We start from the raw sequence: 223,425 nt of genomic DNA on the forward strand, positions 1-223,425 counted from the left end.
TCATTGCATAGGAATGAGGACGTGACGCCGGTCACCCGGGCGGAAAGCCGACGGCCCGCGTCGCGGGGAGCGACACGGGCCGTGCGGGCACGAAACGGCGGACGTCAGAGGCGGCCCTCCTCGACCGCCCGGGTCACCCACGGGATGACCTCGTCGAGCATCGCGTCCAGCGAGGTGGTGGCGGTGAAGCCGAGCACCTCGCGGGCCTTCGTTACGTCCGGCACCCGCTTCTGCACGTCGTACTGGAAGGGTTCGTCGGAGACGTGCCGGAATGGCACGTCCGGGCCCTTGATCTTGCGCCAGATCAGCTCGGCAAGCTCCAGCACACTTGTCGACTCGGCCGTGGAGAGGTTGAAGTCGTCGTTGTGCGCCGCCGGATGCTCGATGGCGGTGGCGATACCCCGGGCCAGATCCCCGCCGTAGGTGTAGTGCCGCACCTGGCCGCCCTCGCCGAGGATGTGCAGCGGGTCCTGCCCCTTGACGATCTTCTGCACCAGGTCGGGCACGACGTGCGACATGGCCAGCTTGACGTTGCCGGACAGCACCTCGACCTGGCCGAGCGCGCGCCCCTCCCCGACGCCGACGCAGTTGAACGGCCGCACGATCGTGTACGGCAGCCGGTACTGCTCCCAGGCGGCCCGGGCGTAGTACTCCACGGCCAGCTTCTGGAACCCGTACGACGACAGTGGCGGTGGGATGCGCCGCTCGTCGCCCTCCCTGCTGGGCCAGTGCTCCGTCGACTCGAAGACCATCGAGGAGGACAGGTAGGTGACCTTCGCCAGCCGGCCGTCCCGGTGGGCGCGGATGGCCGCGTCGCAGGTGGCCGCCATGATCCGCTCGTTGGTGGCGAGCAGGTCGTAGGCGTACGCGTGGAAGTAGGAGATGCCGCCGATCATCGCCGCGCCGGCGACCAGGTGGTCACAGCCGTCCAGCAGCGTGGTCAGCAGGTCCACATCCCGCGCGTCGCCCTCGACGAACCGGAACCGCGGGTGGTCGTCGTAGCTGTGCGTGACCGGGCCGTACTTGGAGAAGTTGTCGATCCCGACGACCTCGTGGCCCCGGCCCAGCAACTCCTGCACCAGGTAGCCGCCGATGAAGCCGGCCGAGCCAGTTACCAGGACTTTCGCCACGTGCGCTCCTAAGCGGTCTTCTCGTACTCGGTGCTGTCGTGCGGTGCGCGCGGCGGCGGAACCGACCGCGAGCCGGCCGCCCGGGCCGCCAGCGCCGCACGGCTCAGCCGTCGACCGTAGGCGAAGAAGTACCAGCGCAGGTAACCGGGGAGGAACCGCCCCAGGTCGAAGTGGGACTCCCCGAGCGGCCGGTCCAACCAGATCGTGGGTATCTCGGCAACCGGCAGGCGCAGCCGGTTGGCCTTGGCGGTCAACTCGAGCCCGATCTCGAAGCCGGTCCGCGACTCGATGCCCACCTCGCGGACGAACGCGGTGTCGTACGCCTTGAAGCTGTTGGTGGCGTCCCGGGTGCCGACCCGGGCGAACGTGTACAGGCTGCGCCCCGCCCAGCGGGACATCATCCGCTTCAGCCGCGGCCCGCCCACCTGCTGGCCGCCCGGCATGTAGCGGGACGCGGCCGCGACCACCACGCCGCGGTCCACCAGCCGGGCCAGCTCGTCGATCTGGCGCGGGTCGTCACAGCCGTCGGCCATCGTCACCACCACGACCGGTGCGAGCGCCGCGTCGATGCCGAACCGGATCGCGTTCGCCGGGCCCCGGCCGTAGGTGTTGAGTACCGCCCGCACCCTCGGGTCGGTGCGCGCGACCTGTTCCACGTACGGGACGGTGGTGTCCTCCGGCATGTCATGGACGATCAGCACCTCGGCCGGCAGCAGCATCTCGCGCAGCATCCGCTCCAGGCAGCGCAGGATCGCCTCGCCCTCGTTGTAGACCGGCACGATCACCGACACCCGCGGCGTCACACCCGCACCCCGGTCCCGGTCAGGCCCCACATGTCGATGACCGGCAGGTCGGTCTCCAGCCGGGCGTACTGCTCGTGCGGGGCGGCGATCACCAGCAGGTCCGCGCGACGTAGCACCTCGTCCAGGTCGACGAGACGGTCGTCGGCGACGTACGGATCGGTGCAGAGCGTCTCGCGGGTCTTCAACGCCAGGATCTTGCGCAGCTTGTACGCCAGGCTCTCCCGCGGGTCGTCGCTGCCGCCCTTGAACGCCATCCCGAGGATGCCCACCGTCAGGTCGGCGAGATCGAACCGGTCCTCGAGGCGGGACACCAGGTAGAGGGGCAGCCCCTCGTTGATCAGCATCGCGGAGTGGCCGAGCACGAAGTTGTTCCGGTTGAACGCGGCCAGCTGCATGGTGTCCTTGAACAGGCAGGGACCGGCGGCGAAGCCGGGCATCGGCAGATCCGCGGCCCGCGGGTAGTCGTGCGCGACCGCGTGCCGGATGCGGGCGAAGTCGAGTCCGAAGTCGTTGGCCATCATCCAGAACTGGTTCGCGGTGGCGAACTTGATGTACCGCCAGGTGTTGGTGAACAACTTCGCCAGCTCGGCCTCCTCCGGCTCGAGCGGCACGATCTCCTCGGTCAGGTGCCGGAAGAGCTTCTCCGCCCGGGCGAGGGCGTGCGGCGTACGGGCGGCGACGATCTGGGGCAGCGTGAACAGCTCCGTCATCGCCCGGCCCTCGGCGATCCGCTCCGGGCAGAACGCCACGTCGGCCCGGATGCCCTTGCCGACCAGGAGCTTCTCGGTCAGCGCCGTCACTCCCGGATAGACGGTGCTGCGCAGCACCACCAGCTGCCCGTCGCGCAGGTGCTCGGCGCAGCGCTCGATCGCGCGGGGCACCGCACCCAGGTCCGGGTTCAGGTGCTCGTCGACAGGGGTGCCGACGACCACGACCAGGTGCTCGGAGGCGCCGACGCCGGCCGGGTCGGTGCTGGCCCGCAGCCGGCCGGCGGCCACCGCCTCGGCGAGCGCCTCGGCGGCGCCCGGCTCGGCGAAGGGAAGGACGCCGGCGTTCACCGTGGCCACCGCCTCGGCGTTGATGTCGTACAGCACGACGGACAGGCCGCGGGAGGCGAACGCGATGCCCAGCGGCAGGCCCACCCGACCGCAGCCGCCGACGACGCACACGTCGACGGAGATGGGCGGCGGAGCCGGATCCTCGGACATGGCTGACTCCCGTGGGGTGGCGGGGGTGTGGTTCCCGACGGTGGCCGGAATCCAAGCAGGTTAACCGCTCACAAGTGACCCGTGGGTAGCCAAAGATTCCGTCGCCGCTGGCCTTTCGGACGATCCCCCGCTCTCTGCGACAGGAGAGCCACGCAGAGTGAGAGACGCCGATGGCCCGGCCGGCCCCGACCCGGAGGTGTCGGGTCGGGGCCGTGAGGACGAGCCGTCAGGCGCCGCGCAGGACGGCCCCGAAGCGGCGGGCCGCCTCGGCGACCGCCGCGTCTCGGGCGGCCACCGCCTCCTCGCCCGCGAGGGTCCGGTCCGGTGCCCGGAACGTCAGCTTGTACGCCAGCGACCGGCGGCCCGCGCCGAGCTGCTCGGACGCGTACACGTCGAAGAGCCGGACGTCCTCCAGCAGCGGGCCGGCCCCCTCGACGAGGGCCCGCTCCACGTCGGCGGCCGGGACCGACTCGTCCACCACCAGCGCCACGTCGATGAGGGCGGGCGGGAAGGTGGAGACGGCCGGGCCGGCCACCACCGGCGCGGCGGGCAGCGCGTCCAGGTTCAGCTCCATGGCGCTGGTCCGCCGGGGCAGCTCCAGCGTCGCCACGACGGTCGGGTGCAGCTCGCCGGCGTACCCGACGACCGTGTCGTCCACCAGCAGCTCGGCGCAGCGGCCGGGGTGCCAGGGGGCGCGCTCGGCGGCCCGGACGGTGACCCGGTCGGCCGGGATGCCGGCGGCGGCGAGCACCGTCCGGCCGGCCTCGACGGCGTCCGCCCAGCCGGCGGCGCGTCCCGCGCCCCACCAGCCGGTCGGGTCCATCTCGCCGGTGAGCGCCACGGCGACGTGCCGCGGCTGGTCGGGCACCACCGCGTCGGCGCGGGCGAACTCCTCGTCGGTCGGGCGCCGGTCCACGCCCATGGCCGGCGGCGCGCCGGCGCCCGGACGCGGGTGGAACACCGTGCCGATCTCGTAGATCGCCACGTCCCGCTGGCCCCGGCCGACGTTGCGCTTGAGGATGCCGAGCAGCGGGCCGAGCAGCGTGGTGCGCAGCAGCGGCTCCTCCTCGGACAGCGGGTTGGCCACCCGCACCGCGGGGCGGCGGGGGTCGTCGGCCGGCAGGCCGAGCTGGTCGGCCAGTTCCGCGGCGACGAACGGGTGCGCCAGGACCTCGACGTACCCGCGCTCGGCGAGCGACCGGGCGACCGCCCGGCGGCGCTGCTGCGACGCGGTGAGGCCGCGGCCGGGGGGCGCGGTGGGCAGCACCGACGGCACCCGGTCGTAGCCGTCGAGGCGGACCACCTCCTCGACCAGGTCGGCCGGGTCGGTGAGGTCGGGCCGCCAGCTCGGCGGGGTCACGCTCAGCACGTCACCGCCCGCCGCGGCGGCGGCCCCGGTCTCGCCCGGGTCCTCGGCGAGCCGGTCGGCGCCCCGGGTGACCGTGCAGCCGACCTGCTCCAGCAGCTCGACCACCCGCTCCGTCGGGTACGCCACGCCGACCCGCCGCGACGGCAGGTCCGCCGGCAGGGTCACCGGCGTGCGCGGCCGGACGTGGTCGATGTCGAGGACCTCGGCGCCGGCCGTGCCACCGGCGTGCTCGGTGAGCAGCCGGACCGCCTTCTCCAGCGCGACAAGCGGCAGCGCCGGGTCGACCCCGCGCTCCCAGCGCTTGGCCGCCTCGCTGAACAGCTTGTGCCGCCGGGCGGTGCGGCCGACCATGGCCGGGTCCCAGTGCGCCGCCTCGAAGAGCACGTCGGTGGTGGAGGCGACGACCTCGCTGGTCTCGCCGCCCATCACCGCGGCGAGCGAGATCGGCCCGGTGTCGTCGCAGATCACCATGTCCTCGGCGACCAGCGTGCGCGTGACACCGTCCAGCGTGGTCAGCTTCTCCCCCGCCTCGGCCCGGCGGACCACCAGCGGGCCGCTGATCCGGTCGGCGTCGAAGGCGTGCATCGGCTGGCCGAGTTCGAGCATCAGGTAGTTGGTGATGTCGACCGGCAGCGAGATGCTGCGGACGCCGGCCACGGTGAGCCGACGGGACATCCAGCCGGGGGTCTGCGCGGTCGGGTCGACACCACGGACCATGCGGGCGGCGAACCGGTCGCAGCCCACGGTGTCGCGCACCTCGACGGGGTACGCCGGCTCGGCGGTCGCGCCCGGTGCCGGCAGGTCGGCCGGGTCGCGGAACGGCACACCGAGGGCGTGCGACAGCTCGCGGGCGAGGCCCCGCACGCTGAGCGCGTACCCGCGGTCCGGGGTGATCTCCAGCTCCACCACGACGTCGTCGAGGCCTACCACCGGGCGGGCGTCGTCGCCCGGCTTGGCCGGGCTGTCCTCGGGCAGCACGATGATGCCCGAGTGGTCGTCGCCCAGGCCCAGCTCCTTGGCGGAGCAGATCATGCCGTTCGAGTTGCGTCCGTACGTCTTGCGCGCGCCGATGTGGAAGTCGCCGGGCAGCACGCCGCCGGGGAGGATCACCACGACCCGGTCGCCCTGGGCGAAGTTGCGCGCCCCGCAGACGATCTCCTGCGGCTCGCCGGTGCCGTTGGCGGCGCCGACGTCCACCCGGCAGAACCGGATCGGCTTCTTGAAGCCGGTCAGCTCCTCGATCTCCAGCACCTCACCGACCACCAGCGGGCCGGTGACGGTCTCCCGCAGGTCCACCACGGAGTCGACCTCGATGCCGAGGTCGACAAGCGCCTGCTCCAGGTCGCCGGTGGGCAGGTCGGCCGGGAGGTCGACGTGCTCCCGCAGCCAACTGACAGAAACTCGCATGACTGTTAAACCACCGTCTCCGTAACTCGTGCCCGCACCGTCAGACCCCGAACGCGCGGGTGAACCGCACGTCGCCCTCGGCCATGTCCCGCATGTCGCTGACCCCGTGCCGGAACATCACGGTCCGGTCGATGCCCATGCCGAAGGCGAATCCGGAGTAGACCTCCGGGTCGATGCCGCAGGCGCGGAGCACCCGCGGGTTCACCATGCCGCAGCCGCCCCACTCGACCCACTGCGGACCGTCCCGGTGCTCCGGGAACCACACGTCGAACTCGGCGGACGGCTCGGTGAACGGGAAGTAGTGCGGCCGGAACCGGGTCTTCGCGCCCTCGCCGAACATGGCCCGGGCGAAGTGGTCGAGGGTGCCGCGCAGGTGGGCCATGGTGATGCCCTTGTCGACCACGAGGCCCTCGACCTGGTGGAAGACCGGGGCGTGGGTGGCGTCCAGCTCGTCGGTGCGGTAGACCCGGCCGGGCACCACCACGTAGATGGGCGGCTTGCGGGTCAGCATGGTGCGCGCCTGCACCGGCGAGGTGTGGGTGCGCAGCACCAGGCCCGAGCTGTCCGCGCCGGCCTGCGGTGCGATGTGGAAGGTGTCCATGAGGCCCCGCGCCGGGTGGTCGGCGGGGATGTTCAGCGCGTCGAAGTTGGTCCACTCCAGCTCGACCTCGGGGCCCTCGGCCACCTCGTAGCCCATCCCGATGAACAGGTCGCTGATCTGCTCCATCAGGGTGCTCAGCGGGTGGCGGGCGCCGCGGGGCCGCCGGTCGTAGGGCAGGGTCACGTCGACCCGCTCCTCGACCAGCACCCGCTCGGCCTGCTCGCGCTCCAGGATCTCCTGCCGGGCCGCGTACGCGGTCTCGATGGCGCGGCGGGCCTCGTTGACCCGCTTGCCGGCGTCGGACTTGGCGGCGGGCGGCAGCGCGCCGATCTCCCGGCGCGCGAGCGACACCGGGGACCGGTCCCCGAGGTGCGCGGGGCGCAGCGCGGTCAGCGCGTCCGGGTCGGCGGCGGCGGTGAACGCCTTCTCGGCGTCGGCCACGGCCGCGGCCAGGGCGTCCGGGTCGAGCAGGGCGACCTGCTTCGGGTCGTACGGATCGTTGCGGTAGCTCATGGCGTACGGGCACTCCCTCACGGCGGCGCCGGCCCTCACGGGCGGCTAGGCGAGTCTACGGACGCGCGGCTTCGCCGCAGCCCGCCGGTGGGAGTTTCGCGCAGGAGGAAGGGTCAGGCCCGCCGCCCGCCGGCACCGGCGGGCTGGCTAAACGAACGCCGTGGCGCGTTCATCATCCGGCTGACTCCCCTGCTGTGTGGCCGCGCTGACCCGCGGGTCGGCGCAGAGCTCTGGCTGAAGCGTACAGGCAGACGGCCGCCGCCGCAGCCAGGTTCAGGCTCTCGGCGCGCCCGTGCAGCGGCACCCGGACCCGGGCGTCGGCCGCGGCGGTCAGCTCCTCGGGCAGCCCGTGCGCCTCCGAGCCGAAGAGCCAGGCGGTCGGTGCGGCGAGCCGGCCGGCGTCGGCGAGGTCGTCGAGGTCGCTGTCGCCGTACCCCGTCGTGGCCAGGACGGTGAGGCCGGCGGCCCGCAGCGCGGCGACCACGGCGACCGGCTCGGCGGCGCGGACCACGTCGACGTGGAACAGGCTGCCGGCGGAGGCCCGCACGCACTTGCCGTTGTAGGGGTCGACGGCGTCACCGGCGAAGATCACCGCGCCGGCGCCGGCCGCGTCGGCGGTGCGCAGCACGGTGCCGGCGTTGCCCGGGTCGCGGATCTCGGCGAGCACCGCGACCAGGCGCGGTCCGCGCGCCAGGGCGGTGTCCAGGGGTACGTCGAGGTGCCGGCAGACGGCGACCAGGCCCTGCGGGGCGACGGTCTCGGCGAGCGCGGCGAGGCCCTCGTCGGTGACCTCGGAGACCGGCACGTCGGCGCGGGCGGCCCGCGCGGCGAGGTCGGCGTGCCGGTCCAGGGCGGCCGGGGTGCCGAACAGCTCGACCACGGTGCCGGCGCGGGCGAGTGCCTCGCGGACGGCCTGTGGCCCCTCGGCCAGGAACCGGCCGGTGGCCTCCCGGTCCCGCCGGCGCTGGAGCCGGCGGGCGGCGACGACCCGCGGGGTACGCGGGGTGAACGGGCCGGGAACAGCGTCGAGGCGCCTCCCGTGCGGTGCTGACGGCATGGGAGACGCCTCGATCTGCTGGTGCGGGTGGATCAGGCGGCCTGGGCCGCGGCGCCACCGGTGCCCTCGGCCGCCACGGCGGCGCGGGCCAGCTCGACGATCGCGGCGAACGCCGCGGCGTCGTTGACGGCCAGGTCGGCCAGGATCTTGCGGTCGACCTCGATGCCGGCCAGGCGCAGGCCCTGGATCAGCCGGTTGTAGGTCAGGCCGTTGGCCCGGGCGCCGGCGTTGATCCGCTGGATCCAGAGCTGCCGGAAGTCGCCCTTGCGGTCGCGACGGTCCCGGTAGGAGTACTGCATCGAGTGCAGCACCTGCTCCTTGGCCTTGCGGTAGAGCCGGGAGCGCTGACCGCGGTAGCCGCTCGCGGTCTCCAGCAGGGTACGACGCTTCTTCTGGGCGTTAACAGCCCGCTTGACGCGTGCCATCTCAACTCCTTCTTCGGTTCAGGTGGCGCGCGTCAGCGGCCGAGCAGCTTCTTGATGCGCTTGGTGTCGGCCTTGGCCAGCTCGACGGTGCCGGTCAGCCGGCGGGTCTGGGTGGAGGCCTTCTTCTCCAGGTTGTGGCGGAGGCCGGCCTGCTGGGCAACGATCTTGCCCTTGCCGGTCACCTTGACCCGCTTGCCCATACCCGTGTGGCTCTTCATCTTCGGCATGTGGAACGTCTCTCCCCTGTTACTGGCCGCTGGTGTCAGCGGTCGTGCCGGTCTCGCCGGCTGCTGCGGTCTCGCCGGCCGCCGGGGTCTCGCCACCTGCCGGGGCGGCCGACTCCTCCGCGGCCCGGTCGCGGGGACCGCCGCGGGACGCCGTGGCGGCGACCGCGGAGGCCTTCACGGCCCGGTGCGGAGCGAGAACCATGATCATGTTTCGGCCGTCCTGCTTCGGAGCGGCCTCGACGTATCCCAGGTCCGTGATCTCGGACTCGAGCCGGCGCAGGAGCCGGTAACCCAGCTCCGGGCGGCTCTGCTCGCGACCGCGGAACATGATCGTCACCTTGACCTTGTCGCCGGCCTTGAGGAACCGCACCACGTGACCCTTCTTGGTCTCGTAGTCGTGCGGGTCGATCTTCGGCCGGAGCTTCATCTCCTTGATGACGGTCTGCTGCTGGTTACGCCGCGCTTCGCGCGCCTTGAGTGCGCTCTCGTACTTGAACTTGCCGAAGTCCATGAGCTTGCACACCGGCGGGCGCGCCATCGGCGCAACCTCGACCAGGTCCAGGTCGACGTCCGCGGCCAGCTGCAGGGCGCGCTCCAGCGGGACGATGCCCACCTGCTCACCCTCAGGGCCGACCAGTCGGACCTCACGTGCCCGGATCTGCTCGTTCACGCGTGGTTCGACGCTGATGGGGCCTCCTCGAGTCGAGTCTTCCGTGGTGCCGACTCCGCGGGCTCCCGGACGGGAGCCGACCCGGAAAGCAGAAGGCCCCGGCGCATGCCAGGGCCCACTCGACCGGTCGGCACGATCACAGGATCGCGCATCCGGGACCGGGACGTGCCCGGAACCGGGAGACCGGGACCCGGCCACCTACGGTGGGCGACTCGGGTGGGAGCAGGCGCTCCGCTTCAGGACCGCCCGGAGGGCAGTCTGGTCGACTCCGCAACACTACACCCTCGCCCCAGCCCTCCCCAAACCGGGCCGGCCGGGACGCGGCGGGGCGGTCAGCGCGGCGTGGCCGGGTCGGCCAGGGCGGCCAGGTGGGCCTGGTGCAGGCGGCGCAGGGCGCGGACCGCCTCGACGGCGCGCTCCTTGTCGGCGGCCTGGAGGGCGACCATCGGCAGCAGGTCGTCGTCGTGCAGCTCCAGGCTGGCCCACGGGGCGCCCCGGTCGAACCGGACCCCGCGGATCACCTCCCAGGGCAGCTCGTACGAGCCGATCACGTTGCGGACCCGGACACCCCGGACGTCGGCCACCACCCGGGGACGCGTGAAGAGCAGGAAGCCGAGGGCCCCGAAGACGCCCAGCCCCACCATGGCGAGCTGGTCGCCCCGCTGGAACGAGCCGTAGCCGTCGCCCGTCGCGCCGGTCAGGGAGGTGGCCACCAGGCTGAACACCACAAGCAGCGTGACGGCCGACGCCCAGCAGACCACCCGGACCCGCCGCGGCCGCACGGTCACCACAGAATCACTCACGGAACCAGTCTGCCATCCGGCTCGCGCTCCGGTTCCGCCGCCACACGGCGCGGGGCGCGCCGCCCCCGGCCAGCCACCAGCACCGCCACCCCGGTGAGCACCGCCCCGGCCAGCACGGGCAGTCGCACCCCGGGACCGCCGGGCACCGCCACGTCCAGCAGCAGGGCCCCGCCGAGCTGCCCGGCCACCAGCGCCAGGCCGGTGCGCAGCACCCCGGCGGCGCGGACGCCGACCAGCAGGGCGAGCACGATGCCGACGCCGAACAGGCCGCCGACGTAGAGCCACCACTGGGTGGGCCAGCTCGGGTGGCGGGCCAGCGCGCCGGCCAGCGCCGCCACCGCGGCGATCACCGAGGTGCTGACCGCGAAGTTGACCGCCAGGCCGGCGGCCGGGCCGACGGCCGCGGCGACCCGCCCGTTGAGCGCGGACTGCAACGCCACCGCCAGGCCGCCGGCGACCGAGAGCAGCACCAGCCCGACCGCCAGGTCGCCCACCGGACGGCCGAGCTGGGCCAGGGTCACCGCGCCGATCCCCAGCAGCGCCCCGACGACCCGCGGCCCGGTGAGCGGCAGCCGGCCCGTCGCGGCCAGCCCGGCCCGGTCGACGGCCAGGCCGCCGAGGCTGCCCCCGGCCACCTGGGCGATCGTGAAGACCGCCACGCCGAGCGCCGGCACGACGTACGGGCCGATCACCACGATCGCCGCGCCGCCCAGGCCGCCCAGGAACGCCCACCAGGGCAGGCCGGAGCGGCGCAGCCCGGCCAGCCCGGCGCGCATCGACGGGACGGCGACCAGCCCGAGCAGCACGATCAGGGAACCGCCGAGGTTGTTGACCACCGCGCCGATGAGCGGGTCGCCGGCCCGCTCCCCCAGCTCGGCGTTGACCACGCCCTGCGCGGCCGAGGCCACCCCGCCGAGGACCACCACGGCCAGGGCGGCCGGGACCGGCAGCGGCCTCACAACCGGCAGGCGTGGATGTTGGTGACGAGGATGGCCCGGGCGCCCAGCTCGTACAGCTCGTCCATGATCCGGTGCACGTCGTCGCGCAGCACCATGGCCTGCACGGCCACCCAGCCCTCCCGGTGCAGCGGGGAGACCGTCGGCGACTCGATGCCCGGGGTGAGCGAGCTGGCCCGGTCCAGCAGGCCGGCCGGCACGTCGTAGGCGAGCATCACGTACCGGCGGGCGACAAGCACGCCGTGCAGCCGGCGCAGCAACTGCTCCTGCTGGGCGCTGCCGGGGGCGCCGGCCCGGCGGACCAGCACCGCCGAGGAGCGCAGCAGCGGCTCGCCGAAGACCACGAGGCCGGCCTGGCGCAGGGTGGCGCCGGTCTCCACCACGTCGGCGACCACGTCGGCCACCCCGAGCCGGATGGCGTTCTCCACCGCGCCGTCCAGCCGGATCACCTCGGCCTTGACGCCCAGGTCGGCCAGGTGCCGCTCGACAAGCCCCGGGTACGCGGTGGCGATCCGGCGCCCGCCGAGCTGCTGGACCGAGTCCACGTCGTCGGGGCGGGCGGCGAACCGGAAGGTGGCCCGGCCGAAGGTGAGGTCGACGACCTCCTCGGCCGGCGCGCCGGAGTCGACGAGCAGGTCGCGCCCGGTGATGCCGACGTCCAGGTCGCCGGAGCCGACGTAGGTGGCGATGTCCTTGGGGCGCAGGTAGAAGAACTCGATGTCGTTGGGCTCGTCCCGGCAGACCAGGTCCTTCGGGTCGGTGCGCTGGCGGTAGCCCGCCTCACGCAGCATCCCGGCGGCCGACTCGGCCAGGGCGCCCTTGTTGGGTACGGCGACACGCAGCATGGGAGTGCTCCTTCGATCGGGGAGGTGATCAGCGGACGGGGCACTCACAGATGTCGGTAGACGTCCTTCAGCTCGAGGCCGGTGGCCAGCATCAGCACCTGGGCCTGGTAGAGCAGCTGGGAGATCTCCTCCGCGGCCCGCTCCGGGCCCTCGTGCTCGGCGGCCATCCACGACTCGGCCGCCTCCTCGACGACCTTCTTGCCGATGAAGTGCACGCCCTTCTCCAGAGCGGCGACCGTGCCCGAGCCCGGGGTGCCGGCGGCGGCCTTGGCCTGCAGCTCGGCGAACAACTCCTCGAACGTCTTCACGGAAGGCGATTCTTCCAGCCGCCCCCGGTGACCACTCGCCCCGGGGGGCCCTGCTTCCCGCTGGTCAGGCGAAGCCGACCCGGCGGCCGTTGGTGGCGTCCAGGCCGCGGATGGCCAGCGCCGCGTCCAGCGCCGCCACGGTGGCCGCCCAGCCCTTGTCCTCCGCCGAGCCGGGCAGTCCGGCCCGGTCGCGGGCCTGCTCGATGGTCTCCACGGTGAGCACCCCGTGGGCCACCGGTTTGCCCTCGTCCAGCGCCACCCGGGTCAGCCCCTCGGTGACCGACTGGCAGACGTAGTCGAAGTGCGCGGTCGCGCCCCGCACCACCACGCCGATGGCGACGACCACGTCGTACCGGCGGGCCATGGCCTGGGCCACCACGGGCAGCTCGACCGAGCCGGCCACGCGGGCCACCACGGAACCCGCTCCGCACGCCTCGGCCGCCGCCACCGCCCGGTCGACCATGTGGTCGGTGAGGTCGCCGTGCCAGCGCGCGGCCACGATGCCGACGGTCAGCCCGGCGGCGTCCACCACTGTCACGCCCGGTTCGCCGAAACCCGCCATGTCTATGCTCCGATCTCGTCGCCGGCGACCGGGCGGCCCATGGGCGCCTCGGTCACCTCGTCCAGCCCCTCCAGGAGGTGGCCCATCCGGTCCCGCTTGGTGCGCAGGTAGCGCACGTTCTCCGGGTTGGACCGCACGGGCAGCCCCTCCCGGCCGCTCACCGTGAGGCCGTACCCCTCCAGCCCGGCCCGCTTGGCCGGGTTGTTGGTCAGCAGCCGCATCGAGCGGACGCCGAGGTCGTAGAGGATCTGCGCGCCGGTGCCGTAGTCCCGCGCGTCGGCCGGCAGACCCAGGTCGAGGTTCGCGTCCACGGTGTCCCGCCCCTGGTCCTGGAGCTGGTACGCCTGGAGCTTGTGCAGCAGGCCGATGCCCCGCCCCTCGTGCCCGCGCACGTAGAGCACGACGCCCCGGCCCTCCTGGGCCACCCGGGCCAGCGCGGCCTGCAACTGCGGGCCGCAGTCGCAGCGCAGCGAGCCGAAGACGTCACCGGTGAGGCACTCGGAGTGCACCCGCACCAGCACGTCCTTCCCGTCGCCCAGGTCGCCCATGACCAGCGCCACGTGCTCCGCCGGGTCGTGCTCGGCGCGGTAGCCGAGCGCCCGGAACACCCCGTACGGGGTGGGCATCCGCGCCTCGGCGACCTGCTCGACCTGCTTCTCGGTGCGCCGCCGGTAGGCGATCAGGTCGGCGATGGTGACCAGGGTCAGCCCGTGCTCGGCGCAGAACTTCTCCAGGTCGGGCAGGCGCATCATGGTGCCGTCGTCGTTGACCAGCTCGCAGAGCACGCCGGCCGGGCGCAGCCCGGCGAGCCGGGTCAGGTCCACGGCCGCCTCGGTGTGCCCGGGGCGGCGCAGCACCCCGCCCTGGCGGGCGCGCAGCGGCACCACGTGCCCGGGGCGGGCCAGGTCGGTGGGGTCGGTCGACGCGGCGGCGAGCAGCCGGATGGTGTGCGAGCGGTCGGCGGCGGAGATGCCGGTGCTGATCCCCTCCCGGGCGTCCACGGTCACCGTGTACGCGGTGCCCCGCCGGTCCTGGTTGGTGTGGTGCATGGGCGGCAGGTCCAGCCGGTCGCACTCGCTCTCGGTGAGCGGCACGCAGATGTAGCCGGACGTGTAGCGGACCATGAACGCGACCAGCTCCGGGGTGGCCAGCTCGGCCGCGAAGATCAGGTCGCCCTCGTTCTCCCGGTCCTCGTCGTCGACCACGACGACGGGCCGGCCGGCGGCGATGTCCGCCACCGCCTGCTCGATGCTCCCGAAAGTGCTCATGCCACGGCCTCCGAGTACGTCGGCGGGATCGGGGTGCGGGCGGGCGGGGTGGCCCGGGACGTGCGCCACCAGGCGTACAGGCCGGCGAGGCAGAACCCGCCGTAGACCAGGTACATGGCGGCCGAAGGGTAGAAGCCGCCCTGGAGCAGCAGCGGCACGCCGACCGCGTCCACGGCGATCCAGACCAGCCAGAACTCCACCCAGCCGCGGGCCATGCCGTAGGTGGCGAGCAGGCTGCCGACCAGGATCCAGGCGTCGGGCAGCGGCCCCCACGAGCCCAGCGCGGCCAGCACCGGGTACGCGGCGGCGGTGCCGACCACCGCGGCGGCGAGCAGGCCCAGCCGCTCCGGCCAGGTGGCCCAGCGCGGGGTGACCGCCGGCTGCTCCCCGCCGCCGGCACGGCGGTTGCGCGACCAGCGCCACCAGCCGTAGACGCTGACGGCGAAGAAGAAGACCTGCCGGCCGGCCTGGCCGTAGAGGTCGTGCGCCTGCGGGGTGGCGAACACGCCGCCGAGGAAGACGGTGAACAGCAGGGCGTTGCCGATCATGCCGACCGGCCAGGCCCAGACCAGCCGGCGCAGCCCGAGCAGCGCCGAGGCGAGGCCGAAGACGTTGCCGACGATCTCCCGGACCAGGACCGGCGAGCCGGCCACGTGCACCTGGGCGTCGAGCAGCCAGCCGAGCGGGCCCATCAGCGGTCGCCTCCCGCCGCGCGGTCGCCGAGCAGCCGCTCGACGTACTTGGCCAGCACGTCCACCTCGAGGTTGACCGGGTCGCCGACGCCCCGGGCGCCGAGGGTGGTGAGCTTCAGCGTGGTGGGGATCAGCCCGACCGAGAACCAGTCGTCGCCGACAGCGGCGACGGTCAGCGAGATGCCGTCGACGGTGATCGAGCCCTTCTCCACCACGTAGCGGGACAGGTCGGTGGGTAGCCGGAACCGGACCGTCTCCCACTGCGCGGCGGGCTCCCGGCTCAGCACCTCGCCGACACCGTCGACGTGTCCCTGCACGAGGTGGCCGCCGAGGCGGCTGTTCAGCGCGGCGGCCCGCTCCAGGTTGACCGGGTCGCCGGGGCGCAGCCCGCCGAGCGCGGTACGCCGCAGCGTCTCGCCCATCACGTCGGCGGTGAAGACTCCGTCCTCGACGTCGACAACGGTGAGACAGACCCCGTTGACCGCGATGGAGTCGCCGTGCCGGGCGTCCGAGGTGACCAGCGGGCCGCGGACCGCGACCAGCGCCGAGTCACCCCCGGTGTCGGTGGTCCGGACGATCTCGCCCAGTTCCTCGACGATGCCGGTGAACATGTCAGGCCTCCCTCTTCCGGGGCAGCGCGGTGATCCGCAGGTCGGGGCCGACCTGCGTAACGTCGGTGAGTTCCAGGTCGATGGCGTCGGCGATGGTGGTCACGCCGGCGTCCAGCAGCGCGGTCGGGCCGGCACCGAGCAGCTTCGGCGCGACGTACCCGACGATCCTGTCGACCAGGCCGGCGGCGAGGAACGCGCCGGCCAGGGTGGGGCCGCCCTCCAGCAGCGCGGCCCGCACGCCGCGGTGGTGCAGCTCGGCGAGGAGCGCCGCGAGGTCGACCCGGCCGTCCGGGCCGGCACCGACCTCCGCGGCGGTGGCCACCCAGGTCCGGGCCGCGCCGTCGCGGACCCGGGCCTCGGCGGGGGTACGCCCCGAGCTGTCCACCACCACCCGCAGCGGCTGCCGGATGGCGAGGGTGCCGTCGCGCAGGTTGCGGGCGGTGAGCCGGGGGTCGTCGGCGAGCACGGTGCCCACCCCGGCGATCACCGCGTCGACGGTGCCGCGCAGGGCGTGCACGTCGATCCGGGCCGCCTCGGAGGTGATCCACATGCTGGTGCCGTCGGCCGCCGCGGAGCGCCCGTCGAGGGTGGCCGCGTACTTCCAGATGAGGTACGGCCAGCCGCGGCGCATCGAGGTGAGCCAGGCGATGTTGCCGGCCTCGGCCTCGTCGGCGCGTACCCCGACCTCGACCTGGACGCCGGCGGCCCGCAGGGTGGCCGCGCCACCGGAGGCGACCGGGTTGGGGTCCGGGACGGCGACGACGACGCGGGCGACGCCGGCCGCGATGAGCGCGTGGCTGCAGGGGCCGGTGCGGCCGGTGTGGTCGCAGGGTTCCAGGGTGACCACGGCGGTGCCGCCGCGGGCACGCGTGCCGGCCTGGGCCAGCGCGACGATCTCGGCGTGCGGACCGCCGGCGTACGCGTGGAAGCCCTCGCCGACGACCTCGCCGTCGGCGTCCAGCAGGACGCAGCCGACCACCGGGTTGGGGCTGGTGGCGCCGAGGCCGCGGGCGGCCAGCGCGATCGCGCGACGCATCGCCTCGTCCACGGAGACGCTCGCCATCGCCAGCCCTGTCCTCTCGCTCGCCGGTCACGCGCGGGCGGTTCGGGGAGAAGGCGGCACGGGTGCCGCGGACACGCGGCGGCGGAGATCCGGGGACGGCACAGCCGGCCCCGGGGAGCCCACGCGGCGGCTGAGGGTGCTCAGCGCCCGGCAGGGCTCTCCCCGTCCCGCGCGCTGTCTCCCATCCGGACTTTCTGGGGGCGGACGAGCCGCACCCCAACCGTCGGCCCCGGATTCTCACCAGGTCCACCGTCCGGCCGAAGCCGTCCGGGTCGCGGGCTTACCACGGTCGGACCGTGGATCACCGCCGGTTCGGAATTTCACCGAGCCCCGCCAGCGCGTGGTGGGTACACGGGAAGTCTTACACGCCGGGCCGCGGGTCGCGCCACAGAGGCGAGCTACCTCACAGCGCGGACCGGTTCGTCACGTCACGCCCCGGCGCCGGTCGACCGCGACGTATGAGCCGGGTTGGCTCTTGGCGACCGTCTTCATCTCGGAGGCGACGGCGATCGCCTCGAGGGGGTCGGTGAAGCGCTTGCCGGAGTCGGAGAGGGAGACGCCGATGGAGAGGGTGACGAGGGCGGCCCGGCGGATGTTGCCCCGCCGGTCCTTCAGCTCGACGAAGCCGCGTTCCCGGTCGGTCGGGTCGTAGAGGGCGTCGGCGGCCGTCTCGAAGTCGACCACGGCCCGGCTGGTGAGCGGCCGGACCTGGGACGGCGTGCAGACGATGACGAAGTCGTCGCCGCCGACGTGGCCGAGGAAGGCCGGGGGCAGCCCGATCGAGACCACCGCCCGGTGCAGGCTGCGGGCCAGCGCGGAGATGAACTCGTCGCCGCGGACGAAGCCGTACCGGTCGTTGACGCTCTTGAACCTGTCGATGTCGATGTAGCCGACGGCGTAGTCGACGCCGCTACGTACCCGGTCGCTGATCTCCCGCCGGATCCGGCTGTTGCCGGGCAGGCCGGTCAGCGGGGAGACCTCCCGGAACTCCTTGTTGCGGCGCAGCGTGGAGCTGACCCGGGCGACAAGTTCGGCGGTGTCGAAGGGCTTGACCAGGTAGTCGTCGGCGCCGGCGCTGAGGCCGTTGACCTTGTCGGAGGTCATCCCCTTGGCGGTCAGCATGATCACCGGCAGGGCCGAGGTCATCGGATCGGCGCGCAGCCGCCGGGTCAGCTCCAGGCCGTCGATCCGCGGCATCATGAGGTCGACCACGGCGAGATCCGGCCGGTGCCGCTCGATGACCTCCAGGGCCTCCTGGCCGTCGCCGGCGTGCAGCACCTCGAACCCGTGCAGCCGGAGGTTGAACTCGACGAAGCGGGCGATGTCCTCGTCGTCGTCGACGACCAGGATGACGTCGGGTCGGTCGCTGGCCGGGTCCACGTCAGGCCCCGGTCGTCGCGCGTTCCGCCAGGCCGCGCAGCCGGCGGACCGCCTCGGCCGGGTCGTCGGCCCCGTAGACCGCGGTGCCGGCCACGAACGCGTCGGCGCCCGCCGCGGCGGCCTGCTCGATGGTGTCCGCGGCGATGCCGCCGTCCACCTCGATGCGCAGTTCCAGGTGGCCGCTCGCGACGTGCCGCCGGGCGGCGCGCACCTTGTCGAGCAGGTGCGGAATGAACCGCTGGCCGCCGAAGCCCGCCTTGATCGTCATGATCAGCAGCGTGTCGAAGCTGGGCAGCAGGTCCAGGTACGGCTCGATCGGGGTGTCCCGGTCGATCGCCAGCCCGGCCTTCGCCCCGGCGGAGCGCAGGTCCTTGGCCAGCGCCACCGGGTCGTCGCACGCCTCGGCGTGGAACGTGACGTTGTACGCGCCGGCGTCGGCGTACCCGGGCGCCCAGCGGCGCGGGTCCTCGATCATGAGGTGCACGTCGAAGGGCAGTTCGGTCGCCGCGCGCAGGCTCTGCACCACCGGCAGGCCGATGGTCAGGTTGGGCACGAAGTGGTTGTCCATGACGTCCACGTGCAACCAGTCGGCGGCGTGCTCGACGGCGCGGACCTCGTCGGCGAGGCGGGCGAAGTCGGCGGCCAGGATGCTGGGCGCGACGATCAGCGGCGGTACGGTCACCGGGCCAGTGTACGAACGGGGTCACCCGCCACTCACACGGCGGCACCGCCGGGGACCCGCTGTGACCCGGCCGTGACCCCGGGTGCAGAATCGGCCCGTCCGGTGTCCGGAATCGGCACGAAAAGCCATCCGCGTCTGGCCGATCGACCGAAACGGCGCGAAACTCCTACAGGGACGGTCACGTATGCTGCTCGCCCGGTCGCGGGGAACGCCGCACGGGCCGTGACGACCGGCTGTCATCTCCCGGGAAGGGCGGACGATGCGACGGTGGCTCCTGACGCTGGCGCTGGCCGGCACGGCGACGGTGGTCCTGACCGGCTGCGTCCCGCCGCACCGGGCCGACGGGGACCTCACCGACGACTGGGCCGCGCTGCCGGCGCCGCGCCTGTTCGTCCCCGCCACGGACGCCTGCCTGCCCCGCATCACCGCGGTGGTGCAGGCCGCCACCTACGAGACGGTGGACTGCGCGGGCAGCCACCTGGCCGAGGCCGTGCACGTCGGCACCTTCACCGGGCCGACGGCGCGGGGCGCCCGGCCGGAGCCGGGGTCGCCCGCGCTGCGCTCCGCCCGTGCCGAGTGCGACCAGCGGGCCCGGGAGGTGATCGGCGGGGACTGGCACTCCGCCCGGCTCACCCTCAACATCGCGCTGCCCCCGGTGACCGCCTGGGTGGCCGGGGCGCGGTGGTTCCGCTGCGACCTGGCCGAGACCGACAGCATCGACAACACCCGGCCGGTCAACCGGCTGGGCAGCCTGCGCGGCGCCATGGTGGGCGACAACACGCTTGTGCACCGCTGCTTCGACCCGAAGCTGATCGGCGAGAACCTGAACTACATGGCCCCGGTGCTCTGCACCGAGCCGCACCGGGCCGAGTTCGTCGGCGTCTACGAGGAGCGGGACCGGACCTGGCCGGACTTCACCCGCGCGGCACCGGAGGTGCACCGCCGCTGCATGGCGCTCATCGCCGCGTTCGCCGCGGTGCCGAACAACGCCGACCTGCCGTACCGGGCCGGATCGATCTTCTACCCACCGTCGCAACGGGAGTGGGAGGAGGGCGACCGGGGGGTGCGCTGTTTCCTGTGGAGCGACGACCGCAAGCTGACCCGGTCGATGCGCGGGGCCGGCCCACAGGGACTACCCGTCATCTGAGCCCCGGTGCCGTATGCTGCACCGCCGAGGCGTACCCGGCGCGTGGCGCCGGTGGCCCGACCACGGACGACGGGGAGGTCGGTCGCGATGCGGCGATGGTGGGCGGCGGTCGCCGTGGGCGTGACGGCGGCGGTGGCGCTGGGCGGCTGCGGCGCCCCGGCGGGGGTCGACCGCGACCTGGCCGACGACTGGCCCGCCTTCGGCGCCCCGACTGCCTTCGTGCCCGAGTCCGGGGCCTGCCACCGCACCATCCAGGACGTGGGCTACCTCAGCGGCTACAACCCGGTCGACTGCGCGACCACGCACCGCGCCGAGACGCTGCACGTGGGCACCCTGACCGGCCCGGACGCGGAACGCGGCGCTCCCCCGCGGGCCGGCTCCAACGGCGCCCGGACCGCGCACGCCGAGTGCACCAGGCAGGTCAACAAGGCGGTCGGCGCGGACTGGCGGGCGGGGCGGCTGCGCCTGTCGGTGGTCTTCCCGTCGGCCCTGGCCTGGACCGGCGGGGCCCGCTGGTTCCGCTGCGACCTCTCCGAGGTGGCCGGCCTGGACGACGGCAGCGTCACGGCGCGCAGCGGCAGCCTGCGCAACGCCCTGAAGGCCGGCTCGCCGCTGGCGCTGGGCTGCTTCAACCCGAAGCTCAAGAAGGACGACGTGGAGGAGATGAAGCCCGTCGCCTGCACCGCCAAGCACCACGCCGAGTTCGTCGGGGTCTACCGGTTCCCCGACATCAGCTACGCCGAGTTCCAGCGCACCTCGCTGCGGGCGCACAAGGGCTGCCGCGGTCTGATCGCCAAGTACGTCAAGGTGCCGAACAACGGCGACATGGTCTACCGGGCCGGCACGATCATCTACCACCCCTTCGAGGAGGAGTGGAACGACGGCGACCGGGGCGTGCAGTGCTTCCTCTGGGTCTCCGACCGGAACCTGACCCGCTCGCTCAAGGGCGGCGGCAGCAAGGCCCTGCCGGTCACCTGAGCGGGAACGGGGTGGGCCCGCGAGCCCACCCCGCCGGGTCGCTCAGCCGACCTGGAGTGTGACGTCGTCGATCACGAAGCTGGTCTGGAGCGAGGCGTCCTCCACCCCGGTCCACTTCAGCGTCACCGTCTGCCCCGCGTACGCCGCCAGGTTGAAACTGCGCTGCGCGTAGCCGCTCGCCTTGTTGAGGTTCGAGTACGTCGCCAGGGTGGTCGAGCCGACCTGCACGGTCAGCTTGTCGTACGCGACGCTCGTGGTCGTCTCCGCCGAGTCGATGTGCAGCCAGAACGACAGGGTGTAGCTGGCGCACCCGGCCGGGATGGTCACCGACTGCGACAGCGTGTCGGTGTGGGTGCTGCCGTACCCGTCCAGCCACGCCTTGTACGAGCCCGTCCGCGCCGCCTGGCTCGACGAGTTCGTGATGACACCCGACGACGCCGTCCACGGCGCGCTGCCCGACTCGAAGCTGCTGTTGCCGATGAGCTGGCCGCCCGTGCAGCCGCCGGTGCCGGTCACCGTGAGGGTGTAGGCGGCGCTGCGGGTGACCGAGCCGGCGCCGGTGACCGTGATGGTGAAGGTCCCGGTGGTGGCCGTCGCGGAGGCGCTGACCGTCATGGTGGCCGAGCCGCCCGAGGTGACCGAGGACGGGCTGAAGCTCACCGTCACCCCGCTCGGGGCGCCGGTGGCCGACAGGCTCACGGTCTGGGCGCTGCCGCTCGTGGTGGCGGTGTTGACGGTGGCGGTGGTCGAGCCCCCCGGGGCGACGCTGCCCGAGGTCGGGCTCACCGCCACGGAGAAGTCGTTGGTCGGGGTGCCGCCGCCGACCGCGAGCTGCCAGATCGCGTACGCCACGCCGTCGGCGCTGCGGTTGAGCACCGTCGCGCTGACGTTGCTCGTCGTGTCGCAGGAGCGGTGGTAGCAGGAGTCGTACGCCACGTTCGCGGTGCCGCCCCACTTGGCGGCCTGGGCGGTGGTCTTGCGGGCGCTGGCGCCCGCCGCGTAGCCGGAGGTGGGGATGCCGGCCTGCTGGAAGGAGTAGTCGTCGGAGCGGCCCTGGCCCTCGACGTTCTCCTCCGGTTGGAGGTTGAGCGAGTCCCAGTACGCCTTCAGCGGCGCCGCCGTGGTGGAGGTGAGCCGGTTGATGAAGTAGCCGCCGTTTGTCGAGCCGACCATGTCGAAGTTGTAGTAGCCCTTGATGTAGCCGCGCTGGGTGGCGCTGAGGGAGTTGACGTAGAACTCCGAGCCGTTGAGGCCCTGCTCCTCGTCGGTCCACCAGGCGAACCGGACCCGCTTGGTCATGCTGGGGTTCTGCTGGGCGAGGACCAGCGCGTTCTCCAGCAGGGTGGCCGAGCCGGAGCCGTTGTCGTTGATGCCCGGGCCGGCGGAGACGCTGTCCAGGTGCGCGCCGAACATGACCACCTGGTCGGCCGGGCCCTGCGGCCACTCGGCGATCAGGTTGTTCGACGGGTAGGTGCACGCGGAGCAGTACTGCTCGGTGACCGTGTAGCCGGCCGCCTGGAGCTTGGCCTTCACGTAGCTGACCGAGGCGGTGTAGCCGGCCGAGCCGGCCCGCCGGGTGCCGCCGTTGTTGGTGGCGATGGTGTTGAGCTGGGTGAGGTGGGCCTGGACGTTTGTCACCGAGATGTCCGGCGCGGCGGCGGCGAGTGCGGGGGCGGCGCTCACCGGCGCGGGGGCGGCGGAGGCAGCCGTGGTGGTGAGGGTCGCCGTCACGGCGGCGAAGAGGGCGAGCGCGAGGCCCGCGGTCGGCGTTCTGCGTCTCATGGAGACTCCTCGTGGGGGTCGGCGGGGACGTGCTGGCGGGGTGGCGCGACCCGTGGACCCCGGTGGGAGCCCCGGTGTCGGCGGACCGGTGATCGGAACAGTTACATGTATCGATGGAGGAGTCAACGGGGATGTCACATGACACAAAGCGGGACCGGCGTCGCCGGTCCCGCTTATGCGTTCACCTGTGGACATTCGACCCGCCGACCGGGTCCGCGCTCAACCCCTGCGCAGCACCGCCAGGAACATCGCGTCCGTGCCGTGCCGCTGCGGCCACAGCTGGACCGTCGGGCCGTCCCCCAGCCCCGGCATGCCGGCGGGCAGCAGCGGCCGGGCGTCGACGAAGTCGACCGGGAAGCCGCACCGGCGGGACGCCTCGGTCACCGTCACGTGCGTCTCCACCGTGTGCGGCGAGCAGGTCACGTACGCGACCAGGCCACCCGGCCGGACCGCGCGCAGCGCCGCGGTGAGCAGCTCCCGCTGCAACCGGGTCAGCGGCGGCAGGTCCGAGGGCTGGCGGCGCCAGCGCGACTCCGGCCGGCGGCGCAGCGAGCCCAGCCCGGTGCACGGGGCGTCGACAAGCACCCGGTCGAAGTGCCCCTCCGGCAGCTTCGGATCGGCCCCGACCGTGCGCCCGTCGGTGTTCAGCACGGTGACCGGCAGGCCCCGCGTGGCCTGCGCGACCAGCCGGGCCCGGTGCTCGGCCACCTCGACAGCGGTGAGCCGGGCGCCGCGCTCCGCGGCCAGGGCGCCGAGCAGGCCGGCCTTGCCGCCGGGGCCGGCGCACAGGTCGAGCCAGCGGCCGTCCGGCCCGTCCAGCGGCGCCACGGCGAGGGCGTTCGCCACCAGCTGGGAGCCCTCGTCCTGGACGTGCGCGCGCCCCTCGGTCACCGCCGCCAGCTCGCCGGGCGCGCCGCCGGAGAGGTAGACCGCGTACGGCGAGAAGGCGCCCGGCGCCCCGCGGACCTCGTCGGCCAGCGCCACCGGATCGGCCAGGCCGGGCCGGGCGCACAGGTGCACCGGCGGGCGCTCGTTGTCCTCGATGAGCAGGCGGGCGGTCTCGCGCAGGTCCCCGCCGAGCGCCTCGGCGAACGCCCGCACGATCCACTGCGGATGGCTGTACGCCAGCGCCAGGTGGCCGATCGGGTCGGTCTCCTCGGACGGGGCGAGCTTCGCCACCCAGCCGTCCGCGTCGCGGCCGGCCACCTCGCGGAGCACCGCGTTGGCGAAGCCGGTGGCCCCGGGACCGACCGTGCGGACCAGGTCCACGGTGGACGACACGGCGGCGTGGGCCGGCACCCGGGTGTGCAGGAGCTGGTAGGTCCCGAGCCGCAGCGCGTCCCGCACCGGCGGGTCGATCCGCTGCACGTCCCGGCCGGCCGCGTCGGTGATGATCGCGTCCAGCGTGCCGGTGTGGCGCAGCGTGCCGTAGGTCAGCTCGGTGGCGAAGGCGGCGTCCCGGCCGGTCAGCCCCTCGTCGCGGAGCATCGCCGGCAGCACCAGGTTGGCGTACGCGTCGTCCCGGTGCACCGCCGCGATCGCCTGGTACGCGACGTGCCGGGGCAGGTCCACGGCCGGACGGGCCGGACGCCGGACGCCGCCGCGCCGGTCGGCGCCGAAACGCCCCTCGCGCGGCGGCCCGTCACCCCGGCGACCGGGGCGCTCACCGCGCTCCGGGCGGCCCCGGTCCCGGTCGCCGCCGCGCCCGGCGTCGCCGGAGCGGCCGCCACGCGGAGCGTCGGAGAAACGCCCGGGCTCGGCCGGCCCGGTCATGCGAGCACCTCACCGGCGGCGACGCGGGCGCCACGCGCCCAGTCGCCGGCCGACATGGCCCTCTTGCCGGCCGCGCGCACCTCGCCGAGCTGCACCGGCACGGTGCCCGTGCCAACCAGCACGCGGGCCTTCTCCACCAGCAGCTCGCCGGGCTTCAGCTCGGGGCCGTTGGCCACCGGGGTGACCGGGCCGAGTTTGACCCGCTCGCCGCGGAACGTGGTCCACGGGCCGGGGGCCGGGGTGCAGGCGCGGATCCGGCGGTCCACGGCGAAGGCCGGGTCGGCCCAGCGGACCCGGGCGTCCTCGACGGTGAGCTTCGGCGCGAGGGACACACCGTCGGCCGGCTGCGGCTCGGCCCGGGCGGTGCCGGCCTCCAGCGCGTCGAGCACGGCCACGAGCAGCCCGGCGCCGGAGTGGGCGAGGCGCTCCAGCAGGTCGCCGGAGGTGTCGGCGGGCCGGACCTCGTCGGTGACCGTGCCGTAGACCGGGCCGGTGTCCAGGCCCTCCTCCAGCTGGAAGACGCTGGCACCGGTCAGCTCGTCGCCGTGCAGCACGGCGTGCTGGACGGGCGCCGCGCCGCGCCAGGCGGGCAGCAGCGAGAAGTGCAGGTTGATCCAGCCGAGCCGGGGGATCTCCAGCGCCGCCGGCGGCACGAGCGCGCCGTAGGCGACCACCGGCACGCAGTCCGGGGCCAGCTCGCGGAGCCGGTCGAGGAACTCGGGCTCGCGCGGCCGCGCCGGGGTGAGCACCTCGACGCCGTGCGCGTCGGCCCAGGCGCCGACCGGGGAGCGGACCAGGCCCCGCCCCCGGCCGGCGGGGGCGTCGGGGCGGGTGACCACGGCCAGCAGCTCGTGGCCGGAGGCGGCGATGGCGTCCAGCGCGGGCACGGCGACGGCCGGCGTGCCGGCGAAGACCAGGCGCATCCGGGTCACCGCCCCAGGCCGAACGGGTTGCCGGCGGCGTGCGGGCTGAGCTTGACGGTCGGCGGGGCGGCGTCGTCGTACCACTCGGCCTGGCGGATCGCCTTCATGGCCTCCTTGCGGCCGGCCGGGTCGAGCCGGTCGACGAACAGCACCCCGTCGAGGTGGTCGGTCTCGTGCTGCACGCAGCGGGCCATCAGGCCGGTGCCGACGATCTGCAGCGGGTCGCCGTAGCCGTTGAAGCCCTTGGCGATGACGTTCTGCCGGCGCTTGGTGTCGAAGTAGAGCCCCGGGATGGACAGGCAGCCCTCGGGGCCGTCCTGCTCCTCCTCGTCGGGGAACTCCAGCACCGGGTTCACCAGGTGGCCGAGCACGTCGTCCACGTCGAAGGTGAACACCCGCAGGCCCACCCCGAGCTGCGGCGCGGCCAGGCCGGCGCCGCTCTGCTCGCGCATCGTGTCGGTCAGGTCGGCGATGAGCTTGCGCAGCTCGGCGTCGAAGTCGACGACCGGGTCGGCCGGCGTGCGCAGCACCGGATCGCCGAACAGACGGATGGGCTGAACGGTCACGCGGAGTGGCTCCTTGTCTGGGACGGGTGGTGCCGTACCAGTCTACGGAGTCGATCCGGTCGCCCCGGCCGGCGTACCGCGATCGGTGACCGGCGACGCTTCGTCACCGACGGTGACCGGCAGGGTGGCGTACCCGCGCAGGGTGAGCCGGACCCGGCGCTCGCCGGGCCCGGCCAGGGCGGGGCCGGGCAGCCGGCGCAGCAGCAGCGGGAACGCCACCTGCGCCTCCAGCCGGGCCAGGCCGGCGCCCAGGCAGTAGTGCGGGCCGGCGCCGAAGGAGAGCGGGTGCACCGCGGGGCGCCACGGGTCGAACCGGCCGGGCTCCGGGTAGCGGCCGGGGTCCCGGTTGGCCGCCCCGAGCAGCACGATGAGCCAGCTCCCGGCGGGCAGGTCCACCCCGCCGTAGCGGGTCGGCGCGGTGCTCATCCGCGAGGTGAGCTGCACCGGCGAGTCGTAGCGCAGCAGCTCCTCGACGTAGCCCGGGGCGAACTCCGGGCGCTCGCGCAGGGTCGCCGCCTCGGCCGGGTGGTCGAGCAGCACCACGAGGCCGTTGCCGAGCAGGTTGGTGGTGGTCTCGAAGCCGGCCACCAGCAGGACGACCAGGTTCGCCAGCAGCTCGTCGCCGGAGAGCCGGTCCCCATCGCCGTCGTGCGCCTGGACGAGAGCCGTGGTCAGGTCGTCGGCGGGGGCGCGCCGGCGGGCCGCGACGAGGTCGGTGAAGTAGTCACGCAGCTCCATGGCGCCCCGGTCGGCCAGCGCCAGCTCGTCGGGGCTGATCTCCGGCTCCAGCACGCCGGTGAGGTCGGTGGCCCAGCGCCGGAACAGCGGTCGGTCCGCCGCCGGCACGCCGAGCAGCGCGCAGATCACCGCCACGGGCAGGGGGTACGCGAACTCGGCCATGAAGTCGACCGGCTCCCCCGCCCGCGTACGGGCCACCATCCCGTCGACCAGCTCGTCGGCCTGCGCCTCGACCACGTCCCGCATGGCGGCGATCCGGCGCGGCGTGAAGGCCCCGGCCGCCAGCCGGCGCATCCGGCTGTGGTCGGGCGGGTTGGTGCGCAGCATCGAGCGGGAGATCGAGGCGACGGCGGGGCTCTCCCGCCAGCCGGGGAGGAACTGGTCGCGCAGGTCGTCGTCCATCACCCCGAACCGGGCGTCACGCAGGATCGCGTCGGCCTCGGCGTAGCCGGTGACCAGATGGAACGCCGGCCCGGCCTGGACCACCGGGCCGTAGCCGCGCAGCCGCTCGTAGGTCGGGTAGGGGTTCACCCGCCCCTGAGGGGAGAGCAGCAGGGCGAGGGCGTCGGCAGGGTCCACGGTCGGCCTCCCGGGCGTCGGAAGCCTCCATCATGCTCCCGCCGGCCCGATCCGGCGATCCCCAGGAAACCCGGCCGGTGCGCCTCAGGCGCCGGCGCCCGGCTCCCCCGCCAGCACCGCACCCCCGCCGAGCAGGGCGTGCTCGGGCAGCGGAAGCTGGAGGCCGTGCGCGGCCTCCCAGTCGTGGATCAGGCCGGGCCGGGCCTGGGCGGCGAAGAAGTCGACGGCGCTCATCCCGCCGACCACCGGCTCCTCCACCTCGGCGACCAGCCGGGCGGGAACCAGCGGGAAGCCGCTCTGGAGGGCGGCGCTGAGCCGGCGGTGGCCGTCGACCACGAAGAAGTACTCGCCGGTGTAGCCGATGTTCACCGGCTCCAGGGCCTCGTCGCCGGACCCGGCCACCTCGTCCACGAACTCCGAGTCCCACAGCCCGCGCAGGGTGGTGATGTCCTCGGTCGGGTAGACCCGGGCCGGGTCGAGCAGCAGCAACGGCTGGCCGTCGCGCAGCACGTCCGCGCCGAGCCGGCCCTCGTAGACGTCGATGACGTGCTGGATCACCTGCTCCGGGGTGGCCCGGGTGGTGTCGCAGACCAGGTCGTAGTTGCGCAGCCGGGCCTTGTCGACGCCGTAGCGCACGATGAACCGGCCGCGCTCGCTCTCGCTGCGCTCGCGGAGCTTGGCCTTCGCCTCCTCCAGCGAGGTGTAGCTCTCGGCCGGGCCGGAGGGGCGGGCCAGGACCCGCCGGGCCGCCTCGGTCGGCTCGGTGATCATGTGCACCTTGAGCGCGTCGGTGAAGAAGTGCCAGGCCAGCCGGGAGTCCATCACGAGGCTCTCGCCGGAGGCGGCGATGTCCCGCTGGAGCTGGTCGACGTAGCCGTCGACGGCCTGGTCCAGCTCGGCGTGCAGGTTGAGCTGGAGGGCGGTCATCTGCCGCTCCTGGGCCATCTGGCGGTAGAGGTCGCCGACGCTGACCCGGCGCAGCCCCAGCCGCTTGGCGATCTCGACGGAAACGGTGCTCTTGCCGCTGCCGAGGTCACCGTTGAAGACGATCGACTGACGAACGGTCACGACTGGTCCACCCCTGATCACCGGCTGATTGACATCATCGAATCCGCGTCGGTTCGACGCACCCCCTGCGCCGCGCCGCGCCCGGGAGCCGTCGTGCGCCTGGGCATGACGGGCGATGCTATCACGCGTCTTCCACCCATTTGCCGGACGAGGTGTCCGACAAACCCGAGGTCACGACCGTACGCGACGGCCCGGGTGCGCCACGTCACGGGTGGCGGGCCGGCTCAGAACAGGCTGAGCGGGTCGATCTGCAGCCGCACCGGGTCGGCCGCCTTGCGGGCGCTGCGCTGCCCGGCGGCCGCGTGCAGCGCCCCGGCCAGGGCGGCGGCCCGGGCCCGGGGCACCCGGACCAGCATCCGCTCCCGCCCCTCGTCGGCCGGCACCGGGCCGAGCACCTCGGCGCCGTCGGGCAGGGCGGCGCCGGCCAGCAGGTCCGCCACCGCGTCGGCCACCCCGGTGACGCTCGCCATCCGCACCGCCGGCGGGAAGCCCAGCTCACGGCGCTCGGCCAGCTCCCGGGTCGCGAACCAGGCGGAGTCCCAGCGCAGCAGCGCCTGCACCGGCGCCAGGGCGCCGTCGGCGACCACCACCACCCGCCCGCCGGCCGGGCCGGGCCGGGCCAGCGCCGCGGCGGCCAGCCAGCGGCGCAGCGCCTCCTCGCCGGCCCGCAGGTCAGCCCGGGTGAGCAGGGCCCACGAGTCGAGCAGCAGCACCGCCCCGTAGCCGCCCTCCGCGACCGGTTCCGCGCCGGGCGTGGCGATCACCAGGCCGGCGCCCGCCGGCACGGCGGCGAGCACCTCCTCCCGCCCCGAGGTGCGCACCGGCACCCCCGGGAACGCCCGACCCAGCTCCTCGGCGGTCCGCCGGGCCCCGGTGACCGAGGCGCGCAGCCGCCGCCCGCCGCACTCCGGGCAGGCGTACGCGGCGGCGACCCGGCCGCACCAGCGGCAGGCGGGCGCCCCCTCGGCCGACGGCAGGCCCAGCGGCCCGGCGCAGTGCGGGCAGCGGGCCGGGGCCCGGCAGTCGGCGCAGGCCACCGAGGGCAGGTAGCCGCGGCGGGGCACCTGCACGAGCACCGGCAGGTCGGCGCGGAGCGCGTCCCGGGCGGTGGTCCAGGCCAGGCTGGGCAGCCGGGCGGAGGCGGCCCCGGGGTCCCGGGCCAGCTGCGGGTCGTCTCCGGTGGGCGCGATCGCGGGCATCCGGGCCCGTACGGTCGCCCGGTCCGCGACCACCTCGCGGGCCCAGCCGGTCTCCACCAGCAGTTGGGCCTCGGCGGTGCGGGCGTACCCGCCGACCAGGGCCGCGACCCCGGCGAGCTGGGCCCGGGTGAGCAGCACGTCGCGGGCGTGCGGGTAGGGCGCCCGGGGCTCGGCGTGCAGGTCGTCCCCGTCGTCCCAGACGGCGACCAGGCCGAGCCGCTCGACCGGGGCGAACATGGCCGCCCGGGTGCCGATCACCACGGGCACGTCGCCGCGGCGGGCGGCCAGGAAGGCGCGGTAGCGGCGGGCCGGTCCGGCGGCCGCGGAGAGGCAGGCGTGCCGCCCGGTCCCGAGGACGGCGGTGAGGGCGGCGTCCAGCCGGTCCAGGTCCCGGGCGTCGGCCACCACGACCACCGCGCCCCGGCCGCCGGCCACGGTGGCGGCCACGGCGTCGGCGTACCGGTCGGCCCAGTCCTCGCCGGGCAGCGCCGACCAGACGGCCCGGGGCGCCCGGCCGGCGGTGAGGGCCCGCAGGAACGCCGGCCCGGCCGGGTAGTCCCGCCACCCGCGCGGGTCGACCGGAGTGGGATCGGTGGCGGTCGGCGGGGTGGCGCCGGCGCCGGCGGGGTCCGTCGCGGTGACGTCCTTCTCGACGCGGGCGTGGCGGGGCGGGACGGCGAGCCGGAGCACGTCGGCCAGGCTGCCGGCGTAGCGGTCGGCGACCGCGCGGGCCAGCTCGGCCACCTCCGGCGCCAGCACCGGCACCGGGGAGACCACCTTCTCCAGGTATGCCAGCTTCGGGTGCGCGGACTCCGCGACGCGCTCCAGCAGCCAGCCGTCGACGAGCTGCCCGGCGAAGCGCACCTTCACCCGCACCCCGGGCCGGGCGTCGGCGTCCAGGGTGTCCGGAACGAGGTAGTCGAAGGGGCGGTCGAGGTGCGGCAGGGGCACGTCCACGCAGACGCGAGCGACCGGCGACCCCTCGGCGGGTCGCCGGTCGCCGCGCCTGGTGCCGGTCAGGCTCCCGCGGCCGACTTGAGGTCGGCGGCCCGGTCGGTGCTCTCCCAGGTCAGGTCCGGCAGCTCCCGGCCGAAGTGGCCGTAGGCGGCGGTCTGCTGGTAGATCGGGCGGAGCAGGTTGAGGTCCCGGATGATCGCGGCCGGGCGCAGGTCGAAGACCTCGGCGACGGCCTTCTCGATCGAGGCGACCGGCACGGTCTCGGTGCCGAAGGTCTCGATGAAGAGGCTCACCGGGTGGGCCTTGCCGATCGCGTACGCGACCTGCGCCTCGCAGCGCTCGGCCAGGCCGGCGGCGACCACGTTCTTGGCCACCCAGCGCATGGCGTACGCGGCGGAGCGGTCCACCTTGGACGGGTCCTTGCCGGAGAACGCGCCGCCACCGTGGCGGGCGTAGCCGCCGTACGTGTCGACGATGATCTTCCGGCCGGTGAGGCCGGCGTCGCCCATCGGGCCGCCGATCTCGAAGCGCCCCGTCGGGTTGACCAGCAGCCGGTAGCCCTCGGTGTCCAGGCCGAGGCCCTCCAGCTCGGGGGTGATGACGTGGTCGCGGACGTCCGGGGTGAGCAGCGACTCGAGCGAGATGTCGGCCGCGTGCTGGCTGGAGACCACGACGGTGTCGAGCCGGACGGGGCGCAGCCCGTCGTACTCGATGGTCACCTGGGTCTTGCCGTCGGGCCGCAGGTAGGGGATCGTGCCGTCCTTGCGCACCTGGGCGAGCCGGCGGGCCAGCCGGTGGGCGAGCGCGATCGGCAGCGGCATCAGCTCGGGCGTCTCGGAGCAGGCGAAACCGAACATCATGCCCTGGTCGCCGGCGCCCTGCGCGTCCAGCGCGCTCTCCGACGAGCCGGTACGCAGCTCGAACGCGTTGTCCACGCCCTGCGCGATGTCCGGCGACTGGGCGCCGATGGAGACGCTCACGCCGCAGGAGGCGCCGTCGAAGCCCTTCTTCGACGAGTCGTAGCCGATCGACAGGATGGTGTCCCGCACGATGGTCGGGATGTCGGCGTACGCCTTCGTGGTCACCTCGCCGGCGACGTGCACCTGGCCCGTGGTGATCAGGGTCTCGACAGCGACGCGGCTGCGCGGGTCCTTGGAGAGCAGTGCGTCGAGAATGCCGTCACTGATCTGGTCGGCGATCTTGTCCGGGTGGCCTTCCGTGACCGATTCGGACGTGAAGAGACGTGTCACGGCACTCCTAAGCATGTGAAGACTTTTAAAGGTCGCTCGGCGGCAGTTTAGTCACCGTGCTCCCAGGGTGACCCGGGGAACCGGAGAGTGACCAACCGTCAGGACCGCTCCCGCAACCGGGCGGCCACGAGGTCCCAGACGGCGTCGGCCAGGTCCTCCTTGGGCTGCTCGGGCATCCGGTGCACCGACCCGTCCGCCCCGATCACCGTGGCGGCGTTGGTCTCGGCTCCGAAGACCTTGTCCACACCGACCTCGTTGATCACGATGAGGTCGGCGCGCTTGCGGGCCAGCTTGGCGCGGCCGTTGGCCTCGGCGTCGCCGGTCTCCGCGGCGAAGACCACGAGCACCTGCTCCGGCCGCCGGCGTCGGCCCAGCTCGGCCGCGATGTCCGGGTTGGTCACCAGCTCGATGGTGGGCGCGCTGCCGTCGTCCGGCTTCTTGATCTTACCGGGCGCGTAGGTCGCCGGGCGGAAGTCGGCGGGCGCCGCGGCCATCACCACGGCGTCCGCGTCGGCGGCCGCCTCCAGGGTCGCCTTGCGCAACTCCTCCGTGCTGCCCACCCGGACCAGGTCGGCGCCGGCCGGGTCGGCGAGCGCGACGTTGGCCGAGACCAGGGTGACCCGGGCACCGCGGGCCACGGCTGCGCGGGCGAAGGCGTAGCCCTGCTTGCCGGAGGAGCGGTTGCCCAGGAAGCGGACCGGGTCGAGCGGCTCCCGGGTGCCGCCGGCGGTGACCACCACGTGCCGGCCGGCCAGGTCGGCGGGGGCGGCGCCGCCGCGGGCGAGGGCCCGGCGCGCGACCGCGAAGATCTCGGCGGGGTCCGGGAGCCGGCCCTTGCCGGTGTCCTTGCCGGTGAGCCGGCCCACGGCGGGCTCGACCACCACGACGCCGCGGGACCGCAGGGTGGCCACGTTGGCGACGGTGGCCGGGTGCTCCCACATCTCGGTGTGCATGGCCGGCGCCAGCACCACCGGGCAGCGCGCGGTCAGCAGGGTGTTGGTGAGCAGGTCGTCGGCGAGGCCGTGGGCGGCCTTCGCGAGCAGGTCGGCGGTGGTGGGCGCCACCACGACGAGGTCGGCGTGCTGCCCGAGGCGGACGTGCGGCACCTCGTGCACGTCGGACCAGACGTCGTCGGCGACCGGCTGGCCGGAGAGCGCGGCCCAGGTCGGCGCCCCGACGAACCGGAGCGCCGACGCGGTGGGCACGACCCGGACCCGGTGGCCCGACTCGGTGAAGAGCCGGAGCAGCTCACACGCCTTGTAGGCGGCGATGCCGCCGCCGACCCCGAGGACGATCTCGGCGGCCATCGGCGCGGGCGGGGCTTACGGCTGGTCGGTCGGCTCGGCGGTGAGCAGACCCGCGTTGATCTCGCGCATGGCGATGGAGAGCGGCTTCTCCTGGGGGGTGGTCTCCACCAGCGGGCCGACGTACTCCAGCAGGCCCTCACCGAGCTGGCTGTAGTAGGCGTTGACCTGGCGCGCGCGCTTGGCGGCGAAGATGACCAGCGCGTACTTCGAGGTGGTCTTCTCGAGGAGCTCGTCGATCGGCGGGTTGGTGATGCCCTCGGGGTTGGCGATGGATCCCACGAAATAACCTCTGCGTCTTTGTGCACCGCCCGGAGGCGGTGGCCTCTCAACCGCTCGGGCGCGGTCGGGCCGGAGCCAGGAAGGAAGAACCGAGCAAGCCTACCAGCTCCTCGGCCGCGCGCTCGGTCCGGTCGTGCACCACGGCGTGTGCGAAGGCGGCCGCGACGGCCGGGTCCGGCCGGTACGCCGGCGGGGTGAGCAGCACCAGCCGGGCGTCCGGGGCCACGGCCCGGACGGCGAGCGCGCCCGGCAGGTCCAGCGGGAGCAGCACCGGCTGCCCCTGCGCGAGCCGGGACCGCACGTCCGCGCGCGGCACCCCGCGCCGGTACGGCCCGATCCGGCTCCACTCCAGCAGCTCGTCGGCCGCGACCATGCGGTCGAAGCCGGTGGCGTCGAGGAAGAGCCTGTCGACGCCGTCCACCTCGCCGGGGCAGGCCGGCCGGGTGGTGGCGGCCACCGGCACCCACACGGACGGGAGGCGCGCCCGGACCAGCTCGACGACACTCCCCCCGCCGGACCCCGAGGGTCCGGCCAGGACAGTGAGCCGAGCCGCCGGGCGCGCCTCGTCATCCATGCTCACCGCTTGTTTCTACACGGTGGGCCGTTCAGTTGGCGGCGAACTCTCCAAGCAGCGCCTTGCGCTGCTGCTCGCCCAGGCCACGCAGCCGGCGGCTGTCGGCGATCTTGAGCTTCTCCATGATCTGGGTGGCTCGGATCTTGCCGATGCCCGGCATCGCCTGGAGCACTGCCGAAACCTTCAGCTTGCCCACGACGTCGTCGGACTCGGCCCGCTCGAGGACGGTGGCGAGGGTGGTCTTGCCCTGCTTGAGCTGCTCCTTCAGCTCAGCACGGGCCTTGCGGATCTCCGCGGCCTTCTCCAGCGCGGCAGCGCGCTGTTCGGGGGTCAGTGACGGGAGCGGCACCAGTTCTCCTCAGGTCCCTAGTACGACGGGCGGGGCGCACCGCCGCATCTGTGAAACGTGGTGTCGCTGGCAACCAAAGGGGTCCGTGGTTCCCAGCGCGGGGAAAACTAGCGGTCAACGGAGTTTTCGGCAACGTGGGCGCGCGAAGATCAACGGAAAGTGACCGAGCCGTCAGTCAGTCACGAGGTGGCCAGGGCGGCCCGGCACTCGGCCAGCACGCGGTCGGTGGCGGCCCGCAGAGCGTCCTGGTCGGGCCCCGCGCCCAGCACCTCGCGGGAGTAGGACGGCAGCACCGAGGGCAGGCTGGAGCCGAACACGGTACGCAGGTCGGCGGCCGTCGCGCCCTGCGCGCCGAGCCCGGGGGCGAGCAGCGGACCGTTCACCCCGGCGAGGTCGTGACCGGTGTCGCCGATCGTCGCGCCGACCACCAGGCCGAAGCTGCCGAGCGGCTCGGCACCCCGGTTGAGCTGGGAAATCTCGTCGATGACGGTCTGCGCGACGGTGCGGCCGTCGGCCCCGACGGCCCGCTGCACGGCGGCGCCCTCGGGGTTCGAGGTGAGGGCCAGGACGAACACCCCGCCGCCGTGCGCGGCGGCCAGCTCGAACATCGGGGCGAGCGAACCTACTCCCAGGTAGGGACTCGCGGTGACCGCGTCGACATACAACGGGCTGGATGGATCGAGGTACGCCGAGGCGTACGCGCTCACCGTCGAGCCGATGTCGCCGCGCTTGACGTCGAGCAGAACGAGCGAGCCCGAATTTCGCAACTGTCGGATAGTTGACTCAAGAATTCCGACACCCCGGGACCCGAAGCGCTCGAAGAACGCCGACTGGGGCTTGACCACGGCGACCCGGTCGCCGATGGCCTCCACCACGATCCGGCAGAACCGATCAAGTCCCTCGATGTCGTCGGACAGTCCCCAGCGGGCGAGCAGCCCCGGATGCGGGTCGATCCCCACGCAGAGCGGTCCCCGCTCGGCCACGGCCCGGTGCAGGCGGGCGCCGAAGGTCTCCATGCGACTCTCCCTCTCCCTCGCGGCCTCGCGCCGCGCTGTCCGGCGACGGGTTCGCCGCCGCTCGTGCTCCTGTCCCGGCCGCCGCGCGGTGGCCGGACCGCCCTGCCGCCACCGGCGCCGGTCGCCGGTGGCCCGGGCCGGCTCAGCCCGCCTTGACCGCCGCCTCGATCCCGGCCGCGATCCGGGCCACGTCCGCGTCGTCGGTGACGTACGGGGGCATGGTGTAGACCAGGTCCCGGAACGGCCGCAACCAGACGCCCTGGCCGACGGCGGCGGCGGTCGCCCGCGGGATGTCCACCTCGTGGTCGAGCTGCACCACGCCGATGGCGCCCAGCACCCGCACGTCGGCCACTCCGGGGGTGCCGCGCAGCGGCTCCAGGCCGGCCCGCAGCCCGTCGGAGATCCTCGCCACCCGCCCCGCCCAGTCGGAGTCGCGCAGGAGGCCCAGGGAGGCGTTGGCGACCGCGCAGGCGAGCGGGTTGCCCATGAAGGTCGGGCCGTGCGCCAGCACCCCGTCGGCGGAGATGGCGCGGGCCACCTCGGGGGTGCAGAGCGCCGCGGCAAGGGTGAGGTAGCCGCCGGTGAGCGCCTTGCCGACGCAGAGCACGTCGGGGGCGACACCGGCGTGCTCGGCGGCGAACATGGTGCCGGTCCGGCCGAAGCCGGTCGCGATCTCGTCGAAGACCAGCAGGATGCCGTGCGCCCAGGTCACCTCGCGCAGCACCCGCAGGTAGTGCGGGTGGTGGAACCGCATCCCGCCGGCGCCCTGCACCACCGGCTCCACGATCACCGCGGCCAACTCGTCCGCGTGCCGCTCCACCGCGTCCACGAGCGCCGCCTCGTACGCGGGGTCGGGTGGGGTGTCGAAGCCGGCCGGCGGCACCGGCGCGAACACCTGCCGGGGCAGCACGTCGCCCCAGAGGTGGTGCATGCCGCCCTCCGGGTCGCAGACGCTCATGGGGTGGAACGTGTCGCCGTGGTAGCCGCCCCGCCAGGTGCCCAGTCGGCGGCGTTCCGGCCGCCCCAGGGCCCGCTGGTACTGGAGGCACATCTTCACGGCCACCTCGACGCTGACCGAGCCGGAGTCGGCCAGGAAGACGTGCTCCAGGCCGTCCGGGGCCAGCTCCACCAGGGTCCGGGCCAGGCGTACGGCGGGCTCGTGGGTGAGGCCGCCGAACATCACGTGGCTCATCCGGCCGAGCTGGTCGGTGACGGCGGCGTCCAGGACCGGGTGCCGGTAGCCGTGGATCGCCGCCCACCAGGACGACATCCCGTCGACAAGCTCCCGCCCGTCAGCCAACCGCAGCCGCACCCCCTCGGCGCTCTCCACGAGATACGGCGGGCTGGCCGCCGGCAGCGCCGCGTAAGGATGCCAGACATGCCGCCGGTCAAGGGCAAGAATCTCGTCAGGCGTCACGATCTCTCCTTCCTCCCCTCTCCCCGCGATCTTGCAGTTCCGGCCCCTGGCCCGACCGGATTGACCGGTGTGCCGGGGCGGTAACTGCAAGATCGCGTGTAGGTGGGGGGTCAGCGCCGGGCGGCCGCCCGCGCGGCTGCCCGGACCAGGGTTGGGCCGCGGTAGATGAAGCCGGTGTAGAGCTGGATCAGGCTCGCGCCGGCGTCGAACATGCGGGCCGCGTCGTTCGGGTCGAGGATGCCGCCGACGCCGATCACCGGCAGCCGGCCGCCGGTCTCCCGGTGCACGAAGGCGACCACCTCGCGGGCGCGGGCGGCCAGCGGGCGGCCGGACAGGCCGCCGGTCTCCGCGCCCCGCGCCCGGTCGGCCGGGGCGAGCCCGTCGCGGGCCAGCGTGGTGTTGGTGGCGATCACCCCGGCCGCGCCGCGGTCGAGGCAGACCTCCAGCAGCTCGGCGATCGCCGGCTCGGTGAGGTCGGGGGCGATCTTCACGAGCACCGGCTTCTCCCCCACCAGGGCCGACAGCAGCGCGTCCAGGTGGGACCGGTCCTGAAGGGACCGCAGCCCCGGGGTGTTCGGTGAGGACACGTTGACCGCGAAGTAGTCCCCGTGCCCCTTCAGCGCGCGGTAGGAGGCCAGGTAGTCCTCGACGGCCCCGTCCAGCGGGGTCACCTTGGACTTGCCGAGCGAGATGCCCAGCGGCACGCCGATCGGGCGTGGCAGCGCCGCCAGCCGGGCCGCGAGGGCCTCCGCGCCGGCGTTGTTGAAGCCCATCCGGTTGACCACGGCCTCGCTGTCGCGCAGCCGGAACAGCCGGGGCCGGGGGTTGCCCGGCTGGGCGTGCGCGGTGACGGTGCCGACCTCGACGAAGCCGAAGCCCAGCGCCGGCCACGCCGGCAGCGCCACCCCGTTCTTGTCCATCCCGGCGGCCAGCCCCACCGGGTTCGGGAAGTCCACCCCGAACACGGTCCGCGGCGCCGCCCGGAAGTAGCGCGCCCGCAGCGCCCGGAGCACGGAAGCCCGGCGGGACACCGAGGCCAGCCGCTCCAACGTCCACTCGTGCGCCGCCTCGGCGTCCCCGCCGCCGATCCCGAACAAGCGAGGCCGCACGACCTTCTCGAAGATCACGCCGCACCCACCCCGGCCGCGGTGACCATGAGGTTGGCGGCGAGGTCGATCTCCTCGACCGCCGCCAACCTCATGGTCGACGGGGTGAACCGGGGGGTCACTCGCCGGCCCGGAGAGCGGCGTGGAGCTCCTGGAGGGGGCGGACGCGCATGTCGCCCCGGATCCTCGCCTCGACGCCCATCACCGCGGCGGCGACGCCGGGCACCGTGGTGATGCAGGGGATGTCGGCCGTCACGGCGGCGCTGCGGATCTCGTAGCCGTCCGAGCGGGCGCTGGCGCCGGAGCCCTGCGGGGTGTTCACCACCAGCGCCACGTCGCCGCCGAGGATCAGCGACACCGCGTCCTCGCCCTCGCCCGACTCGTAGTGCTTGCGGATCTGCTCGCAGGCGATGCCGTGCCGGCGCAGCACCTCGGCCGTGCCGGTGGTGGCCACGATCTCGAAGCCCAGGTCGGCCAGGCGCTTGATCGGGAAGATCATGCCGCGCTTGTCCCGGTTGGCCACCGAGACGAAGATCTTCCCGGCGGTCGGCAGCGACCCGTACGCGGCGGACTGCGACTTGGCGAAGGCGTGCCCGAAGTTGGTGTCGATGCCCATCACCTCGCCGGTGGACTTCATCTCCGGGCCGAGCAGCACGTCGATGCCCTTGCCGGACGGGGTGCGGAACCGCTTGAACGGCAGCACCGCCTCCTTGACCGCGATCGGGGCGTCGGCGGGCATCGTCCCGCCGTCCCCGGTGGGCGGGAGCATCCCCTCGGCGCGCAGCTCGGCGATGGTGGCGCCGAGCGCGATCCGGGCCGCCGCCTTGGCCAGCGGCACGGCGGTGGCCTTCGAGACGAACGGCACCGTCCGGGAGGCGCGAGGGTTGGCCTCCAGCACGTACAGCGTGTCGCCCTGGAGCGCGTACTGGACGTTGAGCAGGCCCTTCACCCCGACCCCGCGGGCGATCTCCTCGGTGTAGCGGCGCACCTGGGCAAGGTGCGAACCGGCCAGGGTGATCGGCGGCAGCGCACAGGACGAGTCGCCGGAGTGGATGCCGGCCTCCTCGATGTGCTCCATGACGCCGCCCAGGTAGACCGCGCCGTCGGCGTCGACCAGGGCGTCCACGTCGATCTCGATGGCGTCGTCGAGGAAGCGGTCCACGAGCACCGGGTGGTTCGGCGAGATGTCGGTGGCCCGGCCGATGTAGTCGCGCAGGGTGGCGTCGTCGTAGACGATCTCCATGCCCCGGCCGCCGAGCACGTACGACGGCCTTACCAGCACCGGGTAGCCGATCTCGTCGGCGATCGCCTTGGCCTCGTCGTAGGAGGTCGCCATGCCGTGCGCCGGGGCACGCAGCCCGGCCCGGGACAGCACCGCGCCGAACGCGCCGCGCTCCTCGGCCAGGTGGATCGACTCCGGGGAGGTGCCGACGATCGGCACGCCGGCGTTCTTGAGCCGCTGGGCCAGGCCGAGCGGGGTCTGCCCGCCGAGCTGCACGATCACCCCGACCACGCCGGGGCCGCCGGCCGCCCTGCCGGAGGAGTCCTCGGCGTGCCAGACCTCCAGCACGTCCTCGAAGGTGAGCGGCTCGAAGTAGAGCCGGTCGGCCGTGTCGTAGTCGGTGGAGACGGTCTCCGGGTTGCAGTTGACCATGACCGTCTCGTAGCCGACCTCGCGCAGCGCCATGACGGCGTGCACGCAGGAGTAGTCGAACTCGATGCCCTGCCCGATCCGGTTCGGCCCGGAACCCAGGATGAGCACCTTGGGCCGGTCCGAGGGGCTCACCTCGGTCTCCTGGTCGTACGTCGAGTAGTGGTACGGCGTGGTCGCCTCGAACTCGGCCGCGCAGGTGTCCACAGTCTTGTAGACGGGTCGGATCCCCAGCCGGTGCCGCAGGGTGCGGACGCCGTCCTCGGCGGCCAGCTCGGGCCGGAGCGCGGCGAGCTGCCGGTCGGACAGGCCGGCCCGCTTGGCCAGGCGCAGCAGGTCGGCGTCGAGTACCGGGGCGTCGACGATCTCGGCCCGCAGCTCCACCAGCGCGGCGATCTGGTCCAGGAACCAGGGGTCCATCCCGCCGGACGCCTCGGCCACCTCGGCGATCGAGGCGCCCAGCCGCAGCGCCCGCTCGACCGTGTAGAGCCGGCCGTCGTGCGGCATCCGCAGCGCGGCGAGGGTGTTCTCCTTCGTGGCGCCGGCCGGGTCGGGCCGGGTCCAGAACCCACCGCGCGTGGTCTCCATCGAGCGCATCGCCTTGTTCAGCGCCTCGGTGAAGTTACGCCCGAGGCTCATGGCCTCGCCCACCGACTTCATGGTGGTGGTCAGCTCCGGGTCCGCGCCGGGGAACTTCTCGAACGCGAACCGGGGGATCTTCACCACCACGTAGTCCAGGGTCGGCTCGAACGCCGCCGGGGTCTTCAGGGTGATGTCGTTGGGGATCTCGTCGAGGGTGTAGCCGATGGCCAGCTTCGCGGCGATCTTGGCGATCGGGAAGCCGGTCGCCTTCGACGCGAGGGCCGAGGAGCGGGACACCCGCGGGTTCATCTCGATCACGACGATGCGGCCGTCGGCCGGGTTGACCGCGAACTGGATGTTGCAGCCGCCGGTGTCGACCCCGACCTCGCGGAGGACCGCGATGCCCAGGTCACGCAGGCGCTGGTACTCCCAGTCGGTGAGCGTCATGGCCGGCGCCACCGTGACGCTGTCGCCGGTGTGCACGCCCATCGGGTCGACGTTCTCGATCGAGCACACCACCACCACGTTGTCGTGGTGGTCGCGCATGAGTTCGAGCTCGTACTCCTTCCAGCCGAGCACGCTCTCCTCGATGAGCACCTCGTGCACCGGGCTGGCGGCCAGGCCGGCACCGGCGATCCGCTCCAGGTCCTCGTCGGTGTGCGCCATGCCGGAGCCGAGGCCGCCCATGGTGAACGACGGCCGGATCACCACGGGCAGGCCCAGTTCGCCGACGGTGTCGCGGACCTCGTCCATCGAGTGGCAGACCCGGGAGCGGGGCACCAGCGACGACGGGTCGTCCAGGCCGAGGCGTACGCCGGCCTTGGCCACGATGTCCTTGAACAGCTGCCGGTCCTCGCCCCGGTTGATGGCGTCGATGTTGGCGCCGATCAGCTCGACGCCGTACTTCTCCAGGACGCCGGCCTCGTGCAGGGCGACCGCGGTGTTCAGCGCGGTCTGCCCGCCCAGGGTGGGCAGCAGTGCGTCGGGGCGCTCCTTGGCGATGACCAGCTCGACGAACTCGGGGGTGATCGGCTCGACGTACGTGGCGTCGGCGAACTCCGGGTCCGTCATGATCGTGGCCGGGTTGGAGTTGACCAGGCTGACCCGGATCCCCTCGCTGCGCAGCACCCGGCAGGCCTGCGTGCCGGAGTAGTCGAACTCGCAGGCCTGGCCGATGACGATCGGCCCGGAGCCGATGACGAGGACGTGCTTGAGGTCGGTGCGCTTAGGCATTCTTTCCGCCTTCGATGAGCTCGGCGAAGCGGTCGAAGAGGTAGTCCGCGTCGTGCGGGCCGGCCGCCGCCTCCGGGTGGTACTGGACGGTGAAGGCGGGCACGTCCTTGGCCCGCAGCCCCTCGACCACGTTGTCATTGAGGCAGACATGGGACACCTGGACGCCGCCGAACTCGGTCTCGATCACCTGGTCGGGGACGACGACCTCGGGCCTACGGCCCGAGACCTGGACCGCACTGAGCTCCTGTTCGCGGCCCGGCCAGGCGACCGCGAAGCCGTGGTTGTGGCTGGTCACCTCGACCTTGCCGGTGGCCCGGTCGAGCACCGGCTGGTTGATGCCGCGGTGGCCGTACCCCAGCTTGTAGGTGCCGAAGCCCAGCGCCCGGCCGAGGATCTGGCTGCCGAAGCAGATGCCGAACAGCGGGATCCGCCGGCCCAGCACCTCCCGCGCCAGCGCGACCGGCCCCTCGGCGGTGGCCGGGTCGCCCGGCCCCGGCGAGAAGAAGACCGCGTCCGCGCCGGTGGCCAGCAGGTCCTCGATCGAGGAGCCGGCGGGCAGCACGTGGGTGGTGACGCCGCGGGCGGCGAGCCGGCGAGGCACGTTGCGCTTGATGCCCAGGTCCAGGGCCGCGACGGTGAAGCGGTGCTCACCGACCGCCTCGACGACGTACGGCTTGTCGGTGGTCACCTCGGCGGAGAGGTCCGCGCCGACCATCTGCGGCGCGTGGCGGACCCGGTCGAGCAGCGCCGCCGGGTCGTCGTCGACGCTGGAGATGCCGACCCGCATGGCGCCGCGCTCGCGCAGGTGCCGGGTGAGCGCCCGGGTGTCGACACCGCTGATGCCGACCACACCCTCGGCGGCGAGCCGGTCCTCCAGGCCGCCGGTGGCCCGCCAGTTGGAGCCGATGCGGGCCGGGTCGCGCACCACGTAACCGGCCACCCAGATCCGGCCGGACTCGTCGTCCTCGCCGTTGACCCCGGTGTTGCCGATGTGCGGCGCGGTCTGCACCACCACCTGCCGGTGGTAGGAGGGGTCGGTGAGGGTCTCCTGGTAGCCGGTCATGCCGGTGTTGAAGACCGCCTCACCGAAGGTCTCCCCGACGCTGCCGTACGCCTCGCCGTGGAACGTGCGCCCGTCCTCCAGGACGAGAATCGCCGATCGCCTCTTCACTTGACAGCCTTTCCGTCCAGGACCGTCGGCTCGCCGCGCAGGAAGGTCGCCACGATGCGACCCGGCAGCGTCATGCGGGCGTACGGGGTGTTGCGACTGCGACTGGCCAGTTCCGCCGGCTCGATCACGCGGCGGGCGGCGGGGTCCACCAGGGTCAGGTTGGCCGGCACGCCGGGGGCCGGGTCGAGGCCGTGGGTGTCCAGCCCGGCGATCCGGGCCGGGGCGCGGGACATCCGCTCGGCGATCAGGTCCCACTGGGGCCCGAGCACGTCCAGCGCGATGGAGAGCGCCGTCTCCAGACCGAGCATGCCCGGCCGGGCGTACGCCCACTCGCACTCCTTGTCCTCCACGGCGTGCGGCGCGTGGTCGGTGGCGACGATGTCGATCACGCCGTCGGCCAGGGCCGCCCGCAGCGCGGCGACGTCGGCCGCGGTGCGCAGCGGCGGGTTGACCTTGTAGACCGGGTCGTAGGTGGTCGCCTTCTCGTCGGTCAGCAGCAGGTGGTGCGGGGTCACCTCGGCGGTGACCTTCACCCCGCGCGCCTTGGCGTGCCGCAGCACCTCGACGCTGCCGGCCGTGGAGACGTGGCAGATGTGCAGGCGGCTGCCCACGTGCTCGGCCAGCAGCACGTCGCGGGCGATGATCGCCTCCTCGGCGACCGCCGGCCAGCCGGTCAGCCCGAGGCGGGTGGAGACCTCGCCCTCGTGCATCTGCGCGCCCTCGGTGAGCCGGGGCTCCTCGGCGTGCTGGGCGATCACCCCGTCGAACGCCTTGACGTATTCCAACGCCCGGCGCATGAGCTTCGGGTCGGCGACGCAGTGCCCGTCGTCGGAGAAGATCCGCACGCGGGCCGCCGAGTCGGCCATGGCGCCCAGCTCGGCCAGGCGCTCGCCGGCCAGGCCGACGGTGACCGCGCCGATGGGCTGCACGTCGACCAGCCCGGCCTCCCGGCCGAGCCGCCAGACCTGCTCGACCACGCCGGCCGTGTCCGCCACCGGCGAGGTGTTCGCCATGGCGCACACCGCGGTGTAGCCGCCGAGCGCCGCCGCCCGGGAGCCGGACTCGACGGTCTCGGCGTCCTCCCGGCCCGGCTCGCGCAGATGGGTGTGCAGGTCGACGAGGCCGGGCAGGGCCACCAGGCCGGTGGCGTCGAGCACCGTGGCCCCCGGCGCGGTCAGCCCGGCGCCGGTCTCGGCCACGACGCCGTCGCGGATCAGCAGGTCGGTCGGCGCGCCGCCGACCACACTCACGTTCCTGATCAGGTACGCGGTCACCGGTTGTTCCCTCCGAGCAGCAGGTAGAGGACGGCCATCCGCACGGAGACCCCGTTGGCGACCTGTTCGACGATGGTGGAGCGGGGCGAGTCGGCCACCTCGGGCGTGATCTCCATCCCCCGGTTCATCGGGCCGGGGTGCATGACGATCGCGTGCTCGGGCAGCCGGCGCATCCGCGGGCCGTCCAGCCCGTAGCGGCGGGCGTACTCGCGGGCCGAGGGGAAGTAGGAGTCGTTCATCCGCTCCCGCTGCACCCGCAGCATCATCACCACGTCCACACCCGGAAGAACGGTGTCGAGGTCGTAGGAGACGTCGGTGCCGGGGGCGAGCGCGGGTGAGATGTCGACCGGGATGAGGGTCGGCGGGCCGACCAGGGTGACCTTCGCGCCGAGCGTGGAGAGCAGCAGCACGTTGGAGCGGGCCACCCGGGAGTGCAGCACGTCGCCGACGATCGCCACGTGCAGGCCGTCCAGGCGGCCCAGCCGGGAGCGCATCGTGTAGGCGTCGAGCAGCGCCTGGGTGGGGTGCTCGTGGGTGCCGTCGCCGGCGTTGACCACCGAGCCGTCGACCCAGTTGGCCAGCCGGTGCGGGGCGCCGGAGGCGGGGTGCCGGACGACCACCGCGTCGGCGCCCATGGCCTGGAGGGTGAGCGCGGTGTCCTTCAGGCTCTCCCCCTTGGCCACGCTGGAGCCCTTGGCGGAGAAGTTGATCACGTCGGCGCTGAGCCGCTTCGCGGCCGCCTCGAAGGAGATCCGGGTGCGGGTGGAGTCCTCGTAGAAGAGGTTGACCACGGTCCGGCCGCGCAGCGCGGGCAGCTTCTTGACCTCGCGCCCGGCCACGGTGGCCATCTCGGCCGCGGTGTCCAGGATCTCGGTGGCGGTGGCCGCGTCGAGGTCGGCCCCGGAGAGCAGGTGACGGATCATGAGGTGCCTCCGTGCAGCCGGACCTCGTCGGCCCCGTCGGTCTCGGCCAGGGTGACCTTGACGTTCTCGGCGAGCGCGGTGGGGATGTTCTTGCCGACGTAGTCGGCGCGGATCGGCAGTTGGCGGTGCCCCCGGTCGACCAGGACGGCGAGCTGGACCGAGGCCGGGCGGCCGACGTCGGACAGCGCGTCGAGGGCGGCCCGCACGGTGCGGCCGGAGAAGAGCACGTCGTCGACGAGGATCACCCGGCGGCCGTCGATCCCTCCCGGGGGCAGGTCGGTGGGTCCGACCGCGCGGGTGGCGTTCCGGCGCAGGTCGTCGCGGTAGAGCGTGATGTCGAGCACGCCGACCGGGACGGTCACGTCCTCGAAGGTGCTGATCCGGGCGGCGAGGCGCCGCGCGAGCGGGACGCCGCGGGTGGGGATGCCGAGCAGCACGGTGTCGGCGGCGCCCTGGGTCTTCTCCAGGATCTGGTGGGCGATGCGGTCGACCACCCGCGACACGTCGGCGGCGGTGAGGATCACCTTCACCGAGGGTTGTCGCGGCGGCGACGGGTGGGCAGCCGGTGGGTAGGCCACGGCGGACCTCCTTCCCCGCCTCACGGGACGGGTCGTTAAAGGACGTCTGGTAGACCGGGCGGGCCGCGGAGGGCCCGGACCGGGGCTTCACGCCACGTTACCAGCGGTCACCGGGTGGACCGCCGCCGGTCCTGACCAGCGGGTCAGCGTGGAGAAATGCGGACAAGCCGTACGCCCTCCCCAACTGGGGTCGTCACCAACACTTGACCCCGTGTCGCAATCCCCGTACCGTCACGCTCCGTAGCGATAGCTGGGAGAACCCCGAGCAGCACTGGGAGTGTCCGAATGCCCTCTGAATACGCCAAGTCGCTGGGCGCCCGCCTGCGCTCCATCCGCCAGCAGCAGGGCCTGTCCCTGCAGGGGGTGGAGGAGAAGTCGAACGGGCGGTGGAAGGCCGTGGTGGTCGGCTCGTACGAGCGCGGCGACCGGGCCGTCACCGTGTCCCGCCTGGCGGAGCTGGCCGACTTCTACCGCGTTCCCGTCTCGGAGCTGCTGCCCGACGGCAGCGGGGTGCGCCACGAGCCCACCAGCAAGATCGTTCTCGACCTGGAGCGGCTCTACGACGAGGCCTCCGAGGACCTCGCCTACGTCGCCCGGTACGCCCGCGCCATCCAGCAGCAGCGCGGCGACTACAACGGCCGGGTGCTCTCCATCCGCGCCGACGACCTGCGCGCCCTCGCGATCGTCTACGACGCCTCGCCGTCGGGCCTGATCGAGCGGCTCACCGAGCACGGTGTGCTGGTCGCCGACCCGCGGGCGTTCTTCGCGTCCTGACCCGCTCGACACGAAGGGCCCGCGCCGTTCGGCGCGGGCCCTTCGTCGTGTGCCGGGTGGTTCAGCGGGTGGCGTACTCGGCGATGCGGCCGAGGATGCCGTTGAGGAAGCGCGGCGAGTCGTCGGTCGACATCTGGCGGGCCAGCTCGACGGCCTCGCTGATCGCCACCGCGTCGTCGATCTCGTCGACGTAGAGCAGCTCGTAGACCGCGATGCGGGCCAGGTTGCGGTCGACGACCGGCATCCGGTCCAGCGTCCACCCCTCGGCGTAGCTGGCGATCACCTCGTCGATCCGGTCCAGGTGCGCCGCGACGCCCTCGACCAGGCTCACCGCGTAGCCCACGTGCTCCGGGCGGGGCTTCTCGATCCGCTCCAGATAGCCGGCGAGCACCTCCACGGGCGGCCGGTCCCGCAGGTCGGCCTCGAAGAGCACGTCCAGCGCCCGCTTGCGCGCCTTGCGGCGCGCCGGCATCTGCTGCTTGGGACCCTCGGCCATCAGGCTCGGCCGAGGTAACGGCCGTCGCGGGTGTCGACCTTGATCTTCTCGCCGGTGGTGATGAAGAGCGGCACCTGGACGGTCGCGCCGGTCTCGACGGTGGCCGGCTTGTTGCCGCCGGTCGACCGGTCGCCCTGCAGGCCCGGCTCGGTGTAGGTGATCTCCAGCACGACCGAGGTCGGCAGCTCGATGTAGAGCGGCACGCCCTCGTGGGTGGCGACGGTGGCCTCGGCCTCCGGGAGGAGGTAGTTGGCCGCCTCGCCGACGGTGCCGCCGGGGACGGTGATCTGGTCGAACGTCTCCAGGTCCATGAAGACGTAGTCCTCGCCGTCGGCGTAGAGGTACTGCATGGTGCGCTTGTCGACGGTCGCGGTCTCGACCTTGGTGCCCGCGTTGAAGGTCTTGTCGACCACCTTGCCGGACAGCACATTCTTCAGCGTGGTACGCACGAACGCACCGCCCTTACCGGGCTTGACGTGCTGGAACTCGACGACGGCCCACAGCTCGCCGTCGAGGTTGAGTACCAGGCCGTTCTTGAGGTCGTTGGTGGTGGCCATTTCCTGCCTTGATCATCAATTGGCGGACAGACCTGTGAAGTCTACTAGCTGTGTCGAACCGGGGCCGCCGCGCTGAGCGCCGGCCACCGCCTACCGGCCCGGATCACCCGCCCCGGACGTGCCGAACGTCACCGAACGCGGCTGGCCAGGTGGTGCAGGGCCAGCCGGTAGCCGTCGACGCCCAGCCCGCAGATGACCCCGGTGGCCACCGCCGAGACCACCGAGTGGTGCCGGAACTCCTCGCGGGCGTGGATGTTGGAGATGTGCACCTCGACCAGCGGGCCGCGGAGCATGGCGCAGGCGTCCCGGACCGCGATCGAGTAGTGCGACCAGGCCGCCGGGTTGAGCACCACGGCCGCGCCCTCGTCGGCCGCCGCGTGCAGCCAGCCCAGCAGCTCGTGCTCGGCGTCGGTCTGCCGGACCACCACGTCCAGCCCCAGCTCGTGACCGGTCTTCTCGCACATCGTGACCAGGTCCGCGTAGCTGGTCACCCCGTAGACGTCGACCTGGCGGGTGCCGAGCCGGCCCAGGTTCGGCCCGTTGAGCACGTACACCCTCATGAGCTGATCTCCCGGTAGGCCTCGGCCAGCAGCTCGTCCGGCGGCGCCTCCAGGATCGCCGGGCGGGCCAGGCCGTCCAGGACCACGAAGCGCAGCCGGCTGCCCCGGGCCTTCTTGTCCACCCGCATGGCGGCCAGCAGCTCGGGCCAGGCGTCGGCCCGGTAGCCGGTGGGCAGGCCGAGCGCCGCCACCACGGCCCGGTGCCGCTGGGCGGTGGCCGCGTCCAGCCGGCCGGCCAGCCGGGCCAGGGTGGCCGCGTAGACCAGGCCCACCGCGACGGCGTGACCGTGCCGCCAGCGGTAGCCCTCCACCTTCTCGATGGCGTGTGCCAGTGTGTGCCCGTAGTTGAGCACCTCGCGCACCCCGGACTCGCGCAGGTCGCCCGAGACCACGTCGGCCTTGACCCGCACCGCGCGCTCGATCAGCTCGCGGGTCACCGGCCCGGTCGGGTCCAGCGCGGCGCCCGGGTCCCGCTCCACCAGGTCGAGGATCACCGGGTCGGCGATGAACCCGCACTTGACCACCTCGGCCATCCCGGCGGCCAGGTCGGCCCGCGGCAGGCTGTCCAGGGTCGCCAGGTCGCAGATCACCCCGGCCGGCGGGTGGAAGGCGCCCACCAGGTTCTTGCCGGCCGCGGTGTTGATCCCGGTCTTGCCGCCGACGGCGGCGTCGACCATGCCCAGCAGGGAGGTCGCCACCGGCACCCAGCGCACCCCGCGCAGCCAGCTGGCCGCCACGAAGCCGGCCAGGTCGGTGACGGCGCCGCCGCCCACCCCGACCACCGCGTCGGTGCGGGTGAAGCCGGCCTCGCCGAGCCGGTCCCAGCAGGCCGCCGCCACGTCGATGTGCTTGCCCGCCTCGGCGTCCGGCACCTCGATGAGCAGCGGCGCGACCCCGGCCGCGCGCACCCGCCCGGCCAGCTCCTCGGCCAGCGCCTTGAGCGGGGGCGCGTGCAGGAAGGCCACCCGGTCGGCGCCGGGCAGCAGCCGGGGCGGCGGGTCGAGCAGGTCGCGTCCCACCAGCACGTCGTACGGCCGGTCGCCGCCGACCGGGATCCGGGTCACCTCGTCCATCGCCGGCAGCCTAGCCGAGCGGACGCCGCCGGGGCGGCGAGTGTCCACTCCGTGGCCGGCACGGCGTCACCGATGTTTGACGGGACGGGTGCGGGCAGTAACGGTGGGACGAAACCCCCAACGGCGGAGGTGCGGGCATGAACCGACCAGCCATCGACGGCGCGGACATCCGGGTGCCGGCCACGATCCTCGGAGTGGGGCTGGGCGGCTTCGCCGACGGCATCCTGCTCCACCAGTTGCTCCAGTGGCACCACATGCTGAGCAGCACCGACAGCGACCGGCTCGGGATCAAGCCGTACCCGGTCGACACCGTGCCCGGGTTGCAGATGAACACCGTCTGGGACGGGCTGTTCCACACCGTCACCTGGGTGGCGGTGCTCACCGGCCTGGCGCTGCTCTACGCCCGGGTCACCCGGTCCCGCGGCCGGCTGTGGCGCTCCCCCGCGCTGTGGGGCTGGGCGCTTGTCGGCTGGGGCCTGTTCAACCTGGTCGAGGGGATCGTCGACCACCAGATCCTCGGCATCCACCACGTGCACGGCGGCCCGCACCAGCTCTGGTGGGACCTCGGCTTCCTGGCCCTCGGCGCGGTCCTCGTCGTGGTCGGCTGGGCGGTGCAGCGGCGGGCCGCCGTCGTCGACCTCTGCGCCCCGGAGCGGCGGTGAGCCTCGCCCACGCCGGGCACGCGGCCGGCGGCTTCCCGGCCGCCGCGCTCGTACCCCTGGCGCTGTTCTGGGCCTACCTGGCGGCGGCGCTGCGGCAGCGGGACCCGGGCCGGCCCGGGTGGGACCACCGGCGGACGGCGAGCTTCGGCCTCGGCGCGGCGCTGCTCGCCGCCGGGCTGCTGCTGCCCGTGACCGAAGTGCCCGGGCACATGGCGCAGCACCTGCTGCTGGGCATGCTGGCCCCGCTCGCCCTGGTGCTCGGCGCCCCCGGCACGCTGGCGCTGCGCACGGTGGACCGGCGGGTCGGGCGGGCCGCGCTGCGGCTGCTGCGGCACCCGGTCCCGCGGGTGCTCGCCCATCCGGTGACCGGGCTGGCGCTCACGGCGGGCGGGCTGTGGTTGCTGTACCTGACCCCGCTGTACCGGGCCACCCTGGCGAGTCCGGCGCTGCACGGGCTGGTGCTGCTGCACTTCGTGCTCAGCGGCTACCTCTTCACCTGGTCGGTCGCCGGCCCCGACCCGGGACCGCACCGCCCCCGGGTACCGGTCCGCCTCGTGGTGCTCGGTGCGGGGGTGGTGGCGCACGCCGTGCTCGCCCAACTGCTCTACGCCGGCGTGCTGGTGGACGTGCCGGCGACCGGGGACGAGCTGCGGGCCGGCGCCACGGTGATGTACTACGGCGGCGACCTCGCGGAGATCCTGCTGGCCCTCGCCCTGCTCGTCACCTGGCGGCCGGAGCGGGCGGCGCCCCGGCCCTCCCCCGTCAGGGCTTGAGCAGGGCGGCGACCTCGGTGGCGATCTCCTCGGGGTCACGCCCGTCGGTGCGCACTGTCGCGGTGGCCACCTCGGCGTAGAGCGGGCGGCGCTGCTCCATGAGGTGCTTCAGCGTGGCGCGCGGGTTGAGCGCCAGCAGCGGTCGGCCGGAGCCCAGCCCGACCCGCTTCACCGCGTCGGGCAGCTCCACCGACAGGTGCACCACTGTGTGCCCGATCAGCGCGGCGCGGTTCTCCTCGGCGAGGACCGCGCCGCCGCCGAGGGCGAGCACCCCCGGGTGCGAGGCCAGCCCCGCCGCCACCGCGGCGCGTTCGAGGGTACGGAAGTGCTCCTCCCCCTCGTCCACGAAGATCTCCGGGATCGGCTTGCCGGCGAGCTGCTCGATGTCGGTGTCCGTGTCCCGGAACTCGACGCCGAGCGCCACGGCGAGCGCCCGCCCCACAGTGGTCTTGCCCGAGCCGGGCGCCCCCACCAGCACGCAGACCGGCCGGGTGCTCATTTGATCACCAGGGCGTCGAGGTAGCCGGACAGGTTACGGCGCATCTCGGCGACCGAGTCCCCGCCGAACTTCTCCACCGCCGCCTCGGCCAGCACGAGCGCCACCATGGCCTCGGCCACCACGGCCGCGGCCGGCACCGCGCACACGTCGGAGCGCTGGTTGATCGCGGTGGCCGGCTCGCCGGTGACCACGTCGACAGTGGACAGGGCCCGGTTCAGCGAGGAGATCGGCTTCATGGCCGCCTTCACCCGCAGCGGCTCGCCGGTGGTGATGCCGCCCTCCAGGCCGCCGGCCCGGTCGGTCACCCGCCGTACGCCGGTGGCGGTGGGCAGGATCTCGTCGTGCGCCTCCGAACCGCGGGAACGTGCCTGCAACCAGCCGTCGCCGATCTCCACGCCCTTGATGGCCTGGATCGACATCAGCGCGGTGGCCAGCCGGGCGTCCAGCTTGCGGTCCCACTGCACGTGGCTGCCCAGGCCCGGCGGCACCCCGTACGCCAGCACCTCGACCACGCCGCCGAGCGTGTCGGCGGCCTTCTTGGCGGCGTCGACCTCGGCGACCATCCGGGCGCTGGCCTCCGGGTCGAGGCAGCGCAGCGGGTCGGCGTCGATCCGGGCGGTGTCCTCCGGCGTGGGCCGCAGGCCGGGCTTGGCGGCGACCGGGCCCAGCTCCACCACGTGGGAGACGATCTCGATGCCGAGGGCCTGCTTGACCAGGGCCTTGGCGACCGCGCCCACGGCGACCCGGGCGGCGGTCTCCCGGGCGCTGGCCCGCTCCAGGATCGGCCGGGCGTCGGTGTGGCCGTACTTCTGCATGCCGGCCAGGTCGGCGTGACCGGGGCGGGGGCGGGTGAGCGGGGCGTTGCGGGCCTGACCGGCCAGCTCGTCGGCGTCGACCGGGTCGGCGGCCATCACGGTGCGCCACTTCGGCCACTCCGAGTTGCCCACCCGGACGGCCACCGGGCTGCCGATCGTCACGCCGTGCCGGAGCCCGCCGATGATCTCGACCTCGTCCTGCTCGAAGGACATCCGGGCGCCCCGGCCGTAGCCGAGCCGGCGCCGGGCCAGCTCACCGGAGATCTCCGTGGTGGTCACCTCGACGCCGGCGGGCACACCCTCCAGCAGCGCGACGAGGGCGGGTCCGTGCGATTCACCTGCAGTCAGCCAGCGCAACACAGCGGTCAGTCTGTCACGCCCGGTGTCCGCCGCGTCGCCCTGCCCGCCGCGTCCCGCCCTACGGACGCGCCCGTCCGGTCGGCGGCCGCGCCGCGGACCGGTGATCTCATGGGTCAGGCCGCGGCGCGCGCCTCGGCCAGCGCGGCGCGCATCGCCTCGCGGGGTGCGGACACGCCGGTGAACTGCTCGAACTGCCCGAGCGCCTGGGCCAGCAGCAGGTCCAGCCCCGAGACCACCCGGCAACCCGCGGCGAGCGCCGCGGCGGCGAGCGGGGTGGGCCACGGGTCGTAGACCACGTCGAAGAAGACCGTCGCCGGCCGCCAGTCGAAGTTCTCGGCGAGCGGGTCGGCCACGCCCTTCGGCACCGTGGAGACCACGAGGTCGGCCCGGGCGTGCGCCGGGTCGCCGTCCCAGGGCGCGCCGACCAGCGGGACACCGACCGCCTCGGCCATCGGGCACAGCTCGTGCACGGCCTCGGGCCGGCGGGCCACCACTGTCACCTCGGCGGCGCCGATCCGGGCCGCCGCCGCGACGGCCGCCCGGGCGGTGCCGCCCGCGCCGAGCACGGTGACCGTGGCGCCCGACGCGCAGCCGGCGGCCGTGAGCACGTCGACCATGCCGGCGACGTCGGTGTTGTCGGCGTACCAGGTGCCGTCCGGTCGGCGTACCAGCGTGTTGGCCGCGCCCACCGCGGCGGCGACCGGCGAGACCTCGTCGGCCAGCGCGAGCGCCGCCTCCTTGCCCGGCATGGTGACCGACAGGCCGGCCCACTCCGGGCCCAGGCCCGCGACCAGGCCGGCCAGCTCGTCGGCCCCGCATTCGATCCGGGTGTACGACCACCCGGTCAGCCCGGCCGCCGCGTACCCGGCGTTGTGGATCACCGGGGAGAGCGAGTGGGCGATCGGCCGGCCCACGACGGCGGCCTTCATCAGGTGCAGTTCTCCCCGGTGAGCACCTTGTTGTCGCACATCTGCTTCTGCAGCTTCCGGAAGTCGGCGTCGTTCGAGCCGTAGCCCATGGTGCCCTTCTGGTCGACGGTCATGAAGAAGATCCAGTCGCCGGGCGGGGGCTCCAGGGCACCCTTGAGCGCCGCCTGGCCCGGGTTGCTGATCGGGGTGATCGGCAGGCCGGCCACGTTGTGCGTGTTGTACGGGTTCTTCAGGTCGTTGATCTCGCTCTGCAGCAGGTCGTCGGAGTCCTTCGGGTCCTTGCCCTGCAGGCGGAAGTAGTAGTTGATGCCGCTGTCGATGCCGAGGCACTTGCAGCCGATCTTGCCGGCGTAGACCCGGTTGTAGATCACCCGGGAGACCTTGGGCAGGTCGACCGCGTTTACCGACTCGGCCTCGGCGATCGAGGCGGTGATCAGCGCCTCGTACGGGGAGATCTTGCGCTCCTTCTGCGCCCGGTCGACGAAGTTGAGCTCCTGGGTGACGCGGAGGAACTCGTTCACCATCATCGACAGGATCTGCTCGGCGGTGGCCTTCGGCGGGATCTCGTAGGTCGACGGGTAGAGGAAGCCCTCGATGCTCTTCGGGCCCTTCTTGCCGTCCTCCCGGTTGAACCAGAAGGCGGGCACGCCCAGCTTGAGCGGGTCCTTCGCGGCGTCCTGGAAGTCCTTGACCGGGATCTTCGTCTGCTTCGAGAGGATCTGGTAGATGTTCAGGCTGATCGTGCCCTCGGGGATGGTCACCCCGTTGATCACCCGGCTCTTCGGGTCGAGCATCAGCGTGATCACGTCCGCGGCCTTCATCTGCTTGCGGACCTTGTACCGGCCGACCTGGATGTTCTTGCTGCGCGAGTTCGCGTCGGCGGCCTCGATGAACGCCTTGGTGCTCTTCACCACGCCGGCGTCGTAGAGATTGTTCCCGATGTCGGTGAGGGTGTCGCCGGCCTTCACCTCGACGAGCGCCTCGCCTGTGCCGGGGCCGTCGTAGTCGGGGGTGACGAAGTGGTTGCGGATCCGGTCGAAGCCGACGTACGCGCCACCACCGATGCCGCCCAGCAGCACGAGCGCCATCAGCAGGGCGAAGATGGTCTTGCCCCGGCCGCCACCCGACCCGCCGTTGCGCTTGCGCACGGCGCCGCGCCGGTGCCGGCCCTTCTCCCCCCTCTCCGCGTCGTCGAAGCCCAGGTCAAGATCGTCGATCATTGCGTCCGCCTCCGCTGCGCGTCCAGCCAGCTCTGCAGAATCTCCACCGCGGCGGCCTGGTCGACCACCGCCCGTTGGCGCTTTCCCCGGACGCCCCGTTCGGCCAGCCTACGACTCGCGACCACGGTCGACATCCTCTCGTCCGTCAGCGTCACCGGAATCGGCCCCATTACATCGGCCAACCGGGCAGCATAGGCCGAGACGTTTTCCGCCGCGGGGCCGTGCTTTCCGGCGAGGTTGACCGGCAGGCCGACCACGACCTCGACCGCCTCGTGCTCGGCGGCGAGCCGCACCAGCTCGGCGATGTCGGTGGGCACCGCGTCCGGCGCGGCCGTCAGGTCGCGGGCGAGGGTGACCAGCGGGGTGGCCAGGATGCCGTGCGGGTCGGAGCGGGCCACCCCGACACGGACCTGGCCGACGTCGACCCCGAGCCGGACACCGCGGGACAGTTCAGCCATCTACCGGACACCTTTCCTCCGGTACGGGCCAGGGCGGACCGAGCGGTCCGCCCTGGCGTCGATCGGTGCCACACATCAGGCGTCGGCGATCGCCTTCTCCACGGTGGCCAGCAGGTTCGGCGCCTCGGCGGCGGGCAGGCCGCCGCCCTGAGCGAGGTCGTCGCTGCCGCCGCCCCGGCCGGAGAAGGCCGCCTTCACCAGATCCTTCGCGGTCAGGCCCCGACCCCGAGCGGCCTGGTTCACGGCCACCACGAGGGACGCCTTCCCGTTGGCCCGGGCGGCCACCGCCACCACGGCCGGGCGGGCCGGGTCGATCCGGCCCCGGATCTCCTGGGCCAGGGTCCGCACGTCGTTGCCGGCCGCGCCCTCGGGCGCCTCGGTGCCGACGTACGCGACACCACGGACGTCCTTCGCCTGCGCGGCGAGGGCCGCCGCCCCACCGAGCACGAGCTGGGCGCGCAGCTTCTCCAGCTCCTTCTCCGCGTCGCGGAGCTGGGTGACGGTCTGCTCCACCCGGTCGGCGACCTGGTCGCCCGGCACGCGGAACAGCTCGGCGAGCCGGGAGACCAGCAGGTGCTCCCGGGCCAGGAAGCCGAAGGCGTCCATGCCGACGAGCGCCTCGATCCGGCGCACGCCGGAGCCGACCGACGCCTCGGAGAGGATCTTGACGAGGCCGAGCTGGGCGGAGCGGGCCACGTGCGTGCCGCCGCACAGCTCGCGGGCGTAGTCGCCGACCTCGACGACCCGGACCCGCTCGCCGTACTTCTCGCCGAACAGCGCCATGGCGCCGATCCGGCGCGCCTCCTCCTGGGTGGTGATGAAGGCGTGCACCTCGAGGTCGGCCAGGAGCACCTCGTTGACCTGCTGCTCCACGTCGTGCAGCACGCTCGGCGCCACCCCGGTCGGGGTGTTGAAGTCGAACCGCAGGCGGCCCGGCGCGTTCAGCGAACCCGCCTGGGTGGCCGACTCGCCGAGGAAGTTGCGCATGGTCTGGTGCACCAGGTGGGTCGCGGTGTGCGAGCGGGAGATGGCCCGCCGGCGCGACACGTCGATCTCGGCGTAGCCGGTCTCGCCGGCGCGCACCTCGCCGCGCAGCACCTTGGCCCGGTGCACGATCAGCCCCGGCACCGGCTGCTGCACGTCGAAGACCTCGAGCTGGCCGCCGCCGACCGTGATGAGACCCTGGTCGGGCTGCTGGCCGCCGCCCTCGGCGTAGAACGGGGTGGTGTCGAGCACCAGCTCGATCGTGTCGCCCTCGACCGCCGCGGCCACCTCGGCGCCGCCGGCCAGCAGCGCGCGCACCCGGGACTCCCGGTTCAGCTCGGTGTAGCCGGTGAACTCCACCGCACCGCCGCCGTCCAGCACCGACCGGTACGCCGACACGTCGGTGTGCCCGGTCTTGCGCGCCTGCGCGTCGGCCTTGGCCCGGCTGCGCTGGTCGGCCATCAGCCGGCGGAAGCCGTCCGCGTCGACCTGGAGGCCCTGCTCGGCGGCGATCTCCAGCGTCAGGTCGATGGGGAAGCCGTACGTGTCGTGCAGCTGGAACGCCTTGTCGCCGGAGATCGACGCCCTGCCGGCCGACTTGGTCTCCGCGATGGCGGTGTCCAGGATCGTGGTGCCGGCCCGCAGCGTGGCGAGGAAGGCGTCCTCCTCGGCGTACGCGTACTGGGAGATCCGGCCGAACTCCTCGGCCAGCTCCGGGTAGGACGGGGCCATGCAGTCCCGGGCCACCGGCAGCAGCTCGGGAAGCGCCCGGTCCTGGTAGCCGAGGAGGCGGACCGCGCGGATGGCCCGCCGCATGATCCGGCGCAGCACGTAGCCGCGGCCCTCGTTGGACGGGGTCACCCCGTCACCGATGAGCATCAGGGCCGTGCGCACGTGGTCGGCGATCACCCGCAGCCGCACGTCGTCCGGGTGCGACTCGCTGGCCACGTGGCCGGAGTGCGCGCCGTAGCGCTTGCCGGTCAGCTCCGCGGCCCTCGCGAGGATCGGGCGGACCTCGTCGATCTCGTAGAGGTTGTCGACGCCCTGCAGGATGGAGGCCATCCGCTCCAGGCCCATGCCGGTGTCGATGTTCTTCGCCGGCAGCTCGCCGAGGATCGGGTAGTCCTCCTTGCCGGTGCCCGGCCCCCGCTCGAACTGCATGAAGACGAGGTTCCAGAACTCCATGTAGCGGTCCTCGTCGACCGCCGGGCCGCCCTCGCGGCCGTACTCCGGGCCGCGGTCGTAGAACAGCTCGGAGCACGGACCGCACGGGCCGGGGATGCCCATCGACCAGAAGTTGTCGGCCTTGCCCCGGCGGACGATGCGCTCGGCGGGCACGCCGACCGAGCGCCAGATCTGGAACGCCTCGTCGTCGTCCAGGTAGACCGTCGGCCAGATCCGCTCCGGGTCCAGCCCGAAGCCGCCCGCCTCGACCGGCTTGGTGACCAGGTCCCAGGCCAGCGGGATGGCGCCGTCCTTGAAGTAGTCGCCGAAGGAGAAGTTGCCGTTCATCTGGAAGAACGTGCCGTGCCGGCTGGTCTTGCCGACCTCGTCGATGTCCGGCGTCCGGATGCACTTCTGCACGCTGACCGCGCGCCGGTACGGCGGGGTCTGCTGGCCCAGGAAGTAGGGGACGAACTGCACCATGCCGGCGTTGACGAACAGCAGGTTCGGGTCGCTGATGGCGGGCAGCGGAGCGGACGGCACCACGGTGTGGCCGTTGGCCTCGAAGTGGGCGAGGTACCGCCGCTTGATCTCCGCCGTCTTCATCGCTGGTGCTCCTCCGGGAAAATCTCTCGGTCGCCGATACGCGGGTCCTCCCGCAGCTCGGCGAACTGGTCGTCGTACGCCTCGCCGCGGGCGAAGGCCTCGTGGATCTCCTGCTCGCGCTCGGCCATGCCGGCCCGGACGTCGTCCACGAAGCTCCGGACCGACTCGACGAGACCGCCGGCCGACTCGGACAGCCCGCTGGCGATGCCCGCCGGCGTGTACGCCTGCGCCGTCTTCGTGGCCTTACGGACCACCAGCACGCCCACGGCCAGCCCGATGCCCAGCCAAAACAACCGCCTCATGCTCTCATCCTCCCGCTGTTCGCCGGCCGGGTCAGCGGTTGCCGCGCCTGGCGGCCCGACGCTGCTGCTTGATGGTGTCGCGCACCTCGCGCTCGGTCTCCGCGTGCCGGCGGGCGGCGGCGGCCTTGCGCACGCCGTAGCCGAAGGCGGCGACCTTGACCAGCGGGTTCGCGGCGGCGGCGGAGACCACGGCGGCCAGGTTCGCCACGTTGGCGGTGACGTTCTGCGCGTGGGTGGTCATGGTGTCCACCTTGGCGAGTTGCAGGTTGACCCCGTCCAGGGAGGTCTGCACCTGCTCCAGGGCGGTGTTGACGTTCTTCACCGTGGTGTTCACGTCACCGAGCAGCGGCGCCGTGCGGTCGTTCAGGTCGGCGATCATGCGGGTCGTCGCGTCCACGGTGTGCCGCAGCCGCAGGATCGGCACCGCCAGCACGAGCACCAGCATCAGGAACGCGCCGGCCGCGATCAGCGCAGCGATCTCTCCACCACTCACGCCCATGTCCTCCTCAAGCAGTGTCCCGGGGCCCGACGCCCCGGGACGCGCGACCGTACCTACCCGGTCCGCCGCACGCCGACCCGTGACCGGTCAACGGGGCGGACGGGCCCCGCCAGCCCCAGACCCTACCGTCCGTGATGGAAACCGGCTCACGACGGTGAGGGTGTCGCCTCGCCGAGCGGATCGTCGGTGAGGGTCGGGTACGGGTCCTCACCGGTGAGTGACGGATCGGTGCTCGGCTGTGGTCCGGTGCGCTCGTCGTCGATCGCGTTGCGCACCTTCACCGACACCAACGAGCCGGCACACTCCCCCGCTGCGGGCGCGGGCGCCGGAGACGGCGGAGCCTCGCCGTCCGCCGGAGCCGGCACGCAGGTGGGCTCGCGGACCCAGAGGTCGAGGGTGAGTTCGTCCCGGCGCCAGCAGGTGTAGCTCCCCTTCACCTGCTGCTCCGGGCAGCGGTTGACCTTCCAGCGCTCCCAGCCGTCGCGGGCCAGCGCCGCCTCGTAGACCTGGGCGGTCTCCTTCCACGCCTTCTGCGACTCGACGGTGCGTTCACGCAGCCGGCACTCCTCGAAACACCACCGGCTGCCGCTCACGTTGTCCACCGTCTTCGCCGCCGCCCAGGACGGCACGCCCAGCGCGTCGAGGGTGTCGAAGACCGGGTCGTGGCTCAGCGTGCGCAGTCCGAAGAAGAGCGGCACGGCGCCGAGCAGCACCACGCTGACCAGGGCGAGGATGCCCATCCGCAGCCGCCGCCGCTCGCGCATCTGCCGGCGCAGCTCCGAGCGGGCGCCGCGCAGGCCACCCGCCGTGTCGCCGGCCTCCCCGGGCGTGGCCTCGGCCCGCCGCAGCGCCGGTCCGGCGCCGTCGCCCGGTACCGGCCGCGCCCCCGCCGGCTCGCCCTGCGGTACGACGGCGGCGGCTCGCGCCACCGCCGGCTCTCCGGGCGGCACGACCGCCGCGGCCCGCGCCACGGCCGGCGCGCCGGGTCCCGGCGGTACGGCTCCCGAACCGCCCGGGCCGGGTCGGGTGGGTTCCGGGGCGAGCGGGGTGGCCCGGCCGGCCGGCCGGTCCTCCGGCGCCGCGGGGCGGCCCACCGAGGCGGCCGCGCGGGCCACCGGGGGCGCACCGGCCGCGGCGCGCGGTCCCGGCTCGCCGGCCGGGCGCGGGTCGCCCGAGGGCGGCACGCCGCCGTCCGGGCGGGCCGAGCCACGGGCGGGACCACGCGGGTCGCCGCCCGCGGGGAAGCCACCGGTCCGTGCGGGATCACCGGCGGGGAAGCCGCCGGTGCGGGCCGGGTCACCGCCGACCGGGAATCCGCCGGTACGGGCCGGGTCGCCGCCCGCCGCGAAGCCGCCGGTGCGGTCGCTGTCCGGTCGGGCGGCGCCACGGGCGCCGTCGTCCGGAGTGGTCGGCCGGGCGGCCGGGCCGCCGGGCCGGGCCGCCCCCCGCGCGGGGCCGGGCTGGTCGGGCTTCACCGGCGGCACGGCCGCGCCGGCACGGCCGGCCGGGCCGGGGTCGGCGCCCGCCGGCCCGCCACGCCGGGCGCCGGTCGGCTCGTCGGCCGGGGGACCGCCGGGGCGGCGGACCGCCGGCATGGCGGGGTCGCTGTGCGCGGTCCGGCCGGCCTGCCGCAGCCAGTCGGCGGGCCGCTCGGGCCGCTGCGGACGCGGCTCGTCGGCCTCCCCGCGCGCCCCGCGACGCGGGGACGGCCGAACGTCACCGCTCACGCCGGGTCCACTCGCCGCGTCGGACGCGGCACGGCGGCCGGTCGGGACGTCCGGCGCGGCGCGGCGGCCGGCCGGAGCATCGGGCGCGGCGCGGCGGCCGGGCGCGGCCGGGCCGTCACCGGCGGCCCGCCGACCGGAGGGCATCGGCGCGTCGTCGGGCGAACCCCGCCGACCGGGCGCCGAGCCGGCGTCATCGGCGGCACGTCGACCGGAGGGCATCGCCGCGTCGTCACGCGCGCCCCGACGACCCGGCGCCAAGCCGGCGTCATCGGCGGCCGCACGGCGGCCGGACGGCATCGCCGCGTCGTCCGGGACGGCACGGCGGCCGCGCGGCCCGGCGGAGTTCTCGGGCGCGGCGTGCCCGGCGGCCGGCATGGCGGTTCCGTCGGGAGCGCCGCGGCGGGCGGGCGGGACCGCCGGAGCGTCCGGGGCCGGGCGGCCGCCCGGCGCCGGCGGGAGGGCGCCGGCTCGCCGGCCGGTCGGTGGCACGTCGGCGCCGGGCCGGGAGCCGGGCGGGGCGTCGGCCGGGGCGCGGCGCGGGGTGGGCGCGGTTCCGTCCGGCCGGCGGTCGGGGTCGGGTCCCGCACCGGGCACCGGCGGGGCGTTCCCGGTGCGCGGCACCGCGGGCTGGTTCGGTTCCCCCGCACGGCGACGGCCACCGGGCCGACCGCCGGCGGTCTCCACGGGGGGCATCCCGGCCGTGGACGGTTCGGGGCGCTGTGGGGCGCGACCACGGCCCGAGCCGGCGTCGCCCGGGTGCGGCGCGCCGCTCACCGGGTCGGCGGTCCGGCCGGTGCCGGTCGCGCCGGCGCGCGCCGAGGGCACGCCGGTACGGCCGGTCTCGGGCTCGGCGGCGGCCCGCCGGCCGGAACCGGAGACGGGCCGAAGCGCGGGGTCGACGGCACCGGCCGCCGGCCGGCGGCCGAGCGGAGCACCGTCGGACGCGTCGCGACGGCCCGGTGCGGGCGCGCCGCCCCCGGGGGCCGGCCGGCGGCCGGCGCCGGAGACCGGGCGGACACCCGGGTCGGCGTCGTCGGGTAGGGCGCGCCGGCCGCCACCGGAGACGGGGCGGACCGCCGGATCCACGCCACCGGGCCGTGCGCCACCGGCCGGGCCGGCGGGCGCCTCGGCGCCGTGCCGCCCGCGCGGCGTGGGCGGGGTGGGCGGAACCGCGGCCGGCCCCGCGGACTGCGGCCAGCCGGGTCCGGGATTCGGGCCGCCGTAACCGCGGTCGGGGGCGGGGCGGCCGGGAACCGGGCCGGCGGGAGGCGCGACGCGCGGGCCGGGCGGCCCGCTCATCCGGCCGGGAGCCGGCGGGACCGGGGGTTGCTGGCCGGTCGGCGCGTCCGGGTTCCGGCGGGGCGGGCGGGACGGCTCGCCGGAGCCGCGCGGGGGCTCGGCGGGGCGCCGGGACGGCTCGGGTGTGCCGGGCCAGGGGCCGTCCACGGGGCGGCGGGAGGCCGCCGGATCGGGGCCGCCGGGGCGGACCGGTGGCGCGGCCGGGCCGGCCTCCGGGACACGGCGGGCGGGCGGCGTCTCCGGGCCGGGCCGGGTGGCACCGGGCGGTGGCGCCGCGCCCGGGCGGGCGGCCCGGGGCGGTTCGGGCGCGGGCGGTCCGGGCCGGGGCCCCGGAGCGGCCGGGGGCATCCCACCCCGCGCGGGCGGCACCGGGCCGGGCGCCTCGCCGCCGGGACCCAGGTCGCTGCGCTGCTGCTTGGCCGTCCGCAGGTCGTCGATCCAGCCGAACTCCTCGCCGGCGGTCGCCTCGTCCGGCTCGGCGTCGGCCTTGCCCCGCCCCCATCGGCGGCCCTTGGCACGCGGGTCGCGCCGCTCGTCGGGGCCGTCCGCCGGCCGCTCCGGACCACGCGCCATCACTGCTGACCCTCCCCGACGGCGTCGCTGCCGCCCTCGCTCGCCCCGTCGACGCGCTCGGCGCCCGCCGGTCGGGCGCCGTTCACCGCGGCCTCCGCCCGCGCCGGCGGCGCGGGCAGCCCGCGCACGATCCGGCGCAGCAGCGGCAGCCGGGTGGCCACCGCCCGCTCCGCGCCGTGCGCGCTGGGCTGGTAGTAGTCGGTCCCGACGAGGTCGTCCGGAGCGTACTGCTGGGTGACCACGCCGCGGTGGTCGTCGTGCGGGTAGCGGTAGCCGGCCCCGTGCCCGAGGCCCCGGGCGCCGGCGTAGTGGGAGTCGCGCAGCCCGCGCGGCACCGCCCCGCCGCGACCGGCGCGCACGTCGGCGATGGCCGCGCCGATGGCCGTGGTGGCCGAGTTGGACTTCGGTGCGGTGGCCAGGTGGATGACCGCCTGGGCCAGGTTGAGCTGGGCCTCGGGCAGGCCGACGTATTCGACGGCGTGCGCCGCGGCGGTGGCGACGGTCAGCGCGCTGGGGTCGGCCATGCCGACGTCCTCGCTCGCGAAGATCACCATGCGGCGGGCGATGAACCGGGCGTCCTCGCCGGCGACCAGCATCCGGGCCAGCCAGTGCAGCGCGGCGTCCACATCCGAGCCGCGCATGCTCTTGATGAACGCGCTGGTCACGTCGTAGTGGGCGTCACCGTCGCGGTCGTAGCGCACGGCCGCCACGTCGACCGCCTGCTCGGCGACGGCGAGGTCGATCCGGCCCACGCCGCGCGCGGTCGCGGTGGCCGCCGCCGCCTCCAGCGCGGTGAGCGCCTTGCGGACGTCGCCACCGGCGAGGCGGACGAGGTGGTCCTCGGCGTCCGTCTCCAGGCTGAGCGCGCCACCCAGCCCGCGCTCGTCGGCGACCGCGCGGCGCAGCAGGCCGCGTACGGCGTCGTCGTCGAGGGGCTGGAGGGTGAGCAGCACGCAGCGGGACAGCAGCGGTGAGATGACCGAGAAGTACGGGTTCTCGGTGGTCGCCGCGAGCAGGGTGACCGTGCGGTCCTCGACGGCGGCGAGCAGCGAGTCCTGCTGGGTCTTGCTGAACCGGTGCACCTCGTCGATGAAGAGCACGGTCGGGAGGCCACCGGCCCGGCGCTGCCGGCGGGCGGTCTCGATCACCGCGCGGACGTCCTTCACCCCTGCGGTCAGCGCGGACATGGCGACGAAGCGGCGGTCGGTGGCCCGGGCCACCAGGTGGGCGATGGTGGTCTTGCCGCTGCCGGGCGGCCCCCAGAGGATCACCGACATCGGGGCGGCGGCCTCGACGAGTTGGCGCAGCGGGGCGCCCGGGGCGAGCAGGTGGTCCTGACCGACCAGCTCGTCGATGCTGGCCGGGCGCATCCGGACGGGCAGCGGCGAATCCGCCGCGGCGCCGGTGAACCCGTCGACGCCGCCGGAACCCGCGTGGGCGCTGGGCGCTCCGGCGGGTTCGCCGAGGGTGAAGAGGGCGTCGGATTCCATCACGAGAACAGTACCGGGCCGGGCCGACGGCGCTGGAATCGCGCCGCCGGCCCGGCCCGGATGGTCGTTTCCGGTCAGCCGCGACCCGGGCGGCGACCCCGGTACCAACGGCCGCCACCGCCGCCGCGCGGGCCGGAGCCGACCCCGGCCAGGTAGAGGGAGAGCAGCAGGAAGCCGATGAGCATGAGGGTGTGGGTGTTGAACAGGTCGGGAGCGCCGAAGTTCGTGTTCAGGAAATCGATCAACAGGGCGAAGCCGAACACGATGGCCGCGAGAATGGCGAGCATGGTCGTTCCTCCGGTGGGGGGTCCCAGTAGGTCGGCCACGGATGTACCCAATCGGTCTGTTCGTCAATCTCCACCGTGGAACGCCCCCTCCGCCGGCGGGCGGCGTCAGCGGTCCGTGGCGAGGATCGCGTACCGCACCGAGTCCCACCAGGAGCCCCGGACAAGCAGGTGGTCCCGGCTGGTCCCCTCGCACCGCAGGCCGGCCTTCTCCAGCACCCGCCGGGAGGCGGCGTGGTCCGGCCGGGTGGTCGCCTCCACCCGGTGCAGTCCCACCGGCCCGAACGCCAGGTCCAGCAGCAGGCCGGCGATCTCGGTGGCGAGGCCCCGGCCCCAGTGGTCGGGGTGCACCACGTAGCCGATCTCGCCGCGCCGGTGTGGCACGCTCTCCACGGTCAGAGTGCCCAGCCCGAGCAGCCGGTCCCCGTCGACGGCGGCCAGCCGGTATTCCGGCCGCGGCTCGCGGCCCGCCTCCTCCCGCCATCCGGACAGGGCGGCGCCGACCTCGTCCGGGGTGGGCGCCCGCTCGTCGAGCACCCGGTCGAGCACCCGCGGTTCGGTGAGCAGAGCGTGCAGCGCGGGCGCGTCGCCGTCCGCCCATTCCCGCAGCACGCAGAGCCGGCCGGGCAGGCGCACCTGTCGTACGGAGTGGATGGGGGTCACGATCTTCCCTCTCGTAGGCTGGCCTCATGATCACTGCCGAGGAGGTCCTGTCGGGGCGGGACACCCTGCTCGCCGCCACCGGTCACCACCCGTACGCCCGGCACGCCCTCTGGCGGGGCCATGAGGCGCGGGGCTGGCGGCGGGGCGGCGCGGTCGGCTGGCTCCTCCCGCCGGGGCAGGGTCCGGCGGGCGGGGCGCTCGGGGCGGCCGGGCCGGCGCTGGACGTCTTCGCGGGCCTGGTGGCGGACGGGACGCTGCGCGCCGGCGAGTGGTTGCACCTGCCCCGGACCGCCGCCGAGGAGGTGGCCGACCGGTTCACCGTGGCCCGGCTCGACGAGTGGGACTTCCTGTGGACCACGACCGCCCCGCCGGAGCAGCCGGCGGAGGAGCGGGTGGTCCGCCTCGGCGTGGCCGATCACCCCGCGCTGGCCGCGCTCATCGAGGAGGCCTTCCCCAGCACCACCTCCCGCCCGGGCGACCCGCGGATCGTCGACTGGTACGGCATCCGCGACGGTGACCGCCTGGTGGCCTGCGGCGCCGACCGCAGCCGGGGGGACGTCGGCTTCCTGGCCGGGCTGACCGTGGCGCCCGACCGCCGGGGCCGGGGACTCGGCGCGGCGCTCACCGCCGGGATGACCCGTGCCCTGTTCGCCCGGTACGACCACGTGGCGCTCGGCGTCTACACCGCCAACGTCGGCGCGATCCGGCTGTACCGCCGGCTCGGCTACACCGGCACCGAGCCGCGTACCTCGGTCCACCTGGGCTGACCGGCCGGGCCGGACCGCCCGCGCCGGGCCGGACCGGGGCGGGCGGCCGACCCGGATCCGCGGGCCGGGCACGGGCTCAGTCGGACCGGGCGGGCGCGGCGACGGCAACCGTGACCGGGTCCACCGGGCCGGCGGGGTCGAGCGCCGGGCCGGGGTGGCCCGGGCCGGAGGCCGAGTCGGCGGGCCGGTGCTCGCCCGCGTCGGGCTCCGCGTCCGCGGTCCGGCGCCCGGCCCGCCAGGCCGGCAGGTAGAGCGGGGCGGCCACGGCGAGCACCACGGCGCCGACCAGCATGGCGACGCTGATGCTGGTGGCGTCGGCCAGGGCGGTCAGCACCACGGCGCCGAGCGCCCCGGCCGGCTGGCCCATCATCGAGTTCAGCGAGAGCACGCTGGTCCGGTACGGGCCGTCGACCTGCCGGTGCAGCAGCCCCATGTGCAGCGGGTTCGACGCGCCGTGCACGGTGTAGCAGGCCAGGTAGGCGATGAGCACGCCGACCGGGCCGGCGAGCAGGCCCATCCCGACCACGGTGACGCCCTGGAGGACCCGCATGAGCGCGGCGGCGGGCGCGGCGCCGAGCCGGCGCAGCAGCAGCGGGGTCAGGGCGGCGCCGGCCGCGTTGGCCAGCCAGGCCGCCGAACTGGCCGGGCCGAGCAGCGCGGCGGCCCGGTCGGCGCCGCCGACCACCTCGGCGAGGCGCACGGGCAGCAGCGACTCGAAGGTGATCATGCCGAAGCCCCAGAACAGTTCGACGGCGACGAGCGCGAGCAGCACCCGGTTGCGGCGCAGCAGGCCGACGGCCTGGCCGACCATCCGGGGCGCCTCGGCCACCGAGGCCCGCACGGCGGCGGCGCCCCGGGCCGGCCGGTGCTCGACCAGCAGCACGGTGAGCGCGATAAGCGCGGCCACCTGGAGGGCGATGGCCATGAGCACGGGCAGGGTCAGCGCGCTGACCGGCCCGATCGGCCCGAGCGCCACCAGGCCGCCGCCGAGCAGCGCGCCGGCGCCGATGGCGATGCCGCTCACGGTGCCCGCCCAGCCCAGGCCGCGCTCGTACTCGGCCTTCGGGTCGGCGGCCAGGGTGGCGTCGACGTACCAGGACTCCAGGGGGCCGCTGTCGAGCGCCCGGTAGATCCCCTGCAGGGCCCAGACCAGGAAGAACACCCAGAAGGAGTCGGCCACCGCGAAGAGCATCAGCGAGGCCAGGCAGACCGCCCACGCGACGACCAGCACCGGCTTGCGGCCGAGCGCGTCGGCCAGCCCCCCGGTGGGCAGTTCCAGCGCCAGCACGGCCAGGCCCTGGGCGGTGGCCAGCAGTCCGATCTGGGACAGCGACAGGCCGCGCTCCTGCATGAGCAGGATCATCACCGGGACGAGCAGGCCGGTGGGCAGCCAGCGCAGGCCGTAGAGGGTGAGGTAGCGGAACCGGACCTGGCGTACGGACAGGACGCTCACGGCTTCTCCTCGGTGGACGGCGGAGCGGACTGCGGAAGCGCCGCCCGCATCGGGAACGCCGCGAGGTAGAGCTGCACCGTCTCGGCGTCGGGGTCGGCGGGGTCGGTCTCCTCCTGGTGCCGCTCGAAGACGGCGAAGACCTCCTCCTTGATCGCTTCGAGGCGGGCGACCGGGATCCGCATGAAGAAGTCACCCATGCCGAACGCGTCGCGCCAGGCTGCTGGCCACTCGTGCCGCTGGGCGAACCACCGCTCGGCGTGCTGGGCGAAGAAGCGGACGTAGTCCGCCTCGATCCACTCGATGGCGGCCCGGGCGTCCGGATCGTCGTCGAAGTCGCTGGACTCCCAGTTGGTGACGTCGTGCGCGGCCCGCCAGTAGCGCTGCCGGCCGGTGCCGAGGCTCGGGTCCTCGACGACCAGGCCGACCTCGGCGAGCTGGCGCAGGTGGTAGCTGGTCGCGCCGGTGTTGGTGCCGAGCATCTCGGCCAGGGCGGTGGCGGTGGACGGACCCACCACGCGCAGCGCCCCGACCAGCCGCATGCGCAGGGGCTGGGCGAGGGCACGCACCTGCCGGTGGTCGATCCGCACGGCTCGCGGCTCGGGCCGCTTCTGCTCCTCCATGAGATGCACAATATCTGTGCACACCTTCTATGCACAAGAGCAATGCAAAGAAAGTGTGCACGCTCAGCCGTACAGCTCGGTGATCCCCCGCAGCCGGGTGCGCAGCAGCCCGGTGGCGCGCGCGGAGTCCAGCACCACCTGGGCCGGCCGGTGCAACCCGGCTCCCGCGATCGTGGTCGTCTTCAAGCCGCCCGCGTCCACGCCGTCGTGCCGGGCCACCAGCAGGCCCAGTCCGGCGCGGCTGACCGCCTCCGGGCCGGCCACGTTGAGCGGGCCGGCCAGCTCGGTGGGCAGCAGTTCGAGCACCGCCGCGGCGAGGTCGGACACGTGCACCGGGCAGCGGGCCTCGTCGGTGAAGAGGACGGCCCGGCCGGCGAGGGCGTCCCGGCAGAGCTGGATCTGCTTGCTCCCCTCCCCCACGATCAGCGACGTCCGCACCAGCAGCGCCCCCGGATCGACGGCCCGCACCGCCGTCTCGGCGGCCGCCTTCGCCGCCCCGTACGGGTGCACCGGCGTGGGCACGTCGTCGTCGGTGTACGGGGTCGGCCGGCCGGCGTGCAGCGCGTCGCTGGACAGGTGCACCAGCCGCGCGCCCACCTCGGCTGCGGCGACCGCGATGTGGGCCGCCCCGTCCGCCGTGACCGCCCAGTCGTCGTACCGGTAGGGGGTGGCCACGACGGCGTCGGGGCGTACCCCGGTCAGCAGCGCGCGGACCGCGGCCCGGTTGGTGATGTCGAGCCGGCGCGGCGCGACGCCCGGCACCGCGACGGCGGCCGAGTGGTACGTGCCGACCACCCGGTGCCCGGCCGCCACCGCCTGCCGGCACACCTCGGCGCCGAGGAAGCCGCTGGCTCCCACCACGAGCAGGTTCATCCCGTCCTCCAGACGTCGAAAGGCCCGCGCCATCATGGCGCGGGCCTTGCGTCGACCGAGGATCAGGTCGGGTCGGCCACCGGGGCGGCCGGGCCGGCGGTGCCGGCGTGCGGGCCGGTCGGCGCCTTCGGCTTGGCGTCGATGCCGGCCTCGGCGCGCTGCTGGCCGGTGATCGGCGTCGGCGCGCCGGTCAGCGGGTCGAAGCCGCCGCGGGTCTTCGGGAAGGCGATGACCTCGCGGATCGAGTCCGCGCCGGCCAGCAGCATGCAGACCCGGTCCCAGCCGAAGGCGATGCCGCCGTGCGGCGGGGCGCCGTACTTGAACGCCTCCAGCAGGAAGCCGAACTTGTCCTGCGCCTCCTCGGCGGTGATGCCGAGCAGGTCGAACACCCGCTGCTGCACGTCGCCGCGGTGGATACGGATCGAGCCGCCGCCGATCTCGTTGCCGTTGCAGACGATGTCGTACGCGTACGCGAGGGCCCGGTCGGGGGCCTCCTCGAACCGGTCCACCCACTCGGCGTTCGGGGAGGTGAACGGGTGGTGCACGGCGGTCCAGCCGCCCTCGTCGGTCTTCTCGAACATCGGGGCGTCGACCACCCAGCAGAACGCCCAGGCGCTCTCGTCGACAAGCTTGGCCCGCTTGGCGATCTCGATGCGGGCCGCGCCGAGCAGCTCCTGCGCCTCCCGCGCGTTCGTGCCGGCGGCGAAGAAGACGGCGTCGCCCGGCTTCGCGCCGACGGCGTCGGCCAGCCCGGCCAGGTGCGCCTCGGAGAGGTTCTTGGCCACCGGGCCGCGCGCCTCGCCGGTCTCCGCGTCGAGCACCACGTACGCGAGGCCCCGTGCGCCGCGCGCCTTGGCCCAGTCCTGCCAGCCGTCCAGCTCCTTGCGGGTCTGGCTCGCGCCGCCCGGCATGACCACCGCGCCGACGTAGCCGCCCGCGTCGATCGCGCCGGCGAAGACCCGGAACTCGGTGCCGCGCAGGTAGTCGGTCAGCTCGGTCAGCTCGACGCCGTAGCGCAGGTCCGGCTTGTCCGAGCCGTACCGGGACATGGCGTCGTGCCAGGTGATCCGCGGGATCGGCCGGGGGATCTCGTAGCCGGCCAGGTCGGACCACAGTTTCGCCACGATCGCCTCGCCGAGGTCGATCACGTCGTCCTCGGTGACGAAGGACATCTCGATGTCGAGCTGGGTGAACTCCGGCTGCCGGTCGGCGCGGAAGTCCTCGTCGCGGTAGCAGCGGGCGATCTGGTAGTAGCGCTCCATGCCGCCGACCATGAGCAGCTGCTTGAACAGCTGCGGCGACTGCGGCAGCGCGTACCAGCTGCCCGGCTGGAGGCGGACCGGGACCAGGAAGTCGCGGGCGCCCTCCGGGGTGGAGCGGGTCAGCGTCGGGGTCTCGATCTCCAGGAAGTCGCGCTCGTGCAGCACCGCGCGGGCGAGCTGGTTGGCCCGGGAGCGCAGGCGCATGGCCTTCGCCGGGCCGCCGCGGCGCAGGTCGAGGTAGCGGTACTTGAGCCGGATGTCGTCGCCGGCCTCGATCTGGTCGTCGACCGGCAGCGGCAGCGGTGCGGCCTCGGAGAGCACCTCCAGCGCGGTCGCGGTCACCTCGACCTCGCCGGTGGGCAGGTCCGGGTTCTCGTTGCCCTCGGGGCGCCGGGTCACCTCGCCGGTCACCTTGACGCAGAACTCGTTGCGCAGCGCGTGCGCGTCCTCCTCGCGGAAGACCACCTGCACGACGCCGGAGGCGTCGCGCAGGTCGACGAAGATGACACCGCCGTGGTCGCGCCGGCGGGCCACCCACCCGGCGAGCGTCACCGTCGAGCCGGCGTCCGCGGCGCGCAGGCTTCCGGCATTGTGGGTACGGATCACGGCTTGCGTCTCCTCATCTGGTCCACGTCTGCTCCCCGCATTCTGTCAGGGCGGGCGGGCCGGCTCCCGGGCACCCGGTGGGACGGGCCGGGACGAACCCCCGGCCGGGGCCGGGCCGGACGGTTACCGTGGCCGGGTGCGTGCCGTACCGAGCTGGGCCGTGGCGACGGCCGCGGCGGCGCCCGTCCTGCTGGTGGCGGGCTGGACGGTGGCGGGCGCCCGGCAGCCGCCCGGCTACGACCCGGTACGCGACACCATCAGCGAGCTGGCCGGGGACGGCGCCACCGACCCGTGGCTGATGGCGGGCTGCCTGGCGCTGCTCGGCTGCTGCTACCTGGGCACCGCGCTGGTCCTGCACGCGGCCGGGTTGCCCAGCCGGTTCCTGCTCGCCGTCGGCGGGATGGCCACCATCGCGCTGATCGCCTTCCCCCGGCCGCAGGTCGGCGGCTCCCCGGCACACGGGACGGTGGCCACGGTCGCGGTGCTCGCCCTGTCGCTCTGGCCGGCCGGGTCGGCGCTGCGGCTGCCCCGGGCCGTCCGGCGCGGCGTGGCCGCGTCGCCCGCCGGCACGCCGCCGTGGGCGTTCCGCCGGCCGGTGGCCCTGGCCGTGACCGCGGTGCTGCTGGTCCTCTTCGGCTGGTTCGTCGTCGAGGTGACCGGCGGGTCGCGGACCGGGCTGGCCGAGCGGGTGGCCGCGCTGGCCGTCGCGCTCTGGCCGCTGGCCGCCGTCCTCTCCGCCCGGCGGGCGCACCGCGACTGGCTGGCGCGGCAACCCGACCCGCCGGTGGCGGATCCGGCCCGGCCGGTCAGTCCGGGTCGGCCGGGAGCAGGTGGTTGACCCGTACGTCGTCCGCGGCGAGCGCCCGGGCCCGCTCCTCGACCGCCCGGTCCGCCCCGGTGAGTCGGCCGCCGTGCTGGCGCAGGTGCTCCTCCCACGAGGGCACCTGGTAGACCTCGACGAAGCCGTGGGTGCGCTCCCCGGTCCGGAACAGGCCCCAGCGCATCGCCCCGGTCCGCCGCCGGGACCGGCCGACCGCCCGCATCGCCTCGACGAACTCGGCCTGCCGCTCGGGATCGACGGTGTAGGAGACGGTGACCAGCACGGGGCCGCCGCGCGGGTGGGGCTCCAGCGCCAGGTGCGGCTCGGGCCAGTAGATCGCCGGGTCGCGGTCCACGCCCCGGGTCTCGCGCAGCGGCCAGAGCAGCACGCTGAGCGCGCCGGCCGCCATCACCACGGCGGCCGCGGTGAGCGCCCCGACCAGGCCGGTGACCTCGCCGAGCGCGCCCCAGGCGACCGCGCCGAGCGCCTGCCCGCCGGCGAAGACCATCTGGTAGACCGACAGGCCGCGGGCGCGTACCCAGCCGGGGAGGAAGAGCTGCATGGCGGCGTTGACGCTGGACAGCACTGTCATCCAGGCCAGCCCGGCGGGCACCAGCGCGGCCACCGCGACGGCCGGCGCCGGCACCAGCGCGAGGACCAGCAGCACCCCGGCGAAGAGGAGGCCGGCCAGGAGCAGCAGCCGGTTGGTGGAGAGCACCCGGCGCAGCCGGGGCAGGACGAGGGCGCCGGCCACCGCGCCGACGCCGAGCGCGCCGAGCAGCACGCCGTACCCGCCGGCGCCCAGGCCGAGCCGGCGGCTGGCGACAAGCGGCAGCAGCGCCCACAGCGCGCTGCCCGGCACCACGAACACGGCGGCCCGCAGCAGGATCCGACGGACCACCGGGGAGTGCCGCACGTACCGGCCGCCGGCGCGCAACGCCGCGGTGAACCGTTCCGGGGCCGGCTCGCTCTCCGGCCGCTCGGGCCGCCAGCGCAGCAGCGCCAGCGCGAAGATCGCGAACGAGACCGCGTTGACCGCGAAGACCACCGCGACGCCGGCCCGCGCCACCAGCACGCCGGCCACCGCGGGCCCCACCGAGCGGGCCAGGTTGACGCTTATCGAGCCGAGCGCCGCGGCGGAGACGAGCTGTGCCCGGGGCACGAGTTCGGGGATCACCGCCTGCCAGGCCGGCAGGGTGAGCGCCTGACCGACGCCGAGGCCGAACGTGAGGGTGAGCAGCAGGGCCGGCGGCATGTGGTCGGCCGCGGTCAGCGCGGTGAGCAGGACGCCGACGGCGGCCAGGAAGCACTGCACGGCGATCAGCAGCCGCCGCCGGTCGAAGGTGTCGGCGAGGGCGCCGGCCGGGAGGGCCAGCAGCAGCACCGGCAGCATGCTGGCGGTCTGCACCAGCGAGACCAGGGTCGGCGCGTTGGGCCGGTCCACCAGCAGCCACTGGGCGCCGACGGTCTGCATCCAGGTGCCGACGTTGCTGGCCAGCACCGCCAGCCACAGGCCGCGGAACGCGGCGATCCGCAACGGCGCCCAGGCGGACGCGGGCGGCGCGGTCGGGGTGGTCGCGGGGGTGCTCACCGGGCGGAACGTACCCCGGGCGGCGGCGGTCAGTCCGGTGATCCACGAACGCGGAACGGGCCGCCGGTTCCCCGGCGGCCCGTGCGCGTGCGATCGGTCAGTAGACGCTGACGCCGTAGACGCTGAGCGGCTCGGTGACCGGCTGGAAGTAGGTGGTGCCGCCGGAGGAGCAGTTGCCGCTGCCGCCGGAGGTGAGGCCGAGCGCGGTGCTGCCGGCGAAGAGCGAGCCGCCGCTGTCGCCGCCCTCGGCGCAGACGTTGGTCCGGATCAGGCCGTACACGCTGCCCTCGGCGTAGTTCACCGTCGCGTTGGTGGCGCTGACGCTGCCGCTGCGCAGGCCGGTGGTGCTGCCGCTGCGCCGGACGCTCTGGCCGACGTACGCGTTGCCGGCCGTGGTGATGTCCTGGTAGCTGCCGTTGTAGAGGTAGACGTTGCCGGGCGGAGTGCTGCCGTTGGTGTAGCGCACGATGCCGTAGTCGTTGCCCGGGAAGCTGGTGCCGGCCCGGCTGCCGAGCACGGTGGTCTGGCTGGAGTTCGAGTACCAGGTCGAGCCCAGGTTGGTGCAGTGCCCGGCGGTGAGGAAGTAGTACGTGCTGCCGCTGCGGACGTTGAAGCCGAGCGAGCAGCGGTACCCGCCGGTGTAGATGGCCTGGCCGCCGGACAGGCGCTTGCTCAGCACACCGGGCTCGGACACGATCCGGGTCGCGCCGTCGGTCCGGGCCACGGCGGCCTTGACCTTGTCCAGCTTGGCGCCGGTCACGGTGCTGTCGACGGAGACGACGACCTGGTTGGTGGCCGGGTCGACCCACCAGGCGGTGCCGGGGATCTTCGCGGACCGCTCCAGCTCGTTGGTGGCGGCCGCGAGCTTGTCGGCGCCCCGGGTGACGAGCTTCGGGGTGGCGCCGGCGGCGCGGACCTGGCGGGCGGCCGCGGCGTCGGTCACCGCGACGACCATGGCGCCGCTGCTGTCGGCGTACGCGCCGGCGGCGCGGTCTCCGAGCTTCGTGGCGAGGGCGGCGGCGGCGTCGGGCGACGCGGGCGAGGCGGGGGCCGCCTGGGCGGGTGCGCCGAGCAGCGAGCCGGTGACCAGGGTGCCGGCCATGGCGACGACGGCGGCGCGGCGGAGCATTGACCTCGTGGGTCGCATGTAACAACCTCCGGATGGGGGTGACGGGCACTGTCACGCGGACGCGCCCGGGGACAGCCCGGCCGACCTGGGGAAACCGGCCGGACGACCAAAGTATTCACATATTTAAGATCGTAAGCAAGACGTGGCTTTGCCCGAATTCGCAGGGCCGCACGATGTAACCGCGAAGCAACATCGCGGACATCGGCTGTCAGAGCCGGTCGGGCGCTCAGGAACGGCGACGGGCGCCCGGGCCCGGACGCGGCACCACGTCGCGGGGATCGGTCACCTCGTGCCCGTCGGCGCAGCGCAGCGCCACCCGGACCTCGGCGCCGCAGTCGCGGTGCGCGACGGTCAACGGCGAGCCGTCCGGGTCGGCCAGGTAGCGGTCGCCCCAACCGAGCACCGCGACCAGCACCGGCCAGAGGTCGAGCCCCTTGTCGGTGAGCCGGTACTCGTGCCGCAGCCGGCTGCCCGGCTCCCGGTACGGCTCCCGGCGCAGCACCCCCTGCTCGACGAGCATGGCCAGCCGGTTGGTGAGCACCTGCCGGGGAATGCCGGTGCGCACCCGCATGTCGTCGAAGCGGCGCACGCCGTTGAAGACCTCGCGGAGCACGACCAGGGTCCACCGCTCGCCGAGGATCTCCATGGCGCGGGCGATGGTGCAGTTCTCCACCGACCAGTCCAGTGCCGCGGGTCTCATGCCGACCAGGCTAGGTCTGATTGACAGACTCAGCAACGCGCTGCGAGGCTGAGTCCATGACACAGACGCAGGAGCGCAGCCGCACCTTCACCTGGTCCGACCCGGTCGCCGGGGCCGCGCACATCGGCCGTCGCAGCGGCCTGGAGCTGCTCCGCGCGATGATCGCCGGGGAACTGGCCGCGCCGCCCGTCATGCACCTCCTCGACATGACCCGGATGGAGGCCGACGAGGGCCGCGTCGCCGTCGAGCTGGTGCCGCAGGAGTTCCACTACAACCCGCTGGGCACCGTGCACGGCGGCGTCCTCTCCACGCTGCTGGACACCGCCGCCGCCTGCGCCGTGCACACCACCCTGCCGGCCGGCGTCGGCTACACCTCGCTGGACCTGAACGTGAAGTTCCTCCGCCCGGTCACGGTCGCCAGCGGCACCCTGCGCTGCGAGGGCACGGTGCTCCAGCGGGGCCGCCGCACCGCCCTGGCCGAGGCCCGCCTGACCGACGCGAAGGCCCGTCTGATCGCCCACGCCACGTCAAGCTGCCTCCTGTTCCCCCTGGACCAACCGGCCTAACCACCGCCCGGCCCCGGCGATCTTGCACTTTCGGCCCGCGGAACGTCCGAGTCGCGGCCTTTGCCGGGGCAGCAAGTGCAAGATCGGCGGGGGCGGGGGCGGGGTTAGCGTGATGCGGCGAGGCGGGCGGTGCGGGCGGCGCGCTTCTCCTCGAAGCGGGACGCCTGGGTCTCCAGGGTGTCCAGGTGGGCGGCGATCTGGTCGCGGGCGGCCTCGCCGTCGGCGTCCAGGCCGGTCGCCTCGAACAGGTTCCACTGGCGCAGCACCGGGACCACCACCTCGTCCCGGTGCTGGCGCAGGTCGTAGATGCCGGCCAGGGCGATCGCCACCGACTTACGGGCGAAGCCGTCGATGCCCACACCCGGCATCTGGAAGTCGGCCAGCACGTCGGCCACGGCCCGCATGGCCTGGCTCGGGGCGAGCTCGAAGGCGGCGCCGAGCAGGTTGCGGTAGAAGACCATGTGCAGGTTCTCGTCGGCCGCCACCCGGGCGAGCAGGGCCTCGCAGGTCGGGTCGCCGGTCGCCCGGCCGGTGTTGCGGTGCGAGATGCGGGTGGCCAGTTCCTGGAACGACACGTACGCCAGCGAGTGCAGCACCTCGTCGTCGTGGGTGTTCACGTAGCCCGCCGACATGTGGGTCATCCGGGCCCGCTCCAGGGCCACCGGGTCGACCGCCCGGGTCACCGTCAGGTAGTCGCGGATCGCCGTGCCGTGCCGCCCCTCCTCGGCGGTCCACCGGTGCACCCAGGTCCCCCACGCGCCGTCCCGCCCGAACAGCGTCGCGATCTCGTGGTGGTACGAGGGCAGGTTGTCCTCGGTGAGCAGGTTGACGATAAGCGCGGTCCGGGCCACCTCGGGGATCGTGGAGTCCTCGGGAGACCACGCCTCGCCGCCGAGCGGGCCGTCGAAGGTCCGCCCCTCGCTCCACGGCACGTACTCGTGCGGGAACCACTCCTTGGCCAGCGACAGGTGCCGGTCGAGGTTCTTCTCGACCACGGGTTCGAGTTCGAGGAGCAGAGCGGTCTGGCTGAGCACGGTCACGTCGATCTCCCTACGGTGGCGTAACTTACGCCACCGTAGGTCCAATCGTCGTCAGGCGCCAGCGGTCGCGGGACCGACCAGCGGTTTCAGGTCGGCCCGGGGCGGGGTCCACTCCCCCGCCGCGGCGGCCACCTGCTCGCCCGAGCGGATGTCCTTCACCTCGTCGCCCTCGGCCCCGGGGAACCACACGTACGGGATGCCGCGCCGCTCGGCGTGCCGGATCTGCTTGCCGAACTTGGCCGCGCTCGGCGACACCTCGGTGGGGATGCCCCGGGAGCGCAGCGCCTCCGCGACCTTGTTGCTGGCCGGCCGCTCCTCCTCGGCGCTCACCGCGACAAGCACGCAGGTCGGCACGTCCCGGGAGACCGACAGCGCGCCCGCGCCGAAGAGCAGGCCGAGCAGCCGGGTCACCCCGATGGAGATGCCCACCCCGGGGAAGCGGGCGTTGCCGGAGCTGGCCAGGTTGTCGTACCGGCCGCCGGAGCAGACCGAGCCGAACCGCTCGTAGCCGATCATCTGCGTCTCGTAGACGGTGCCGGTGTAGTAGTCGAGGCCGCGGGCGATCCGCAGGTCGGCCACGCAGAGACCGGGGGCGTGCGCGGCGGCCGTCTCCACCACGGCGGTCAGCTCCGCGATGCCCTCGTCGAGCAGCGGGTCGCTCACCCCCAGGGCGCGGACCGCATCGGCGAACGAGGCGTCCGGCGCGGAGATCTCGGCGAGGGCCAGGCACGCCTTGGCCTGCGCCTCGCTCGCCCCGGCGGTCTCCGCCAGCAGCTCGGCCACCTTCGCCGGGCCGATCTTGTCGAGCTTGTCGACGGCGCGCAGCGCCGCCTCCGGGTCGGTCAGCCCGACCCCCCGGTAGAAGCCCTCGCAGATCTTGCGGTTGTTCACCTGGATCCGCACCGGCGGGATCGGCAGCGAGCGCAGCGCGTCGCCGATCACCAGCGGCATCTCCGCCTCGTAGTGGGCCGGCAGGGTGTCCCGGTCGACGATGTCGATGTCGGCCTGCAGGAACTCCCGGTAGCGCCCCTCCTGCGGGCGCTCACCCCGCCACACCTTCTGGATCTGGTAGCGGCGGAACGGGAACTGGAGCTTGCCGGCGTTCTCCAGCACGTAGCGGGCGAACGGCACGGTCAGGTCGAAGTGCAGGCCGAGGGCGTCGTCGCCGGCCGGCCCGTCGGTGTCGGCCTGGAGCCGGCGCAGCACGTAGACCTCCTTCGAGGTCTCCCCCTTGCGCAGCAACTGCTCGAGGGGCTCGACCGAGCGGGTCTCCAGCGGCGCGAAGCCGTACAGCTCGAAGGTGGCGCGGATCCGGTCGAGCACGAACTGCTCGATCATCCGCTGGGCGGGCGTCCACTCCGGGAAGCCGGAGATGGGCGTGGGCTTGCTCATGGCGTACTCCTTGCGTCCCGCGCGGACCGCGCGGGGAGGTCGTGGGGGCGGCTACAGGCCGCGGGTGGGCGCGGCCGGGCGCGCGCCGCCGGTCCCCGACACCTCGACGAGGTACGGGTTGGTCACGCGCTCGCGGCCGATGGTGGTCTGCGGGCCGTGGCCGGGCAGGACGACCGTGTCGTCGGCCAGCGGGAGGACCTTCTCCCGGAGGCTGTCCAGCATGCGGGGCATGCTGCCGCCCGGCAGGTCGGTGCGGCCGATCGAGCCGGCGAAGAGCACGTCGCCGGAGAGGCAGATCTGGTCGGCCTCCCAGGGCGAGCCGGCGCCGGGCATCCGGAACAGCACCGACCCGCCGGTATGGCCGGGGGCGTGGTCGACGGTGATCTCCAACCCGGCCAGCGACAGGGTCGCGCCGTCGGTCAGCTCCGCCACGTCGTCCGGCTCGGCGTAGGGCAGCCGCCCGCCGAAGAGCTGGGTGAGGTCCATCGAGAGCGCCTTGGACGGGTCGGCCAGCAGCTCCCGGTCCTCCGGGTGGACGTACGCAGGGATGCCCCGCGCGCCGCAGACCGGGGCCACCGAGAAGGTGTGGTCGAGGTGGCCGTGGGTGAGCAGCACGGCGGCCGGGTGCAGGCGGTGCTCGGCGAGCACGGCGTCGAGCCGGTCGAGCACCCCGATGCCGGGGTCGACCACCACGCACTGCTCCCCCGGTGCCGTCGCCACCACGTAGCAGTTGGTGCCGAAGGCGTCCGCGGGAAAGCCGGCCACGAGCACGTCCGCTCCCCTTCCGTCCAGGTCGTCGTCCCTGTCAGCAGCCTAGTCGCACGGGCGACCGGGTTTCGCCGACCACCGGCCCCACCCGCCCCGCCCGGCACAGTGACAACGCCCGATAAACCCAGGCCGGACCTCGTACACCACTTTCCCAGCCGGTACCCGTACACTCTGGCGGGCGTGTGGCGTGGCGCACCCTCCCGGCGGACGGACGGGCAGCGCCCGGCGCCGGCCAGAACCAGGGTAGAGGAAGGGGAGCACGGGTGGCTTCCAGCAGGGACCGGCAGCGCAAACTGGCGCGGGCCAAGCTCGACCGGCAGCTCGCCCGGCGGGCCGCGGCCGCGAAGCGCCGCCGGCAGATCCAGGCCGGTGTCGGCGCCGCCGTGGTGCTCGCGCTGATCGTGGTCGGTTCGGCCTGGGCGCTCGGCGCCTTCGACTCCGAGCCGAAGAAGCAGGCCGCCGAGGACACCTGCCTCTGGACCCCGCAGGACGCCACGGCCAACACGAACCTCAAGGAGGTGGGCACCCCGCCCACCACTGGTCTGCCCACCGCCGGCACCCGCACGATGACGGTCACCACCAACCAGGGCGGCCCGATCACCGCCGACCTGGACCTGGCCGCCGCCCCGTGCGGCGCGGCAAGCATCTCGTTCCTGGCCGGCAAGTCGTTCTACGACAACACCAAGTGCCACGAGATCACCACTGAGGGGGCGCTGCGCTGCGGCGACCCGAGCGGCAGCGGCATCGGCGGCCCGGCCTACTCGTTCTACAACGAGAACGTCCCCACCGCCCCCGAGGCCAGCCCCTCCGCCTCGCCGGCGCCGGCGCAGCCCCCGGCGTACCCGAAGGGCACGGTCGCCATGATCGGCAACCCGCCCGGCAGCAACGGCAGCCAGTTCCTGATCTTCTTCAAGGACTTCAACCCGCCCACCCCGGGCTACACGATCGTCGGCAAGGTCACCGGCGGCCTCGACGTGGTCGAGAAGATCGGCGCCCTGCCGACCGTGGACAATGGGAGTGGAGCCAAGGTCAAGCCGAAGACGGATGTGGTGATCCAGAGCCTCACCGTCGCCGAGCCGAACGCCGCGCCGGCCGCCACGAGCGCCCCGGCGGCGAGCCCCAGCGCCGGCTGACCCGGCCCGCCCCACCCTGAGCAGCGGCGAGCACCGCCGTACCCGAGAAGCATGTGAGGAGTGACCGTGACGTCCACGAGAGAGCGGCAGCGCGCGGCGGCGCGGGCCCGCCTCGAGCGGGAGATGGCCGAGCGCGCCGCCAAGGCCCGCAAGCGCCGGCAGACCCAGGCCATCGTCGGCGCCGCGGCGGTGCTGGTGCTCGTCGTGGCCGGGACCGTCTGGCTCGCCACCTCGCTCGGCGGTGACGACGAGAAGCAGAACACCGCCGGCGGCGGCGACGGGTTCTCCCAGTGCGCGTTCACCGAGGTCCCCAAGGAGGGGCGCTCGAAGCAGATCAAGGACGTCGGGCTGCCCACGGCCCAGCAGGCCAACACGGGCACCCAGACCATGACGATCGACACCAACCTGGGCCCGATCACCGCCAAGATCGACCGCGGGAAGGTGCCCTGCACCGCGGGCAGCTTCACCCACCTGGCCAGCAAGGGCTTCTTCGACAACACCAAGTGCCACCGGCTCGTCACCGAGGGCATCAAGGTGCTCCAGTGCGGTGACCCGAGTGCGACCGGCAAGGGCTGGCGGGAGACCGACGGCACCGGCGGCCCGAGCTACAACCTGGCCGAGGAGAACCTGCCCACCGACAAGCGGCCCCCCTACCCGGAGGGCGTCATCGCCATGGCCAACTCCGGCCAGCAGGGCAGCACCGGCAGCCAGTTCTTCATCGTGTACGGCGACTCCCAGCTCGACCCGAACTACACCGTGCTGGGCACGATCACCGGCGGCATGGACGTGGTGAAGCAGGTCGCCGCGGCCGGTGACGACGGCGCCTTCGCCCAGCAGGCCGGTGGCGGTCACCCGAAGAAGGAGATCGTCGTCAACAAGCTCAGCATGAGCGACATCCAGGGCGGCTGAGCCGCCCGTACGACGCGAAAGCGCCCGCCGGCTGACCGCCGGCGGGCGCTTTCCGTTGTTCCGGGGGCCGGCTCAGGCGCCCGAGGTGACCCGGTAGGCGTCGAAGACGCCGTCGACCTTGCGGACCGCGGCCAGCAGGTGCCCCAGGTGCTTCGGGTCGGCCATCTCGAAGCTGAACCGGCTCACCGCCACCCGGTCCCGGGTGGTGGTGACGGTCGCGGAGAGGATGTTGACCCGCTCGTCGGAGAGCACCCGGGTGACGTCCGCGAGGAGCTTGTGCCGGTCGAGGGCCTCCACCTGGATGGCGACCAGGAAGGTCGAGGCGGAGGTCAGCTTCCAGCTCACCTCGACCACCCGCTCGCTCTGCGCCCGCAGGTCCTCGGCGTTGGCGCAGTCGTCCCGGTGGACGCTCACCCCGCCGGAGCGGGTGACGAAGCCGAACACCGCGTCCGGCGGCACCGGGGTGCAGCAGCGGGCCAGCTTGATCCAGACGTCGCTGACCCCCCGGACCACCACGCCCGGGTCGGCGCTGCTCTGCCGGCTGCGCGGCGGCCGGGTGGCGACGGCGGTCTCGGCGATGTCCTCCGCCGCGCCCTCCTCGCCGCCGTACGCGGCCATCAGCTTCTGCACCACCGACTGCGCGGAGACCTGGCTGTCGCCGACCGCCGCGTAGAGCGAGGCCACGTCGGCCAGGTGCAGGTCCCGGGCGATCGCCATGAGCGCGTCCGAGGTGAGCATCCGCTGCAGCGGCATGCCCTGCTTGCGCATCGCCTTGACGATCGAGTCCTTGCCGGCCTCGATCGCCTCCTCCCGCCGCTCCTTGTTGAAGTACTGGCGGATCTTGGTGCGGGCGCGCGGGCTCTTGACGAAGCCCAGCCAGTCCTGCGTGGGGCCGGCCGTGTCGGACTTCGAGGTGAAGATCTCGATCACGTCGCCGTTGGAGAGCGTCGACTCCAGCGGCACCAGCTTGCCGTTGACCCGGGCGCCGATGCACTTGTGCCCGACCTCGGTGTGCACCGCGTACGCGAAGTCCACCGGCGTCGACCCGGTCGGCAACGGGATGACGTCGCCCTTCGGGGTGAAGACGTACACCTCCTGGCTGGACAGGTCGAACCGCAGCGCGTCGAGGAACTCGCTCGGGTCGGCCGCCTCGCGCTGCCAGTCCAGCAGCTGGCGCAGCCAGGTCATCTCGTCGATGTGCGCCGGCGGGCCGACCACCGGGGTGCCCTTGTGCTCCTTGTACTTCCAGTGCGCGGCGATGCCGAACTCGGCGGTGCGGTGCATCGCGTAGGTGCGGATCTGCATCTCCACCGGCTTGCCGGTGGGCCCGATGACCGTCGTGTGCAACGACTGGTACATGTTGAACTTGGGCATGGCGATGTAGTCCTTGAACCGGCCCGGCACCGGCTGCCAGTTGGCGTGGATGACGCCCAGCGCCGCGTAGCAGTCCCGCACCGTGTCGACCAGGATCCGCACCCCGACCAGGTCGTAGATGTCGTTGAAGTCGCGCCCCCGCACGATCATCTTCTGGTAGATCGAGTAGAGGTGCTTCGGCCGGCCGGTGGTCTCCGCCTTGATCTTGGCGGCCTTCAGGTCGGTGGACACCTTCTGGGTCACCTGGCGCAGCAGCGCCTCACGCTGCGGCTGGTGCTCGCCGATCAGCCGGTTGATCTCCTCGAACCGCTTCGGGAACAGGGTGCCGAAGGCGAGGTCCTCCAGCTCCCACTTGATGGTGTTCATACCGAGGCGGTGGGCCAGCGGGGCGAGGATCTCCAGGGTCTCCTTGGCCTTCTGCTCCTGCTTGGGGCGGGGCAGGAAGGTCAGGGTACGCATGTTGTGCAGCCGATCGGCCAGCTTGATCACCAGGACGCGCGGGTCCTTGGCCATGGCCACGACCATCTTGCGGATCGTCTCCGCCTTGGCCGCGTCACCCAGCTTGACCTTGTCGAGCTTGGTGACGCCGTCGACCAGCAGGGCCACCTCGCCGCCGAAGTCGGCGCGCATCTGGTCGAGGGTGTATTCCGTGTCCTCGATCGTGTCGTGCAGCAGCGCCGCGACGAGCGTGGTGGTGTCCATGCCCAGGTTCGCCAGGATGGTCGCCACCGCGAGCGGGTGGGTGATGTAGGGGTCACCGGACTTGCGGTACTGACCCGAGTGCCACCGCGCGGCCGTGTCGAAGGCGCGCTGGAGCAGCCGGGCGTCGGCCTTGGGGTGGTTCTCGCGGTGGGTGGCGATCAGCGGCTCCAGCACCTCGCTGACCTGCGAGGTCTGCCAGGGCGCGTTGAACCGGGCCAGCCGGGCGCGCACCCTCCGGCCGGTCGGCGCGTTGGAGAGGGCGAAGCCGCCGGCGGGCGAGGGGTCCGCCCCGGCGTCGGTCGGGAACGGCACCACGACCGCGCCGCCGTCCGCCTGCCCGTCGGTGCCGGTCACCCGGGCCGGCGGGTTGCCGCCGCTCCGCTCGGTCACCGAGCCGTCCGCGTCGCCTGTCGGGTGCACCGTGCCCTCCACCGGAGGGACGACATCGTGGGACACCGGCCTCCTCACCGCTCGCCGGGATGCGCCGGCCGTCCGGCCGACATCCTGTCCAACCGGCCGAGGGGCCGGAGTTGTTCCGCGCCGGTCACCGGGGGCCTCGCGGCCCCGGCGGCCCCGCACCGCCGGACGGTCACCCGCCCGGTCAGGCCGCCGAGCGGTCTCCCACCCGGTCAAACCGCCGGACGGTCACCCGCCCGGTCAGGCCGCCGAGCGGTCTCCCACCCGGTCAAACCGCCGGACGGTCACCCGCCCGGTCAAGCAAAGGGCAATGCTACCCGTACGCAGGGTACGCCGCCGCTCCGCCGGACGGACCGCGCCGGGTCGGCCCGACGGGCCGGTGGGTCAAACGGTCAGCAGGGCATGGACCGGACGCGGGGCGAGTCGCTCGCGCCCCTTGAGGAAGCCGAGTTCCATGAGCACGGTGAAGCCGGCCACCGTGCCGCCGGCCCGCTCCACCAGGTCGAGGGTGGCCTCGGCGGTGCCGCCGGTGGCGAGCACGTCGTCCAGGACGAGGACCCGGTGGCCGGCCGTGAAGGCGTCCTGGTGCACCTCCAGCGTCGCCTCGCCGTATTCGAGGGCGTACGACGCCGAGTGGGTGGCCCGGGGCAGCTTGCCGGCCTTGCGCACCGGCACCACGCCCACCCCGGTGGCGTACGCGACGGCCGCGGCGAGCACGAACCCGCGCGCCTCGATGCCCACCACCGCGTCGAACGAGTCCCGCCCGTGGTACGCGATGATCCCGTCGATCACCTCACGGAAGGCCGCGCCGTCGGCGAACAGCGGCATCAGGTCCTTGAACATGACGCCGGGCTTCGGGAAGTCCGGCACGTCCAGCACCCGGCTGGCGACCAGTCGGGCGACCTCCGGGCCGCTGTCTCCCCGTACCCCGGTGGTGTGGGTCTCCGTCACGGTGCGTCCCATGTCCTCTCGAACGACGGCGGCGTCCGTCATGCCGCTTTCACAGCATGGCGGACGCCGTCCGGTCGATCTCTACCGGGTGTGGGTCAGCGGCGCTTCCCGCCACCGGGCCGGTTGCCCCCGCCGCCGGCGGGACGCCCGCCCCGGGCGCCGCTGGGGCGCTTGGCGGCCGGCCGGGCGCCGACCTTCGGGGCGGCGCCGGCCAGGGCGGCCGCCTCGGGGTCGATGGTCTCCTCGGCGGTGGCCGCCGCGGACCGCGGGGCGCCCTTCGGGGTGACCTCGCCGCGGGCGATGGCGCCCCGGCGGGCCAGCACCCGCTTGTTGTGGGCGCTGATCCGCGGGTCCTGGTTCTTCAGCAGCACCAGCAGCGGGGTGGCCAGCAGGATCGAGGTCAGGAAGGCGACCGCCATACCGACGAAGAGCACCAGACCCAGGTCCTTCAGGGTGCCCGCGCCGAGCAGGCCGGCACCGATGAAGAGCAGACCGCCGACCGGGAGCAGGGCGACCACCGAGGTGTTCAGCGACCGCATGAGGCTCTGGTTCAGCGCCAGGTTGGCCGCCTCGCCGTAGGTGTGGTTGTTGTTGGCGGTGATGCCCCGGGTGTTCTCCTGGACCTTGTCGAAGACCACCACCACGTCGTAGAGCGCGAAGCCCAGGATGGTGAGGAAGCCGATGATCGTCGACGGGGTGACCTCGAAGCCGACCAGCGAGTAGATGCCGGCCGTGAGCACCAGGTTGGTGAACAGCGACGCGATCGCGGCGGCAGCCATCCGCCACTCGAAGCGGAGGATCAGGTAGATCGCCACCACCGCGACGAAGATCAGCAGACCGAGCAGGGCGCGGGACGTGACCTGACTGCCCCACGCCTCGGAGACCTGGCTGCCGCTGATCTGGTCGGCCTGGATGCCGAACGACTGCGCCATCTCGGTCTTGACCTCGTTGGCCTGCTCCGCGGTGAGCTGCCCGGTGCGCAGCTCGTAGTACTCACCGCTGGTGCTGCCGACCTTCTGCGCGGTGACCACCTCGGCGCCGCCGCCCTTGGCGGCGAGCGCGGCGTCGACCTTCGCCTCGGCCTGCTCCAGGGTGCCGACGCTGGCCGGCACCTGGAACGAGTTGCCGCCCGCGAACTCGATGCCGAGGCTGAAACCCCGGACCGCGAAGCTCAGCACGGCGATCAGCACCAGCACACCGGCGACGGCGAACCACAGCTTGCGCCGGCCGACGATGTTGAGATCGGCCTCGCCCCGGTAGAGCCGGGACGCCAGACCACTCTTAGCCATCTCAGGCCTCCTTGACGCGCGGGTTGCGGGCGGCGCCCGACTCGGCCGACCGGGCCGGCAGGGCCCGGCCGAGGCCGCTGACCCGCGGGGACAGGAACGCCCGGGTGCGGGCGAACATCGTCATGATCGGGTGACGGAAGAGGAACACGACGACCAGGTCGAGGACGGTCGCCAGGCCGAGCGCGAAGGCGAAGCCCTTCACCGCGCCGACCGAGACGATGTAGAGCACCACGGCCGACATCAGGGTGATGGCGTTCGCCGAGATGATCGTCCGGCGGGCGCGGACCCACGCACGCGGCACCGCGCTGCGCGGGCTGCGCCCCTCGCGGATCTCGTCCTTGAGCCGCTCGAAGTAGATGACGAACGAGTCCGCCGCCACACCGAGTGAGACGATCATGCCGGCGATGCCGGCGAGCGTGAGGGTGAACCCGATCGACCGGCCGAGCACGACCAGCGCGCCGAAGACCAGCAGCGCCGAGAGCACCAGGCTCAGGAAGATGACCGAGCCGAGCAGCCGGTAGTAGAAGAACGAGTAGATGATGACCAGCAGCATGCCGATGCCGGCCGCGAGCAGACCCGCCTTGAGGTGGCTGTCGCCCAGCGTCGCGGTGACGTTCTGCTGCTCCTGCGGCTCGAAGGTCACCGGCAGGGCGCCGTAGCGCAGCTGGCTGGCCAGCGCGTTGGCGGTCTTGTTGTCGAAGCTGCCGGTGATCTGCGAGTCACCGGTCAGCACGCCCTGGATCTCCGGGGACGAGACGATCTCGTTGTCCAGCACCACGGCGACCCGGCACTTGCCGTCCTGGCCGAGCGCGGTCTGGTCGCAGGCCTGACCCTCGTTGTTGAACGCCTCGCGGGTGAGCGCGGTCCACTTCTCCTGGCCCTTGCCGGTGAAGTTCAGGCTGACCACCCAGGAGCTGGTCTGGTCGAGCACGGCGTTGGCGTCGTCGACGTCGGTGCCGAGCACCTTGGCCTTGTCGAGCAGGTACTTGGCGCCGGACTCGCAGGCCACGGCCTGCTGGTTCTCGTCCTTGATCGAGGCCGCCGGCCGGTTGTCGAGCTGCTGGCAGGTGATGGTCGGGACGTTGAACTGGATCCCGACCGGCAGCACCGCGACCTCCTGCGGGGAGAGCGTGCCGAACGGCTTGAGCTTGTCGGCCAGCGACGGGTCGGCCGTGAGGTCGGCCGGCGCCTGGAGGCCGGAGGCGGCGGCCCAGGCCGCGGCGCCCACCTTCTGCTCGATGGCCTTGCGCTGCTGCTCGATGCTCTGCGGCACCGGCTCGGCGCTGGCGCTCGGGCTCGGCGCGGCGGCGCTCGGCGTGGCCGACGGGGTCGGCGCGGCGGCGCTGGCGCTCGGCGTCGGCGCCATGCCGCCCTGACCGCCGGCGCTCGGCGACGCGGTGGCCTTGGGCGCGGCGCTGCCGGACGGCTGCGGGCTCGCGCTGCCGGACGGGGCCGGGGTGGCGCTGCCCGACGGGGCCGGGGTGGCGCTGGCCGTCGGGGCCGGCGCGGCGGCGGCGCCGCTGCCGTCGGTGGCCTTGAGCACCTTGCGGAAGCGCAGCTCGGCGGCCTCACCGACGTTCGTCAGGTCCCGGTTCTGACCGGGCAGGGAGATGACGATGTTCCGGTTGCCCTCGGTGACCACCTCGGCCTCGGCCACGCCGTAGGCGTTGACCCGGTTCTCGATGATCTGCCGCGCCTCTTCGAGGTTGGCGGAGGTCGGGGGCTTGCCGTCCACGCTGTTGGTGGCCTCGAGCGTCAGCCGGGTGCCACCGATGAGGTCCAGGCCGAGCCGGGGCTCCAGCCGATCCTTCCAGCCACCGCTGGCGCCGCCCGAGAAGAACACCAAAAGATAGAGGACGACGAAGATGAACCCGAGCACGGCGAGCTGCCGTCCGGGGCGCATCTGTCCCTGAGGTGGTGCCACGGCTGTCCTGTCTCCCTGTACGGTCGCGCCGCTTCGGCAGCGGCGAGATTGTCGGGCCGGGGGTGTCCGCCCGACTGCTCCGGCGGGACGGCGCCGCCGGACGGCACGCCTCCCCGGCGCACGACGCGGCGGCGTCGCGCGGGGTTTCTCGCGTGCCGGCGTCGAACGCCGACCCAACTATCCACTTGTATGAGTGAATCCGCTGCCCCGTCCGGGGCCGTGGTCACTCCTTGACCGGCTCGGCTTCCTCGGTGATCGTCTCGGCCTCCGGCGCCTCGACGCGCTTCACCACGCGGGCGATGGCGGGACGCGCGTACCGGGTCTGCACGCCCGGGGCGACCTCGAGCAGGACCGTCTCGTCCTCGACCCCGGTCACCGTGCCGTAGAGACCGCCGATGGTGACCACCTCGTCGCCCACGCCGAGCGCGGACTGCATCTGCTCGGCCTCACGGCGACGCTTCTGCTGGGGGCGGATCATCATGAAGTACATGACGCCGAAGAGCAGAGCGATCATGAGGATCGGCGTCAGACCGCCGGCTCCCCCGCCACTCGCTGCTGCGTAAAGCACGGTTGTCGACCTTCCCATTGGCCTCCGCGCCGCCCCGGAGGGCACCACAGCGGAGGCGGATTCTCACGTCCTGTCAAACCGCGGCGAAGTCTAATCCCTGCACCTGAGAAGACCGAATGCGGCACAGATCACGTTCGGATCACGGCTGATCGGGCTGCGCCGAGAACAGATCGGGCGCCGAAGGGGCATCCGCGCCAAATGTACCATTCGGCGGCGTACGCCCCAGATGATGCCAGGCGGCCGCCGTGGCGACCCGGCCGCGCGGCGTACGGGCCAGGAGCCCGGCCCGGACCAGGAAGGGCTCGCACACCTCCTCGACCGTGTCCGGCTGCTCCCCCACCGCCACGGCGAGGGTGGAGAGGCCGACGGGGCCGCCCCGGAAGGAGTCGACAAGCGCGGTGAGCACCGCCCGGTCCAGCCGGTCCAGGCCGAGCGCGTCGACGTCGTAGACGGTGAGGGCGGCCCGGGCGGTCTCCAGGTTGACCACCCCTTCGGCGCGGACCTCGGCGAAGTCGCGCACGCGGCGCAGCAGCCGGTTGGCGATCCGGGGGGTGCCCCGGGACCGCCCGGCGATCTCCGCCGCGCCGTCGGGGGTGATCGGCACGCCGAGGATCCGGGCGGACCGGTGCAGCAGCGTCTCCAGGTCGGCCGGGGAGTAGAAGTCGAGGTGGGCCACGAAGCCGAACCGGTCCCGCATGGGCCCGGTGAGCAGGCCGGAGCGGGTGGTCGCGCCGACCAGGGTGAACGGCTCGACGTCGAGCGGGATGGCGGTCGCCCCGGGGCCCTTGCCGACCACCACGTCGACCCGGAAGTCCTCCATGGCGCTGTAGAGCAGTTCCTCGGCCGGCTTGGCGATCCGGTGGATCTCGTCGATGAAGAGCACGTCGCCCTCGGCGAGGCTGGTCAGGATGGCGGCCAGGTCGCCGGAGCGCTCGATGGCCGGCCCGCTGGTCACCCGGATCCCCGAGCCCAGTTCGGCGGCGACGATGTTGGCCAGGGTGGTCTTACCGAGGCCAGGCGGCCCTGACAAAAGAATGTGGTCGGGCGGGGAGCCGCGCCGCATCGCACCCTTGAGCAACAGATCGAGCTGGTCGCGGACCCGGTGCTGGGCGATGAACTCCTCCAGCCGCTTGGGCCGGACGCTGGCCTCCGCGTCCCGTTCCGCGTCGCTGACGTACGCCGAGACGAGGTTGTCGTTGCTCATCGGGTGCGGCCCAGGAGGCGGATGGCCTGCTTGAGCAGGACCGGCACGGGCGGGGTCTCGCCGTCGACCGTCTCGGCGACGGCGGCCACCGCCTGCTCGGCCTGGGCGGCGGTCCAGCCGAGCCCGACGAGGGCCTGGCGGACCTGCTCGGGCCAGGCGCCGGCGGTGACCCCGGCCGCGCCGTCGGCGCCGATCGGCACCGGGCCGATCCGGTCGCGCAGTTCGAGGACGAGCCGCTCGGCGCCCTTCTTGCCGATGCCGGGCACCCGGGTCAGCGCGGCGGTGTCGGCGTTGGCGATGGCCTTGCGGACGGCGTCGGGGGTGTGCACGGCGAGCACCGCCTGGGCCAGCCGCGGGCCGACCCCGCTGGCGGTCTGGAGCAGCTCGAAGAGCTGCTTGGCGTCGTCGTCGGCGAAGCCGTAGAGGGTGAGCGAGTCCTCCCGGACCACCAGGCTGGTGGCCAGCCGGGCGGGCTGGCCGACGCGCAGCTCGGCGAGGGTGCCGGGGGCGCACTGCACGGCCAGGCCGATGCCGCCCACCTCCACCACGGCGTGGTCCGGACCGGTCGCGGTCACCGTGCCGCGCACGCTGGCGATCATCGCGCTCCTCCTCGTCGTGCCCGCTCCGCCGCGGCGGCCAGCTTGGATCGGGTGCCGCCGCGCCAGACGTGGCAGATGGCCAGCGCCAGGGCGTCGGCGGCGTCGGCCGGGCGGGGCGGCTCGGGCAGCCGCAGCAGCCGGGTGACCATGGCGGTCATCTGCGCCTTGTCGGCCTGGCCGGAACCGGTCACCGCCGCCTTCACCTCGCTCGGGGTGTAGGTCTGCACGGGCAGCCCGGCCCGGGCCCCGGCGAGCACGGCGATCCCGCTGGCCTGGGCGGTGCCCATCACGGTGCGGACGTTGTGCTGGCTGAACACCCGTTCGACGGCCACGGCGTCGGGCCGGTGCTCGGCGACCAGGTCGGTGAGGGAGCGGTCCAGGTGCAGCAGGCGCAGCGGCAGCTCGTCGGCGGGGTCGGTGTAGACGACGTAGTAGGCGACGAGGGTGCAGGGGCGGCCCGGCACGCCCTCGACCACGCCGACCCCGCACCGGGTCAGCCCCGGGTCGACGCCCAGCACGCGCACGCCGCCTCCTCCCCCAGCCGCCAGCAGTACGTGTGTTCGACACCCTACTGGTGCGGTCGGACGGCCGCCGGGCGGGACACGCCCAGCCGTGCGGTCAGCGCCGCGTCGGGTCGACCTCGACCGCGACGGTGACCGGGTCGCCGTGGTCCTTGCCGGCGCGGATGCGGGCCGGGACGGGCAGCAGCCAGCCGGCCCGCCGGTCCCGCCAGACGCTCGTCGACCAGGTGCGGCCGTCGACGGTGGCGGTCACCGGCACCCGGCCGAACGGGCCGGCCGCCTCCGGCGCGTGCTCCGCCGGGACCGGGGCGAACACCCAGCCACCGGCGCCGGACCAGCGCACCAGTGTCACCTCGAAGGACGTCGTCCCGCCCGCCATCCACGCCTCCGTTCCGCGCCGGACCGACCCGGGCCACCGTCGCACGGCCCCCTGACACGCGGCGGCGGCCCGGCCCCGCGCGAGGCGGCGGGCGCCACACACTGAAGCGGTCGAGTATGTGTCGCCGCCCCATGTGCCGCTGGCCACACAGCTCGTAACTTCTTGCGCCATGACGGCAGAACCCGTGGCGGTCCCCCACGTCGTGAACGTCGACCTCTCCGGTCGCGCCGCGCTGGTGACCGGTGGTGGCAGCGGCATCGGACGGGCCTGTGCCCTGCGGCTGGCGGCGGCCGGCGCGGCGGTGCTGGTGGTGGACCGCAACGTGGAGGCGGCCAAGGCGGTCGCGGCGGAGGCGGGGGGCCGGGCGGAGGGCGTCGACCTGGCCGACTCCGCGGCGGTGGACCGGCTCGACGTCGACGTGGACATCGTCGTCAACAACGCCGGCCTCCAGCACGTGGCGCCGGTACAGGACTTCCCCGTCGAGCGCTTCGAGTACATCCAGCGGGTGATGGTGGAGGCGCCGTTCCTGCTGATCCGCCGGGCGCTGCCCCGGATGTACGCGAACGGGTGGGGCCGGATCGTCAACATCTCGTCGGTGCACGGGTTGCGCGCCTCGCCGTACAAAGCGGCGTACGTCTCGGCGAAGCACGCGCTGGAGGGCCTGTCGAAGGTGGTGGCGCTGGAGGGCGCCGCGCACGGGGTGACGGCCAACTGCATCAACCCGGCGTACGTGCGGACCGCGCTGGTGGAGAGCCAGATCGCCGACCAGGCGGCCAGTCACGGCATCGGCGAGGACGAGGTGGTGGAGAAGATCATGCTGGCCCGGGCGGCGATCAAGCGGCTGATCGAGCCGGAGGAGGTGGCGGAGCTGGTGGCGTACCTGTGCTCGCCGCCCGCCGCGTTCATCACCGGCGCGTCGATCGCCCTCGACGGGGGCTGGACGGCCAACTAGTGGCCTCGCGCACAATGTCGGTCATGTCGTCGCCGGTCGAGTTCCTGGAGCTGCTGGCGCGGGAGGCCGCCCCGGTCGAGTTCGAGGGCCCGCTGGTCGCCGCCCGCGCCGCCGGCCTGCCCGCCGAGCGCCTCGCCGAGCTGGAGCAGGCGAAGCTGGTGGCGTTGCGGGTCCGCGCGCTGCTGGAGCGGCGGCGCCGCCGGGAGACCGAGCTCTCCGGCCTGTACGACACGGCCAGCGACCTGGCCGGGCTGCGCGACCTGGACGACGTGCTGCGGGCGATCGTGCACCGGGCGCGGATCCTGCTCGGCACCGACGTGGCGTACATGACGCTCAACGACGACGAGCGCGGCGACACGTACATGAGGGTCACCGACGGCTCGATCTCGGCGCGGTTCCAGCGGCTGCGGCTGGAGATGGGCGACGGCCTGGGTGGCCTGGTGGCGCAGACCGGCACCCCGTACGTCACCTCGAACTACCAGGAGGACGACCGCTTCAAGCACACCGGGGAGATCGACGGCGGGGTGGGCGAGGAGGGCCTGGTGGCCATCCTGGGCGTCCCGCTGCGGCTCGGGTCGAGCGTCATCGGCGTGCTGTACGCGGCCAACCGGTCGGCCCGGCCGTTCGCCCGCGAGGAGGTGTCGCTGCTGGTCTCCCTGGCCGCGCACGCCGCCGTGGCCATCGACACCGCCCGGCTGCTGGCCGAGACCCGGTCGGCGCTGGAGGAGCTGTCGACGGCGAACAGCACGATCCGGGCGCACAGCAGCTCGGTGGAGCGGGCCGCCGCCGCCCACGACCGGATGACCGCCCTCGTGGTACGCGGCGGCGGGATGGAGGACGTGGCGGCGGCGGTCACCGAGGTGCTCGGCGGGGCGCTGCTGGCGCTGGACGCCGAGGGGCGGCGGCTGGCCCGGGTGGGCGAGATCGAGGAGCCGGACCGGGCGGACATCGTGGAGGCGGTGGCCGCGTCCCGCACCGAGGGGCGCAGCGTGCGCCGGGGTCCGCTGTGGTACGCCGCCGTGGTGGCCGGCGCGGAGAACCTGGGCGCGCTGGTGCTGCGCCCGGACGGCGAGCTGGTCGACGCCGACCAGCGGATCCTGGAGCGGGCCGCGCTGGTGACCGCGCTGCTGCTGCTGTTCCGCCGCACGGTGGCGGAGGCGGAGGGGCGGGTCCGGGGCGAGCTGCTGGACGACCTGATCGCCCGGCCGCTGCGGGACACCGACGCGCTGCGCAGCCGGGCGCGGCGGCTCGGCGTGGACCTGGACGCCCCGCACGTGCTCGTGGCGGTCGGCGACGACGCGATCGCCGCCACCGGCTCGGCCCGGCAGCGGGTGCTCTCCTGGGCCACCACGTACGCCTCGACGCGGGGCGGGCTGGCGGCGGCGCGCGACGGGCGGGTGGTGCTCATGCTGCCCGGCCAGGACGCGGGCGGCGCGGCCCGGGCGGTGGCCCGGGACCTGTCCCGGGTGACCGGCCGGCCGGTGACCGCCGGTTCGAGCGGGCCGTCCACGGGCCCGGCCTCGCTGGCCGTCACCTTCGCCGAGGCGGAGCGGTGCCTGACGGCGCTGGGCGCGCTGGGCCGGGCCGGGCAGGGGGCGAGCACTGCCGAGCTGGGCTTCGTGGGGCTGCTGCTGGGCGCGGTCGGGGACTCGGGCGACCGGGACGTGGCCCGTTTCCTCACCGCCACCGTCGGGCCGGTGGTCGACTACGACGCCCGGCGGGGCACCGCGCTGGTGAAGACCCTGGAGGCGTACTTCGGGGTGGGTGGCAGCCTGGCTCGGGCGGCGGAGCTGCTGCACGTGCACGTCAACACGGTGACCCAGCGGCTGGAGCGGGTCGGGCAGCTGCTCGGCGCGGACTGGCAGAAGCCGGAGCGCGCCCTGGAGGTGCAGCTCGCCCTGCGGCTGCACCGGCTGCGCACCCCGGCGGCCTGACCCGCCCGCGGTTCAGCGGGCGCGCAGGCCTTCGAGGACGCTGTCCACGACCCGCTCGGGGAGGATGCGCTCGTCCAGCTCGGGGTGCCAGCGCAGCACCCGCTGGATCAGCATGGGCCCGCTGAGCAGCGCCATGGCCAGCTCGATGTCGAGGTCGGCGCGGAGTTCCCCGCTGTCCACCCCGCGGCGCAGCACCTCGCGCATCAGCTTCCGCCGCGGCTCGATGATGTTCTGGTAGAGCTGGAAGTGGTCCGGGCTGCGGTTCACCTCGGGCACCAGGCACGGCATGATCCGGGCGGCCCGCGGGTCGACGTTGTGGCCGACCGCGCCGACGAGCAGCACCAGGTCGTCGCGGACGGAGTGCCCGGCGGGCTGGGGCGGCACCCCCTTGAGCCGGCGCAGTGCGTCCATGAGCAGCGCGTCCTTGCCGGACCAGCGGCGGTAGATGGTGGCCTTGCCAACTCCGGCGCGGGCGGCGATCGCCTCGATGGAGAGCGCCTCGATGGTGCTGCCCTCGGCCAGCAGGTCGAGGGTGGCCTCGATGATCGCTTCGTCCGCGCGGACGCTCCGCGGTCGCCCGGGCGACCGCGGAGCATCAGCCGTAGAGGTCATGTCAGACATTGTCGCCGAACCTACGCGGTCCCGGCCAACTCCCGCTCGGTGGCCGGCCGGGCGTCGGTCTCGATCACCGGGCGGCCGGGCATCCAGCGCAGCACGATGACGAAGCCGAGGAGTGCCACCAGCGCGGACACCCCGGCCGCCCAGTGCATCGCCGAGACGAACGAGGTGTTCGCCGCGTCGATGAGCCGGGGAGCGCCGGCCCCGAGCCGGCCGGCGACCGCGTACGCCCCGGAGATCGACTCCTGGGCCGCGTCGCGGACCGGGCCGGGCAGGCCGGACACGGCCGTGGCCACGTCGTTGCGGTAGACGGCGGAGAGCACCGAACCGAGCACCGCCACGCCGAGCGCGCCGGCGACCTGGCGGACGGTGTTGCTCACGGCCGAGCCCACGCCGGCCTTCTCGCGGGGCAGCGCCGACATGATCGACTCGGTGGCCGGCGGCATGATGTTGGCCATCCCGGCGCCCTGCACGAAGCCCAGCGCCGAGAAGATCCAGATCGGGGTGTCCGCGTCGATGAGCACGAACGCGCCGAGCGCGGCGGCGGTGAGCAGCAGCCCGACCCCGGCGACCGCCCGGCCGCCGTAGCGGCGCACCATGGCGGCGCTGCGCGGCGCGAAGATCAGCTGGGCGGCCGCGAACGGCAGGAAGAGCAGGCCGCTCTCCAGCGGGCTGTAGCCGCGGACCAGCTGGAGGTAGAAGGCGCCGAAGAACATGACGCCCATGGCGGCGAAGAAGACCAGGCCGACCAGCGCCACCGGGGCGGCGAACCGGGGCACCCGGAACAGCCGGACGTCCAGCGACGGGTGGTCGCTGCGCAGCTCGTGGGCGACGAACCAGCCGAGCACCGCGAGGCCGCCGACGATCGCCAGCCACACCCGCGGCCGGTCGAAGCCGTGCTCGCCGCCGTCGATGATGCCGTACGTGAGGGCGACCAGGCCGACCACGGAGAGCAGCACGCCGAGCACGTCCACCCGGCCGGGCCGGGGGTCGCGGGACTCCGGGACGAGGGCGGCCACGAGCACCACGCCGAGCACCACGACCGGCACGTTGATCAGGAAGACCGAACCCCACCAGTAGTGCTCCAGCAGGGCGCCGCCGAGCACCGGGCCGATGGCCACGGCCAGACCGACCGCGCCGGCCCAGATGCCGATCGCCTTGGCCCGTTCCCGGGGGTCGAACACGTTCGAGATGATCGACAGGGTCACCGGCATGATGGCCGCGCCGCCGACGCCCATCAGGGCGCGGGTGGCGATCAGCTGGCCCGGGTCCTGGGCGTACGCGGAGAGCAGCGAGGCCAGCCCGAACAGCGCCAGGCCGACCATCAGGAAGCGCTTGCGACCGAGGCGGTCGCCGAGGACGCCGAAGGTGAACAGCAGCCCGGCGAAGACCAGGGTGTAGGAGTTGATCGCCCACTCCAGCTCGCCCTGGCTGGCCCCGAGGCCGTGCACCGGGTCGGCGAGGGTACGCAGGGCGACGTTGAGGATCGTGTTGTCGAGGACGACCACGAGGAGGCTGATCACCAGCACCCCCAGGATCGCCCACCTCCTCGGGTGTCCAGTGTTCTCGTGCGGTTCCACTCGGGTTCTCCCCCCGACTCACCCGCGTCAAATACGATACGGGACAGACTCGTAACGCTGCCGAGCCTATGTGAGAGTGTTTCGATACGGAACCGGATCGTATCGTTTGTGTTCCAGGTCACGCGGCCGGTCCGGCCAGGCAGGCGGCGGTCGCCTCGGCCAGCGAGGTGAGGCGGGCCGGGAGCGGCGCCAGGGGCTCGATCCAGCCCGGACCGGCGGCGTGCAGGCGTACCCCAGGAAAGTCCTTCCGGAGGCGGACCAGGCGGTGGGCGCGGCCGGTGGCCGGGCTCTGCGACCAGACCACCACGACGCGCGGGCGGACCCGGGCCACCGCGCCGGCCAGCGCCGTCCACGGCAGCGCCGGTCCGAGGTGCAGGGACCCCCGACCCCTCTCGCGCAGCGCCGCGGCGAGCGCGTGCAGCCCGAGGCAGTGCGTCTCCTGTTCGGCGCCGGCGAGCAGCACGCCGTCGGCGGGCAGCGGCCGGCCCGGCTCCCGGCGGAACACGTCCAGGCCGACCCGGATGCCCTCGGCGAGGGCGTGCTCGACGGCGATCTCGGCCGCGCCGTCTCCGCGCAGCGTGGCCAGCAGCGGCAGGCAGACCTGCTCCCAGGCCGCCACGACCCCGGCCTCGGCGGCCAGGTCCAGCACCAACGCCGCGACCCGCTGGTCGTCCAGGTCCTCGGCGGCGGCGCGGAGCTGCTTGCGGGCCGGCTCGACGGCGTCGGCCGGCATCGGTTGGGTCAGCACCAGACGTACCCCCGGGTAGCAGTCCACTACCCGGGGGTTCGTCGGGACGGCGCGTCGCGGATGCGCCCGCCGGAGGAAAGGTGTCGGCTGCCCGGGGCCAGGTGGCCCCGGGCAGCCGGGTGAGAACTAACCGCGGCGGGCCGCTCCCCGGCGCCGGAGCAGGTGGGCGACAGTGCCCCAGATGCCCCGCCGGAACAGCAGCACCACGAGGACGAAGATGCCGCCGGTGACCAGGCCGATGGCCTCGAAGCCGGAGAACGACAGCCAGTCCTCCAGACGGACCACCAGGGCCGCCCCGAGCACGCCGCCCCAGAGGGTGCCGATACCGCCGAGCACCACCACGATGACCGCCTTGCCGGAGGTGGTCCAGTGCAGCACGTCCAGCGAGACGAACCGGTGGCCGACCGCGAAGAGCCCGCCGCCCAGCCCGGCCAGGAAGCCGGAGAGGACGAACGCGGTCAGCTTGTAGCGGTGCACCGGGTAGCCCAGCGCGCGGGCCCGGGCCGGGTTGTCCCGGATGCCGACCAGCACCCGGCCGAACGGCGAGTGCACGATCCGCCAGGCGGCGAGCAGGCCGAGCAGCACGATCGGCAGGATCGCGTAGTAGAAGTAGTAGTCGTCGGTGAGGTCGACCCCGAAGAAGGAGCGCGGCACGCCCTGGAGGCCGTTCTCGCCCTGGGTGACCGACCGCCACTCGTTGGCCACGTAGTAGACCATCTGCGCGAAGGCCAGGGTGACCATGGCGAAGTAGATGCCGGTGCGCTTGACCGCCAGGTAGCCGATCGGCAGCGCGAGCATCGCCGCGGCCAGCGCGCCGGCCAGCACGGCCGCCGGGAAGGGCAGGCCGGCGTGGATCGCGACCAACCCGGTCACGTACGCCGAGGTGCCCCAGAAGGCGGCGTGCCCGAAGGACATCAGCCCGGTGAAGCCGAGCAGCAGGTCCACCGAGACGGCGAACAGCGCCCAGCACAGAATGTCCACGGCCACCGCCGGGTAGAGCCCGTTCGGCAGCCAGAGCGCCACGACCAGGCCGGCGGCGAGCAGCGCGTACCGGACCCAGCCGGGCGCCCGGGCGACGGTGAGCAGCCCGGACGGCGGGGCGGGCCGGGCCGACTCCTCGGCGGGGGTGTCGACAGCGCTGGTCATGCCGGTGCCTCCTCACGGCCGAACAGGCCGGCCGGACGCCAGAGCAGCACCGCGGCCATCACCACGAACACGACGGTCTGCGACACGATCGGGAAGTCCGACAGGTACGCCTCGCCCCAGGCCTGGATGAGGCCGATGCCGAAGCCGGCGGCGACCGAGCCGAAGATCGAGCCGAGCCCGCCGATCACCACGACCGCGAAGACCACGATGATCAGGTCGGCGCCCATGAGCGGGTTCACCGCCCGCATCGGGGCGGCGAGCACCCCGGCCAGCCCGGCCAGGGCGATGCCGAAGCCGAACACCGGGGTGACCCACTTCCCCACGTCGATGCCGAAGGCCCGGGTCAGCTCGGGACGCTCGGTGGCGGCCCGGACCACCATGCCGACCCGGGTCCGGCCGAGCACCCACCAGACTGCCACGCAGAGCAGCACGGTGAAGCCGAGGATGAAGACCCGGTAGGTGGGGAAGTCGAACAGTCCGAAGTCGACAGTCCCGCTCAGCTCGGCCGGGGTGGCGTACGGGCTGGACTGCACGCCGTACCGGGACTTCACCAGGTCCTGCAGGATCAGCGTGAGGCCGAAGGTGAGCAGGAAGTTGTAGAGCGGGTCGAGCCGGGTCAGCCGGTGGATCACCGCCCGCTCCAGCACCATGCCGAGCAGGCCCAGCGCCAGCGGCATGATCACCAACGCGGCCCAGAACGGCACACCCGCCTCGGCGAGGAGCACGTACGCCCCGAAGGCGCCGAGCATGTAGAAGGCGCCGTGGGCGAAGTTCACCACCCGGAGCATGCCGAAGATGACCGCGAGCCCGAGGGCGAGCAGGGCGTAGAACGCCCCGCCCACCAGCCCGTTGAACGTGTTCTGCAGGAAACCTGACATCAGCTCGTCACCGTGCCGTCTTTCGTTCGCGACTGCGGGGCTCGCAAAACCGGCTCACTCCTCGCGCTCACATCTTGCAGTCGGCCGACGGGGCGCGGAACGCCTCGGCCGCCGGGATGGTCTTGAGGATCTTCACGTAGTCCCAGGGCTCGCTCACCTCGGCCTGCGGCTTCACCTGGGCGAGGTACGCGTCGTGGATGACCCGGTGGTCCTCGGCGCGGATCTTGCCGTTGCGCAGGAAGAGGTCGTTGACCTCCTTGCCCTCCAGGCCCTTCACGACGGTGTCCGCGTCGTCGGTGCCGGCGGCCTGCACGGCCTCCAGGTACTGCATGGCGGCGGAGTAGTTGGCTGCATGGGCGAAGGACGGCCGGGTGCCGGTCTCCTTCTGGAACTTGTCGGCCCACTCCCGGTTCTGCTGGTCGAAGTTCCAGTACCAGGCGTCGGTGTAGGTGGTGCCGGCGAGCGCGGCCGGGGTCAGCGAGTGGATGTCGGTGATGAACATGAGGCCGACGGCCAGCCCGACGCCCTTGTCCCGCAGCTTGAACTCGTTGTACTGCTTGACCACGTTGACCAGCTCGGCGCCGGCCTGCATGGTGCCGAGCACCTGCGGCTTCGGGTTCAGCGTGGGCGCCTTGAGCAGGAACGAGGAGTAGTCGCCGCTGGTGTTCGGGAACGGCGCGCCGTCCTTGCCGACCACCTGCCCGCCGGCGGCCGTGATGGCGGCGGAGAAGCTCTTCTCCATGTCCTGCCCGAACGCGTAGTTCGGGTAGAGGATGTACCAGTTCTTGCCGACCTGCTCGGTGGTCACCGTGCCGGTGCCGTGCGCCAGCATGTAGGTGTCGTACGCGTAGTGGAACGTGTACTTGTTGCAGCTCTTGCCGGTCAGGTCGGTGGTCGCCGCGCCGATGTTGAAGTAGAGCTTCTTCTTCTCCTTGGCCACGTCGGCGACCTTGAGGGCGGCCGAGGAGGTCGGCACGTCGAGGATGGCGTCGACGCCCTTGCGGTCGTACATCTCCTGGGCCTTGCTGTTGGCCACGTCCGGCTTGTTCTGGTGGTCGGCGGTCTCCACGGTGATGTTCTTGGTGACCGCCTTGTCGCCGTACTTGGCCTTGAAGTCGGCGATGGCCATCTCCACGGCCTTGACCGAGTTCCGCCCGGACAGCTCCGAGTAGGCCCCCGACTGGTCGTTGAGGACGCCCAGCACGATCTTGTCGCCGGTCAGCTTCGAGTCGCCGCCGGACTGCGGGCCACCGCCGCCGCAGCCGGCCACCACCAGCACCGCCGCCGAGGCGGCGGCCACACCCACGCTTTTCCGCATGTCGAAATCCCTTCATACCGCGCGGTCCGCGCGGGTCAGCCGTCGTTTCAGATGCCGAGGTACGCCAGCAGCTCGCGCTCCCGCGAGCGCACCTCGGAGTTGTCCATCGCCTCCGCGATCCGTCCCTCGGCCAGCAGGTAGTGCCGGTCGGCGACGCCGGTGGCGAAGTGCAGGTTCTGCTCGACCAGCAGCACGGTCACGCCGTGCTTCTTGGCCTCCCGCAGCAGGTCGCCGACCTGCTGCACGAGCAGCGGTGACAGGCCCTCGGTGGGCTCGTCGCAGAGCAGCAGCCGGGCGCCCATCCGCAGCACCCGAGCCAGGGCGAGCATCTGCTGCTCGCCGCCGGAGAGCATGGTGGCCGCCGAGTCCCGCCGGCTGTAGAGGGCGGGGAACGCCTCGTACACCCGCTCGAGCGGCCACGGGTCGGGCCCGACGCGAGGCGGCAGGGTCAGGTTCTCGGTGACGGTCAGGGTGGCGTACGCGCCCCGGTCGTCGGGGACCCAGCCGAGCCCGAGCCGCGCCCGCTTGTACGCCGGCAGTCTCGTGACGTCCCGGTCGGCGAAGGTGACAGTGCCGCGCTGGCCGGGGTGCAACCCCATCACCGACCGCAGCAGTGTGGACTTGCCGGCGCCGTTGCGCCCGACCAGGGTGACCACCTCGCCGGCGGCCACCTCCAGGCTCACCTCCCGCAGCACCTGGGCCTCGCCGTACCAGGCGGAGAGGTTCTCAATGCGCAGCATCCGCGGCTCCCAGGTAGGCGGTGATGACCCGCTCGTCGGCGCGGACCTGCTCGTACGGCCCCTCGACCAGGACCTTGCCGGCCTGGAGGACGGTGACCGTGTCGGCGAGCCGGCCCACCACGCTCATGTTGTGTTCGACCATGACCACGGTCCGGCCCTCGCGGACCCGGGCGATCAGGTCGACGGTGCGGTCCACGTCCTCCAGCCCCATCCCGGCGGTGGGCTCGTCGAGCAGCAGCACCTTCGGGTCGAGGGCGAGCGCGATGGCCAGTTCCAGGGCGCGCTTGCGCCCGTACGCGAGGGCCTCGGCCGGGGCCTCGGCCAGCTCGGCGAGGCCGACCATGGCCAGCAGTTCGTCGGCCCGGTCCCGGTAGCGGCGCATCAGCTTCGCGGAGCGCCAGAACCGCCAGCCCAGGCCGCTCGACGACTGGAGGGCCAGCTCGACGTGCTCCCGCGCGCCCAGCTGCGGGAAGAGGCTGGTGATCTGGAAGGAGCGGGCCACGCCCAGCCGGGCGACCCGCTCCGGGGGCAGGCCGGTGACGTCCCGGCCGGCCAGCTCGATCCGGCCGCCGCTGGGCGGCAGGAATCCGGTGAGCAGGTTGAACAGCGTGGTCTTGCCGGCGCCGTTCGGCCCCACCAGGGCGTGCACGGTCTCCGGCGCCACGTCGAGGTCGACCCCGTCGACGGCCCGGAAGCCCCGGAAGTCCCGGGTCAGCCCACGGGCCGACAGGATCGCTTGGCCGGCCATCGCCTCACCCTCCGCACGTCCGTCCCGCGGCGGCCAGGTCGGTGACCGGGGTCACAGGGCCGTCGCGTGGAGGAAACCTACGGCGCACCGGCAGAGTCGAGCCATGTCGATCCTCCACACATTCGACCGGGAGAGCACGGGCTCGCCCGCCATAGGGGGCGAGCCCGTCGGTGGGCAACCGGACGGATCGGCGGCCGTCGACATGTGGTGCGGCACCGTCACCGGGCCGTCGCGTACTCCGGCAGGTCGAACCCGTCGGCCTTGCTGAAGAAGAGCCGGGTGGCCAGCCCGCGCAGCGGGCGGGAGGTCATGGCCCGCATCGACGCGTCGCGCATCCGGATCGCGGCCCGGCTCTCCGGCAGGAAGCCGCCGATGCCGCCGCCCGGCAGCTCCTGGCCGCGGGTCACGTGCGGCCGCAGCAGCTCCTCGTAGCGGCGGAAGGCCACCGTGTGGTCGCCGCGGGCCGCGGCCAGCTCGCCGGCCAGCAGGTACGCCCCGACCAGCGCCAGGCTGGTGCCCTGCCCGGTGAGCGGGGACGGGCACCAGGCGGCGTCGCCGAGCAGCGCCACCCGCCCGGCGCTCCAGCGCTCCATCCGCACCTGGCCGTACCTGTCGAAGTAGAAGTCGCCGGCGTCCGGCGCGGCGGCGAGCAGTTCGGCGGCGCGCCAGCCGACGCCGGCGAAGCGTTCGGCGAGCAGCCGCTGCTGGGCGGCCCGGTCCCGGCGGTCCACGTCGAGTTCCGGGGAGCGGAAGCTGAAGAGCGCGGCGGTGCGGCCGTCCCGGGTCGGGCGGGTGCCGACCACCCGGCCGCCGGGCGCGTTGTGCAGCAGGAACCAGCCGGTCCCGTCCCGGTGCGGCGTGGAGAAGTAGGCCAGGTACGCGCCGAGCGGCCGGACGTACGACGACTCGGGGCCGAACGCGAGGGCCCGGGTGCGGGAGTGCGAGCCGTCCGCCCCGACCACCAGGTCGACGGTGCGCGGGGCGGAGCGGTCGAAGGTGAGCCGCACCCCGTCCCCGGTCTGCGCCAGCGTCTCGATCGAGTCGTCGAAGACGTACTCGACGTCGTCCCGGGTCGCCTCGTACAGCAGCCGGGCCAGGTCGCCGCGCTCGATCTCGATGTCGGCCACGATGCCCTCCCCGCCGAAGGCGTCCACCGGCAGCCGGGCGCGCACCCCGCCCCGCTCGTCGACGTACGCCATGCCCTTCTCCCGGAGGGTCTCGGCGCGGATCCGGGCGGTCAGGCCCATCCGGTCGACCACCTCCCGGGCGGTCCCCCGCACGTCGACAGCCTGCCCGCCGGGGCGCAGCCCGGGTGCGCGTTCCACCACGGTCACGGCGAAGCCGTGCCGGCGCAGCCAGAAGGCGAGGGCGGGGCCGGCCACGCCGGCGCCGGAGATGAGCACGGTCCTGTCGTTCATGGTGTTCTCCCGAGTTCACGCGTACACCGTCCACGCGGTGTGCGACCGACGCTAGGGTCCAGCGCGGTCCAGGCGCTGCCGGTGACCTAGTACGCTGCCCGTTCCGGGGTGACCCGCCGAGCGGGTGTACTAGTACGCTGCCGGAATGTCACCGGGTGCGGAGCCGCCGTACCGGCGGATCGCCGCGGAGATCCGCCGCCGCATCGACCTGGGCGAGCTGCGGCCCGGCGACCGGGTGCCCTCGGCCCGGCAGCTCACCCGCGAGCACGGGGTGGCCATCGCCACCGCGACCCGGGTGCTCGCCCTGCTGCGCGCCGAGGGCCTGGTGCTGACCCGCCCGGGTGCCGGCACCGTGGTCGCCGAGCCACGGCGGGAGCCGGGGCGGCCCGAGCCGGAGCTGAGCCGGGAGCGGGTGCTGCGCACCGCCGTGGCGCTGGCCGACGAGGGCGGACTGGCCGCGGTGTCCATGCGGCAGATCGCCGCCGAGCTGGGCGTGGCCACCATGTCGCTCTACCGGCACGTGCGTGGCCGGGACGAGCTGATCCTGGCGATGGCCGACGCGGCGCTGGCCGACGCCCCGCTACCGGCCACCGAGCCGGCCGGCTGGCGGGCCCGCCTGGACGTGCTGGCCCGGGCGCAGTGGGCCGTCTACCGGCGGCACCCCTGGGTGCCGCACGTCATCTCGATCGCCCGGCCGCAGCCGCTGCCGCACGGCATGGCGCACACCGACCGGGCCCTGCGGGCCACCGCCGGGCTGGGCCTGGACCGGCAGGTGCGCTGGCACGTGGCGATCACCCTGATGGCGTACGTCAAGGGCATCGCCACGAACCTGGAGATGGGCGCCCGGGCGGTGCAGGACACCGGGCTCAGCCACGACCAGTGGGTGGAGCGCCAGCAGGCCACGTTCCAGCAGCTGATGGCCGGCGGCGGGCTGGCCACCATGGACGCCTTGACCAGCGGCGGCGTCGACGTGGATCTGGAGACGGTCTTCGACTTCGGCCTGCGCCGGCTGCTCGACGGGATCGCCGTGCTTGTCGAGGGCGGGCCCGAGGTCAGTCCGGAAAGGTGACCACCCAGCGGGCGCCCTCGCCCCGGGCCAGCCGGTCCAGCGCCGCGGGCGCCTCGTCCAGCGGGACGGTGCCGCTGACCAGCGGGGCCAGGTCCAGGCTGCCGTCGGCGAGCGCGGCGGCCAGCTCCGGCACCTCGCGGTCCGGGTCGGACGAGCCGTAGACCGAGGACCGCAGCGTGCGCGCCGAGTGGAAGATGTCCAGCGCCGACAGGCTGAGCAGGTCGTCCTTGGCGCCCATGCCGACCACGGTGACCGCTCCCCCGCGCCGGGTGCAGCGCCAGGCGGCCCGGATGGTGACGGACCGGCCGACGCACTCGAAGGCGTGGTCGACGCCGCGTCCCTCGGTGCGCGCCCGGACCTCCTTGGCCAGGGTGTCGTCGGAGCGGAGGAAGTCGGTGGCTCCGGCGGCGAGGGCCAGGTCCCGCTTCGCCTCGGCCACGTCGACGGCGAGGATCGGGCCCGCGCCGGCCCGCCGGGCGGCGGTCAGCACGGCGAGGCCGACCCCGCCCAGGCCGATCACCGCGACCGACTCGCCGGGCGCGACCCGGGCGGTGTTGCGGACCGCGCCGGTGCCGGTGAGGACCGCGCAGCCGAGCAGCGCGGCCTGCTCCGGCGGCAGGCCGGGCGGGACGGCGATGGCGGCCCGCTCGGGCACCACCACCTCCTCGGCGAGCGCGCCGAGACCCAGGGTGACCTGGAGCGGGCCGCCGTCGGCCGTCTCCCCCCGGGCCACCGAGGCGCCGGTGTTGGCGGCGCAGAGCCAGGGCTCGCCGTGCCGGCAGTGCCAGCAGGCGCGGCAGGCGGGCGCCCAGTTGAGGACCACTGGCGTGCCGACGGCCAGCCGGGCGCCGGGGCCGGCCTCGGCCACCACGCCTGTCGCCTCGTGCCCGAGCACCAGCGGGTACGTGGGCGCCACGGTGCCGTCCACCATGGCCAGATCGGAGTGGCAGATGCCGGCGGCCCGGATCCGGACCCGCAGCTCGTTCGGCCCGGGGTCGGGCAGGCGTACCTCCTCGACTGCCGGTGTGGCGCCCCGACCGCGGACGACGAGCGCCCTCACCGCTGGATCGCCTTCAGCTCGGTGAACTCCTCGACGCCGTACCCGCCCAGCTCACGGCCCAGGCCGGACTGCTTGTAGCCGCCGAACGGGGCGAGCGGGTTGAAGGCGCCCCCGTTGACGTCCACCTGGCCGGTACGCAGCCGCCGGGCCACGGCCACCGCCGCCTCCTCGTCGGCGGACCAGACCGCGCCGGCCAGCCCGTACCGGGAGTTGTTGGCGATGGCGACCGCCTCGTCGGTGTCGGCGAACGGGATGACGGCGAGCACCGGACCGAAGACCTCCTCCTGGGCGAGGGCGCTGTCCGGGTGCACGTCGGCGAACACGGTGGGCGCGACGAAGTGCCCGCGCGGCGGCAGCGGCGCATCCGGGCCACCCGCGACGAGCCGGGCGCCGTCGGCGAGGGCCCGGTCGACGTGCCCGCGGACCCGCTCGGCCTGGGCCGCGGAGACCAGCGGACCCAGCCGGGTGGCCGGGTCGAACGGGTCGCCCGGCCGGTAGCCGGCGACGGCCGCCGTGACCAGGTCCAGCGCCTCGGCGTAGCGGTCGCGGTGGACCAGCATCCGGGTCCAGGCGGTGCAGGTCTGGCCGGAGTTGAGCAGCGCGTTGCCGACGCCGACCTTGACGGCGGTGGGCAGGTCGGCGTCGGCGAGGATCACGTTTGCCGACTTGCCGCCGAGTTCCAGGGCGACCCGGGCGATCCGGTCGGCGGCCAGGTGGGCGATCCGGCGGCCGGTGGCCGTGGAGCCGGTGAACGAGACGAGGTCGACGTCGGGGTGGGCGGCGAGCGCCTCGCCGACCACCGGCCCGGTGCCGGGCACCAGGTTGACCAACCCGGGCGGCAGCCCGGCCTCGGTGACCGCGTCGAGGAGCAGGTACGCGGTGAGCGGCGTCAGCTCGCTGGGCTTGAGCACCACCGTGCAGCCGGCGGCGAGGGCCGGGGCCACCTTGGCGACGACCTGGTGCAGCGGGTAGTTCCACGGGGTGATCGCGCCGACCACGCCGACCGGCTCGCGGACGACGAGGGAGTTGCCGACGGTCTCCTCGGCGGGCGGTTGGGCGGCGAGGTCGACCATGCTGCGCAGCACCGTCAGCGGCAGCCCGGCCTGCACCCGGGTGGCGAGCTTGAGCGGGGTGCCCAGTTCGAGGGCCACGGTGCGGGCGATCTCGTCGGCCCGGGCGGCGAGCGCGGCGTGCAGCCGGTCGAGGTGGGCGGCCCGTTCGGCGGGGGCCGTGGCGGCCCAGCCGGGGAAGGCGGCCCGGGCGGCGGCGACGGCCCGGTCCACGTCGGCCGGGGTGCCGGCGGGGACCTGCCCGATGATCTCCCCGGTGGCCGGGTTCTCGACCGGGATCGTCCCGCCGTCCGCCGGGTCGACCCAGTCCCCGGCGACGTGCAGATGGCGGCGGACCAGCAGGGCGGGGGGCGCGTCGGCGAGATCCATGGCGTCCCTTCAGGGGCGGGAAACTAGCAGTGGGAGTTTTGACGCTACCCCGGAGCGCCGCCGCGTTCCAGAGGGGCCACCGTCCGGGCGTACTCGGCAGCGAGGCCGTCCAGCAGCGCGTCCAGGCCCAGTGTGAACGCGCCCTCGTCGACGCTGCGCTGGTGGCCGCGCAGCCGGTGGGCCTGCGTGAGGTGCGGATGGGCCGCGTACAGCTCCGGGTCCTCCACGAAGCCGCGGGCGAACGAGCCGAGCGCCGACCCGGCCACGAAGTAGCGCAGCGCGGCGCCGATGTGGGTGGCCCGGGCCGGCGGCCAGCCCGCCCGGACCAGCGCGCCGTAGACCGCGTCGGCCATGGCCAGCGCGGCCGGCCGGCGGCCGGGCCCCTGCGCCAGGTAGGGGACGATGTTCGGGTGCGCGGCCAGCGCCTCGCGGTAGGACCGGGCCCAGCGGCGCAGCGCCTCGACCCAGTCGTACCGGTCGAACACGCTCACGTCGACGGTCCCGGTGACGCTGTCCGCGACGGCGTCGAGGATGTCGTCCTTCGTGGCGAAGTGGTTGTAGAGCGAGGGGCCCTGCACGCCCAGCGCGGCGGCCAGCCGGCGGGTGGAGAGCGCGCCGAGGCCGTCGGCGTCGATGAGCGCGAGCGCGGTCTCGACGATCCGGTCCCGGTTGAGCAGGGCCTGGCGGGGTCGCGGCACGTCAGCCCACCCGCGCCGGGCCGACGGCTCCGCCGAGCGCCCCTCGTCGGTCGAATCCCGCCACTCCGCCTCCCCCGTCGAAAACACCTGCTCACGCACCCTAGCGGGGGCACGGCCGCGGAGCCTCACCGCGACGGTCGGACGAGGGGTCTGGACGGATGAAAACTTACACCGCTAGTTTAAGAGCGAGCGCCGCCGCACGGTGGCGCTCCACCGCCACGCCGACCGAGGGAGCATCGTGGACTTCGCACTGTCCGACGAGGAACGGGCCGTCCGGGACACCGTGCGCGCGTTCGTCACCCGCGAGGTGCTGCCGCTGGAGCAGGAGGTGCTGCGCCGTGAGCGCGCCCACCAGCCCGGCCTGGACCGCTCCGAGCTGCGCGAGTTGCAGCTCAAGGCGAAGAAGTTCGGCTTCTGGGGCCTGGCCACCCCCGAGGAGTACGGCGGGATGGACCTGCCCGCGGTGCTCCAGTCGCTGATCTGGACCGAGTTGGGCCGCTCGTTCGTGCCGTTCCGCTTCGGCGGCGAGGCCGACAACATCCTGTTCCACGCCACCGAGGAGCAGAAGCGCGAATTCCTCCTCCCCACCATCGAGGGCGAGCGGATCTCCTGCTTCGCGATCACCGAACCGGGCGCCGGCTCGGACGCCGCGAACATCAAGCTGCGCGCCCGCCGCGACGGCGACGACTGGGTCCTCGACGGCGAGAAGACGTTCATCACCAACGGCAACGACGCCGACTTCGCCATCGTGGTGGCGGTGACCGACCCGGAGAAGGGCGCCCGCAACGGCGGCGCGACCGCGTTCCTGGTGGACCGGGCGATGGGCTGGCGGTCGGAGTTCATCCAGACCATGGGCGAGGGCGGGCCGGCGTCGCTGATCTTCGACGGCGTACGCGTGCCGCACCGCAACATCCTCGGGGAGATCGGCCAGGGCTTCACGCTGGGCATGGAGTGGATCGGCAAGGGCCGCTACACCATCCCCTCGCACGCCATCGGCATCGCCGAGCGGGCCCTGCAGATGGCCATCGACCACGCCAACACCCGGGAGACCTTCGGCGCGAAGATCGGCACCAACCAGGCGATCCAGTGGATGATCGCCGACTCGGAGACCGAGCTGGAGGCGGCCCGCTGGCTGGTGCTGAAGTCGGCGTGGACTGTCGACCAGGGCCTGGACCCGCGGCACGCCTCCTCGATGGGCAAGCTCTACGGCGCCGGCATGGTCAACCGGGTGGTCGACCGGGTGCTCCAGATCCACGGCGGCATGGGTTACACCCGGGAACTGCCGATCGAGCGCTGGTACCGGCAGGTCCGGCTGTACCGGATCTTCGAGGGCACCGACGAGATGCAGCGGCTGATCATCTCCCGCGACCTGCTGCGCGGATACACCAAGATCGGCGGCCACCTGGCCTGACGCGGCGGGGCTCCCACCCGGTCCCGGGGTGGGAGCCCCGCCGCCTCAGCCGGTCAGCGCGGTCAGGGCCACGTCGACGTCCTCCTCAGTCGTGTAGAGGTGGAACGCGGCACGGACCCGTCCGGCGCGGACCGCCGCCCGCACCCCGGCCCGGGCCAGCTTCTCCTGCGCGCCCGGCACCTCGACGGCGACGATCGCACTGTTGCCGGGCGGCCGGCCCAGCCCGGCGAGGAACCGGTTGGCCAGCGCCACGTCGTGGGCGTGCACGGCCGGCAGCCCGATCTCGGCGAGCAGGTCCAGGGCGGGCGCCGCGCCGACGTAACTGAACCAGGCCGGCGAGATGTCGAACCGCCGGGCGTCGTCGGCCAGCCGCAGCGGCGGGCCGTAGTAGGAGGCGTGCGGGTCCGCGCCCGCGTACCACCCGGCGGCGTCGGGACGCAGCCGCTCGCGCAGCGCCGGCGCCAGGTAGCCGAAGGCCGCGCCCCGCGGCGCCATCAACCACTTGTACGCGGCCACGGCCACCACGTCGGCCAGCCCGGCGTCGAAGGGCAACCAGCCGGCGGCCTGGGTGGCGTCCACCGCGACGAGCGCGCCGTGCGCCCGGGCCGCCGCGACGATCGTCTCGTACGGGGCGACCGCGCCGTCGGCGGACTGCACGAGGCTGAACGCGACCAGGTCGGTGTCGGCGTCGATCGCGTCGACCAGGCCGGCCAGCGGCACCGTGCGGACCCGGACGCCCCGCTCCTGCTGCACCAGCCAGGGAAACAGGTTGGAGGTGAACTCCACCTCGGGTACGACCACCGTGGCGCCGGCGGGCAGCGCGGCCGCCACCGGGGCGAGCAGCTGCGAGGCGGTGCTGCCGATCGTCACGTCCTCCGGGGCCACGCCGACCAGCCGGGCGAACCCGGCGCGGGCGCGCTCGGCGGCGACACCCCAGCCCTCCCAGGAGATCCGGCCCACCCGCCAGTCCGCCAGGGCGTCCTGCAACGCCTGCCAGGCCGGCTCGGGCGGCAGCCCGTAACTGGCGGTGTTCAACCAGCCGGGCTCCGGCTGCCACAGCTTCTGCGCCTGCTCCACGTCCATGCCACCGACGCTAACGATCACCACCGGCCAGCGGGACGGCCAATCCCCGCCTCGTGGTCCCCGCCCGCGCCGCCGGGCCCGCCGGACTGTGGGTCCGGCGGGCCCGGCCGGGCGGTCGGCTCAGGACGGCGCGTCGGCCAGGGCGGCCCGGCGCGACGGGCCGTCCGGCTCGGGGGCCCCGTCGGCCCGGTCCTCGTCGTCGAGCATGGTGGCCTCGTCGAACGGGCGCTGGCCGCTGAGCACGGCGTGGGCCTGCGCCCGGTCGAACTCGCCGGTCCAGGTGCCGACCAGCACGGTGGCCACCGCGTTGCCGGCGAAGTTGGTCAACGCCCGAGCCTCGGACATGAACCGGTCGATGCCGACGATCAGCCCGACGCCGTCGACCAGGTCCGGGCGGTGCGACTGGAGGCCGCCGGCCAGGGTGGCCAGGCCGGCGCCGGTCACGCCGGCCGCGCCCTTCGAGGCGATGACCATGAAGGCGAGCAGGCCGATCTGCTCGCCGACCGCCATGGGCTTGCCCAGCGCGTCGGCGATGAACAGCGCGGCCATGGTCAGGTAGATGGCGGTGCCGTCGAGGTTGAAGGAGTAGCCCGTGGGCACGGTGATGCCGACGACCGGCTTGCTGACGCCGAAGTGCTCCATCTTGGCGATCAGCCGGGGCAGCGCCGACTCCGACGACGAGGTGGACAGGATCAGCAGGAACTCCCGGCCCAGGTACCGCAGGAGGGAGAAGATCGAGACGCCCGACACCAGCCGCAGCAGCGTGCCGAGCACCACGATCACGAAGATCAGGCAGGTGGCGTAGAAGCCGAGCATGATCTGGGCCAGGCTGGTCAGCGCGTCCACGCCTGTCGCGCCGACCACCGCGGCGATCGCGCCGAAGGCGCCGATCGGGGCCACCCACATGATCATCGCCAGCACCTTGAAGACGAGGCGCTGGATCACCTCCACGGCACGCAGCACGGGCTCACCGCGCCGACCCATGGCCTGGACGGCGAAGCCGACCAGCAGGGCCACGAGCAGGGTCTGGAGCACCGAGCCCTCGGTCAGCGCGGAGAACAGCGACGTCGGGATGATGCCGAGCAGGAACTCGACGGTGTCCCCGCTCTCGCCGCCGGCGGCGGACTTGCCCGCGTCGGCCACCTCCGGGCCGAGGTTCAGGCCCGAGCCGGGGTGGATGATGTTGCCGACCACCAGGCCGATGGCCAGCGCCACCGTCGACATGAGCAGGAAGTAGCCCAGCGCGAGGCCGCCCACCTTGCCGACCCGGGCCGCCTGCCGGACAGACCCGACGCCCAGGACGATCGTGCAGAAGATGACCGGGCTGATCATCATCTTGATCAGGTTCACGAAGCCGGTGCCCAGCGGCTTCAACTCCTTGCCGACCTCGGGTGCGACGAGGCCGACCACGATGCCGGCGAGGACGGCCACGATGACCGCCAGGTAGAGGTACCGGGTCCGGTCCCGGCGGGCGGGCCGGGCGGCCTCGGGGGTGGATGTGGTGGTGGTGTCCATGCCGACAATGTGACGCCGGTCTCAGCCCGGGGCACGCTTGCGTTCATTCTGTTCACCTCCGTCGGCTCGCGGTCGAAACCGGACCGGGCGGGTGCGCCAGACTTGCGGGACGACCGGGGCGGGAGGAGGGGATCGGTGGCCCGACGGCAGTGGAGCATCGCGGGGCAGCTCTTCGCCCTCCAGGCGGTGGTGGTGACGCTGCTCGTCCTGGCCGGGGCGGCCGGCGCCGTCTGGCTGGCCCGCAGCGACTCCCGGCAGGCCGCGAAGGACGAGGTGCTGGCCGTGGCGCAGGCCGTCGCCGGCTCCCCCAACGTCCGCGCGGCCCTCACGGCCGCCGACCCGTCGGCCACCCTCCAGCCGTACGCGGAGGCCACCCGGGTGGCCACCGGAACGGACTTCGTGGTGGTGATGGCCCCGGACCGGACCCGCTACTCGCACCCGAGCCCTGACCTCCTCGGGCAGCCGTTCATCGGCGACATCGGCCCGGCGCTGTCCGGCGAGCCGTTCACGGTCACCAACGTCGGCACGCTCGGCGAGTCGGTGCGCGCGGTCGTCCCCGTCTACGACGACGAGCACCGGATCATCGGGCTGGTCTCGGTGGGCATCACCACCCGGGCGATCGACCGGAAGCTGCTCGCCCAGGTGCCGGTGCTGCTCGGCGCCGCCGCACCCGCCCTGGCCCTGGCGGCGACCGGTTCCTGGCTGCTCAGCCGCCGGCTGCGCCGGCAGACGCACGGGCTCGGGCCGGGCGAGATGACCCGGATGTACGAGTACTACGACGCGGTCCTGCACTCCGTCCGCGAGGGGCTGCTGGTGCTGACCCGGGACCGCCGGGTGGCGCTCGTCAACGACGAGGGCCGTCGCCTGCTCGGGCTGGCCGACGACGCCGCCGTGACCGACCGGCCGGTCGGCGGGATCGACCTGCCGCCGGCGGTGTCCGAGCTGCTCGGCTCCGGCCGGGACGCGCACGACGAGCCGGTCCTGGCCGGCGACCGGGTGCTGGTGGCCAACCAGCGGACCACCCGCTTCGAGGGGGCGCCGCTCGGCACCGTGCTGACCCTGCGCGACCAGACCGAACTGCGCAACCTGGCCAGCGAACTGGACTCGGTCCGCGCCCTCACCGAGGCGCTGCAGGCGCAGACCCACGAGTCGGCGAACCGGCTGCACACCGTGCTCACCCTGGTGGAGCTGGGCCGCACCGACGAGGCGGTCCGCCTGGCCACCCGCGACCTGGCGCTCGCCCAGCAGCTCACCGACCGGGTGGTCGGTGCGGTGACCGAACCGGCGCTGGCCGCCCTGCTGCTCGGCAAGTCGGCGCAGGCCGGCGAGCGCGGCGTGGACCTCGTGATCGAGCCGGACTGCCGGCTCGACGACAGCCCGCTGCCCACCACCGACCTGCTCACCGTGGTCGGCAACCTGGTCGACAACGCCCTGGAGGCGGTCGCCGGCGCCCCGCCGCCGCGCCGGGTGCGGGTCTTCGTGGGGGCAATCGACGACGAGCTGGTGGTCCGGGTCCGCGACAGCGGCCCCGGGCTGGACCCGGACCGGGTGGCGGACGCGTTCCGGCGCGGCTGGTCCACCAAGAGCGCCGGCCGGGGGCTCGGCCTGGCGCTGGTCGGGCAGGTGGTCCGCCGGCACGGTGGCGCCGCGGAGGTGACCCGCACCGACGACGGGGAGACGCTGTTCACCGTCCGGCTGCCGGTGCCGGGGGCAGCGCGATGAGCGACGTCCGGGTGCTGGTGGTCGAGGACGAGCCGCTGCTGGCCGAGGCGCACAGGGCGTACACCGAACGGGTGCCCGGCTTCGTGGTGGTCGGCGTGGCGCACACCGCGCGGGAGGCGATGGCCGCGCTGCGCCAGCGCGACGGCACGGACGTCGACCTGGTCCTGCTCGACTTCCGCCTGCCCGACCTGCACGGCCTGGACGTGTGCCGGGCCCTGCGGGCGGCGGGCAGCAGCGTCGACGTGCTGGCGGTGACCTCGGCGCGGGACCTCGCCGTGGTCCGCACCGCGGTGTCCCTCGGGGTGACCCACTACCTGCTCAAGCCGTTCACCTTCGCCGCGTTCCGCGACAAGCTGGAGCGGTACGCCGAGTACCGGCGGCAGGCCCTCGCCGACGGCGAGGTGGGCGCGCAGCACGAGGTGGACCGGATGTTCGCCACCCTGCGCGGGGCGACCCGGCACACGCTGCCCAAGGGCCTGGACGAGCAGACCCTGCACACCGTGCTGGCCGCCCTCGGCGACGGTGGGCTCTCCGCCACCGAGGTCGGCCACCGCACCGGGATCTCCCGGGTGACCGCCCGGCGCTACCTGGAGTACCTGGTCTCCGCCGACCGCGCGGTCCGCGCCCCCCGCTACGGCACACCGGGCCGCCCCGAGGTGGAGTACCGGCCGACGTGAGCCGTCCGGGTGGGGCAGGATCACCACGGACAGCGTGAGCCTCGCATCCACCCCGGAGGTCGTCGATGATTCTCGAGATCCGCACCTACCGCCTGAAGCCCGGGACGATCGACGAGTTCGTCCGGGTGATGCGCGAGGAGGCCGCGCCGCTGCTCGGCCGCTTCGGCATCCGGGTGGTGGCCGCCGGGGCGTCCCTGGCCCGGGAGGACGGCCACGAGGAGGCGTACCTGATCCGGGGTTTCCCGTCCCTGGCGGTGCGGGACGCGCAGGAGGCGGCCTTCTACGGCAGCGACGCCTGGCGCGACGGCCCCCGCGACGCGGTCCTGTCGCGCATCGAGAGCTATCACACCGTGGTGCTGGAGACCTCCGACGCCGCCGCCGACGTGCTGGGCGGCCACCGACTCTGAGCGCCCGTCTCAGCCCCGGCGGCGCAGCAGCTGGCGCAGCCGACCGGGTTCGGCCTCCACCACCGACGTCCGCGCCGGGTCCGCCGGGTCAATGCCCGCCTCCTCCAGTCGCTGTTCCAGCGCCTCGAGGCCGTGCGCGTGGCGGAAGGTCTTCTCGGCCCGCGTGATGGGCAGCAGCCAGAGCACCCGGATGTGACCCTCAGGAAAGGTGCAGACCTCCAGGTCGGGGCCCCACATGTACGGCAGGCTCACCAGCAGGTGGTCGCAACGTGACCCGGGCAGCCACGGCCGCCCGATCGGCACGGTGTGGCCCAGGTCCAGCGCGTTACGCCCGCCGGCAGCGTGGTAGTACGCGTTCATCGTCACCGTCTCCACGTTCCGGTCGGACGGCTCGGCGGTGTACAGGACGAACTCGAGACCGTGCCCGTGGTTCTGGGTCGCGTCCCACAGGCCGGCGCTCACGTATAGCCAGCCGCCCTCCCCCGGCCCGGGCGAAAGGCGGAGGACGTGGAAGGCGGGAACCCGGCGATGGATGGGCCCGTCGGCCGGCGGGAGCACGTCCAGCGCCCGGGTGGGAAACCGCGCCCGCAGATGGTCCCGGAGGTGGATGGCGGACGGCGGCAGCTGATGATCCACCGGCCGATCCTGTCACGGGAGCGGCTCAGGCGGGGACGGGGAGATCCACGAGCGCGGCGCTGATCTCCGCCCGAACCCGGGGCAGGGGCCAGCCGGCAACCTCGGGCAGGGAATGACGCTCCCGCAATCGTCGCACCGCCGTGAGCCCGACCAGATAGCCGCAGCGCTTGGGCAGGTCCCCGGCGAGCGGCGACTCCCGCATGAGGAAGTAGGCGGCGTGGTGGTCAGGGTCGTCGGCGCCGAGGTCGACCCGGATCCGGTCCAGGATCTCCGGCCAGCGGCGGCGGCACTCGTCCAACCAGCCTCGGTAGCCGGGCCGACCGAACCAGAGGTAGTCCTCGTCCGTCCGTCCGGGGTCGAGTTCCGCCGACACCTGGGTGGCAAGCCCTTCGGTGAACAGGCCATTGGCCACCCCGTGATCGGGCCAGGTACGGATCCCGGCCCGGCGGTCGTGCACGACGTGCGCGGCCTCGTGCAGGATGAGAAGCCGGTCGTCACCGGGCGCACCGAGTTGCTCCACGGCAAGGAAGAGCGCGAACCGGCCGGAGAGGTCGTCTGCCCAGCCGTTGGCCCGGTGAAGCCCGACCAGCACCACGCACTCAACCGGGTCGGCCTGGTTCGACCAGGCCATGGCGTCGCACACGGCGGCCACGCCGGACGGCAGGAGAGCGCGTACCGCCTCGGCGCGAGCGGCGAGATCGGCGGCCCGGTCGCCGAGCCCGAGCAGAACATCCGCCGTCACCGTGCCGGACCAGGAGCCGTCCCGGTCCAGCGCCCGGAACACGTCCGGGTGCCGATCGAGGTAGCGGGACCGCCAACGGTCCGGCCAGGTCGCGGCGGGCGTGCCGGTGCACTCCTCGATGCAGGCGAGGAAGTCCGGCACCAGGTCGCGGACCCGCAGCAGGTTTGTGGTGGGCATGCGCCGATGCTGCCGAACGGTTGCCGCGCCCGCCACCCGGCCCGGTTGGCCGGATCACCGCCGGCCCTGACCCGGCGCCGGACGACCGGAGTCAGCCGGCGACGGGTGCCAGGAATCGGCGGACGACGGCGGTGACGAGCGCGATCAGCGCGGCGCTGAGGACGTCCACGGCTACGGCGGTGAGTACCTGGCTCACGGGAGGCTCCTGGGTCGAGCGGACGGCACACCGGCGGTGCGCCGCCGCCGAACCTAGGGTTCCCAGATGAAGTCGCCATTTACTCTGCGTTTTAACCGCTGGTCATGACCTTGCCCAGCCTCGGTCAGCTCACGTTGGCCGGGCCGAGGACGCTCTTCAGGTCGCCCATCAGCGCGGTGGTGGCGGCCACCCGGAACGGGCCGAGGCGCAGCGTGGTGACCTTGCCGCCGTTGAGCAGCTTGACGTGCACCTCGGTGTCGCCCGGGTGCAGCACCAGGGTCTCCTTGAGCTTCTCCACGAGCGGCGGCGTGCAGCGGTGCACCGGGATGGTGAGGGTGACCGGCTTGTTCGCCGGGTTGCTGCTGATGTCCGGCATGGACATGTCCATCGCCATGATCCGCGGCGTGTCGTCCCGGCGGTCGACCCGCCCCTTCACCACCACGATGGCGTCCTCGGCGATGTACTGCCCGATCACCTCGTAGGTGTTGGGGAAGAACAGCGTCTCCACGCCGCCGGCCAGGTCTTCGAGGGTGGCCGAGGCCCAGGCCCGGCCCTGCTTGGTGACCCGGCGTTGCACGCCGGACAGGATGCCGGCCAGGGTGACCACCGCGCCGTCGGGCACGGTGCCCTCCTCGGACAGCGCGGCGATGGTGGTGTCCGCCGCCGCGCCGAGCACGTGCTCCAGGCCGAAGAGCGGGTGGTCGGAGACGTAGAGGCCGAGCATCTCGCGCTCGAAGGCGAGCTTGTCCCGCTTGTCCCACTCGCTCTCGCCGATGACCGGCATGACGGTGGTGCTGCCCGCGCCGCTGTCCACGTCGCCGAAGCCGGCGCCGAACAGGTCGTACTGGCCGACGGCCTCCTTGCGCTTGACGTCGGCGTACGCGTCGATGGCGTCGGCGTGCACGGCGAGCAGGCCCTTGCGAGTGTGCTTCAGCGAGTCGAAGGCGCCCGCCTTGATCAGCGATTCGATGGTCTTCTTGTTGCAGGCGACCGCGTCCACCTTGGACAGGAAGTCGTAGAAGTCGGCGTACTCGCCCTTCTCCTCGCGGCACCGCATGATGGCCGCCACCACGTTCGCGCCGACGTTGCGCACGGCGGCCAGGCCGAAGCGGATGTCCTCGCCGACCGGGGTGAACGGCCCGGCCGAGGTGTTGACGTCCGGCGGGAGGACCTGGATGCGCATGCGGCGGCACTCGGAGAGGTAGAGCGCCATCTTGTCCTTGTCGTCGCCCACGGAGGTGAGCAGCGCCGCCATGTACTCGGCCGGGTAGTGCGCCTTGAGGTACGCGGTCCAGTACGACACCAGCCCGTACGCGGCGGAGTGCGCCTTGTTGAAGGCGTAGCCGGCGAACGGGACGAGGACGTCCCACACGGCCTGGATGGCCTCGTCGGAGTAGCCGCGCTCGCGGCAGCCGTCCCGGAACGGGATGAACTCCTTGTCGAGGATCTCCTTCTTCTTCTTGCCCATGGCCCGGCGCAGCAGGTCGGCCTGGCCGAGGGTGTAGCCGGCGAGGATCTGCGCGGCGCGCTGCACCTGCTCCTGGTAGACGATCAGGCCGTAGGTGGGGGCGAGGATCTCGCGCAGCGGCTCCTCCAGCTCCGGGTGGATCGGCGTGATCTCCTGGAGGCCGTTCTTGCGCAGCGCGTAGTTGGTGTGCGAGTCCACGCCCATCGGGCCGGGCCGGTAGAGCGCCAGCACGGCCGAGATGTCCTCGAAGTTGTCCGGCTTCATCAACCGCAGCAGCGAGCGCATCGGCCCGCCGTCGAGCTGGAACACGCCCAGGGTGTCGCCGCGGGCCAGCAGCTCGTAGGCCGCCTTGTCGTCCAGCGGCAGGCCCAGCAGGTCCAGCTCCTGGCCGTGGTTGAGCTGGATGTTCTTGACCGCGTCGTCGATGATCGTGAGGTTGCGCAGGCCGAGGAAGTCCATCTTCAGCAGCCCGAGCGACTCGCACGTCGGGTAGTCGAACTGCGTGATGATGACGCCGTCGGAGTCCCGCCGCATCAGCGGGATGTGCTCGATGATCGGCTCGGCGGACATGATGACGCCGGCGGCGTGCACGCCCGTCTGCCGGATCAGGCCCTCGATGCCCTTCGCGGTCTCGATGACCTTCTTGACGTCGGGGTCGGACTCGTAGAGGCCGCGGATCTCGCCGGCCTCGGCGTACCGCGGGTGCTTCGGGTCGAAGATGCCGGACAGCGGGATGTCCTTGCCCATCACCGCGGGCGGCATGGCCTTGGTGATCCGGTCGCCCACCGCGTACGGGTAGCCGAGCACCCGCGCCGAGTCCTTGATCGCGGCCTTCGCCTTGATGGTGCCGAAGGTGGCGATCTGCGCGACCTTGTCCTCGCCCCACTTGTCGGTGACGTAGCGGATCACCTCACCGCGCCGGCGCTCGTCGAAGTCGATGTCGACGTCGGGCATCGAGATGCGCTCGGGGTTGAGGAACCGCTCGAAGATCAGGCCGTGCGGGATCGGGTCCAGGTCGGTGATGCCCAGCGCGTACGCGACGAGCGAGCCGGCGGCCGAGCCGCGGCCCGGGCCGACCGCGATGCCCTGGCTCTTCGCCCACTGGATGAAGTCGGCGACCACGAGGAAGTAGGACGGGAAACCCATCTGGATGATGACGCCCAGCTCGTACTCCGCCTGGACGACGTGGCCCTCCGGGATGCCGTTCGGGAAGCGGCGCTTCAACCCCGCGAAGGTCTCCTTGCGGAACCAGGACTCCTCGGTCTCGCCCTCGGGGATCGGGAACCGGGGCATCAGGTTGTGGAACTCGAACATCCCGGCCGGGTCGACCTTCTCGGCGACCAGCAGGGTGTTGCGGCAGCCCTGCTGCCACAGCTCGGACGAGTCGACCGCGCGCATCTGCTCGGCGGACTTGACGAAGTAGCCGCCGCCCTCGAAGCGGAACCGGTTGGGGTCGGCGACGTTGCTGCCGGTCTGCACGCAGAGCAGCACGTCGTGCGCCTCGGCCTGCGCCTCGTGGGTGTAGTGCGAGTCGTTCGTGACCACCGGCGGGATGTCGAGCTTGCGGGCGATCTCGGTGAGCCCGTCCCGGACCCGGCGCTCGATGTCGAGGCCGTGGTCCATGATCTCCAGGAAGTAGTTGTCCTTGCCGAAGATGTCCTGGTAGGCGGCGGCGACCTTGAGCGCCTCGTCGAACTGGCCGAGCCGCAGCCGGGTCTGCACGGCGCCGGAGGGGCAGCCCGTGGTGGCCATGATGCCCTCGGCGTGCTCGGCGATCAGCTCCATGTCCATCCGCGGCCACTTGACGTAGTGGCCCTCCATGGAGGCACGCGAGTTGAGCTTGAACAGGTTGTGCAGCCCGTCCCGGTTCGCCGCCCACATGGTCATGTGGGTGATCGCGCCGTTACCGGATACGTCGTCGCTCTTCTGCTCCGGGCGGCCCCACTTGACCCGCTGCTTGTGGAAGCGCGACTCCGGCGCCACGTACGCCTCGACGCCCAGGATGGGCTTCACCCCGGCGGCCATGGCCTGCTTGTAGAAGTCGTTCGCGCCGTGCATGTTGCCGTGGTCGGTGATCGCCACCGCCGGCATGCCGAGCCGCGCGGCCTCGGCGAAGAGGTCCTTGAGCCGGGCCGCCCCGTCGAGCATCGAGTACTCGGTGTGTACGTGCAGATGCGCGAACGAATCGCCCATGCGTGGCGCCCCCCGGGGTGTGGATCAAGGCTGCGTCGGAGTCGACCGACCCACCCTACCGAGGCGATCTGACCGGCTCCACCGTCCGCGCCGAGGGTGGCCCGGGTCTCTCCGTCCCGATGGTGCGGGTGCACACAATGGTGTGCGGGTTGCGGATAGTGTGTGGCACACACTATCGTGTGACGCATGGTGAGCGACGAGGTCCTCCGGACCCATCTCCAGGAGCTACGGCGCGGCACCGTGGTGGTGGCCAGCCTGGTCGCCCTGCGCCGGCCCGACTACGGCTACGCGCTGCTGCAACGGCTGGCCGCGCACGGCTTTCCGGTCGACGCCAACACCCTCTATCCCCTGCTCCGGCGGCTGGAGGAACAGGGGCTGCTGACCAGCGAGTGGAACACCGAGGAGAGCCGGCCGCGCAAGTTCTACCGCACCAGTGACGACGGCGAAGCGGTGCTGGGCCGCCTCCTCGACGACCTGGCAGCGGTGCAGACGTCCGTCACCCAGCTGATCGAAGGAGTGGGACGATGAGCTCCCTGACCGACCGTTACCTCGCGGCCACCCTGCGGGCCGTGCCGCAGCAGCGCCGGGCGGAGCTCGCCGACGAGCTGCGGGCCTCCATCGAGGACATGATCGAGGACCGGACCGCCGGCGGGCAGGACCGCGGCGCCGCCGAACGGGAGGTGCTCACCGAGCTGGGCAACCCCGAGCAGCTCGCCGCCCGCTACACCGACCGGCGCCTCCAGCTCATCGGCCCGCGCTACTTCCTGGTCTGGTGGCGCGTCCTGCGGACGCTGCTCACCTTCATCCCGGCGATCGTCGGCGTGGTGACCGGCGTGGTGAAGGCGACGGTCGGCGGCGAGCCGGGCGCGGCCGTCGGCGCGGGCGTCGCGAGCGGGTTGCAGACGGCGGTGCAGATCGCCTTCTGGGTCACCCTGTGCTTCGCCGTGCTGGAGCGCACCGACACCTCGCTGAACCTGCCCGAGTGGACCGTCGACCAGCTGCCCGAGGAGGCCCGGGAGCGGCAGGTCACCCTCGTCGACAGCTGTGCCTCGATCGTGTTCCTGCTCGTCGCGATCGCGTTCCTGCCCTGGCAGCACTTCCAGCCCTGGCTGTCCGGCGACGGCTCCCGGCTGCCGATGATCGACCCGGCGCTCTGGAGTTTCTGGCTGCCGGCGCTGATCGTGGTGCTGGTCGCCACGATGGGGCTGGAGATCGCGAAGTACCGGGCCGGCCGGTGGACCTGGCCGCTGGTCGCGGTCAACGCCGCGCTCAACCTGGCGTTCGCGGCGCCGCTCGTCTGGCTGCTGCTCACCGACCGGCTGCTCAACCCGGCGCTGATCGAGCGGTTCGCGTGGCTGCGGGAGGGCGGCGCGGAGGACGTGGCCCAGATCGCCACCGTGGTCACCGCCGTGATCGTGGTCTGGGACGTGATCGACAGCGCGGTCAAGGCCCGCAAGGCCGCCGGCTGACACACCGCCGGTCCGGTCGCGCTCCTCACCGGGGGGCGACCGGACCGGCGTACGGCCGGGCTCAGGCCCGCGCCGCCACGGCCCGCCACTCGCGCGCGAGCAGGGCGTACACGGCCTCGTCGGTCCACTCGCCCTTGACGAACTCGTTCTCCCGCAGGTGCGCCTCCCGCCGCATGCCGAGGCGCTCCAGCACCCGGGCCGAGGCGGTGTTGCGGGCGTCCAGCCGGCCGACGATCCGGTGCAGCCCGAGGCCGTCGAAGCCGAGCCGCAGCATCTCCCGGGCCGCCTCCGTGACGTACCCCCGGCCGGTGTGGTCCGGGTGGGCGACATAGCCGATCTCGCCCTGCCGGTGCTCGCCGCTGGTCCAGCTGAGCAGCACGTCACCCACGAACTCGCCGGTGTCCGCCAGGACGACGGCCAGGTTGAGCACGTCGCCCGGCGCGCGCAGCGCCGTGCGCCGCACCATCCGGTCCACCGCCGCCCGGGCGGCCGCGTCGTCGTAGGGCTCGTGGTAGAGGAACCGGCAGACCTCGGCCCGGCCGCGGTAGTCGCGAAGCACGGCCAGGTCGTCGGGGGTGAAGGCGCGCAGCAGCAGGCGGTCGGTGCGCAGCGGCAGGTCGGGGACGAGCATGCCGGCAGGGTACGGGCGCCGCGGCCGGCCGGTCAGCCGAGTTTCCCCCGGCGACCCGGTCGAGACGGCCCGGAGTTGCGTCGGCTGCCGGACTCGTCCGGGTCGTACCGGCGCCGGCGGGCATAGCCTGGAGGCCCGGCCCACCGGCGAGCACTGGACGCGCTGATGCCTCTCCCGGACGGTACCGACGAGCTGGCCCGGTCGGCCGCGCGCGGCGACCGGAAGGCCCTCGACGCGCTGCTGGTCGCCGTGCGGCCCGAGGTGCTGCGCCAGTGCGCCCGCCTGCTGCCCCACCGGCAGGACGCCGAGGAGGCCTGCCAGGACGCGCTGCTGGCGCTGGCCCGCGGGATCACCCGGTTCGAGGAGCGGTCGTCGTTCCACACCTGGCTGTACCGGCTCACCGCCAACCGGGCGCGCTCCACCTACCGGGTGCTGCGCCGGCGCTGGCAACTGGAGGCCGGCGGCGTGCCGCTGCCCGACCCGCCCGACCCCCGCCGGACCAGCGTGGTGGCCGGCACCCGGCTCGACCTGCTCGACGCGCTCGACGCGGTCCCGCCCGACCTCGCCGAGGCGGTGACCCTGCGGGACGTGCTCGGGCTGAGCTACCGCGAGATCGCCGGCCTGCTCGACCTGCCCGAGGGGACCGTGAAGTCCCGGATCCACGAGGCCCGCCGGCAGGTGCGGCGGCGGTTGTCCGATGGCTGAGCCGCCCCGCCGACGCCGCCGACGCGCCGCCCCCGCGCTCGCCGTCCTCGCCGTCCTCGCCGGGACGCCGGCCTGCGCCGACCGCCCGGTCTCGCCGCTGCCGGTCCGTCCGCCGGCCCCGGCGGCCAGCACCGCCGACGCCGCCGCGCCGCCCACCACCGCCGCCGTCCCGGAAACATCCACGGGTACGCGGCCGAGCCGCAGCCCCACGCCGCCCCCACCGACCCGGAGCCGGACGGCCAGGCCGGCCGCGCCGGCGTCGACCGCCCTGCCGAGCGCCTGTCTCGGCGCGGTGCGCTACGACCTGGTCCTCGCCGAGACCGAACTGGCACTGCTGAAGTCGCTCTGCTTCGCCACCGGCGGGGTGCTGCGCATCCGGGGCATCGGGCCCGGTCTGGTCACCGTGGACCGGCCGGACCTGGTCTCCCGCAGCTACGAGGCCGGCGTGGTGGACATCCGGTTCGTACGGGCCGGCACCGTCGTGGTGACGATCCCGCAGGACGGGCGGACGTACCCGATCACGGTGGTGGTGGTCTGACCTCGGCGGTCTGTCCGCGGTGGTCTGGGCGGGCGGCCTACCGGACCCGCACGCCGGCGAGGAGGGCGTCGACGAAGTCGGGGCCGCGGCCCGGAGGCGGGGTGAGCTGCACGTAGAGCAGCCCGGCCGGGCCGGCGGCCCGCCCCGCGGCCTCGACGATCACCGGCCGGTCGCCCGGGCAGGCGAACGCGACGACCACCCAGTCGACGCCGCCCTGCCGGGTGCGCCGCACCGGCGCCGCGGCGCAGTCCGCGTGGGGGCGCTCGGCGAGGAAACCCTCCGGGGTGGTGCGGCGGGCCGTGCCGGCGGACAGACCGACAAAGGCGCCGGGCAGGCCGGGGTCGGCCGCCCAGCGGCCCGGGTCCGGGGACACCACGAGCGCCGGCTCCAGCTCACCGTCGTCGCCGTACTGTCCGGCCCAGCCGCTGCCGTCGGCCCGCCAGCCGGCCGGCAGGGCGACGGTGAGCGGCCCGCTGCGCCCCACCGCGCCGGCCGGGGTGCGGCCAGCCGCATCACCCGCCGTGGCGGCCAGGGCGACGAGCACCACCGCGACCGCCCCCGAGGTGGCGAGCCGCCGCCGGGGCTGCCGCCGCAGGGCAGCGCCCCCAGAAGGCCCGGCGGGGGCCGTGGTGTGCCCGGAGGCGGGCGGCGCGGACGGCCCGGAGGCGGGCGGCGCGGAAAGCCATGGGGCGGCGTGGCGGAGGGCCGCCCGGAACGCCGCCGCGTCCGGGTAGCGGTCGGCCGGCCGTGCGGCGGTGGCCGTGCGGAGCACGGCGGCCACCCCCGGCGGCACGCCGGCCCGCAGCCGTGGCAGCTCGCGGCCGGCCCGCCCGTCCTCCCGGGCGCCGGCCGACACCTCGGCGTCACCGAGCAGCCGGAGGCCGAGGCGGCCCAGCCCGAACACGTCCGCGCGGGTGTCCACGACGGCGAGGGGGTCGTCCTGCTCCGGCGCCATGTAGCCGGGGGTGCCGGCCCGGGCGGTCAGCCCGGAGGCCGCGGCGAGCGCCTTGGCCAGCCCCAGGTCGGCGATGAGCACCCGCTCGGCGCCGGGCCAGGAGCGGAAGAGGATGTTTCCGGGTGCCAGGTCACGGTGCACGACCCCGTGCCGGTGCAGCACCGCGACGCCCGCCGCGATCTCGTCGAGCAGCGTCACGGCCTCGGCCGCCGGCAGCGCACCCCTTGCCAGCCGGTCCCGGAGGCTGCCGCCGTCCGCCCAGGCCAGCACGGCGTACGGGCGGCCGTCGGGCAGCTCGCCCACGGTGTGCACCCGGACCAGGCGGTCATGGTCGAGCCGGCGCAGCAGCCGGGCCTCGTCCAGGAAGCGTTCCCGCACCCGCAGGTCGTGGCTCCAGTTCTCGGCCAGCACCTTGATCGCCACCCGGCCGTCGAGCGCCGGGTCGTACGCGAGCCACACCGTGGCGAACGACCCCGTCCCGAGCAGCCGCTCCACCCGGTAGGCCCCGATCCGCGTCGGCGCGGTCATCGCATCACCCCCGGGATCGTCACCCCGGCCACCCGTCGACTCGACGGTAGACGCCGCAGCCGGGCGGCGACACTCCCGGCGGTGTCGGGGCCGTCCCGCGCGGACGGTCGGGAACCCGACGAACCGGAGCCGCCGGGCGGGAGACCAACAGGGCAGGAGAACCACCGAAGGGAGACCCGCAATGAACCACCTCTGGCCCACCATCCTCGCCGGGCTGCTGGCCGTCACCGCCGCCGTCCCGGCGACCGTCACCTCCCCGCCCGTCGCCGACGCCCCGGCGGCCGGGGCGTCCACCGACCACGCGCCCGTGGGCGGCCGGTCGGTCGGGGCCGTCGCCGACCGCGCGCCGGTGGGCGGCCCGGCGGCCCTGGTCGTCGCCGACGACGCGCCGGTGGGCGGCCCGGCGGCCCGGGTCGTCGCCGACCGCGCGCCGGTCGGCGGCCCGGCGGCCGCCACGCGGGTCGAGGTGCTCAGCGTCCGCGGCGCCGGCCCGTACCGGATCGGCGCGCGGCTGGACCGGCTCGCCGCGGCCGGCCTGATCGACTGGACCGCGCCCGGCTGCGCCGGGGTGGTCCACGCCGGCGTCACCGGCGCCTGGGCCGGGAAGATCATGCTGGCCTTCCGGAACGGTCGGCTGGTGTCGGTCGGCACGGCGACCGTCCCGCCCCGCTCCCCCGCCGGCGCGTCGGTCGGCATGTCCTTCGCCGACCTGGAGCGCATCTACGGGCGGCGCGGGGCGCTGATCCGCAACGACGCCGGGGACGCGGAGGCGTACCTGGTCCGGTTCGGGTCCCGGGCGGAGCTGTACACCAGCCACCCGATCCGTAGCGGCGTCGGCTACTACGAGGCCGGGGTGGCGTCCTACGTGGAGGGCGGATTCCGGCACCGCCCGTCCTGCTGACGGTCGGCCGGGACACGAGGAGCGCCGGGCGACCAGGTCGCCCGGCGCGCGTCGCGGTCGGGCCGAGCGAGGTCAGGACCCCCTCGGCGACGTCGAGCGCGGCGGTGGTCACCATCCGCTCGGAGCGGGACGGAGGGGCGGCACGAGCTGTGCGAGGATCGCCAACCATGAGCGCGGACCCGACCTACCTGCACGCTCTCGCCGGCGAGTGCGTCGACCTGGTGTCCCGACAGTTCGGCCGCCGGCTGGACTGGTCGCCCGAGAGCCTGTCGACGCTCGACGAGGTGTGCGCCGACCTGCTCGCCGACGGGCCGCTCGCCGAGGAACGCCTCGACCTGTGGTGGCGGCTGATCGGCGCCTACACGGGCGAGGTGGTCATCCGCGCGTACGCCGGTGAGTGGGTCGAGCACGAGACGTCACCCGGGGCCCCGGCGGTCTCAGCGCTCGGCGTGACCGGCTTCCCGTTCGGGCTGGCCGCACGGGTCCTGGACGGCGAACCGTACAAGAGTCTCGCCTCGTTCGTGCGCGCCCTGCCGGCCATCGCGGAGCGCGCGGCGGGCGACTGACCGCCGGCGGACGGTTCCCGCGCGGCGCCGGAACGCAGAGCGCCGCCGGGCCGACGCGGGGGTCGACTCGGCGGCGCCTCGGGCGACCTCAGCCGACGGCGGCCATGACCTCGTCGGAGACGTCGAAGTTGGCGTAGACGTTCTGCACGTCGTCGCAGTCCTCGAGCACGTCGATCAGCTTGAAGATCTTGCGCGCGCCCTCCTCGTCCAGCGGCACGTTGACGCTGGGGATGAGGGAGGACTCGGCCGACTCGTACTCGATGCCGGCGTCCTGGAGGGCGGTGCGGACCGGGATCAGGTCGGTCGGCTCGGAGACCACCTCGAACGCCTCGCCGAGGTCGTTGACCTCCTCGGCGCCCGCGTCGAGCACGGCCATCATGACGTCGTCCTCGCTGGTGCCGGCCTTGGGGACGATCACCACGCCCTTGCGGGAGAACATGTACGACACCGAGCCGGCGTCGGCGAACGAGCCGCCGTTGCGGGTGAGCGCGGTGCGCACCTCGGTGGCGGCGCGGTTGCGGTTGTCGGTGAGGCACTCGATGAGCAGCGCGACGCCGTTCGGGCCGTAGCCCTCGTACATGATCGTCTGGTAGTCGGCGCCGCCGGCCTCCAGCCCGGAGCCGCGCTTGACCGCACGGTCGATGTTGTCGTTCGGGACGGAGTTCTTCTTCGCCTTCTGGATGGCGTCGTAGAGGGTCGGGTTACCGGCCGGGTCCCCGCCGCCGGTCCGGGCCGCCACCTCGACGTTCTTGATCAGCTTGGCGAACATCTTGCCGCGCTTGGCGTCGATGACGGCCTTCTTGTGCTTGGTGGTCGCCCACTTTGAGTGGCCGGACATCTCATACCTCCGTCTGTTGACTCACGCCTGCGTCGACTGTCCGCGCCCGCGCCGAACCGGGACCGCCGGGCGGTCGGCTGGGGGGCGGCGGCGGGCGGTGAGCCCTGCCGAACCGCCCGCAATCCTACCGAGGTCGCGTCCCCGCATGTCACACCCGCACCCGCGACGGGGCCGACGGAGCGGGCGGGGCCCCCGCCGGAGGAGAACCCGGCGGGGCCGCGACCAGGAGGAAAGGTGTCAGGCGGCGGCGCGGACCAGGTCCACGAAGTAGCGGTGCAGCCGCAGGTCGCCGGTGAGTTCCGGGTGGAACGAGGTGGCCACCAGGTGGCCCTGCCGGACCGCGACGATCCGGCCGGCGGCCGGCCCCTCAGTCACCCGGCCGAGCACCTCGACGCCCGCGCCGACCCGCTCGACCCAGGGGGCCCGGATGAAGATCGCGTGGAACGGCTCGCCCCCGACGCCGGCGATCTCCACCGGCGCCTCGAACGAGTCGACCTGGCGGCCGAACGCGTTGCGCCGGACGGTCATCTCGATGCCGGCGAAGCCGCGCTGGTCGGGGCGGCCGTCGAGCACCTCGGCGGCCAGCATGATCATGCCGGCGCAGGACCCGTAGACCGGCATGCCGCCGGCGATCCGCTTGTCGATCGGCTCGCGCATCTCGAAGATGTCGGCGAGCTTGCTGATGGTGGTCGACTCGCCGCCCGGGATCACCAGGCCGTCGACCGCGTCCAGCTCGGCCGGCCGGCGCACCGGACGGGCGTCCGCGCCGGCCCCGGCCAGGGCGGCGACGTGCTCCCGCACGTCCCCCTGAAGAGCGAGCACACCGATCACAGGTGCGGTCACGTCAGTCCTTTCCGGTTAGGAGGGGGCCCCTGCTCTACCGGAGGCGTTAACAAGGGGCCCCTCCTTGCACGTCACCAGCCGCGCTCGGCCAGCCGGTGCGGCTGCGGGATCTCGTCGACGTTGATGCCGACCATCGCCTCGCCCAGGCCGCGGGAGACCTTGGCCAGCACGTCCGGGTCGTCGTGGAAGGTGGTGGCCTTCACGATCGCGGCGGCGCGCTGGGCCGGGTTGCCCGACTTGAAGATGCCGGAGCCGACGAAGACGCCCTCGGCGCCGAGCTGCATCATCATGGCCGCGTCCGCCGGGGTGGCGATGCCGCCCGCGGTGAACAGCACGACCGGCAGCTTGCCGGTCTCGGCGACCTCCTTGACCAGCTCGTACGGCGCCTGCAGCTCCTTGGCGGCGACGAACAGCTCGTCCGTCGGCAGCGACTGGAGCCGGCGGATCTCCTTGCGGATCTTCCGCATGTGGGTGGTGGCGTTGGAGACGTCACCCGTGCCGGCCTCGCCCTTGGAGCGGATCATGGCGGCGCCCTCGGTGATCCGGCGCAGCGCCTCGCCCAGGTTGGTCGCGCCGCAGACGAAGGGGACGGTGAACGCCCACTTGTCGATGTGGTTCTCGTAGTCGGCCGGGGTCAGCACCTCGGACTCGTCTACGTAGTCGACGCCCAGAGACTGGAGGACCTGCGCCTCGACGAAGTGGCCGATCCGGGCCTTGGCCATGACCGGGATGGAGACGGCGTTGATGATGCCGTCGATCATGTCCGGGTCGCTCATGCGGGAGACGCCGCCCTGGGCGCGGATGTCGGCGGGCACCCGCTCCAGCGCCATGACGGCGACGGCGCCGGCGTCCTCGGCGATCTTGGCCTGCTCGGGGGTGACCACGTCCATGATCACGCCGCCCTTGAGCATCTCGGCCATGCCCCGCTTGACGCGGGCGGTGCCGACGACCGGGTTGGCGTTGGTGTTCGGGGAGGTGGATTCGGGCACGGGTCATCGCTCCTTGGACGTGCTCGGGGGGTGGCTGCCAGAAGGCTACGACGGGTCCAACGCCCGGCCGACAGCCAATCAGACCCCCGGTGGCCTGCTCTGTGGTCGGCGTCACCGGGGTCGGGCCACCGCCCGCTCAGCCGGTGGTGACGTCCGCCCGCGGGGTGAGCGTCGGGTCGTCGATGTCGAAGTAGCGGGGCCACTCCCGCCCGCGTCCCATCCGGAACAGGCGTACCACCGGGCGGCTGCGGGCCGACCGGGCGTCCCGGACCAGGTCGGTGTGCACCTGCCGGGCCAGGGCCAGCCGCCGGCTGGCCGCGATCACCGCCTCGCAGGCCGGGTCGTCGGGGTCCAGCTCCACCGTGCGCAGCTGCCGGGTGAGGTCGTTCTCGGCGGCCTCCCGCTCCTCGGGGACGGCGTCCAGGGCGATGCGGGCGGCCGCGTACAGCTCCACGCCGTACCGCTGCTCGGCCAGGACCGCGGCGGCGGCCGCGCGGCGCAGCAGGTGCGCGTCGAGCGCCCGGGCCGCGGACTCCGCGCGCGCCTGGAGGCGCTCGACCCGGCCGGCGGTCCAGATCAGGTACGCCGAGACCAGCCCGAGCACCAGGACCGCGCCCACCACCCACCACATGCCCGGCATCGTAGTGCTGCTCCTCATCCCGCCCGGCCCGCGCGGGCACCGGTCGACGCGCTCGTCACAGCGGCCACACCGGCCACCTGGTTCAGCCCAGCCCCGCCCATTCCTGGTCCATGACCCGGCCGTCGGTGGCCTCGATCGCCGCTGCGTATACCTCCAGAACCCGGCGGGCAACCACGGGCCAGTCGAAATTCGCCACCACCTGGTCCCCGCAGGCGGTCAGCGCGGCCCGCTGCCCGTCGTCGTCGAGCAGCTCGGCCAGGGCGGTACGCAGCGCCGCCGCGTCACCGGTCGGGAAGAGCCGGCCGGCCCGCCCGCCGTCCAGCACCCGGCGGAACGCGTCCAGGTCGCTGGCCACCACGGTGGTGCCGGCGGCCAGCGCCTCGGTGAGGATCATCCCGAAGGACTCCCCGCCGGTGTTCGGCGCGACGTACAGGTGGAGGCTGCGCAGCATGCGAGCTTTGTCCGCCTCGGAGACCAGGCCCAGGAAGGTGACCCGGTCCCGCAGGCCGGCCGGGAACTGCCCGTAGAGGTCGTCGGCGTCGCCCGGGCCGGCGACCAGCAGGCGCAGCCCGGGGCGGTGCGGCGCGAGCGCCACGAAGGCGTCCCGCAGGATCGGGAAACCCTTGCGGGGCTCGGTGAACCGGCCCAGGAAGCCGAGCGTCCCGCCGGTGCCCGGGGCGCACTCCCCCGGCCAGTCCGGCAGGGGATCGACGCCGGCGAACTTCGCCACCGCCACCCCGTTGGGGATCTCCACGGCGCCGCCGTCCATGTGCTCGACCTGCACCTTGCGCGCCAGCGCGCTCACCGCGATCCGGGCGGTGATCCGTTCGAGGAGGATCTGGAGCACCCCCTGCGCGGCGGACAGCACCCGGGACCGGGTCATCGCGGTGTGGAACGTGGCCACCACCGGCCCCCGGGCGCAGAGCACCGCGAGCATCGACAGGCTCGGGGTCAGCGGCTCGTGCACGTGCAGCACGTCGAAGTCGCCCCGGTTGATCCAGCGCCGCACCCGCGCCGTGGAGACCGGGCCGAACGCGATCCGGGCCACCGACCCGTTGTACGGCAGCGGCACGGCACGCCCGGCCGACACCACGTACGGCGGCAGCGGCGAGTCCTCGTCGGCCGGGGCCAGCACGCTCACCTCGTGGCCGAGCCCGAGCAGCGCCTCGGCCAGGTCCATGACGTGGTTCTGCACCCCGCCCGGGACGTCGAAGGAGTACGGGCACACGATGCCGATCCGCATTGCGCCCGCTCCCTCAGATCGTCCCGGTGGTGGCCGCCGGCGGCGCCGGGGCGGTGGAGCCGTCCGCGCGCTGGTCCAGCCACATCCGCTGCAACATGTGCCAGTCTTCCGGATGCCGGGCGATGCCCGCCGCAAGACCGTCGGCAATCCGCTGGGTCACCGCGCGCACCCGGGCGTCCAACGGAGCGCTGTCCGGGTCGGGCAGCTCCAGCGGGCCCTCCAGGGCGGCGTGGGCGCGGTCCGGCTCGTACCACAGCGAGGCCACGTAGAGCGGCGCGCCGGTGCGCAGCGCCAGCAGGGCCGGGCCGGGCGGCATCCGGGTCCGGCCGCCGAAGAACTCCACCTCGACGCCGCGGGCGGAGAGGTCCCGGTCGGCGAGCAGCGGCACCACGGCGCCCGCCCGCAGCCGGTCCACCAGCACGTCGAACGCCGGGCGGTCACCGCCGGTCGTGGGCAGGATCTCCATGCCGAGGCCCTGCCGGAAGGCGAGGAAGCGCTCGTAGACGCCCTCGGGCTTGAGCCGCTCGGCGACCGTGGTGATCGGCCAGCCGGTGGCGGCCACCCAGGCGCCGGCGGCGTCCCAGTTGCCGGCGTGCGGCAGCGCGACCACCGCGCCCCGGCCGGCCGCCACGTCGGCGCCGAGCTTCTCCTGCCCGTCGAGGTGGAACCCGGCCAGGATCTGCTGCCGGCTCAGGCTGGGCAGCCGGAACGCCTCCATCCAGTACCGGGCGTACGACCGCAGGCCGGCGCGGACCAGCCGGTCCAGCTCCTCCTCGGGCACCTCCGGCCCGACCACCCGGCGCAGGTTGGCGCGCAGTCGGGCCGTACCCTTGCCGCCCCTGCGGTGGGCGCGGTCGGCGCCCGCCCGGAAGGCGGCGGCGACCACGGGCCGGGGCAGCGCGCGGACCAGCCGCCAGCCGGCGACGTAGCCCGCCTCGGTGAGGTTCACTCCCGGCCGACCAGCTGCGCCTGCCGGTACACGTGGGCCATCCGCTGGCCGACCGTGAAGATCGAGACGGCGGCGAGCAGCCAGAGCGCGATCTCCAGGGCCGGGTCGACGCCGAGGCCGGTGAGCAGGCCGCCCACCCCGACGATCAGCAGCCGCTCGGTGCGCTCGGCGATGCCCACGTTGCAGGTCATCCCGAGGCCCTCGGCGCGGGCCTTCACGTAGGAGACCAGCCCGCCGGCGGCCAGGCAGAGCAGCGCCGCGGCCACGCCGGAGTATTCGTGCTCGGTGGCCAGCCAGTACGCGACCGCGCCGAAGACCGCGCTGTCGGCGATGCGGTCCATGCTCGAGTCGAGGAAGGCCCCGAAGCGGGTGGAACCGCCGCTCATCCGGGCCATCGTGCCGTCGAGCAGATCGGTGAGCGCGAAGACCGTGACGATCAGCGCACCGGCGACCAGATGACCGCGGGCGCCGAAGCCGAGCGCGCCGACGAGCACGCCGACGGTGCCGGTCACGGTGACCGCGTTGGGGGACACACCCGCGCGGAGCAGTCCGCGCGCGACCGGCTCCACGACGCGGGTCATGCCCGCGCGGGCCGTCACTTGGAAGATCTTCGCCATGGCGGTCCCACGATAACGGCCGGCAGCGGTCGGGGACACAGCCGGTCGTCCCGACCCGCCAGGCGCACTTGTGCCGGCCCGGTTACGGGTGTGAGATCGAGCGTGGGAGGTGAGCCAGTTCACCGGATCACCGGTCCGCGTACCCGTCGTTGAGGAGATCACCGGAAGATATCGCCGCGGTGCCCGTCCGGGGCCGCTTCCCCGTCGCGCGCGGCGGTCGCCACCACCACCGGTTGAGGGAGGTGCGCCGCGATGGCGCAGAAGAATCAGGAGAAGGGTGTCACCGGCGGCGCGCCGGTGGTGACCGAGCCCGGCAGGGTTCGCAACGTGGTGCTCGTCGGGCACTCCGGGGCGGGCAAGACGACCCTGGTCGAGGCGCTGCTCGCGACCAGCGGCACGATCGGCCGGGCCGGCAGCGTCACCGACGGCACCACGGTCTGCGACCACGACCCCGCCGCCGTCCGCCAGCAGCGCTCGGTGAGCCTGGCCTGCGCCCCGCTGCTGCACCGCGACGTCAAGGTCAACCTTCTGGACACCCCCGGGTACGGCGACTTCGTCGGCGAGCTGCGCGCCGGCCTGCGGGCCGCCGACGCCGCGCTGTTCGTGGTCTCCGCCGTCGACGGCATGGACGCGGCCACCGCCGCGCTCTGGGAGGAGTGCGCCGCGGTCGACATGCCCCGCGCCGTGGCGGTCACCCGGCTGGACCACCCGCGCGCCGACTTCGACGAGGCCGTGGCGCTCTGCCAGCGGGTCTTCGGCGACAACGTGCTCCCGCTCTACCTGCCCATGCTCGGCGACGACGGCGAGTCGGTCGCCGGCCTCATGGGGCTGATCACCCGGCGGGTCTTCGACTACTCGCAGGGCCTCCCGGCGGCGGTGCGCGAGCCCGACCCGGAGCACCTGCCCGCCATCCAGGAGTCCCGCAACGAGCTGATCGAGGGGATCATCGCGGAGAGCGAGGACGAGACCCTCATGGACCGCTACCTCGGCGGCGAGGAGATCGACACCGAGGTGCTCATCACCGACCTGGAGACGGCTGTCGCCCGCGGCCACTTCTACCCGGTGGTGCCGGTCTGCGCGGAGACCGGCGTCGGCCTCGACGCGCTGCTGGACGGCCTGGTGGCCGCGTTCCCGTCGCCGCTGGAGCACGAGCTGCCCGCCGTCACCGGCGTGGACGGCTCCCCCCGGCCGCCGCTGGCCTGCGACCCCGACGGCCCGCTGGTCGCCGAGGTGGTCAAGACGACCGTGGACCGGCACGTCGGCCGCGTCTCCCTGGTCCGCGTCTTCTCCGGCACGCTCCGCCCCGACCAGGTGATCCACGTGTCCGGGCACGGCATGGCCGAGCGCGGTCACCCCGACCACGACGCCGACGAGCGGGTCGGCCACATCTACAGCCCGCTCGGCGCGACGCTGCGCGAGGTGCCCACCGCGGTGGCCGGTGACATCTGCGCGATCACCAAGTCGGGCAGCGCGGAGACCGGCGACACCATCTCCGCGAAGGAGGAGCCGCTGCTCATCGCGCCGTGGGAGATGCCCGAGCCGCTGCTGCCGGTGGCCATCGTGGCCAAGAGCCGGGCCGACGAGGACGCCCTGGCCCGCAACCTGGCCCGGCTGGTCGCCGGCGACCCGACGCTGCGGCTGGACCGCAACGCCGAGACGCACCAGCTGGTGCTCTGGTGCATGGGCGAGGCGCACGCCGACGTGGTGCTCGACCGGCTGCGGGCCGGCGGCGTGGAGCTGGAGACCGAGCCGGTCCGGGTGGCGCTGCGCGAGACGTTCACGGCCGGCGCGAAGGGGCACGGCCGGCACGTCAAGCAGTCCGGCGGCCACGGTCAGTACGCCGTCTGCGACATCGAGGTCACGCCCCTGCCGCGGGGCGCCGGCTTCGAGTTCGTGGACAAGGTGGTCGGCGGCGCCGTGCCGCACAACTACATCCCCTCGGTGGAGAAGGGCGTCCGGGCGCAGATGGAGCGCGGCCTGGTCGGCGGCTACCCGGTGGTGGACCTGCGGGTGACCCTCTTCGACGGCAAGGCACACAGCGTCGACTCCTCCGACGCGGCGTTCCAGACCGCGGGCGCGCTCGCCCTGCGGGACGCCGCCGAGAAGGGGCAGCCGACGCTGCTGGAGCCGGTCGACGAGGTGACCATCCGCGTGCCCGACCCGTCGGTGGGCGCCGTGATGGGCGACCTGTCCGGCCGGCGCGGCCGGGTGCTCGGCACCGAGCCGGACCCGGACGCCGAGGGCCGCACGCTGGTCCGCGCCGAGATCCCCGCCACCGAACTGCTGCGCTACGCCGTCGAGCTGCGCTCGATGACCGCCGGCACCGGCACCTTCCGCCGCGAGTTCGCCCGCTACGAGCCGATGCCCGCCCACCTGGCCGAGCAGGTCCGCAAGGAGGCCGGCAGCCGCTCCTGACCGCGGTCGCTCCACGAGCCCGCCCCGGTGGGCCTGAAAGGCGCCGTGCTCGCGGCGGGCGGTCTCCGGCGTGGGGTGGGTCAGGGGCGGGCGGCCGGGACGGGTGGCATCGGCCAGTGCGGGCGGTCGGCGTCGCGCAGGGCGGCCGCGCGCAGGGCGGCGAGCCGGCGCTCCGCCTCGGCGAACTGGTCGGGGGCGAGCGGGCCCCGGGCCAGCGCGGCGGCGTTCTCCTCCACCTGGGCGACCGTCCGGGCGCCGGGGATCGGCACGGCCCGGCCGCTGCGCGCCCAGATCCAGCCGAGCGCGCCCTGCGCCAGGGTCCGGCCGTCGGCGGTCAGCGCGTCACGGACGGCGGCGACGCGGCGCAGCCACTCCGGGGCCGGCCGGCCGCTGCGGAACCACTCCAGCCAGTTCGGCGCGGTGCCGCGCACGTCGTCGCGGGGCAGCGTCGACGCCGGCGTGTACTTGCCGGTGAGCAGCCCCATCCCGAGCGGCCCCCGGGCCAGGCTCGCCAGGTCGTGCTTCTCGCAGACCGCCAGCATGGCCGGGGCGTCCCGGAGCACCGACAGCCCGTGCTGCACCGCGGCGGCGCCCCGGGCCACCTGGGCGAAGGCCGCCGCGCGGTCGGGCCGGTCGGTGCTCCAGCCGTACGCCCGGACCAGGCCGTCGGCGACCAGGTCGTCCAGGGTGCCGATCAGCGCCTCGGCCCGGGGCACCGGCAGGTCGCCGAGGTGCAGCTGGTACAGGTCGATCCGGTCGGTGTCCAGCCGGCGCAGCGAGTCGACGACGGCCCGGCGCAGGTACTCCGGCGAGGCGTCCTCCCCGGTGGCCTGCCGGGCCCGCTCGTCGAAGGTGTAGCCCCACTTGGTGGCGATCACCGCCTCGTCGCGGCGGCCGGCGAGCGCCCGGCCGAGGATCCGCTCGCCGTGCCCGGCCCCGTACGTGTCGGCGGTGTCGAAGAGCGTCACGCCGAGGTCGAGCGCGCGGCGGACCGCCCGCACCGACTCCTCGTCGTCGACGGCGCCCCAGCCCAGCGGACGGTCACCCTCGGCCCACGGGCCGCCGATCGCCCAGCAGCCCATGCCGAGGGCGCCGACCGCGATGCCGCTGCGGCCCAACGGCCGCGTGCTGACTGCCATCGCCGCATCCTGCCACCTTCACGACACCCGTGGGCGGCTTCCTCACCCCGGGTGCCGGGCCGGCCGGCGGACCGTCAGCGGCAACCGGCCAACGGTCAGTGGGTGCCGGGCCGGCGGGCGGATGCTCAGCCGCCAGCCGCCAGCCGCCAGCCGGCGGGCGGTGGGCGGTGGGCGGTGGGTCAGCGGGCGTAGGCCAGCAGCACCGGCTCGGCCAGCCCCGCCCAGGAGCCGGTCAGCCGGGACGGCGTCGGGGCGTCGGCCGACGCCGGCCGGCGGACCAGGGCCAGCTCGGCGCCACCGGCACGGATCAGCGTCGGGTCGCCGTCCACCACCTCGTCGACCAGGTCGAACGCCGGCGCGGCGCCGGCCCGGCTGCCGGTCAGGGTCATGCTGGCCGGCCGCACCTCGCGCCGGCCGTCGACCTCGAAGTACTCCTCCGCCTGCCCGGCGTCGGCGAGAACGGCCGCCGCGAGGGCCGGTGGGTAGACCGGGTCGCCGCAGGCGTCGTACACCCAGCGCGGGCCCAGCACGGAGTGCTCGGTGCTGCCGACCAGCCAGCGGTCGGCGCCGGGCAGCGGCGCGGCCCGGTAGGTCAGCGGCACCTGGAGGACCGGCCCGTCGCCGGCCCGGACCAGGATGGTCTCGATACCGACCTCGCCGGCCGGGTCGTCGAACCGGTAGGCGGCCACCCGGGTGACCTCCGCGCCCGCCGTACCGGCGAACCAGGGCCGGCCGGGCAGCCAGGCGGCGAGCAGGTCGAGCTTCGAGGGGCGCAGTTCGGCGCGGTGCAGCAGGGCCATGGCCAAGATCGTACTGCCGGGCGCCGGACGCCGAGGACCGCCGACCTCCCGGCGACGCGGCACCGCGACGTCAGCCCCCTGCGCCGCACCGCCCGTGAGATCGGCCCGGCGGAGGCGCACCGCACGCGAACGCCAGGCGAGCTCAGGCCTCCATGCGTCAGGCCGGCACCGGGCCGCCGCCCGCCGCGTCAGGCCGGCCAGGCCTTGGCGAACAGGTCCCGGGTGTCGGCGAGCAGTTGCGGCAGGACCTTGGTGCGGCCGATCACCGGCATGAAGTTGGCGTCGCCGCCCCACCGGGGCACCACGTGCTGGTGCAGATGTGCCGCGATGCCGGCGCCGGCCACGCCGCCCTGGTTCATGCCCAGGTTGAAGCCGTGCGCGTTGGAGACGTGCCGGACCACCCGCATGGCGTCCTTGGTGAACGCGGCCAGCTCGGCGGTCTCCGGCACGTCCAACTCGGTGTAGTCGGCCACGTGCCGGTACGGACAGACCAGCAGGTGACCCGGGTTGTACGGGTAGAGGTTGAGCACCGCGAAGACGTGCTCGCCGCGGGCCACCACCAGGCTCTCGTCCGGGGGCAGGCCGGGGGCGAGGCAGAAGGGGCAGCCGGTCGGCTTCTCGTACCCGCCGGCGGGCCGGTCCTCGCCCGAGATGTAGGTCATCCGGTGCGGCGTCCAGAGCCGCTCCAGCCCGTCCGCCAGACCGTTGTCGCCGCCGCTGCCGGCGCCGTCGAAGTGCCGTTCCGCCCCAGTCACACGCCGATCCTACGGTCACCGTCGCGGGTCCGGCCCGGCCGGCCGGACCCGCGACGGGCCGCTCAGGTGTTGGGCGTGCCCTCCGCCGACGGGCCCGAGTTGGTGCGGGACTCGGCGACGTCCCGCACGTGGGCCACCGCCTCCTCGATCGGCACGCCGTTGCGCTGCGACCCGTCCCGGTACCGGAAGGAGACCGTGCCGGCGGCCACGTCGTCGTCACCGGCGATCACCATGAACGGGATCTTCTGCTGCTGGGCGTTGCGGATCTTCTTCTGCATCCGGTCGTCACCGGCGTCGACCTCGGCCCGGATGCCCTTCTTACGCAGGGTGGTGACGAAGTCCTGGAGGTAGTCGGTGTGGTCCTCGCGGATCGGGATGCCGACCACCTGCACCGGGGCGAGCCAGGCCGGGAACGCGCCCGCGTAGTGCTCGGTGAGCACGCCGATGAACCGCTCGATCGACCCGAACTTGGCGCAGTGGATCATGACAGGCTGCTGGCGCGTGCCGTCGGCCGCCTGGTACTCCAGCCCGAAGCCCTTCGGCTGGTTGAAGTCGTACTGGATGGTCGACAGCTGCCAGGTGCGGCCGATGGCGTCCTTGGCCTGCACGGAGATCTTCGGGCCGTAGAAGGCCGCGCCACCCGGGTCCGGCACCAGGTCCAGCCCGGTCTCCCGGGCGCACTGCTCCAGCACCGCGGTGGCCGTCGCCCAGTCCTCGTCGGACCCGACGAACTTGTCGAGCCGGGCCTCGTCCCGGGTCGACAGCTCCAGGTAGAAGTCATCGATGCCGAAGTCCTTGAGCAGGCTCAGCACGAAGTTGAGCAGGTGCTTGATCTCGGCGGGCGCCTGCTCCCGGGTGCAGTAGGAGTGCGAGTCGTCCTGGGTCAGGCCGCGCACCCGGGTCAGCCCGTGCACCACGCCCGACTTCTCGTAGCGGTAGACCGACCCGAACTCGAACAGCCGCATCGGCAGCTCGCGGTAGGACCGCCCGCGCGACCGGTAGATCAGGTTGTGCATGGGGCAGTTCATGGCCTTGAGGTAGTAGTCCGCGCCCTCGAGCTCCATGGGCGGGTACATGCCGTCGGCGTAGTAGGGCAGGTGGCCCGAGGTGTGGAAGAGCCCTTCCTTCGAGATGTGCGGGGTCCCGACGTACTGGAAGCCCTCCTCGATGTGGCGGGTGCGGACGTAGTCCTCCATGACCCGCTTGAGCACGCCACCCTTGGGGTGGAAGACCGCCAGGCCGGAGCCGATCTCGTCGGGGAAGCTGAACAGGTCCAGGTCCGCGCCGAGCTTGCGGTGGTCGCGCCGGGCGGCCTCCTCCAGCAACCTCAGGTACGCCTTCAGCTCGTCCCGCGTCGGCCACGCGGTGCCGTAGACCCGCTGGAGCTGCGGGTTCTTCTCCGAGCCACGCCAGTAGGCGGCGGCCGAGCGCATCAGCTTGAACGCGCCGATGAGCCGGGTGTTCGGCAGGTGCGGTCCGCGGCACAGGTCCGACCAGCAGACCTTGTCCTCGTTGGCGGCGAGGTTGTCGTAGATGGTCAGCTCGCCGCCGCCCACCTCCATCACCTCGGAGGAGTCCAGCCCCTCGCCCTTGACCTCGATCAGCTCCATCTTGAACGGCTCGGCGGCCAGCTCGCCGCGCGCCTCGTCCAGGCTGCTGAAGCGGCGCCGGCGGAACCGCTGGCCGGACTTGACGATCTCCTGCATCCGCTTCTCGAGCTTCGCCAGGTCGTCCGGCTGGAACGGCTTGGCCACCTGGAAGTCGTAGTAGAAGCCGTTCTCGATGGGCGGGCCGATGCCGAGCTTGGCCTCGGGGAACACGTCCTGCACGGCCTGGGCCAGCACGTGCGCGGTGGAGTGGCGCAGCACGTTCAGACCGTCCGGGCTGTCCAGGGCTACCGGCTCGACAGCGGTCTCCTCGGCCGGCTTCCAGTCCAGGTCACGCAGCACGCCCTGCGGGTCACGGACCACCACGATCGCCTTCGGACCGTTCATCGGCAGCCCGGCCGCGGCCACCGCGTCGGCCGCCGTCGTCCCGGCGGCGACGACGACGGGGTCGGCCACGATCGGGGTACGGGGTGCGGACACGGTGACTCCTGTCGTCGACGGGTTCGGATGAGCCGGGTACCGGCCCCTGCGATGCTATCGGTCGCCCCGACCCGCGCCGTCAGCGACGCCGCGCTCCCCCGGCGATCAGTTCCGTCCCCCGTTGAACCTTTCCGCCCCCGGGCCCGAACTACCGGGTGGGGCCGGAGCCGGACCGGCCGCGTCGACACGGATGGGGACGACCATGACGATGACCCGTCGGGGCCGGTGGTGGGCGACGGCGCTGCTGGCCGCCGCGCTCGGCGGCACGCTGGGCTGGCCCGCCGCCGCGAGCGCCGCCGAGGTGACAGTCACGACCTCACCGGCCCAGGTGCGCCAGGGCGACGCCATCGAACTGGCCGTGGTGCTGCCGGAGGAGCGGTCCGGCAGCCGGACCAGCCGGATCGAGCTGCGGATGCCCGCGGACGCCCCGATCGGCGAGGTCTACCCGCTGTCCGTGCCGGACTGGGCGCCCACCATCACCACCCGCACCCTCGACCGGCCGGTCGCCGGCATCCACGCCTCGGAACTTAACCAGGTGACCGACGCGGTGACCTGGATCCGGATGCCCGGCGGCTCCGCCGGACCGGCCCGGCTCTCGCTCGGCATGGGCCCGATGCCGGCCACCGACAAGCTGACCTTCACGGTGATCCAGACCTACGCCGACGGCACGGTGGTCCGCTGGGCCGACCCGCCCGGCGGCGCGCACCCCGCCCCCACGGTCACGCTGCTGCCGCCGCTGCCGGGCGCCGCCGCCCACGGCGACCCGGCCGCCGAGCCGGGCGGCCACGGCGGCCACGGGGGCCCGGCCGCCGAGGCGCCGGCCGAGGCGGCCACCCCGGCGCGACCCGCCGACGACGGCCCGAGCGCCGACCTGCTCCTGGGCGGCGGCCTCCTCGCCGGGCTGACCGGCGGCGCGGCCGTGGGCTGGCTCCTGAGCCGCCGCCGCACCCCCCTGACGCTCCCGCCCGACTCCCCGACCCCAGTCGCATCCCCTGACGCCCGTCCCGCCAGTCCCGACCGCGATCCTGCACTTGGTGCCCCGGAAAACCGCCCGAGTCGGACGGTGGCGGGGCCGCAAGTGCAAGATCGGCGCAGTCTGGTCAGGCGGGGGCCGTGAGCCAGGCCGGGAGGGGCTCGCGGGCGGCCAGCCAGCCGTCCGGGACGCCGCCGGGCGTGCCTACTCCGGTGTGGGCGGCCACCACGCCGCCGGCGATCGCCGCCGTGGTGTCCACGTCCCCGCCCGCCTCGACGCAGGCGCGGATCGCGGCCGGGTAGTCGTGCAGGTGGGTGGCGGCGACCCAGAGGCAGAACGGGACGGTGTCCTGGGCGGTCACCCGGGACCCGTTGCCGAGCGCGTCGGCCACCTCGCCGGCCGGGTGGCCGAGCAGCGCGGCGGCCCGGCGTACGCCGCGGTGCACCTCGCCGGCCGGGTCCAGCGCGCCGGCCACCACGGTGAGCAGCCGGGCCGGCTCGGGCCGGTCGCCGTCCAGCCGGGCCCGGGCGGCCAGCGAGGCGGCCACCGCCACGGCGACCGCCCCGGCGACGCCCTCCGGGTGGGCGTGGGTCACCTCGGCGGAGGCGCGGGCCTGGTCGGCGGCCCGCCGGGTGGAGTCGGCGTACCAGGCGCCGAGTGGGGCCACCCGCATGGCCGCCCCGTTGCCGCAGGAGCCCTGACCGTCGAACGCGGACGCGGCCGCCACCGGCCACGGCGTGCCGGCCCGGATGAGGCGCAGGATGGTGATCGCCCCCGGCCCGTAGCCGCGGTACGGCTCGCACCGCTGCGCGAAGGCGAGAGCCAGGGCGTCCCGGTCGATCCTGCCGGCCTCGCTCAGCGCGGCGACCACCGAGCAGGCCATCTCGGTGTCGTCGGTCCACTGCCAGGGCGGCGCGGGCATCTGCCCGGCGGCGAAGTCGTCCGGGTGTCGGCCGGGCACGAAGAACTGGGAGCCGAGGGCGTCGCCGACCGACAGGCCGGCCAGCGCGTCGCGGGCGAGCGTGAGGCGGGTGTCGGGGAACAGAGTGAACGTCATCGCCGTCCCAGCTTGCCCGTTTCCGGGGAGTGCCGCAACGCGATCAACTTGCCACGCCGAGTACGGTGCTGACGTGGCAAGCGTCCTCCTGGTCGAAGACGATCACGTCGTACGCGGTGCGATGCTGCGCTCCCTCACCGACCGGGGACACGCGGTGCACGCCGTCGGCACGGCGCTGGACGCGCTGCGCCGGGTGGCCGCCGAGACACCCGACCTCGTGGTGCTCGACCTCGGCCTGCCCGACCTGGACGGCTCCGACGCGCTGCGGATGCTGCGCGGGATCACCGACGTGCCGATCATCATCGCCACGGCGCGGGACGACGAGCAGTCGGTGGTCCGGCTGCTGCGCGCGGGCGCCGACGACTACATGGTCAAGCCGTTCACGGGCGCCCACCTGGACGCCCGGATCACCACCGTGCTGCGCCGGGCCGGCCGGGCCAGCCGCACCGTCCAGCCGGCCGTGCACACGGTGGGCGGCCTGCGGGTGGACGTGGGCGAGCGCAGCGCGGTGCTGGACGGGGAACCCCTGGCTCTCACCCGCAAGGAATTCGACCTGCTGGCGTATCTCGCCGCACGTCCCGGCCGGGTAGTGTCCCGGCGGGAACTCTTGGAGGAGGTATGGCGGCAGCCCTCGGTCGGCGAGGACCAGACCATCGACGTTCACCTCTACTGGCTGCGCCGCAAAATGGGCGAGTCCGCGGCGAAGCCGCGCTACCTGCGCACCGTGCGGGGGGTCGGCTTCCGGCTGGTGGCGCCGGACTGAGGCCGGCGCTGGCCTGGCTCACGGCCGGTATGTGCAGCCTCGTCGCGCTCGCCTTCCTCGTGCCGCTCGGGATCACCCTGTCCGACCAGGCGCGGGAGGAGAAACTCGCCGACGCGGCCCGGCGCAGCGCGCTGGTCACCGGGGCGCTCGCGGTCAGCACCGACCCGGAGATCGTCCGCCGGGCCGTGGCGGCCAGCGGCGACGATCCGGCGCTGCGACCCGTCGTACACGGGATCGGGGTCGACGAGACCGCGGGCCGTGCCGACGCGGCGGCGCTGGACCGCGCCGCCGCCGAGCGGCGCTCGGTGGTCACCGACGTGGCCGGCGGCGTCCTCCGGCTGGATCCGGTGGTGCTCGGCGACCGGGTCGCCGTGGTGGAGGTCTTCGTCCCCGAGGAGGTGCTCGACGAGGGCGCCGGCGGGCGGTGGCTGCTGCTGCTCGCGGTGGCGCTGGCGCTTGTCGGCGCCGCGGTGGTGGTGGTCGACCGGGTTGCCGCGCGCGCCGTCGACGCCACCGGCGAGCTGGTGAAGGCGGCCCTCGCGGTCGGCGACGGCGAGCTGGGCGTCCGGGTGGAGCCGACCGGGCCGCGGGAGCTCGCCGAGGCCGGGCACGCGTTCAACCGGATGGCCGAGCGGCTGGTGGCGCTCCGCGCCGACGAGCGGGAACTCGTTGCCGACCTGTCGCACCGGCTGCGGACGCCGCTGACCGCGCTGCGGCTGGACGCCGAGGCGCTGGAGTCCGACGACACCAGCATCGGCACGTTCAGCGAGGCGGAGCTGGACCGCCGCCGCGGCATCCGGCGGATCCGGCAGGCCATCGTCACGCTGGAGGGCGAGGTCGACCAGCTGATCAAGACGACCCGCAAGGCGGTCGGCCAGGAGACCGGCCCGGCGACCTGCGACGTCAGCGAGGTGGTCCGGGACCGGATGGTGTTCTGGTCGGCCCTCGCGGGCGACCAGAACCGGCCGCACCGGGTGGTCGGGGCGCAGCTGCGGATCCCGGCGCCGGTGCCCCGGGCCGAGCTGGCCGCCGCGCTGGACGCGGTGATCGGCAACGTCTTCCGCTACACGCCGCAGGGCACCGCGTTCGAGGTGGCGGTGAGCCGGCGGGACGGCTGGGTGGCGATCCGGGTCGACGACGCCGGCCCCGGCATCCCCGACCCGGACCGGGCGCTGCGGCGCGGCGCCAGCGACCAGGGCTCGACCGGGCTGGGGCTGGACATCGCCAAGCGGGTCGCGATGCAGGCCAACGGCTCGGTGAGCATCGACCGGGCCCGGCTCGGCGGGGCCAGCGTGGTGATGCTGCTGGCCGACCCGGAGGCGACGCCCCGGCAGGTCAACCGGTTCGGCCTGGTCGGCCGGATGGCGCGGGACGCCCGGGAGCCGCGGGCCGGCCGGCGCTGGCCGCGCCCGCGCTGAGCCGCTGGCTGTGTGCCGCCGCAAGTTCTCCTTAGGAGTGAATTAACGATGGCCGGGGCGAGCGTCCGGGCTGTCAGGATAAGGACCGAACCCATCAGTTCCGTCGGCCGGGACGCCCCGTAAGAACTCCGGTCGGCGGAGCCGTGCGCGCGGCGGGAGTTCGGTCCCCCCACACCTCGCTCCCGCCGCGCGCCACTCCCCCGTCGAGCCGCACCCCGGGCGTGAGGTGACCGTGATGACGCCGACCCTGAGCCGGCTGCTCCGCTGGGCCACCGTGATCGGTCTGGGTGTCGCCCTCACGCTCGCCGCCTGGCAGGACCCCGTGCACGCGGACGGCCCGGGCCGCTCCGCCGGCGGCCTGCCGGCCGCCGCCGTGGTGGTGGCCGCGGTGGTCGGGTTCGGGCTTGCCCTGGCCGGGCGGCGCCGGCCGCTGCGGGCGTCCCGCCGGCCGGCGCCGTCCCGTCCGGTCAGCGCGTCGCGGCCGCCGCGTACGCGTCGATCTCGCCGCTGATCCGGGCCTTCTCCCCCGGCTCCAGGAACGCGGCGGTCACCGCGTCGCGGGCCAGCGCGGCCACCCCGGCCGGGTCGAGGTGCAGCAGGCGGGCCGCCACGGCGTACTCGTCGTTGAGCGTGGTGCCGAACATCGGCGGGTCGTCGGAGTTGATGCTGACGAGCACGCCGGCCTCGACGAGCTGCGGCAGCGGGTGCTCCTCGATGCTCGCCACCGCCCGGGTCCGGACGTTGGAGGTGGGGCAGACCTCCAGCGGGATCCGTCGCTCGGCCAGGTGGGCCAGCAGCGTCGGGTCGAGGGCGGCGGAGATGCCGTGGCCGATCCGCTCGGCGCCCAGGTCGCGCAGCGCGTCCCAGATCGTCTCCGGGCCGGTGGTCTCGCCGGCGTGCGGCACCGAGCGCAGCCCGGCCGCGCGGGCCTGGTCGAAGTACGGCTTGAACTGCGGCCTGGGCACCCCGATTTCCGGGCCGCCCAGGCCGAAGCTGATGAGCCCGTCCGGCCGCTCGTCGAGGGCGATCCGCAGGGTCTCCTCGGCGGACGGCAGGCCGGCCTCGCCGGGGATGTCGAAGCACCAGCGCAGCGCGATGCCGAAGTCGGCCTCGGCGCGCTTGCGGGCGTCCTCGATCGCCTCGCAGAACGCCGGCGCCGGGATCCCCCGGTGCACGTGGGAGTACGGCGTGACGGTCAGCTCGGCGTAGCGGACCTGCTGGCGGGCCAGTTCCCGGGCCACCTCGTGGGTGAGCAGCCAGACGTCGTCGGCGTCCCGGATCAGGTCCACCACGCTGAGGTAGACCTCGATGAAGTGGGCGAAGTCGCGGAACGCGAAGTAGTCGGCGAGCGCCTCCGGGTCGGCCGGGACGGGGCTGCGACCCTCGTGCCGGGCGGCCAGCTCGGCCACGATCCGGGGCGAGGCGGAGCCGACGTGGTGTACGTGCAGCTCCACCTTGGGCAGGCCGGCGATGAAGGTGGGCAGGTCGGTCACGGGTTCTCCTCTGCGCGGGCGCCGGTGCGGGCCACCACGAAGATCCGGCGGAACGGGAAGTACACCTGACCCTGCCGCACCGGGTACGCCTCGGCGAGGCGTACCCGCAGCTCGGCGCGGAAGTCGGCCCAGCCGGCGGCGTCCAGCGCGGCGCGGACCGGGCGCAGCGCCGTCCCCTCCATCCAGGCCAGCACCGGATGGTCGGCGCCGGCGGCCGGGAGCAGGTGCACGTAGGTAGTCTCCCAGGCGTCGACGGCGCAGCCGGCACCGACCAGCAGGGCGGCGTAGTCGACCGGGTCGTCGACGGGCGCCTCGCGCAGCAGCGGGGCGAGGGTGTCCCGCCACCGGTCCCGCCCGGCGACCTCCCGCAACGCCCGGTGCGACGGGGCGGCGAAGTTGCCCGGCACCTGGAACGCCAGCGACGCGCCGGCCGGCAGCGTGGCGGCCCAGCGGGTGAGCAGCTCCTGGTGGCCGGGCACCCACTGGAGCACCGCGTTGCAGACCACCACGTCGACGTCGGGCTCCGGACGCCAGTCCCGCACGTCCCCGACCGAGAAGGAGACCGGCTCGGCCAGGACGCCGGCCGCGGCCAGGCTGCGGACCCGTCCCATGGCGCGGGCGCGTGCGATCATCTCGGCGGAGGAGTCCAGGCCGGCGATCCGGCTCTCCGGCCAGCGGTGGGCCAGGGTCGCGGTCAGGGTGCCCGGGCCGCAGCCCAGGTCGACGACCGCGCGGGGCCGCTCCGCCGGGACCCGGGCCAGCAGGTCGTGGAAGGGCCGGGAGCGCTCGTCGCCGTAGCGCAGGTAGGTGCTCGGGTCCCACATGACAGCCTCCAAACCGTACGTACGTCTTGCTAAACGGTACGGCCCGACGGGCGCCGCGGCAAGCGGCTCACTAGGCTCGACCGGGTGGAACAGCGCAGCTTCGACCGGCTCGGCCGGCACGTCGGCATCATCGGACTCGGCGCCTGGCAGCTCGGCGCGGACTGGGGCGACGTCAGCGAGAGCGCCGCCCTCGACATCCTGGGTGCCGCGGTCGACTCCGGGGTCACCTTCCTCGACACCGCCGACGTGTACGGCGACGGCCGCAGCGAGCAGCTCATCGGCCGCTTCCTGCGCGAGCGCCCCGGGCACGGGCTGACCGTGGCCACCAAGATGGGCCGGCGGGTGCCCCAGACGCCGGAGGCGTACACCCTGGACAACTTCCGGGCCTGGACCGACCGGTCCCGGGCCAACCTCGGCGTGGACACCCTCGACCTCGTGCAGCTGCACTGCCCGCCCAGCGCGGTCTTCGCCGACGACCGGGTCTTCGACGCCCTGGACACCCTGGTCAGCGAGGAGCGTGTCGCCGGGTACGGGGTCAGCGTCGAGACCTGCGACCAGGCGCTCACCGCGATCGCCCGCCCCGGCGTGGCCAGCGTGCAGATCATCCTCAACGCGGTGCGGCACAAGCCCCTGGAGCGGGTGCTGCCCGAGGCCGCCAAGGCCGGTGTGGGCATCATCGCCCGCGTGCCCCTGGCGAGCGGCCTGCTCTCCGGCCGGTACGACGAGCACACCACGTTCGCGCCGGACGACCACCGCAACTTCAACCGGCACGGCGAGTCCTTCGACGTCGGCGAGACCTTCTCCGGTGTCGACTACGACCAGGGCCTGTCCGCCGTGCGCCGGCTCGCGCCGCTTGTCGGCGAGGGCCGGACGATGGCCCAGTTCGCGCTCCGCTGGATCCTCGACCAGCCCGGCGTCACAGTCGTCATCCCGGGCGCCCGCACCGCCGAGCAGGCCCGGCGCAACGCCGCCGCGGCCGACCTGCCGCCGCTCACCGAGGTGGAGGTGGCCTCCGTCCGGGCCACGTACGACGAGCTGATCCGGCCGCAGGTGCACGACCGGTGGTGAATCCGGAGCGGCGGCCCCTCGGCGCGGCGTCGCCGGGGGCCGGCGCCCGCGGGCATGCTGGAGCCGGACGCGCGCCGTCGGAGGGAGAACGATGAGGGGTTGGTTCCGGCTCACCGTGGGGCTGCTCGCCGTCGTGCTCGGTGCCCTGTGGACGGTGTCGGGGCTGGGCTACGTCGAGGGCAGCGTGCTGACCGACCAACGGATCTGGGCGGTGGTCGGCCCGGTGCTCGTCCTCATCGGACTCGTCGCGCTGTGGTTCGGCATGCGGGCCCGGCGCCGGCGCGGCTGAGGCAGGAAAGCGTCCACAATGCGGAAAGCCCCGCCTCCCGGGAAGGGACGCGGGGCTCACGCACCGGCCGGCGCGGCCGGTGCTCCGACAGCTCAGATGGGGCGGACCTGCTCGGCCTGCGGACCCTTCTGACCCTGGGCGATCTCGAACTCCACCCGCTGGTTCTCCTCCAGCGTGCGGTAGCCGCTGGTCTGGATGGCCGAGAAGTGGACGAACACGTCAGCACCCCCGCCGTCGACGGTGATGAAGCCGAAGCCCTTGTCAGCGTTGAACCACTTCACGGTTCCCTGCGCCATGTGTATCTCCTTCTAAAACTGGCGGCCGAGCACGCCGTGCGGCCGATTGGCCGTTTTCGAGCAGCGGCGCCTGAGGCGGCCCCCATCGAAGGAGACTTCTCTCAACCCACGCGTCTCTCAACAGCGTGAGACAGCAAACCACGTACGCAAAAACTTCGCACAGCCTACCGGACGAAATTCTCCGACATGTGACCTGACGGTTGCGGCGGGGCCACTGGCCGGGCCGGTCGGGCCATGCGAAAGGCCCCTGTCCACCGAGGTGGAAAGGGGCCTTTTCGTGCGTATGGAATCAGTCGGGCCAGTGGCCGGTGAGCCGGCGTACGCCGACCGCCCCGCCACGGTCCACGGCGGCCCGGACGACCGCGAAGATCGCGCCCTGCAACGCCGCGGCGGCCAGGATCTCGCCCCAGCCGCGGTCCTCGTCGGTGGCGCTGGGCGCCTCGCCGTCGCCCGCCGTCATCTTCCAGACCTGCCGGAAGATGACCCCGGCGACCGTACCGGCGGCCAGACCCATCAGCACGCCGGCCGGCTTGTAGGCCGCCCGTCCGATGCCCCTTCTCACCTGCGCCTCCCTCGGACGATCAGCAGCGCCACCGCGGTGACCACGGCGCCCGCGGCCACGGCCGCCCACGGCACCGGGTTGCGCCCGACCGCCCCACCCTTCTCGTACGCCTGCGCCCGGACCAGCCGGGCCTTCTCCGCCGCCTGCCCGCGCACCCGGGCCACGGTCAGCGCCGCCTGCTGCCGCAGCCGCGCCTTCGCCTGGTCGGCGGAGTGCCGGACCAGGGTCTTGACGTCGGCCCGCGCGGCGAGCAGTTCCATGGTCTCACCCAGCTCCACCCGGGTCCGACGGATCTCCTCCCGGAGCGCCGCCACGTCCCCGGTCCCGTTGCCGGTCATCCCCGCCTCCCGTCCTTCACCGCGGCGGTGACGGTGTCGACGTCCGCCCGGACGCTGCGGACCGTCGCCTCCGGCACCGGCGGGACGGCACGGCTGACCTGCTTCTTGCCGACGAGCGCCAGGATCCCGGCGAGCAGGAACAGCGCCACCGCCACGATCAGCGCCGCCAGCCAGGCCGGCATGACCAGGTCCAGCAGCAGGATCACCGTGGCGACAAGCGCGCCGGCGCCGTAGAGCGCCATCACCCCGCCGCCGCCGAACAGACCGATCCCGATCCCCGCGTGCTTGCCCTTCTGGGTCAGTTCCGCCCGGGCCAGCGCCAACTCGTCCCGCACCAGGCGGGTGACCTGTTCGGTGGCCCGCTGCACCAGTTCCGCGGTGGACGGCTCGTTCCCGGTCCGGGACGTGCTGCGACTCGCGACGTCAGCCATGCTGTCCTCCTTTCATCATCACCGCGCTGTATGCCCGGAGTCGCCGCCCGTCAATCCTGCGCGGAGCGGCCGGTCGGCCCGGCCGCGCACCATCTTCTGGCCCGGCCGCCGGACGGCGGCCGGAACCGGGGCGTGCGCAGCAGGTCCCCCTTAACGGGCCGATCAAACGCAGCCGGCCTGACATGCCGCGAATCCACCGGCATCCGGCAGGTGCAACGGGCCGACCGGGGCCGAGGTCACGACGCACGGAGCCCCCGGCGCCGCGCGGGCGGCCGGGGGCTCCGGAGAAGGGGGTACGGGTCAGCGGCGCGCTTCGGCGTGCTCCTCGCGCCCGACGAACGCCTCGCTGCGGGCCTCGCCGTCGTCGCTGCCGCCGAAGACCCGCGCGTCGTCGGGGACCTCGGTGTCCGGCTGCCGGCGGACCGGCCGGCGGGGCTGCACCGCCTGCCAGGGCGGCGTACCGGCGGTGTCGCCCACCTCGGCGCGCAGCCGGGGCAGGGCGGTGGGGCGCTGGTCGCGCACCCAGGCCACCAGGTGCTCGCGGACCAGGCAGCGCAGGTCCCACAGGCTACCGGCGTCGGCGGCGCTGACCAGGGCCCGGACCTTGACCAGGCCGCCGGTCGCGTCGGTCACCTGGAGCACGCAGACCCGGCCGTCCCAGAGCTCGGTGCCCTCGCACAGCCGGCGCAGTTCCTCCCGCATGGCCTGCACGGGGATGGCCCAGTCCAGGTCGAACTCGGCGGTGCCGAGCACGGCCGCCTCGGTCCGGGTCCAGTTCTGGAAGGGGGTGCTGGTGAAGTAGGAGGTGGGCAGGATCAGCCGGCGGTCGTCCCAGATCTGCACCACCACGTAGCTGAGCGTCAGCTCCTCGATCCGGCCCCACTCCCCCTCGACCACCACCACGTCGTCGAGGCGTACCGCGTCGCTGAACGCGAGCTGGAGGCCGGCGAACACGTTGCCCAGCAGGCTCTGCGCGGCCAGCGCGGCGACCACACCGACGACACCGGCGCTGGTCAGCACGCCGGCGCCGATGCCGCGGACGGCGGGGAAGGTCATCAGCATCACGCCGAGGGCGAGCACCACGATCACCGCGATGGTCAGCCGGCGCAGCAGCACCACCTGGGTACGCACCCGCCGGGCGTGCCGGTTGTTCGGCACGTCGACCCGGAACCGGGCCAGGGCGGTGTCCTCCGCCACCACCAGCAGCGAGGCCACCAGCCAGGCGGCGGCGGCGATCAGGGCGAGCACCAGGGCGTGCAGGAGCACCTGCCGCCAGGGGCTGCCCACCGCGTACAGGGTGGTGAACCGGACCGCGAGCTGCACGGCGAGCACGGTCGCCGCCACCTGGAACGCGCGGTGCGAGTGGTCGGTCAGCTCGGTCATGAGCAGCGAGCGCCGGCCGAGCCGGCGGGTGACCCGGTGCACCACCTCGACCAGCAACAACGCGACCGCCGCCGCGGCGAGCGCGGCGGCGGCGGTCACGAGGTAGGTCTGCACGTTTCTCCATCTCCCTCCGGCCGGGCGGAATCGGGCAAAGGCCCAATGGTGCCCGGACTATCGCGTATCGACCAGGATCACACCCGGCGATAGCGCGACTGGAGGAAGCAGTAGACGCCGAAGGCCGCGATGCCGAGCGCCATGAGCGCCAGCAGGATCGGCCCGTACGACTGGTCGCGGAGGGTCCGCAGCGCGGCGTCCAGGCCGCGGGCCTTCTCCGGGTCGTACTTCACGGCGGCCACGACGATGAGCAGGCCGGCGAGGGCGAAGACCGCGCCCCGGGCCGCGTACCCGGCCATGCCGAGGCGGCGGGTCAGGGTGTGCGTCTTCGGGCTCATCTCGCCGGTCTTGAGGTTGCGCTCGAACTTCTTCTTGAGCCCGTAGATCACCATGCCGATGCCGACGGCGGCGAGCACCAGCCCGGCGAGCCCCACCAGCCACCGGCCACCGTCGGAGGCCATCAGCTTCTCGGAGAACTGCTGCTGCTGGTTGGCGGCGTTGGCGCTGGCGTCCTGGACGACCTTGATGGCGGTCCAGCCCAGCCAGACAAAGACGATCACGCGCACGACGGAGGCGATCCGCTCGAAGAGCTTCTCCTTGCCCCGCAGGTAGCGGTGGCCGATGACCGCCTCGAACGCCTGCCAGATGGCCATGGCGAAGAGCCCCACGGCGATGGCGACCAGCAGGAACTTGCCCATCGGCTGGGCGCCGAGGGTGCGCAGGGCGCCGTTCTGGTTGCCCTCCTCCCCCGACTTGCCGAAGGCGATCTGGAGGGCCAGCCAGGCGAAGAGGAGGTGCACGATCCCGTAGCCGATGAAACCGGCCCGGGTCAACAGTTCGAGCCACCTGCTGTTCGCGGCCTGGGCGGCGGTGGCTCCGGCGTTCCGGGTGAGAGACATGGCGCCTCAATCTCCCGGTGCGAAGATTTCCAAACGTCGGCCGCTGCCGCCCGGCGCGCGGATCAGCTGTTCGGGTCGCGTGCCACCCGGATGACGACCTGCTGGTCGGTGACGCTGTCCAGGGTCACCGAGAAGCCGCCGGCCTGGGCGGCCTGCTGGCCGACGGTGAGCGAGAGCTGCTCGCCGGCCACCTCGACGGTGACCTGGTCGCCTTCGGCACCGACCAGCTTCGCCTCGACGCCGAGGATGGTGGCGCTGGCCTCGACGCCGCGGTCGAAGGTGACCGTGCAGGCGTCCAGCCCGCAGTCGGTGGAGGCGTTCTCCGAGCTGCATCCGGCCAGCAGCGCGACGCCGAGGGCGAGGCCGGCGAACAGGCCCGCGGCCCGGCGGAGGGGGGTCGGCGAGGGGGAAACGCGTCGGTTCGTCACCCGGCCAAGGGTACGAGACGACGGCCACACCGCCACCCGCCGGTGCTCGGCCCGGTGCGCGTTAGGGTCCCGGCATGCCCTTCGACATCGCCCGCACCCGGGCCGCCTACCCCGCCCTGACCGAGGGCTTCGCCCACTTCGACGGCGCCGGCGGCACCCAGACCGCCCGGCCCGTGATCGAGGCCGTCAGCGCCGCGATGACCGCCGCCACCGGCAACCGGAGCACCGCGTTCGTGCCTGGCCGGCGGTCGCTGGACCTGGTCGCGGGGGCTCGCGCCGCGGTGGCCGACCTGCTCGGCGCGGAGGCCGGCGGGGTGGTGCTCGGGCCGAGCGCCACGGCGCTGACGTACACCCTGGCCCGCACGCTCGGCGCGGGCTGGGGGCCGGGCGACGAGGTGGTGGTCTCCCGGCTGGACCACGACGCCAACGTCCGGCCGTGGGTGCAGGCGGCCGAGGCCGTCGGGGCGACGGTGCGGTGGGCCGAGTTCGACCCGGCGACCGGTGAGCTGCCCGCCGGCCAGTACGCCGACCTGGTCACCGAGCGCACCCGGCTGGTCGCGGTGACCGCCGGCAGCAACGCCGTCGGCACCGCGCCGGACGTGGCGGCGATCGCCAAGACCGCGCACGCGGCCGGCGCGCTGGTCTGCGTGGACGGGGTCCACGCCGTGCCGCACGGCCCCACCGACCTGGCCTCGCTCGGCGCGGACTTCCTGGTGACGAGCGCGTACAAGTGGTCCGGGCCGCACCTCGCCGCGATGGCCGCCGACCCGGCCCGGTGGGCGTCGCTGCGCCCGGCGAAGCTGCTCCCGTCCTCCGACGCGGTCCCGGACCGGTTCGAGTACGGCACCCCGAGCTTCCCGCTGCTGGCCGGGGTGACCGCGGCGGTGGACCACCTGGCCACCCTCGACCCGACCGCGACCGGCAGCCGGCGGGACCGGGTCCGGGCCGGGCTGGCCGCCGCCCAGGCGCACGAGGAGGCCGTCTTCGAGCGGCTGCTCGCCGGGCTGGCCGCCCGCCCGTTCGTCACCGTGTACGGGTCGCCGGCCCGGCGCTGCCCCACGGTGTCGTTCCGGGTGGCCGGGTCGGCCCCGGCGGAGACCGCCGCGGCGCTGGGCGCGGCCGGTGTCTGCCTCTCCTCCGGCGACTACTACGCCTACGAGTACTTCCACGCGATGGGCCTGCGGGACAGCGGCGGCGCGGTCCGGGCCAGCGTCTACCACTACAACACCGTCGAGGAGGTGGACCGCTTGCTGGCCGAACTCGACCGGCTGGCGGCCGCCGGGGAGAGAATGGCCCGGTGAGCTTCCTGGTCGAGGAGAACCCCGCGAAGCACCGCTTCGAGATCCTGGTCGACGACGCGCTGGCCGGGTTCACCGCGTACGTGCCGCGCGGGGAGGTGCTGGTCTTCACGCACACCGAGGTGGACGACCGATTCCAGAACATGGGGGTGGGCTCGGCGCTGATCCGGGGCACGCTCGACCAGATCCGCGAGCGCGGGGACCGGATCGCGGTGCAGTGCCCGTTCATGCGCGCGTTCATCGAGCGCCACCCCGACTACGCCGACCTGGTGATCCCCGAGCCCTGACCGGGGCGGGCCGGCCGACCCGACCCGGTCCGGGGATCGGGTCAGCGGGCGCCGGCGAGCAGTTCGGCGGCGGCGACGGCGGCGGCCCGGGTCGCCCCGTGCGTGGCCACGTGCACGGCGCCGGTGACCAGCTCGGGCACGCCCAGCTCGACCACCACCGCGTCGGGGCGGGTGGCCAGGGCGCGGGAGACCGCGTCCCGCATCCAGTCGTGCCGGTGCAGGTCCCGCACCACCAGCACCAGCGGTCGGCCGGCCGTGCCGGCGCACGGGTCGGCGGGGACCTCCTCCCGGGCGTACCGGGCGGTCGTGGTGCCGGGCGTCAGGGCGGCCAGGGGCGCGGCGATCCCCCACGGGGTCTCCTCGCCGATGGCGATGTTGCGCGGCGGGGCGAACTCCACCACGTGCGCCGGGCCGGCCAGCGGCAGCAGCCCGCCCGTGGTGGCCACCACCCGCAGCGCCCGGCGGGCGGCGGCCAGCCCGATCGCGGAGCCGGCGTCGCCGGGCCGGGCGCCGGACCGGCCGGCCCGGGCGGCGACCGTCCAGGCCGCCAGCTGCCCGACCCGCTTCGCCGCCTCGGCCAGCCGCTCCTCCGGCAGGTCCCCGGCGACCACCGCGGCCACGATGGCGTCCCGCAGCTCGCGGGCGTCGGCCTCGGTGGCCCGCTCCCCGCCCACGCAGATCGCGTCCGCACCGGCGGCGAGCGCGCGGACGGCCGCGCCGGCGAAGCCGAACCGGTCGGCGACGGCGCGCATCTCCACCGCGTCGGTCACCACCACGCCGCCGAAGCCCAGCTCCTCGCGGAGCAGGCGGCCCAGGATGCGCGGGCTGAGCGTGGCCGGCAGCTCCGGGTCCAGCGCCGGCACCAGCAGGTGCCCGGTCATCACCGCCTGCGCCCCGGCCGTCACGGCGGCCCGGAACGGGGCCAGCTCGACGGCGTCCAGGCGGGCCCGGTCGCCCCCGATGCGGGGCAGGTCGTGGTGGGAGTCGACCCGGGTGTCGCCGTGCCCGGGGAAGTGCTTGGCGCAGGCGGCGACGCCGCCGGCCTGGAGGCCGCGGACCCAGGCGGCGGTGTGGCGGGCGACCAGGGCCGGGTCGGCCCCGAACGAGCGGACCCCGATCACCGGGTTCGCCGGGTTCGAGTTGACGTCGGCGTCCGGGGCGTAGTTCAGCGTCACGCCCACCGCGGCCAGCTCGGCGCCCAGGTCCCGGGCCACCTCCTCGGTAAGCGCCGGGTCGTCGACCGCGCCGAGCGCGAAGTTGCCGGGCCGCGAGCTGCCCCGGGCCGACTCGATCCGGGTGACGTCGCCGGCCTCCTCGTCGATGGCCACGATCACGTCGGGCCGCTCGGCGCGCAGGTTCGCGGTCAGCTCGGCGACCTGCTCGTGGTCGACGACGTTGCGGGCGAAGAGAACCACCGACCCGAGACCCTCGCCGAGCCAGCGGCAGACCCACGGCGGCGGTGTGGTGCCGACGAACCCGGGTTGCAGGACGGCGGCGGCCAGGGCCGCCAGGTCTCCGGTCGCTCCCACGATCCGCTCGCTCATGCGCTGTCGTACCCCCGTCTTCCCCACGGCCCGCCGCCCCGGCGGTGCTGACATGGTCACACCGCGTCCGGAAATAGTCAACAATCCTTACTGTTAGCCGCTGGCACCGGCGGCCGGGCCGTGGGAGAGTGCGACAATGCATGCCGCGCTGCTCGCCGACGCCACCAGCGCCGCGGACATCCCCGGCGTACGCCTGCTCGGCCTGGTGGTCGGCGGCCTGTTCCTGCTGATCGCCATCCGGGCGATGTTCCGCCGGTAGCGGCCGGTTCGGACCCGCTCTCCCCGGGGTAGGGCTGTCGGTGTCCCGGGTGCGCCCGGCACCCGGACGCGGCGAGGGGGAACGATGAGGATCGGCTACTTCCTGTCCAGCGAGGAGTACACCCCGGCGGAGCTGCTGGAGCAGGCGCGCGGCGCCGAGCGGGCCGGCTTCGAGGCACTGTGGATCTCCGACCACTACCACCCCTGGGTCGACGCGCAGGGCCAGAGCGCCTTCGTCTGGTCGACGATCGGGGCGCTCAGCCAGGTCTGCCGGCTGCCGGTGACCACCGCGGTCACCTGCCCGACCGTGCGCATCCACCCCGCCGTGATCGCGCAGGCCGCGGCCACCAGCGCCGTGCTGCACGAGGGGCGCTTCGTGCTCGGGGTGGGCACCGGCGAGGCACTGAACGAGCACATCTTCGGCGACGCGTGGCCGCAGGCCGACGTCCGGCTGGAGATGCTGGAGGAGGCGGTCGAGGTGATCCGGGCCCTGTGGACCGGCGACTTCGTCAACCACCACGGCAAGCACTACACGGTGGAGCACGCCCGGATCTACACCCGCCCCGACACTCCCCCGCCGATCTACGTCTCCGGCTTCGGTCCGAAGTCGATCGAGCTGGCCGCCCGGATCGGTGACGGCTACGTGAGCACCATGCCCGACGCCGACATGGTCCGCCGGTTCCGCGACTCCGGCGGCGGCGACAAGCCCTGCCAGGCCGGCTTCAAGGCCGCGTACGCCGACAGCGAGGACGAGGGCGTGCGGATCGCGTACGAGCGGTGGCCCAACGCCGGCGTGCCGGGCGAGCTGTCCCAGGTGCTCCCGTCGCCGCGCCACTTCGAGCAGGCCGCGCAGCTGGTCCAGCCGGAGATGATGAAGGAGTCGTTCGTCTGCGGCCGCGATGCCGACGCCCACCTGGAGATGATCGACAAGTACGCGAAGGCCGGCTTCGACGAGATCTACGTGGCCAACACCGGCCCGCACTGGCAGGGCCTGTTCGACCTCTACGAGCGCGAGGTGCTGCCCCGGCTGCGCTGAGCCCCGCCCCGGTCCGGCAGGACGCCGTGCAGCAGCGTGGCGACCAGGGCGTCCACCAGGTCCGGGGCGGGCTGCGGCGGTGGGCCGGCCGGGTCGAGCAGCCCGCCGAGGACCAGGTCGTGGCAGACCCCGACGACAAGCGTGGCCACCGCGTCCGGGCGGACCGCCGGGGCGACCCGGCCGAGCCGCTGCTCCGCGCGCACGTATTCGGCCAGCTCCCCGCGCAGCCCGTGGCCGCCGCCGAGCGGGGCGGGCAGCTCGCCGAGGCGGGCCAGCAGCTTCGGCTGGGTGGTCAGCCCGGCGAACGCCGGCAGGATCGCGGCGTGCAGCGCCAGCGCCCGGTCCAGGTACGCCCGCAGGTTCGCCTCGACGGTCGCCTCGCCCGGGCGCGGGGCCGCACCCTCCCGCGCCGCCTCGACCGACCGCACGTGCGCGTGCAGCGCCGCCGCGAGCAGCTCCTCCTTGTCGGCGAAGTGGTTGTAGAGCACCCCGTCGGCGACGCCGGCCTCGCGCGCGATGTCGCGGACGGTCAGCCCGGCCACGCCGCGCCGGGCCACCAGCCGCCCGGCGGCGGCGATCAGGTGCTCGCGCAGGCTCTGCTCGCCGCCCCGCAGCGCGGCTGCTCTTCTGGGTGCCATCACGAGGATCCTAGGCTCCGCCGGGCCCGGCTCCCCCGAGCGAGCCGGGTCCGGCGGACGCCTGTCGACGGCCGCCGGCTCACCCGGGCCGGCGCGCGGTCACCAGCCAGGCCGCGGTGCGCAGCCGGACGCCGTCCGGCCCCTCGTACGGCCGCACCGCCTCGGCCAGGGCGGCCCGCACCCGGTCGCCGACCGCCGGGTCGAGCGGTGCGAGCCGGTGCCGGACCGGCCCCCAGCCGGCCAGGAACGCGGCGGCGTCGGCGGCGTCCCGCCCCCAGGTGCCCGGCTCCTGCCGGGGCACGCACTCCACGTCGACGAAACCGGCGTCGGTGAGCACGGCCCGCACCACCGCGGGGTCGGCGAGGGAGAGCGGCTCGCCGACGGCCGTGCCGTCGCTGCCGGTGGGCGGCAGGTGCGCGGCGAGCGGGGCGAGCGCCGCGCCGAGGTCTCCCCGGCGGATGTCGTCGAGGCAGACGAAGGCGAGCCGCCCGCCGGGGCGCAGCGCCCGGCCGAGGTTGGCGAACGCGGTGACCGGGTCGGCGAAGAACATCACGCCGAACCGGCTCAGCGCGACGTCGAAGGCCGCCGGCGGGAAGGGGTGAACCTGGGCGTCGGCCCGCACGAAGTCCACGTTGCCGACCGCCTCGGCGGCGGCCGAGGCCCGGGCCCGCTCCAGCATCGGCGCGGAGAGGTCCACCCCGAGCGCCGTGCCGGCGCCGGAGCGGCGGGCGGCCAGCCGGGTGAGCTGGCCGGTGCCGCAGCCGACGTCGAGCACCCGGTCGCCGGGCCGGACCGCGGCGAGCAGCGCCTCGTTGAAGCCGCTGTTGATGGCGTCGTACCGCCGCTGGTGGTCGGCCCAGTGCCGGCCCTCGTAACCGTTCCAGGCCCGCTCCTGCTGGTCGTTCGGGATGGTCCGCACGGCGCCTCCTGATGAACGCATGTTCATGAACAGGCATTCATAATGCGCGGGCCCGACGGTGACCGTCAACCCCGACCGGTTTCGGGGGTGATCGCCAGGGGTACCTGCGGCCACTGATGAGACTGACCACGCACTCCACGACGCTGCGCCGCGCGGCCAAGAGCCTCTTCGGCTGGACCGCCCTCCGGCCCAACCAGCTGGCCGCCATGCGCGCGGTCATGAAGCGCCGCGACGCCCTGGTGGTGCTCCCCACCGGCGCCGGCAAGTCGGCGATCTACCAGATCCCGGCCAGCCTGATTCCCGGCCCCACGGTGGTCATCTCCCCGCTGCTCGCCCTCCAGCAGGACCAGATCGCCGCGCTCAACGAGCGGCAGCGCCCCGAGCTGCGGGCGGTACGGATCAGCTCCGACGAGACCGCGGCCCAGCAGGCCGAGGCGATCGAGGAGATCCGGGCGGGGCGTGCCGAGTTCCTGTTCATCACCCCGGAGGCGCTGAGCAACCCGGACCGGCTCGCCGAGGTCCGCGGGCTCAAGCCGGCGCTGGTCGCGATCGACGAGGCGCACTGCATCTCCGCCTGGGGGCACGACTTCCGCCCGGACTACCTGGCGCTCGGGCACCTCATCGAGGGCATCGGCCGGCCGCCGGTCGTGGCGCTGACCGCCACCGCCTCCCCGCCGGTCCGCGACGACATCATCGCCCGGCTGCGACTGCGCGAACCCGAGGTGGTGGTGTCCGGGCTGGACCGCCCCAACCTCTTCCTCGAGGTGGCGCACTGCCCCACCGACGACTACCGGTGGCGGCGACTGGTCGCGCTGCTGCGCGACGACGAGCGGCCCGGCATCATCTACGTGCCGACCCGGCGGGCGGCCGAGGAACTGGCCCAGCGGCTCACCGACGCGGGCTTCCCGGCGGAGTACTACCACGGCGGGATGCCGACGGGCGCCCGCAACGACCTGCACGAGGCATTCCTCGCCGACCAGGTGCCGATCATGGTGGCCACCTCGGCGTTCGGCATGGGCATCGACAAGCCGAACATCGCCTGGGTGGTGCACATGGCACTGCCCGACTCGCCGGACAGCTACTTCCAGGAGATCGGCCGGGCCGGCCGGGACGGCGCGCCCGCCCGGGTGCTGCTGCTCTGGCGCGCCGAGGACGTCGGTCTCCAGCGCTACTTCAGCGGCGGCCTGCCCGACGAGAAGGAACTGGCCGAACTCGCCGCGCTGCTGCGTAAGCAGGCCCGGACCAAGAAGGAACTGCGCGAGCTGACCGGGCTCGGGCCGCGCAAGCTCGGCCAGTACGTCTCGCTGCTGGAGCAGGTCGGCGCCGCCGAGCCGCGCGCACGGCAGCGGATCGCCGCCCCCCGGTACGCCCCGGCGGCCGCCGAGTCCGGCCGGGCCGCGCTCGCCGAGGCGGAGCGGCAGCAGACCGTGACGCGGTCGCGCACCGACATGATGCGCGCCTTCGCGGAGACCACCGGTTGCCGGGGGCAGGCCCTGCTGGCCTACTTCGGTGAGCAGATGAGCGTGGTCTGCGGGCACTGCGACAACTGCCACGCCGGCACCAGCGTCGCCGGTGACGGCGCCGTCGGCCCGTTCCCGGTGCACAGCCAGGTGCGGCACCCGGAGTGGGGCGCCGGCCTGGTGCTCAGCTACGAGGAGGACAAGATGACGGTCCTCTTCGACGAGGTGGGCTACAAGACGCTGTCCGTCCGCGTGGTGTCCGAACAGGGCCTGCTGGAGCTGGACTAGCCTGACCCGGGCGCCGCGGGAGCGGTGCCCGTCGACAACGACGACCACGGCGAAAGGGGCTTGATCGTGATCGAGCAGCCGGCGTACACCGGGTTCGGTTTCTCCGACGAGGAGTGGGGGCTGCTGGTCGGTCTGCCGCAGGCGGTCCTCACCGCGGCGGCCGCGGCCGAGTCCGACGGCACCCGGCGCACCATGGCCGAGAACGCCGCCGGGCTGGAGACCATCGCCGCGGGCCGCGAGTCGGCCAGCCCGCTGGTGGCCGCCGTGGCCGGCGAGGTCGTGTCCCGGGTGGGCGACCCCGAGACCGGCGCGGAGCTGCCCGTCCTCACCCCGGACGACCCGCAGGCGATGATCGAGGACGTGCTCGGCCGGGCCGGGCAGGCGTCGGCACTGCTGTCCGGCAAGATCGACGAGGGCCAGGCCGGCGCGTACCGGCACTGGCTGGTGGAGATCGCCGAGCAGGTCGTGGGCGCCGCCTCCACCGGCGGCATCCTGGGCCTCGGCGGCGACGTGGTGAGCGACTCGGAGCGGCGCTTCCGCGACCGGCTCGCGCACGTGCTGAACGACTGACCGGACTGTTAACAGAATATTTCACGTCCGTCAATGACGGATATGTCACGCCCCACGAGTGCAACTCCCGGCCTCGTGGGGCGTCGTGCTTGATGAAGGGTGACGAACCACGGGGAGTCGTTCATGGACAGGGAATTGACGCGGCAGGTCTTCGACACGGAGCAGGTGCCCACCGCCGACCGCTTCGGGCTGTGGCTGGACATGCTCGCCGGCACGCCCGGGCTCATGCGGGTACGCACCGAGCACGCCGACAACTTCGTCGCGCGGTCGGAGTTCCTCGACCTGGGCCCCATGCAGCTGGTCCGCCACCGCTACCCCTCGCTGGACGGGGTGCGGAGCCGGAAGCTGATCCAGCGCTCCGACGCCGACTACTACGTGCTCGCGCTGACCCTCGCCGGCACCGGCATCGCGGACCAGGACGGGCAGCGCGGCGTCTGCCGCCCCGGCGACTTCACCTTCTACGACTGCGCCCGCCCGCAGGAGCTCAGCCACCACGGCGACGACGACAACCCCTCCGTCCGGTCGATCGTGGCCTTCATCCCGTACGAGGCGCTGCCCCTGCCCCCGCGCCGGCTCGCTCCCCTGTTCGCCGGCCGGATGTCCGGCACCGAGGGGATCGGGGCGCTGCTGTCCAACTACCTCATCCAGCTCACCGGCCATCCCGAGCAGTACCACGCGGCGGACGCCGAGCGGCTGGGCGGCGTCGGGCTCGACCTGATCTCCACCCTGCTGGGCCGGCACCTGGTCTCCGAGGACGCGGTGCCCACCGAGGTGCGGCGGCGGGCCCTGCTGGCCCAGGTGCGCTCCCACGTCCGCCAGCACCTCGGCGACGCCGCGCTGAGCCCCCAGTCGATCGCCGACGCGCACCACGTCTCGGTCCGGTCGCTGCACCGGCTCTTCGAGGCCGAGGAGACCACTGTCGCGGCGTACATCAGGGACGAGCGGCTGGAACGGTGCCGCCGGGACCTCGCCGACCCGGCGCTGGCCGACCGACCGATCCAGCTCGTCGCCGCCCGCTGGGGCTTCCGGGACAAGGCCCACTTCAGCCGCGCGTTCCGGGCCGCGTACGAGGAGACCCCCCAGGCGTACCGGGCGCGCCACCTGCAACCGGCACGGATCGTCAACACCACGGCATCCGCAATCAACTCGGAGCCGACATACTGAGTGCGGGCCGGCGGCCGGGCGACCGGTGCGGCCCACTGGTATCGGGGGGCCGTGGCGAGGCGCCCGCGGCAGCAGCTCAGCCGCGGGCGACCGCCCGGTAACGCCAGCCACCCGCCCTCGACGGCCCACACCGGTCTCCGGCCCCGTCGTGCTTCCCCCCAGGACCGACGGCGGGGCCGGTCAGGCCGCCTCCTCCTCCAGCAGCACCAGGACGGCCTTCTCCACGTCCTCGCGGGGCATGTCCGGCTGCACCGGGACCAGCACCCCGTCGTGGTAGAGGTCGACCACCCGCGGGTCCACGTAGGACGTCCGGGCCACCGTGGGGGTGTTGCCGAGCAGCTCGGCGACCGAGCGCATCACCGCCGCCACCGCCCGCTTGCGGGCCGTCGTGGAGCGCTGCGGGCCCACCGTGGCCAGCTCGGTGGCGGCCAGCACGGTGGCGTGCCAGGTGCGGAAGTCCTTGGCGGTCATTTCGCCGCCGCTGGCGTCGCGGAGGTAGTCGTTGACCTCGTCGCTGCGCACGTCCCGCCAGCTCTGGCCGTCCCAGTAGCCGAACAGGCGCTCCTCGGACCGCCGCCGGCGGCGCAGGTTGGTCAGCACCCGGCACAGCTCCGGGTCCTCGATCCGGCGGACCTGCTCGATGCCGCCCTTGGCGGGGAACTCGAAGACCACGCAGCCGCCCCGCGAGCGGGCGTGCTCGGGGCGCAGGGTCGAGACGCCGAAGGTGGCGTCCTCACCGGTGGCGTACTGGTCGTTGCCGACCCGGAACGTGCCCATGTCGAGCAGCCGCGCGACGGTGGCCAGGATCCGCTCCCGCCGCAGGCCGCGCAGCGCCAGGTCGTGGGCGACCCGGTCGCGCAGCGCGGGCAGCCGGTGGGCCACCTCCAGCACGTGGTCGAACTTGGCCTCGTCCCGCTTCTCCCGCCACTTCGGGTGGTAGAGGTACTGCTTGCGCCCCGCCGCGTCGATCCCGGTGGCCTGGATGTGGCCGTTCGCGTACGGCGAGATCCACACGTCCCGCCAGGCCGGCGGGATCACGAGGTCCCGCAGCCGGGCCAGCGCGTCGGGGTCGCGCACCGGTTCGCCCTTCGGGTCCACGAAGAGCCAGCCCTTGCCGCGCCGCCGGCGTCCGTACCCCGGCCGGCCCGGATCACTACGCCGCAATCGCACCGGACACCCGCACCGCCCGTTCCGCCTCGTCCACGGCGGCCACCACCTCGTCGACCTCGATGGCCGTCAACGTCGGGTGGGTTCCTACCCCACCGGACGCGCGCCAATCCGCGTCGGTACCGGCACGCTCGGTGGCCCCGAGCACCCGGTGCCGGGGGCGGTCGGGCGGCGGCCCCCAGTGCGCCGCCGGCACCGGCCCGAAGAGCACCACCGAGGCGGTGCCGTAGCCGGTGGCCAGGTGGGCCACCCCGGTGTCCCCGCTGACCACCAGCCGGGCGTCGGCCACCAGCGCGGCCAGCTCGGCCAGGCCGGTGCGGCCGGCGAGCACCGCGGCCGGGGGCAGCCCGGCGTCCCGGGCCACCCGGGCGGCCAGGTCCCGCTCGTCGGTCGAGCCGGTGAGCACCACCCGGTGCCCCCGGGCGGTGAGGGTCCGGGCCAGCGCCGCGAAGCGGTCCGCCGGCCAGCGCTTCGCGGGGATCTTGCTGCCGGGGTGCAGCACCGTGACGCCGGCCGGGACGGCGGCCGGGGGCGGGCGGCGCAGCGCCAGGTCGCCGGGGTCGGCCGGGAGGCCGTACCAGTGCAGCAGCCGGCACCAGCGGCGCACCTCGTGCTCGTCGTCGTCCCAGGGCGGGCCGGCGTGGTGCCCGGCCTCGGCGTTGCGGTGGGCGAGCAGCCGGCCCGGCCGGGCGGCGGCGAGCATCCGGTGCGACAGCGGGCCCCGCCCGTGCAGGTTCACCGCCACCTCCGGCGGCGGGCCGGGCCACGCCGGCCGGTCGGCCAGCCCGGGGGTGGGCAGCACCCGGTCGACCACCCCGGTCAGCTCGGCCAGCGGCGCCAGCCACGCCGGCGCGGCGAGCACCAGCTCGCGGCCCGGGAGGCCGGCGCGCAGGCCGCGCAGCGCCGGGACGGCGGTGGCCAGGTCGCCGACCCCGAGCGCCCGCAGCACCAGGATCACGGGTACGAGGACTCCTGCTCGGCGCAGACCACCATCTCGCGTACGGCGCAGCCGGCCGGCTGGGAGAGGGCGAACATGACCGCGGCGGCGGTGTCGGCCGGCTCGTTGAGCACGGCGTCCGGGCCGGGGCGGTACCGGGCGTCCCGCTCGTCGAAGAAGGCGGTGCGCATGCCGCCGGGGATGAGCAGGGTGACCCCGACCGCGCCGGCCAACTCGGCGGCGAGGGCCCGGGTGAAGCCCACCACCCCGAACTTCGCCGCGCAGTACGCGGTCGCGTCGCTGACCGCCTTCACCCCGAGCGTGGAGGCGACGGTGACGATGCTGCCCCGGGACGCCTCCAGGAAGGGCAGCGCGGCCCGGATCACCGCGGCGGTGGCGAGCAGGTCGACGGTGACGATCCGTTCCCAGGTCTCCGCCGGCACGTCGATCAGCTTCCCCGGCACGTCCATCCCGGCCGCGGTGACCACGCCGTCCAGCCCGCCGGAGCGTTCCGCGAGGTCGCGGGTGGCCGCCTCGGCGGCCCGGGTGTCGGCCAGGTCGCACTCGATCCAGGGCACCCCGTCGGCGGGGCGCTGCCGGTCCAGCACCAGGGGACGGCCGCCGGCCCGGGCCACCGCGGCGACCACCGCCGCGCCGAGCCCGCTCGACCCGCCGGTGACCAGGACGGTGGGGCCGGTCCCGGGTGGACCGCTGTGCTCGCTCATCGTGCTCCCTTCGCCGTCGACCGGACGGCCGGCTCCGCCGTCGGCACCGCCGTGCCGGGCCAGCCCGCCGTGCCCCGCCCGGCCCGGGCCGCCGCGATCATGTCGGTGGTGGAGCGGCCGTCCAGGTAGGGCACGACCACGGTGTGCCCGCCCCAGCGGGCCAGGACCTCCGCCTCGGGCAGGGTCTCGGCGCCGCCGCCGCTGGCGTAGTCGCCGCCCTTGACCCAGATGTCCGGTCGCAGCCAGGACAGCGCCGCGTGCGGGGTGGGCTCGTCGAAGATGAGCACCGCGTCGACGCAGCCCAGCGCGGCGAGCAGCCGGCCGCGGTCGCCCTGCGGCACGACCGGCCGCTCCGGGCCCTTCAGCCCGGCCACGCTGGCGTCGGAGTTGAGGCAGACCACCAGGCAGTCGCCGAGCTGCCGGGCGGCCTGGAGGGTCGCCACGTGCCCGGCGTGCAGCAGGTCGAAGCAGCCGCCGGTGGCCACGACCGTGCCGCCGGCCGCGCGTACCCGGGCCACCACCTCGCCGGAAGCGGCCGCGCCGATCCGGTCGCCGCCGCCGACGACGACCGCCGGGGAGGCGGTCCGGACCGGGGCGGGCAGCGCGGCGGCCACTCCCCCGCCGGCCACGTACGCGGACGCCTCGGCGACCGCCTCCTGGACCGCCTCGGAGACGAGGGCGCCCCGGGCCAGGGCCAGGGTGGCCGCCGCGGCGAACCGGTCCCCGGCGCCGCAGGTGTCCCCCTCGGCGGCCGGGGCGGGCACCACCAGCGGCGTGGAGCCGGCGTGGCAGAGCAGTGCGCCGTCCCCGCCCAGGGTCACCGCCACCGCGCCGGCCTGCCAGCGCCGGCGCAGCGCCTGGGCGCCCCGGGACGCGGTGACCAGCCGGGACGCGCCCGGCGGCGACTTGGCCAGCTCGCGCGCCTCGGACTCGTTCGGGGTCGCCAGACTCACCCCGGGCACCGCGGCCGGTCCACGCGGGTGCGGGTCCCAGACCACCGGCGCCCGGGTCGCGGCGAGCGCCGCGCGCAGCGCGGGATGCCGGGCGACGCCGCGGCCGTAGTCGCTGACCAGCACGGCGGAGGCGGTGGCGATCAGTCGCAGCACCGCCTCGCTGGGCTCGCCCGGGTCGCCGGCCGGCCCGCCCCGGTCGTGGCGCAGCAGCACCCGGCCGCGGGCCCGCAGCCGGATCTTCTCGGGGGTGGCCCCGGCGAGCGGCAGCGCGTACAGCTGCACGCCGGCGGCGGCGAGCAGGGTGCCGAGCCGGGCCCCGCCGGCGTCGTCGGCGACCGCGGTGACCAGCGCCACCTCGGCACCTTCGGCGGCGGCGAAGACGGCGGCGAGGCCGGCGCCGCCGGGGCGGTCGACGTGTGTGGTCTCCTCCAGCACCGGCACCGGGGAGTCCGGGCAGAGCCGGTTCACCACCCCCTCGACGTCCCGGTCCAGCAGCGTGTCACCGAGCACCACCACGGGTCCCGTCATGCTCGACCTCCTCCTCGGGCCTGCACCTTCCCGTCCGGGCCGTCGCCGAGCACCACCTCGACGCCGGCGCGCACCGTGTCGGCCGGCGTCGCGTCCGCCGCGCGGGCGGCGAGCGCCGCGGGCAGCGCCCGGTCGACGTACTCGCAGAGCACGTGCGTGGCGACCAGGTGCAGCTCCTGCACGACCTGGCTGTCCGGCGAGTCGATGGCGAGGGTCTCCGCACAGGACCCGGCGAGCGGGTTGGGGGCGGGGCCGGTGAAGGCCCAGCAGCGCAGGCCGGTGTCGCGTCCGGCCTGGGCGGCGGTGAGGAGGTTGGTGCTGGTGCCGCTGGTGGACATGAGCAGGAGGATGTCGTCGGGTCGGCCGTGGGCGCGGACCTGGCGGGCGAAGACCTCGTCGTAGCCGTAGTCGTTGCCGATGGCGGTGAGGGCGGAGGTTTCGGCGTGCAGGGCGATGGCGGACAGGGGTTCGCGGTCGTCGCGGAGTTTGCCGACGAGTTCGGCGGTGAGGTGCTGGGCCTCGGCGGCGCTGCCGCCGTTGCCGGCCACCAGCAGCCGCCCGCCGGTGGCCAGCCGGTGCGCCAGCTCCCCGCCCCAGCGGGCCAGCAGCTGCTCCGCGTCGCGCAGCGGCAGCAGCGCGGCGGCCAGTCGGGTCAGGTGGTCCTCCAGCACCGTGCCCCCGACGGCCGGCGTGGGCGCCGCCATCAGGCGACCACCCGGGTGGGCCGACGGACGGTGGCCACCTCGGCGTACAGCTCCGCGAGCCGCTCGGCCGTGGTGGACCAGGAGTAGCGGGTGCGGGCCCGCTCCAGGGCCGCGGTGGCGTAGGCGAACCGGCGGATCCGGTCGCCGAGCAACCCGCGGATCGCCGCGCCGAGGGCCGCCGGGTCGCGGGCCGGCACCAGGTCGCCGGTCCGGCCGGGCACCACCGTGTCGCGAAGGCCGCCGACGGCCGTGCCGATCACCGGTACGCCGCACGCCATCGCCTCCAGCGGGGTCAGCCCGAACGGCTCGTACCAGGGTGCGGCGACGAGCACGTCCGCCGACCGGTACCAGCGCCCCATCTCCTCCCGGGGGACCGCGCCGATCAGCTTCACCCGGTCGGCGATCCCGCAGGACTCGGCGAGCGCCCGCAGCCGCAGCGCGTACGGGTCGGTCTCCAGCAGCCCGGCGGGCGGGCCGCCGACCACCACGCACTCGGCGTCCGGCACCAGCGCGGTGGCCCGGATGACGTCCTGGAAGCCCTTGCGCTCGACCAGCCGGCCGACGGTGAGGATCCGGGGCCGGGCGCCGTCCCGTTCGGCGACCGGTCCGAGCGGCGCGAAGGTGGACAGGTTCACCCCGGACGGGACGACTGTCATCCGGGACCGGGGCACCCCCATCCGGACCAGCTCGGCGACCTCGTCCTGGCACTGGGCGACCACCCGGTCGACGGAGCGGCCCAGCCGGCGCTCGTGCGCGACGCGGCCCGGCGGGCTGGTGTCCTGCGCGCCCTGGTGGCGGCGCTTCACGGTGCCCAGGGCGTGGTACGTCTGCACCACCGGCACCCCGGTGCGCCGCCCGGCGGCGAGCCCGGCCAGCCCGCTCATCCAGAAGTGCGCGTGCACCACCTCGGGCTGCCAGTCGCCGGTGCGCCAGCGGTCGGCCAGCCACTCGCCGAACGCCGGCATGTACGGCAGCAGGTCGTCCTTGGCCACCGGCTCGGCCGGTCCGGCCGGCACGTGCACCACGTCGTACCCGTCCGGGGCGCGGACCGTCACGGGCAGGTCCACGGCGTCCAGCCGGGTGTGGACCCGGACGTCGTGGCCGGCGGCCGCGAGCGCGGCGGAGAGCTCCGCGACATGCGTGTTCTGGCCGCCGGCGTCCTCTCCGCCGAGGACGGCGAGCGGGCTGGCGTGCTCCGAGATCATCGCGATGCGCATACTTCCTCCTCCAGCAGCCGGTCCCAGTCGGCGAGGAATCGCTCCAGGCCGTAGCGGTTCCGGGCGGCGGTCCGGGCCGCGGCGCCCGCCCGGCGGGCCGCCGCCGGGTCGTCCAGCAGGCCCCGGGCCGCCTCGACGAGCACGTCGACCCGGGTGGAGAGGGCGCCGGCGGACGGCGGTACGGCCTCCACCGCCTCGGTGGTGGCCAGCGCGACCACCGGCATGCCCATGGTCATCGCCTCGACGAGGCTCAGCCCGAGCGAGGTCCACCGGCACAGGTGCAGGTACGCCCGCCGTTTCGCCAGCTCGGCGTGCATGGCGTGCTGCGGCACGTCGTCGTGGCTGGTGAGCCGGTCCGGGGGCAGGCCCAGGTGCTCGGCGAGCCCGGCCACCTTCATGCCGTAGACGTCGAGCGGCGCGAGGTCGGCGAAGCGGGCCAGCAGGTCGGTGCCGGTGACCCGCCAGCGGCGGACCGGCTCGTTGATGACGACGGCGAGGCGGTCCAGCTCGCCGGTCCACTCGACGGCCGGGGCGACCACGCCGTGCTCGACCACCGCCGTGCGGGTGCCGCCGTTGTCCCAGAACAGCTCGTTGAAGTGGGTGACGTGGGTGAGCAGCAGGTCGTCCCGGTCGGCCATGGGGTGCCGGTTGTTCGGCACGTCGCCCTTGGGGGTGTTGTGCTCGACGTAGATCGCCGGCAGGTCCCGGCCGACCCGGCGGCCCAGCCACTCGCAGGCCAGGTCGAACTCCTCGGGTCGCTGGAGCAGCACCACGTCGACGTCGGCCCGGCGCAGCTCCGCCGGGGTCACCTCGACGGCGCTGTCCGGCCACGGGTAGGTCCGCGCCCGACCCAGCCCGTACGCGCCCCGGTCCGGGGTCACCGGCACCAGGTAGCGGTGCTTGCCGTGCACGAACGACGTGGTCCACGACCCGTGCACGTGCCACACCAGGACGTTCATCCGACCACCCCGCCCGGTACGGTGACCAGCGGCTCCGGCGCGTCGGCGGGCACACCGAGCAGCCGCAGCGCCTCCAGCACCCGGCCCGGCTCGACGGCGGACAGGCAGGGATGGCCGGGGACCGGGCAGCGCACGGCGCGGGTGTCCCGGCAGGCCGCCCCGGCGTCGCCGAGCCGCACGGTGGGCACCCGGTAGGGCCCCCACTGCCCGAACGGGACGGTCGGGGCGAAGAGGCTGACCACCGGCACGCCGAGCGCCGCGGCCAGGTGCGCCGGTCCGGTGTTGCCGACCACGAGGGCGCCGGCCCGGGCGACCACCGCCGCCAGCTCGCCGAGGCCGGTACGCCCGCCCAGGTCGAGGCCGCCCGCGGCGGCCACCTGCGCGGTCAGCTCCCGCTCGTCGGGCCCGCCCGTGACCACCACCCGGTAGCCGGCCGCGCTGAGCACCCGGACGATGCGGGTGGCCAGCTCGAACGGACAGGCCCGGGTCTCCACCGAGGAGCCCGGGTGCAGCACCACGTAGCCCGGCTCGCCGGCGGCGGGCGGGGCGGGCGGCAGCCGGTCGGCGCGCAGCCGCAGCCCCGGCTCGTCCCCGGCGGGCAGGGCGAAGCCGGCCGCCGCGGCCAGCGACAGCGCCCGCTCCGGCTCGGGCACCCCGACGGGGACCCGGTGCCGGACGTCCAGCAGGGACCCGGGGTAGTCGTCGCTGATCGCGCTGATCCGCGGGACGCCGGCCATCCGGAGCAGCAGGGCGAGCGGCAGGGCCGACTGGTGGAAGGAGGTGAAGAGGACCGCCTCGTCCGCGCGGACGGCGGCGAGCCGGTCCACCAGGGCGCGCATCCCGGCCGGGTCGACCGGCGGGGCGGGGGCGTCGATCCAGGGCAGCGGCCACTCGATGATCTCGTCGACGCCGGGCAGCAGCTCCGCGGCCGCCCGGCCGCGTGGCCCGCAGAGCAGCGCCACCCGTTCCGCCCCGGCCGCCACCGCGCGGATGCCGGGGCCGGTGACCAGGACGTCGCCGGCCGCGTCGCTGCGCGCCACCAGCACCGTGCCCCGCGGGGGCGCCGGCTCGGGCGCGGCCACGAGCCGCATCCGGCCGAGGATGGTGCCGACCGCGTCCGGCAGGTCGGCGGCGACGCTCGGCGCGGCGGCCACCTCGGCCGCCCGGGTGGCCGCGGTGGGCACCAGGATCCCGGCGGCGCCCGCCGCCGCTGCGGCGGCCATGTCGGCGCCGATGTCACCGACCAGCACGCAGCGGGTAGGTGTGGTCCCGAGCGCCCGGGCCGCGGCGTGCACCAGCCCGGGGGCCGGCTTGCGGCAGGCGCAGCGGTCCGGCTCGCCGTGCGGGCAGATCTGCCAGCTGTCGAAGGGCCCGAGCAGCTCCTCCACCCGCGCGTTGACCCGGCGCAGGTCGTCGGCCGTGAAGCAGCCCCGGGCCAGGCCGGACTGGTTGCTCACCACAGCCAGGCGCAGCCCGGCCGCCCGCAGCCGGTCCAGCGCCTCCCGGGCGCCGGGCAGCGGCCGGACCTTCTCCGGGTCGCCGTTGTAGGGCACGTCCTCGACGAGCGTGCCGTCCCGGTCGAGCAGCACCGCGTCGTACAGGCCGGACGGGAACCGGTCAGCACCCGGGTCAACCCGGGCTGACCTGCACTGATCCCGCTCGTGGTCCCGTCGCACGGGCGGCGGGTTCCCGACCCCCCGAGGAGTAAACATCAACTTCGGCGGAGCCGCCTCCGCCGCTCCCGCCGGCCCGGTCCGGCGTTACCCGCCGCCGGAGAGAAGCTAACCCGGCCGCCGTTAGCGGTGGTCGGGGCGGGGGTATGGGATTGCGGTGGCGATTGTGGAGAAAGTGATCGACGCGTCCCCGCAGCAGGTCTTCGACGTGCTCGCCGACGGGTGGACGTACAGCGACTGGGTGGTGGGCACGGTGCACGTCCGGGACGTCGACGACACCTGGCCCCGGGTGGGCAGCCGGCTGCACCACAAGGCCGGCCCGTGGCCGTTCTCCCTCCAGGACACCTCCACCGTGCTGGAGTGCGACGCCCCGCACAAGTTCGTGGTGCGGGCCGGGCTGTGGCCGGCCGGCGAGGCGATCGTGGTGTTCCGCCTGGAGCCCCTCGACGGCGGCCGGACCCGGGTCACCATCGGCGAGGACTTCGCCGCCGGTCCGCTGCGCTGGGTGCGGAACAAGCTCAACGACCTGGTGCTGCACCAGCGGAACAAGGAGACGTTGCGCCGGCTCGCCGACATCGCCACCCGGCAGAAGGCGGACCGGTGACCCAGCGGGTGGTGATCACCGGGGCGAGCGCGGGCGTCGGGCGCGCGGTGGCCCGGGCGTACGCGGCGCGCGGCGCGCGGCTGGCCCTGCTGGCCCGGGGCGCCGCCGGGCTGGCCGCCGCCGAGCGGGACTGCCGCCGCCGCGGCGCCGCCGAGGTGCGCACCTACCAGGTGGACGTGGCCGACGCCGGCGCGGTGCAGCGTGCCGCCGACGACGTGGCGCACCGCTACGGCGGGCTGGATGTCTGGATCAACGACGCCATGGTCTCGGTCTTCGCCCCGGCCTGGGAGATCACCGCGGCCGAGTTCCGCCGGGTCACCGAGGTCAACTACCTGGGCACCGTGCACGGCACGCTGGCCGCCCTGCGCCACATGCGCGCCCACGGCCGCGGGGCGATCGTGCAGGTCGGGTCGGCGCTGGCCTACCGGGGCATCCCGTTGCAGTCGGCGTACTGCGCGAGCAAGCACGCCGTGCAGGGCTTCAACGACTCGCTCCGGGCCGAGCTGCTGCACGACTGCCCGGGGGTGAAGCTGTCGATGGTGCAGCTTCCGGCCGTCAACACCCCGCAGTTCTCCTGGGTCCGCACCCGGCTGCCCCGGCACCCGCAGCCGGTGCCGCCGATCTTCGCGCCGGAGGTGGCCGCGCGGGCGGTCGTCTGGGCCGCCGACCGCGGACCGCGCGAGCTGAACGTGGGCGGCCCGACCTGGCGGGCCCGGCTGGGCAACGTCCTGTTCCCCGGCCTGCTCGACCGGAAGCTGGCGCGGGACGGTTACGACAGCCAGCAGACCGACACGCCGATCGACCCGGCGACCTGGCGCGACAACCTGGACCGGCCGGGCGACGACGAGCGGGACCGGGGCGCCGAGGGGGTGTTCACCGACCGGGCCCGCCGGCACTCGGCGGCACTCTGGGTGAGCTCGCACAAGCCGGCCGTGTCCGCGGTGACGCTCGGCGGGCTGCTGCTGGCCGCCGGCGGGCTGGCCCGCAGGCTACGCTGACCGCCCGCGGCGGCGTACGGGCCGGAATCCTCCGGCGGGCGTCTGTGCGGACCGCACGGAGAGGACTGGCTACCCTCTCAGGTGAACCTGTCGGCCGACCGAGGATGTCCGTGATGATCGAACCCGTGCAGTTGCCCTCCCCGTGGCGCGACGCACGCCTGACCGTCGTCGTTCCGACCTACAACGAGGCGGGCAACCTCCCGACGCTGGTCGAGCGCCTCCTCGCGCTGCCGCTGCCCGGGTTGAAGGTGCTCGTCGCGGACGACAACTCCCCCGACGGCACGGGCGAGGTCGCCGACAAGCTGGCCATCGAGCACCCGGAGCGGGTGCTGGTGGTGCACCGCCCGGGCAAGGAGGGCCTCGGCCGGGCGTACGTGGACGGCATCGGGCGGGCGCTGGACGACGGCGCCGACTACGTCGCGCAGATGGACGCCGACCTGTCGCACCCGCCGGAGGCGCTGCCCGGCATGCTGGGCGCGCTGCTCTCCACCCAGGCCGGCGTGGTCATCGGCTCGCGCTACGTGCCCGGCGGCGAGCTGGACGAGAACTGGCCGCTCTACCGTCGCGCGCTCAGCGGCTGGGCCAACCTCTACGTGCACACCCTGCTGCGGGTGCGGATCCGCGACCTGACCGCCGGGTTCAAGATCTGGCAGGCCGACGCCCTGCGCGACATCGGCCTCCAGCGGGTGCAGTCCAACGGCTACAGCTTCCAGGTGGAGATGCACTACCTGGCCACCAAGCGGGGCCACACGATCCTGGAGGTGCCGATCCGCTTCGAGGAGCGCCGCGAGGGCATCTCGAAGATGACGACGGCCACCAAGATCGAGAGCGCGCTCATGCCGTTCAAGCTGCGCACCCGGCACCGCAACCTCGACAGCTGACCCGCCGGCGCCCACCGCACGGACACCGGCCTCACGCCGCGTCATGACGACGCAGCGTGAGGCCTTTCCGTCGGGCGGCCACCACCCCGCAGCCGCTTTGCTCTGCAGCCATCACCGCAACACGCACCTGACCTGGGCGGCGCGAAGCGGCCCGGCCGCCGCGCCCGCGCGAGCCGGACACGGTGCGTGACCGCTGCGCCCGAACCATCGGGCGTCAGCGGTAGGGCCGGAGGCGAAGGCGCAGCCCCCGCACGCGCCGGACGGTCAGCGGTAGACGGTGCGGTGCGCGGCGCCGATGACGCCCGCGTAGAGGTCGCCGGTGAGCAGGCGGTCGCGGGCCAGGGCGGCCCGGGCCGCGTTCGCGCCGGGCGCGCCGTGGACGCCGCCGCCGGGGTGCGCCGAGGCGCTGGCCAGGAAGAGCCGGTCCACCGGGGTGTCCGCACGACCCAGGCCGGGGATCGGCCGCAGGAAGAGCTGCTGGTACGCGGCCGCGGTCCCCCCGCCCAGCGCGCCACCGACCAGGCTCGGCTCGGCGTCCTCCAGGTCGGCCGGGCCGGCCACGTGCCGCCCGACGATCAGCGACCGGAAGCCCGGGGCGGCGTCCTCCAGCACCTCCTCCATCCGCTCCACGTGCCCGGCGACCTCCTCGGCCCGCCAGTCCCGCCGGAACGGCAGGTGGGTGTAGGACCAGAGCGACTCGGTGCCGGGCGGTGAGTGGCTCGGGTCAGCCACCGACATCTGCCCCACCAGCAGGAAGGGGTCCCGGGGCAGCTCGCCGCGGGCCAGCGCCCCCGCGTACGCGGTGAGCCCGTCCAGGTCGGCGCCGAGGTGGACGGTGCCGGCGCCGGCCACCGCCCGGTTCTTCCACGGCACCGGCGCCGACAGCGCCCAGTCCACCTTGAGCGTCGAGCCGTCCCACCTGAAGTGCGCGAGATCCTCGACCAGCCGGGGTGGCAGCGCCGCCGCGCCGACCAGGTCGAGGTAGAGCGCCGGGGCGGGGACGTCGGCGAGCACCGCCCGGCGGGCCCGCCAGTCGGCGCCGCCCGCGGTGCGTACGCCCATGGCGCGGCCCCGGGCGGTGAGCACCCGGTCGACGCGGGCGCCGTACTCGATCCGGCCGCCCCGCTCGACCAGCCGGGCCACCAGCGCGTCGGTGATCTTCTGCGCGCCGCCGACCGGAACCGGCCAGCCGACCTGCTGGCCGAGCATGGCCAGCAGCCAGCCGTACACCCCGGAGCCGGCCTCCTCGGGCGACAGGTCGGTGTGCAGGGCGCACCCGGCCAGCAGCGCCGGACCGCCCTCGCCGGCGAAGAGTTCGTCGCCGAGCTTGCGTACCGGCACCACGAGCCGGCGGGCCAGCCGCAGCGCGCCGGAGACCTTCAGCCGGCGCAGCAGGGTCAGCCCGCCGCGTACCGGCGGGAACGGGCTGGTGATGGTGCCGAGCATCGGCTCGGCCACCTGGAGCCAGTCCGCGTACGCGTGCCGCCAGCGGTCGCCGTCGCCGGGTGCGAACGCCTCCAGTGAGGCCGCGGTGACGTCGAGGTCCCGGTTGACCACTGCCGCGCGGCCGTCCGGGAGCAGGTGGGCCAGCACGTCCGGTGAGTGGGTCCAGGACAGCCCGTGCCGCTCCAGGCCCAGGCCGCGCAGCACCGGCGAGGCGTACCCGAGCGGGTAGAAGGAGCTGTAGAGGTCGCTGAGGTAGCCGGGGGCGGTCACCTCGGCGGAGCGCACCGCCCCTCCGGGGACCTGGGTGGCCTCCAGCACCAGCACGTCCCAGCCCGCGTCGGCCAGCAGGTTCGCGGCCACCAGCCCGTTGTGCCCGGCGCCGATGACGACGGCGTCCGCGGTCGAAATCATCCGATCCGCCTACCCGGCCGGTTACCGGGCGAAACGCGTTTGCCTCGCCGGGGTCGGGGCATCCACTGCCGCATGTACACGGTTGCGCAGCTCATAGGTGGAGTCTGGGGTGCCGGTGGTGAGGGGGGCGAGCTGGTCGTACACGATCCAGCCGACGGCTCCCCGGTGACCACCGTGCCGGTGGCGACGGCGGACGAGGTGGCCAAGGCGGTCGAGGCGGCCCGCGGCGCGGCGGCGGAGTGGGCGGCGACGGCCCCGGCGGAACGGGCGGCGGCGCTGCACCGCGCGGCCGACGCGGTCGAGGCCGCCGCCGACGAGCTGGCGCAGGCCACCACGGCGGAGATGGGCAAACCCCTGGACGACGCGCGCGGTGGCGTGGCGGCGGGCATCGGCACCCTGCGACAGTACGCCGAACTCGGCCCGGTGCGGGGCGGGCGTACCCTGCACGGCGCTCCCTCGGCGCTGGACTTCATGGCCCCCGAGCCACGCGGCGTGGTCGCCGCGATCACCCCCTGGAACGACCCGGTGGCGGTGTCCTGCGGCCTGCTCGGCGCGGCCCTGGTCACCGGCAACGTGGTGCTGTACAAGCCGAGCGAGCGCACCCCGGCGACCGGCTGGCTGCTGGCCCGGGCCCTGGACCAGGCGCTGCCGGCCGGCGTGCTGTCGCTGCTCACCGGTGGCGCCGAGGTGGGCGCGGCGCTGGCCGGCCAGGACGTGGACGTGGTGGCCCACGTCGGCTCGACCGCCACCGGCCGCGCCATCGCCGCCGCCGGCGCCCGCACCGGCGCGAAGGTGCTGCTGGAGAACGGCGGCAGTGACCCCCTCGTGGTGGACGCCGGCGTGGATCCGGTCTGGGCGGCCGAGCAGGCGGCGCTGGGCTGCTTCGCCAATGCCGGGCAGATCTGCGTCGCGGTGGAGCGGATCTACGTGCACCGCGACGTGGCCGAGGACTTCGTCGACGCGCTGGTGGAGCGGGCCGAGGCCCTTTCCGTGGGCCCCGGCCGGGACCCGGGGACCCAGCTCGGGCCGCTTGTCGACCGGCGGCACCGGGACCACGTGCACGGCCAGGTCACCGCGGCGGTGGCCGAGGGGGCGCGGGTACGCACCGGCGGCTCCGTGCCGGACGGGCCGGGCGCGTTCTACCCGGCGACGGTGGTCAGCGACTGCCGGCACGAGATGGTGCTGGTCCGCGAGGAGACCTTCGGCCCGGTCGCCCCGGTGGTCGTGGTCGACTCGTTCAGCGAGGGTCTGCGCTGCGCGGCGGACTCCCCGTACGGGCTGGCCGCCACGGTCCTGACCGGCTCGATGAGCCACGCGCACCGGGCCTGGCGGGAACTGCCGGTGGGCACGGTCAAGGTCAACGCGGTGTTCGGGGGTGCGCCGGGTGGCGCCGCGCAGCCGCGCCGCGGCAGCGGCCAGGGCTTCGGGTACGGCCCGGAGCTGCTGGACGAGTTCAGCACGGTGAAGGCGGTGCACATCGAGGCCCCGGGCGGCGGCCACTGGTGAACGCGACGACGGGAGCCCGGGACCTGCGCGGTTCCGGGCTCCCGTGTCGTCGCGGGCAAGTCAGCGGCCGCCGCGCGCCTCGCGGGTGGCCTTGTCGTTCGCCTTCTCGATCGCCTTGACCAGTTCCGGCTTGGTCATCCGGGACCGGCCCGGCACGTCGAGCTTCTTGGCCACCTCCATGAGGTGTTCCTTCTTCGCGTTGGCGTCCACCCCGGCGGCCGTGGGAGCCCGCCGGGCGGGGCCACCGCCGGCCGCCTGCCGGTCGCTCGGGCCCTTGCGCCCCTTCGGCTCCCAGTGGTCGCCGACCTTCTCGAACTCGTGCTTCACCGCGGCGAAGGCGGTGCGGTGCGCCCGCTCCCCCTCGCCGTACGTCTCGACCGCCGAGTCGTGCGTCTTCTCCCAGGTGCGCTGCGCCTTCGCCGGGGAGCGTCGCAGCGTGCTGGGCAGTACCTCGCGCCCGGGCATCTCGTCCTCCTCCGTCTGCGTCGATCCGATATCCGTTCCCGGTGGGCCACCGCGCAAACCGGCGGCCGGTTTGTCGATTTCCGTCGTGGGGTACCGCCGGGCCACGTGCCGGAGGTGCGCCCGGCGCGCGCGGAGGAGGCGGTCATGGCGGCGACGACGGATGCGGAGGCCGGCGGCCGGCAGCGGGCTCGGATCCCCCGCCGGGTACGCCAGTTGAGCTGGGCCACCTGGCGCGGGGTGCTGGTCCGCGCCGGGCGCAACTTCGTGAAGGACAACTGCGCGGACTGGGCCGCCGCGCTCACCTACTACGGGGTGCTGGCGCTCTTCCCCTCGACGATCGTGGTGGTCGCCCTGGTCGGGCTGGTCTCCGACGGGCCGCGCACCGTGGACACCGTGATCGACCTGGCCCGGGAGATCGGCGCCGGTTCGGTGGTCGGCAACGACGCCTTCGTCACCGTGGTGCGCAACGTGGTGGAGCAGCAGGGCTCGGCGAAGGTGCTGCTGAGCTTCGGTCTGCTCGGCGCGCTCTGGTCGGCGTCCGGGTTCATCGGCGCGTTCACCCGGGCCTCCAACGCGATCTACGGCGTCGAGGAGGGCCGGCCGTTCTACCGGCTGCGGCCGGTGCAGATCGGGCTCGCCGGGGTGTCGTTGGTGCTGCTCGCCGTGGTGGCGGTGGGGCTGATCGTCAGCGGCCCGGTCACCGACTTCGTGGGCGACCGGCTGCACGCCGGCGGGCTGACCCGCACCGTGTGGACGGTGGCGAAGTGGCCGTTGCTCGCGCTGGTGGCGATGACCCTGCTGTCGCTGCTGTTCTGGATCGCCCCGAACGTCCGGCAGCCCTGGTTCCGCTGGCTCACGCCGGGCGGGGCGCTGGCCCTGCTGGCCTGGGTGGTCGCCTCCTTCGGCTTCGGCCTCTACGTGGCCAACTTCGGCTCGTACGACGTGACGTACGGCAGCCTGGGCGCGGTCATCGCCTTCCTGGTGTGGCTGTACCTGTCGAACTGCGCGCTCATGCTGGGCGTGCAGGTCAACGCGGAACTCCAGCGGGGCCGGATGATCCAGGCCGGCGTCGCGCATCCGGACGAGCCGGTCCTGGCGCCCCGTGCCCCGGCCGACTCCTGACCGGGATTCGTCCCGTTTCCGGAGCCGATGACCGGCTCGACCGGCGGCCGTCGGTTTACCGGCGGCCCCCTCGGGCATGTCTGTCGGCATGGAACGAGTCAGCAGCAAGCACTCGCCCAGGGTTGACGACAACATGGCTCAGGACGTCAGCGGCCTGGTCCAGGGGCCGGGAGCCGCGGGCTCCCGCGTCCAGGAGTCCCGCCAGCCGGAGCCGGCCGGCGAGGACCAGCCGGAGCCGAAGACGCTCACGGCCGGCCCGAGCCGCGGCGGCAACCCGCAGGGAATGAGCATGGACGACGTCGAGGCGCGCAGTCGGCTCGGCCGGTTCATCACCATGAGCGCCCTGCCCGGCGACCGCGACACGCTGGTGGCCAACGCCCGGGAGAACCAGGCGCCCGACGACATCATCACCGCCCTGGAAGGACTGCCCGAGGGCACCCGCTACCAGACGGTTTCCGAGGTGTGGGCGGCACTGGGCCACAAGAACGAGACGACGCGCTGGTGACCGGGCCGGATCACCGGCCTGTGACAGAGAACCGGCGGAACAGGAGGAATCTCAGATGAGCGGCGTTATGGAACACGTGGACGTGGCCGTCCCGATCCGGACCGCCTACGACCAGTGGACGCAGTTCGAGGAGTTCCCGCACTTCATGGAGGGCGTGCAGGAGGTTCGGCAGCTCTCCGACACGATGACCCACTGGACGGTGGAGATCGCGGGCGTGAAGCGCGAGTTCGACGCCGAGATCACCGAGCAGTTGCCGGACGAGCGGGTGGCGTGGCGCTCCACCGGGGGCACCCAGCAGGCCGGTGTGGTGACCTTCCACCGCCTGGACGAGGGGAACACCCGGGTCACGCTGCAGATGGAGTTCGAGCCGCACGGCGTGGTCGAGAAGGCCGGCGACAAGCTGGGCGTGGTGGACCGACGCACCAAGGGCGACCTCACGCGGTTCAAGCAGTTCATCGAGCGGCGCGGTCAGGAGACCGGCGCCTGGCGCGGCTCGGTCGACCGACCGACCCCCTGACCCGTCCCCCTACGCGAACCTCGATGGCCGCCGGTGCTCCGGCGGCCATCGCCGCGTCCGGCGGGCCGTTTGCGATCATCCGGCCCGGGTACCGCAGGGGAATGACCGACAACGACAGCCACGTGTGGCGCGACGAGGAACGCACTCCCCTGCACGAGCTGGACCGGGCGATCGCCCGGTCGACCCTCGACGGGCAGGCCGACGACGCCACCGGCAACGACGCCGGTGAGGAGGCCGCGTTCGGGCACGGGCCGGAGGCGGTGGACCGGGGCGCCGGCCCGGAGGCCGAGCGGCGGGAGATGACCGACGCGGACCGGGCGTACCGGCCGTCGACCACCGGCCGGACCGGCCCGGACACCATGTGAGCCCGTCCCCCGGGCGCGCGGGCGTGGCCCGGGGGTGCGATCGTCGGTCAGGCCGCCGGGAGGGCGCGGCGGTCGCCGGCGGCGTGCAGGGCGACGAGCGCGACCGTGAGCACCACAAGCGTCGGGCCGAGCGCGGCCACCGAGACCCGGGCCAGCAGCACCCCGACCGCGGCCGGCACCAGGGCCGCGCCCAGGCCGGCCGCGCCGATCTGCAGGCCGATGGTCCGGTCCGCGTGGTCGCGGCCCACCCGTTCCGCCGTGGTCAGGGTGAGCAGCGGGAAGACCGGGGCCGCCGCGAAGCCCACCACGAGCAGGCCGGCGACGGTCACCCAGCCCGGCGCGGGCAGCGCCACGAGCACCGCTCCCCCGGCCATGCCGAGCAGGCTGCCGCGCAGCACCCGGGCGGTGCCCAGCCGCTCCGCGACCACTCCCTGCACGACCCTCCCGACGAACAGGCTGCCCCAGTAGCCGGAGACGCAGAGCCCGGCGACCGCGGCGGAAAGCCCCCGACCCTCGGTGAGCAGCAGGAACGCCCAGAGGCCGGTGGACACCTCGATGGCCACGTAGACGGCGAAGGCGGCCCCGCCGAGCCAGACGGCCGGCAGCCGCAGCGTCGCGCCGACGGAGCTCCGGCGGGCGGCCGGCGCGGCCTCGGCGGGCCCGCCGGGCACCACCTGCGGGGCGATCGGATCGGGTGGCAGGGGCGCGCCGGCCGGCGGGCCGGCCCGCCAGAGCCGCACGGTGAGCGCGAACGCGGTGGCCAGGGCGAGCTGGGCGGCGGCGACCACGGCGTACCCCCAGCGCCAGCTCAGGCCGGCGCCGAGCACCGCGGTCATGATCAGTGGACCGATCGCCACGCCGAGCCCGAAGAACGCGTGCATCCAGTTCATGTGCCGGGCGCCGAAGGCGGCGGCGGCGTACGCGTTCAGCCCGGCGTCGATCGCCCCGGAGCCGAGCCCGAGCACCAGCGCGAAGCCCACCATGACGGCGAGCGCGGGGGTGGACGCGTAGCCGGTCAGGGCGACGCCGGCCAGCACGGTGCTGCCGGCGAGCAGCCAGCCGACGCCGAGCCGGGCGAGCGTGAACCCGGCGAGCACGCTGGAGGTCAGGTAGGCCACCGTGCCGGCCGTGAGGACCACGCCGACGGCCTCGGTGGGCACTCCCAGGTCCCGCCGGATGGAGGGCCAGCCGACCCCGATGAGGCCGTCGGGCAGGCCGAGGCTGACGAAGGCGAGGTAGGCCAGGAGCAGCAGCGCGGGGCGCGGTGGAGCGGGAGGGCGGGACACGGGGACCCATCCTGCCCGGCCCGTCGGGCCGGCCCGGGCGGTGGGTGACCGGGCCCTCAACCGAAAGGATAAAAAGTGCAATACGGACGGTCGAGATAACGGACAGCCCATCCAGAATCGGCCGAACGGCTGACGGCGATGCCCCTGTCCCGCGCAAGACTTTCGGGATGCAACAGGGCTCCGGTTTCCTCTCCCAGCGTCAGCGCCGCCTGGCGTGGCTCGGCTTCCTGCTCGCCGCGATCCAGGCGCCCGTCGCCGCCAAGCTGGTCGACGACAGCTCCTGGCTGTTCAGCCTCGTGGTGGCGCTCATGGTGGCGACCGTGATCATCGCCGACGACGGCGTCCGCCGCACGGCGCAGGCCCACTCCTCGGACTGATCAGCCCTCGGCCGGGCGCGCCTCGTGACCCGGCCGCCCCGGGCTGCGGCGGCGTTCCTTCATCTCGGCCTCGTAGAGGTGCCGACGGCCGTCCACCAGCTCGTCGCGGGCCTGCCGGTCCAGCTCCCGGAAGAGCGCGTAGTACCCGTCGTCGAAATCCTCGACGATCTGGAAGGTCCAGCGGCCCGCGATGACGTTGCGGCCGAGCAGATCCCCCTCGATCCGCTCGGCGAGCCGTGGATGCCCGGCGGAGCGGAACAGCGACACCGCGTCGTCCAGCATCAGGTCGGCGTGCCCGATCAGCTGGTGCAGCGAGTAGAGGTGGCCGCGGGCCCGCTCGACGCACTCCAGCGCCTCGCTGAGCTTGCCCAGGGCCTCGACCGTGGCGTCACTCACGCCGGCCGGCCGGCGGTGCGCCTGGTCCGGTCCGTCCGCCTGCTGTCCCATTCCGTTCCTCCGCGGGGTCGGCTGCGCGGTCTGCGCGGTTTCCTTCTGCCCCCGGACGCGCGGCTCAATCCCCGCGGCCGGGGGCCCGGCATCAGCCGGACGACCCGGGCATCGGCCGGTCGGCCGAGGTCGCCCCGCTCCCGGCGCGGCTAGCCTCGGTCACCATGCGTGTGCCGAACAACCGGGTGGCGACCCGTTCCGCGGCGGTGGCCGCGAGGTCCAGCCTCACCACGCTCACCGCCGTCGTCGGCACCGCCGGCCTCGCGGCGGCCGCTGCCAACCCCGGCCTGCTCGCCGCGGTCGACCAGCACGCCGCCGCCGTCCGCGACAGCCTGCACGGCGACCGCCGCGGGCTGACCGTGGCGGCGCTCGCCGGGTACGCCGAGGGCATGCGCGACGCGGCGCGGGAGCACGGCTGGGTGCCGCCGGCCGAGCCGATCGACTGGTCGGAGCCGGACTGGGTGCTCACCCGCCTGCTCGCCGTCTGCCTGCTGACCCGCGCGCTGGACCCCCGCGACCTGGCCTGAGACACGGCGGAGGGTGCCCGCGATCGCCCCGCGGACACCCTCGTCGCCCCGTTCTCTCAGCCGTTCGGCCGGCGGAACTGCTGGGTCTCGTCGCCCACGTTGCCGGACCGGTACGTGCCCTGCGCGCCGGACATCGACGACTGCGGCATGGCCGGGCTGGGCTGGCCGCCCCGGTCGGCCATCTGCCGCTCGTAGTCGCTGCGACCGGCGCCCTGCGCCTGGCGCTGCTGCTGGAACGCCCGGGACTCCTCGGCGGCCCGGTTGAGCCACCCCTCCCAGCGGTTCTGCATCGGCTTGATGAGACCACCGCCGACGCCGACCACCAGGATGCCCGCGATCGTTCCGAGGAACGCGATGAGCACCGGCGTGGTGACCGTGGTGGCGATGCCCACCTGGTTCAGCGCGGCGATCACGCCGAGCGCCAGGATGAAGACCGCCGTCAGGTCCGCGAGCACCCGTCCGTACGAGAGCCCGCCGAGCGCGCCCGAGACCAGGTCCCGCACCGCGTTGGCGATGGCCGCGGCGATGACCACGATGACGATCGCCACGAAGGCCCGCGGCAGCCACGAGACCACGCCACGGATCAGGTCACTGATCGCGTTGGGTCCCCACACCCCGAAGGCGAACTGCAGGGTGAACAGCAGGACCGCGTAGTAGGCCAACTTGGCCAGGATGTCGCTGGCGTCGTATCTCGTGCGTTCGAGCGCGCGTTTGATGCCGCCACGTTCGACGGCGCGGTCGAACCCCACCCGTTCCAGTGCCGCGTCCACGATTTTGAGGACGGCTCGGGCGATGAGCCAACCCACCACGAGGATCGCGATGAACGCGATGGCCCTCGGGATGAAGAGCAGCACCGACCTCCAGAAATCGGTCAGGGCGTCACCGATGTCGGCCTGCCCGACCGCGAGGGTTTTCGGCATGTTGTCCCTCCTGTCGCGTGAACTGCGCCGCCCGCATACCCGGTGGTTTCGGCAGCACGCCGGGCCGACCGGGGGCAATTTCCCGACATGCCCGGCGGAACCGGCCCTGACCTGCCCTAACACCCGCGCCGACCCGGGTTGCCGGCCGACGCGGGCGCGTGATCGAAACCTGACCGCCAGGCTCCGGTTAGGCTGCGGTCATGCCAGGCACCGTCGGGCGGGTCCCCTCGCCATCAGCCCCCACCCCGGGAGCGCCCGCCGGACCGGACGCCACCGGGTCCGCGGCCGCCGCCGTCCTGGCCCACCCGTGGGCCGACACGCCGCTCGGCGCGCCCGAGGGTTGGGACCCGGCGGTCCGCGCCGTTGTCGACCTCGTGCTGGCCTCGCCGGTGCCGATGGCCCTGCTCTACGGCGAGGACCTGGTCCTGCTCTACAACGACGGCTACGCGGAGCTGATCGGCGAACGGCACCCGGCGGCGCTAGGCCGGCCGGCGGCCGAGGTGTTCGCCGACATCTGGCACGACCCCGCCGCCGGCGACGTGGTCACGCGGGTCTACCGGCGGGGCGAGCCCTACCTGGAGCGGGAGGCGGTGCTGCCGGTCGACCGGCACGGCCCCGGTCCCGCCGAGCCGGCGGTGTTCACCCGCGGCTACTCCCCCGTCCGCGACTCCGCCGGCCGGATCATCGGCGTGCTCACCGTGGCCGCACAGACCACCCAGGTCACCCAGCAGTTGCAGAGCCTCAGCGACTTCGCGGCCGCGCTCTCCGGCACGCTCACCCTGGACGACGTCGCCCGGGTCACCCTGCGCTACTGCCTGCACTCCTTCGACGGCGACCGGGTCTCGTTCGTTGTCGACGAGGGCTCCGCCTGGCGGATGGTCCGGCGGGTCCGGGGCGAGTTGTTGGACGAGGCCGACGAGCGGCTGCCCCCGCTGTGGCGGCGGATGCCCTCCGACTCGACGATCCCGATCGTGGTGACCGCACGCAGCGGCGTGCCGTCCTTCGTCGCCGACGGCCAACCGCTGCGGGACACCGCGGCGGACCGGCACGACCAGAAGGTCCGGGCGCTCGCCTCGCTGCCGCTGCGCTCGACGGTGATCCGGGGCGCGCTGACCGTCGGCTACCAGGCCGCGCACCCCTGGTCGCCCGCGGAACGGGCCCTGCTCGCCGCCTCGGCGGAGCTGGTCGGCCAGGCCGCCGAGCGGGCCCGCCGCTTCGAGACCCAGCACGGCACCGCCCAGCTGCTGCAACGCAGCATGCTGCCGGAGCAGCTGCCCGACCTGCCGCGCCTGCGGATCGCCGCCCGGTACGAGCCCGGCGTCGACGGCAACGCCGCCGGCGGCGACTTCTACGACGCGTTCGTGCTGCCCACCGGCGCGCTCGGCGTGGTGCTCGGCGACGTGGCCGGGCACGACGTGCAGGCCGCCGCCCGGATGGGCCAGGTACGCGCCGCGCTGCGCGCGCTGGCCCTCTCCGATCCCCGCCCGGACGCGGTGCTCGGCGGCCTGGACCGGCTGGTGGCCAGCCTGGGCACCGAGGGCGGCACCCACGAGCTCTTCGTGACCGTGGTGTTCGGGGTTATCGAGGCCGACCGGGAGCGGATCACCCTGGCCAGCGCCGGCCATCCGGCGCCGCTGATCCGGCGCTGCCCGGCGGAGGGCGAGCCGGTGGCCGAGTACGTCGAGGTGCCGCCCGGACCGCCGCTGGGCCTGGGCTGCCACCCGCGCACGGTCACCGTGCCGTTCCGCCCCGGCGACACCCTGCTGCTGTTCAGCGACGGGGTGGTGGAGCGGCGCTGGCAGGACCTGGGCGCGGGCCTGGCGGGCCTGGGGGCGGCGGTGGCCGCGGCAAGCAGCGGCGACCCGCGGGCGCTCTGCGCGGTGGCGAGCGCCGCCGTGCCGGGCGCCACCGAGGACGACGTGGCCGTGCTGGCCGTCGAGCACGCGGTCAAGCCGAGCCGGTCGGCCAGCATGGAGGTGCCGGCCGAGCCGACCGCGCCGAGCCGGGTCCGGCACTGGCTGACCGCCCAGCTCACCGACTGGCAGGTGCCTGAGGCGGTGGTCGGGGCGGCGGTGCTCTGCACCAGCGAGCTGACCACGAACGCCCTGCTGCACGCGGGCACCGCCGCCCGGGTGGAGATCGACCTGAGCGCGGAGCGGCTGCTGGTGTCGGTCGCCGACTCCGGGACCCGCGGGCAGGTGACCCGGACGCAGACCGACACGCTGAGCAGCCGAGGGCGCGGGCTGGGGCTCATCGAGGAGTTGAGCGACGCCTGGGGCACCGACCCCACCGTGCGGGGGTCGACGGTCTGGTTCGAAATCCTCATCCCCACCGGGTGAGTCGCGCGTCGGCGCGGACCCGGGCGGGTAGAAGGGGAGCCATGCCTGACGACAACCGCTGCGGCGTCCTCTTCGACGTGGACGGCACCCTGGTCGACACCACGTACCTGCACACGGTGAGCTGGTGGGAGGCGCTCCGCCAGGGCGATCACCGGGTGCCGATGGCACGGATCCACCGGGCGATCGGAATGGGTTCGGACAAGCTCCTCGACCACCTCCTCGGCGCGGAGCGGGACCGGGACGCGGACGGCAAGCTGCGCGACACGCACGACGCGCTGTACGCCGAGTACTGGGAGCGGCTGGCGCCGCTGCCCCGGGCCGTGGACCTGCTGCGCGCCTGCGCCGCCCGGGGGCTCCGAGTGGTGCTGGCCACCTCGGCGGCCGAGCACGAGGTGGCCGCCCTGCGGGCCGCCCTCGACGCGGACGACGTGATCGACACGGTGACCTCCTCGGCGGACGCGGCGGAGAGCAAGCCGGCGCCGGACATCCTGGAGGCGGCGCTGGCCCAGTCGGGGCTGGCCGCGGAGCGGGTGGTGTTCGTCGGCGACTCGGTCTGGGACGTGGCCGCCGCCGGCAAGCTGGACGTTCCCTGCATCGGTCTCACCTGCGGCGGCACCAGCCGCGGCGAGCTGGCGGGCTCGGGCGCGGTGGCGGTCTACGACGACCCGGCCACCCTGCTGGACGGGCTCGCCGACAGCGCGATCGCCGCCCTCACCGACCCGACGAGGTCGGTTCGCGCCCCGCGCCGGGCCGGCGACACGGTGACCGGTCCCACCGGGGAGAAGACGGACACCGAGGCATAGCGCGCCTCCCCACGGGGCACAGGTGACCACCTGCCCGAGCCGCGGGCGGCGCGAAGGGTGGTGCTGTGGAACCGGTCGATGTCGCGTTCGCGCTGGTGGGCGTCGGTGCGCTGCTGGCGGGGATCCTGCCCCGGCTGCTGGAACGCCGGCCGCTGTCGATGCCGATCGCGTTCCTCGGCCTCGGCATGCTTGTCTTCCTGCTGCCCACCGGGCTGCCCACCCCGGACCCGCTGCGCTGGCCGGAGCTGGCCACCCATCTCACCGAGATCGGCGTGATCGTCGCGCTGATGGGCGCCGGCCTCAAGATCGACCGGCCGTTGAGCTGGGCCCGCTGGTCGTCGACCTGGCGGCTGCTGGCCGTCGCCATGCCGCTGTGCATCGCCGCGGTGGCGCTGCTCGGCTGGTGGTGGGCCGGCCTGGTGCCGGCCGCCGCGCTGCTGCTGGGCGCCGCGCTCGCGCCGACGGACCCGGTGCTCGCCTCCGACGTGCAGGTGGGCGAGCCGACCGACGTGGAGGACTCGGAGGACGAGGTGCGCTTCGCGCTCACCTCCGAGGCCGGGCTGAACGACGGCCTGGCCTTCCCCTTCGTGTACGCGGCCATCGCGATCGCCACCACCAGCCTCGCCCCGGCGGACTGGCTGGCCCACTGGCTCGCCGTCGACGTGCTCTACAAGCTCGCCGTCGGGGTGGGCGGTGGGCTGCTCGTCGGCTGGCTGCTCGGCAAGCTGTTCTTCCGGGCCCCGAGCGAGCTGCGGCTGGCCCGGCACTCCGAGGGCTTCCTGGCCCTCGCCGCGACCTTCCTGGCGTACGGGCTGGTCGAGGTGGTCGGCGGCTACGGCTTCCTGGCCGTGTTCGTGGCCGCCCGGGCGATCCGGGCCGCCGAGCGCACCCACGAGTTCCACTCCGTGCTGCACGACTTCGCCGAGCAGGTGGAGCGGCTGCTCACCGTGCTGTTGCTGCTGCTCTTCGGCGGCGCGGTGATCGGCGGCCTGCTCGCCCCGCTGACCTGGCCGGCGGCCCTCGTCGGGCTCGCCCTGGTCTTCGTGATCCGGCCGCTGGCCGGCTGGCTGTCGCTGCGCGGCGCGCCGGGCCGCCCGGCCGAGCACTGGGTGATCTCGCTGTTCGGCATCCGCGGCGTCGGCTCCTTCTACTACCTGGCGTACGCCACCAGCAAGACGGAGTTCCCCCAGGCGGATCTGGTCTGGGCCACGGTCGGCCTGGTCGTGGTGGTCTCGGTGGTGGTGCACGGGATCGCGGCCACGCCGGTCATGCAGCTGCTGGACCGGGCGGGCGAGCGGACCCGGGACGCCTCAGAGCGTGGCCGGGCGGACGAACCCGCCCTGGACGGCGTCCGGGGCTGACCGCGGCGCCGGCACCCGGGCGACCGGCAGCTCCAGGCGCAGCCGCACGGTGGTCACCCCGGCGGCGACGTGCACGTCCACGAGGTCGCAGAGCCGGTGCACCAGCAGCAACCCGCGGCCGCGCACGCTGCCCACCGGCGGCGGGATCCGGCCGGCCAGCGGGTCGGCCAGCTCACCGGGGCCGCTCACCTCGCAGACCAGCTCGCCCGCGGCCACCCAGCACCGCGCGACGGCCGGTCCGGTGCCGTGGCTGAGCGCGTTGGAGGCCAGCTCGGTGACGGCGATCCGCAGGTCGTCGACCCGTTCCTCGGCGAGGCCGGCGGCCTCGGCGACGGAGGCGACCGCCGCGCGCAGCGCCGCGAGGCCCTCCGGCCGGACCGGCTCGGTGAGCGCGCCCCCGGGCGGCGGGGGCAGCGGGCGGACCAGCCGGCGCAGCACCGCCAGGGGCGGCCGGTAGTCGACGCTGGGCCGGGCCACTCCCCCGCTGACCAGCCAGGGATGGGTTTGGGCGACGTCGCCCACCGTGCCGGCCGGCAGCCGGGACCGGTCGAACAGGCACCGCGCGGTGAGCGGCTGGTCGGCCAGGCCGAGGTTGATGATCGCTTCGTGCTCGACGCAGTGCCGGTACGCGGCCGGCCGCCGGCCGGGCCAGAGCGACTCGCCGATCACGCGGACCCGGCGGCCGGGAAAGCGGTGCACCAGAGCACGCAGCGTGGCGGCGACGATGGTCGCCGGGTTCCGCCCGATCAGCGCCATGTCGGCCAGTTCGACGCCGTCGAGCGGGTCGAGCAGCGGCCGCACCAGGTGCAGCCGGTCGGTCGGCACGGCGACCAGCACCGGCTCACCGGCGGCCCGGCCGGCCTCGACGAACTCCTCGACGGCGGCGCGGTAGTCCCGGTCGTCGGCGTAGAACAGCGCGTCGTGGCGCAGCCCACCCTGCGGGAACGGCGACCGGTCACCCTCGGTCGCGCCGCTCCCCGGCCGACCGCCGGCACCGTTCACCACCTGTACACCTCCGCGACGAAGAATACCCGTGGGTGACGAGCCGCATTCGCGCAGTGGCACGGGTCAGCCACGGTCCGCGAGGAGCCGGGCGGCGAGGGCACGGCCCAGTTCGCGGCCGGAGCGCCAGGCGCCCTGCACCCGGGGCCGCCCGAACGCGTCGCCGGCCACGCCGATCCCGTCGTCGTCCAGGTGGTAGGCGCCGCCACCGGCGGCCGGCTTCGCGTACGTCCAGCGGTGCACGTGGGTCAGCTCGGCCGGCTCGGGCAGGCCGAACAGGTCGCGGACGGCCTGCTCGACGGCCGGTCCGGCGGCGGTGGGCTGGAGCAGGTGCCCGGTGGCGAACTCGGGGGTGGTGTGCGCCACCAGCACGGGGGCGCGGTCGCCGCGCCGGTCGCCGTCGTCGCAGACCACGCTGAGCACCGGGTGCCCGTTGACGAACGCGCCCCGGAAGTCCGGCCAGCGGCGTGCCGGGAAGCGCAGCACGGCGGCCAGCGCGGGCGACCAGCGCTGGGCCGCCACCGCCCGGGTGGCCGCCTCCAGCGCGGGGTCGAGCAGCAGGGCGGCCTGCGGGCCCGGCATGGCGAGCACGACCGCCTCGGCGGCCCGCCCGTCCACCCGGGGCCCCGGCTCGACCGTCATGACCAGCCGGTTGTGCGTCACCGGCAGGTCAGCGGCCAGGTGCTCCACCAGCGAGCGGAGCCCGCGCGGGGCGGCCCACCGCATCGGCCCGGCCACCTCCTCGCGCCCCCGCGGCCCGTAGGAGACAAGCGTGTCGGTCCACTCCCGGGCCAGGCCGGCGGCGCGCCACCGGTCGACCACGGCCGCGAAGTCGGGGTCGTCGACGGTGAACCAGGCGGCGCCCAGATCGGCGGGGCGGCCCTCGAAGCGCTTGCTGGCCATGCGCCCGCCGGTCACCCGGGCCCGTTCCCGGATCTCCACCGGGATGCCGGCCCGGGCCAGCTCGGCGGCGCACGCCACTCCGGCGATGCCCGCGCCGACCACCACCACACCCGCCCGGTCCGCACCCACGTCAATGATCGTAGGCGGGGACCGGCATGAAGGCCGGGTGACGGGGGTAGTGGTACACCTGTTCGAAGGAGAGGTGATCACCATGGTCGACCGCAGCAACGGCAGCAGGGACGCCGTCAACCCGGATGCCGCCGTCAAGGACCCGGACGACTGGGTCACCGGCGACGAGCCGCCGACCGCCGCGCAGGAGTCGTACCTGCACACCCTGGCCCGCGAGGCGGGCGAGGAGGTGCCGGACGGGCTGACGAAGGCCGAGGCGTCCCGCCGGATCGACGAACTCCAGGCGGAGACCGGCCGGGGCCGGTGAGTCAGCGCGGGGGCAGGCGGTGCAGCTCGACCCGGTCGAGCCGCCCCGCCGCCACCCGCGCGGTCAGGTAGGTGGCGTGCGGCTGGGCCCGCCGGTCGGTGGGTGAGCCGGGGTTGAGCAGCCGCAGGCCGCCCGGCGCCACGCTGTCCCACGGGATGTGGGAGTGCCCGAAGACCAGCAGGTCGCAGTCGCCGAAGGCGGCGGCGCACCGCTCCTCCCGGCGGGTCTTCGGCCCGGTCTCGTGCACCACGGCGACCCGCAGCCCGTCCAGCTCGACCCGGGCCACCTCCGGCAGGCGGGCGCGCAGCGACGGCCCGTCGTTGTTGCCGTACACCCCGACCAGCCGGCGGGACCGCGCCGTCAGGTCGTCCAGCAGGGACACGTCCACCCAGTCGCCGGCGTGCACCACCACGTCGGCGGCCTCGACCGCCGCCCAGAGCGGCGCCGGCAGGTCCCGCGCCCGCTTCGGCACGTGCGTGTCGGCCATGATGACCAGTTCCATCCCCCGATCCTGCCCGCCACCGTGGCCCGCTGTCGCGCCGGCTCAGACCCCGCGCCGCTCAGCGACCGCGGTGATCCGGCCCGCCGCGTTGATCAGGCCGATGTGCGAGAAGGCCTGCGGGAAGTTGCCGAGCTGCTCGCCGGTCGCCGGGTCGATCTGCTCGGCGTACAGGCCGAGATCGTTGGCCCGGGCCGCGAGTTGCGCGAACAGCCGCCGGGCCCGGTCCAGCTCGCCGGCCTCGGCCAGGCAGCCGGCCAGCCAGAACGAGCAGAGCACGAAGCCCGCCGGGTCGCCGTCCCACCGGCGCAGCAGGCCGTCGTGGGACAGCCGACGCGCGAGCAGGTCGATCGTGGCGCGCATCCGGGGGTCGTCGGCGGGCAGGAAGCCCACCAGCGGCATGATCAGCACCGAGGCGTCCAGCTCGTCGGAGCCGAACACGCCGGTGTACGCCCCGACCCGCTCGTTCCAGCCGAGGCGGAGCACCTCCGCGCGCACCTCGTCGCGGGCGGCCGCCCAGCGCGCCACGTCGGCGGGTCCGCCGATCCGGGGCCCGAACCGGACGGCCCGGTCCAGCGCCGTCCAGCACTGCACCTTGGACGACAGGTAGTGCCGCTCGGTGTCACGCGTCTCCCACATCCCGGCGTCGGGCCGGCGCCACTCCCGCGCCGCCTGGTCGGCGAGGGCGTGCAGGAGGTGCCGCACGTCGGCCGACATGGGGTCGAGGTAGTGGCGCATCAGCCAGGCGGCGTCGAGGACCTCGCCCAGCACGTCGGCCTGCCGCTGCCGCCAGGCGTCGTTGCCGATGAGGACCGGCCGGCTGCCGGCGTACCCGGCGAGGTGGTCGAGGCGGTGCTCGGTGAGGTCCCGCTCGCCCTCGACCCCGTACATGATCGGCACCGCCTCGTCGCCGATCCGGCCCATCGCCCGGGCCACCCAGCTGAACTGCCGGTCGGCCTCGTCGGGGCAGGCGGCCAGCCAGAGGGCCTGGAGGGTGAGGCTGAAGTCGCGCAGCCAGACGAAGCGGTAGTCGTAGTTGCGGTCCCCGCCCAGCTTCTCGGGCAGCGAGGTGGTGGCCGCCGCCACCACCGCCCCGCTGGGCCCGTAGGTCATCCCCTGCACCACCATCGCGCTCCGGCGGACCAGGTCCCGGTAGAGCCCGTGGTATTCGTGCAGGTCGGCCCAGGACCGCCAGCCGGCGACGGTGTCGGCGAGCACCTGATCGGCGTCGGGCAACGCCGGCATGCCGCCCCGGTAGGTCGGGGCGTACCCGAGGGTGAAGTGGTGGGTGCTGCCGGCGCGGGCGGTGAACAGCCCGGACGCGCCGCCCTCGCCGCAGGTCAGCGGCACGTTGGCGCGCAGCTCGAGCCGACACGCGCCGGCCGTCGCCCCGACCACGCCGTCGGTGTCGGTGAGGTAGGCGCGGACCCGGCCGTACTCGAAGCGGGGCGCGTAGTCGACCCGCATCGGCACCTCGCCGGTGAGCCCCTCGACCACGCGGGCGAGCACCCCGGGCGACCGCAGCCCGACGTGGTGACCGCGCGCGCCGGGCTCCAGCGACAGGGCGTCGGTGACGGCCGCCGTCCCGGTCGCGGTGCGGAAGACGGTACGCAGCACGAGCGCGTCCTCCAGGTAGGACCGGGTGCTGGTGAACTCGCCCGCGGGCCGGATGCTCCAGTGGCCCGCGTCGTCGTCGAGCAGGCGCCCGAAGACCGACGGCGCGTCGAAGCGGGGCGGACACCACCAGTTCACCGAGCCGGCCCGGTCCACCAGGGCCGCGCTGTGCCCGTCGGCGAGGAAACCGTGCTCGCTGATCCGTCCGGTCCTCACGCGGTTGGCTACCCGGCCCGGCAGCCGCCATGCGTGCCGCCATCCGTCCGGGCCGGCGCGTTACCCACCGACGGCGGCGGGAACGCGGCGGGTTGACGAAGGAGGATGCTCATGACCAGACCCTCGAGTCCGACCGCGGCCTGGCGGCCCGGCATGCCGGGCAGCGACAACCTCCCGTCCGGTCCCAGCGGTCGTCCGTTGCCACCGAGCGGGGACGGGCACGGGCCGCAGGCCGGCCCACCGACCGTCACGATCGGGTCGTACCCGGACTATCCGTCCGCGCAGCGGGTGGTGGACTATCTTGCCGACAACCGGTTCCCGGTGGAACGGACCGCGATAGTGGGGACCAACCTCACCCTGGTCGAGACCGTGATGGGCCGGCTCACGACGGGCCGGGCCGCCCTGGTGGGCGCGGGCACGGGCGCCTGGTTCGGCCTGTTCATCGGGTTGCTCTTCGGCATCTTCACGGCGGGGAACTGGCTCGCGGTGATCCTGGTGGGCCTGGTGATCGGGGCGATCTGGGGCGCCGTGTTCGGCGCGGTCGCCCACGCCATGACCGGGGGCCAACGGGACTTCACCTCGGCCAGTTCGCTGCGGGCCAGCCAGTACGCGGTCACGGTGGACGCGGACCTGGCCGAGCAGGCCCGGCAGTTGCTCGGCCGGATGCACCTGACGCCGACCGGCGCGACCGCCCGCTGACCGGTCGATCCCGACGCCCCGGCGCGTTCCGTCGCGCCGGGGCGTCACCGCGTCAGTGGTAGGCCCGCTCGCCGGCGCGGATCGGGACGTCGACGCGGTTCTCGGGCGGGGCGAGGGGGCAGGCCCACCGGTCGTCGTAGGCGCAGCTCGGGTTGTAGAGGTAGTTGGCGTCGAGCCGGACGCGGTTGCCGGGCAGCACGGTGAGGCCGCGCCCGAAGGTGCCCTTCACCGTGTCGGTCAGGTAGCGCCCGCCCCCGTACGCCTCGGCGCCGCAGGTGGCGTCGCGCAGCGGGAGGAACAGCCCGCCCCCGTACGCCTCGATCCACCACAGGGTGAGCGGTCCCCAGGGCGTCTCGGCGACCGCGACCCGCCGGTACCGCACCACTCCGTCGGGGCCGCCGGTGTCGATGGTCTCGGTGCCGGAGGCCGGGCGCAGCGGCGCCTCGACCACGGCGGCCGGGTCGGGCGGGAACCAGCGCAGCCCGGTGAAGCCGGGCCGGTCGGCGGCCGGAAGCGGGCTGCTGGGGTGGCTGCGGAACAGCTCGTCCCGGGCGGCCCGGAAACCGGCCAGGTCGAGGTCGGAGAGGTAGAGCCGGGCCACCCGCTCCCGCCAGTCCTGCACGTCGAGATCGTCCACCCTCCGACCCTAGCCCGGGCGCTCGGTTCAGATTTCAATGGCCCCGCCGTCAAGCACCACTGTCGCGCGGCTCACAGGCGGGGCGAAGGACTTGTTTAAATTTTAAATAGTGCTACTGTCGTGGCCATGACGGAGAGCCTGGACGCCGAGCGGATGGCCTGCTGGCGCGCGTACATCGAGGCGAGCCAGCGGCTGTTCACCCAGCTCGAGGACGACCTGCGCGCCGACAGCGAGCTGACCTTCGCCGACTACCACGTGCTGGTGCTGCTCTCCGAGGCGCCCGGGCAGCGGCTGCGGATGGGTGAGCTGGCCGGCCGGCTGGTGTTCTCGCCGAGCCGGCTGACGTACCAGATCTCCTCGATGCGGAAGCGCGGCCTGGTGGCCCGGGAGTCGTGCCCGGACGACCGGCGCGGCAGCGAGGCGGTGCTCACCGCGGCCGGCCTGCTCGCCCTGCGCGAGGCCGCGCCGCACCACCTGCGCTCCGTGCGTACCCACCTGATGGACGACCTCGACGACGCCGAGGTCGCCTGCCTCGCCCGGGTCTTCGAACGGCTCGGCCGGCGCCTGCGCGCCGACCGCGACGTGTCGTCCACCCCGGCCGACAAGTAAGGAGCCCGAGATGCCCGCCATCACCGTCGACGACGTCCTCGTCCTGCCCCGCCTGCCGGAGCTGGCCGAGTCCACCACCTACCGCCCGGTCCGCCGGGTGACCACCGCGCCGAGCGGCTACGAGGGCGAGGGCTTCCCGGTCCGCCGGGCCTTCGCCGGGGTGCCGATGACCGAGCTGGACCCGTTCATCCACCTCGACCAGATGGGCGAGGTCGACTACGCCCCGGGCGAGCCGAAGGGCACCCCGTGGCACCCCCACCGGGGGTTCGAGACGGTGACCTACATGATCGACGGGATCATGGACCACCAGGACTCGCAGGGCGGCGGCGGCACCATCACCGACGGCGACACCCAGTGGATGACCGCCGGTCGTGGCCTGCTGCACATCGAGGCGCCGCCGGAGCACCTGGTGATGAGCGGCGGCCTCTTCCACGGCCTCCAGCTCTGGGTCAACCTGCCCCGCGTGGCGAAGATGAACCCGCCCCGCTACCAGGACATCCGCGGCCGCGAGTCGGCGCTGCTGACCACGCCCGACGGCGGCGCGCTGATCCGGGTCATCGCCGGTGAGGTCGCCGGCCACCGGGGCCCGGGCTCGACCCACACGCCGATCACCATCGCGCACGTGACGCTCCAGCCGGGCGCCGAGCTGAACCTGCCCTGGCGGCCGGACTTCAACGCGCTGGTGTACGTGCTGGCCGGCCGGGGCACCGTCGGCACCGACCGGCGGCCGATCCACATCGGCCAGCTCGCCGTGCACGGCGCGGGCGACGCGCTGCGGGTCACCGCTGACGCGCGGCAGGACGCCAACACCCCGGCGCTGGAGCTCTACATCATGGGCGGCCAGCCGATCCGCGAGCCGGTGGCGCACTACGGCCCGTTCGTGATGAACACCCGGGCCGAGCTGATCCAGGCGGTCGAGGACTACCAGGCCGGCCGGCTCGGGGTGGTCCCGGCCGAGCGGGTGCCGCACAGCGGGGGCGAGGGCGACCGCCCCTGACCGCTCGATCCGACGGGCGTCCCGGTCCCCCGGGGCGCCCGTCGCCGGTCTCAGGAGACGGCGAAGATGCCGGCCACGCCGAGGATCACCATCAACAGGACCGCCACCAGCGCACCCCGTTCACCCTCCACCGCCTGCTCGCGGTATTCGGTCACGGTGTTCGTCGTCTCGGCGGGCATGCTGTGGCCTCCTCGGTTTCGCGATCCAGGGGTCCGGTGAACCCCCACGCGAGCACCCCGCCGACCTGGGGCGGTCGGCGTGCGGGGCCGTGCCGGGGGTCCTACCGTGAGGACGATGTCGACCTCGGGAGGCTGGAACGTGGCTATGCCGGACTGGTTCCTCTCCGCACAGGAACGCGCCAACCCAGGGTCTGAGTTACCCGTCTGGACGAGCGGAAACCTCGCCGAGCCGTTAATTCACGGCGGCGCGTACTTCGACCGGCTGGTCAGCGAGGTGGAGCAGCTCGGGGAGGGCGACCACCTCTTCTTCACCGACTGGCGCGGCGACCCGGACCAGCGGATGCGGCCGGACGGCCCGACCGTGGTGCAGCTGTTCGCCCAGGCCGCCCAGCGCGGGGTGATCGTCAAGGGCCTGATCTGGCGCTCCCACCTCGACGCGCTCTCCTACAGCGAGGAGGAGAACCGCGACCTCAGCGAGGCGATCTGCGCCGCCGGCGGCGAGGTGCTGCTCGACCAGCGGGTGCGCCGCGGCGGCTCGCACCACCAGAAGCTGGTGGTGCTGCGCCACCCCAGCGACCCGGAACGTGACATCGCCTTCGCCGGCGGGATCGACCTCTGCCACAGCCGGCGGGACGACGCGGCGCACGGCGGCGACCCGCAGCCGGTCGCCATGTCCCCGCGGTACGGCCCGCACCCGCCCTGGCACGACGTGCAGCTCGCGCTCCGCGGGCCGGTGGTCGGCGCGCTGGACACCACCTTCCGGGAACGGTGGACCGACCCGATGCCGCTGGACTCGGAGAACCCGCTGGCCTACCTGCGGGACCGGCTGCGCGGCTCGGACCTGAGCCCGGACCCGCTGCCCGACCAGCCCGCCGACCCGCCGCCCTGCGGCCCGCACCACGTCCAGGTGCTGCGCACCTACCCGGCGGTGCGCCCGCGCTACTCGTTCGCCCCGGACGGCGAGCGGACGGTGGCCCGGGGCTACACCAAGGCGGTCCGCCGGGCCCGCCGGCTGATCTACCTGGAGGACCAGTACCTCTGGTCGACCGAGGTGGCCGACCTGTTCGCCCGGGCGCTGCGCGAACAGCCGGAGCTGCACCTGGTGGCCGTGGTGCCCCGGCACCCGGACGTGGACGGCCGGCTGGCGCTGCCGCCGAACATGGTCGGCCGCGCGCAGGCTCTCGAACTCTGCCACCGGGCCGCCCCGGACCGGGTGCACGTCTTCGACGTGGAGAACCACGAAGGCACCCCGGTCTACGTGCACGCGAAGGTCTGCGTGGTGGACGACGTCTGGGCCAGCGTGGGCAGCGACAACTTCAACCGCCGCTCGTGGACCCACGACAGCGAGCTGTCCTGCGCGGTGCTCGACGACACCCGGGACGAACGGGCCCCCACCGATCCGGCGGGCCTCGGCGACGGGGCCCGGGTGTTCGCCCGGGAGCTGCGGCTGCGGTTGTGGCGCGAGCACCTGGACCGGGACCCGGACGGCGGGGAGGACCACGACCTGCTCGACCCGGCCGACGCCGTCGCGGCGATCACCTCGGCGGCGGAGGCGCTGGAACGGTGGCACGAGTCCGGGCGCACCGGGCCCCGACCGCCGGGTCGGCTGCGTCCGCACCGGCCGGAGCGGCTGCCCTGGCACACCCGGCTGTGGGCGCTGCCGGCGTACCGGCTGGTCTACGACCCGGACGGCAGGCCGCTGCGGGCCCGGCGCGCCGGCACCTGGTGAGCCGCCGCGACCGGGTCGCCGGTGGACAGCGGCTCGTCGAGCGCGTTCGGCCGGGCCGGGTACGCGAACGACACCCGGGGCGAGTAGAAGCCCCAGCAGATCTGTAGCGGGTTGGCCGGCCGGAGCGCGTACACCGGGTGCTCCGGGGCGAGGAACTCCACCGACTCGACCTCGAACGGCGACACCGGCTCGGCCACGTACGGGTAGTCCGCGACGATCAGCTCGCCGTCGCGTTCGGTGAGGTAGCGGTGGTGGCCGTTGTGCGCCTCGGTGCCGGTGTGCCCGACCCGCGCCGTCACCTGGATGAGCGGGCGCCCGTCGGCCCACGTCTCGGCGACGAGCCGGCCACCCCGGACGTCGACAAGGGTCTCCCCCGCCTCGGCGGGGGCGCCCCGGGCCGACGCGTACTGCCGGACCCGCGGGCTGGAGGCGAGGTAGTGGGTCCACCAGCCGCCGGGGGTGTCCCCGTCGGGCGGCTCCATGTCCGCGAGCGAGACACCCAGGAACGAGAGCGAGTACGCGCCGAACCCGGAGGTCTGGGTCTCGTCGTCGACCACGTACTGGCAGAGGAAGACCTGGTGGTCGGCGTGCGGGCGGAGGGCCGCCGGGACGAGCGCAGCGACCGCGTCGGGGTCCGCCGGGAGCCAGCTGAACAGCACGGTCCGGGCGTTGACGACGAGTTGCGGAGCGGCGGGATCCAGCACGGTGCCTCCGTAGACGTGTACACCTGGACGCTACGGGCGGTCCCATCGGCGGGACAACGACGGAAAGGCGACAGTGTGCGCCGAGTGTCGGGTTTCACGTTGACCGGTCGGCCCGGCGGTTCGTCCGTCCGGTCAGCCGGTGCGGACCGCCTCGCCCATGCGCGCCGGTCGGCCATCCGAGGACTTCTGCCCCGGTTCACGCGCTTCATGCCGTGACACGGCTTAAGTACATCGTACTTTCGGCTAGATTTCCTCGGGCCGATCAGGTTAAGGTGGCTTACCGAACGGCCTAACTGAAGCTAAACCGAAGCGTCACGTCTTTTTTGTTTCGCGGACGAGGTGCAGGGAGGACCACCCATGACCGCGCACACGATCAGCGAACCGGCGACGACACCGCCGTCCACGACCGAGAAGCTCGACCCGCGGGCGCTCACCGACAGCGCCGCCGACCTGCTCAACGCGATGGCGGCCCTGCCCGCCCACCACCCGTCGCGCTCCGCGCTGCGCGACCGGGCGATCGAGGCCTGGCTGCCGCTCGCCAACCACCTCGCCCACCGCTACAGCGGCCGCGGCGAGCCCACCGACGACCTGGCGCAGACCGCCGCCGTCGGCCTCATCAAGGCCATCGACAAGTTCGACCCGTCCCGCGGCGTCGACTTCGCCGGCTACGCCATCCCGACCATCATCGGCGAGCTGAAGCGCCACTTCCGCGACCGCACGTGGGACATCCGGGTGCCGCGTCGCCTCCAGGAGCTGCGGCTGGCCATCTCCGACGCCAACAGCACGCTGCTGCAGAGCCTCGGCCGCTCGCCGACGGTCGCCGACATCGCGGGCCACCTCAACCTCACCGAGGAGGAGGTCCTGGAGGGCCTGGAGGGCGCCCGCGCCTACAACGCGGTGTCGCTGTCCACCCCCACCGGCGACGGCGACCGGGCCACCGAGCTGGGCGACATGCTCGGCGGCGAGGACGGCGAGTTCGAGCTGGCCGAGCTGCGGGTGGCCCTCGGGCCGGCGCTGGCCACTCTCGACGAGCGCGAGCAGAAGATCCTCACGCTGCGCTTCTACGGCAACCTGACCCAGTCGCAGATCGCCGAGCAGATCGGTGTCTCGCAGATGCACGTGTCCCGGCTCCTGGCCCGGGCGCTGACGAAGCTGCGGGGGCAGCTCGACGGAACGTACTAGGGGGTGACGGCGGTGGCCGGGTCGGCGGGCCCGGCCACCGCCCGCGTCCACCCTGGCCCGGGCGGCGATGCGCCGGCCGGGCCGTTCCGTGTTCAGCGCAGCACCAGCAGGTCCAACGCGTCGACCACCGGAGCGTGCGGCGTCCGCCGCGCCGCCGCACGCAGCCGGCGCAGCCCCCGGTCGTAGTCGGCGTCGTCGAGCAGCGCCAGCGGGGTGTGCGCGGCGCGCCGCAGCCCGTCCGCGGCCGCCCGCAGCGACCGGGCGCTGACCTGGGGCACCGGCTCCAGCGCCACCGGGGCGAACCCGGCCGGCTCGAACGCCGCGCAGACCTCGGCGACCGAGGGATAGCCGTCCAGCACCCGCAGCGCCTCCGGGAACCAGCGGAACAGGCTGACCCCGCCGCCCCGGCCCGCGAAGACCGACCGGATCAGCACCGGAGCGCCGGGCCGCAGCACCCGGCGCAGCTCGGCGGCGACCGCCGGCAGGTCGGGCAGGTGGTGCACCACCGTGGAGAGCCAGGCGCCGTCCAGGCCGGCCGCCGCGATCGGCAGCGCCTCCGCCCGGCCGGCCACCATCTCCGGGTACGCCGAGCGCGCCCGCATGGCCGCGGCCGGCTCGACCGCCAGCACCCGCACCCCGTACCAGTCGCGGAAGGCGGCGGCCCAGGCGCCGGTGCCCGCGCCCACGTCGAGCACCCGGTCGCCAGGCCCCACGGGCAGGTGCCGGGACACCGCGGCGCGCCAGCTCGCCAGGCCCTCGGCAGGCAGGTGCCGGGTCGCCGCGAAGGCGGCGGCCGAAGGTTCGTCGTACGCCATCATCGCCATGACCGTCACTCCACGCGATGAAGCGGTCACGGTCAATGTGAGAAGTCGAACAGGACCCCGCGCCGGCCGCCCGGTCGGGAGTGCGAGAGTGGGTCCGTGCTCTCCGACGTCTCCCTGGACCTGCCGGTCCGGCCGGTGCTGCCGGCGCTGGTCGAGGCGCTGGGCGCGGCCGGCGCGGCGGTCCTGGTGGCGCCCCCGGGCACCGGCAAGACCACCCTGGCGCCGTTCGCGGTGGCCGCCGAGGTCCCCGGCCGGGTGGTGATCGCCCAGCCCCGCCGGGTGGCCGCCCGGGCCGCCGCGCACCGCATGGCGGCCCTGCTCGGTGAGCGGGTCGGCGAGCGGATCGGGTACGCCGTACGCGGCGAGCGCCGGGTCGGCCCACGGACCCGGATCGAGGTGGTCACCACCGGCCTGCTCGTACGCCGGCTGCACCACGACCCGGAACTGCCCGGCGTCGGCGCGGTGCTGCTCGACGAGTGCCACGAGCGGCAGCTCGACGCCGACCTGGCGCTCGCGTTCACCGTGGAGGCCCGCAGCACGCTCCGGCCGGACCTGTGGCTGCTGGCCATGTCGGCCACCCCCCGGGCGGACCGGTTCGCCGCGCTGCTCGGCGGGGGTGATCCCGCGCCGGTGGTGCGGGCCGAGGCCGCCCTGCACCCGGTGGACCGGATCTGGGCGCCGCCGCCGCGCCCGGTCGCGGCGCCCGGCGCGGGCCGGGTGGACCCGGCGCTGCTGGACCACGTGGCGGCCACCGTGCGCCGGGCGCTGCGCGAGCGCGACGGGGACGTGCTGGTCTTCCTGCCCGGCGCCGGCGAGATCGCCGCCGTCGCGGGCCGCCTGGCCGACCTGCGCGACGCGGTCGCCGTACTGCCCCTGCACGGCCGGCTCCCCGGCTCCGCGCAGGACGCGGCGCTGACGCCGCTACCCGGACGGCGCCGGGTCGTGCTGGCCACCGCCGTGGCGGAGAGCAGCCTGACCGTGCCCGGGGTACGCGTCGTGGTGGACGCCGGGTTGAGCCGGGTGGCCCGCACCGACCTGGCCCGCGGCCTGGGCGCGCTGGTCACCGTGCCGGTCTCCCGGGCGGCGGCCACCCAGCGGGCCGGCCGGGCCGGGCGGGAGGCGCCGGGGGCGGTCTACCGGTGCTGGTCGGAGGCGACCCACGCCCGGCTCGCCCCGCAGCCCGAGCCGGAGATCGCCACCGCCGACCTGACCGGGTTCGCCCTGGAGCTGGCGGCCTGGGGCACCCCGGACGGCACCGGGCTGGCGCTGCCCGATCCCCCGCCGCCGGCCGCGCTGGCCGTCGCCCGGGACACGCTGACCACGCTCGGCGCGGTCGACGCCGACGGCCGGATCACCGCCCGGGGTCGGGCCATCGCGGCCGCGGGCGCGCACCCCCGGCTGGCCCGGGCGCTACTCGACGGCGCGGAGCGGGTCGGCGCCGACCGGGCCGCCGAGGTGGTCGCACTCCTGGCCGAGGAAACCCTCACTGGCGCCGGCGACGACCTGACAGCCCTGTGGCGCCGCCTCCGCACCGGAGCCGACCCGGCCGCCACCGCCCGCTGGCGCACCGAGGTACGCCGCCTCCGCACCACCCTCCCCACCCCACCCCCTCCCCGCGATCTTGCAGTTGGCGCCCGGGCAGAAGGGACGAAAACCCCACGGCGGGGGCACCAAGTGCAAGATCGCGGGGCCGAGGGGCTTAAGGATGATCTTGCGGCGGGGCTTCTCGTCGGGTTGGCGTACCCGGAGCGGGTGGCTCGGGTGCGGCGGAGCGGCGGGTCGGCGTACCTCATGGCGGGTGGGACCGCCGCGGAGCTGGCGGGCGGGTCGGGGCTCACCGGGTCCCTCTGGTTGGCCATCGCGGTGGCCGACCGCTCCCCCGGCGCGCCGACCGCCCGGGTCCGGCTGGCCACCCCCGTGGACGAGGCGACCGCCCGGGAGGCCGGCGGGCCGCTGCTGCACGCCGCGCGCGAGGTCGGCTGGTCCGGCGGGGACGTGGTGGCGCGGGAGGTGGTGCGGCTCGGCGCGATCGAGCTGGTCGACCGGCCCCTCGCCGCACCCGACCCGGCGGAGCTGGCCGAGGCGGTGCTCACCGGGCTGCGCCGGGAGGGCCTGGCGCTGCTCACCTGGACGCCGGAGGCCACCGCGCTGCGCCGGCGGCTGGCCTGCTGCCGGCAGGCGCTCGGCGACGGGTGGCCGGACGTCTCCGACGCCGCGCTGCTCGCCGCCGCACCCACCTGGCTGGGCCCGGAGCTGGCCCGCGCCCGCCGCCGGGCCGACCTGGCCCGGGTCGACGTGGCGGCGGCGCTGCGGCGGCTGCTGGACTGGCGGCAGGCGGCCCGGCTCGACGAGCTGGCGCCGGAGCGGCTGCCGGTGCCCAGCGGGTCGCGGGTCCGGCTGGACTACGCCGACCCGGCCGCCCCGGTGCTGGCCGTGAAGCTCCAGGAGACGTTCGGCTGGCAGGACGCGCCGCGGATCGTCGACGGCCGGGTGCCGGTGCTGCTGCACCTGCTCTCCCCCGCCGGCCGGCCGGTGGCGGTCACCGCCGACCTGGCCTCCTTCTGGCGGACCGGCTACCCGCAGGTGCGGGCGGAGCTGCGCGGCCGCTACCCCCGTCACCCGTGGCCGGAGGACCCGACCAGCGCCGAGCCGACCCGGCGCGCCAGCCCGCGCCGGCGCTGACCCGGCTACTCCTCGACGACGTCGGCGATGACCACCGTGACGTTGTCCGGGCCGCCGGCCCGCAGCGCCAGGTCGATCAGCTTGGCCGCGCACGCCTCCCGGTCCGGGTGGCCGCCGAGCACCTCGGCGAGGGTGTCGGGGCGGACGACGTTGGAGAGGCCGTCGCTGCACAGCAGCCAGCGGTCGCCGGCCCAGGGCACCATCGTGGCGTAGGTCGGGGAGACCTCGTCACCCTGCAACGCCTGGGTCACCACGGCCCGACGGGGGTGGCTGCTCGCCTGCTCGGCGGTGATGACGCCCTGGTCGACAAGCATCTGCACGAAGGTGTCGTCGCGGGTGACCTGCTTCAGCACGCCCTCCCGGAACAGGTAGGCCCGGGAGTCGCCGACGTGCGCGAGGGCCAGGCAGCTGCCGGTGCGGGCGAAGAGCAGCGCGGTCAGGGTCGTGCCCATGCCCTGTCGTTCCGGGTCCTCCTCGACCGCCCGCCGGATCCCCGCGGTGGCCTGCTCGATGGCGCTCTGGAGGGCGGCGACCAGCGCGTCCTCGGGAGTCTCCACGTCCAGCGGCGCGAACGCGTCCATCGCGATGCGGCTGGCCAGGTCACCGGCGGCCATGCCGCCCATGCCGTCGGCGACGGCGACCAGCCAGTTGCCGGCGTGCTGGGCGTCCTGGTTGCCACTGCGGATCAGCCCACGGTCGCTCGCCCCGACGGAACGAAGCTTCAGGGTCATGGGAGGCAGCCTGCCAGTTGGAGTGCTCGGTTGTCTCTAGGAGATCAGGACCATGCTACGTGGCGCGGCGAATCTCACTGTCGGCGGCGCGGAGCAGGCCATCGGGCCGGATCGATTGACAGCGCGGGAACACGCTGGAAACATCGGTCCGGTATTGGGAGCGCTCCCAGCTCCCGGCCCCCCTTCTGACCACGGAAGGAACCTCCGTGACCCCATCCCGACGCCGGCTCACCGCCCTCGCCGCCGCCGCCGCCCTGGCGCTCACCGGCGGCACCGCCGCCCCGGCCCGCGCCGAGGTGCCGCCGGACGCCCCCGAACAGCTGCGCAACGGCGACTTCAGCGCCGGCACCTCCCCCTGGTTCTCCTACGGCACCGGCGACCTCGGGGTCACCGACGGCCGGCTCTGCACCACCGTCGCCGGCGGCCTGACCAACCCCTGGGACGCCGGCATCGGCCAGGACGCCGTGCCGCTCATCGCCGGCGCCGAGTACGAACTCTCCTTCGACATCTCCGCCACCCCGGGCGCGGCCGTCAAGGCCGTCCTCCAGCTCGGCAGCGCCCCCTACACGACGTACGCCAGCGTCGACGCCACCGCGACCGCCACCGCCCAGCACGTCGCCAGGACGTTCACGGCCCCGGCCGACAACGCCGGCGCCCAGCTGATCTTCCAGGTCGGCGGCAGTCCCGAGGCGCAGACGTTCTGCCTGGACAACGTCTCGCTGCGCGGCGGCGAGGCGGCCCCGCCGTACGAGCCGGACACCGGGCCGCGGGTGCGCGTCAACCAGGTGGGCTACCTGCCCGGCGGGCCGAAGAACGCCACGGTGGTGACCGACGCCGCCGAGGCGCTGCCCTGGCAGCTCAGGTCGGCAGCCGGGACCGTGGTGGCCGACGGGACCACCACCCCGCGCGGCGTCGACCCGGCCTCCGGGCAGCGGGTGCAGACCGTCGACTTCTCCGCGTACCGCACCCCGGGCACCGGCTACACCCTCGTCGTCGACGGGGAGACCAGCCACCCGTTCGACATCTCCGGCGCCCTCTACGACCGGCTGCGCGCCGACTCGCTCCAGTTCTTCTACGCCCAGCGCAGCGGCACCCCGATCGACGGCGACCTGATCGGCGCCGCCTACGCCCGCCCGGCCGGCCACCTCGGCGTGGCACCCAACCAGGGCGACACCGACGTGCCCTGCCAGCCCGGCGTCTGCGACTACTCCCTCGACGTGCGCGGCGGCTGGTACGACGCCGGCGACCACGGCAAGTACGTGGTCAACGGCGGCATCGCCACCTACCAGCTGCTCAACGCCTTCGAGCGGACCCGGACCGCCGAGAGCGCCGCCGGCGGTCCGGCGCTGGGCGACGCCACCCTGCGCGTGCCGGAGCGCGGCAACACGGTCCCGGACATCCTCGACGAGGCCCGCTGGGAGCTGGAGTTCCTGCTGCGCATGCAGGTGCCGGCCGGCCAGCCGCTCGCCGGGATGGTCCACCACAAGATCCACGACCGGAACTGGACCGGGCTGCCGCTCGCCCCGCAGGACGACCCGCAGCCCCGCGAACTGCACCCGCCGTCCACCGCCGCCACGCTCAACCTGGCCGCCGTGGCCGCCCAGTGCGCGCGCCTCTTCGCCCCGTACGACGCCGCGTTCGCGACCCGCTGCGGCGCCGCCGCCAAGACCGCGTACGCGGCGGCCAAGGCCCACCCGGCGGTGTACGCGTCGGCGACCGACGGCACCGGTGGCGGCGCGTACGACGACACGAACGTGACCGACGAGTTCTACTGGGCGGCCGTCGAACTGTGGCTGACCACCGGCGCGTCGGCGTACCTGACCGACCTCACGGCCTCCCCACTGCACACCGCCGACGTCTTCGCCACCGGCGGTGCCTTCGGCTGGCAGAGCGTGGCCGCGCTGGGCCGGCTCGACCTGGCCACCGTGCCCAACGGCCTGCCGGCCGCCGAGCGGGCCCGGATCCGCGCCTCGGTGACCGCCGCGGCCGACCGCTACCTGGCCACCGTGCGGGACCAGGCGTACGGGCTGCCGCTGCCCGGCGGGGCCGACGCGTACGTCTGGGGCAGCAACAGCAACCTCGTGAACAACGCGATCGTGCTGGCCACCGCGTTCGACCTGAGCCGGGACGCGAAGTACCGGGACGGCGCCGTGCAGAGCGCCGACTACCTGCTCGGCCGCAACGCGCTGAACATGTCGTACGTGACCGGCTGGGGCGAGCAGCACGCGCGCAACCAGCACAGCCGGATCTTCGCCCACCAGCTCAACCCGGACCTGCCGAACCCGCCCGCGGGTTCCCTCGCCGGTGGTCCGAACGCCGCCCTCCAGGACCCGTACGCGGCCAACCTGCTCGCCGGCTGCGCGCCGATGTTCTGCTACGTCGACGACATCAACTCGTACGCGACGAACGAGATGGCGATCAACTGGAACTCCGCGCTGGCCTGGCTGGCGTCGTTCCTCGCCGACCAGGGCGACGCGGCGGCCGTGCCGGCGCCCACCTGCGCGGTCACGTACACCACCCACGGCAGCTGGCCGGACGGCTTCACCACCCAGGTCACCGTGAAGAACACCGGCAACGCGGCGGTGAACGGGTGGAGCCTCCGGTGGGCGTTCGTCGGTGACCAGAAGGTGAGCGGCTACTGGTCGGCGAAGGTCACCCAGTCCGGGGCCACCGTCACCGCGAAGAACGAGTCGTGGAACGCGAGGATCGCGCCCGGGGGCACGGTCACCTTCGGGCTGAACGGCTCCACGTCCGGCGGCCCGAACCCCAACCCGAACCTGATCACCCTCAACGGCACCGCCTGCACGCTGTCCTGAGGGATCCGCATGGAGGGGTGGCCGTCCACGCCGGCCACCCCTCGCGCGTCCCCTCACCGATCGCACGCGGCGTCGCGTGACGAGCACCTTCCGTGACGGTAGGGTCGGCGCCAGTCCGGAACGTCCACGATGGAGGCGGATGTGAACGAGGCGCTGCGGATCGCCATGGCCGAGGCGGGCGAGACGGCCGAATCCCTGGCCGGGCGGATAGGGGTGGACCCGAAGACCGCCGCCCACTGGGTCAACCCGGGCCGGGTGCCGCAGACCCGGCACCGGGCCCAGGTCGCCGCCGCGGTCCGCCGGGAGATCGGCGAGCTGTGGCCGGACGTGGTCCGCCGCCGGGAGCCGGTCTGGTTCCTGCCCTGGGCCGAGGTCGAGAGCCGGGCGGACAACCTCCGCTCCTTCGAGCCGTCGGTGCTGCCCGGCCTGCTCCAGACCGCGGAGTACGCGCACGCGGTGCTGAGCAGCGGGCCCCTCGGCGCGGACGAGGTGGAGGGTTACGTGGCCGCCCGGCTGGCCCGCCAGGCCGCCGTCTTCGACCGGCCCCGACCGCCGCTGACCATCTTCGTGGTGGACGAGGCGGCGCTGCGCCGGGGCGACCCGGAGATCATGCAGCCGCAGCTCGACCACCTCGTCACCATGGCCCAGCGCCCCCGCGTGCTGCTGCACGTGCTGCCGCTGCGGGCCGGCTTCCACCCCGGCCAGGCCGGGCCGTTCGTCATCGCCAGCAGCGACGACGCCGAGGACGTGGCCTATCTGGACGACCAGGCCGCCGGGCGGACCACGAAGGACGTTGCCGCCCTCTGGCAGGTCTGGGACACTCTCAGGTCGGTGGCGCTGCCGCGCGACCAGACCATCCACCTCCTGAAGGCACGGCCATGGCTGACCTGACCGGCGCCCGCTGGCGCACCAGCACCCGCAGCAGCTCCAACGGCGGCAACTGCGTCGAGGTCGCCGACAACCTGCCCGGCGTCGTCGCCGTCCGCGACTCCAAGGACCGCGCCGGCGGCACCCTCACCTTCAGCCCGGCGGCCTGGCACACGTTCGTCGACGCCCTCCGCGAGCCCGCCCGGGGCTGACCCCGCCCGGGTACGGTCCCCCCGTGGCGTACCTCTTCCTGCTCGGCGCGATCACCGCCGAGGTGATCGGCACCAGCCTGCTCAAGGCGACCGACGGCTTCACCCGGCTCTGGCCCACGCTCGGCGTCGCGGTCGCGTACCTGTCGTCGTTCGGGCTGCTCTCCCTGACCGTCCGGGACGTTCCGGTCGGCGTCGCGTACGCGATCTGGTCCGGGCTCGGCACCGCCGCCATCATGGCGATCGGGGCGGCCTTCCTCGGCGAGCCGCTGACCGTCGCCAAGGTCGCCGGCGCGGGCCTGGTCATCGCCGGGGTCGTGGTGCTCAACCTCGGCGGCACCCACTGACACCGAAACCGGGTGGACGCCCGCTGCGCGCGTCCGCGAGGGTGACGGCCATGGACGGGCACGGACTGTCCGGCGCGGAGCGTCGGGTGTGGGCGGCGCTGCCGGCGGGGACGCGTACCGCCCTGGCCGGACTGCCGGCGGCGGACCTGCGGACACTGCTGCTCACCGTGGCCCGGGACCGCGCCGCGACCGTCCGCCCGGCCGACGTGGTCCGGCGCTGGCGCGAGGACCGCTTCGTCCGCCCGGCCGATGTCGACCCGCGCGCGCTCGCCCGCCTGGAGGCCCGCGTCTGGGACCTGCTGCCGGCGGACGTGGCGGGGGTCGAACTGTCCCCCGTCGCCCCGCTGGGCACCTGCGCCGCCGTGGCGCCGGTGAGCCAGAACCGGATCGTCGGCACGACCCGCGGCACCGAGGTGGTGAGCGACCCGACGAACGCCCTGGCCGTCGAGGCGGCGGTACGCCGGCGGCGGGCCGGCGAGGTGCACCTGGCCGCCGCGCACCGGGTGCTCCGGGCGCAGGACTTCGGCCCCGACGCGGGGGCGCACTTCCGGCTCTTCACGCTGGTGTCCAGCGCCCGGGACACGGGATCGGGCCGCACCGAGGCACGGCTGCTCGTGCGGCACCTGACGTTCTGGCGGTCGGTGCTCACCGAGCTGGCCGGTCCGGCCACGCCGGCGCTGCACGTCACGCTCCTCGACGATCCCGTGCTGGCCGACCGGCTCGCCGACACCGTCCGCCCGGCGCTCGCCGGCGGGGCCGTGCCGCTGCGGGACGAGCCGGAGCGGGAGCGGGGGCGCGGCTACTACGTGGGCGTCGCCCTGCGCCTCACCCTGGCCGGCGGCGACCGGGAGGTGGGCGACGGCGGGTTCACCGACTGGACGGCCCGGCTGACCGGCGACGCCAAGGAGCGCTGCCTGATCTCCTGCCTGGCCACCGAGCGCCTGGTGAGCCCGTGACCGGCTCCCGTTGAGCGGGCGTCAGGCCACCGGCCGACGCATGGCGATCCGGTCGGCCGGGTCGAGCCCGAGTGCCGCCTCGGCGGCCAGCAGGCCGGCGAGCCCCGGCGTCACCTCGGCCCCGGTCAGCTCCCGGAACCCGCAGCGCGCGTAGTACGGCCCGTTCCACGGCACGCTGCGGAACGTGGTCAGGGTCAGGGCGGGCAGTCCCGCCCCGGCGGCCCAACCGGCCACGTCGTCGAGCAGGCCCCGGCCGATCCCCCGTCGCGCGTACGCGGGATCGACGCTGAGCTGTTGCACGTGCGCGCAGCCGTCGACCAGGTCGACCACCGCGAAGGCCACCGGCCGGTCCGCGGCGTCGACCGCGACCCGGAGCCGGCCGGCCCGCTGGGCGGCGGCCAGCACGTCCCGCGGCAGCGGTGGCATGTCGGCGACGTCCGCCATGCCGATCTCCCGGAACGGGGCGCCGGAGGCCACCTCGATCCGCTGCACCTCGGTCACCTCGTCGGCCCGGGCGGTCCTGCTGCGCTCCACGGCCCGACCCTGGCAGAGCGGCACCCCGCCCGCGAGGGGATTTCCGGGTGGCGCCGGTGTGACGGGGGTCGCCCGGTTCGGGCGCACCCGGCCGGCGGCGCCCTGCCTAGGGTCGAGGACATGACCGGGGCCTCGCCGATCCCGCCGCCGGGGGCGCTGCGCACACTCTCGCTGGCCACCCTGGCCAACACGGTGGGCTCCGGGCTCTGGCTGGCCGGCGGGGCCCTCTACCTGACCCGTGACGTCGGGCTCTCCCCCGCCGCGGTCGGCGCCGGCCTGACCGTCGCCTGGCTGGTCGGGCTGAGCGCCAGCGTGCCCCTCGGCGCGCTGGCCGACCGGCGCGACCCCCGTACCCTCCGGGCCGCCATCCAGGTGGGCCAGGCGGTCGCGGCGGCGGCGTACCTGCTTGTGGGTTCGGTGCCGGTGTTCCTCGCCGTGGCGATCCTCGAAACCCTGCTGGCCTCGGGCAACCTGGCGGTCCGAGCGGCGCTCGTCGCCGCGGTGGCCGGGCCGCGGGGCCGGGTGCACGCCTTCGCCACCCTGCGCGCGGTGGCCAACCTGGGCATCGCGGTCGGCGCCGCGCTGGCCGGGTTCGCCCTGGCCGTGGACACCCATCGGGCGTACCAGGTGCTGGTGGTCGGGAACGCGGCCACCTACCTGCTGTCGGCGGCGCTGCTCATGCGGCTGCCGGCCCAGCCGCCGGCGGCGCGCGCTCCCGCGGCCGGCCGGCCGCGGCGGGCGCGGGCGCTGCGGGACGTGCGGTTCCTCGCCGTGAGCGGCGCGTCGGCGGTGCTGTCCCTGCACCTGACGGTGCTCACGCTGATCGTGCCCCTGTGGACGGTCACCCGGGCCGGCGCGCCGCCGCCGGTGGTGTCGGCGGTGCTGCTGACCAACACGGTGCTGACCGTGCTGCTGGCGGTCCGGCTGAGCCGGGGCGCGGACACGGCCGCTCCCGCCGCCCGGAAGCTGCGCCGGGCCGGCCTGGTGCTGGCGGCGGCGACGCCGCTCTACGCGGCCACGGCAGGCCTGCCCACCGTCGCGGCGGTCGTGCTGCTGCTGGTCGCCACGGCGGTGTGGACGTTCGGCGACCTGTGGCACGGGGCCGCCGGGGCGGGGCTCGCCTACGACCTGGCCCCGCCGGACGCCATCGGCGCCTACCAGGGGGCCGACGGGCTGATCGCCGGACTGGCGCGGGCGGTCGGCCCGGCCCTGCTCACCCTGCTGGTGCTCGACGGCGGGGTGCCGGGCTGGCTGGTGCTCGGCGCGCTCTTCGCCGGCGTCGGCCTGGCCGCCCCGGCGCTGACCCGGTGGGCGCTGGCGAGCCGGGAACCGGCCCGGCCGGTGGCCGGCGACCGTCCGGCCGCGCCGGTGTAGCAGCATGGCGGCATGACGGACCAGCAGACCATCGCGATCCGCCCCGGCGGCCCGGCGGACGCCGCCACCGTGCTGCGGCTGCTCGACTCGGCCACCGCCTGGCTCGTGGCACGCGGCCGGACCGGCCAGTGGGGAACCGAGCCGGCGTCGACCGACCCGCGCCGGATCGCCCAGGCCGACGCGTGGGCCACCGGCGGCGGGCTGTACCTGGCGATGCTCGGCGACCTGGCGGCGGGCGCCCTGGTGGTCGGGTCCGCCACCGAGTACGTGCCGCCGGCCACCGAACCCGAGTTGTACGTGAACCTGCTGGTCACCGACCGGGCCTACGCGGGCCACGGGATCGGGGCGCGGCTGCTGGCGTACGCGGCGGAGCTCGCCCGCGACCGTGGCCTCGGGCTGCTCCGGGTGGACTGCTACGGCGGGGACGACCGAGCGCTGGTCCGGTTCTACGAGGGCTGCGGCTTCACCGCCACCGACCGGTTCACCGTCGAGCGCCCGGGTCGCGCCCCCTGGCCGGGCCAGGTGCTGGAGCGCCGCCTCGGCTGACCGCTCAGACCTCCACCGCGACCGGTTCGCCGCGCGGCAGCCAGCGCACGGCGCGGCGGACGGGCTCCGGCGCCCGCGCGAACGCCCGCTCCGCCGCCGGCCGGCCCTCGCGGAAGTGCCGCCAGCCCTCGTAGTGCACCGGCAGCACGGTGTGCGGTCGCAGCCGGCGGCACAGTTCCACGGCCTGCCGGCCGGTCATGCTGTACCGGACCGGCCCGGTGACCGGGAACCGCACGCCGCCCAGGTGCAGGACGGCCGTGCCGACGCGCAGCCGGCGGGCCACCTCCCGGACGCCCCCGTACAGCACGGTGTCGCCGGAGATCCACAGGGCGCCGTGCCGTTGCCCGGCCCAGTGCAGGGCGAACCCGGTGACCGCGCCCGCCAGGGGACGGCTCAGCGGCGGGCCGTGCCGCGCGGGCGTCGCCGTGACCCACAGGTCGGGCCGGGCCGCCGCCCGCAGCCGCAGGTCCGACCAGGGCGCCAGGCCGTGCGCCCGGCCGCCGACCCGGCGGGCGCCGCCGGGTGTGGTGACCACGGTCCCGGCCGCGGGCAGCAGGGCGCGGCCGGCGTCGTCCAGGTTGTCGCCGTGCTGGTCGTGGCTGAGCAGCACCACGTCGATCCGGCCCACGGCCGCGGCGGGCACGGTGGGACCGGTGAGCTTGCGGGACGCGGTGCCCCAGCCGAAGCGGTAGCGCCGGCCGGGCGGGTCGAAGGTCGGGTCGGTGAGCAGCCGCCATCCGCCGACCTCGACGAGGACCGTCGGCCCCCCGAGGTGAGTGATCCGGACGTCGCCCATGCCCGCCCCTTCCGCTCGATGCCCAGCCTGCCCTCCCGGGCGGCGGTGCGCGGCGCGGTCAGCCGATCTCCTCGTCGACGAAGCACCAGCGCCACGACTCGCCGGGCTCGATCGAGCGCATCACCGGGTGCCCGGTCGACTCGAAGTGCTTCGTGGCGTGCTGGTACGGCGAGGAGTCGCAGCAGCCCACGTGCCCGCAGGTCAGGCAGGCCCGCAGGTGCACCCAGTAGTCGTTGCCGATGGCCACGCAGTCCGGGCACTCGGTCGTGGTCTTCGGGTCGGCGTCACCCGCGTCGGTCAGGTGTGCGCAGCTCACTCGTCGGCCTCCTGTCGCAGCAACGACTCTTCCAGGTCCAGGTCACGGTAGGCGTTCACCAGGACCTCCTCCGGGATGCGCCCGGAGTCGCGGGCGGCGCGGAACACCTCCCGCTCCGCGTCGATCATCTCTTTCCGCAGCCGACCGTACGCCTGCGAGGGGGTCTCCTGCGCGGTGCCCCCGAGCCGTTCCCAGGCGAGGTTGGTGCGGCTCTGCACCAGACCGCGCAGCCGTTCCACGACCGCCTCGGGCGCCCCGTCGGCGAGTTCCTCCAGCCGGTCCCGGGCGGCGCGGCTGGCCTGCTGCTGCACGGCGGCGGCGGAGAGCGCGTCCTGCACCGGGTCGTCCGGCGGCAGTTTCGCGGCCCGCGCCACGGCCGGCAGGGTGGCGCCCTGCGCCACGAGGGTCACCACGATCACGGCGAACGCCAGCCAGATGAACAGCTGGCGCGGGTACTCCCGACCGTCGGCCAGGGTGAGCGGCAGCGCGAGCGCGGCGGCGAGGGTGACCACCCCGCGCATCCCGGCCCAGCCGATGACGAGGGGCACCTGCACCGGGGGCGGCGCGTCCCGGCGGCGGACCCGGGGCACCAGCCGGGCCAGGTAGGTGGCCGGGATGAGCCAGACGAACCGGGTCAGCACGACGGCCGCCAGCACCGCGACGGTGATCCCGACCAGCCGGCCCGCCGGCTCGTCCAGGTCGCGCAGCACCTCCCGCAGTTGCAGGCCGACCAGCAGGAAGACCAACCCTTCCAGCAGGAACTGGATGAGCCGCCAGAACGCGCCCACCTGGAGCCGGGAGGCGGCCGACATGAGCAGCGGCTGTTTGTGCCCGATGCCCAGCCCGGTCACCACCACGGCGACCACCCCGGAGGCGTGGATCTCCTCGGCGGCGAAGACCACCGCGAACGGCACGATGAGCGACAGCGCGTTGTCCAGCACCGGGTCGGTGATGCGCTTGTGCAGGTGGCCGAAGACCACCACGCCGAGCAGCCCGACGAGGACGCCGCCGCCGGCCGAGACCAGCACCTCGCGGGCCACCTCGCCGGCCCCGACGTGCCCACCGGCCGCGGTGGCCGCGGCGACCGCCACCCGCAGCAGCACCAGCGCGGTGGCGTCGTTGACCAGGCTCTCGCCCTCCAGGATGGTCACGATGCGCCGGGGCAGGCCCACCCGCCGGGCCACCGCGGTGGCGGCGACCGCGTCGGGCGGCGCGACCACCGCGCCGAGGGCCAGGCAGATGGCGTACGGCACGTCGGGCAGGATCAGGTGGACGACGGTGCCCACCACGAACGCCGTGAAGATCACCAGCCCGACGGCGAGCAGCAGGATGGGCCGGATGTTGAGCCGGAACGCGGGCACGGAGGTCTTCAGCGCCGCCACGTAGAGCAGCGGCGGCAGGATGCCCACCAGCACCAGTTCCGGGTCGAGGCGCACCTGCGGCAGACCGGGCAGGAAGGACAGGCCGAGGCCGAGCACGACGAGCAGGATCGGCGCCAGCAGGCCGAGCCGCCGCGCCAGCGCAGCGCCGAACGTCGCGATCGCGAGGAAGACCACGACCTCGATCAGAGCTTCCATGGGGTACGAGCCTAGGTGTTGCCGGGGGCCGGGCCGGTGCCGGCCATCGTGGCGAGCCGGCGGGCGAGCAGGGCCACGGCCTCCCGCAGTTCCGGCGGCTCCAGCACCCGCGCCTCGAAGCCCAGCCGGGCCACCTGCACGGCGAGCCAGTCGAGGCTGTCCCCGCCGACGCTGAGGACGCACCACCCGTCGGCGTCGTCCTCGACGCGTCCCACCTGGGGCGGCACCAGCTCCCGGACCCGTCCGGCCGGCGCGTGCACCCGCACGCGGGCGAGATACCGGTAGGGCGACCCGGTGACGGACCGCTGCACGTAGGCGACCGGGTCCGGGTGCTCGCGGGCCCGGAAGCGCCAGGTCGTCGCCACCACCTCGCTCATCCGGTCCAGCCGGAAGGTGCGCCAGTCGTCGCGGTCGACGTCGCGGGCCATCAGGTACCAGCGGCGGCCGGTGGTGACCATCCGCGCCGGCTCGACCGTCCGCTCACGCTCCCCGCCGTCGCGGCCGGGATACCGGAACCGCACCCGCACGAGGTCGCGGCAGGCCCGGGCGAGGGTGACCAGCAGCTCCGCGTCGATCTCGACGCCGGGGCCGACGAGGGTCTCGGTGGCGCCGTGCACCGCGCGCACCTCGGCGCGCAGCCGGGCCGGCATCACCTGGTCGAGCTTCGCGAGCGCCCGCAGCGCCGCCTCGCCGGCGCCGGCGACGGTGCCGCCGGAGGCCAGCCGCAGGGAGACGGCCGTGGCGATCGCCTCCTCGTCGTCGAGGAGCAGCGGCGGCAGCCGGGTGCCCGCGCCGAGCTGGTAGCCGCCGCCGACGCCGGACGTCGCGTGCACGGGGTAGCCGACGGCGCGCAGCCGCTCCACGTCGCGGCGTACCGAGCGGTCGGTGACGCCCAGCTCGGCGGCGAGTTCGCCGGCGGTCCAGGACGGGCGCCGCTGGAGCAGCGCCAGCAGCCGCAGGACCCGTTCGGTCGTCGCCTCGACGGTCATGTCCGCATGGTTCCACAGATCGCGGAACGATCCTGTCCGCGATCCGGGGCAGACTGTCGCCATGACCGAACAGACGCGGACCGTCCAGATCACCTTCGACTGCGCCGACCCGGCCGCCCTGGCGGCCTTCTGGGCCACCACCCTCGGCTACCGGCTCCAGGACCCGCCCGGCGGCTTCGCGTCGTGGGAGCAGGCCCTGGACGCGATGGGCGTGCCGCCGGAGCGGCGCAACGACGCCTCCGCGGTGGTCGACCCCGCCGGCACCGGGCCGCGGCTGTTCTTTCAGCGGGTGCCGGAGGGCAAGCAGGTGAAGAACCGCGTACACCTGGATGTGCGGGCCGCACCGGGGCTGTCCGGCGACGCGCGGATGGCGGCCCTGGAGGCGGAGGCCGAGCGGCTCGTCTCGCACGGCGCCACCCGGCTGCAACGCCACGAGCCCGCACCCCCGCTCGGGGCCGGCCACATCATCATGGCCGACCCGGAGGGCAACGAGTTCTGCCTCGACTGATCAGCCGTGCCGCACCGCCGTGCTCACGCGGCGGTGCGGAGCTTCGGCAGCACCTCGGCCCCGAACGTGTCGATGAAGGCGCGCTGCTCCTGCCCGACGTGGTGCAGGGCGATCTGGTCGAAGCCCAGCGCCACGTACTCCTCCAGCCAGCCGACGTGCCGGCCGAGGTCGGCGGAGACGTTGACCACCGAGGTGACCCGCTCCAGGGGCACCTGCTCGCTGACCACGTCGAAGTGGTCGGCCAGCTCCAGGTCCCAGCAGACCGGCGGGGCGAAGACGTTGCTGCGCCACTGGTCGTACGCGACGGCCTCGGCCTCGGCCTGCTCGGGGGCCCAGCTCACGTGCACCTGGAGGTGCAGCGGCCCGCGCCCGCCGGCGTCCCGGTAGGCGTCGATCATCCGCCGCAGGTGCTCGACCGGGGCGTTGACGGTGATCAGGCCGTCGGCCCATTCGGCGCACCAGCGGGCGGTCTCCACGCTGACCGCCGCGCCGATCAGCGCGGGCGGCTGCTCGGGCCGGGTCCACAGCTTCGCCCGGTCCACGGTGACCAGCCCGTCGTGGCTGACCTCCTCGCCGGCGAGCAGCGCCCGGATCACGTCGACGCACTCGCGCAGGCGGGCGGCGCGGACGTCCTTGCGCGGCCAGCCGGTGCCGGTGATGTGCTCGTTGCTCGCCTCGCCGGTGCCGAGCGCGGCCCAGAACCGGCCCGGGTACATGGCGGCCAGGGTGCCGATGGCCTGGGCGATGATGGCCGGGTGGTAGCGCTGGCCGGGCGCGTTGACCACGCCGAACGGCAGGTTGGTGGCCTGGAGCGCGGCGCCGAGCCAGGACCAGGCGAAGCCGGAGTGGCCCTGCCGGGCGCTCCACGGCGAGAAGTGGTCCGACGACATGGCCGCGTCGAAGCCGGCCCGTTCGGCGTGGGTCACCGCCGCCAGCAGCTCGGCCGGGTGGATCTGCTCGTGGGACGCGTGGAAGCCGAACACCGTCATGGGCGCATCTCCTACCCATGACGGCGTCCGGCCAATCGCGACTACTCGGAGTGCGCGCCGGCCCCGGCGCCGGCCTCCCCCTCGCCGACCCAGACGGTCTTGGTGTTGCAGAACTCCCGCATGCCCACGGCGGACAGCTCGCGCCCGTACCCGGAGTTCTTCACGCCGCCGAAGGGCAGCTCCGGATAGGACGTGGTCATGCCGTTGATGAAGACGTTGCCGGCGTCCAGGTCGACGGCGAAGCGCTCCTGCTCGGCTGTGTCGGTCGTCCAGGCGTTGGAGCCGAGGCCGAAGTTGGTGCCGTTGGCGACCTCGATCGCCTCCTCGTAGGAGTCGACCCGGTAGAGGCCGGCGACCGGCCCGAACACCTCCTCGGACCACATCCGCATCCCCGGCCGCAGGTCGGTGACCACTGTCGGCGGGTAGTACCAGCCGTCGCCGGACGGCTTCTCGCCGCCGCACAGCACAGTGGCGCCGTTGTCCACGGCGTCCTGCACCTGGGCGTGGATCTCGTCGCGGCCGCCCTCGCTGGCCAGGGGGCCGACGTCGGTGTTCTCGTCCATCGGGTCGCCGACCCGCAGCGCCGACATCCGGGCCGCGAACTTCTCGGCGAAGGCGTCGAAGACGTCGGTGTGCACGATGAACCGCTTGGCGGCGATGCAGGACTGGCCGTTGTTCTGGCAGCGGGCCGTGGTGGCCACCTCGGCCGCCTTGTCCAGGTCGGCCGAGGGCATCACCACGAACGGGTCGCTGCCGCCCAGTTCCAGCACGGTCTTCTTGAGTTCCCGGCCGGCGATCTGGGCGATCGAGCGGCCCGCGCCCTCGCTGCCGGTCAGCGTGGCGGCCCGGACCCGGGGGTCGCTGAGGATCCGGTCCACCTTGTCGGAGCCGACCAGCAGCGTGGTGAAGGCGCCCTCCGGGAAGCCCGCCCGGCGGAACAGCTCCTCCAGGTAGAGGGCGGTCTGCGGGACGTTGGAGGCGTGCTTGAGCAGCCCCGTGTTGCCGGCCATCAGCGCCGGCGCGGCGAACCGCATCACCTGCCACAGCGGGAAGTTCCACGGCATCACCGCGAGTACGGGCCCGATCGGCTGGTGCCGCACGTACGCCCGCTTCGCCTTGACCGCGGCGGCGTCGGCGGGCTCGTCGGCGAGCATCTTCGCGGCGTTGGCGGCGTAGAAGCGGCAGGCCGTGGCGCACTTGGTGACCTCGGCCTTCGCGGCCGCGTACGTCTTGCCCATCTCGGTGGTCATGAGCCGCGCGGTCTCGTCCCGTTCCGCCTCCAGCAGGTCGGCCGCGGCGATCATCCACCGGCCCCGTTCGGCGATGGTGGTGCCGTGCAACTGCCGGAAGGCGAGGTCGGCCCGCTCGATGGCTGCGTCGACCTGCTCGTCCGACATGGCGTCGTACGTCTTGAGCACCTGCCCGGTGGCGGGGTTGGTGGTGGCGATGGGCATGTCGTACTCCTGTCACTCGAACAGCGAGTGCCGCGCGCCCGGCTCCTCCCGGTGGCGCGCGGCGCGGCGGCGCTGGATCACGACCAGGTCGACCACGGCCACCGCGGCGAGGATCGCGCAGACGACGCCCAGCCAGGTCACGTCGGCGGCGAACGCCAGCACCGCGAAGACGGTCATGGTGACCAGGCCGAACAGGGCGAGCACGAGCCGCAGGTTCAACGCGCTGTACGCGGCGTTGACCCGGCGGCGGGGCTGTGATCGCGTCATTCCTCCGGGCTACCCCCGCGCGGCGTGGGTTAACCGGTCCCGTCGGGGCGGCCCGGCCGCGCCCGGTGATCCCGGACACGGAGCGGGTACTCAGCGGATGCGCCCGGCGGGACCGTGCGTTACACCGGTCTGCGGTGACCGGCGGAGATCCCGCTGGCGGCGGAGAGGACGGGCATGACCACGACGCACGCGGTGCCGGTGACGGTCGCCGTCTCGCGGCGCGCCGACCCGGCGCGCACGGACGAGATGGTGGCGTGGATCCGGGCCGGTACGGCGCTGGCCGAGAGCTTCCCCGGCTTCCTGGGCGCCGGATTCGTCCGCAGCGCGCCCGGCTCTCCCGAGTGGCACGTGATGTACCGGTTCGCGAACCACGACACGCTGCGCGACTGGGAGGACTCCTCGCAGCGGCACTGGTGGCTGACCTCGGCGCAGGGCATCGTCGAGCACACCCGGACCGAGCGCCGCACCGGCATCGAGGGCTGGTTCGACGCGCCGGTGGACCACGTGGTCGAGACGTTGCCGGCCGGCGACGCCGAGCCGGCCGCGCCGGCCGCCCCGCCGCGCTGGAAGCAGGCGGTCACCATCTGGCTGGCGTTCTTCCCGCTCAGCCTCACCGCCACCCTGCTCACCGCCCGGTTCATCGCCGACGTGCCCCTCGCCGCCCGGACGCTGCTCATGACGCTCTGCCTGACCCCGCTCATGACCTACCTGGTGCTGCCCCGGATCACCCGGGCGCTGCACTGGTGGCTGCACGGTCAGCCCGCCCCCTGGCGCCGACTCCCGGACCGGTCGTAACACGCTCATGTGAACGACGGTTATCGATGCCGGAAAGGTGACAGAGCCCCCGTCCGGACGGCCGAGGCGCATAGGGTCGACGCGCCGCTTCATGCCGCCGGACGGGGGACGGTATGCCTCGACGTTGGATCGCCGCGCTGGCCTGCCTCGCGGCGCTGGTCGCGCTCGCCTGCGACGGCGAGGGCTCGGCGTCGCCCCGGCCGTCGGGCTCCGCGCCACCCGGCGCGCCGAGGGTGCTGACCGCGCTCGGCGACTCGGTCACCACCGGCTTCGGCTCCTGCCTGGTGCTGGTGAGCTGCGAGCGCAACTCCTGGTCCAGCGGTGACGGCATCCGCGTGCACAGCCTCTACCGGCGGCTGCGCGACGACAACCCGACGCTGCGGGCCTACAACCGCGCCGCCCCGGGTGCCCGCGCGGCCGGCCTCACCGACCAGGCCCGGGCCGCGGTACGCGACAGGGCCGACCTGGTCACCGTGCTGATCGGGGCGAACGACGCCTGCCGCGACGACATCGCCGAGATGACGCCGGTGGCCACCTTCCGCAAGCAGGTCGACGCCGCCCTGGCGGTGCTGCGCAAGGGCCGGCCGAAGGCGCGGGTGCTGGTGGCCAGCCTGCCCGACCTCCACCGGCTCTGGGAGATCGGGCACACCGAGTCCCGCGCGGTGCGGGCCTGGTCCCGCGGCATCTGCCCCGCGCTGCTGGCCGACGCCACGTCGACCGCGCCGGCCGCGGTGGCCCGGCGGGCCCGCTTCCGCGAGCGGATCGACGCGTACGACGGGCAGCTGCGCGCCGCCTGCCGGGCGTACGGGTCCCGCTGCCGGTGGGACGGCGGCGCGGTGCACCGGACCCGGTTCAGCCTGGACGAGGTGAACGCGCTGGACTGGTTCCACCCGAACGCCGCCGGCCAGGACCGGCTCGCCGACGTCGCCTGGGACGCGTCCGGCTGGGCCGACTGACCGTTCCGCGGCGGGCCGGGCCGGCCGTGGGACGCGTCCGGCACCGGCCGGGCCGGCCCCACGGCGGGGTGATGCCGGGCCGGCCGTCAGGGCCGGCGGGGGCCGGGCAGCTGCCGGGGGCCGCCCCGGTAGAGGGCGCGGGCCCGGTCGGCGAGGTCCTTGGTGGCCGAGGAGTTGGCCCAGGTGCCGAGGATGATCGCGGCGCCGGGGATCACCTTGGCGAACATCCGCTTGGCGGCGCGCACCCCGGCCATCCGGGCCAGCCGGACGCCGAGCTGGAGCATCACCCGGCCCAGCGGGCGCTCCCCGCCCATGCCGAACAGCGCGCCGGCCCGTTCCCGCCCGGCGGCCACCCCGAGGGCGAGCCGGGCGCTCTCGGCAACCTTGTGCACCCGCTGGAGGACCAGCAGGTCGGTGGCCCGGTCGGGGTGGACCGGGTCGACGCCGTACGCGGCGGCCACGTGCAGCACCAGCCGGGCCTGGGTCCAGGCCAGCACGCCCACGTCGATTACCGCGCCGGGCAGGCCGGCCGCACCCGAGACCGCGCCGGAGAGCCGGGCGTGGTTCACGAACTTGCGCACCGCCTGCTCGGCCAGCTCGTCGGCGGGGACGTCGGGTCGCTGCGCCCGCTCCCGCTCGGCCCACTGCGCCGCCTCCGGCCCGAGCCGGCGCACCGCCTCCAGGGCCAGGTGCTCCGGGGCGTACTGCGGGTCGTCGCGCATCCGGTCCCAGAGCTTCGCCGGGGGCGCCTCGGGCGCGTCCACGGGCGGGGCCGGCTTCGCGCCAACGGGCGCGGCCGGCTTCGGGGGAACGGTGGGCTCGCCGTCGACGGGGGCGGGGTCGGTCACGAGGGGGCTCCCGGGGGTCGGTACTGCGGGGGCGGAGCGGTCAGCGCCGGCGGGACGACAGCCGGGTGGCGAGCTGCTTGAGCTTCGCCTGGTTCTCCGGCTTGGCCAGCTCGCGCCGGCCGCGGTCGACCAGTTGCTGGCCGCGGGGCGACCGCAGGAAGGCGCTGAGCCGTTGCACCAGTGACATGACGTCCTCCTGTCCGCGGTCCCCTCTCATGTGTACCCGGGACCGGCAAGTCCCTGGTACCCGGGCCGCCCCCGCGGCAACCCCGGGCGCGGGTCAGCCCAGGATCTCCTTGACCACCGCGTTGGCGGCCCACTCGTGCTGGGCGTACGCGTCGGGGAACGCGGAGACCTGGACGGCCTGCGCGGCGACGGTCAGCGGCAGGTCCTGCCAGCCGGGGATCTCCTCCAGGGCGGAGAGGAACGCCTGGGTGGCGTACTCCGGGTCCATCAGCTCCTCGACGGTGCCCCAGCCGCTGCTCGGACGCTGCTGGAACAGCCCGACCGAGTCGTGGTCCCAGCCGATGGCCTGGTGCGGGTAGTTCTGCGACTCGGGTAGCACGCCGCTGGCGTAGTTCAGCAGGGTGCTCTCCTGCATGGCGGTGGCCACCGCGATGACCAGGCCGCGACGGGGCACGCCCATCTCCCGGCCGGCCTGCACGATCTTCTTGGCGTTGTTCATCTGGGTCTGGTCCAGGCCGGCGACCGGGACGATCCGGCGCGGCGTGGGCTTGGGCTTGGGCTTGGGCTTCGTGGTCGCCGAGGGGGTGGCCGACGGAGTCGCGGCGCTCGGGGTGGCCGCCGGGGCGGTGGTCTCGCGGTCCAGGTCGCGGGAGGCGGCGTCGACGGCGGCCCGCTGGGCGGCCTCCGCCGGCACGGCGGGGTTCGGGGTGTCGCCGGCCGCGCGGGCGCCGATCTGGCTGAAACCGCCCACCAGGCCGAGGCAGCAGACCGCGCCGGTGGCCACGGCCATCTTGGTCCGGCCGGGCCGGGCGGCGAGGGGGTTCAGGAGGGCGTTGAAGCGGGTACGCAGGGAACCACGGGGAGTGGAGGCCGCCGGAGAAGCGGTCGACTGAACGGTCGAGGGGGTATCGTCCGAACGGTCAGCCGAGCCGTCGAGGCCGTACTGGTCGTCGAGGGTGCCGTCGTCACGCATTCGACGAGGCTAGGCAGGGCAAACCGGGATCACCCAGGCTCAAAGGGTGGCCCTCGCCACACTTCGCACTCCGGAAACCGGACATCCGCCGGTGGCCGGGGGCGGCCGGTGACGGACCTCGCGACCCGGGAAAACCTCCGGTCCACCCCGGGCCGGGTCGGCCCGGGCAGGAACCTCGCAGCCCTCCCGGCCGGGGCCAGTGATCGACTAACTCGTCCTTTCGGCCGAACCGGACCTGGCCCGTCAGGGGGAACGATCCCGTCACCGACACCGAACTGTGATCATCGTTCGGCCCGTAACGGAATGGACCACGGCGGCCGGTACGTTGGCCGAACCGGGGAGGCCGTGCGCGCACGGCCCACCCGTACGCGTCGACAGGAAGGTCCGAACCGGTGCTCGACCCACACGAGCTCTACGAACTCAGCGACGATCTGCCCGACCTCGGCCAACCGGTGCTGATCCAGGCGCTCACCGGCTTCGTCGACGCCGGCAACGCCACCCGGCTGGCCCGGGAGCAGCTGCTCACCTCCCTGGAGGCGCGGCCGATCGCGCGCTTCGACGTCGACCAGCTCTTCGACTACCGCTCCCGCCGGCCGGTGATGACCTTCGTCGAGGACCACTGGGCCGACTACGACGCCCCGGCGCTGGAGCTGCACCTGATGCGCGACGACGACGAGACCCCGTTCCTCCTGCTCACGGGCCCCGAGCCGGACCTCCAGTGGGAACGCTTCGTGGCCGCCGTCGCCGGCCTCTCCGCCCGCCTCGGCGTGCGGCTCACCGTCGGGCTCAACTCGATCCCCATGGCCGTCCCGCACACCCGGCCCAGCGGCGTCACCGCCCACGCCACGCGGCCCGAGCTGATCTCCGGCTACGAGCCCTGGCTCCAGAAGGTCCAGGTGCCGGCCAGCGTCGGCCACCTGCTGGAATACCGCCTCGGCGAGCAGGGCCGCGACGCCCTCGGCTTCGCCGCGCACGTGCCGCACTACGTCGCGCAGACCGAGTACCCGGCCGCCGCCGACGCGCTGCTCTCCGCCGTGTCCCGCAGCACCGGGCTGCTGCTGCCCCGCGACGGCCTCGGCGCCGCCGCCGAGGTGGTGCGGGTGGAGATCGACCGTCAGGTCGCCCAGACCGAGGAGGCGGCCACCCTGGTCCAGGCCCTGGAGGAGCAGTACGACACCTTCGCCCGGGGCCGCGGGGAGAAGAACCTGCTCGCCCAGGAGACCGGCCCGCTGCCCACCGCCGACGAACTCGGCGCCGAGCTGGAACGCTTCCTCGCCGAGCAGACCCGCCCCGGAGACACCGACACCCCGCGGGGGTGACCCGGCGGGGTGGCCGCCGATGGGGCAGGCTGGAGACATGCGCCTGGCGACCTGGAACGTCAACTCGGTGAAGGCCCGCCTCCCCCGGCTGCTCGACTGGCTGGCCACCACGAAGCCCGACGTCGTCTGCCTGCAGGAGACCAAGTGCCCCGACGGGGCGTTCCCGGTCGCCGAGGTGGGCGAGCTGGGCTACGAGGCGGCCAGCCACAGCGACGGCCGGTGGAACGGGGTCGCCATCCTGTCCCGGGTGGGGCTGGCCGACGTGGCGGTCGGCTTCCCCGGCGAACCGGGCTTCCCCGAGCCGGAGGCGCGCGCCATCTCGGCCACCTGCGCCGGCCTGCGGGTCTGGTCGGTGTACGTGCCGAACGGCCGCTCCCCCGACGACCCGCACTACGCGTACAAGCTGGCCTGGTTCGCCGCGCTACGGGACGCCCTGGAGCCGGAGCTGGCCGGCGGGCTGCCCCTCGCCGTGTGCGGGGACTTCAACGTCGCCCCGACCGACGCCGACGTGTGGGACCCGGCGCTGTTCGTCACCTCCACCCACGTCACCCCGGCCGAGCGCGCCGCCCTGGCCGCGCTGCGCGACCTCGGGCTCGACGACGTGGTGCCCACCCCCATGAAGGGCCCGCACCCCTACACCTACTGGGACTACCGGGCCGGCATGTTCCACCAGAACAAGGGCATGCGCATCGACCTGGTCTACGCCTCCGCGCCGTTCGCCCGGGCCGTCACCTCGGCGTACGTGGACCGGGAGGCGCGCAAGGGCAAGGGCCCGTCCGACCACGCCCCCATCGTGGTCGACGCCGAGCTGGTGCCGACCGTCGAGACGTTCTGATCCGGCTCGTTAGGGTGGAGCCATGGCAGTCGTGAAGATCAACGCGATCGACGTCCCGCCCGGCGCCGGCGAGGAGCTGGAGAAGCGGTTCGCGGCCCGGGCCGGCGCCGTGGAGAACTCCCCCGGCTTCCTCGGCTTCGAACTGCTCCGCCCGGTCGCCGGGGAGAGCCGCTACTTCGTCTACACCCGCTGGGAGACCGAGGAGGCGTACCAGGCGTGGGCGCAGGGGTCCGCCCGGGCCGCGCACGCCGGCGGCGAGGGCGGCGAGCCGCGCAAGCCGGTCGCCACCGGCGCCACGCTGCTGGAGTTCGAGGTCGTCCAGCACGTGCCCGGCAAGGCCTGACCGCCGCCTACTTCTGGAACATGGTCGAGGCGACCTCGGCCATGAGCGTGAGCGCCCAGTCGAGCTGCGGACAGGTGTCCCGGTCACGGCACTCCAGGCAGCCGCCGGCCCGCCAGGGCTGGTCGAGCGCCCGGGTCCAGTGCGTGTCGATGATCCGCATCATCGCGAACAGCTCGTCGGCGGGCGTGATCTCGCCGTCATCCATCGGCACGGTCAACGCCTTCCGCGAGTGAGCGAGGGCCCCGCCCCGGGCGGAGTCCGTTGCGTCGTGCGCCCGGGGCGAGGGGACCGGAAACCCCGGATTGCTGAAGTCCAGGAGCCGCCGACCCACTGTCTCACTGTATTCACTGTCTCACTGTAGTCAAGTTCTCACTGTCTCGACTTCGCCGCGTTGTCGCCTTGTCCCATTCACGTGCGGGCTGGAAACATGATCTCCGCTGAAGTCCAGGAGAGCCGATCATGCCGACCAGACCACCGCACTACCGACGCGTCGCCGACGACATCGAGGCCAAGATCCGTGCCGGCGAATACGCGCCCGGGCAACAACTGCCGTCCGTGTCGGAGATCGGCGAGATCTACAACGTCGCCAGGTCGACGGCCTACCGCGCCGTGAAGGAACTGCACGCGCGCAATCTCATCTACGGACAGCAGGGCCAAGGCGTCTTCGTCACGGAATCGGAGTAGCCAGCCGGGCGTGAGTCGCGCCCCCATCCGGCCGGCCGACTGATCACCAGCGTCAGGGGTTGCGGGTGTCGAGGAGTGAGGCGAAGGCGATCACGTTGTCCTGGTAGCCGGTGTGGCCGCCGACCCACTCGCCGCCACACGTGATCAGCCGCAGCTCCGCCGGGCCGGAGTCGCCGTAGACCCGGTCGGCCGGGAGGTTTGCCTTGTCGAAGTACTCGACGGTGTCGACCTTGAAGCTGACCACGCTGCGGTCCTCACGGGTCACCTCGATCCGGTCCCCGGGCTTCAGGTCGTGCAGCCGGTAGAAGACCGCCGGACCGCTCTTGGTGTCCACGTGCCCGACGATGATCGCCCGGCCGGGCTCGCCGGGCACCGCCCCGCGGTTGTACCAGCCGGTCTGGTGGTGCTGGGTGAGCGGCGGGACGTCGATCGAGCCGTCCCGCGCCTGGCCGACCGGGGTGACCGGGGCGGTGACCTTGATGGCCGGCACGGCGAGGCGGACCGGGAGGCTGGCCGGCTCCCGCGCCCGGGCCGGCTCGGCGCTGTGCCGGTTCGACCCGGTCGCCGCGTCGGCCCAGTCGAACGGCCCGGCGGTCCGGCCCAGGCCGGCGCCGGTGGCGAAGACCCCGACCAGCACGAGCAGCACGGCGAGCGGCGTCGACCACGGGCTGCGGGTGCGGGCCGCCCGGGCGGTGGACTGCGGGGTGGGGTTCGCGGCCATGGCGGGCCTCAGCGCCGGGCGGCGCCACGGAGGGTACGGGGCTGCCGGCGCGACGCCACCACGCCGACCACCGCGCCGACCACTGTCAGCCCGAGCCCCACCGGCACCAGCAGCCCGCCGAGGCCACCGCTTCCCGCGGTGCCGCCGAAGCCGGTCGCCGGCCCGCGGCTGGGCTGCACCCGCTTGACCACCTGGAGCATGGTGGACGCGGTCTGCCCGCCGGGGCACTCCAGCTTGACCCGGTAGTTGCCGGGGCGGGTGCGGTCGCGGACCATCGGCGAGGCGGTGAGCAGGCCGTGCTGCGGCTGCACCTGGACCCGCCCGAACGCGTCGGAGACCACTGTCGCCGGCACCGTGTTGTCCCGGCAGCTCGCCCGGATGCCGACCAGGAAGCCGGGCTCGACGGTGCTCGGGGTGACCTCCACGAAGATCACGTCGGCGGGCGACGGCTGCGTCCCGGGCACGGGCTCGGCAGCGAGCACCGGAGCAGCAAGGACCGGGCCGGCCTGGGCGGGCACCGCGCCGACCAGC

General features: G+C 74.4%; 225 protein-coding genes and 1 riboswitch (1 of these 226 cut by a window edge). Of the genes, 71 read left to right on the forward strand and 154 right to left on the reverse strand.

The window, feature by feature from the left end; translation table 11 throughout:
* Positions 1–104 precede the first annotated feature (104 nt).
* The 20 genes from GA0070603_RS08290 to rpe all read right to left on the reverse strand — a co-directional run bounded on the left by GA0070603_RS08290 (position 105) and on the right by rpe (position 18,580).
* Positions 105–1,130 carry an NAD-dependent epimerase/dehydratase family protein gene (locus GA0070603_RS08290; protein WP_091309636.1) on the reverse strand — a complete coding sequence of 342 codons (1,026 nt, stop codon included), beginning with the start codon at positions 1,128–1,130 and terminating at the stop codon, positions 105–107.
* 8 nt (positions 1,131–1,138) lie between these two features.
* The gene (locus tag GA0070603_RS08295) at positions 1,139–1,933 is read right to left on the reverse strand and encodes a glycosyltransferase family 2 protein (RefSeq protein WP_091309639.1); all 795 of its coding nucleotides are present in this window, start codon (positions 1,931–1,933) and stop codon (positions 1,139–1,141) included.
* Complete coding sequence (locus GA0070603_RS08300) at positions 1,930–3,141, reverse strand: nucleotide sugar dehydrogenase (protein WP_091309642.1); 1,212 nt, start codon at positions 3,139–3,141, stop codon at positions 1,930–1,932. The genes GA0070603_RS08295 and GA0070603_RS08300 overlap by 4 nt, the downstream gene beginning before the upstream one ends.
* A 226-nt stretch (positions 3,142–3,367) precedes the next feature.
* The gene (gene pheT, locus GA0070603_RS08305) at positions 3,368–5,917 is read right to left on the reverse strand and encodes a phenylalanine--tRNA ligase subunit beta (protein ID WP_091309645.1); all 2,550 of its coding nucleotides are present in this window, start codon (positions 5,915–5,917) and stop codon (positions 3,368–3,370) included.
* Positions 5,918–5,957: 40 nt separating this feature from the next.
* Positions 5,958–7,031, reverse strand: a complete 1,074-nt coding sequence (gene pheS / locus GA0070603_RS08310; RefSeq protein ID WP_091309648.1) for a phenylalanine--tRNA ligase subunit alpha — start codon at positions 7,029–7,031, stop codon at positions 5,958–5,960.
* 172 nt (positions 7,032–7,203) lie between these two features.
* The gene (locus GA0070603_RS08315) at positions 7,204–8,088 is read right to left on the reverse strand and encodes a TrmH family RNA methyltransferase (protein WP_091309651.1); all 885 of its coding nucleotides are present in this window, start codon (positions 8,086–8,088) and stop codon (positions 7,204–7,206) included.
* 32 nt (positions 8,089–8,120) lie between these two features.
* Positions 8,121–8,513 (reverse strand): 50S ribosomal protein L20, encoded by a 393-nt coding sequence (gene rplT, locus GA0070603_RS08320; RefSeq protein ID WP_091263835.1) that lies wholly within the window; start codon positions 8,511–8,513, stop codon positions 8,121–8,123.
* A 32-nt stretch (positions 8,514–8,545) separates the two neighbouring features.
* Entirely contained in the window at positions 8,546–8,740 is a 195-nt protein-coding gene (gene rpmI, locus GA0070603_RS08325) for a 50S ribosomal protein L35 (RefSeq protein ID WP_091309655.1), read from the reverse strand.
* Between the two features lie 19 nt (positions 8,741–8,759).
* Positions 8,760–9,410, reverse strand: a complete 651-nt coding sequence (gene infC, locus GA0070603_RS08330) for a translation initiation factor IF-3 (RefSeq protein WP_088970981.1) — start codon at positions 9,408–9,410, stop codon at positions 8,760–8,762.
* 332 nt (positions 9,411–9,742) lie between these two features.
* Entirely contained in the window at positions 9,743–10,213 is a 471-nt protein-coding gene (locus GA0070603_RS08335; protein ID WP_208862839.1) for a PH domain-containing protein, read from the reverse strand.
* Positions 10,210–11,172 carry a DMT family transporter gene (locus GA0070603_RS08340; protein ID WP_091309663.1) on the reverse strand — a complete coding sequence of 321 codons (963 nt, stop codon included), beginning with the start codon at positions 11,170–11,172 and terminating at the stop codon, positions 10,210–10,212. The genes GA0070603_RS08335 and GA0070603_RS08340 overlap by 4 nt, the downstream gene beginning before the upstream one ends.
* Positions 11,169–12,014, reverse strand: coding sequence for an ATP phosphoribosyltransferase (hisG, locus tag GA0070603_RS08345; RefSeq protein ID WP_091309666.1), 846 nt, complete (start codon positions 12,012–12,014; stop codon positions 11,169–11,171). Before hisG ends, GA0070603_RS08340 begins: the two co-directional genes overlap by 4 nt.
* 44 nt (positions 12,015–12,058) lie before the next feature.
* Positions 12,059–12,322, reverse strand: a complete 264-nt coding sequence (locus tag GA0070603_RS08350; RefSeq protein ID WP_036375234.1) for a phosphoribosyl-ATP diphosphatase — start codon at positions 12,320–12,322, stop codon at positions 12,059–12,061.
* Positions 12,323–12,386: 64 nt separating this feature from the next.
* The gene (gene ribH / locus GA0070603_RS08355; RefSeq protein ID WP_091309670.1) at positions 12,387–12,884 is read right to left on the reverse strand and encodes a 6,7-dimethyl-8-ribityllumazine synthase; all 498 of its coding nucleotides are present in this window, start codon (positions 12,882–12,884) and stop codon (positions 12,387–12,389) included.
* A 2-nt stretch (positions 12,885–12,886) separates the two neighbouring features.
* On the reverse strand, positions 12,887–14,152 hold the full coding sequence (locus GA0070603_RS08360; protein ID WP_091309674.1) for a bifunctional 3,4-dihydroxy-2-butanone-4-phosphate synthase/GTP cyclohydrolase II: 1,266 nt from the start codon (positions 14,150–14,152) through the stop codon (positions 12,887–12,889).
* Positions 14,149–14,844 (reverse strand): nicotinamide riboside transporter PnuC, encoded by a 696-nt coding sequence (gene pnuC, locus GA0070603_RS08365; protein ID WP_091309679.1) that lies wholly within the window; start codon positions 14,842–14,844, stop codon positions 14,149–14,151. Before pnuC ends, GA0070603_RS08360 begins: the two co-directional genes overlap by 4 nt.
* The gene (locus tag GA0070603_RS08370; protein ID WP_091309683.1) at positions 14,844–15,455 is read right to left on the reverse strand and encodes a riboflavin synthase; all 612 of its coding nucleotides are present in this window, start codon (positions 15,453–15,455) and stop codon (positions 14,844–14,846) included. Before GA0070603_RS08370 ends, pnuC begins: the two co-directional genes overlap by 1 nt.
* 1 nt (position 15,456) lies before the next feature.
* Positions 15,457–16,518: a bifunctional diaminohydroxyphosphoribosylaminopyrimidine deaminase/5-amino-6-(5-phosphoribosylamino)uracil reductase RibD gene (gene ribD / locus GA0070603_RS08375; protein ID WP_091309688.1), complete on the reverse strand. Its 1,062-nt coding sequence runs from the start codon at positions 16,516–16,518 to the stop codon at positions 15,457–15,459.
* A gap of 169 nt (positions 16,519–16,687) precedes the next feature.
* Positions 16,688–16,860, reverse strand: a riboswitch (FMN riboswitch).
* Between the two features lie 81 nt (positions 16,861–16,941).
* Positions 16,942–17,898 (reverse strand): response regulator, encoded by a 957-nt coding sequence (locus GA0070603_RS08380; protein WP_091309692.1) that lies wholly within the window; start codon positions 17,896–17,898, stop codon positions 16,942–16,944.
* A 1-nt stretch (position 17,899) separates the two neighbouring features.
* Positions 17,900–18,580 carry a ribulose-phosphate 3-epimerase gene (gene rpe / locus GA0070603_RS08385; RefSeq protein WP_091309697.1) on the reverse strand — a complete coding sequence of 227 codons (681 nt, stop codon included), beginning with the start codon at positions 18,578–18,580 and terminating at the stop codon, positions 17,900–17,902.
* 259 nt (positions 18,581–18,839) lie between these two features.
* On the opposite strand from rpe, the gene GA0070603_RS08390 reads away from it, so the two are divergent.
* Positions 18,840–19,727: a septum formation family protein gene (locus tag GA0070603_RS08390; RefSeq protein WP_091309700.1), complete on the forward strand. Its 888-nt coding sequence runs from the start codon at positions 18,840–18,842 to the stop codon at positions 19,725–19,727.
* 87 nt (positions 19,728–19,814) lie between these two features.
* Complete coding sequence (locus tag GA0070603_RS08395) at positions 19,815–20,705, forward strand: septum formation family protein (RefSeq protein ID WP_091309704.1); 891 nt, start codon at positions 19,815–19,817, stop codon at positions 20,703–20,705.
* A 42-nt stretch (positions 20,706–20,747) separates the two neighbouring features.
* Here GA0070603_RS08395 and GA0070603_RS08400 read toward each other — a convergent pair whose 3' ends face one another.
* The 20 genes from GA0070603_RS08400 to pyrR all read right to left on the reverse strand — a co-directional run bounded on the left by GA0070603_RS08400 (position 20,748) and on the right by pyrR (position 45,000).
* Complete coding sequence (locus GA0070603_RS08400) at positions 20,748–22,487, reverse strand: M28 family peptidase (RefSeq protein WP_091309708.1); 1,740 nt, start codon at positions 22,485–22,487, stop codon at positions 20,748–20,750.
* 219 nt (positions 22,488–22,706) lie between these two features.
* Entirely contained in the window at positions 22,707–24,260 is a 1,554-nt protein-coding gene (locus tag GA0070603_RS08405) for an RsmB/NOP family class I SAM-dependent RNA methyltransferase (protein ID WP_208862840.1), read from the reverse strand.
* Positions 24,257–25,183 carry a methionyl-tRNA formyltransferase gene (gene fmt / locus GA0070603_RS08410; protein ID WP_091309712.1) on the reverse strand — a complete coding sequence of 309 codons (927 nt, stop codon included), beginning with the start codon at positions 25,181–25,183 and terminating at the stop codon, positions 24,257–24,259. The genes GA0070603_RS08405 and fmt overlap by 4 nt, the downstream gene beginning before the upstream one ends.
* 5 nt (positions 25,184–25,188) lie before the next feature.
* Positions 25,189–25,749, reverse strand: coding sequence for a peptide deformylase (gene def, locus GA0070603_RS08415; RefSeq protein ID WP_091309716.1), 561 nt, complete (start codon positions 25,747–25,749; stop codon positions 25,189–25,191).
* A gap of 42 nt (positions 25,750–25,791) precedes the next feature.
* Positions 25,792–27,066 carry a cytochrome P450 gene (locus tag GA0070603_RS08420; protein ID WP_091309720.1) on the reverse strand — a complete coding sequence of 425 codons (1,275 nt, stop codon included), beginning with the start codon at positions 27,064–27,066 and terminating at the stop codon, positions 25,792–25,794.
* A gap of 84 nt (positions 27,067–27,150) precedes the next feature.
* Positions 27,151–28,134, reverse strand: coding sequence for an AAA family ATPase (locus GA0070603_RS08425; protein WP_091309723.1), 984 nt, complete (start codon positions 28,132–28,134; stop codon positions 27,151–27,153).
* A gap of 224 nt (positions 28,135–28,358) precedes the next feature.
* Positions 28,359–30,353, reverse strand: a complete 1,995-nt coding sequence (locus GA0070603_RS08430; protein ID WP_139131842.1) for a primosomal protein N' — start codon at positions 30,351–30,353, stop codon at positions 28,359–28,361.
* Positions 30,350–31,540: a methionine adenosyltransferase gene (metK, locus tag GA0070603_RS08435; protein WP_244282458.1), complete on the reverse strand. Its 1,191-nt coding sequence runs from the start codon at positions 31,538–31,540 to the stop codon at positions 30,350–30,352. Before metK ends, GA0070603_RS08430 begins: the two co-directional genes overlap by 4 nt.
* Positions 31,541–31,638: 98 nt before the next feature.
* The gene (gene coaBC / locus GA0070603_RS08440) at positions 31,639–32,847 is read right to left on the reverse strand and encodes a bifunctional phosphopantothenoylcysteine decarboxylase/phosphopantothenate--cysteine ligase CoaBC (RefSeq protein WP_091309732.1); all 1,209 of its coding nucleotides are present in this window, start codon (positions 32,845–32,847) and stop codon (positions 31,639–31,641) included.
* Positions 32,848–32,862: 15 nt separating this feature from the next.
* Positions 32,863–33,126, reverse strand: coding sequence for a DNA-directed RNA polymerase subunit omega (gene rpoZ, locus GA0070603_RS08445; RefSeq protein WP_007075826.1), 264 nt, complete (start codon positions 33,124–33,126; stop codon positions 32,863–32,865).
* A gap of 46 nt (positions 33,127–33,172) precedes the next feature.
* Entirely contained in the window at positions 33,173–33,706 is a 534-nt protein-coding gene (locus tag GA0070603_RS08450; protein WP_091309736.1) for a nucleoside/nucleotide kinase family protein, read from the reverse strand.
* A 25-nt stretch (positions 33,707–33,731) separates the two neighbouring features.
* A complete protein-coding gene (gene mihF, locus GA0070603_RS08455; protein WP_013285515.1) occupies positions 33,732–34,049 on the reverse strand; it encodes an integration host factor, actinobacterial type in 318 nt (105 codons plus the stop codon).
* Between the two features lie 179 nt (positions 34,050–34,228).
* A complete protein-coding gene (gene pyrF, locus GA0070603_RS08460) occupies positions 34,229–35,065 on the reverse strand; it encodes an orotidine-5'-phosphate decarboxylase (protein ID WP_091309740.1) in 837 nt (278 codons plus the stop codon).
* 142 nt (positions 35,066–35,207) lie between these two features.
* Complete coding sequence (locus tag GA0070603_RS08465) at positions 35,208–36,482, reverse strand: adenosylmethionine--8-amino-7-oxononanoate transaminase (protein WP_091309743.1); 1,275 nt, start codon at positions 36,480–36,482, stop codon at positions 35,208–35,210.
* A 110-nt stretch (positions 36,483–36,592) separates the two neighbouring features.
* On the reverse strand, positions 36,593–37,609 hold the full coding sequence (locus GA0070603_RS08470) for a quinone-dependent dihydroorotate dehydrogenase (RefSeq protein WP_091309746.1): 1,017 nt from the start codon (positions 37,607–37,609) through the stop codon (positions 36,593–36,595).
* 97 nt (positions 37,610–37,706) lie between these two features.
* Positions 37,707–41,054 (reverse strand): carbamoyl-phosphate synthase large subunit, encoded by a 3,348-nt coding sequence (gene carB / locus GA0070603_RS08475; protein WP_091309749.1) that lies wholly within the window; start codon positions 41,052–41,054, stop codon positions 37,707–37,709.
* Positions 41,047–42,225 carry a glutamine-hydrolyzing carbamoyl-phosphate synthase small subunit gene (gene carA / locus GA0070603_RS08480; protein ID WP_091309753.1) on the reverse strand — a complete coding sequence of 393 codons (1,179 nt, stop codon included), beginning with the start codon at positions 42,223–42,225 and terminating at the stop codon, positions 41,047–41,049. The genes carB and carA overlap by 8 nt, the downstream gene beginning before the upstream one ends.
* Positions 42,222–43,499, reverse strand: coding sequence for a dihydroorotase (locus tag GA0070603_RS08485; protein ID WP_091309756.1), 1,278 nt, complete (start codon positions 43,497–43,499; stop codon positions 42,222–42,224). The genes carA and GA0070603_RS08485 overlap by 4 nt, the downstream gene beginning before the upstream one ends.
* Positions 43,496–44,422: an aspartate carbamoyltransferase catalytic subunit gene (locus GA0070603_RS08490; RefSeq protein WP_091309760.1), complete on the reverse strand. Its 927-nt coding sequence runs from the start codon at positions 44,420–44,422 to the stop codon at positions 43,496–43,498. The genes GA0070603_RS08485 and GA0070603_RS08490 overlap by 4 nt, the downstream gene beginning before the upstream one ends.
* Positions 44,419–45,000 carry a bifunctional pyr operon transcriptional regulator/uracil phosphoribosyltransferase PyrR gene (gene pyrR, locus GA0070603_RS08495; RefSeq protein WP_091309764.1) on the reverse strand — a complete coding sequence of 194 codons (582 nt, stop codon included), beginning with the start codon at positions 44,998–45,000 and terminating at the stop codon, positions 44,419–44,421. Before pyrR ends, GA0070603_RS08490 begins: the two co-directional genes overlap by 4 nt.
* Before the next feature lie 285 nt (positions 45,001–45,285).
* Between pyrR and bldD the strand changes: the two genes are divergently transcribed.
* Positions 45,286–45,774: a transcriptional regulator BldD gene (bldD, locus tag GA0070603_RS08500; RefSeq protein ID WP_013285505.1), complete on the forward strand. Its 489-nt coding sequence runs from the start codon at positions 45,286–45,288 to the stop codon at positions 45,772–45,774.
* Positions 45,775–45,835: 61 nt separating this feature from the next.
* Here the strand turns inward: bldD and nusB are convergent, their stop codons facing one another.
* From nusB to aroB, 4 genes are all read right to left on the reverse strand, one after another.
* The gene (gene nusB / locus GA0070603_RS08505; protein ID WP_208863014.1) at positions 45,836–46,246 is read right to left on the reverse strand and encodes a transcription antitermination factor NusB; all 411 of its coding nucleotides are present in this window, start codon (positions 46,244–46,246) and stop codon (positions 45,836–45,838) included.
* 23 nt (positions 46,247–46,269) lie between these two features.
* Positions 46,270–46,827, reverse strand: coding sequence for an elongation factor P (gene efp / locus GA0070603_RS08510; protein ID WP_007075814.1), 558 nt, complete (start codon positions 46,825–46,827; stop codon positions 46,270–46,272).
* Positions 46,828–46,955: 128 nt separating this feature from the next.
* Positions 46,956–47,387, reverse strand: coding sequence for a type II 3-dehydroquinate dehydratase (gene aroQ / locus GA0070603_RS08515; RefSeq protein WP_091309771.1), 432 nt, complete (start codon positions 47,385–47,387; stop codon positions 46,956–46,958).
* The gene (gene aroB / locus GA0070603_RS08520; RefSeq protein WP_091309774.1) at positions 47,384–48,460 is read right to left on the reverse strand and encodes a 3-dehydroquinate synthase; all 1,077 of its coding nucleotides are present in this window, start codon (positions 48,458–48,460) and stop codon (positions 47,384–47,386) included. Before aroB ends, aroQ begins: the two co-directional genes overlap by 4 nt.
* Positions 48,461–48,597: 137 nt before the next feature.
* Here aroB and GA0070603_RS08525 point away from each other — a divergent pair, with 137 nt between their 5' ends.
* Positions 48,598–49,122, forward strand: a complete 525-nt coding sequence (locus tag GA0070603_RS08525) for a DUF2243 domain-containing protein (RefSeq protein WP_091309777.1) — start codon at positions 48,598–48,600, stop codon at positions 49,120–49,122.
* Entirely contained in the window at positions 49,119–49,895 is a 777-nt protein-coding gene (locus GA0070603_RS08530) for a cytochrome c oxidase assembly protein (protein WP_091309780.1), read from the forward strand. Before GA0070603_RS08525 ends, GA0070603_RS08530 begins: the two co-directional genes overlap by 4 nt.
* Here the strand turns inward: GA0070603_RS08530 and GA0070603_RS08535 are convergent.
* From GA0070603_RS08535 to GA0070603_RS08590, 12 genes are all read right to left on the reverse strand, one after another.
* Positions 49,885–50,394 (reverse strand): shikimate kinase, encoded by a 510-nt coding sequence (locus GA0070603_RS08535; RefSeq protein WP_091309783.1) that lies wholly within the window; start codon positions 50,392–50,394, stop codon positions 49,885–49,887. The genes GA0070603_RS08530 and GA0070603_RS08535 overlap by 11 nt on opposite strands.
* Positions 50,391–51,569: a chorismate synthase gene (gene aroC / locus GA0070603_RS08540; protein WP_091309786.1), complete on the reverse strand. Its 1,179-nt coding sequence runs from the start codon at positions 51,567–51,569 to the stop codon at positions 50,391–50,393. The genes GA0070603_RS08535 and aroC overlap by 4 nt, the downstream gene beginning before the upstream one ends.
* A gap of 113 nt (positions 51,570–51,682) precedes the next feature.
* Positions 51,683–52,498 (reverse strand): shikimate dehydrogenase, encoded by an 816-nt coding sequence (locus GA0070603_RS08545; protein WP_091309790.1) that lies wholly within the window; start codon positions 52,496–52,498, stop codon positions 51,683–51,685.
* Complete coding sequence (gene mltG, locus GA0070603_RS08550) at positions 52,498–53,718, reverse strand: endolytic transglycosylase MltG (protein ID WP_091309793.1); 1,221 nt, start codon at positions 53,716–53,718, stop codon at positions 52,498–52,500. The genes GA0070603_RS08545 and mltG overlap by 1 nt, the downstream gene beginning before the upstream one ends.
* On the reverse strand, positions 53,715–54,176 hold the full coding sequence (gene ruvX / locus GA0070603_RS08555) for a Holliday junction resolvase RuvX (protein ID WP_091309796.1): 462 nt from the start codon (positions 54,174–54,176) through the stop codon (positions 53,715–53,717). The genes mltG and ruvX overlap by 4 nt, the downstream gene beginning before the upstream one ends.
* A 75-nt stretch (positions 54,177–54,251) precedes the next feature.
* Positions 54,252–56,930 carry an alanine--tRNA ligase gene (gene alaS, locus GA0070603_RS08560; RefSeq protein WP_091309799.1) on the reverse strand — a complete coding sequence of 893 codons (2,679 nt, stop codon included), beginning with the start codon at positions 56,928–56,930 and terminating at the stop codon, positions 54,252–54,254.
* Positions 56,927–57,232: a hypothetical protein gene (locus GA0070603_RS08565; RefSeq protein WP_091309802.1), complete on the reverse strand. Its 306-nt coding sequence runs from the start codon at positions 57,230–57,232 to the stop codon at positions 56,927–56,929. Before GA0070603_RS08565 ends, alaS begins: the two co-directional genes overlap by 4 nt.
* 31 nt (positions 57,233–57,263) lie before the next feature.
* Entirely contained in the window at positions 57,264–57,725 is a 462-nt protein-coding gene (locus tag GA0070603_RS08570; protein WP_091321699.1) for a DUF948 domain-containing protein, read from the reverse strand.
* A gap of 152 nt (positions 57,726–57,877) precedes the next feature.
* Positions 57,878–58,495 (reverse strand): hypothetical protein, encoded by a 618-nt coding sequence (locus tag GA0070603_RS08575; RefSeq protein WP_091321701.1) that lies wholly within the window; start codon positions 58,493–58,495, stop codon positions 57,878–57,880.
* Positions 58,496–61,329: 2,834 nt separating this feature from the next.
* A complete protein-coding gene (locus tag GA0070603_RS08580) occupies positions 61,330–62,820 on the reverse strand; it encodes a replication-associated recombination protein A (RefSeq protein ID WP_091309805.1) in 1,491 nt (496 codons plus the stop codon).
* A 74-nt stretch (positions 62,821–62,894) separates the two neighbouring features.
* Positions 62,895–63,107, reverse strand: a complete 213-nt coding sequence (locus GA0070603_RS08585) for a hypothetical protein (RefSeq protein WP_091309808.1) — start codon at positions 63,105–63,107, stop codon at positions 62,895–62,897.
* Between the two features lie 105 nt (positions 63,108–63,212).
* Positions 63,213–63,767 (reverse strand): GNAT family N-acetyltransferase, encoded by a 555-nt coding sequence (locus GA0070603_RS08590; RefSeq protein WP_167544521.1) that lies wholly within the window; start codon positions 63,765–63,767, stop codon positions 63,213–63,215.
* A 26-nt stretch (positions 63,768–63,793) separates the two neighbouring features.
* Here GA0070603_RS08590 and GA0070603_RS08595 point away from each other — a divergent pair, with 26 nt between their 5' ends.
* Positions 63,794–64,534: a GNAT family N-acetyltransferase gene (locus tag GA0070603_RS08595; protein ID WP_091309815.1), complete on the forward strand. Its 741-nt coding sequence runs from the start codon at positions 63,794–63,796 to the stop codon at positions 64,532–64,534.
* Between the two features lie 76 nt (positions 64,535–64,610).
* Here GA0070603_RS08595 and GA0070603_RS08600 read toward each other — a convergent pair whose 3' ends face one another.
* The 4 genes from GA0070603_RS08600 to aspS all read right to left on the reverse strand — a co-directional run bounded on the left by GA0070603_RS08600 (position 64,611) and on the right by aspS (position 69,348).
* Positions 64,611–65,987 (reverse strand): MFS transporter, encoded by a 1,377-nt coding sequence (locus tag GA0070603_RS08600; protein ID WP_091309818.1) that lies wholly within the window; start codon positions 65,985–65,987, stop codon positions 64,611–64,613.
* Entirely contained in the window at positions 65,984–66,607 is a 624-nt protein-coding gene (locus GA0070603_RS08605; RefSeq protein WP_091309821.1) for an ArsR/SmtB family transcription factor, read from the reverse strand. Before GA0070603_RS08605 ends, GA0070603_RS08600 begins: the two co-directional genes overlap by 4 nt.
* Positions 66,608–66,670: 63 nt before the next feature.
* Positions 66,671–67,480 (reverse strand): SDR family oxidoreductase, encoded by an 810-nt coding sequence (locus GA0070603_RS08610; protein WP_091309825.1) that lies wholly within the window; start codon positions 67,478–67,480, stop codon positions 66,671–66,673.
* A gap of 62 nt (positions 67,481–67,542) precedes the next feature.
* Positions 67,543–69,348, reverse strand: a complete 1,806-nt coding sequence (aspS, locus tag GA0070603_RS08615) for an aspartate--tRNA ligase (RefSeq protein ID WP_091309828.1) — start codon at positions 69,346–69,348, stop codon at positions 67,543–67,545.
* Between the two features lie 136 nt (positions 69,349–69,484).
* Between aspS and GA0070603_RS08620 the strand changes: the two genes are divergently transcribed.
* Entirely contained in the window at positions 69,485–70,186 is a 702-nt protein-coding gene (locus GA0070603_RS08620; protein ID WP_244282460.1) for a DUF998 domain-containing protein, read from the forward strand.
* On the opposite strand, the gene GA0070603_RS08625 is transcribed toward GA0070603_RS08620, so the two are convergent.
* The 3 genes from GA0070603_RS08625 to GA0070603_RS08635 form a co-directional block, all read right to left on the reverse strand.
* Positions 70,155–71,759, reverse strand: a complete 1,605-nt coding sequence (locus GA0070603_RS08625; RefSeq protein ID WP_091309834.1) for an MFS transporter — start codon at positions 71,757–71,759, stop codon at positions 70,155–70,157. The genes GA0070603_RS08620 and GA0070603_RS08625 overlap by 32 nt on opposite strands.
* Before the next feature lie 97 nt (positions 71,760–71,856).
* Positions 71,857–72,906, reverse strand: a complete 1,050-nt coding sequence (locus GA0070603_RS08630; RefSeq protein WP_091309836.1) for a S1 family peptidase — start codon at positions 72,904–72,906, stop codon at positions 71,857–71,859.
* A gap of 208 nt (positions 72,907–73,114) precedes the next feature.
* Positions 73,115–73,588, reverse strand: a complete 474-nt coding sequence (locus tag GA0070603_RS08635) for a winged helix-turn-helix transcriptional regulator (RefSeq protein ID WP_091309839.1) — start codon at positions 73,586–73,588, stop codon at positions 73,115–73,117.
* 56 nt (positions 73,589–73,644) lie between these two features.
* Between GA0070603_RS08635 and GA0070603_RS08640 the strand changes: the two genes are divergently transcribed.
* On the forward strand, positions 73,645–74,154 hold the full coding sequence (locus GA0070603_RS08640) for a PaaI family thioesterase (protein WP_091309842.1): 510 nt from the start codon (positions 73,645–73,647) through the stop codon (positions 74,152–74,154).
* A gap of 104 nt (positions 74,155–74,258) precedes the next feature.
* Here GA0070603_RS08640 and GA0070603_RS08645 read toward each other — a convergent pair whose 3' ends face one another.
* Genes GA0070603_RS08645 through GA0070603_RS08655 form a run of 3 tightly spaced genes read right to left on the reverse strand, consistent with a single transcriptional unit; the run spans position 74,259 to position 77,357 of the window.
* Positions 74,259–75,194, reverse strand: a complete 936-nt coding sequence (locus tag GA0070603_RS08645) for an acyl-ACP desaturase (protein WP_091309846.1) — start codon at positions 75,192–75,194, stop codon at positions 74,259–74,261.
* A 51-nt stretch (positions 75,195–75,245) separates the two neighbouring features.
* A complete protein-coding gene (hisS, locus tag GA0070603_RS08650; protein WP_091309849.1) occupies positions 75,246–76,586 on the reverse strand; it encodes a histidine--tRNA ligase in 1,341 nt (446 codons plus the stop codon).
* Between the two features lie 51 nt (positions 76,587–76,637).
* Complete coding sequence (locus GA0070603_RS08655; RefSeq protein WP_091309852.1) at positions 76,638–77,357, reverse strand: MBL fold metallo-hydrolase; 720 nt, start codon at positions 77,355–77,357, stop codon at positions 76,638–76,640.
* A gap of 260 nt (positions 77,358–77,617) precedes the next feature.
* Between GA0070603_RS08655 and GA0070603_RS08660 the strand changes: the two genes are divergently transcribed.
* Both GA0070603_RS08660 and GA0070603_RS08665 read left to right on the forward strand, forming a co-directional pair.
* Positions 77,618–78,487 (forward strand): peptidylprolyl isomerase, encoded by an 870-nt coding sequence (locus tag GA0070603_RS08660; RefSeq protein ID WP_091309856.1) that lies wholly within the window; start codon positions 77,618–77,620, stop codon positions 78,485–78,487.
* Between the two features lie 66 nt (positions 78,488–78,553).
* A complete protein-coding gene (locus tag GA0070603_RS08665) occupies positions 78,554–79,396 on the forward strand; it encodes a peptidylprolyl isomerase (protein ID WP_091321703.1) in 843 nt (280 codons plus the stop codon).
* A 72-nt stretch (positions 79,397–79,468) separates the two neighbouring features.
* Here the strand turns inward: GA0070603_RS08665 and GA0070603_RS08670 are convergent, their stop codons facing one another.
* The 9 genes from GA0070603_RS08670 to GA0070603_RS31460 all read right to left on the reverse strand — a co-directional run bounded on the left by GA0070603_RS08670 (position 79,469) and on the right by GA0070603_RS31460 (position 89,324).
* Positions 79,469–81,928: a RelA/SpoT family protein gene (locus tag GA0070603_RS08670; RefSeq protein WP_091309860.1), complete on the reverse strand. Its 2,460-nt coding sequence runs from the start codon at positions 81,926–81,928 to the stop codon at positions 79,469–79,471.
* A 345-nt stretch (positions 81,929–82,273) separates the two neighbouring features.
* On the reverse strand, positions 82,274–82,840 hold the full coding sequence (locus tag GA0070603_RS08675; RefSeq protein WP_091321705.1) for an adenine phosphoribosyltransferase: 567 nt from the start codon (positions 82,838–82,840) through the stop codon (positions 82,274–82,276).
* Between the two features lie 95 nt (positions 82,841–82,935).
* On the reverse strand, positions 82,936–84,129 hold the full coding sequence (gene secF, locus GA0070603_RS08680) for a protein translocase subunit SecF (RefSeq protein WP_091309863.1): 1,194 nt from the start codon (positions 84,127–84,129) through the stop codon (positions 82,936–82,938).
* 1 nt (position 84,130) lies between these two features.
* Positions 84,131–86,053 carry a protein translocase subunit SecD gene (gene secD, locus GA0070603_RS08685; RefSeq protein ID WP_208862841.1) on the reverse strand — a complete coding sequence of 641 codons (1,923 nt, stop codon included), beginning with the start codon at positions 86,051–86,053 and terminating at the stop codon, positions 84,131–84,133.
* A 223-nt stretch (positions 86,054–86,276) separates the two neighbouring features.
* Positions 86,277–86,621 carry a preprotein translocase subunit YajC gene (gene yajC, locus GA0070603_RS08690; RefSeq protein ID WP_187399590.1) on the reverse strand — a complete coding sequence of 115 codons (345 nt, stop codon included), beginning with the start codon at positions 86,619–86,621 and terminating at the stop codon, positions 86,277–86,279.
* 139 nt (positions 86,622–86,760) lie between these two features.
* On the reverse strand, positions 86,761–87,825 hold the full coding sequence (gene ruvB, locus GA0070603_RS08695) for a Holliday junction branch migration DNA helicase RuvB (protein ID WP_091309870.1): 1,065 nt from the start codon (positions 87,823–87,825) through the stop codon (positions 86,761–86,763).
* Positions 87,822–88,424: a Holliday junction branch migration protein RuvA gene (gene ruvA / locus GA0070603_RS08700; RefSeq protein ID WP_091309873.1), complete on the reverse strand. Its 603-nt coding sequence runs from the start codon at positions 88,422–88,424 to the stop codon at positions 87,822–87,824. The genes ruvB and ruvA overlap by 4 nt, the downstream gene beginning before the upstream one ends.
* A complete protein-coding gene (gene ruvC / locus GA0070603_RS08705; RefSeq protein WP_091309877.1) occupies positions 88,421–88,948 on the reverse strand; it encodes a crossover junction endodeoxyribonuclease RuvC in 528 nt (175 codons plus the stop codon). Before ruvC ends, ruvA begins: the two co-directional genes overlap by 4 nt.
* A 94-nt stretch (positions 88,949–89,042) precedes the next feature.
* Positions 89,043–89,324 (reverse strand): DUF1905 domain-containing protein, encoded by a 282-nt coding sequence (locus GA0070603_RS31460; RefSeq protein ID WP_167544522.1) that lies wholly within the window; start codon positions 89,322–89,324, stop codon positions 89,043–89,045.
* Positions 89,325–89,493: 169 nt separating this feature from the next.
* Here GA0070603_RS31460 and GA0070603_RS08715 point away from each other — a divergent pair, with 169 nt between their 5' ends.
* Positions 89,494–90,276, forward strand: coding sequence for a 3-hydroxybutyrate dehydrogenase (locus tag GA0070603_RS08715; RefSeq protein WP_091309884.1), 783 nt, complete (start codon positions 89,494–89,496; stop codon positions 90,274–90,276).
* A 14-nt stretch (positions 90,277–90,290) separates the two neighbouring features.
* A complete protein-coding gene (locus tag GA0070603_RS08720) occupies positions 90,291–92,210 on the forward strand; it encodes a helix-turn-helix domain-containing protein (RefSeq protein ID WP_091309887.1) in 1,920 nt (639 codons plus the stop codon).
* Between the two features lie 12 nt (positions 92,211–92,222).
* Here the strand turns inward: GA0070603_RS08720 and GA0070603_RS08725 are convergent, their stop codons facing one another.
* The 9 genes from GA0070603_RS08725 to GA0070603_RS08765 all read right to left on the reverse strand — a co-directional run bounded on the left by GA0070603_RS08725 (position 92,223) and on the right by GA0070603_RS08765 (position 101,404).
* Entirely contained in the window at positions 92,223–92,831 is a 609-nt protein-coding gene (locus tag GA0070603_RS08725; RefSeq protein ID WP_091309891.1) for a TetR/AcrR family transcriptional regulator, read from the reverse strand.
* Between the two features lie 11 nt (positions 92,832–92,842).
* Positions 92,843–94,408: an MFS transporter gene (locus tag GA0070603_RS08730; RefSeq protein WP_091309895.1), complete on the reverse strand. Its 1,566-nt coding sequence runs from the start codon at positions 94,406–94,408 to the stop codon at positions 92,843–92,845.
* A 118-nt stretch (positions 94,409–94,526) separates the two neighbouring features.
* Positions 94,527–95,156: a transcriptional regulator gene (locus tag GA0070603_RS08735; protein ID WP_244282462.1), complete on the reverse strand. Its 630-nt coding sequence runs from the start codon at positions 95,154–95,156 to the stop codon at positions 94,527–94,529.
* A gap of 126 nt (positions 95,157–95,282) precedes the next feature.
* The gene (locus GA0070603_RS08740; RefSeq protein ID WP_091309898.1) at positions 95,283–96,302 is read right to left on the reverse strand and encodes a branched-chain amino acid ABC transporter permease; all 1,020 of its coding nucleotides are present in this window, start codon (positions 96,300–96,302) and stop codon (positions 95,283–95,285) included.
* Positions 96,299–97,180, reverse strand: a complete 882-nt coding sequence (locus GA0070603_RS08745) for a branched-chain amino acid ABC transporter permease (protein WP_091309901.1) — start codon at positions 97,178–97,180, stop codon at positions 96,299–96,301. Before GA0070603_RS08745 ends, GA0070603_RS08740 begins: the two co-directional genes overlap by 4 nt.
* A 67-nt stretch (positions 97,181–97,247) precedes the next feature.
* The gene (locus tag GA0070603_RS08750; RefSeq protein ID WP_091309906.1) at positions 97,248–98,498 is read right to left on the reverse strand and encodes an ABC transporter substrate-binding protein; all 1,251 of its coding nucleotides are present in this window, start codon (positions 98,496–98,498) and stop codon (positions 97,248–97,250) included.
* Positions 98,499–98,545: 47 nt separating this feature from the next.
* Positions 98,546–99,238 (reverse strand): ABC transporter ATP-binding protein, encoded by a 693-nt coding sequence (locus GA0070603_RS08755; protein ID WP_091309910.1) that lies wholly within the window; start codon positions 99,236–99,238, stop codon positions 98,546–98,548.
* Complete coding sequence (locus GA0070603_RS08760; RefSeq protein ID WP_091309914.1) at positions 99,225–99,986, reverse strand: ABC transporter ATP-binding protein; 762 nt, start codon at positions 99,984–99,986, stop codon at positions 99,225–99,227. The genes GA0070603_RS08755 and GA0070603_RS08760 overlap by 14 nt, the downstream gene beginning before the upstream one ends.
* A gap of 218 nt (positions 99,987–100,204) precedes the next feature.
* Positions 100,205–101,404, reverse strand: a complete 1,200-nt coding sequence (locus GA0070603_RS08765) for an FAD-dependent monooxygenase (RefSeq protein ID WP_091309918.1) — start codon at positions 101,402–101,404, stop codon at positions 100,205–100,207.
* A gap of 145 nt (positions 101,405–101,549) precedes the next feature.
* Here GA0070603_RS08765 and GA0070603_RS08770 point away from each other — a divergent pair, with 145 nt between their 5' ends.
* Positions 101,550–102,473: a TetR/AcrR family transcriptional regulator C-terminal domain-containing protein gene (locus tag GA0070603_RS08770; RefSeq protein WP_091309922.1), complete on the forward strand. Its 924-nt coding sequence runs from the start codon at positions 101,550–101,552 to the stop codon at positions 102,471–102,473.
* Here GA0070603_RS08770 and GA0070603_RS08775 read toward each other — a convergent pair.
* The 3 genes from GA0070603_RS08775 to GA0070603_RS08785 are packed head-to-tail and all read right to left on the reverse strand — an operon-like array spanning position 102,457 to position 105,670.
* Entirely contained in the window at positions 102,457–103,533 is a 1,077-nt protein-coding gene (locus GA0070603_RS08775; protein ID WP_091309925.1) for a zinc-binding dehydrogenase, read from the reverse strand. The two genes, GA0070603_RS08770 and GA0070603_RS08775, sit on opposite strands and share 17 nt — an antisense overlap.
* Positions 103,530–104,972, reverse strand: a complete 1,443-nt coding sequence (locus tag GA0070603_RS08780) for an aldehyde dehydrogenase family protein (protein WP_091309929.1) — start codon at positions 104,970–104,972, stop codon at positions 103,530–103,532. The genes GA0070603_RS08775 and GA0070603_RS08780 overlap by 4 nt, the downstream gene beginning before the upstream one ends.
* A gap of 44 nt (positions 104,973–105,016) precedes the next feature.
* A complete protein-coding gene (locus GA0070603_RS08785) occupies positions 105,017–105,670 on the reverse strand; it encodes a TetR/AcrR family transcriptional regulator (protein ID WP_091309932.1) in 654 nt (217 codons plus the stop codon).
* 238 nt (positions 105,671–105,908) lie between these two features.
* On the opposite strand from GA0070603_RS08785, the gene GA0070603_RS08790 reads away from it, so the two are divergent.
* On the forward strand, positions 105,909–107,081 hold the full coding sequence (locus GA0070603_RS08790) for an acyl-CoA dehydrogenase family protein (RefSeq protein WP_091321708.1): 1,173 nt from the start codon (positions 105,909–105,911) through the stop codon (positions 107,079–107,081).
* A gap of 45 nt (positions 107,082–107,126) precedes the next feature.
* Here GA0070603_RS08790 and GA0070603_RS08795 read toward each other — a convergent pair whose 3' ends face one another.
* Positions 107,127–108,164, reverse strand: a complete 1,038-nt coding sequence (locus GA0070603_RS08795; RefSeq protein WP_091309936.1) for an aminotransferase class V-fold PLP-dependent enzyme — start codon at positions 108,162–108,164, stop codon at positions 107,127–107,129.
* A gap of 120 nt (positions 108,165–108,284) precedes the next feature.
* Entirely contained in the window at positions 108,285–109,679 is a 1,395-nt protein-coding gene (locus tag GA0070603_RS08800; RefSeq protein WP_091309940.1) for a cation:dicarboxylate symporter family transporter, read from the reverse strand.
* 135 nt (positions 109,680–109,814) lie between these two features.
* On the opposite strand from GA0070603_RS08800, the gene GA0070603_RS08805 reads away from it, so the two are divergent.
* The 3 genes from GA0070603_RS08805 to GA0070603_RS08815 all read left to right on the forward strand — a co-directional run bounded on the left by GA0070603_RS08805 (position 109,815) and on the right by GA0070603_RS08815 (position 112,485).
* Positions 109,815–111,401: a sensor histidine kinase gene (locus GA0070603_RS08805; RefSeq protein WP_091309943.1), complete on the forward strand. Its 1,587-nt coding sequence runs from the start codon at positions 109,815–109,817 to the stop codon at positions 111,399–111,401.
* Entirely contained in the window at positions 111,398–112,078 is a 681-nt protein-coding gene (locus GA0070603_RS08810) for a response regulator (RefSeq protein WP_091309946.1), read from the forward strand. The genes GA0070603_RS08805 and GA0070603_RS08810 overlap by 4 nt, the downstream gene beginning before the upstream one ends.
* Positions 112,079–112,143: 65 nt before the next feature.
* On the forward strand, positions 112,144–112,485 hold the full coding sequence (locus tag GA0070603_RS08815; RefSeq protein WP_091309950.1) for an NIPSNAP family protein: 342 nt from the start codon (positions 112,144–112,146) through the stop codon (positions 112,483–112,485).
* Positions 112,486–112,494: 9 nt separating this feature from the next.
* Here GA0070603_RS08815 and GA0070603_RS08820 read toward each other — a convergent pair whose 3' ends face one another.
* The 3 genes from GA0070603_RS08820 to dnaE all read right to left on the reverse strand — a co-directional run bounded on the left by GA0070603_RS08820 (position 112,495) and on the right by dnaE (position 117,897).
* The gene (locus GA0070603_RS08820; RefSeq protein ID WP_208862842.1) at positions 112,495–113,121 is read right to left on the reverse strand and encodes a suppressor of fused domain protein; all 627 of its coding nucleotides are present in this window, start codon (positions 113,119–113,121) and stop codon (positions 112,495–112,497) included.
* A 25-nt stretch (positions 113,122–113,146) separates the two neighbouring features.
* On the reverse strand, positions 113,147–114,040 hold the full coding sequence (locus tag GA0070603_RS08825; RefSeq protein WP_091309954.1) for a hypothetical protein: 894 nt from the start codon (positions 114,038–114,040) through the stop codon (positions 113,147–113,149).
* A 320-nt stretch (positions 114,041–114,360) separates the two neighbouring features.
* Positions 114,361–117,897: a DNA polymerase III subunit alpha gene (dnaE, locus tag GA0070603_RS08830; protein WP_091309958.1), complete on the reverse strand. Its 3,537-nt coding sequence runs from the start codon at positions 117,895–117,897 to the stop codon at positions 114,361–114,363.
* 186 nt (positions 117,898–118,083) lie between these two features.
* Between dnaE and GA0070603_RS08835 the strand changes: the two genes are divergently transcribed.
* The gene (locus tag GA0070603_RS08835) at positions 118,084–118,425 is read left to right on the forward strand and encodes a PadR family transcriptional regulator (RefSeq protein ID WP_091309963.1); all 342 of its coding nucleotides are present in this window, start codon (positions 118,084–118,086) and stop codon (positions 118,423–118,425) included.
* On the forward strand, positions 118,422–119,366 hold the full coding sequence (locus GA0070603_RS08840) for a permease prefix domain 1-containing protein (RefSeq protein WP_091309982.1): 945 nt from the start codon (positions 118,422–118,424) through the stop codon (positions 119,364–119,366). Before GA0070603_RS08835 ends, GA0070603_RS08840 begins: the two co-directional genes overlap by 4 nt.
* Positions 119,367–119,427: 61 nt before the next feature.
* On the opposite strand, the gene GA0070603_RS08845 is transcribed toward GA0070603_RS08840, so the two are convergent.
* Positions 119,428–119,997 (reverse strand): GNAT family N-acetyltransferase, encoded by a 570-nt coding sequence (locus GA0070603_RS08845; protein WP_091309986.1) that lies wholly within the window; start codon positions 119,995–119,997, stop codon positions 119,428–119,430.
* A 165-nt stretch (positions 119,998–120,162) separates the two neighbouring features.
* Here GA0070603_RS08845 and GA0070603_RS08850 point away from each other — a divergent pair, with 165 nt between their 5' ends.
* Together GA0070603_RS08850 and GA0070603_RS08855 are read left to right on the forward strand one after the other, a co-directional pair.
* Positions 120,163–120,702: an RNA polymerase sigma factor gene (locus GA0070603_RS08850; protein WP_091309989.1), complete on the forward strand. Its 540-nt coding sequence runs from the start codon at positions 120,163–120,165 to the stop codon at positions 120,700–120,702.
* Positions 120,695–121,240: a hypothetical protein gene (locus GA0070603_RS08855; RefSeq protein ID WP_091309993.1), complete on the forward strand. Its 546-nt coding sequence runs from the start codon at positions 120,695–120,697 to the stop codon at positions 121,238–121,240. The genes GA0070603_RS08850 and GA0070603_RS08855 overlap by 8 nt, the downstream gene beginning before the upstream one ends.
* 37 nt (positions 121,241–121,277) lie before the next feature.
* Here GA0070603_RS08855 and GA0070603_RS08860 read toward each other — a convergent pair whose 3' ends face one another.
* The gene (locus tag GA0070603_RS08860; RefSeq protein ID WP_091309997.1) at positions 121,278–122,723 is read right to left on the reverse strand and encodes a serine/threonine-protein kinase; all 1,446 of its coding nucleotides are present in this window, start codon (positions 122,721–122,723) and stop codon (positions 121,278–121,280) included.
* A gap of 181 nt (positions 122,724–122,904) precedes the next feature.
* Between GA0070603_RS08860 and GA0070603_RS31955 the strand changes: the two genes are divergently transcribed.
* Positions 122,905–123,624, forward strand: coding sequence for a hypothetical protein (locus GA0070603_RS31955; protein WP_244282463.1), 720 nt, complete (start codon positions 122,905–122,907; stop codon positions 123,622–123,624).
* Positions 123,625–123,791: 167 nt separating this feature from the next.
* Complete coding sequence (locus GA0070603_RS08870; RefSeq protein ID WP_091310000.1) at positions 123,792–124,190, forward strand: hypothetical protein; 399 nt, start codon at positions 123,792–123,794, stop codon at positions 124,188–124,190.
* 88 nt (positions 124,191–124,278) lie between these two features.
* Here the strand turns inward: GA0070603_RS08870 and GA0070603_RS08875 are convergent, their stop codons facing one another.
* The 7 genes from GA0070603_RS08875 to pgsA form a co-directional block, all read right to left on the reverse strand.
* On the reverse strand, positions 124,279–125,028 hold the full coding sequence (locus GA0070603_RS08875; protein WP_091310004.1) for a YebC/PmpR family DNA-binding transcriptional regulator: 750 nt from the start codon (positions 125,026–125,028) through the stop codon (positions 124,279–124,281).
* 237 nt (positions 125,029–125,265) lie between these two features.
* Positions 125,266–125,871, reverse strand: a complete 606-nt coding sequence (pdxT, locus tag GA0070603_RS08880; protein WP_091310008.1) for a pyridoxal 5'-phosphate synthase glutaminase subunit PdxT — start codon at positions 125,869–125,871, stop codon at positions 125,266–125,268.
* Positions 125,872–125,942: 71 nt separating this feature from the next.
* Complete coding sequence (gene pdxS, locus GA0070603_RS08885) at positions 125,943–126,860, reverse strand: pyridoxal 5'-phosphate synthase lyase subunit PdxS (RefSeq protein ID WP_091310011.1); 918 nt, start codon at positions 126,858–126,860, stop codon at positions 125,943–125,945.
* A 136-nt stretch (positions 126,861–126,996) separates the two neighbouring features.
* Positions 126,997–127,500, reverse strand: a complete 504-nt coding sequence (locus GA0070603_RS08890) for a hypothetical protein (RefSeq protein ID WP_091310014.1) — start codon at positions 127,498–127,500, stop codon at positions 126,997–126,999.
* An 82-nt stretch (positions 127,501–127,582) separates the two neighbouring features.
* On the reverse strand, positions 127,583–128,743 hold the full coding sequence (locus tag GA0070603_RS08895; protein ID WP_091310016.1) for a glycosyltransferase family 4 protein: 1,161 nt from the start codon (positions 128,741–128,743) through the stop codon (positions 127,583–127,585).
* Positions 128,744–128,756: 13 nt separating this feature from the next.
* Positions 128,757–129,692, reverse strand: coding sequence for a phosphatidylinositol mannoside acyltransferase (locus GA0070603_RS08900; RefSeq protein WP_091310018.1), 936 nt, complete (start codon positions 129,690–129,692; stop codon positions 128,757–128,759).
* Positions 129,689–130,309 carry a phosphatidylinositol phosphate synthase gene (gene pgsA, locus GA0070603_RS08905; RefSeq protein WP_091310021.1) on the reverse strand — a complete coding sequence of 207 codons (621 nt, stop codon included), beginning with the start codon at positions 130,307–130,309 and terminating at the stop codon, positions 129,689–129,691. The genes GA0070603_RS08900 and pgsA overlap by 4 nt, the downstream gene beginning before the upstream one ends.
* A 252-nt stretch (positions 130,310–130,561) precedes the next feature.
* Between pgsA and GA0070603_RS08910 the strand changes: the two genes are divergently transcribed.
* Entirely contained in the window at positions 130,562–132,724 is a 2,163-nt protein-coding gene (locus tag GA0070603_RS08910; protein WP_091310023.1) for an elongation factor G-like protein EF-G2, read from the forward strand.
* Positions 132,725–132,804: 80 nt separating this feature from the next.
* On the opposite strand, the gene GA0070603_RS08915 is transcribed toward GA0070603_RS08910, so the two are convergent.
* The 4 genes from GA0070603_RS08915 to thrS form a co-directional block, all read right to left on the reverse strand.
* Positions 132,805–133,863 carry an aldo/keto reductase gene (locus GA0070603_RS08915; RefSeq protein WP_091310026.1) on the reverse strand — a complete coding sequence of 353 codons (1,059 nt, stop codon included), beginning with the start codon at positions 133,861–133,863 and terminating at the stop codon, positions 132,805–132,807.
* A gap of 179 nt (positions 133,864–134,042) precedes the next feature.
* The gene (locus tag GA0070603_RS08920) at positions 134,043–134,663 is read right to left on the reverse strand and encodes a CG0192-related protein (RefSeq protein WP_091310029.1); all 621 of its coding nucleotides are present in this window, start codon (positions 134,661–134,663) and stop codon (positions 134,043–134,045) included.
* A gap of 188 nt (positions 134,664–134,851) precedes the next feature.
* Positions 134,852–135,418 (reverse strand): HIT family protein, encoded by a 567-nt coding sequence (locus GA0070603_RS08925; protein ID WP_091310033.1) that lies wholly within the window; start codon positions 135,416–135,418, stop codon positions 134,852–134,854.
* Positions 135,419–135,480: 62 nt separating this feature from the next.
* Positions 135,481–137,505, reverse strand: a complete 2,025-nt coding sequence (thrS, locus tag GA0070603_RS08930) for a threonine--tRNA ligase (RefSeq protein ID WP_091310036.1) — start codon at positions 137,503–137,505, stop codon at positions 135,481–135,483.
* Positions 137,506–137,707: 202 nt separating this feature from the next.
* Here thrS and GA0070603_RS08935 point away from each other — a divergent pair, with 202 nt between their 5' ends.
* Positions 137,708–138,622, forward strand: a complete 915-nt coding sequence (locus tag GA0070603_RS08935) for a DUF1775 domain-containing protein (protein ID WP_091310040.1) — start codon at positions 137,708–137,710, stop codon at positions 138,620–138,622.
* Here the strand turns inward: GA0070603_RS08935 and GA0070603_RS08940 are convergent.
* Positions 138,606–139,535: an ADP-ribosylglycohydrolase family protein gene (locus GA0070603_RS08940; protein ID WP_091310044.1), complete on the reverse strand. Its 930-nt coding sequence runs from the start codon at positions 139,533–139,535 to the stop codon at positions 138,606–138,608. The genes GA0070603_RS08935 and GA0070603_RS08940 overlap by 17 nt on opposite strands.
* A gap of 73 nt (positions 139,536–139,608) precedes the next feature.
* Between GA0070603_RS08940 and GA0070603_RS08945 the strand changes: the two genes are divergently transcribed.
* The 3 genes from GA0070603_RS08945 (at position 139,609) to GA0070603_RS08955 (ending at position 142,227) form a co-directional block, all read left to right on the forward strand.
* Entirely contained in the window at positions 139,609–140,298 is a 690-nt protein-coding gene (locus GA0070603_RS08945; protein ID WP_091310046.1) for a response regulator transcription factor, read from the forward strand.
* A gap of 29 nt (positions 140,299–140,327) precedes the next feature.
* Entirely contained in the window at positions 140,328–141,716 is a 1,389-nt protein-coding gene (locus GA0070603_RS08950) for a HAMP domain-containing sensor histidine kinase (RefSeq protein ID WP_208862843.1), read from the forward strand.
* Between the two features lie 235 nt (positions 141,717–141,951).
* On the forward strand, positions 141,952–142,227 hold the full coding sequence (locus tag GA0070603_RS08955) for a hypothetical protein (RefSeq protein WP_091310050.1): 276 nt from the start codon (positions 141,952–141,954) through the stop codon (positions 142,225–142,227).
* Here GA0070603_RS08955 and GA0070603_RS08960 read toward each other — a convergent pair.
* Together GA0070603_RS08960 and GA0070603_RS08965 are read right to left on the reverse strand one after the other, a co-directional pair.
* Entirely contained in the window at positions 142,184–143,209 is a 1,026-nt protein-coding gene (locus GA0070603_RS08960; protein WP_091310054.1) for an adenosine deaminase, read from the reverse strand. The genes GA0070603_RS08955 and GA0070603_RS08960 overlap by 44 nt on opposite strands.
* Positions 143,206–144,033, reverse strand: a complete 828-nt coding sequence (locus tag GA0070603_RS08965) for a trans-aconitate 2-methyltransferase (protein WP_091310058.1) — start codon at positions 144,031–144,033, stop codon at positions 143,206–143,208. Before GA0070603_RS08965 ends, GA0070603_RS08960 begins: the two co-directional genes overlap by 4 nt.
* 84 nt (positions 144,034–144,117) lie before the next feature.
* On the opposite strand from GA0070603_RS08965, the gene GA0070603_RS08970 reads away from it, so the two are divergent.
* Together GA0070603_RS08970 and GA0070603_RS08975 are read left to right on the forward strand one after the other, a co-directional pair.
* Positions 144,118–145,101 carry an aldo/keto reductase gene (locus GA0070603_RS08970; RefSeq protein WP_091310061.1) on the forward strand — a complete coding sequence of 328 codons (984 nt, stop codon included), beginning with the start codon at positions 144,118–144,120 and terminating at the stop codon, positions 145,099–145,101.
* Positions 145,102–145,192: 91 nt separating this feature from the next.
* Positions 145,193–145,390 (forward strand): hypothetical protein, encoded by a 198-nt coding sequence (locus GA0070603_RS08975; protein ID WP_091310065.1) that lies wholly within the window; start codon positions 145,193–145,195, stop codon positions 145,388–145,390.
* 92 nt (positions 145,391–145,482) lie between these two features.
* Here GA0070603_RS08975 and GA0070603_RS08980 read toward each other — a convergent pair whose 3' ends face one another.
* The 7 genes from GA0070603_RS08980 to GA0070603_RS09010 form a co-directional block, all read right to left on the reverse strand.
* Positions 145,483–145,686: a cold-shock protein gene (locus GA0070603_RS08980; RefSeq protein ID WP_007075740.1), complete on the reverse strand. Its 204-nt coding sequence runs from the start codon at positions 145,684–145,686 to the stop codon at positions 145,483–145,485.
* 289 nt (positions 145,687–145,975) lie between these two features.
* Entirely contained in the window at positions 145,976–146,236 is a 261-nt protein-coding gene (locus tag GA0070603_RS08985) for a DUF4235 domain-containing protein (RefSeq protein ID WP_396871593.1), read from the reverse strand.
* An 8-nt stretch (positions 146,237–146,244) separates the two neighbouring features.
* The gene (locus GA0070603_RS08990; RefSeq protein ID WP_091310072.1) at positions 146,245–146,586 is read right to left on the reverse strand and encodes a DUF3618 domain-containing protein; all 342 of its coding nucleotides are present in this window, start codon (positions 146,584–146,586) and stop codon (positions 146,245–146,247) included.
* Positions 146,583–147,017 (reverse strand): phage holin family protein, encoded by a 435-nt coding sequence (locus tag GA0070603_RS08995; protein ID WP_091310076.1) that lies wholly within the window; start codon positions 147,015–147,017, stop codon positions 146,583–146,585. Before GA0070603_RS08995 ends, GA0070603_RS08990 begins: the two co-directional genes overlap by 4 nt.
* 300 nt (positions 147,018–147,317) lie before the next feature.
* On the reverse strand, positions 147,318–148,514 hold the full coding sequence (locus GA0070603_RS09000) for a mechanosensitive ion channel family protein (protein ID WP_091310079.1): 1,197 nt from the start codon (positions 148,512–148,514) through the stop codon (positions 147,318–147,320).
* Between the two features lie 77 nt (positions 148,515–148,591).
* Complete coding sequence (locus GA0070603_RS09005; RefSeq protein ID WP_091310083.1) at positions 148,592–149,413, reverse strand: DUF1206 domain-containing protein; 822 nt, start codon at positions 149,411–149,413, stop codon at positions 148,592–148,594.
* A 62-nt stretch (positions 149,414–149,475) separates the two neighbouring features.
* Entirely contained in the window at positions 149,476–149,841 is a 366-nt protein-coding gene (locus GA0070603_RS09010) for a hypothetical protein (protein WP_091310087.1), read from the reverse strand.
* Between the two features lie 74 nt (positions 149,842–149,915).
* On the opposite strand from GA0070603_RS09010, the gene GA0070603_RS09015 reads away from it, so the two are divergent.
* Entirely contained in the window at positions 149,916–151,142 is a 1,227-nt protein-coding gene (locus GA0070603_RS09015) for a cysteine desulfurase-like protein (protein ID WP_091310091.1), read from the forward strand.
* The gene (locus tag GA0070603_RS09020) at positions 151,139–151,426 is read left to right on the forward strand and encodes a GNAT family N-acetyltransferase (protein WP_091310095.1); all 288 of its coding nucleotides are present in this window, start codon (positions 151,139–151,141) and stop codon (positions 151,424–151,426) included. Before GA0070603_RS09015 ends, GA0070603_RS09020 begins: the two co-directional genes overlap by 4 nt.
* Before the next feature lie 41 nt (positions 151,427–151,467).
* Here the strand turns inward: GA0070603_RS09020 and GA0070603_RS09025 are convergent, their stop codons facing one another.
* Entirely contained in the window at positions 151,468–152,970 is a 1,503-nt protein-coding gene (locus tag GA0070603_RS09025) for a glycoside hydrolase family 3 protein (RefSeq protein WP_091310099.1), read from the reverse strand.
* A 136-nt stretch (positions 152,971–153,106) separates the two neighbouring features.
* On the opposite strand from GA0070603_RS09025, the gene GA0070603_RS32350 reads away from it, so the two are divergent.
* Positions 153,107–153,229: a hypothetical protein gene (locus GA0070603_RS32350; protein WP_279627483.1), complete on the forward strand. Its 123-nt coding sequence runs from the start codon at positions 153,107–153,109 to the stop codon at positions 153,227–153,229.
* Between the two features lie 84 nt (positions 153,230–153,313).
* Positions 153,314–154,264, forward strand: a complete 951-nt coding sequence (locus tag GA0070603_RS09030; RefSeq protein WP_091310102.1) for a TIGR03557 family F420-dependent LLM class oxidoreductase — start codon at positions 153,314–153,316, stop codon at positions 154,262–154,264.
* Here the strand turns inward: GA0070603_RS09030 and GA0070603_RS09035 are convergent.
* Positions 154,231–154,902 carry a TetR/AcrR family transcriptional regulator gene (locus GA0070603_RS09035; protein ID WP_091310106.1) on the reverse strand — a complete coding sequence of 224 codons (672 nt, stop codon included), beginning with the start codon at positions 154,900–154,902 and terminating at the stop codon, positions 154,231–154,233. The two genes, GA0070603_RS09030 and GA0070603_RS09035, sit on opposite strands and share 34 nt — an antisense overlap.
* A gap of 79 nt (positions 154,903–154,981) precedes the next feature.
* Positions 154,982–155,821: a class I SAM-dependent methyltransferase gene (locus GA0070603_RS09040; RefSeq protein WP_208862844.1), complete on the reverse strand. Its 840-nt coding sequence runs from the start codon at positions 155,819–155,821 to the stop codon at positions 154,982–154,984.
* A gap of 116 nt (positions 155,822–155,937) precedes the next feature.
* Here GA0070603_RS09040 and GA0070603_RS09045 point away from each other — a divergent pair, with 116 nt between their 5' ends.
* From GA0070603_RS09045 to GA0070603_RS09055, 3 genes are all read left to right on the forward strand, one after another.
* Positions 155,938–157,569: a RecQ family ATP-dependent DNA helicase gene (locus GA0070603_RS09045; RefSeq protein ID WP_091310109.1), complete on the forward strand. Its 1,632-nt coding sequence runs from the start codon at positions 155,938–155,940 to the stop codon at positions 157,567–157,569.
* A gap of 66 nt (positions 157,570–157,635) precedes the next feature.
* The gene (locus GA0070603_RS09050) at positions 157,636–158,139 is read left to right on the forward strand and encodes a hypothetical protein (protein WP_091321716.1); all 504 of its coding nucleotides are present in this window, start codon (positions 157,636–157,638) and stop codon (positions 158,137–158,139) included.
* Positions 158,140–158,262: 123 nt separating this feature from the next.
* Positions 158,263–159,303, forward strand: coding sequence for an AraC-like ligand-binding domain-containing protein (locus GA0070603_RS09055; protein ID WP_091321718.1), 1,041 nt, complete (start codon positions 158,263–158,265; stop codon positions 159,301–159,303).
* A 180-nt stretch (positions 159,304–159,483) separates the two neighbouring features.
* Here GA0070603_RS09055 and GA0070603_RS09060 read toward each other — a convergent pair whose 3' ends face one another.
* From GA0070603_RS09060 to GA0070603_RS09095, 8 genes are read right to left on the reverse strand one after another with little or no spacing between them, the layout of a single operon-like run.
* Positions 159,484–160,473, reverse strand: coding sequence for a DNA topoisomerase IB (locus GA0070603_RS09060; RefSeq protein ID WP_091310112.1), 990 nt, complete (start codon positions 160,471–160,473; stop codon positions 159,484–159,486).
* Positions 160,457–161,428 (reverse strand): glycosyltransferase family 9 protein, encoded by a 972-nt coding sequence (locus GA0070603_RS09065; RefSeq protein WP_091310116.1) that lies wholly within the window; start codon positions 161,426–161,428, stop codon positions 160,457–160,459. The genes GA0070603_RS09060 and GA0070603_RS09065 overlap by 17 nt, the downstream gene beginning before the upstream one ends.
* The gene (locus tag GA0070603_RS09070; RefSeq protein ID WP_091310120.1) at positions 161,425–162,132 is read right to left on the reverse strand and encodes an SDR family oxidoreductase; all 708 of its coding nucleotides are present in this window, start codon (positions 162,130–162,132) and stop codon (positions 161,425–161,427) included. The genes GA0070603_RS09065 and GA0070603_RS09070 overlap by 4 nt, the downstream gene beginning before the upstream one ends.
* Positions 162,129–163,613: a PfkB family carbohydrate kinase gene (locus tag GA0070603_RS09075; RefSeq protein WP_091310125.1), complete on the reverse strand. Its 1,485-nt coding sequence runs from the start codon at positions 163,611–163,613 to the stop codon at positions 162,129–162,131. The genes GA0070603_RS09070 and GA0070603_RS09075 overlap by 4 nt, the downstream gene beginning before the upstream one ends.
* Positions 163,610–164,317, reverse strand: a complete 708-nt coding sequence (locus tag GA0070603_RS09080; RefSeq protein WP_091310128.1) for a D-sedoheptulose-7-phosphate isomerase — start codon at positions 164,315–164,317, stop codon at positions 163,610–163,612. The genes GA0070603_RS09075 and GA0070603_RS09080 overlap by 4 nt, the downstream gene beginning before the upstream one ends.
* Positions 164,317–165,534 (reverse strand): glycosyltransferase, encoded by a 1,218-nt coding sequence (locus tag GA0070603_RS09085; RefSeq protein ID WP_091310132.1) that lies wholly within the window; start codon positions 165,532–165,534, stop codon positions 164,317–164,319. The genes GA0070603_RS09080 and GA0070603_RS09085 overlap by 1 nt, the downstream gene beginning before the upstream one ends.
* Positions 165,519–166,493 (reverse strand): glycosyltransferase, encoded by a 975-nt coding sequence (locus GA0070603_RS09090; protein WP_091310136.1) that lies wholly within the window; start codon positions 166,491–166,493, stop codon positions 165,519–165,521. The genes GA0070603_RS09085 and GA0070603_RS09090 overlap by 16 nt, the downstream gene beginning before the upstream one ends.
* Positions 166,490–168,169 (reverse strand): HAD-IIIA family hydrolase, encoded by a 1,680-nt coding sequence (locus GA0070603_RS09095; protein WP_091310140.1) that lies wholly within the window; start codon positions 168,167–168,169, stop codon positions 166,490–166,492. The genes GA0070603_RS09090 and GA0070603_RS09095 overlap by 4 nt, the downstream gene beginning before the upstream one ends.
* 172 nt (positions 168,170–168,341) lie before the next feature.
* Here GA0070603_RS09095 and GA0070603_RS09100 point away from each other — a divergent pair, with 172 nt between their 5' ends.
* From GA0070603_RS09100 to GA0070603_RS09110, 3 genes are all read left to right on the forward strand, one after another.
* Positions 168,342–168,770: an SRPBCC family protein gene (locus GA0070603_RS09100; RefSeq protein WP_341864930.1), complete on the forward strand. Its 429-nt coding sequence runs from the start codon at positions 168,342–168,344 to the stop codon at positions 168,768–168,770.
* Positions 168,767–169,768 (forward strand): SDR family oxidoreductase, encoded by a 1,002-nt coding sequence (locus GA0070603_RS09105; protein WP_091310147.1) that lies wholly within the window; start codon positions 168,767–168,769, stop codon positions 169,766–169,768. Before GA0070603_RS09100 ends, GA0070603_RS09105 begins: the two co-directional genes overlap by 4 nt.
* A 113-nt stretch (positions 169,769–169,881) precedes the next feature.
* The gene (locus GA0070603_RS09110; RefSeq protein ID WP_091310150.1) at positions 169,882–170,649 is read left to right on the forward strand and encodes a polyprenol monophosphomannose synthase; all 768 of its coding nucleotides are present in this window, start codon (positions 169,882–169,884) and stop codon (positions 170,647–170,649) included.
* A 264-nt stretch (positions 170,650–170,913) separates the two neighbouring features.
* On the opposite strand, the gene GA0070603_RS09115 is transcribed toward GA0070603_RS09110, so the two are convergent.
* A complete protein-coding gene (locus GA0070603_RS09115; RefSeq protein WP_091310153.1) occupies positions 170,914–172,506 on the reverse strand; it encodes a phytoene desaturase family protein in 1,593 nt (530 codons plus the stop codon).
* A gap of 72 nt (positions 172,507–172,578) precedes the next feature.
* On the opposite strand from GA0070603_RS09115, the gene GA0070603_RS09120 reads away from it, so the two are divergent.
* Positions 172,579–174,012, forward strand: a complete 1,434-nt coding sequence (locus tag GA0070603_RS09120; protein WP_091310157.1) for an aldehyde dehydrogenase family protein — start codon at positions 172,579–172,581, stop codon at positions 174,010–174,012.
* Positions 174,013–174,072: 60 nt separating this feature from the next.
* On the opposite strand, the gene GA0070603_RS09125 is transcribed toward GA0070603_RS09120, so the two are convergent.
* Entirely contained in the window at positions 174,073–174,477 is a 405-nt protein-coding gene (locus GA0070603_RS09125; RefSeq protein WP_091310160.1) for a ChaB family protein, read from the reverse strand.
* A 144-nt stretch (positions 174,478–174,621) separates the two neighbouring features.
* On the opposite strand from GA0070603_RS09125, the gene GA0070603_RS09130 reads away from it, so the two are divergent.
* From GA0070603_RS09130 to GA0070603_RS09145, 4 genes are all read left to right on the forward strand, one after another.
* On the forward strand, positions 174,622–175,599 hold the full coding sequence (locus GA0070603_RS09130) for a YihY/virulence factor BrkB family protein (protein ID WP_091321720.1): 978 nt from the start codon (positions 174,622–174,624) through the stop codon (positions 175,597–175,599).
* A gap of 88 nt (positions 175,600–175,687) precedes the next feature.
* Positions 175,688–176,104, forward strand: coding sequence for a DUF2795 domain-containing protein (locus tag GA0070603_RS09135; protein ID WP_091310164.1), 417 nt, complete (start codon positions 175,688–175,690; stop codon positions 176,102–176,104).
* Positions 176,105–176,159: 55 nt separating this feature from the next.
* Positions 176,160–176,621: an SRPBCC family protein gene (locus GA0070603_RS09140; RefSeq protein ID WP_091310168.1), complete on the forward strand. Its 462-nt coding sequence runs from the start codon at positions 176,160–176,162 to the stop codon at positions 176,619–176,621.
* 101 nt (positions 176,622–176,722) lie between these two features.
* Positions 176,723–176,986 carry a hypothetical protein gene (locus GA0070603_RS09145; RefSeq protein WP_091310172.1) on the forward strand — a complete coding sequence of 88 codons (264 nt, stop codon included), beginning with the start codon at positions 176,723–176,725 and terminating at the stop codon, positions 176,984–176,986.
* A gap of 47 nt (positions 176,987–177,033) precedes the next feature.
* Here GA0070603_RS09145 and GA0070603_RS09150 read toward each other — a convergent pair whose 3' ends face one another.
* Entirely contained in the window at positions 177,034–178,272 is a 1,239-nt protein-coding gene (locus tag GA0070603_RS09150) for an MFS transporter (protein WP_208862845.1), read from the reverse strand.
* Positions 178,273–178,439: 167 nt separating this feature from the next.
* Between GA0070603_RS09150 and GA0070603_RS09155 the strand changes: the two genes are divergently transcribed.
* A complete protein-coding gene (locus GA0070603_RS09155; RefSeq protein WP_091310178.1) occupies positions 178,440–178,649 on the forward strand; it encodes a hypothetical protein in 210 nt (69 codons plus the stop codon).
* Here the strand turns inward: GA0070603_RS09155 and GA0070603_RS09160 are convergent, their stop codons facing one another.
* The gene (locus GA0070603_RS09160) at positions 178,650–179,096 is read right to left on the reverse strand and encodes a hypothetical protein (RefSeq protein ID WP_091310182.1); all 447 of its coding nucleotides are present in this window, start codon (positions 179,094–179,096) and stop codon (positions 178,650–178,652) included.
* A gap of 164 nt (positions 179,097–179,260) precedes the next feature.
* Here GA0070603_RS09160 and GA0070603_RS09165 point away from each other — a divergent pair, with 164 nt between their 5' ends.
* Positions 179,261–179,623, forward strand: coding sequence for a DUF6401 family natural product biosynthesis protein (locus GA0070603_RS09165; RefSeq protein WP_091310186.1), 363 nt, complete (start codon positions 179,261–179,263; stop codon positions 179,621–179,623).
* A 56-nt stretch (positions 179,624–179,679) separates the two neighbouring features.
* Here GA0070603_RS09165 and GA0070603_RS09170 read toward each other — a convergent pair whose 3' ends face one another.
* Positions 179,680–180,543: a mechanosensitive ion channel family protein gene (locus GA0070603_RS09170; protein ID WP_091310190.1), complete on the reverse strand. Its 864-nt coding sequence runs from the start codon at positions 180,541–180,543 to the stop codon at positions 179,680–179,682.
* Between the two features lie 200 nt (positions 180,544–180,743).
* Between GA0070603_RS09170 and GA0070603_RS09175 the strand changes: the two genes are divergently transcribed.
* The 3 genes from GA0070603_RS09175 (at position 180,744) to GA0070603_RS09185 (ending at position 185,046) form a co-directional block, all read left to right on the forward strand.
* Positions 180,744–182,882 (forward strand): SpoIIE family protein phosphatase, encoded by a 2,139-nt coding sequence (locus GA0070603_RS09175; protein ID WP_091310193.1) that lies wholly within the window; start codon positions 180,744–180,746, stop codon positions 182,880–182,882.
* A gap of 41 nt (positions 182,883–182,923) precedes the next feature.
* Positions 182,924–183,685 carry an HAD family hydrolase gene (locus GA0070603_RS09180; RefSeq protein ID WP_091310197.1) on the forward strand — a complete coding sequence of 254 codons (762 nt, stop codon included), beginning with the start codon at positions 182,924–182,926 and terminating at the stop codon, positions 183,683–183,685.
* Positions 183,686–183,750: 65 nt separating this feature from the next.
* Positions 183,751–185,046, forward strand: coding sequence for a cation:proton antiporter (locus tag GA0070603_RS09185; RefSeq protein ID WP_091310201.1), 1,296 nt, complete (start codon positions 183,751–183,753; stop codon positions 185,044–185,046).
* Here GA0070603_RS09185 and GA0070603_RS09190 read toward each other — a convergent pair.
* Complete coding sequence (locus tag GA0070603_RS09190; RefSeq protein WP_167544524.1) at positions 184,996–186,051, reverse strand: sensor histidine kinase; 1,056 nt, start codon at positions 186,049–186,051, stop codon at positions 184,996–184,998. The genes GA0070603_RS09185 and GA0070603_RS09190 overlap by 51 nt on opposite strands.
* Positions 186,052–186,114: 63 nt before the next feature.
* Entirely contained in the window at positions 186,115–187,059 is a 945-nt protein-coding gene (locus GA0070603_RS09195; protein ID WP_091321722.1) for an NAD(P)/FAD-dependent oxidoreductase, read from the reverse strand.
* Positions 187,060–187,117: 58 nt separating this feature from the next.
* Here GA0070603_RS09195 and GA0070603_RS09200 point away from each other — a divergent pair, with 58 nt between their 5' ends.
* Complete coding sequence (locus GA0070603_RS09200) at positions 187,118–187,387, forward strand: DUF3072 domain-containing protein (RefSeq protein WP_244282464.1); 270 nt, start codon at positions 187,118–187,120, stop codon at positions 187,385–187,387.
* Between the two features lies 1 nt (position 187,388).
* Here the strand turns inward: GA0070603_RS09200 and GA0070603_RS09205 are convergent, their stop codons facing one another.
* Both GA0070603_RS09205 and GA0070603_RS09210 read right to left on the reverse strand, forming a co-directional pair.
* Positions 187,389–187,889, reverse strand: a complete 501-nt coding sequence (locus tag GA0070603_RS09205) for a metallophosphoesterase family protein (RefSeq protein ID WP_091310208.1) — start codon at positions 187,887–187,889, stop codon at positions 187,389–187,391.
* A gap of 42 nt (positions 187,890–187,931) precedes the next feature.
* Positions 187,932–189,716 (reverse strand): glycoside hydrolase family 15 protein, encoded by a 1,785-nt coding sequence (locus GA0070603_RS09210; RefSeq protein WP_091310213.1) that lies wholly within the window; start codon positions 189,714–189,716, stop codon positions 187,932–187,934.
* A 111-nt stretch (positions 189,717–189,827) separates the two neighbouring features.
* Here GA0070603_RS09210 and GA0070603_RS09215 point away from each other — a divergent pair, with 111 nt between their 5' ends.
* Positions 189,828–190,415 carry a general stress protein gene (locus GA0070603_RS09215; protein WP_091310217.1) on the forward strand — a complete coding sequence of 196 codons (588 nt, stop codon included), beginning with the start codon at positions 189,828–189,830 and terminating at the stop codon, positions 190,413–190,415.
* 52 nt (positions 190,416–190,467) lie between these two features.
* Here the strand turns inward: GA0070603_RS09215 and GA0070603_RS09220 are convergent, their stop codons facing one another.
* On the reverse strand, positions 190,468–191,052 hold the full coding sequence (locus GA0070603_RS09220) for a DUF1684 domain-containing protein (protein WP_091310220.1): 585 nt from the start codon (positions 191,050–191,052) through the stop codon (positions 190,468–190,470).
* A 126-nt stretch (positions 191,053–191,178) separates the two neighbouring features.
* Here GA0070603_RS09220 and GA0070603_RS09225 point away from each other — a divergent pair, with 126 nt between their 5' ends.
* Positions 191,179–191,661 carry a MarR family winged helix-turn-helix transcriptional regulator gene (locus GA0070603_RS09225; RefSeq protein WP_091321726.1) on the forward strand — a complete coding sequence of 161 codons (483 nt, stop codon included), beginning with the start codon at positions 191,179–191,181 and terminating at the stop codon, positions 191,659–191,661.
* 10 nt (positions 191,662–191,671) lie between these two features.
* Positions 191,672–192,658 (forward strand): pirin family protein, encoded by a 987-nt coding sequence (locus GA0070603_RS09230; RefSeq protein ID WP_091310224.1) that lies wholly within the window; start codon positions 191,672–191,674, stop codon positions 192,656–192,658.
* A gap of 50 nt (positions 192,659–192,708) precedes the next feature.
* Here the strand turns inward: GA0070603_RS09230 and GA0070603_RS32355 are convergent, their stop codons facing one another.
* Complete coding sequence (locus GA0070603_RS32355; RefSeq protein WP_255509960.1) at positions 192,709–192,837, reverse strand: hypothetical protein; 129 nt, start codon at positions 192,835–192,837, stop codon at positions 192,709–192,711.
* Between the two features lie 139 nt (positions 192,838–192,976).
* Here GA0070603_RS32355 and GA0070603_RS09235 point away from each other — a divergent pair, with 139 nt between their 5' ends.
* Positions 192,977–194,566, forward strand: coding sequence for a phospholipase D family protein (locus GA0070603_RS09235; protein WP_091310227.1), 1,590 nt, complete (start codon positions 192,977–192,979; stop codon positions 194,564–194,566).
* Here GA0070603_RS09235 and GA0070603_RS09240 read toward each other — a convergent pair.
* Positions 194,515–195,270, reverse strand: coding sequence for a hypothetical protein (locus GA0070603_RS09240; protein ID WP_091310231.1), 756 nt, complete (start codon positions 195,268–195,270; stop codon positions 194,515–194,517). The genes GA0070603_RS09235 and GA0070603_RS09240 overlap by 52 nt on opposite strands.
* 357 nt (positions 195,271–195,627) lie before the next feature.
* Between GA0070603_RS09240 and GA0070603_RS09245 the strand changes: the two genes are divergently transcribed.
* Positions 195,628–196,452, forward strand: a complete 825-nt coding sequence (locus tag GA0070603_RS09245) for a SigB/SigF/SigG family RNA polymerase sigma factor (protein ID WP_091310235.1) — start codon at positions 195,628–195,630, stop codon at positions 196,450–196,452.
* A gap of 92 nt (positions 196,453–196,544) precedes the next feature.
* Here GA0070603_RS09245 and GA0070603_RS09250 read toward each other — a convergent pair whose 3' ends face one another.
* Complete coding sequence (locus GA0070603_RS09250; protein WP_091310238.1) at positions 196,545–197,276, reverse strand: class I SAM-dependent methyltransferase; 732 nt, start codon at positions 197,274–197,276, stop codon at positions 196,545–196,547.
* Positions 197,277–197,372: 96 nt separating this feature from the next.
* Between GA0070603_RS09250 and hrpB the strand changes: the two genes are divergently transcribed.
* Positions 197,373–199,958 (forward strand): ATP-dependent helicase HrpB, encoded by a 2,586-nt coding sequence (hrpB, locus tag GA0070603_RS09255; protein WP_091310241.1) that lies wholly within the window; start codon positions 197,373–197,375, stop codon positions 199,956–199,958.
* 5 nt (positions 199,959–199,963) lie between these two features.
* Here hrpB and GA0070603_RS09260 read toward each other — a convergent pair whose 3' ends face one another.
* Complete coding sequence (locus GA0070603_RS09260) at positions 199,964–200,689, reverse strand: PP2C family protein-serine/threonine phosphatase (RefSeq protein ID WP_091310244.1); 726 nt, start codon at positions 200,687–200,689, stop codon at positions 199,964–199,966.
* Between the two features lie 206 nt (positions 200,690–200,895).
* Here GA0070603_RS09260 and GA0070603_RS09265 point away from each other — a divergent pair, with 206 nt between their 5' ends.
* The 5 genes from GA0070603_RS09265 to GA0070603_RS09285 all read left to right on the forward strand — a co-directional run bounded on the left by GA0070603_RS09265 (position 200,896) and on the right by GA0070603_RS09285 (position 205,884).
* Entirely contained in the window at positions 200,896–203,505 is a 2,610-nt protein-coding gene (locus GA0070603_RS09265) for a glycoside hydrolase family 9 protein (RefSeq protein ID WP_091310247.1), read from the forward strand.
* Positions 203,506–203,634: 129 nt separating this feature from the next.
* A complete protein-coding gene (locus GA0070603_RS09270) occupies positions 203,635–204,396 on the forward strand; it encodes a DUF5753 domain-containing protein (RefSeq protein ID WP_425270425.1) in 762 nt (253 codons plus the stop codon).
* The gene (locus GA0070603_RS09275; protein ID WP_091310254.1) at positions 204,384–204,584 is read left to right on the forward strand and encodes a DUF397 domain-containing protein; all 201 of its coding nucleotides are present in this window, start codon (positions 204,384–204,386) and stop codon (positions 204,582–204,584) included. The genes GA0070603_RS09270 and GA0070603_RS09275 overlap by 13 nt, the downstream gene beginning before the upstream one ends.
* A 23-nt stretch (positions 204,585–204,607) precedes the next feature.
* Positions 204,608–204,928 (forward strand): DMT family transporter, encoded by a 321-nt coding sequence (locus GA0070603_RS09280; RefSeq protein WP_091310256.1) that lies wholly within the window; start codon positions 204,608–204,610, stop codon positions 204,926–204,928.
* Positions 204,929–204,978: 50 nt separating this feature from the next.
* Positions 204,979–205,884: a hypothetical protein gene (locus tag GA0070603_RS09285; RefSeq protein WP_091310260.1), complete on the forward strand. Its 906-nt coding sequence runs from the start codon at positions 204,979–204,981 to the stop codon at positions 205,882–205,884.
* A gap of 21 nt (positions 205,885–205,905) precedes the next feature.
* On the opposite strand, the gene GA0070603_RS09290 is transcribed toward GA0070603_RS09285, so the two are convergent.
* Positions 205,906–206,418: a GNAT family N-acetyltransferase gene (locus GA0070603_RS09290; protein ID WP_244282465.1), complete on the reverse strand. Its 513-nt coding sequence runs from the start codon at positions 206,416–206,418 to the stop codon at positions 205,906–205,908.
* A gap of 120 nt (positions 206,419–206,538) precedes the next feature.
* Here GA0070603_RS09290 and GA0070603_RS09295 point away from each other — a divergent pair, with 120 nt between their 5' ends.
* Positions 206,539–207,792 carry an MFS transporter gene (locus tag GA0070603_RS09295; protein ID WP_091310264.1) on the forward strand — a complete coding sequence of 418 codons (1,254 nt, stop codon included), beginning with the start codon at positions 206,539–206,541 and terminating at the stop codon, positions 207,790–207,792.
* Positions 207,793–207,804: 12 nt separating this feature from the next.
* A complete protein-coding gene (locus GA0070603_RS09300) occupies positions 207,805–208,338 on the forward strand; it encodes a GNAT family N-acetyltransferase (RefSeq protein ID WP_091310267.1) in 534 nt (177 codons plus the stop codon).
* A 4-nt stretch (positions 208,339–208,342) separates the two neighbouring features.
* Here the strand turns inward: GA0070603_RS09300 and GA0070603_RS09305 are convergent, their stop codons facing one another.
* The 4 genes from GA0070603_RS09305 to GA0070603_RS09320 are packed head-to-tail and all read right to left on the reverse strand — an operon-like array spanning position 208,343 to position 212,016.
* On the reverse strand, positions 208,343–209,134 hold the full coding sequence (locus tag GA0070603_RS09305) for an MBL fold metallo-hydrolase (RefSeq protein ID WP_091310271.1): 792 nt from the start codon (positions 209,132–209,134) through the stop codon (positions 208,343–208,345).
* 58 nt (positions 209,135–209,192) lie between these two features.
* Positions 209,193–209,450, reverse strand: coding sequence for a UBP-type zinc finger domain-containing protein (locus GA0070603_RS09310; RefSeq protein ID WP_091310274.1), 258 nt, complete (start codon positions 209,448–209,450; stop codon positions 209,193–209,195).
* Positions 209,447–211,027: a Na+/H+ antiporter gene (locus tag GA0070603_RS09315; RefSeq protein ID WP_091310278.1), complete on the reverse strand. Its 1,581-nt coding sequence runs from the start codon at positions 211,025–211,027 to the stop codon at positions 209,447–209,449. The genes GA0070603_RS09310 and GA0070603_RS09315 overlap by 4 nt, the downstream gene beginning before the upstream one ends.
* 11 nt (positions 211,028–211,038) lie before the next feature.
* The gene (locus GA0070603_RS09320) at positions 211,039–212,016 is read right to left on the reverse strand and encodes a helix-turn-helix transcriptional regulator (RefSeq protein ID WP_091310282.1); all 978 of its coding nucleotides are present in this window, start codon (positions 212,014–212,016) and stop codon (positions 211,039–211,041) included.
* 61 nt (positions 212,017–212,077) lie between these two features.
* Between GA0070603_RS09320 and GA0070603_RS09325 the strand changes: the two genes are divergently transcribed.
* Positions 212,078–212,524 (forward strand): VOC family protein, encoded by a 447-nt coding sequence (locus tag GA0070603_RS09325; RefSeq protein ID WP_091310285.1) that lies wholly within the window; start codon positions 212,078–212,080, stop codon positions 212,522–212,524.
* Positions 212,525–212,547: 23 nt separating this feature from the next.
* Here the strand turns inward: GA0070603_RS09325 and GA0070603_RS09330 are convergent, their stop codons facing one another.
* Genes GA0070603_RS09330 through GA0070603_RS09340 form a run of 3 tightly spaced genes read right to left on the reverse strand, consistent with a single transcriptional unit; the run spans position 212,548 to position 215,234 of the window.
* Positions 212,548–213,513, reverse strand: coding sequence for a TIGR03885 family FMN-dependent LLM class oxidoreductase (locus tag GA0070603_RS09330; protein ID WP_091310289.1), 966 nt, complete (start codon positions 213,511–213,513; stop codon positions 212,548–212,550).
* Positions 213,514–213,554: 41 nt separating this feature from the next.
* Positions 213,555–214,967, reverse strand: a complete 1,413-nt coding sequence (locus GA0070603_RS09335; protein ID WP_091310292.1) for an NADP-dependent succinic semialdehyde dehydrogenase — start codon at positions 214,965–214,967, stop codon at positions 213,555–213,557.
* A 12-nt stretch (positions 214,968–214,979) separates the two neighbouring features.
* A complete protein-coding gene (locus tag GA0070603_RS09340; protein WP_091310296.1) occupies positions 214,980–215,234 on the reverse strand; it encodes a DUF6343 family protein in 255 nt (84 codons plus the stop codon).
* 174 nt (positions 215,235–215,408) lie between these two features.
* Between GA0070603_RS09340 and GA0070603_RS09345 the strand changes: the two genes are divergently transcribed.
* Complete coding sequence (locus GA0070603_RS09345) at positions 215,409–216,029, forward strand: putative antibiotic biosynthesis monooxygenase (RefSeq protein WP_091310300.1); 621 nt, start codon at positions 215,409–215,411, stop codon at positions 216,027–216,029.
* A 113-nt stretch (positions 216,030–216,142) separates the two neighbouring features.
* Positions 216,143–216,985: a GDSL-type esterase/lipase family protein gene (locus GA0070603_RS09350; protein ID WP_091310303.1), complete on the forward strand. Its 843-nt coding sequence runs from the start codon at positions 216,143–216,145 to the stop codon at positions 216,983–216,985.
* Positions 216,986–217,071: 86 nt separating this feature from the next.
* Here the strand turns inward: GA0070603_RS09350 and GA0070603_RS09355 are convergent, their stop codons facing one another.
* From GA0070603_RS09355 to GA0070603_RS09360, 3 genes are all read right to left on the reverse strand, one after another.
* The gene (locus GA0070603_RS09355) at positions 217,072–217,833 is read right to left on the reverse strand and encodes an EcsC family protein (RefSeq protein WP_091310307.1); all 762 of its coding nucleotides are present in this window, start codon (positions 217,831–217,833) and stop codon (positions 217,072–217,074) included.
* A 40-nt stretch (positions 217,834–217,873) separates the two neighbouring features.
* Positions 217,874–218,020 carry a hypothetical protein gene (locus GA0070603_RS31465; protein WP_167544525.1) on the reverse strand — a complete coding sequence of 49 codons (147 nt, stop codon included), beginning with the start codon at positions 218,018–218,020 and terminating at the stop codon, positions 217,874–217,876.
* Positions 218,021–218,113: 93 nt separating this feature from the next.
* Positions 218,114–218,992: a peptidase M23 gene (locus GA0070603_RS09360; protein ID WP_091310311.1), complete on the reverse strand. Its 879-nt coding sequence runs from the start codon at positions 218,990–218,992 to the stop codon at positions 218,114–218,116.
* Between the two features lie 392 nt (positions 218,993–219,384).
* On the opposite strand from GA0070603_RS09360, the gene GA0070603_RS09365 reads away from it, so the two are divergent.
* The 3 genes from GA0070603_RS09365 to GA0070603_RS09375 are packed head-to-tail and all read left to right on the forward strand — an operon-like array spanning position 219,385 to position 221,489.
* Positions 219,385–220,311 (forward strand): proteasome assembly chaperone family protein, encoded by a 927-nt coding sequence (locus tag GA0070603_RS09365; RefSeq protein WP_091310316.1) that lies wholly within the window; start codon positions 219,385–219,387, stop codon positions 220,309–220,311.
* Positions 220,312–220,348: 37 nt separating this feature from the next.
* Complete coding sequence (locus GA0070603_RS09370; protein WP_091310320.1) at positions 220,349–221,146, forward strand: exodeoxyribonuclease III; 798 nt, start codon at positions 220,349–220,351, stop codon at positions 221,144–221,146.
* Positions 221,147–221,168: 22 nt separating this feature from the next.
* Positions 221,169–221,489 (forward strand): antibiotic biosynthesis monooxygenase family protein, encoded by a 321-nt coding sequence (locus tag GA0070603_RS09375; RefSeq protein WP_091310323.1) that lies wholly within the window; start codon positions 221,169–221,171, stop codon positions 221,487–221,489.
* Between the two features lie 7 nt (positions 221,490–221,496).
* Here GA0070603_RS09375 and GA0070603_RS09380 read toward each other — a convergent pair whose 3' ends face one another.
* Positions 221,497–221,700 (reverse strand): hypothetical protein, encoded by a 204-nt coding sequence (locus GA0070603_RS09380; protein ID WP_139131843.1) that lies wholly within the window; start codon positions 221,698–221,700, stop codon positions 221,497–221,499.
* A 248-nt stretch (positions 221,701–221,948) separates the two neighbouring features.
* Here GA0070603_RS09380 and GA0070603_RS09385 point away from each other — a divergent pair, with 248 nt between their 5' ends.
* Positions 221,949–222,173: a GntR family transcriptional regulator gene (locus GA0070603_RS09385; protein ID WP_091310330.1), complete on the forward strand. Its 225-nt coding sequence runs from the start codon at positions 221,949–221,951 to the stop codon at positions 222,171–222,173.
* 52 nt (positions 222,174–222,225) lie between these two features.
* Here GA0070603_RS09385 and GA0070603_RS09390 read toward each other — a convergent pair whose 3' ends face one another.
* Both GA0070603_RS09390 and GA0070603_RS09395 read right to left on the reverse strand, forming a co-directional pair.
* The gene (locus tag GA0070603_RS09390) at positions 222,226–222,894 is read right to left on the reverse strand and encodes a class F sortase (RefSeq protein WP_091310333.1); all 669 of its coding nucleotides are present in this window, start codon (positions 222,892–222,894) and stop codon (positions 222,226–222,228) included.
* 8 nt (positions 222,895–222,902) lie between these two features.
* Positions 222,903–223,425: the 3' portion of a hypothetical protein gene (locus GA0070603_RS09395; protein WP_091310337.1), read on the reverse strand. It continues 59 nt past the right edge of the window; only the last 523 of its 582 coding nucleotides appear in the window; the start codon falls outside the window, past its right edge; its stop codon occupies positions 222,903–222,905.

Origin of the sequence: Micromonospora chersina, assembly GCF_900091475.1 — a bacterium.
Classification (GTDB): Bacteria; Actinomycetota; Actinomycetes; order Mycobacteriales; family Micromonosporaceae; genus Micromonospora; species Micromonospora chersina.

Coding starts and splice junctions, on each gene's coding strand:
- GA0070603_RS08300 (WP_091309642.1), bottom strand. CDS start 3,141: ATGTCCGAGGATCCGGCTCCGCCGCCCATCTCCGTCGACGTGTGCGTC.
- pheT (WP_091309645.1), bottom strand. CDS start 5,917: ATGCGAGTTTCTGTCAGTTGGCTGCGGGAGCACGTCGACCTCCCGGCC.
- pheS (WP_091309648.1), bottom strand. CDS start 7,031: ATGAGCTACCGCAACGATCCGTACGACCCGAAGCAGGTCGCCCTGCTC.
- GA0070603_RS08315 (WP_091309651.1), bottom strand. CDS start 8,088: ATGCCGTCAGCACCGCACGGGAGGCGCCTCGACGCTGTTCCCGGCCCG.
- rplT (WP_091263835.1), bottom strand. CDS start 8,513: ATGGCACGCGTCAAGCGGGCTGTTAACGCCCAGAAGAAGCGTCGTACC.
- rpmI (WP_091309655.1), bottom strand. CDS start 8,740: ATGCCGAAGATGAAGAGCCACACGGGTATGGGCAAGCGGGTCAAGGTG.
- hisG (WP_091309666.1), bottom strand. CDS start 12,014: ATGCTGCGTGTCGCCGTACCCAACAAGGGCGCCCTGGCCGAGTCGGCC.
- ribH (WP_091309670.1), bottom strand. CDS start 12,884: ATGGCGGGTTTCGGCGAACCGGGCGTGACAGTGGTGGACGCCGCCGGG.
- GA0070603_RS08360 (WP_091309674.1), bottom strand. CDS start 14,152: ATGAGCACTTTCGGGAGCATCGAGCAGGCGGTGGCGGACATCGCCGCC.
- pnuC (WP_091309679.1), bottom strand. CDS start 14,844: ATGGGCCCGCTCGGCTGGCTGCTCGACGCCCAGGTGCACGTGGCCGGC.
- GA0070603_RS08370 (WP_091309683.1), bottom strand. CDS start 15,455: ATGTTCACCGGCATCGTCGAGGAACTGGGCGAGATCGTCCGGACCACC.
- ribD (WP_091309688.1), bottom strand. CDS start 16,518: ATGGCGAGCGTCTCCGTGGACGAGGCGATGCGTCGCGCGATCGCGCTG.
- GA0070603_RS08390 (WP_091309700.1), top strand. CDS start 18,840: ATGCGACGGTGGCTCCTGACGCTGGCGCTGGCCGGCACGGCGACGGTG.
- GA0070603_RS08395 (WP_091309704.1), top strand. CDS start 19,815: ATGCGGCGATGGTGGGCGGCGGTCGCCGTGGGCGTGACGGCGGCGGTG.
- GA0070603_RS08400 (WP_091309708.1), bottom strand. CDS start 22,487: ATGAGACGCAGAACGCCGACCGCGGGCCTCGCGCTCGCCCTCTTCGCC.
- GA0070603_RS08405 (WP_208862840.1), bottom strand. CDS start 24,260: ATGACCGGGCCGGCCGAGCCCGGGCGTTTCTCCGACGCTCCGCGTGGC.
- fmt (WP_091309712.1), bottom strand. CDS start 25,183: ATGCGCCTGGTCTTCGCCGGCACGCCGGCCGTCGCCGTGCCCGCGCTG.
- coaBC (WP_091309732.1), bottom strand. CDS start 32,847: ATGGCCGCCGAGATCGTCCTCGGGGTCGGCGGCGGCATCGCCGCCTAC.
- pyrF (WP_091309740.1), bottom strand. CDS start 35,065: ATGGAGACCTTCGGCGCCCGCCTGCACCGGGCCGTGGCCGAGCGGGGA.
- carB (WP_091309749.1), bottom strand. CDS start 41,054: ATGCCTAAGCGCACCGACCTCAAGCACGTCCTCGTCATCGGCTCCGGG.
- GA0070603_RS08490 (WP_091309760.1), bottom strand. CDS start 44,422: ATGATCCGTCACCTGCTCTCCGGGGCCGACCTCGACGCGGCCACCGCC.
- bldD (WP_013285505.1), top strand. CDS start 45,286: ATGCCCTCTGAATACGCCAAGTCGCTGGGCGCCCGCCTGCGCTCCATC.
- nusB (WP_208863014.1), bottom strand. CDS start 46,246: ATGCCGGCGCGCCGCAAGGCGCGCAAGCGGGCGCTGGACGTGCTCTTC.
- efp (WP_007075814.1), bottom strand. CDS start 46,827: ATGGCCACCACCAACGACCTCAAGAACGGCCTGGTACTCAACCTCGAC.
- aroQ (WP_091309771.1), bottom strand. CDS start 47,387: ATGAGGGTGTACGTGCTCAACGGGCCGAACCTGGGCCGGCTCGGCACC.
- aroB (WP_091309774.1), bottom strand. CDS start 48,460: ATGGACGAGGTGACCCGGATCCCGGTCGGCGGCGACCGGCCGTACGAC.
- GA0070603_RS08525 (WP_091309777.1), top strand. CDS start 48,598: ATGAACCGACCAGCCATCGACGGCGCGGACATCCGGGTGCCGGCCACG.
- GA0070603_RS08535 (WP_091309783.1), bottom strand. CDS start 50,394: ATGAGCACCCGGCCGGTCTGCGTGCTGGTGGGGGCGCCCGGCTCGGGC.
- GA0070603_RS08545 (WP_091309790.1), bottom strand. CDS start 52,498: ATGAAGGCCGCCGTCGTGGGCCGGCCGATCGCCCACTCGCTCTCCCCG.
- mltG (WP_091309793.1), bottom strand. CDS start 53,718: ATGATCGACGATCTTGACCTGGGCTTCGACGACGCGGAGAGGGGGGAG.
- ruvX (WP_091309796.1), bottom strand. CDS start 54,176: ATGGCTGAACTGTCCCGCGGTGTCCGGCTCGGGGTCGACGTCGGCCAG.
- alaS (WP_091309799.1), bottom strand. CDS start 56,930: ATGAAGACGGCGGAGATCAAGCGGCGGTACCTCGCCCACTTCGAGGCC.
- GA0070603_RS08565 (WP_091309802.1), bottom strand. CDS start 57,232: ATGAGGCGGTTGTTTTGGCTGGGCATCGGGCTGGCCGTGGGCGTGCTG.
- GA0070603_RS08575 (WP_091321701.1), bottom strand. CDS start 58,495: ATGCGCGAGCGGCGGCGGCTGCGGATGGGCATCCTCGCCCTGGTCAGC.
- GA0070603_RS08580 (WP_091309805.1), bottom strand. CDS start 62,820: ATGGAATCCGACGCCCTCTTCACCCTCGGCGAACCCGCCGGAGCGCCC.
- GA0070603_RS08585 (WP_091309808.1), bottom strand. CDS start 63,107: ATGCTCGCCATTCTCGCGGCCATCGTGTTCGGCTTCGCCCTGTTGATC.
- GA0070603_RS08595 (WP_091309815.1), top strand. CDS start 63,794: ATGATCACTGCCGAGGAGGTCCTGTCGGGGCGGGACACCCTGCTCGCC.
- GA0070603_RS08605 (WP_091309821.1), bottom strand. CDS start 66,607: ATGGAGGAGCAGAAGCGGCCCGAGCCGCGAGCCGTGCGGATCGACCAC.
- GA0070603_RS08610 (WP_091309825.1), bottom strand. CDS start 67,480: ATGAACCTGCTCGTGGTGGGAGCCAGCGGCTTCCTCGGCGCCGAGGTG.
- GA0070603_RS08630 (WP_091309836.1), bottom strand. CDS start 72,906: ATGCGACCCACGAGGTCAATGCTCCGCCGCGCCGCCGTCGTCGCCATG.
- GA0070603_RS08635 (WP_091309839.1), bottom strand. CDS start 73,588: ATGAGACCCGCGGCACTGGACTGGTCGGTGGAGAACTGCACCATCGCC.
- GA0070603_RS08640 (WP_091309842.1), top strand. CDS start 73,645: ATGACACAGACGCAGGAGCGCAGCCGCACCTTCACCTGGTCCGACCCG.
- hisS (WP_091309849.1), bottom strand. CDS start 76,586: ATGAGCAAGCCCACGCCCATCTCCGGCTTCCCGGAGTGGACGCCCGCC.
- secF (WP_091309863.1), bottom strand. CDS start 84,129: ATGGCTAAGAGTGGTCTGGCGTCCCGGCTCTACCGGGGCGAGGCCGAT.
- ruvB (WP_091309870.1), bottom strand. CDS start 87,825: ATGAGCAACGACAACCTCGTCTCGGCGTACGTCAGCGACGCGGAACGG.
- ruvA (WP_091309873.1), bottom strand. CDS start 88,424: ATGATCGCCAGCGTGCGCGGCACGGTGACCGCGACCGGTCCGGACCAC.
- GA0070603_RS31460 (WP_167544522.1), bottom strand. CDS start 89,324: ATGGCGGGCGGGACGACGTCCTTCGAGGTGACACTGGTGCGCTGGTCC.
- GA0070603_RS08715 (WP_091309884.1), top strand. CDS start 89,494: ATGACGGCAGAACCCGTGGCGGTCCCCCACGTCGTGAACGTCGACCTC.
- GA0070603_RS08720 (WP_091309887.1), top strand. CDS start 90,291: ATGTCGGTCATGTCGTCGCCGGTCGAGTTCCTGGAGCTGCTGGCGCGG.
- GA0070603_RS08725 (WP_091309891.1), bottom strand. CDS start 92,831: ATGTCTGACATGACCTCTACGGCTGATGCTCCGCGGTCGCCCGGGCGA.
- GA0070603_RS08740 (WP_091309898.1), bottom strand. CDS start 96,302: ATGACCAGCGCTGTCGACACCCCCGCCGAGGAGTCGGCCCGGCCCGCC.
- GA0070603_RS08745 (WP_091309901.1), bottom strand. CDS start 97,180: ATGTCAGGTTTCCTGCAGAACACGTTCAACGGGCTGGTGGGCGGGGCG.
- GA0070603_RS08750 (WP_091309906.1), bottom strand. CDS start 98,498: ATGCGGAAAAGCGTGGGTGTGGCCGCCGCCTCGGCGGCGGTGCTGGTG.
- GA0070603_RS08755 (WP_091309910.1), bottom strand. CDS start 99,238: ATGCTGCGCATTGAGAACCTCTCCGCCTGGTACGGCGAGGCCCAGGTG.
- GA0070603_RS08760 (WP_091309914.1), bottom strand. CDS start 99,986: ATGGCCGGCCAAGCGATCCTGTCGGCCCGTGGGCTGACCCGGGACTTC.
- GA0070603_RS08765 (WP_091309918.1), bottom strand. CDS start 101,404: ATGAACGACAGGACCGTGCTCATCTCCGGCGCCGGCGTGGCCGGCCCC.
- GA0070603_RS08770 (WP_091309922.1), top strand. CDS start 101,550: ATGTCACCGGGTGCGGAGCCGCCGTACCGGCGGATCGCCGCGGAGATC.
- GA0070603_RS08780 (WP_091309929.1), bottom strand. CDS start 104,972: ATGGATCTCGCCGACGCGCCCCCCGCCCTGCTGGTCCGCCGCCATCTG.
- GA0070603_RS08795 (WP_091309936.1), bottom strand. CDS start 108,164: ATGGACGTGGAGCAGGCGCAGAAGCTGTGGCAGCCGGAGCCCGGCTGG.
- GA0070603_RS08800 (WP_091309940.1), bottom strand. CDS start 109,679: ATGGACACCACCACCACATCCACCCCCGAGGCCGCCCGGCCCGCCCGC.
- GA0070603_RS08810 (WP_091309946.1), top strand. CDS start 111,398: ATGAGCGACGTCCGGGTGCTGGTGGTCGAGGACGAGCCGCTGCTGGCC.
- GA0070603_RS08815 (WP_091309950.1), top strand. CDS start 112,144: ATGATTCTCGAGATCCGCACCTACCGCCTGAAGCCCGGGACGATCGAC.
- GA0070603_RS08825 (WP_091309954.1), bottom strand. CDS start 114,040: ATGCCCACCACAAACCTGCTGCGGGTCCGCGACCTGGTGCCGGACTTC.
- dnaE (WP_091309958.1), bottom strand. CDS start 117,897: ATGGGCGATTCGTTCGCGCATCTGCACGTACACACCGAGTACTCGATG.
- GA0070603_RS08835 (WP_091309963.1), top strand. CDS start 118,084: ATGGTGAGCGACGAGGTCCTCCGGACCCATCTCCAGGAGCTACGGCGC.
- GA0070603_RS08840 (WP_091309982.1), top strand. CDS start 118,422: ATGAGCTCCCTGACCGACCGTTACCTCGCGGCCACCCTGCGGGCCGTG.
- GA0070603_RS08845 (WP_091309986.1), bottom strand. CDS start 119,997: ATGCTCGTCCCCGACCTGCCGCTGCGCACCGACCGCCTGCTGCTGCGC.
- GA0070603_RS08850 (WP_091309989.1), top strand. CDS start 120,163: ATGCCTCTCCCGGACGGTACCGACGAGCTGGCCCGGTCGGCCGCGCGC.
- GA0070603_RS08855 (WP_091309993.1), top strand. CDS start 120,695: ATGGCTGAGCCGCCCCGCCGACGCCGCCGACGCGCCGCCCCCGCGCTC.
- GA0070603_RS08860 (WP_091309997.1), bottom strand. CDS start 122,723: ATGACCGCGCCGACGCGGATCGGGGCCTACCGGGTGGAGCGGCTGCTC.
- GA0070603_RS31955 (WP_244282463.1), top strand. CDS start 122,905: ATGAACCACCTCTGGCCCACCATCCTCGCCGGGCTGCTGGCCGTCACC.
- GA0070603_RS08870 (WP_091310000.1), top strand. CDS start 123,792: ATGAGCGCGGACCCGACCTACCTGCACGCTCTCGCCGGCGAGTGCGTC.
- GA0070603_RS08875 (WP_091310004.1), bottom strand. CDS start 125,028: ATGTCCGGCCACTCAAAGTGGGCGACCACCAAGCACAAGAAGGCCGTC.
- GA0070603_RS08890 (WP_091310014.1), bottom strand. CDS start 127,500: ATGCCGGGCATGTGGTGGGTGGTGGGCGCGGTCCTGGTGCTCGGGCTG.
- GA0070603_RS08895 (WP_091310016.1), bottom strand. CDS start 128,743: ATGCGGATCGGCATCGTGTGCCCGTACTCCTTCGACGTCCCGGGCGGG.
- pgsA (WP_091310021.1), bottom strand. CDS start 130,309: ATGGCGAAGATCTTCCAAGTGACGGCCCGCGCGGGCATGACCCGCGTC.
- GA0070603_RS08910 (WP_091310023.1), top strand. CDS start 130,562: ATGGCGCAGAAGAATCAGGAGAAGGGTGTCACCGGCGGCGCGCCGGTG.
- GA0070603_RS08915 (WP_091310026.1), bottom strand. CDS start 133,863: ATGGCAGTCAGCACGCGGCCGTTGGGCCGCAGCGGCATCGCGGTCGGC.
- GA0070603_RS08920 (WP_091310029.1), bottom strand. CDS start 134,663: ATGGCCCTGCTGCACCGCGCCGAACTGCGCCCCTCGAAGCTCGACCTG.
- GA0070603_RS08935 (WP_091310040.1), top strand. CDS start 137,708: ATGACGATGACCCGTCGGGGCCGGTGGTGGGCGACGGCGCTGCTGGCC.
- GA0070603_RS08940 (WP_091310044.1), bottom strand. CDS start 139,535: ATGACGTTCACTCTGTTCCCCGACACCCGCCTCACGCTCGCCCGCGAC.
- GA0070603_RS08950 (WP_208862843.1), top strand. CDS start 140,328: ATGTGCAGCCTCGTCGCGCTCGCCTTCCTCGTGCCGCTCGGGATCACC.
- GA0070603_RS08955 (WP_091310050.1), top strand. CDS start 141,952: ATGACGCCGACCCTGAGCCGGCTGCTCCGCTGGGCCACCGTGATCGGT.
- GA0070603_RS08965 (WP_091310058.1), bottom strand. CDS start 144,033: ATGTGGGACCCGAGCACCTACCTGCGCTACGGCGACGAGCGCTCCCGG.
- GA0070603_RS08975 (WP_091310065.1), top strand. CDS start 145,193: ATGAGGGGTTGGTTCCGGCTCACCGTGGGGCTGCTCGCCGTCGTGCTC.
- GA0070603_RS08980 (WP_007075740.1), bottom strand. CDS start 145,686: ATGGCGCAGGGAACCGTGAAGTGGTTCAACGCTGACAAGGGCTTCGGC.
- GA0070603_RS08990 (WP_091310072.1), bottom strand. CDS start 146,586: ATGACCGGCAACGGGACCGGGGACGTGGCGGCGCTCCGGGAGGAGATC.
- GA0070603_RS08995 (WP_091310076.1), bottom strand. CDS start 147,017: ATGGCTGACGTCGCGAGTCGCAGCACGTCCCGGACCGGGAACGAGCCG.
- GA0070603_RS09005 (WP_091310083.1), bottom strand. CDS start 149,413: ATGTCTCTCACCCGGAACGCCGGAGCCACCGCCGCCCAGGCCGCGAAC.
- GA0070603_RS09015 (WP_091310091.1), top strand. CDS start 149,916: ATGCCCTTCGACATCGCCCGCACCCGGGCCGCCTACCCCGCCCTGACC.
- GA0070603_RS09025 (WP_091310099.1), bottom strand. CDS start 152,970: ATGAGCGAGCGGATCGTGGGAGCGACCGGAGACCTGGCGGCCCTGGCC.
- GA0070603_RS32350 (WP_279627483.1), top strand. CDS start 153,107: ATGCATGCCGCGCTGCTCGCCGACGCCACCAGCGCCGCGGACATCCCC.
- GA0070603_RS09030 (WP_091310102.1), top strand. CDS start 153,314: ATGAGGATCGGCTACTTCCTGTCCAGCGAGGAGTACACCCCGGCGGAG.
- GA0070603_RS09035 (WP_091310106.1), bottom strand. CDS start 154,902: ATGGCACCCAGAAGAGCAGCCGCGCTGCGGGGCGGCGAGCAGAGCCTG.
- GA0070603_RS09045 (WP_091310109.1), top strand. CDS start 155,938: ATGAGACTGACCACGCACTCCACGACGCTGCGCCGCGCGGCCAAGAGC.
- GA0070603_RS09055 (WP_091321718.1), top strand. CDS start 158,263: ATGGACAGGGAATTGACGCGGCAGGTCTTCGACACGGAGCAGGTGCCC.
- GA0070603_RS09070 (WP_091310120.1), bottom strand. CDS start 162,132: ATGAGCGAGCACAGCGGTCCACCCGGGACCGGCCCCACCGTCCTGGTC.
- GA0070603_RS09075 (WP_091310125.1), bottom strand. CDS start 163,613: ATGACGGGACCCGTGGTGGTGCTCGGTGACACGCTGCTGGACCGGGAC.
- GA0070603_RS09080 (WP_091310128.1), bottom strand. CDS start 164,317: ATGGCGGCGCCCACGCCGGCCGTCGGGGGCACGGTGCTGGAGGACCAC.
- GA0070603_RS09085 (WP_091310132.1), bottom strand. CDS start 165,534: ATGCGCATCGCGATGATCTCGGAGCACGCCAGCCCGCTCGCCGTCCTC.
- GA0070603_RS09090 (WP_091310136.1), bottom strand. CDS start 166,493: ATGAACGTCCTGGTGTGGCACGTGCACGGGTCGTGGACCACGTCGTTC.
- GA0070603_RS09110 (WP_091310150.1), top strand. CDS start 169,882: ATGATCGAACCCGTGCAGTTGCCCTCCCCGTGGCGCGACGCACGCCTG.
- GA0070603_RS09115 (WP_091310153.1), bottom strand. CDS start 172,506: ATGATTTCGACCGCGGACGCCGTCGTCATCGGCGCCGGGCACAACGGG.
- GA0070603_RS09120 (WP_091310157.1), top strand. CDS start 172,579: ATGTACACGGTTGCGCAGCTCATAGGTGGAGTCTGGGGTGCCGGTGGT.
- GA0070603_RS09125 (WP_091310160.1), bottom strand. CDS start 174,477: ATGCCCGGGCGCGAGGTACTGCCCAGCACGCTGCGACGCTCCCCGGCG.
- GA0070603_RS09130 (WP_091321720.1), top strand. CDS start 174,622: ATGGCGGCGACGACGGATGCGGAGGCCGGCGGCCGGCAGCGGGCTCGG.
- GA0070603_RS09135 (WP_091310164.1), top strand. CDS start 175,688: ATGGAACGAGTCAGCAGCAAGCACTCGCCCAGGGTTGACGACAACATG.
- GA0070603_RS09140 (WP_091310168.1), top strand. CDS start 176,160: ATGAGCGGCGTTATGGAACACGTGGACGTGGCCGTCCCGATCCGGACC.
- GA0070603_RS09145 (WP_091310172.1), top strand. CDS start 176,723: ATGACCGACAACGACAGCCACGTGTGGCGCGACGAGGAACGCACTCCC.
- GA0070603_RS09155 (WP_091310178.1), top strand. CDS start 178,440: ATGCAACAGGGCTCCGGTTTCCTCTCCCAGCGTCAGCGCCGCCTGGCG.
- GA0070603_RS09160 (WP_091310182.1), bottom strand. CDS start 179,096: ATGGGACAGCAGGCGGACGGACCGGACCAGGCGCACCGCCGGCCGGCC.
- GA0070603_RS09165 (WP_091310186.1), top strand. CDS start 179,261: ATGCGTGTGCCGAACAACCGGGTGGCGACCCGTTCCGCGGCGGTGGCC.
- GA0070603_RS09170 (WP_091310190.1), bottom strand. CDS start 180,543: ATGCCGAAAACCCTCGCGGTCGGGCAGGCCGACATCGGTGACGCCCTG.
- GA0070603_RS09175 (WP_091310193.1), top strand. CDS start 180,744: ATGCCAGGCACCGTCGGGCGGGTCCCCTCGCCATCAGCCCCCACCCCG.
- GA0070603_RS09180 (WP_091310197.1), top strand. CDS start 182,924: ATGCCTGACGACAACCGCTGCGGCGTCCTCTTCGACGTGGACGGCACC.
- GA0070603_RS09205 (WP_091310208.1), bottom strand. CDS start 187,889: ATGGAACTGGTCATCATGGCCGACACGCACGTGCCGAAGCGGGCGCGG.
- GA0070603_RS09215 (WP_091310217.1), top strand. CDS start 189,828: ATGACCAGACCCTCGAGTCCGACCGCGGCCTGGCGGCCCGGCATGCCG.
- GA0070603_RS09225 (WP_091321726.1), top strand. CDS start 191,179: ATGACGGAGAGCCTGGACGCCGAGCGGATGGCCTGCTGGCGCGCGTAC.
- GA0070603_RS09230 (WP_091310224.1), top strand. CDS start 191,672: ATGCCCGCCATCACCGTCGACGACGTCCTCGTCCTGCCCCGCCTGCCG.
- GA0070603_RS32355 (WP_255509960.1), bottom strand. CDS start 192,837: ATGCCCGCCGAGACGACGAACACCGTGACCGAATACCGCGAGCAGGCG.
- GA0070603_RS09245 (WP_091310235.1), top strand. CDS start 195,628: ATGACCGCGCACACGATCAGCGAACCGGCGACGACACCGCCGTCCACG.
- GA0070603_RS09250 (WP_091310238.1), bottom strand. CDS start 197,276: ATGGCGATGATGGCGTACGACGAACCTTCGGCCGCCGCCTTCGCGGCG.
- GA0070603_RS09260 (WP_091310244.1), bottom strand. CDS start 200,689: ATGACCCTGAAGCTTCGTTCCGTCGGGGCGAGCGACCGTGGGCTGATC.
- GA0070603_RS09270 (WP_425270425.1), top strand. CDS start 203,635: ATGGAGGCGGATGTGAACGAGGCGCTGCGGATCGCCATGGCCGAGGCG.
- GA0070603_RS09275 (WP_091310254.1), top strand. CDS start 204,384: ATGGCTGACCTGACCGGCGCCCGCTGGCGCACCAGCACCCGCAGCAGC.
- GA0070603_RS09285 (WP_091310260.1), top strand. CDS start 204,979: ATGGACGGGCACGGACTGTCCGGCGCGGAGCGTCGGGTGTGGGCGGCG.
- GA0070603_RS09295 (WP_091310264.1), top strand. CDS start 206,539: ATGACCGGGGCCTCGCCGATCCCGCCGCCGGGGGCGCTGCGCACACTC.
- GA0070603_RS09300 (WP_091310267.1), top strand. CDS start 207,805: ATGACGGACCAGCAGACCATCGCGATCCGCCCCGGCGGCCCGGCGGAC.
- GA0070603_RS09305 (WP_091310271.1), bottom strand. CDS start 209,134: ATGGGCGACGTCCGGATCACTCACCTCGGGGGGCCGACGGTCCTCGTC.
- GA0070603_RS09315 (WP_091310278.1), bottom strand. CDS start 211,027: ATGGAAGCTCTGATCGAGGTCGTGGTCTTCCTCGCGATCGCGACGTTC.
- GA0070603_RS09320 (WP_091310282.1), bottom strand. CDS start 212,016: ATGACCGTCGAGGCGACGACCGAACGGGTCCTGCGGCTGCTGGCGCTG.
- GA0070603_RS09325 (WP_091310285.1), top strand. CDS start 212,078: ATGACCGAACAGACGCGGACCGTCCAGATCACCTTCGACTGCGCCGAC.
- GA0070603_RS09330 (WP_091310289.1), bottom strand. CDS start 213,513: ATGACGGTGTTCGGCTTCCACGCGTCCCACGAGCAGATCCACCCGGCC.
- GA0070603_RS09335 (WP_091310292.1), bottom strand. CDS start 214,967: ATGCCCATCGCCACCACCAACCCCGCCACCGGGCAGGTGCTCAAGACG.
- GA0070603_RS09340 (WP_091310296.1), bottom strand. CDS start 215,234: ATGACGCGATCACAGCCCCGCCGCCGGGTCAACGCCGCGTACAGCGCG.
- GA0070603_RS09345 (WP_091310300.1), top strand. CDS start 215,409: ATGACCACGACGCACGCGGTGCCGGTGACGGTCGCCGTCTCGCGGCGC.
- GA0070603_RS09350 (WP_091310303.1), top strand. CDS start 216,143: ATGCCTCGACGTTGGATCGCCGCGCTGGCCTGCCTCGCGGCGCTGGTC.
- GA0070603_RS31465 (WP_167544525.1), bottom strand. CDS start 218,020: ATGTCACTGGTGCAACGGCTCAGCGCCTTCCTGCGGTCGCCCCGCGGC.
- GA0070603_RS09360 (WP_091310311.1), bottom strand. CDS start 218,992: ATGCGTGACGACGGCACCCTCGACGACCAGTACGGCCTCGACGGCTCG.
- GA0070603_RS09370 (WP_091310320.1), top strand. CDS start 220,349: ATGCGCCTGGCGACCTGGAACGTCAACTCGGTGAAGGCCCGCCTCCCC.
- GA0070603_RS09375 (WP_091310323.1), top strand. CDS start 221,169: ATGGCAGTCGTGAAGATCAACGCGATCGACGTCCCGCCCGGCGCCGGC.
- GA0070603_RS09385 (WP_091310330.1), top strand. CDS start 221,949: ATGCCGACCAGACCACCGCACTACCGACGCGTCGCCGACGACATCGAG.
- GA0070603_RS09390 (WP_091310333.1), bottom strand. CDS start 222,894: ATGGCCGCGAACCCCACCCCGCAGTCCACCGCCCGGGCGGCCCGCACC.